Source organism: Larkinella fluvii (assembly GCF_051857545.1).
Taxonomy (GTDB): domain Bacteria; phylum Bacteroidota; class Bacteroidia; order Cytophagales; family Spirosomataceae; genus Larkinella.
In genome coordinates, this window is sequence record NZ_JBPZHB010000005.1 from 55,726 (window position 1) to 286,411 (window position 230,686).

Sequence of the window (230,686 nt, forward strand, 5' to 3'; positions counted from 1 at the left end):
TTATCGGTACGGAACCGTTTGTCTAATTCGGCTTTTGCTTTTTCGTCCAAGAGTGGTGTATTGACGCGTCCCATGAACGAAAATACAATAATCTAAACTAATTACCAGTAAGCACTTAGCTTTGCAAAGTCAGTGATTCTCTTGTTGACTTGGTGCTTGTCGTCACCTCTAAACCGACCTTGGTGTTCAAGCGACCCTACTGCTGATCTTGGTGCTTGTCGTCACCCTTAAACCGACCTTGGTGTTTCAAGCGACCTTACTGCTGATCAGTCAGTTTTCACCAATTTCTCATCAAGGTCATGAACCCACGAACACGACCGAATCAACCGATTCGAGGTCTTAAAATTCATATAGGCAAAATCTTTCAAATCGAAGCGGAGCAAATGCCCGGCGGGACTTTGATCATCATCCTGGTTATCTTCTTTGTTTTCCTTTTAACCTATTCCCTACTAGTAAGATTTTTCTAGCAGGTTAGTTTAATAGAAATTTTTTCAAATGGGTGGGTAAAAGTTGACCTTGCTCCTGATCGTTACGCGTCTTTTCCTTATACTAAGTCAGGTTATATGAGTACTCGTTTTCCTGATTAGTGCCGACAATCAGCTATCTCATTCTATATTCCTTGTACTTACTGAGGATTAGGAATGCGAATCAAGAGTTGAACTAAAATGGACAAACGCAGCCTGAGAAGTAAGTTTGTAGAATGCTACAACTACAACTCATTGCTCTCTATGACCGCCCGGCGGCCCGGTACGTTTGCCAGTGCTATGATAAGCACTTGTGCCTGCATTTCCAACGGCAAAGCAACAATCATCAGCCCGATTTTACCGATCAGGAACTGATGACAATCTATCTGTTTGGTCTGCTTAAACAACGGTACACTATGCGACAGAGTTATGATTATATCGTTGATCATTGGCAGGATTGGTTCCCAAAACTACCCTCTTATCAGGCCTTCAATTACCGGCTCAATCAAGTGGGCTGGCAATTTGAAATCTTGGTCGATGACTTAGTCGGTCACTTGCAAAGCCGACCTTGTCATCGGCAGATCAGTCTGACCGATTCGCTCCCTATCATTGTTTCCAAACGCCCTTATCAGGCTAAGGTAGCACCAGAATGGGCCGATAAAGGTTTCTGTTCCACCAAACGCCTTTATTATCATGGCTTAAAACTGCACTTTGTAGGCTTTGATCGCCGGGGCACGATTCCTTTACCAGAACATTTTCACTTTACCCCCGCATCGGCCAATGACCTGACGGTTCTCAAACAGACCACGCTGCCTTATGTAGAGCAACGAACGTTGGTCGGGGACAAAATCTATGCTTCAGCCCCTTTGCAAGCGCAGCTTTGTCAGCAGCAGGTCGAAATGATGACGCCCATTAAACTTAAAAAGGGTCAAAAACGTCTGGATGCCGCCGACCAGCTTTATTCCAGTTATGTCAGTTTGATACGTCAGCCGGTGGAATCGTTCTTTAATTGGCTGATTGAAAAAACTCACATCCAAACGGCTTCCAAAGTTCGTTCTCAGAAAGGGTTGCTACTGCACTGTCTGGGCAGGCTGGCCGTTGGGCTATATATTATGGCTTTCAACTCTTGATTCGCATTAGGAATTAGTTGGCATTTAACTTGACCCCGTAAAAGTTGGTTGTCATAAAAAGTAATTATACAAACATTGGAGCGAAAAATTCGGGGCGTCCTATTTTTTGGTCATTTGCTCTATTTCTGTAGTCTTGTACTTTTCCTGGAATGCCCGAATTATTTCGAGTGCTTCCGATGGCAGCTCAGCCAGGTGGTCCGGTTGAGCCGCGGTTATGCTGTCACGTTCAGCTGATCCCCACAAACATCCGATGCTTTTAATGTTAGCTGCTTTCGATGCTTGAATATCTATCTCCCGGTCTCCAAGTGACAGGACATCCTTGGGATGAGCATTTAGTTTTTCCAACGCCTTGATAAAAGATTCCGGGTGTGGCTTGCGATACTTTACGTCATGGTAACACACCATGCTGTCATAGGGAATTTTCCAGTGGTCCAAAACCTTCTGGCAATAAATGGATGGGCTGGTGGTGACGATGCAGACTTTTATACCCTGATCCCGGATATATTGAAAAAGATCGGCCAAACCATCATAGATGATAAAATTCGGGATCAGGGTATAAGTCTGTGGCCAGTTTCTGGATTGTCTTGATGCTTCGGCACTGCTGCTATCAACAAGGGTTTGGTCTAGGTCAAAAATTAAGCTTATCATTTAGTGGGAGTTGGTAAAAACATCTAACTGGACACCGTTTACTTTCCCCTCTGGCTTTTTCTTCCCTTTTTTAGACTGGGTTGCAGCCTTATCCTCTGTTTTGCCTTCCACCTTTATAAATATGTCCTCGGCTTCAGACTTTATAATGAATGGTTTTTTCGATTTTCCCGAAGCTGCTACTTTTTCTGTTTTTGCTTTGGGTGTTTTCTTGATTTTTGCTGGTTCGCTTTTTACAGTATAAACTGTTCCAGCGAATTCAATTTTCGGCTCCTCTTTCTTGGGCGTTGGCTTGATCTCCAGAGATGGCTTAAAGACAAATCCTGCCAAATCGAGCAGCGTATTCTTTAGGTTTTCAATTGAGATCGTGTCAGACAATGGCTGGGCAGTGCCATTCTTAATCAAGTACTGATTGCCCTGGGTTTTGGGGTGGTTCAAATAGCGAGCATCATGGTTAAATGCGGCCACAATGCGCTTCGCGGCTTTGGCAAATTTCACCGTGTGCATTGTCCCGCCTTTAATATCCGTTTCGACAACGATTACAGACTGCGATAATCCGGCCTGTATCCGGTCACGCTCGACAAAATAGCTCGGCTGTGATTTCTGACCGATCAGGTATTCTGAGATCAAGAGACCACAATTATCCAATATTCGTGCGGCCAGTGGTTTGTTTGCCGCTGGATAAATCGTGTCCAGACCGTGAGCCAGAACCGCTGTTGTAAAACCACCTTTGTCCAGGCATCCCGTGTGTCCAGCCGTGTCACAGCCAATGGCCAGACCACTGACGACATTGAAACCACTCTCCCCAAATACTTGGCCTAAGCGATGACCTACCTTATACCCGTATTCTGATGGCGCTCTTGTGCCAATAATTGCGACGGATGGCAGTTCATTGAGTCTTCTATAATCGCCCTTGGCGCTAAGCAGTAATGGGGGATCTTCGACATTCAGCAAAAGGATGGGATAATCCTTTTCGTTGTAGCCAATGACTTTAATCCCAGCTCGATCCGATTTCTCCAGGGTAATTTCAGCATTATCGAAGGCTGTCTGAAACTCCCATTTAGAAGGCGATTTTCGGATGATCGTCGGGTTTTCATTGACGAAATCCATAAGATCGTAATTATCTCGGATTGAGTGTTTCAGACCATGGAATAGTTTGAAAGCCGTTTTTCGCCCCACGCCGGGCAAATTCATGACTTTTAGGATAATGCTTGCGCTGGTGTTCATTGGCTATTCGAATTGTGCTGTTTGAGCGAGTGCGTAAGTTACAATCAAACTAGGACCGCATTTCTTTATCAGTTGCCGACAAGCAATTAACGAAGATCCGGTCGTTGTTACATCATCTAGTATTAAAACCTGCCTGCCGCTAATCAAGTTCACATTCTTCACATTTATAGATTGCAAATGCTTTTCAATGCTGCGGCCTCCACCAGTAGAGGATTTTTCGACCTTTGTATGGCGGACCAGGCACCCTGTGCCATCAATCCGTTCGGTATCGTTGCATAGCCTTTGAACCAATGCTTTCATGCCGCCCTCTGTATTTGCCGGGTCATGGGATGGTACAATGACAATTGTAAAATTTTCATCTGCCAAGATATCCTGGAGTTGTTTTTCAAAGAAAGTTATTCCATATGGTTTATTGTTCTTGATGTCTAAAATTCTCGCACTAAAGTCGTCCCAATTTGGATTCGCTCCTTTGCGATAAGGGTGGTAGGTTCCCAGTGAGGTAATAACATCTTTATCGTCAGGCAGTATAGAAAAGATCATTTGTGAGGAAGGATTTGGTTAAAACCCCAAAATACAAATAATCCTATAGATAGTTATTTTCCATGAGTAATCTGCTTAATTTTTCAGCCCGTCTGCTATCTTTACTTAGTTGTCTCCAAAGCAACTGGCGGCATTCTCTCACCGGCGACAACCAGCTTGATCGGGCGACCAATACCGATTTGAAATCGCTCAATCAGTGACGGTTTCCAGTACGAATAGATATTCCCGTGAGCCTCGACAATCGGCAATCCCCGGCATGGACCTTTGCTTTCGTCCCAGTTTTCAGGTACACCCAGAACATTTGTCGTTTGTTTGGTGTGGATCGGGTTCAATTTTCATTCTCCTGTGGGTGTGTGGTGTGTTATAACCTTTTCACAACGTTCTTTGTAAAGATGCTATGCTTTAGCTGCGTCACGTTATTCAGCACTGTTAGTATAGACACTATTTCAAAACCGGCAGGGTAGCCGGTTTTTTGTTTTCTGAGACTTTCCCTCTGGTATTTCGTCTAATGGTAAAACCATGCGAGCTACCATGACGCTTACTAAATTCCAGCGAATAAGAACTGTGATTTTTTGTATATTGGCTTCAAAATCAACCACTAAAACACCGGGATTAATACGCTAAAAGCGGTCAATTATGTCGGATTTCATTCTTAGTTTATTAAAATTTCTGGGTTTGGAAGAAATCGGCAGTAAGCTTCCCTTGTGGTCGCGTCTGGTCCTGTTTATTGTTCTTGTTTTAATAGGTTTCAGTGTCTATCAATACCTGACAAAGCCCCAGCATATCTACGTTGCGATTAATCTTCATGGAAAAACATTGACCGATAACCCGGTCATAGGGGGCAAACTTAAAATACGAAATGAGCAGGAGAATTTCCTCCAAACCCGTTCGATCAATACTATGGGTAAAGTAATTTTCGACGAAATCCCTCAGGAAATGCGAAATAAGGGCATCAAACTGGGCTTAACATCAACAAAATACAAGTTAAAATACCCTGACGAAGTATATAGTTTAGATAGCCTCATCGATGTTGAAATTGAGAGTAATGAAAAAAAACGCACTGCCAATGACAAAAAATCTGCTAATCCAGACCCAAAAAAAACGCACAAAACAGTAACAGAGCAGCAGGTAGAATGCCCCACTAAAAGTCCCAAAGGTTTCCCCGTAAGCACAACTCCAAATGCCAGCCAAAGAGTTGGACACAAATGGGTTAATGCGCATTATGAAAAGATAAATGGAGAATGTGTCTGGATAGAAGGCACTTATGTTCCTTCGCCAGATACAATTCAACAGCCAACCTATATACCGCCAACGAACCAGCGATCCAGAAGTGGTTCATCACCAACCTACGTACCGCCTGTCAGGCAATAACAATACGATCAAATGGGTTTTATATCCAGAAACCAGCACCTGCATTGGTAGGATTGTTTTTTGATCTCATCTGGAAAACTGGAAAACCATGCAATCACATCTGACCAATGCCCTGCTGAAAACAATTCTTCCACTGGTTTGTCAAACCGCAGCTTCCCAACAGGTTATATTGTCCAATCAGGTTCGCCTGCTTTCGCTGCTTACCACTGGGGATTATAATGCCATCATGCAGGAGCAGCAAGAATTGATTGAAAAACACGGCCAGAATTTAATGGAAATGGCGCTTCAGGAAGTTCGCAAATTAACCGAAGAGATTTAGCATGCGCTTTGATGTCTTTAAACAGCAAGCATCACGTTGTTTTAGCCCTTACTAATCCGTCGAATTTACAATCAGGACCCGGCACCAAAGCCGGGTTCTCTGTTTTTGAGACTTTTCGGGTTTCTTCTCGTCTAATGGTAAGTTGAACAACCCGTTGATAAACCTACTGCTCCCATGAATGAATTATTTACCCAAACCGCTGCTAACACACCCCTGAAACCCGGCGACCCGGTACGCGTCAAAGCCGATCTTTTCCACAACTTAACCTTTGTCATCCATTACCTCACCGAGGAAGCTGGCCAGCCTATGGCCTGTGGCCCCTACGGCTGTTTTGCCATTGATCTGCTGGAGAAAACCGGGTGATTCTAAACCAATTTGAAACCGGATTTGAACCGTGAACCAGTCCCGAGCGACCGGTCCATTTTCCTTGAAACAATTTCAACCCCACCAAAATCTATTGACATTCAATGAAAACCTGTAGGCATACTATCGCAATCTTATTTACTCCCCGTCCAAAAATAGGGCTGCTGATCGCACTGTACTTGATTTCTGTGAATAATACAAAGGCCCAGGAAGTCATTGTAACGGATGTAAAAGACATTAGAAACACATCCTTGGAGTCACCCGACAACACTGTGAAGCTACAGGACATTCTAACGTACGAAGCCAGTTTGAAACGCTACTACAGCCAGAAATGGCAGGCCGACCGGAAGGAATTTCAAACCGTGCACAAAAAGAAATGGTGGTATTACCTGCCCAACGTTGGCTGGGCGTTCGGACTGCCGACCGTCACCTTTGGCACATCGACGCTGGCACAAATCGACCGGGACAAGGTCATGATGAAAGGAAAACTCGACGGCATCGACGCCCGGGCGAAGTACGAATACAACGAAGCCTTACTACAACTCCGGACGATGCACCGGATCGTGGTGCTGGAAATGGAGCAATTCGGCTATGAGCTACAGGCCACGAAAGCGCTGGAAAGCGGGATCATCAAAATCCATGATGACACCTTCAACGATGAGAAAATGAAACCGCTGGAGCACCTGCAAAAAAGTCTGGAACACGAACGGTTCGTCCTGCAACTGAAAGAAAAGAACAAGGCACTCGTCCAAATGTGGCTGGAACTGGAACAGTTTGCCCGTTACCAGATGCCGGAAGAATCCCTGGAACCCGTAGCAGGGGAGACGGTTGACCTATCATCCAGGCAATGACTATACCCTAATTTACTCAATTACACATTTACTCATTTGTGTAAATACGCAATTACTCATCCTTTAACTAGGACTAGCCTATGCTCAAGCGACCTCATACCCAGGAATCCAAAGACAAAATATCGAAAGCCAATCTGGGAAGAGCTAAATCGGCAAGCCATCGCAACAACCAGGCGAAAAGTAAGGGAGCCAGGCCATTTTACGTATTCCGGGGGGACGATCCCAAGCCTGTCGGCAAATACTACAGCGCTAACCAGGCGAACCGCGAGTTGGATGACATCACGTTCAAATGCATCCGGGCCTGTTTGCTGGGGAAACAGGATTCCTCAAAGGGGTATCGCTTTGTGTATGAAGAAAACCTGATTCATCAGTCCGAACATGTACGGTACCAAAACTTTGAACGGGAAGGGGAGGAGGTGATCAATCTGTATAAAGTGAAGGGCGTACAGAACCTCAATCCGGTCGGACTGAAGGATGTGATTACCAAAACCAAACGGTATAGTAACGATTTCAAAGCACTGGTACTCAGGATGCTTGAACAATACAAGGACATCAACACCGTTGCTCACTTGAGTTGTGTACCGGCGCAAACGATTTTTGTATGGCTGGTGAACTGGAATAAAAAACAGGAAACCGGGTCCACAAATGAGCAGAACAAGCCAGAAGAAGTTCTCTGAACGTTGCGGTCAGATTTTCAACCAGGAGGCTGGTTTCTAGTTGTAAATCGCTGATGTGTGGGATACGGGGAAAGGTATTGAAAGATTAGTTACGGAATAAGCGGTACAATAGCCAGGTGACTATAAGTCATCCGGCTATTGTTTTTGATTCAGGGGTCTAATCTGGCCATTACTTGAGAACAAAATCAGATAACTTAGAGAAGAAGCCAGCCTTGAGTAACCAGGAATAGCCAAATGCCCATACCGCAATAGCTTCTAACCAAAACGTCGCGCTGTTGGGCTGTTCGAAAAAAGTCTTATCAAATAGAACTCCTAATTTACCTAAGCCAATTCCCAGAAGAGCAAGCACCATAATAATTCCACAAGTTCTGTATAGCACTTTATCCCGAACACTTGGTTTCTCGTCAGAAGAATCATCCTCAGGAAATCGAAAAAAGGACATAACCGCCAGGGCAACCAGAAATACGCCCGCTGAAAAAAAATGAAATTCCCCATAAATTTGAGCCGGTTCGATATATGTTATCGAATACAAGAAATCAGCATGGTGACACTCAGGAGACAAATTAGAAGTCGGAAAGATGACTACACACAAGGCAAAAATGCCCGCGATCAATGAGAGGAAAAAATCAATTGGCTTCTTTCCTTTATAAACCATTAATACAACAGCCAAAAGTCCTAAAGTAATGATAAATGCGCTACTAATCCGCGTATAAAAGTAATGACTGATTGATTCTAAGGGTTTTGCATGGCCACTGAAACCGTATAGACCAAATAATAAAATCACCGGAAGTGATACGCCCAGCAATCCAATTACAATTCTGAGCGTGTTTTGATCCGCTGCAACTGGTTTTTCCGGTTGATTTACATCGTCTTTGTATTCCAGCGTGAGCGCGGATTTAAGATTGTTTAGAAGGGGCATGGCAAGAGGAAGTAAAGAGAATTTTGTAACAGAGAAATAATTAACACACTGAAATACAGACAAAAACCTTATTATGTCAAGGTGAAATTTCCCCTATTTAATGGGATAAATCCGGAATGTTTTAAATGAAAATGGATTGATTAATTCTTTCTTGTTAATGAACACTACTGAAGCTATTATCTTTGAAGCTCGCGACATCGAAATATTTTCGATTCCGGATACCAAGACCAAACTGAATACACTCCAAAATTACTTTTTCCCTCGTATGAAGCGGTTACTGGATGAAGCCTTACTCCAAGTGAAAGAGGCCTACCACATCGATCCGTTTGAAAGATATAACTTCGTATACAGCCCTTCTCACCGGAAAGAGGCCAAGTCTAATCGGGATACTGATCTGGTATTAATTGGGATTTCTGGAAAAAGAGTTTTTGACCGGCAGCTTAAAGTGAAACGCCCGGATGGAAAGCCATATGCATTACATCCCGCATCGGCTATTTTTCAAGTCACAAACACTGGGAGAATGTCCGTAAACGTTCGGCCTTTCAACTGGTGGGATGACGCCTACTTTTGGAATCTTAAAAAGTATTTCCGCCAGAACTACGATGAATTTACTGCACTCTTGAATCAAAGCAACCTGTCCTATACTTCCCACACCGAAAAGATTCAGCTCATTCCTTTGAAGCAAATGCTGAGGGATGAATACTTTTTTGAAATTCAATCACCGGCCATATACTTACCAGTTGAGAATCAGTTGGCCATCGACCAGTTGATTCTGGCCTTCGTGTTATTGTTTCCGATTCTGGACACCTGCTATTCATTAGCGGAAGGAATAAAGCCTAAATTTCCGGAGCACGTTCAGGCTTTATCAGCCTGGCTTAACTCACGAAAGAATCCGGTTTTTGAAAAACCGGTTGATCAGGAAATTCAGTTACCGGAATTAGACAGTTACCGGTTTGTCCGTGCCGGTCTTTGGTACCAGGTCTTGGCTCGTGACAACTGGACGTGTTGCAGCTGCCGTCGCAGCGCAAAAGAACACGGAATCGTTTTACACGTTGACCATATCAAGCCACGATCATTGGGTGGGCATGATGAAATCAACAACTTACAGACTATGTGTATGAAGTGTAATATTGGTAAGAGCAACAAGGATTCCACGGATCTCCGAAGTTGAAACGGCACCGTCCGCATGCAAACCTGTTATTTTTAAAATCGAATCGGGCAATGTCATAGGCAGTTTCACCAAAAGCCAAAAAATTTCGAACGTCTTCTGGCTTTCTTTATTTAACTATTTGACCTCCGGCAGTTCAGCCGGATCGATCAGCAAAAAGCCGGGATTAATACAAGCCCCATACCAGCGAACGCCAAAATGCAAGTGGGGTCCCGTAACCCGACCGGTTTCTCCTACAACTCCTATCTTTTGCCCTTTCTGAACCGTTTGGTTTGCCTTTACCGTAAAACTTTTCAGGTGAAAATACTCTGAGATTAACCCGTTCCCGTGATCGATATAAACCGCATTGCCCGTATAAAATCCGTCAGTGGCCAGCAACACCCGGCCATTGCCCACACTTTGAACCGGTTTACCAGCAGCAATGGGATAATCCTGTCCGGTGTGCCGGTCCCGCGACTGCCCGTTAATGGTACGGCAAGCTCCAAAGTTGCCTTCACCCTGTGGCAGGGGACTGGCTGGTTTTCCAACCGGCAGGTCGAAGACGGCCGGACGCACCGTCGCCTGGTAAGCGATCAGGGGTTGAATCACGGCCGCTTCCCGGGATGCCCGCGCCTGATTCTGCGAGGAAATGGTAATGTACTCCTTCTTGGGAAAATTGGTGATGTCTTCTTGCCGGCAAGGCTTTTCAGTCACCAGCAACCGGGCGGATTCCAGCTTTCCTCCGGTGGTCCGGCGTGAAATGGTGTATTCTCCGGGCTTCATCTCCATATCAACCGGATAATAACAGGTGCCGTTGACGGCAGGCCAGGCCCGTTTCTCAAAACTACAGCGCTTGCAGTTACCCGCCCAGCGAGCGACTTCTCCCTGGCCCACCTGAACAGATTTCGGCGGGGTTGTTGTTTGACTATTTTTCAGTTGAACGGGAGCAGGGGCAGAGGCCAGGCCTGCCCAAAAAAGGGCAAGGATTGATACAAGAATTGGATTCATGTTGTGCAGGGGTTGACTCGTTAAGCGTATAACCCAACTCAGACCGGCACTGTTTGAATACCAATACGATGCAGAGTGTACCGTTGATTGCTATCCTTATTTTTCTCCACCGTTCTTTTGCCGAATCAATAGTCGTTTTACAGTTTCAGCTTTAAAGAAAGCCCCCTTCCGGGTGCGAAAACCGTGCTCGTTCAGTTTCCGGGCAATCGCACTCAGATTCAAATTCTGGAACTGGTAAAGCCGGATCAGTTCGGTAGCCTGTTTGTTGGCCGGGTGACAGCGCGCGTTTTCCTGAATGGCACCGACGCCCTTCCGCCGGGCCTGATCGGTCAGATTCTCCGGTTTTCCCAACTGGTAGCCGCGGGCCTTCTTCTGCGCCAGCGCCAGCCGGGTCCGTTCCGATATTTTCCGCAACTCATCCTCCGCCAGGGCGGCCTTGATGTTGATGATCATTTCGGAATCGTTCAGACAATCCAGCGCCGTGAACGTGACCTTATTCTGCCGTAGGGCCACCAGAATTTCAAGATTGCGTAGAATCCGGTCGAGCCGAAAGGCAATCAGTTTGGCATTGTGTTTTTTGCAGAGTTCGACGGCTTTGGCCAGTTCCTTCCGGCTGGTCTGCCCACCGGATTCGACTTCGACGAAATCACCGATCAGCCGTTCACCGCAAAAAGAATGAATACCGGTTTTCTGGGCATCGAGTCCCAGACCGGATTGCCCCTGCTTTCGGGTACTGACCCGGTAATAAGCGACGTATTGGATTTCGGATTCAATCATGATTGGCAACTGGAGGTGTTCCACGGGCAAGATACAGTTTTTTCACGTATCATAAACGTCCATTTATGATACGTGAAATACAACTTTGACCAATTAACAGGACGCGGCAGGCAATGGAAGAAAAACTAAAACGGGTTAGGCAATGGCGGAAAGGTGGCCACAACGCAGTGGAAATTGGCGATCGAATCATCAAAGAAATGGTGGATGAATATGAGAATAACCGCCGGGCAGGTGTCGTAATTCGGAATGGGAGGGAAGCTGGTAAATCGTGGTCGGCGATTGCCGTTGAGATAAATCTGCACGGTTTCAAAAGGTCACAAGGAAGCAGCTTCCAGACAGTGCAGGTGCAACGGATTTATCAACGGCTAAATAATTTTGGAATGGTCATGCAAAAGCTAAATAATAAAATTTCCTCTTTATAGCGTTTTACAAACGACCGTTTGTAAAACGCTATAAAATACTTACGTTTAATAAAAATATTGAAAAATTTGTCATTATTGATGCGTGAATTAGTTCGTAAAGCCCTTACCTTAGGAAAATAGCCCTGTTTATTTAGAATCAACGAGTCCGTGCGTGAAACTTTACAGACTTACTCAAGCATCAACAACAGGCAAAGGTAGCCCCATTTTGGAGCGTCCTTTGCCTGCAACAATAGCGATAAAACATCAGTGGAAAATTTCAAGGAACGGTTACAACATTTCCTTGGCGACACCAAGCATGTATGTCTGTCGTCCAGCCGTCGTTTTCCGAATATCGGTAGTCAAAGATTATTCTTCCTCGATCCGTGCTAATGCCTCTGGTTTCGTCTTTCTGTAACCAGCCGGAATAAATCAATGCACCCTTCGTATTATCAGCATTCTCAGGATAAATGCGAATCAGCATTTTACTTCTTGCTTTTATGGTGCCAGATTCAACTAGTGCAGCACCCATACAAAAAGGTATTACAATGCAAAGTGTAGCAAATAACTTTAAATGGCGGCTTGCTTCATTTAAAACATTCATAACAGGGAGTATTTTTTTTAAGGTTGCTTTGGGTTACTAAGGGCTATATAACCAGTACCATCCTCAATATTAGTGGGTCGAAGAATAATATTATCCCATCCTGACCCAGTATACCATGACACCGATCCATCGGCATAGTGTATAGTAAGGCTAGCATCAAATTTCCATTCGTCCCTTCCATGGGCTCTTGCCCCTATACTAATTCTTCCATACTTTAAGATTTCATCTTTAGTGGTACTTGGACTATGAATTTTCAGTGGTATGGTAACTGTGTTGTTGTCCCAATGATCCCCAGATCGGTCGCTACTACAGCATTGTAAAGTTGCAACTTGACCATACATGTGAGGCCCGCTTGGAACAGTTTTGGGGTTATCTGCCCGCATTGAGACACGAACTTGTGTATTCCAATCTTTGTCATCGCCAGTCGTACGAAATGTTATTTCTGCGTATACTATCGTAGGCTTATTAGTATTTGTAAATGCTCCTCCCGTTGTCTGTGCCTTGGCTGGACAAAACCAGTACAACGTCACAAAAATAAGCCAAGAGTATATTTTCATATCAAACAATTTTAAAAAACTCTGCGAAACATAAAGTATTATAAATAATGCATGTATAGTAAATGCAATACTAAATAATATTTAGCAATAAAAAGAAAGATTATCGTTTTTTTCTAATTAATTATTCTTACTGGCCTCTTCCTATATTTTAAAGCGGTTAATGACTTAAGATCGTATATTCATTTGTTAATTTTTCTTTTCAAATATTACTTCTGCTGGTAACCCAAATAGCGTATTAAGAGTCCGTAAGTGATTGTATTTGTAACGCCAATTTTTATTTTTTTCCTTAGTATCTTCCAGCGAAAAAACCAGTTTGCAGAAATAAAACTTCGATTGAATGATTCGATAAGCGCAATGCTGGTGGGTTTTTCAAGTGCTAAACTAAGTGGCATGAATATCGTATTCGCTGTTGAACTAAGCAAGGTTTTGTGGCCTTGAGAGCTTCTAAAATCAACTTGGTTTTGAAATAGGAGCCGTAAACGCGCCAAGTTAACCTAGACATGATTAAACATTTTGTAGATCTAAGTTAATTGGTTTTACTTATTCCTACTGTCCAGTTTGGAGAGCATTATAGTCCATGCTCCAGTGTTCATATAAAGTAGAAACAATAGACTCTTGAATCCTATGGGTAGCCGCACTATTCCGCCTTTGACGTTTTCTGCGTAAATTCAGTTTCTCCTGACAGTAAATTCGATATACCCGTTTATGATTATCGCGCAGCTTTCTTTTCTTAAGAGTGTAAAAATCCATTCAAACCCATAGTGGATATGGACTTGATCGATTTCTTTGATACATGTTATCTTTGCGACGTGGTTTATAAAACACAACAGACGGATTGATCATCATGATGGAATAGGCTACAGAAAGGTTTCAAAGCTGCAAGCGTCATTCCAGATCTATAACCCCATACAATTACAAGAGTATGAATTCTAATTGTCTCAAAACAAAATTGTGTCCAAATCACTGCTTTTCCCTTACATACAACGACACCGTTCCATGCCCAAAGCTCCTGGGATACGTGGCCAGTTCCCGATCTGCCAGCTTGTTGTCATAGGGCACCGGTCGGGTGATGTATTTGGGATCAACGAAGATCACGTTCATGCGTTCATTTATTTTGCCCTCCACACGCTCGGAATGCTTCAGCAGGTGTCGTTATCGGTTCCCGCTTTGGTGCGCTCAGCGTCCTCAAAATAGCGGAAGGAGCAATACCAATATTTGTAGTAATTGGAAAAGCACAGGTCTTAGTTGTCCCGCTGGTCCCGGATTGCCCGCAGCAGGGCATCGGTTTCCTGTAGCTCTTTCCGGCCGACACTACTGGCTGACTATCTTTTTTCGTACGTATAAGGTTGTAACACCCTGCTTGAATTGATTTGGGTATGTCTCCAGCTCTCGATCAATGAGTTTATTATCCTGCGGTACCGGTCGGGTGATGTAGTAGGGATCAATGAAAATAATATTAAGCCGTTCATGCACCTGCCCGGCGACCCGCTGGGTGTGTTTTAACAGGTGTTCCATGGAACTGGCCAGTTTGGTTTTTGCATCGTCCTCAAAAAACCGGTAGGAGCAATACCAATACATGTAGTAATGGTGGTAATTGCTGAAACAAAACTGGTAAGCGTCCGGATCGTTCCTGATCTGTCGCAGCAGATCATTCGTTTCCTGCAATTCCCGTTGCTGGTTGCTGCTAAGCTGACCAACCAGTGACCGGTTAAACAGAAGCTCCCGGTGTTCCCGCAAATGCCGCATGACCAGATCCGGATGAGCGTCACGGTCGATGGTATATTTGTGTTTGGAAAAGAAGGAAAGCGAGATGGCCGGCAAGTCAAAGTTTACCAGTTTCAGATTTTTGTAGGGCTGGCCAGGGCGGTAATACGGCCGGTAAAACTCCATGTATTTCGCCGGCACGAAATAATATTCAAGCTGGCTGTCGACCGGTAAGGCACTGACCTGGTTGACGATGGGTTGAAGCGAAATCGCCTGGTCTTTTAGTGCCAGCCGAATGGCTTCAATCGGTGCATTATTCACTCTTTTTGCCATAAAGCCGTAGTCAGTTGAAATAATAAAATTTAGATACTTATTTACTATAAGAGTAAATATCTATATTCCTTTTTAGCTTCGCAACACTTTTTGACTTTTCCACATTTTTTTTTCCTTAAATGCCAGAATCAAGTCAATAGTAAAATTTTAATGGTTTTTGAATTGAATATTGTGAATAGTAGCGTCTGGTAATCAACTTGTATCTTGCTGATAACAAATAGTTTGAATGGGGGTAAATACCGCTTCGGGCAACGGATTCCCTACTTCAGGCAACATAATCCCTACTTCAGGCAACGTTTCCCCTACTTAAAGGCAACACAATCCCTACTTTTGGGTGTCTTCAGGCAACGTTTCCCCTACTTCGGGCAACACAATCCCTACTTCAGGCAACGTTTCCCCTACTTTTAAAATCGACTTATCCACATTTCACATCATCACAGGCAACGGTTTCCCTACTTTTTCGATGTGTTTCAGGCAACAGGATTTCTATCTGGAGATGATAAAATCTAATTTGTGTATCGATTTTCAGGCAACATAATCCCTACTTTCAACAGGGAAATGAGTCCCGGTGCCAGACGCTAGGCGGTTTTACCCGATTAGAACGGATGTATTCCTCAAATGGGGAAGTTAGCTCGGCTCAATTCCGTCGAAAATACGCTTTTAGAGTGAACTGGAGCCATTTTAGTTAACATGATACACCTCCATAAAAGCTTAAAGCAACGAAAACCCTACTTTGGCTAAAAAGTAACAAAACATGAATTTTTTTTTGAGGATATATGTGACAAAAACTGGCCACTAAATATCTGAAAATCAAATATTTAAAAAAACATATAATATATTGAAATAGTTTTATTATTGGTTATCCCCTTTTGAACCTATATTTTAAGTATACATTTCAACAAAGCCTTTAAGCAACGTTTTTTCTACTTTTCCATATAGGTAACAAGTAGTTAGTACAGGCAACATCAAATTTACTGACGTTGCTTTTCGGCAACATAAATTATTCCTATATTGCCCATGGACCGATCTAGTTTGTTATGGAAGCAGTACCGATTATTAAGGAGCCGCTCATTCTCCTTCTGGCCAAAAATGATTTTTCGATCATCGAGCGCCGGATGTACTGGTCGGTTTTGACGGCGATTAAAAGCCAGCAAACCTTAAAAAAAGGGGAGGAGATACCCAATGCCCGGACGTCGCAGAATATGGTCTTTCGGGTTCACATTTCTGACCTCTTTGCCAATGGCACCAAACCCAGCATTTCTGATCTGAAAAAAGCAGCGGAACGGATTACGTCCCGGCGCATCGTGTTCGAAGGAAAAAACGACCTTTCGTTCAGTTACATCATTCCCTTTCCCAAAGTCCATTACCAGCGCGGCTACATCACCATCACGCTTTTTGCGGACGTGGTGCCCCTTTTTATCAATCTCAGCAAAGGCTACAGCCAGTACCAACTCAAGGCCGCCATCTCGCTGACCAGTGAATATGCCCAGTTGCTTTATCCGCATCTGTGCCGGTATCTGGACACCCAAATGATGCGAATTAATCTGGATGAATTGCGTAAACTGTTGGGCGCCGAGAAATACGCGCGCTATTCTAATTTCAAGCAACGCGTACTGGATGTCTCCCTGACCGAAATCAATGAACGAACGGATGTGTCGGTATCGATGCAGGAAAGCAAGGAAGGCCGGTTTGTCAAATGGCTGACATTTAGCATCCGGAGGAAGCACCCGCGGGAAAAAGAATACCAGGCCTTTTTGAAGGAAATGGATACCGCCCAGAATCTTCCCGTAGAGGAACTGCGACGGTATGCGGTTTCTGTGTTCCACTATTTCAAATTCTCCGCCCAGCAGCAGCAGGACATCCTGAATGACGAAGAAAAACTGAATGCCTTCATCCGCGCCGAAAGTTACATCGCCCAGGGCGTCAAGGACATTGATGATCCGACGGCGTATGTGGCGGCATCTGTGTTTGGCTATGGGAAGAAAAATTCAGGGAATAAATAAAATCTTCTGTATCTGCCCCGAATTTGCCCAACAATGCACGGTTAATTGATATAGGCGTTTACGCCGGTTGCATGAATAGACGGTATAAACTGCTTTTCGGGAAACACCTGTACCCTGCGAATTATTCTGTATTAATTTCTGATTCGAGATCCAAAATACTGGGGAGCATAAAGTATTCAACTTTCCCTGAAAATGTACCGGCCAGGGAAATAAACGAACCAGTTTCCAACGCTTTACGGGACTACATACTCTTTCCAACCAGCGAGGATAACCTTTTTGACGTAAACTCAACCACGATGAAAACTTTCATTTGCTGTGCGTTCATTTTGCTGGCTTTGTCTTGCCAAAAAAACGGATCTGACCTTGTCAATCCGGCGCATGACACCGTATTAGCCGAATATCCTGACTGGTATACGCTCAAAGCACCCGTTGACAAAGACATCCTGGGTGTGTGGGGCGATTGGGATAATACATTGCTCATCTCCACGGGCTTTGCGGTTTTCCGATCAACGGATCAAGGCCGTCATTGGCAACAGGTTCTTGAGCAGAAAATCGGCCTGTTTGGCTTCGTGCAGAATCAGGACACTTTGTTTACCATGAGTGGTCTCACGAATCAGTCCAATAAAGAATTCTATCAACAGGTGCTGGTTCACGCCAATAACTACAGTTTAGACGATGGGAAGACCTGGCAGCCCTACACAAGACGAAATCCATTGCTTGCGGATATTCCCACCCATAATGCCGTCGATAAACGATTACTCATTAACCCCGTTGTTACCTCATCAGGCACCGGATACAAAATCAATCGGGTTTTCCTGAATGGTCCAGCGGCCACGGTAGGTCAGTTTGAAACGCCTGGCGTGATCACCGCTACGGGTCGCCGGATTGATTTGCCGCAGTTACACCAGATTCAGAGCCTCTACCTCGATGGTCACGAGAGATTGTACATTGCCGGCACCGACGCCGTCTGTGGCCGGGGGCATTCCGGGGAGGGTTTTTCGTTTTGCAACAGCAAACAGGGCAGGGGGGTCGTCTACATTTCCAAGCGGCCTTTACCTTAGCCTGCCATTATGCTAATCATACAACCAGTTGCACAATGGATTTAGTAAAGATCGTTTTTGAATGTGAAGATGAAGAGGGCACGTCACTGGAGAGTGTGTGGGCTACTCCGGTGGGAGAGAATTATAGAATTGAGAACATCCCTTTCTTCGCTACTTCAATAGCTTTTGGAGACATCGTCAGCGCAAAAGAAGAAGACGGCGAGCTTTTATTTGGTTCGCTGGTCGAAGCCTCCGGACACAGCGTGGTTCAAATAATCATTTTTGATGAAAAAAATGTCGAAGCAGTCATGCAGGATCTGGTCAATTTGGGCTGTACCTGGGAAGGGAGCCATCTGCCCACTTACCTTGCTTTAGACGTTCCACCACGCGTCGATTATCAAACTGTACAAGGCTATTTGGAAGAAAAGACAACTGCGACAATCCTTGGATACCAAGAAGCCTGTTTAGGCTTTTTGTAGGTAACGGGCGGTTAGTTGGATCACTGGTGTCAGGACTTCACGGACTGGGTATGAGGCAGTAAAGCTTTTACAAACTGCAACCAAAGCGATCGCACACGAACGTTTAGAAAGTCAACGTTTTCGCACAACCTGATTGCTCTGGCTGGCCATCCCGCTTGGATTAGCCAGAAATTCATAAAGACACGGCTTGCTCAAAATTCTTCTGAATTTTCCACCATAGCAGTATCATAGAATCCACCAGCCAAAACTGTATACGCCTACAGGCTTCCTTTTGGATCCAACAAGTAATCACAAACCGCTATCTAATAACCTAGTTGTTACCCTATAAATCAACCAGTTACAACGAATAGTAAGTATCAAGACAAATTTTGGATAGCTCCTTATGATTCCCTACCATTGCGATTCAAACGGTTACCGGACATGAACAATCGCGCGGTTTACTTCAGCCATCCTTTGCTTTTATTCGTTGGTCTAACGCTCCTTTTCAGTTCCTGCCACCCCAACGGCGTTTCACCATCCGTTTACACTTTGTTGGTTAAACAATGCAATGAACCATTACTGAACCTTTGGCCCTACGATTTCAGCATCGATGTGTATTATTTCCCGCCCGAAACCAATTGGGATGACGCCTACGAGGAAGTGGCCACCGAGCGGTATTCACCCTCTGAAATCATTGAGCTGAAAGCGACGGACTTTGATCTGATCGGTGATTTCAATCTGAAGCTCAAGCCGGATCAGGTGGTCGTGCTGTTCCTTTACTCGACCACGCTTCCCCACCTCACGGCTGAAGCGCAACTGGAAACGACACACGGCCGCAGCGGGAAAATTTGCATCGAGTACAAACAGAAGTAATCAAACTCAAACTTCTTATGAACGACGAATCTGCCAAATTAACGATGACCGATACGATTCTAAATCGTCTGATCGACCAAAAGATTGACATAACTCCACTCCCCAATAAGCACCACCGGGAGATTCTGTCGTATTCCTCCAATTGGAATAACAAGCTGATGTGTGACAGTTTTACAGTTTTCAGACCCTTTGATGCGGTTCTCTATGCCAAAGGGAAAGAATTTGATGTATACCTGGCAGGTAGATTCCTGAAACGGGCTGTGGTGGTCGATGTGCAGGTGATGAGCCTGGATCAGGTTAGCGAATGGGTGGCCCGGCTGGAAACAGGCCAGAGCCGACACGTCTTTGTCGGAATTGTAAAGAACATTTACCGGGAGCACAACTTTGATTACAATTCGCAACACTGGTCCTGGATGCTGATGCAAACCGTCATGTTCTGATGCAATCCTTTAATCACGTGGCCGGTGGATTCGCCTTCACCGGTTTATTTGCATCCTTTGCCGATGTGAATGTCTATGAGCGGTTTGACACAATGGCCGTCATCACGGTGGCCACGCTGCTCCCCGACATCGACCACACCCGAAGCACCATCGGAAAAGCCGTTTACCCGCTCGCCCGCTGGCTTCAGCGCAACTACGGTCACCGCACCATCACCCACAGCATTTTCTTTTACGCTGCCGTCGTCCTGGCAACCCGGTTACTGGATAACCTGTTTCACCTCCACTACACGCTACCGGTTTCGCTGGCCCTGGGGAGTCACCTGATATTCGATATGTGTACCCGGCAGGGGATTCCGATCTTTTACCCTTTTTCAAAGCGGCCCGCGGTGCTGCCGGCGAATCCCAAGCTGCGGTTATCGGTCAATGATTACCGGGCGGAAGTGGTTGTCTTTCTGCTGTTCTGCTGCCTGAATCTGTTTGCCTTCCCGCTCATGGTAAACGGTTTCTGGACGAAATACAACCAGTCGTTCAACACGTTTGATCACCTGGAACGGGAGCGGCTTCGAAAACCGGGTGACTACGGCGCGACCCTATTGGTCAATGGCGATACGGTTTCCGGTACGGTTTTCCGGCAGACGGACAGCAAGCTGATTCTGTATCAGGGACGGGATTTCAAAACCTGCGAATTGAACCAATGTCGGCTGCTCAGTTTTAAACGATTGCCCACCCGGCACGAAATGAAAGAGGTCGGCTTGTTTCAGATCGGGATTGACAGTTTGAATACCTGGTTGGAAAAACCGGTCGTGAAAGTTTCCGTGCAGAGCGAACGGGAAATCCATTATTACGTGGGATCAATCATGAAAAAAGGAACCGAAATCAACATGGAGTTTCCGAACCAAACCCGGTTTATGCAACTGGAAATCGATAACCGGGAAACCCAGGCGCAGTTGAAACTGCTGACCATCGACTACAATGCGCAGCGCCGGGAATATGCCAATAAGGTGTTGACACTGGCGGAACTGCGGCACAAGCTGAGAATGGAAACCAGCCGGAAAGGAACCAGCGACTACGACGAAGGCAAACGACTGGACTCCATAACGGAGCTGAGCCGAAAGATCGACGGTTTTGTGATTCCCAATCCACCGGATCGGGAACGGTACGAGACGCAACGGGCAATTTTGAAAATGAAGCTGCTGGAAAATGACAAGTTGAATGCACACCTTTTAATCTGGCATGGCCAGAATTATAAAACTAAAGAGGCTTACCGTTCTGATCAATCGCTATAGCGACAACCACTTTAACATCTGCCCTTGTGGTATTAATGATATTGCTGATTTTATTATTTGTATCATAACTTATACTAATAGCTCCAACCTTAGTTAATCGCCCATACTTAGGGGTTCCACGGTGACTATTTTCGTATTCGAACTCCGTGGTTCCTATTTTGGTAATACGCCCATGCTTAGGGGTTCCACGATGACTATTTTCGTATTCGAACTCCGTGGTTCCTATTTTGGTAATACGCCCATGTTTAGGGGTTCCACGGTGACTATTTTCGTATCGGAACTCTCCAACTCCATTTGCTGAGATTCCGGTAATTTTGCCGACAGATGAGACCAGCACAATGATCTGGGCATTTGAAAAATGTGAGAAAAGGCCTGCCAACACAGTGAGGGTAATTGCTTTCATGGTTTATCAAAAAGTTAAGATGGCTGATGAAGTTTACAGGGAAATCAGCATGATTCAAAACCCATTTATCGAATGGTAATTACGCTCCCCATTGCCAAGCAAAATAGCTCGCTCCTTCAATATCAACCATCAAAAAACCCTGTATCTTTCCTTTTTTCTGACCCCCACCTAATATAAAAAATGGAAAACCTTTTTACCGAGTTTCAAGCCCTTTACAAAGCCAAAAATCTACCGGATTGCGAACGGCAGTTTGTTAAAGACGGCATCATTGACCCGGTTTTGTATGCCAGTCAGCCCCGGCGTATTCTGTTTATTGCCAAAGAACACAATCTACGCGAGCAGCACGATTACGTAAACAATCACGCCGATTACCGGGAGTGGATCAAATCGGTCATGTACCTGCAGTTTGCCCACCGGCTGGGTGAATGGGCCTACGGTATTCTGAATAACTTCCCGGACCACATTGACCAGGTAAGCCATGAAGACAGGCATGCCGCCCTGAAATCCGTCGCCTTCATCAATGTCAAAAAAGCCAGCGGCACGGCCACAGCCAATCCGCATGTGATTGGTCAGTACATTGTCGAAAGCCGTGATCTGCTTCACCGGCAAATTGAATCCATCGCACCGACGGTCATTGTGTGTTGCTTCCGGTATGATGGCTACCTCAATCACCTTTTTGATCAGACGCTGGTACGAGCCGAATCCAATGCCTACAGCGTCGGCAAATGGAAGGGTATCCCTGTGATTAACTTCTGGCATCCCTCTTCCCGCAAAAGCAAACGGTTTCTCTACGAGCAGTTGAAGTTGGCCGTTGCGGAAACCCAATCCATGAAATCGACTTTGGGCCAGATGAAGCAATAACCGCTTTTCAGACCGTATTTTGGTAGCCCGGGCGAACGGGTTTTTTCTTTGTAAAATTCAAAAGCCAGCCGGGAAGTCAGCGTACACATTTGACTCGAAACCGTATACACACAATGGTCATTTTGTACACCCCCCGTACCCCCGGCCTAAAAATATCCAGTTTGCAGATCAGGAACCCGTTTCTAGCTTCTGTACAAATAGTTTTTACCTTTAATTAGACTATCGGAAAGCCCAATTGTGACCTTAAAATCTATACCCTGATTGGAAATAGGCATGAAACTTATTCGCAATGCACAGCAGGATACCAATTCGAAAGCCTGGGATGCCCTTTGTCGATATGTGGACCAGGTAGCCGACAATGGAGCTGCAGAGTTTGCCCCCCTGGAATCACTTGGGGCCGACTTATTTTCACAGATCCGAACCTTGCCGGCATCGATTAGCCGACTGAAACAAGTGAAGTATGTCTGGCTCTATGGCAGTGCGATTAGAGTGATTCCACCGGAAATCGGCCAGATGGAATCATTAGTAAACCTTGATCCCTATACGTCTTACAGGCTTCACTGGTTTCCCTATGAAATTACGCGATGCACCAACCTGAAGGATTCACGAGTCAGCACCCGGGCGCTCTACGGAAATCGGACCAACGGAATGCTGTTTCCCGACCTCAACAAGGTACGCATTGAGTACAATAGCGATGGAGTACATTGCAGCATCTGCCGCAAAACCATGGCCTACGCCGAAACTGATCAGTACTGGATTACCTTGCGTGTGGGCACGGATAATTTGCCCCTACTGGTTAATCTTTGTTCCGACGCTTGCAAACAGTTTCTACCTGCTCCGGAAGAAGGTTTTTATCCCAATCTACACAAGGGTGGCAAGTTGGTATTTCCGAAATCGGAGTTAGCCAATAGCCGGAAAAATAGCAGCAATGGGGATTCTGGAAAGCGAGCGACCATTGCACACAGTCAAATTAAATCCTCATGGGGAAAGTTACTCGGGGTGATTCGAAAAAATTGGCAACGCTGACTCATCCGGATAATAGTTGCCCCAAAATAAACCAAACTTGATAAGTTGACTCAGAATATTTAAAACGAATAAATAAACCAACCTGATTTGGGATTAACCAAAATGTGGCTCTCCACAAAGGTCATTGCCCGTCTTTACCTCAAGGAGGTCGATTTTCAGGGGCGGTTTTTAGTGTTGGGGCGTTCGGAGCCGTTCTACCACCCGGTTAATTTTTTGGTCATAATTGGTTTTGAAACCGTAAGCAATTCCAAAATTTACATAAGGAAAACTATCTTCAAAGTAAATGTTATAATCATCCTGCCCTTTCCAGCCTGCGCCGATGAAATAACTACCCGAATTGGTTTGAAAAAAGCGGTTTTGGGCTTTACCTATACCCGAAAAATGATACCGAAGATCCACATTAAACCGTTGAACCCCATTAATATAAGGGTTATTTTTTAGTGCATTGAATGCAAACGAAGCTTTGGCAATAAAGCGCCTTTTCTCAAAAACAGACTGCGAAGTCGCCTTGTTATTGGGGTCTCCATGCTCGTCGGCGATATGTTGAAACCGGTAAACGATTCGGTCCATGCCATACGCATTAACCGGCGAATTGCGTTTCAAAAGATCTTCACCGATGAGCACCGGGATTTGAAGTCCGATATAATGACTTACCTGCACGTCATAGGTAGTTTTACCGCTGGCTGGTACCGCTGCTTTAGCAGACATTAAACCGCTGACGAGTTTCTCTGCCCCCGTTTTAGCCGTTGGAGCTGCGTATTCTTTTCTGTTGAAGGTAATACCGCCCGCCAGAATGAGATCAACGGCAAAATTTCCATTATAAACATTAAATTTTCTCAAGTAATCCTGCTTGTTGATAGCGGCTACTTTATCCCGATAACCCTTTTTCAGGTAATCCTCGACCGAATTAATTTTAGCAATTGCATTATCCATAAACTGAATTTGAGAAGCGGGGTCGTGTTTACCATCCTGACCATTAGAATAGTGGTAGGCACTGATTGTTAAATACTTAAACCGGTAAACTTTAGGATCATTGTTAAATAATTTGATGATTTTATCATAGTCAGCTGAGCCTTTCCGATCCGATCCTAGGCCAATGTAAAGGGTTGCCCCCGGTTTATAGCCGGGTGTGCGTACCGGACTCGATAGGTCCCAGAATAGATAATTACGATACTTTTCCGAATAGCTGAAATTTTTCAGGATCCGGATTTGCGTCTCAATAAATACTTCCAGTAAAAACCGACTTCGGATGCCCTGAAAAAAGAAAAAACGAGGTGACGGATTGCCGGTTAATGCATAGTTTTTATGCGTAGCATTGTTTCCGAAGTGATATTCCCCTATAAAAGGAAGCGTCAGATAACTTTGCTCTGAGTTCAAAACAATCGCTTCTTTATGAATATAATTTCGTACCTGATAAACAGGGATGCTATCGGTCCCGAGTACCGGCTTACTATTGAAATAAATTGTATCGCCTTTAGTCTGAACCTGTTGCGCTTTGGTTTTGAATGAAAGTAGCGCCAGACAAACACCAGCGAATAAATAGGGTCTCATAGTATGGCTATCAGTGGTTGATCTTGGTCCGGCTTCTGGAAGGTGGTTGGTTTAAGGATCGGATAATCGAACAGGTATCTTGAATTTCTGACATTTTTTGATTGAAGTATTCGCACCTACTGAAGAGTCCGGCCTTCTGAAACAGGTACCGTTTGACTCAAACATAAGGCTGAAAGAAAAATAGAATCACCGACTCGGGTACACATTAAATCTTTTCCAACTTTTCGGAGTAATGTTCATTAAAAGCAAGTTTGAGCTGATTTTACAACAATGAACGAATGTCTTTATCGGCTAAGGCGGTTTCCAAAACATGCATACCTAAACGCCGGTAGCTTTCAAATTGGGGTTCATTAAAGAACTGGTCTGCTGTCGATTGATGAGGGAAATCCGGATTTTTAATAGCATACTCGCGGATGTCGACAGGGATGTCTTTAGTTAAAGAAGATTTCAGATAAATTAATCGGCCGGATGGCTGGTTTTTCTGGTCTTCCGGATACCAGATTTCCCCCAATGCATAGTGTTTTGTAGAAAAATTGGGTTTATCGTTCCGATGGGTAATTTTATTTACATCGATTGTGATTTCAACACCAAAATCCACACGGCAACGTCGAATGGCATTGGCCAGGCCTTCGCAAGTAAACTGATTATCCTGTTCGGCATCACCGAGTATAATCAGTCGAACCCGACGCCTGATTAATTCATAAAGCCCCATATTATCAAAATGACCGCCGTCGGACAAACAAACGAAATCTTGTGAGGTGCTGGTTTTGCTGATTAAATCATAGATTAAATAAGCCAGACCAGAACGAGGGTCAGAATGTTGCCAGTCCTCTCCTCGGGGATTGCCCAACCACCAGCCTAAACGTGCATTAAAAACGGTCATCAGAAAAGCCGTAACGGGTGAAGAGTGCGCTCCCTGATTGGGGCTGGCCGCAGCGCCGGAAATTGACATAGCTGTACTCAGGTAGGGACCACCGGGAATCGTTTTTCCATCGCTGAGCTTTTTAGGTTTATAGGCATAAAACTCGGTCGGTCGATAGCCGTATTCATTCGATACAATGCTTTGTTGATTAGCCGGTCGGGTAGGGCTGATATCGAAACCACAATGGATAGGGGTAAAAATGAAGGACTCTCCTTTTCTGTCCTGACGGTCCAGATCAGTCTCTGACACTTGACTGGCATTAAGCGTTGTATTAATGATGGGAATTGGTCCGTGATACCCCAGGCTGTTTCGGAGTAAGCATAATTTCAAATCGTCTTCATCGTCAAAACCTGTAAAAGCATTAGCGGTTTTTTCCCGATCGGTGCGTCGACGTGTCGCTGCCAGATAGCTTCGCATCAGCCGGTTTCGATAAAAATGGTGCATGGAAAACTCATTTACTCCCACACGCCAAGCTAAGGCAAAGGTCAATAATGTAGACCCAAGAAACAAAGCAGCAACGTGTATCAACGAATAGTTTGGTTCATATGCTGGCCCTGCTCCTTGAAACCAATCGGCTTTCAAAATCAGGAATATTAATTTGGTGGCGATAATTAACAGGCCAACTAAAAAGAGGTACGGCGCAATGAGCGTTAAAATATCCTTTCCCTTCGCCGTAAAAGTTTTCGGGGCAGTTTTTGGCGAGGGTGTATCCGAACTATAAGCAAGTCTGACGGCGTAGCCCACTACGGCAATCCAGCTTCCTGATAGGGATGCAAGTAAAGAAGCGGAGGTGGTTTCGATTAATTTGGCCCCTAATAAACCGATACTGCATAACACGATCCACATGAGCATACTTCGGTGTATGATGGCTCCGATACGACCCCACCATTCCCGCCGGGCATCAGGAAAATATTTTCCCAACAGAGCCATTCGCATTACGACGGTGAGACTCAACACTTCCAGAACAAGTGGGGGACCAATTACAAATGCCAGCCGCGTCCTGAATTCCTTCGTCTGAAAGAATACCGGCCAATTCAATCTTTTCTGAGGAACAATTTTATCCCATCTATCAGATAGATCTGAATTGTGTGCTAAATCCTGAATAAAGCCCCAGGCAACAGTCAGAAGTAACACCCCGAAAAGTGCGGACAGGCCGGAAAAAATAATCACCAGGATCACCGGAATGATTTTCTCTTTCCAGTTACTGCCAGGCAACTGCGTATCATAGCGCCCAAATAGGGCTACGATTAACAAGGCGATTGTGCCCACCCAGAAAATACCAAACAATAACTCAAACCGCTCTAAAAAAGTGTGATGAAAATATTTTGAATGATAAAAGAACCAACTACTAACCTGAAAGGCCGTTAAAAAGCCCAGGATTATTATCCCCAGGGTAATTAATTTAGATTTAGAAGACCCTGCGATTTTACCAGGATATAGATCCGGACGGTATCCTCCCATGCCTATACCAGCAAGCAAAGCACCGACGAACAAGAGGGAGCTAAAGATTTTAAAAGCCAGTCCTTCGTTTATGTGCTGATTGAGAAAAGGGCGGCTCCAGAAAATATACCCAACCAAACCGGCCAATAGGACGGAGATAACCAGCAGCAGAATAATTACCTGATTTAATAAAGTATTGCGAAGCCAGGTTACGCCAACAGTCCAAGAATCGGTGGACATGATATTATTGCTGGGAGCCAGGTAATTGCTAAACATGCGTAACCACCGGAGCGGGCGTAATTCCTCCCCCCGCGGATCCGTCGTTTTTTCCGGGTTAAGGCGATCCTGTACTTTTAAGAGTATTCCGTCTCGTTTGATCCAGGCTGTATACCAGGCTCCAATGTAACCACCCCCGGAAACGGTCGACAGGTAATCAAAGTTGGGTAATAAACCGGCTTTGGCAAGTCCCTGTAAAACACCCAGATTGAAGGTAGCAGATCGAATCCCCCCCCCTGAAAAGGCGAGCGCCCGGAGGTGTAGTGCCTCGGCCTGCCGAAGCGGATCGTTGGGTAGTGCATTAGAAGAAAATGGAATTTTACGGTCCTCCCGATTGTCTATAATCTCTGACAATTCCTGGCGATAGATCGATTCGAACGGCAAGGGAATCTGCTTATTAATTAATTCACTTACCAGCAAATCATCATTTTTCAGAAGCTCAAGCACAATGTTATTCGAAAGCAATTCCTCTACTTTGGTCGTTTGTTGTGTGGCGAAATCCGAAGTGCCCAAATAAGCCAGCTTAATTAAAACAGGCAAATAATCCAGGGCTTTAACCAGTTCAAAACGTTCTTCTATGTTGGTGTAAAGAATCTGTCGAATCGCTAGTCGCCACTGCTGAGGGGCAGGGTAGGGATCCGTTCGATCCTCTGCTTTTATAGACTTTTCGGTTATAGGAACATGAGAATAACAAAGTTTTGGATATAAAAGCGCCTGATTTTTGGATAGCCAATTCAATAAGGCTTTCATTTTCTGAAGCCAATCCGAAAAGGTTGTATCAAAATCGGTCAACGGATTATCGTCCGGCTGTTTGATCAATTCGCTTATCCGTTCCCGAAAAGGTTTAAATTCTTTCGCATTTTTCAGTTGTGCCAGTAACTCATCCGGATGTTGAAGGAGGATCACTTGCTCGATTCCACCATGATTTCGCTGTTGCTTTTGGGAATAGGAAATATCCTGGGCCACGGTGATAAAGGCGACTGCCCGTGCCGTTAAATCCATCACTGCATCCATATTGAGAACTGATTATCACTGGTTTCACATACAGGGCCTTATATTCTCATCCATGATGGGCGACAGGAACGACCAGACCTCCCTGATTAAGCGCGTCCAACCGGCTAAAGATAAAGTCACGACCATTTTCGAAGAACAAACGATCTGCCACCTGGGCAATGGCCATTGAAGCAGGCAGGCTAACTTTGAACTCTTTTAAATACTTGGGAAATTCTTTAACAAAGCGGTTCTTGAAATCAGCTATGCGGGCAACATCGGGACAGCAGTCCAATCCATCAATAAGCCCGTCCATGTCGGATCCAATGCATAGCGTTTTCCCCAGCATTTTTTCAACAGCTTGCTCACCGCCCAATTGCTGGGCTAATTGCATAGCATGCAAAACATGCATGTAGAATTGTCGGGGATGAATAAAGTTTTTAACATTGGTTGGATTGGCGTGCAAGTCTTTGTAGGTTTCTAACCGGACACAGTCAGCCAGCCTATCGTTATTTTGTGAGGTTTTGCCAAATACGGGTTCTGCTTTTAATTCGTTTTCTGAGATAAAATCAGTATCAGTAATGACATGCACATCCTTTAATCCATTGGCATTCATGCTGACGTTGTCAGTCAGGGGACTTTCATCAATTTGGTCAAAAACAACTCCGGTATAACCGAGAATGCGCTGATCCAGGGATAAGCCTATCAAACCATCTGAGTTAAAGATGGCTTCAATGTCCTCATTAAATAGATTGATGGTACTGACATTGAAGCCAATGCCATCAAATTTTTTACAAGGTTTGGCTAACGCAATTTTACGTTGAACAATGCCTTTGTCATTGAGTCGATTCTTTGAGGAAACAATAAAGTCTTGAAAACCAGGTTCACCTGGCTTGTTAAACCAACATCCTGTAAAACCAGCGTGTGAACAGACAATGGGCGACTCTATGGATTCTTTATCTCTAAATGCATAGAACTGTTTGCGAGCCAGCCAGCTCATGTGTTTAACGTCGGGCAGGACTTCCCGTTTATATAACTCCTTGGCAATTTGTTCCCCTAAGGGTGTAAACCCATTGCCAACCGGTCGTAATTGATCTTCATGAAAACCGCTTTCCCGAAAACCATCGGCGGAATAAGCCTGATTTGCGAATAGATCATTTCCGGAATCAATGTGGGCAATATTGATAGCAATTATTTTAACATTATCCTGTAATAACCGATCGAGATTCGTGGTAATGTCTTGAATGACAGTAACAGGATCGGTTTGATCAAATTGTCGGCGTAAACAATGAAGACCTTCAATGGCAAATACCGCATGTAATACGTCAGTATCTGATGGGTTAAAATTACTGGTAAGTAATTTTTCAATTTTCAGACCGCTGTCATTTGTCTTAAAGAGCAACTCCAGATCCCTTTCTAAAACGGCAAACGTGTCGTTGGTTTGCGCTAAAGCCTGAAAACGATCTTCGAGTAAAATATTGCCAAATCCTCCTTTTTTGACGATGTCATTGAATCCTTTATTGTCAGTTATCAATTGCAAAATTCCTCTGTCCGGGGCAAACAGGACCAGCATGGCGATTTTATAATTGCTTTGGTTTAACTGGGTCAAAGAAGCTTGAGAAGCAAGAGAACTTTCTACAAAGGGCCGCAATAAACACTTGACTAAAGGTTTAAGCGCAGCCAGAAACTCTTTTGTTGCCGTAGTTCTCCAAGGATTAAAGGTTGGCAAACCGGAAGTCGGCACTTCAGCGGGGTTAGCGAACTGCTTTTTTAGCGAGGGATGCAGGTGAGAGTCGAAGAAGAAGTCCATGGGTTGTAGGATTTATGGCTGAAAGTAGAAGATGCACGAATTGATAGCAACGGGTAATTTCCCGTATTTGTGGTTATACAGAAATCTGAATGCGGATTGACATAATAAGCACTCGGGTATGCCTCCCATTTAAAACACTTTCGGCTGAAAAAAAACGTGCTATTACAGGCTCTGTAACCACATGGGATTACAAGTACTATTTTCCGACTTCATTTTATTTTATACAGGAAAATGCCCTCAGTTTCATCAATTTGCCCGCGCTTGATTGAACAGACAATTTACTGTTTTACTTTAGCGGGACCACCAGCTTATTTCGTTCATGGAAGAACTCGATTTTCACACCCGCGAGCAACAGGAAGCCTTACTCAAAATCATCGACAATCCCCGCCATCGGCTGCTGGTCCTGCTCATGCTCGATGCCGGATGCCGGGTGACGGAAGCCCGAAATCGGGTTTGGTCGGACTGCAATTTTAAGAAACGAACGCTGGAAATTTATACCCTGAAGAAGCGCAATAAAACCGCCATTCGAACGGTTCCCATGTCGGACCGCTTATACGATGCCTTTGCCGATCTGCTGGAGGATCTGAAGAAAAAAAAGGCTGAACCCAAAGGCTACCTCTTCCCCAGCCCGACCAACCCGGAACTACCGATTGGCCGCAGCGCCGTCAACAACATGCTCAACCGGCTGGAAGCCGACAAACCGCAACTGGGCGGACTGCGGCCCCATAAGCTCCGGCATACCTTCGCCAGCAACCTGATCGCGGAAGGAACGGAGTTGATTGCGATTCGGGATTTGATGGGTCATGAGAGTTCGAAGACTACAGAGATTTATACCCACACCGATCCAATAGCATTGCGGGCGGCCATCAATGCTGCAACGCCCAAACCGACGATCTGGGAACGGTTAAAACAGCGGTTTTTTCCCCGGAAAAACCGGCGGATTAACCTGCTGAATCTGGAAGGTGATTTCACGGTCGGCCGGGACAGGGAGTTAAAACAGATTACCGATTTCATCAACCGGGATATTTCGGTTTTGTTAACTGGTTCCATTGGGATCGGCAAAACCCACCTGCTGAACAGCCTGGCGTTCGACCGAAAAACCCTGGTGATCGATGACGTCAAAGAATTCAAGAAATCGATGGCTGGTGCCTTGCTCCACGTGCTGGGAGACAAAGAAACCGTTGCCACCATGTTATACCAGACGTCCGATCTGAAAACCCTGGAGCGGAAAGTCAGCGGGGAAAGTTTGCCGAACCTGGTGCAGACGCTGATTGATGCCACCACGGCTCGTGAGTACATTCTGAAAATCGGTGACATCGACGGCATTACCCCGACGGCCGTCAAGGCCCTGACGAAACTGAAAGAACACTTTACCATCATCACGACCGCGCGAATGGTGAAGATCGATGCCACGGCATTTGTGTGGGATTTCGAAAGGGTGGAGCTGGAGAAACTGAAACGTCCGGATGCCCTGAAAATGATTTACCGACTGATGGATGATCTGGAAGTCAGCGACCTCGACGCGGTGATGACGAAGGTATATGAAACCGCAGATGGTAACCCGCGCATGATCCGGGAATTGTGCGACCGGCTGCGGAAGGAACCCTTCGTGAATCTGGACGTAGTCGGGGAGGTGTGTGATGGCTACCTCGGCCGACAGACGCAGGAGATTGATATGTCGCTGTACTTGATGCTGATTCTGGGCGGTTTTGCAATCCTGCGGTACTGGGGCCGGGAAACCGGGGAGAAGGATTTGCAGTTTCTGGGTGGGTGTATTATGATCGTGCTGCTGTTTGCGCGGTATTTCTTCAACTCGACAAAAAGGCGCGTCTTATAACGGTATAAAAAAGGGGAAATTTCCCGTATCCATATCAACCTGAACTCTGTACTTTGGCCAAAAAAAAGGTACTATCCGTAATTACGGATTAAGGTTTCCTTCGCTTTGCTTTTGACCATAAATTTTCATCCGATTTGATAGCCGCTCGGTTTCTAAAATCAATTTCCATGGCACACCAAATTTTCCAGCTATAAACCAGGAATAACTCGTGGTTCAGTTTAGAAACAGACCCGTTAATTAAAATAGTTTGTGTGACATTCGGTGAGAATTATGACCGTATAAGGTAGACTAATCATGTTTTTCTTCGCTTCAACAACTATAATTCAAAGCATTTTGCTGAACCAAATCAAAAGTCATCTTCTCTACTCCATGAAAAATTTTTACCGGTTGGGATTATTGATATTCCTCACGCTGGTGGCCAGTTCAACCCTTTATGCTCAAATCACGGTTCGATTTTCTAAATCGGAGATTACAACCCGCGAGGCTGACCAAGAAACCCTCGTTTTGCCCATATCAATCTCTGGAAAATGGCCCGCTGATCTGGATACATTTACCGTAACCATTCAAACGAGTGGAAATTCCAGTCTGAATTATGATTATACGATTACTTCCCAAAAGGTGGAAATAGTAAAAAATGAAATTACCCAGCCTGAGGTTATGATTAAAATCAAACGAGATGACTTGTTCGATGATCGGGAGCAAATTATTCTTTCTCTTTCTGTTGATGTAACAGACGAGAAGAAAGTGAAAGTTGAGAAAGATAACAATACGTTAATCATTAATATCAAAGACAATAATGCCTTCCTGGATGAAATTTTACGCCGGGTGAATACCGATCGGGACACCTCTGAAGCTGTTGGCATACTGAGTATAAAATCGTTAACTCCCAGTCTATATACCATCCGGAAGAATACCCGGGAAAATAAATCAAATACCGCCCAATCAGCAACTACCAGTCCTTCGAGTGGCACGGGAACCACAAGCAAACCCGAAAGTGAAACAACGTTAACGATTACAACGGAAGATCAGGACAAGGCACTCAACACGAGAATACAAACATATCAGCCTATTTCCAGCAAGGACAACCAAGATAGTACCTTTGAATACATTCTTACTTACCTTCAAGTAAGAATTCAAAAGGTGGAGGCAAGTATTTCTAATGGCGTCATTAGTGACCTTAAAGTGTACGCGGACATATACAAATACAAAAGTGTTACGAAACAGTACGAATACGAAATCTCTGAAATTTTCACCAATATCGTTTCCAGAAAAAAAGAAATTATTGATAGCCCGAATGTAAATACAACCAGTCGCAAGAAACGAATCCCAATTTCCATTCGGCACTTAATTTATGATTCGAGAATAGGAGAAACCAAGCTTTACGCCATCGGAATGGCTCAGGGCAGGTATAAATTTGACTTCTTAAAATTTGGTGAAGTGCTCTGGTACAATCCCAATCTGGACCGAAACTACCCGCCAGGAGATGACCCATCTATCGTTCTAAAACCGGAATCCGAACATCGGGAGAAAAAGTTAACAACCCGTACCTCATTACGTTCTTATATCAATTTAAATATCTATACGGATTTTTTATCGTTGGTAAAGGCTGAACGTGGAAATGGTTTGGTTCAAACCGAAGCATCTGCCCACATATTTTTAAACACGAAAAACAACCATAACCGGTTTTCGTACTTTTTAAATTACCTCGAACCCTACTTTAAATACTCCCGGTTTGATACCGGCTTCAATTCGGTAAATCCGGATACTACTGCGGATGGTAGAATTGGTATTAATCGAAATTTGCTGAACCAACGCAGTTTCCTAAATTTAGGAATAAAACTGAATCTCTTCAAATGGATCACCAAATTCAATAACGAGTATGAAATTAACTTATTTTCCCAATTTGACTGGGCCAATGCTAGGGGAAAAGCATTAACCCGTATTAATCCAAGCGATGCGGTTGAATACGAGTTTCAACGGGTAAACATGCTCGGAATTGGTGCCGAAGTGAAATATAAAACCGTCCTGTACCGTAATTTCGGATTAACGTCCGGTTGGAGAACCTCAAAACAAGAATTATGGAACCGACCAGGATTTGAGAATAAAAAGTGGAGTTGGTATCACTCCCCTGAATTTGAATTGTTCTATTACCCGATCTCCAATAGTGATGATAAAGTTTTTTTTCGCTTCAGAACTGTTTTGACTACCTTCCGATCTGAGCAACATTTTGTACAGCTTCAATTGGGCTATAAAGGCCAATTCAAGTTTAAATCAAATTAATTGGTTCAATCCCATCTTTAAATCACTGCCTGAAGAATGTAATACGTCAGGCAACTACCTAACTCGAAAGAAGCAGTAACACAGTGCAAGTTGACAAACTCATTTCCGGTGGACAAACCGGCGTCGATCAGATCGGACTGGAAGTCGCCCGCTCTCTCGGTATACCGACCGGAGGAACCGCCCCCAAAGGTTACAAAACCGAAACCGGTCCCAATCTGGAGTTGATAGCCTTTGGCCTGGTCGAAAGTCATTCGGCTTCGTATCCGGTTCGCACCCGACAAAATGTTCTGGATTCGGACGGCACGGTGGTTTTTGGTGATCCGGAATCAGGTGGTACGAAACTGACGATTCAAACCGCGCATCAACTCCGAAAACCGGTTCTGGTCAACCCAACGGCTTTTGAATTCCGCGAATGGCTTCTGAATCTGGAAATCCGGGTTTTGAATGTGGCGGGAAGTCGGGAGAGTAAGCTGACAGAAGTACAATCGGAGCGGACTCGGCAGACACTGCGGCAAGCCCTGGAATTCAGGTACAAAGATTTATCGAAATTCAGGACCCTCCTACAAGCTACCGATACATACTGTCGCATAAGCCACAATAATTGACTCTTAGCAGACCTGAATTGAATTCAACAGATTAAAATCAACGGGCTACTTAAAAACCAAGCCTTCTTTTTCGGCTTCCAGCTCACGAATCTGTTTGGTCAGGGCCTGAATGATGATCTCCTGATCCGAACGATTGGTTGTCACCTGATTTTGTTTCAGTACACTTCCTTTGCCGGTCATCAAAAAGTCGGCGCTGATTTGTGGATACGTCTCCAGGAATTTTCGGCAAAAATCGTAGTTCGGATTCCAGCGGCCCCCTTTCAAATTGTAGAGCTTACTCCGGTGAATATCCATTTCTTCGGCAATATCGGTCAACGAAATATGAAGTTCCTGAGCAATGGTAGCTAATATCTCCCCGAATTCCATCTCATCTGTGTTAGGTTCAAACAAATGTAGTGGAATCACTTGATAAATGTAAGATTCAGACATAGTCCTTTAAAAAATGGGTGATTGCCGATGCTGAACAGCATTCTACAGTAAGCAAATGTTGAATCCGGTGTATTCCCAGCCAACCCGCAAATGAAGCGCTTCGCCCTTACGCACAAAAAGCGGCTTGCCGACCCGGCCCATCCGGCGCGCACGTCATCCGGGGTGGGAAGGCCCGCTCCCTGCGGCCCCCAGGTCGTTCGCCCGTCTTCGTTTCTCTGCGTCGGGCTTCTCTCCACGGGGGGCCTTCGGTCGCTCCGGAGATTTGGCTTTTAGGTTGGTGGTTTGCCTGCCCAGGCCGTTGCTGCTGGCTCCCTTGTTTTTTAGATCCATATAATCCACGTTCGTTTGCCCAGGGCTTTCGCTTTTTTCAGGCTGTCGGCGGTGCCTTTGCTTTGGCCATCCCAGAGGGCCAGCACCAGGTCAGCGCCTTCAATGATCTGGCGGTTTCGAATGGGTCCGGCCGCTTTTCCATGGTGGTTCCAGTCAGCTTTAAAAACCGTCAGCGGTTTGCCGGTTTCCTGCGCGTAGCGTTCGGCCAGGGTGTCGGCGCCGGTTGCGCCCCCGCTTATAATTTCAGTGACTCCCAGTTCGTCGGCGGTTTGCTTCAGTGTCTCGTAGCTGGCGTCTGTGGCGGTTCGGCTTCCTATTATCGCTGTTTTCATAGTCCAAATATAGTGCTTTCACTTTAATTTATCAAGTGTTTTTATAATATATATTGATTATAAATTAACATTTACACTTGATTATGTAGTGAAAACACTATATATTTATACTATCAAATTCAACGAAGGATTTGATAACCCACACAGCCATGAGCAAGCCTATTATGTACTTCAAAAGCCCAAACGGTAACACCTTCTACGCTTTGCTGGAAAGCACCTACGAAAAGGTAGAATTCTATTTATCGAAAGGGCTGGTTAAAACAGCCAGCATTGAGCGGGAAGTATATTCTTACCAGGAGAATTACGAAAAGAAAGTCGATTATTTTCTGAACCAGGAAAAGTATGATGTCCTGACCCTGGACGATTATCGAATGTACCGTCAGCGTGCGATGGAATTGCTTTATGATATTTATGATCCGCGTGAGCTTGAAAATACCAATACCTTAAATGGCGTCCTGATTTCTCACCTTTGATAAATGGCCGGGTTTCGGCCCGGCTTTTCTCCCATGACCAAGCGAATCCGCAAAATGGGCTACCAGCCCCGTCAAAATGTTTACCGTCAAATTCGGTTTGTTCCCGCGCTTCTTCTGGCTGGCGTCTGGCTACAAAAAGCCGGATTTGAGCGCGGCCAGTCCGTTACCGTGACCGTTGAAAAGGGTCAAATTTTGATCAGCAACTAACAGGCTCCAACCGGGGCTAACGCCCCGGTTTTATTTGCTTGTTCACCCAATTATCAAATCAATAACAAAGCGCATGAGAACCAGCATCACCCTTGAAATTGAACTCGAAATTGATTTCAGCTACGACAGCGGCAGCCCTTCAAGCTGGGACGATGACGGCCAGCCGGACGCCGTGACACTTTCAGCCGTCACACTGGTCGGCCACCGGTTGCCCTTATCCGCTTTCTGCACCGAAGACCGGGAAGCGATGAAGGAAGCGGCTTTTGCCAAAGTGCGGGATTATTGCCCGGTTCTCGACCGCTAGTAAAGTCATACCCGAAGGCCCGGCGGGTTTTGACCGGGCCACCCTTCATTTTAAATCTTAATCACCATGAACGCCAAAAACAAACCCGGCGAAATCATCAACGAATCCACCGGCGAAGTCATCAACTTCCAACCCGCTGACCGGTTCAAGTACCTGGAAGGCCACCCCCGCCAATACCGGTTTGACGCGAAGGAAGGCGTTTTTAACATCAATGGTACGGAGAAGCTGGAAGGTCGAACGCTGACTTTTCAGCCCATCGCCTGGCGCATCTTTACCGACAATATTCTGAACATGGGCACCAAAAACTGGGCAGAGATTTTTTTCGTCGATGAAAAGAACTGTGTGTCGGCGGTTTTATTCCACGGTTACAGCGTGGACAACATTTTCCGGCTGATTGAACCCCTTTTCTACGATGATCTGACGCTGGCTGACGTGGTGATCACGGCCACCGCCGAGAAGAAGGAAAACACCAAAATCCAGCCGAAGGGAATCTACTACATTGCCACCTTCAGCTACAAATTGGCCAATCGGGAGGAAACGAAAACGCTAAAAGCATTCAGTCAGGCGAATAAAATTTTCCGGCTGGAAACCCTCACCGACATCGCCAATATCAAGACGGCTTACAATTACCACAACCCGTTCAACGAACCCGACGAAACGGAATTACTGCTACCGGCCTAACAAGAGAAAGGGGCCGGAATCCGGCCCCCTCTACCTTCATTTTAAATCTTAAACCGTAAAGGTATGCAAATCTCCGTCATCAAAATCGACGTCTACACCGAATCTGTCTACGCTATCGAAATCAATGCTAACAGTTTAAAAGACCTCTACAAAGCCGTTGGCTGCCAGACCATCGACTTTGTGGCCCGGCAGCAAAACGGGGACGCCCTTTGCGTCGATGATGAAGCCTTACTGGAAGAAGCCAAAGCGCCCTGTTTCCGCTTCATGGGTTATCCCTCCATCATTTGCGGTAATGCCCTGGTTATTGGTTCCGATTCCGAAGGCGGCAGCACCACACCCCGCACGACCCTTGAAGAAGTCCGGCAACGCGTGCGGTTCTTAGGTTTTCGCGACGTTCAGCCTGCCATCGTCGTCATTTCTTTCTGATCCCCCACCGGGCCGGTTTATTTCCGGCCCCATCCCCTCCCGTATATGGACTACCGTTCAATCCCCCGCATTTCCAATTCGGACCTTACCGAGTTCAAAAATCACCTGTTTGGTTATTCCGACAAAAAGCCGGTCAAAGCCTTTGCTTTCGGTACGGCTTTGCACAGCCAGTTGCTGGAACCCAAAACCGCCCCCCCGATCCCCGCAGACGTCGACGCTGAATTGCTCCGGTATTTATCGGAACGGGTCCGGAAGCACCGGTTTTGCCGATGGGTTTTGCAGTTTTCCCGGAAAGAAAACCTGAACCTGTTCACCGATCCGGATACGGGTTTAGACTGCAAATCCAAAATCGACATCCTGCACAAAAACCGGCTCATCGTGGATTTCAAAAGCACCAGCAGCCGTGATTACCGGAGCTTCCTGGAAACGTGCGTAAAATACGACTATGACCGACAGGCGGCTTTTTACCTCGACAGCATCAGTGCCAGCCGGTTTGTGTTCATCGGAATCCAGAAGGTTGAACCCTACGACCTGTTCTATTTCGAGCCGACCTGTGCCCCGCGATTAATCGCCCAGGGACGTAAAAAGTACAAAGCCCTGTTACGGGCCTGGCAGCAGCAGAATTACCTGCCGGCCAGTTGGGGAAAGGAGGAAACGGCCTCATGATTTTCAGCAACCTGATTATTCTCATTGGACTAGTGGCGCTGGCCACCTGGCTGATGCGCGGAGAGGACCGGGACAATTACCGGAAACGTCGCTGATTCATTCACCGGAGCCGGATCAATACCGGTTCCCCTTTCCAATACGCTGATGATTGAAGCCTTATATTGCCACAAAAAACCGGTATTCCGGTTCTGGACCGAACGGGCCGACGGACAGAAAAAACACGCCCTGCACACCGATCCCGCCCAAATGGTGGAGGAAGCCGTTCAATGGCTGGGCGTCTACGAAGACCAGTTTCCCGGTATGAAAACTCCCGCTGCCCGACTGGTTTTATATGACTGGTACACCCTCTGGCTCTACGAGAAATGCAACGTGATGATTTGACAAATTCGGGCGGCTGGCAACGGCCGCCCGAATGCCAGCCCCGGCCCGCAAAACCCGCCCTCCCACCCAACCCGTCGCGCGGGTTCACCAGGCCTAAGCGGGTGCATAGGTCCGGAAGCGGTGCCCGCGGGCGCGACAGCTTGGTAATTGATTATCGCGCGCCCTCCAAAGGTTTGTAGAGTCATCGGCCGCGCTCCAAAGGTGCCGCAGGCGCATGCAGTAGTTAATTTTTCACCCTCAAAACACAATCCCATGGAACCGACATCAGAAAACCAGTACCAGACTCAAAAACCGGCCACTCCTCCGACCCGGCAATGGGCCGTTGGCGATTTGTACAAAGGCTTGCATCAGCAGTATTTGATTCTTGCCGTCGACCCGGACGGACATTGCCGGGTTCTGGACCATTTTGGACATTGCGACTGGATCAAACCGGTTGGCGACTGGAACCGCGTTCACAATACCGGTTTACACTATACGTTCGAAAGCAGGGAGCAGGTAACCCGTGATTTTGCCACCGGTTTTTTTACGCCCTACTTTGAAATTCTGTGAGATGACACCGAAACACTGGACGAAGTTTTTGCCCGAAGCCGGATCGATCAAGCAGAATGGCGATGAACAGGAAAGACGGTTGCAAAAGATTGCCGATTTAAAGCAGCAGCTTAAGGCCCTGCAACAGGAATACAAAACCGTCGATCAGCAGATCTATCAACTGGCCACCCATCCCAATTACTGGACAGCCGAAGAGGTTGCCAAAGCAAAACGAAAGGCAGCAGCAACAAAATAGCCGACCCAGTTTATCAAATCACCGGTTTTGACTTTAGTATGCAAACTTTTTAATACATTCACTCCAGCCGGTTTCTACCGACTATAAGCAGAAACCGGTTCAGATTAAACGCATGGAAGCACCCGTATTTCAGTTAGAGAAAACGTCGTTCCTCATCGCTGGCACGAATGCAAATGGCGAGAACCAGCGGCTGTTCGTTGATGGCATCGAAATCCTTCCTGATGAAAGCCAGCAGATCCGCAATCATTCACCAGACGGTTTTAGCTGGGGGTATGGCGGTTCCGGTCCCGCGCAGACGGCATTGGCCCTTTGTTTACACCTGTTCAAAAACCGCCATGTGGCCGAGGTCCTGTATCAGGATTTCAAAGCGGTTTTCGTCAGCCGCTGGAAACCGGCGGGTTTGCCGTTCGAATACACCATCGATGTAGCTGATTTCCTGATCGAGCACCGCGACCGGCTGAAACTGGCCTTGGAGCGGGAAGAATGGGAGCGGGAGGATGCCGAATGGATGGAACTGGAAGAGGACGAACCGGAAACGTCGGCAACTAAAAACCGCACCGTGCCGGTACCGGCTCACGATTGGCATATTGGCGACCTGGTGTATATCAATCATTCTGACTATTTGTGTAACGCCCTGGTTTATCATATATATAATCGGGGCGACGGAACCGAAGGAATAAGCCTGATTACCGAAACCGGGAACGATACCGGTGGCTGGGAACCGGCCATGTGGAAGTTCATTGAATTCCGCCATCACACCGGTTTGCTGTACGAATTCACCAACGTAGCGCGATTACGGCGGGATTTTGAGCGAGGGTATTTCACCCCGTATTTTGAGATTCTATAGAGATACATGAGCCGATCCGGATGCTATTGGTAGCATAATGACTGCCGGCAAGGATGAGACCGAACGACTGCTAAAGGAAACGCGGTTCCAGCATTACCGCGAAAAGTAACCCGGACTGGTGATAGACTAAGCTTCTGCAGCCTGTTGATGAACGATCAATCAAATTCTTTCAGCGGAATGGCCTATTTTTGATACTTTTAGGAACCGCAGCCAGAAATGCGAATTGACATGAAAACTTTTCGGGAATGAGTGATCCGATTGACGTTAAATGGAGTGATGAAGCCTGGCTGACCTTCCAGCGACTACCCGCCGATGTGCAGGCAGATTTACGCAGCCAATTGCCTCAACTAACCACGAAATACAAACCGCTCTATATCAACCGGCCGACTTCCGCACAGGTGGTTGGCACCGTTTCCCATTTTCATGCTCCCGACTGGACGATATGGCTTCGGATGGATAGCGATTATGCGGAAATAGACGACCGCCCTACGCTGTTTGTGAACCAGTTGGACGAGCTATCGGCCCAGGAGTTCGAACAATCCGTAGCCGCAGCCAAAACGATGCCCGGACGCATGAATCCACCGATTCGCTGAACAATACAAGTTCAATTTATAGCTGAAAGAAAGACAAACTGCTTTTTTTGAGAATTCTAATCCCTGATCGCTTATGGAACACGCTAACGAATTACTGGCCATTGAATGCGTGAACGCGCTATTCTGGAATTATACGGGTGACGATATCCGGGAACTGAAAACCCGGCACCGGGACTTTGCTCATGTCTGGACGCATTATATTGAAGACCTGAGCGGTCAGGAATCATTTAACATGCTTTGGGAATGCTGGATGATCAAATTCAATGTAGAGACTAAAAACGGTATTGTCGCCTATGCTTTGGAGAAGTACAGCGAAGAGAAGCGGGAAGCGTTGGAAAGTGCTTTTGCCATGAGCAAGTTGATGAAAAAGAGGGCTTTTGAATAATGCCATACACTCCTCTGAAAGGGAATCGGCCGATGTTACACCTGCTACCGCGCAGGTGGAGTCTGGTCGCTTACAAGAAGGGTTACCCTATTACCTGAAACAGAATCTTGACAATGGCCCGGTGCAGTATTACAAGGGGCCTGGCATTCGCGGAATGGCAGGATTTCACCGACGTGAAGATGCGGAACGTTGGGCGGCCCGCCCGGCAAACCGCTTGTATCACGTTGAAGAATCCCAACGACCCATTGCCCACAGTTGGTTCAACAAACTAAAATGGCCCGGCTCTACTCACCCAACCAGATCAAAACCGCCTTGAACGGATTCTGATCCGGGCGATACACAACGAGCACCCGAGCGGGATTCAGGATTGAACGGATGCCTGCAACAACAATCGATTTAACTCAAAGGTGTAAATGAGTTTTTGAGTAAATGAGTACCAACCGAATCGGACGCATAGCGATACGAATCATTATTGACCCTTTATGAATAACCTCGAAACCCACTGGTCAGATGAGGCCCGGCTTACTTTTGATCGCTTACCGGTAGAGGCTCAGGCAGCCCTGATTCAACAGTTCCCGGCCTTTGTTGCCAAATACGCAGAGCTGTGGGCCAGCCGACCAGTTGGCACTCCCGCCGTCGGCTCAGTTTCCCATATGCAACTCCCCGATTGGACGATCTGGCTGCGGATGAACATTGATTATGAGGAAGATGAAATGGGGGCCACGTTGTTTATCAATGAACTGACTGAACTGATATACAATGAGCTTGAGCAATCTGTGGCAGCAGCCCGGCAAATACCCGCCCGAATCAATCCATGAATTTTTCATGAAGAAGTGATCGCATGCGGGCAGGGAAGTCAGGACATACGGTTCACGTCCAGGAACCTGGATACTCCCTGATAAGAGCTTATCGGAGGGAAATTATCAAAGACTAATGGTCAATTAACCTCGTAGAATCATGGAACCCAAGTACTTTTATTTCTCAGCATCTTTTCAGGTTGGGTTAAGACATTCCAATGGCGCTTTTGGTGCAACCTTTGACCGATTTCCAACTCGTGATGACCTGCATAACCTAATCAAAAGCAGCGAACCTGGTGCTCACAATATTGTCGTTTTGTCAATTTGCGAAATGGCTAAGGAAAATCTAATCGGGCTAATGCCCCCAAATGTTAATTAACCCTCCCATTTCGTATGAAATACGACCTCACAAAACAAGAGCGGGATAAACTGGTCGCCTTTCTGGACTCGAAAATAGACAACTGGATTCGAGATCCTATGTACTTTGACTCTCAACCTCCTACCTGGATGGATTGGGTTGAGAAAATTCTGGAGAGGCTAAAGGCCAACCCGGACAAATTACAACTCTCGCTACGCCCCTGGGAGGTCAAGGATCTTGGAAGTGTGCGAGACCTGGACACTGCAATGCCAGAATTAAGCAGCTTTCTGGATGAAGAACCCGGCTGATCGACACAGGGAAGTTGCCCGATTGGCTCTCAAAGCGCTTATAAAGCCTTAGTAATTAAAACCGGCAACATAATCAATGTATATATGTGAGTAAATCGAGCCTAGAAAAATCTTCTATATGACCTAAGACCTTAACTTGCCGAGAAGAAGCCATGAAAATTCTGGCAATTTTCTTACTACTTTGGATTGGTACTCGCCAAACCTCAGCGTATGCACAAATGGATTCCATCAGTGCAGCCGTGATTATTTCTGAGCACCCAAGAATCCTGCTTCGTCAAGGCGAAGAACAAGCCCTCCTTCAGGCTATTCAATCCGATTCCGGCCTACGGCTTATTCATCAAGTTCTTTTAGCCCAGTGTGACAGCCTGCTCCTGACTAAGCGCACCGCCCTGAGTTCCATGCGGGTGGGGCGTATGCAACATAGCGACGTCCGGGAGGCCCTACGGCGGCTTTTTGCCTTGGCCTACAGCTGGCGATTGACGGGCCGGCCGGACTATTTTGACCGGGCAAAACATGAACTCTGGATGGTACTCATTGTATTCAGCAATCGGGAGCAGGTAGAACACCTGGCCGAAATCACCACAGCAGCCTCCCTGGCTTACGATTGGTTGTATATTAATTTATCGCCCCGAGAACGTGATTTTGCCCAAAAAACCATTCTCAAAAAGGGGCTTGAAGCAGCTTTAGCTCCTCGTGACAGCAACTGGAGTGTTCCCACCGATTATCAAAAACAAGTTATCAACACGGGCTTGGTTTTCGGGGCTTTAGCCATCTACGAGACTCAACCGGACCTGGCTCGTTCGATCTTAAACCGTTCGATTCGCTCCACCAGGCAATTGGTATTCCTCTACGAGCCGGACGGGGCTTACCCCTATGGCTATTCGACCTGGAGCTACGCTACCAGCTTCACGGCTTTATTAATCAGTGCGTTACAAACAGAATTTAAAACCGACTTCGGTTTGCTGGATCAGCAGGGCTTTTTAAAAACGGCTAGCTATGGACTCCATATGCGGGCGCCATCGGGCAATTGTTTCAATTTTGGGGAAACAGCGCTGGAAGCCCCCCTGCAACCCATTCAATTTTGGCTGGCTTCCCAGGCGGATAATCAGTGGGCCTTGTGGAAGGAGAAGAATAGGTTAGTAGGTAAAGCGGCAACTACCTGGCAGAAGGAAGCACTCCTGCCCGCCCTATTGGTATGGAGTAGTCAACAACAAACCCAGAATGTTTCCAGTCCAACCCCAAGCCCTGTATGGGCGGGGCGGGGTAAAACACCCGTAGCACTGCTCCGAAGCTCATGGAACGATTCAACCGCCTTATTTATGGGCCTAAAAGCGGGTACGCCCGCCCTGGCCGATGCCCATATGGATGTCGGTTCGTTTGTGGCAGAGGCTCAGGGTGTCCGATGGGCGATCGATTTGGGCCCCCAAAATATGGATTCCTTACAGCTCGCCGGGGTAGCGATCCGGGAAACCGACCCGCATTCCTCTCGCTGGCTGGTTTATCGAAATTCAACGATGGGGCATAACACTTTGGTGGCGAATTATGGCCCTCAAATGGTGACTGGATTTGCCCCCATCGTGAGTCATTCCAGTCAACCGGCCTTTCGGAATGCCATTACTGATTTGACATCCCTGTATTCGGGCGATCTGGTAAGTGCCCGGCGGGGCATCGCCATTGTGGATGGGCAGTCCATGCTTGTGCAAGATGAACTGGAAACCGGTGCGAAGGAATCGGTAGTCCGGTGGGCTTTTGTAACGGGCGCGCAGGTCGAGCTCATCGATTCGCATCGCGCTATTCTTCACCAATCGGGCCGGAAGCTCGTGGTCGCCCTGGAACCCGGTTCGGGGCTGACGCTGCGCACCTGGTCAACCGGCCCGCGTTATGAGTACGATTCAGCCAATCCTGGTACGGTGCAAGTGGGTTTCGAAACCACCATTCCCCCCCAAACGAAACGGTCCTGGAAAGTGGACTTGATTCCGGGAAACGTTTCCCCAGAAGCCGTCTCACCGATGGTTTCACTAGGTCAATGGCCCCAGAAATGAGGGCAAAATTAATCCGGTTGATTGTCAGTCCGAAATTTAAGCAATTGCAAATAACCAAATATCATATACTTGATCACGGAACAGTAAGTTGTTGTTTTGCAAAATTCTAAAGTCAAATAAACCTCCGTTTTTAAATCAAGTCCCCCTAATCCAACCCGGTCAGGGATTGGTGCATTTAGCAGTTTTTAGTAGATTGGAAGTCAGAAAAGCTCACCGTACATGAAAATCGTCACGATTCAGAATCAGAACATCGTTACCGGTGATTTTGGCCGGGTTAGCGGTAACTTAATTCTGCAATTGTTGCAACTCCACATCAGCAACGAAACCGGCGCCAGCTATAAAGACGATTGGCAGGATTACAGCATCCCGTTCGCTACATCCAGTTTTGACGGCCACCTGAGTTTTAAATTTGTTGCGGAAACCGATGACCGGCTGATCTTTCGGTATCGGGGTACGACATAGCGAAGAACAGCGGCAACACTTCGATTGATTTCTGGTTATCCTGGTGACTAAACAACTCATACAATGTGCTACACCGTCAACGCCAAAACCCCGCTCGCGGAACTGGTTGAGCAAGTCCGGGGCGCTCAGGCCCCCGACGACTACACCCCGCCCGGTCGCGTATCCGGGTTTACGCACCCTTTGCTGCCGGTCATCACCGAAGACGATCCCAAAACCATCCAGCTTTTTAAATGGGGCCTGATTCCGGCCTGGGCTAAAGAAGACAAGGCCGCCGAACTCGCGAAAATGACACTCAACGCCCGCGAAGATACCATCTTTGAAAAACCGTCCTTCAAAGACAGCATCGTGAACCACCGCTGCATTCTGCTCATCGACGGTTTCTACGAATGGCGGCACGAAGGGAAAGCGAAAATCCCGTATTACATCACCCTTTCGGACCCAAAACCGTTTGCGCTGGGTTGCATCTATTCGGTCTGGAAAGGACAGCCGACGTTCTCCATTGTGACGACGGCGGCCAACCCGATCATGGAATACATCCACAACACCAAAAAGCGCATGCCGCTCATGCTGAGTCACGAAGAGCAGCGTCGTTGGATCGACCCGGAGCTGACCAAAGCCGAAATCAAAGAGCTGATGCAGCCGCTCGACGAGTCGCTGATGAAAACGGAGGTGATAGAAAAATAAATTCTTCGTTCGTGTGACTTTTGTCGTGTTTCATCCTCTCAATAGTAAGGATGATGCTAGTTTGCCGCTAATTTCAGGTGGGGTCGTTTCTGATTTCCTCCAACCTGCCGGTTCTTGCTGAGGTAGCATCGTGGGCATAGGAAAAGGGCTGTTCAGGAAACCGGCCCGGATCAGTTCAGAAACAACCCGCTTCCTCCACCGCGCGGATCGGGCTTAAAAGGCAGTTTCACCATCGTCCGGACTTCCAGCGAGGGACAGCCAAAATCAACCACCACTTTCCCTTCCAGCCTATACATCCCCATCCCCCGGTACGGGTATTTCTCCAGACTTTGCGGAAAATGCGTCGTGTCAAAATACTCGCCCTCCTGATCCAGGAAATACCCGAACACCATCCGCTTGCCGGTTTTGGTCCGAATGGCTTTCGCCGTCATCAGGTAGCCGGTGATGACGACGATGCGCCCCTCGTGTTCGCTCAGCGTCCGGGCGGTCACACCCTGAACCGCATCCGGCAACAGCTCAAACGGCGAGCGCAGCGGAAACCCCAGCAGTTCCAGTTCATCGTAGCTGTCTTCGATCTCATCCTGCCAGAGGGGCGGCAACTGCCAAGTCATTTCCTCCAGCTCAAAAATCTCCGGCACCGCTTCGTGCTGCACGAAACTATTCACCAGCGCGTGGGCGTGCCAGAGCAGTTCCTTCTTGGTGAAGCCCAACGAACGAAAGACGCCGGTACGGATCAGTAGGATCAATTGCTCCAGTCCGGCGGGAACGCGCCGGGTGAAATCCTCCAGACTCTCGAAGGGTTGAATACTGCGCTGTTTCACCAGTTCCTGCACGACGTTCTTCTCCAGGCCCCTGATCAGAATGAAGCCCAGCCAGATCGTGTTGCCCTCGATGCGCGCCAGGTACTGGCTCTGGTGAATATCGGGGGCTTCGATCAGCGCCCCGTACCGCCGGGCTTCGTGCACGTAGAACTCGGTTCGGTAAAAACCGCCGAAGTTGTTGAGCACCCCCGTCATGAATTCCAGCGGAAAGTACGTTTTCAGGTACAGGCTCTGGTAGCTTTCCACGGCGAAAGAGGCAGAATGGGCCTTGCTAAAACTGTACCCGGCAAACGACGCAATCTGTCGCCAGACTTCTCCCGCGATGTCATCGGGATAACCCCGCTCCCGGCAGTTGGAAAAAAACGTCGCCTGGATGCGTTCAAACTCTTTTTTCGACCGCGATTTGCCCGACATTCCTCTTCGCAGCACATCAGCTTCCGCCAGATCCAGCCCGGCGAAGAAGTGGGCGACTTTCAGCACATCCTCCTGGTAAATCATCACCCCGTAGGTGTCAGCCATGATCTGTTGCATCAGCGGGTGAACCGCCACGTAATCCGACGGATTGTGATGCCGCCGGATGAATTCCGCCATCATGCCACTGGAGGCCACGCCCGGCCGGATGATCGACGAAGCCGCCACCAGCGTGGGGTAATCGGCGCACTGCAGCTTCCAGATCAGTTGCCGCATGGCCGGGCTTTCGATGTAAAAACAACCCATCGTTTCGTGGCGCAGCAGTTGCTGGCGGATTTTGGGGTCCCGCACAAACTCCTGCACCCGGTGAATGTCGACGCTGATCTGCCGGTTTTCCCGCACCAGATCCACCGCGTCTTTGATGTGGCCCAGGCCGCGCTGGGATAACACGTCCCACTTGGCAAACCCGATGTCCTCAGCCACATACATATCCCACTGGCACAGCGGGTAGCCCTTGGGCGGCAGCAGCAAAGCGGTGTAGTGGTAGAGGGGCAATTCCGAAATCAGAATACCGCCCGCGTGAACGGAGAGGTAATTCGGAAAATCCTCCAGCAGGGGCGCATACCGGAAAATAAACTTCGTGTATTCCCCGCCGACCACCGCCGTGGGATCTTTCACCAGGGCATCGATCTCCGCCTTGGGCAGCCCGAAGACTTTTCCTAACTCGCGGTAAGCGGCCCGGTCGCGGAAGGTCACGTAGGTGGCCATCAGACAGACGTGTTCCCGGCCCCACTTCTTGAAGATGTAATCCGTCAGCTCGTCGCGGTCCGTCCACGAAAAGTCCAGATCAAAATCGGGGGGCGAGGTCCGGTGCGGATTGATAAACCGCTCGAAATACAGATCCAGCGCGATCGGATCGACATCCGTGATGCCCAGGCAATACGCCACGATGCTGTTGGCCCCGCTCCCCCGGCCGATGTGGTAATAGCCCTGGCTGTGCGCGTACCGGACAATGTCCCAGGTGATGAGAAAGTAGCTCGTGAAATCCAGTTCGTCGATGACCTTCAGCTCGCTCTCGACGCGCCGGGTGGCCACCGCGTCACGCTCCCCATACCGGTCCCGCAGGCCCGAAAAGGCCAGTTTGCGCAGCAGCGCCGTATCATCGATGCGGCTGGGCGTGTAGAGCTTCCGGTTTTTGGGCGTGGTGAAATCAAAATCAAAGCTGCAGGTGGCCAGCAACCGGTTGGTGTTCTCGACGGCCTGCGGCCAGTCGGCGAAAGCCGTTTTCAGTTGCTGGGGGTCGATGAAATACTCCTCCTCGCGAATGACTTCGTACTCGGCCAGCTTCGAGAGCAGACAATTGTGGGCGATGCACCGCAGCAGCCGGTGCAGACTGAAATCGGTTTTGGTCGCGTAGGTGACGGGCTGTAGCATGACCACCTGGCCAGGTTTCAGCTTAGAGCGGTACCGCCAGAGCTGCGTGACCTCCTGGGGCCGAACGCCAACGAATTCACCCTCGGCCAGTTCCCCCAGCCGGTCCAGTTGGCGAAGCGGGTAAATTACGTAAGCCTGATCAAAGCGGGGGGCGCGGAGCGGGAAGTATTTGCCGGCCAGTAGGTAGTCCGACACGTGCCGGTTGATTTCGCAGAACCCTTCCAGATTCTTTGCCAGAACGACGTAGGCCAGGTCCTGATGATTCCGGAATTCTACGCCGACCACCGGCCGGATGCCGTTCTCCCGGCACAGTTTGACAAAGTCAAAAACGCCCGAGACGGTATTGATGTCCGTCAGCGCCAGCGTCGTCAACCCTTTCTCCACTGCCATCGTCACCAGCTTTTCGGGCGAAAGCGTGCCGTACCGGAGGGAAAAATAGCTGTGGGCGTTGAGGTACATGGCGTTGGGAAACGGGCTTATCAAGCCGCCTGGCGGTAGGACGAATCCGGAAAGTCCAGGATCAAATGCGGGTCTTCAAAGAAATTCCCCATTACCTTGACTTCACTGGCCATGATGCGGTCGAGGATTAGATAAGGAGGCAGCCCCAGGCAATTGGGCATGAACAGGCTGTAGCCACAACGGTCCGGGTGGTTCTGGACGACCCATAAATAGCCTTCACTTTCCACGATGTCATAGTCATAAATCGGGGTTCCGTCCCGGTCGGGTTGACCCACCGACAGCATCAGACGCCAGGGCGTTCCAGCCTCGTACAGTCGTTTCTCAGCCGAATTAAACGTGTTGATCAGAACCAGGGCATCTTCGAGCAAAACGACCTGGAAGTCTTCGTTCTGAGCCAACAGGGAGGACAGGTAGTGCATAGTTTGGTTCCGGGCATCCCAGACGCGGCAGTGTAAAGCAAATGACATAATGTGCAATGGTTAGCGGTTAAATTCCCAAATGATAGCTATTGGCGTGGCCGATGCGGTTTTCACCGTGTTTCGATTTGATGAGGTCGGTTTTCTGGTACAGGTTAGGCAACCTGGATTGAATCACATCGCCAGCCGCATCAAACAGACTGAGCTGCTCGGTTCCCCGCACCAGTTTGCTGAAACCCACCCCCACCAGCCGGACCAGCAGACGCCGGTTGTAAAGCGCGTTGAAGAGCTTGATAGCCGCCAGCGTGAGCTGGTGATCCGACGAGGTGGCCGGAATGGTGATCTGCCGGGTGTAGGTTTGATAATCACTGTAGCGGATTTTGACCGTCACCTTTCCGGCGCACCACCGGTCTTTGCGCAGGTCGTAGGCCAGCCCTTCGACCATCCTGCTTAGAGTTGCCTGGAGCATCTGAACATCAGTGGTGTCGGTCTGAAAGGTCAGTTCCTTCGACATCGATTTCTGCTTATCGTGTGGCAGTACGGGTGAAGGGTCGATGCCGTTGGCGCGGTCCCACAAAAAGAGCCCGGTTTTGCCGAACGTCTTTTCCATCAGCCGCCGGGGAATCTGCGCCAGCGTTCCCAGCTTCGTTACGCCCATGCAGCGGAGCGTGTGCGCCATTTTCTCGCCGACACCGGGCAGTTTGCCGACGTCGAGCTTCCACAGAAACGGCTGAACTTCGGCGGGCGCGATGTGCAACGCCCCGTTGGGCTTGCCTTCGTTGGCCGCGACCTTCGAAACGACTTTCGTGTTAGACAGCCCCCAGCTCACCGACAGACCGGTTTCTTTGGTAATGGTTTTCTTCAACTCCGTCGACCACTGCACACAACCGACGAATTTTTCCATGCCCGTCATGTCCACGTAAAACTCATCGATGCTGGCTTTCTCGACGACCGGCGCGCGCTCGGCAATCAGGTCCGTCACGGCTTTCGAGTAGGTGGTGTAGGCTTCGTAATCCCCCTTGATCACCAGCGCATCGGGACAGCGCTGGCGGGCCAGCCGCATCGGCATGCCCGAAAAGACCCCGAACCGGCGCACTTCATAACTGGCCGCCGAGACGACGCCCCGGTCCCCGGCCCCGCCCACGATGACCGGTTTGCCTATCAGCGCCGGTTGCCGCAGCCGCTCGACGGACACAAAGAAGGTGTCCAGGTCCAGGTGCAGGATTTTTCGGTCCGTTGTCGTAAGCATTGTCAGGGTGAGCGAATTAACGTCTTCTTTATAATGTAAGTATTCTTACAAAGATATTGTAAGAATAATAACATTTGCAAGTAACTATTCTTACAAAAAAATAGCCTTAGCGATATTTAGGGTGATTTTTTAGTATATGGCCTATTTACAATTGTAAATTTTCTTACATTTTTCGTGTTTGCTATGCAGAATTTTTCTATTTTTGATTATCAAATGAAGGCCATGTATCTAGCTGATAATCTGACGCTTTTGCGATCGTACTATGGGATGCCGTTAATGATTGTGGCGGGTATGGCTGATGTTACCCACCCCACGCTGGCCAAGTACGAAAAAGGAGAAACCGTGCCCCCGATGGATGTGGCAGCCCGGCTGGCGACGTATTATAAAGTTTCGCTGGACGTGCTGTATTTCCAGCCACTACGCAAACTATCCCAAAAACAACTGGAGCAACTGCTGGCCACCCCGGACCCGCTTTTCCGCGGGCGTTCGCTGCAGGTCCGGGAAGTTGTTCACACGGTTGATCAGCATAATCAGGAATTGATCGATCTGGTCCCCGTTCCGGCGGCCATGGGCTACTCGCAGGGGGGCTGGGAAAGCAAAGCGTTTATTGAGAAGCTGCCCAAATTTAACCTGCCCTTACCCAACATCAGTCCGGACCGGCTGTACCGGTTATTTCCCGCCACGGGGGATTCCATGCTGCCCATTGCCCACGGTTCGTACGTGCTGGGGGAGTATCTGCAGGACTGGTATTCGGTCCGAAACGGCATGGGGTATATCTTCGTGTTGCAGGACGGCATCGTCTTCAAAAAAGCGGTCAATGAACTGAGCGAACACCGCCGGTTCGAATTGCACTCCCTCAACCCGGTTTATAAGCCCTACCACGTTCCGGTCAGTGAAGTGCGGGAAATCTGGAAATTCACGCTGGTGATGTCCGACATTTTCCCGGATTCGGAGCCGTCCTTTGATCTGGTGGTCTCCGAGCTTCGCCGGTTGCGAAGCGGACAGGAGGAGTTATTGAAGCGCACCCAATAGGATTCAATTATCCCCATGCTCATCATTTCCGGCGAACACCTGGCCACCATGCTTCCCGGCTGCCGCTACACGGTGGTGGCGAATTCGGCCATGACCGGCAACGAAGCCCTGCTGTTCTGCCACGCCATTACGTTTCTGGCCAGCCCGAAAACAGAACTGGCGTCCATCGTTTATCAGCCGTATCTACCCGAAACCGGAAACTATAACGTCTACGGTTGGTGGCCGAACGGACCCGATTTTGCGACCAATACACCCATGATGATCCATCATGCCGATGGAAAACAGCAACTAACGGTCAATCAGCGGGCAAAGGGCGGTCAGTGGATGCTTCTGTGAAAATTCCGTTTGAGAAAGGGTATAAAGGATCGATCCGGATGAGCAATCAGGGGGCTGACGGATCTGTCGTTGCAGATGCCTTCCGGTTTGACTTGGTAAAATGAGGGGTAGTTCTTAAAAAGTAATGATGGATAACAATTAGCCACAGACGGGGGTAATTTTGGGTCGCCAAACTTAAGATTACCGGTTATGTTTCTTCAACACAACTGTCCCGACTGCGGCTCGACAAACTTAGTGAACAATGGCCATACTTATTATGGTAAAGCCCGTCGCAAATACAAACAATGTGGCCGCCAATTCGTCTCTGTTCGTCAGCGAGCCCCTTTGTCAACAGATCAAAAACGTCGGATCGAATTGCTGTTAGCCGAACCGATCTCACTGGAGGGCATTTGTCGTGTACTGGAAATTAAGGCTCATCAACTTTATGCTTACATGGACGAACTATATGCGGAAGTACCGACTGATTTAGCTTGTTCTATTCGTCAACCTGCTGAAATCGAGTTACATTGCCTGGATTGTGAGACGGATGAACTGTGGAGCTTCGTTCTCTACAAGGCCAATAAGCAGTGGGTGTGGGTTGCTCTCGACCGGGCGACCCGTCAAGTGCTCGCCGTGTACATAGGTGATCGGGGTGCCGCCGGTGCCTTTGGGTTGTGGCAGGCCGTGCCTGATACCTATCGCCATAAAGCTACTTTTCACACCGATGACTGGGATGCTTACAAGCAGATTATTCCGCCGGAACAGCACCGATTTAGTAAACAAAAAAAGCATACGAATCATGTCGAACGGTTTTTCTGCACGCTCCGGCAACGGGCTTCACGTTTAGTCAGGTTAAGTTTGTCTTTTTCTAAAAAGCTCGACCGACATATTAACTCAATCCGATTTGTGGTGATGCATTACAACCTATCATTACAAGTTTAGGACTACCAAATGAGGAAATTGGACTTGCAACAAAACACTGGACGCGGTCCCCGCCGACGTGGAATGGGACAACTCTTTAAGCAACCTGTTGGGGTTGCCCACGGTAATCGGTAAAATTGGAAAAGTAGCTTAACCCCGAATGCTTCTGTTGGTGATTGTACAGTTTGGGTAGCCCCGCAACGGTAGAGAATGATACGGATTCTTGACAGAATCGAAGTAATGAATGATCCAACGAAACCGCCTGTGAAGCTCACCGGGCGGTTTCGTTTTTCTTAGGGTTGTAATCGGAGTGGTGCGCCACTGCGACGCCGAAGCCAGAGGAGAAAGGAAGCGGGCCAGATCAGGAATTGATAACCTTTCTGAACCTACAGAAATTGGTGACATTCCCGCCGGCAAACCATCATCAAATTTGCCACCTGCAATTACTTTAGAGATAGCATCCACGGATAATGGAATGACTCACATGAAAGTAAAAAGGCTTGTTTCAATTAGTATAATCAAAAAAATAATAAAAATATTTAAAAGCGAGGTGGTGGAAGGGCTGCTTTGTGGGTAATGTAGTTGGAAGAGCACTACAAGCCTATGGATGGCCAATTGTTAAAAAAGTATTTTAGCGGAACGTGTACCCCCGTTGAAGAGCTGGAAGTCCTGAAATGGTTCAAGAACAAGAATGTTGGCTCCGATCAGGAGCAGGATCTTTACAGGATGTGGCAGGATACGGACGCTAATAAGGTTGTCGCAGACCGGGATCGAGCGGAGGTTTTTGAACGGATCATTCATTCAATCGAAGAAAAAGAAGAAATTTTCGAACCGGTTTTAGATCAGGAAGACGAGGATTCTTCCCCGGGACGAAGAAGAATGCTCTGGTGGTTTGCCGCTGCTGCAGCGATGGTGTTGATCGTAGGTCGGTTCGTATTTATAAACCCGTCGGTACAACAACCAGAAATCGCAAAGCTGTTTCAGGCTTCCGCTCCCTATGGGCAGCGGAAGATGGTCAGACTAGAGGATGGTTCCGTGGTTCACCTGCATTCGGGGAGCCGAATTACGTATCCGGAGCATTTCAAATCCGATAAACGGGAAATCGGCCTGATTGGGGAGGCCTTTTTTGAAGTGAAGCGGGATAGTTTACGCCCATTTACGGTTCGGTCCGGCCATCTGCTGACCCAGGTACTAGGAACATCATTCAATATAAAATACCGACTCAACGCTGAGCATACGGCGGTCTCCCTGGCAACCGGTTCGGTACAGATCCGGCAAATCGGAGGCAACCGGATTGGTCAAACCGCAAAACTGGTTCCCGGTGAGCAATTGATTTACACAGAAAAGCAAGTTGATTTTGAGGTCAGACCGTTCGATCGGGAGGAGATTTTCAACTGGCAGAATGGTATTCTAAGTTTCAAAAAATCATCCCTGTCTGAAGTCGTCGAAAAACTGGAAAACTGGTATGGCGTGCGGGTCGAACTGAAAGGGAAGATTCCCGGAAATAAAAACGACTGGAAATACTCCGGAAGCTATGAAGATCAAACCCTTGACAATGTACTGACGGGGATATCCTTTGTGAAGAAATTTGCCTACGAGGTCCAGGGCAAAGTCGTGATCATGAACTTTAAATAAACCGGCCGCAACCCTGATGAACTAAAAAAGAGGATAAAAAAAGTCAGGCTTCGGGAGGGAAGCCTGACCCACCAAGCCATTTAAAAGGACTGTGTTGGCGCATATACTTTTAATACGGCTTAGACTAAACTGTTTATTTAATCAAATAAATAACTGCCCAAAGTTATGAAGGAATATCTATATTATCCAATGAACTGGATGGTAAGGGCTGCTTTTTTGACGAGTTTATTCGTCTTCAGCGGTTTCAGGGCAACAGCGTCGGAGGATCAGGACTATGTCCGGTTCCGTGATACACAGATAACCCTAACCCTTAAAAATGCTTCGTTGAAGGAATTTATTCAAGTAATAGAATCCAAGACGAATTACCGATTTACGTTTGATGAACGGGATATGTCGTACGACGGCAGGATCACCATTTCGGCAACCAACGAATCCCTTCCCAAATTGCTGGACCGGATATCGGTGACGACTCAACTGGAGTTCAAGCTGGTAAAAAACAACATTCACATCCGAGTCCGGGAAACAAAATCAGCTGCTCCCACCGGAGCCGTTTCCGTACCACAAGCCCCCGGTTCTTCCCTCGCTAAAATCACGGGGAAGATAAACGACGAAAAGGGGCAGGGCTTGCCGGGTGTAACCGTGCTGGAAAAAGGCACCACGAACGGGATTACGACCGATGCCGGTGGAGAGTTTTCGCTCAATATTCAGGATGTCGGAGCGGTGTTGGTTGTCTCGTATATTGGTTACCTGACCCAGGAAATACCCGTTGGCACCCGAACCTCGTTCAACATTACCCTCGAAGCGGATACCAAAGTTCTGGAAGAAGTGGTCGTTGTGGGTTACGGAACCCAGAAAAGAAAAGACCTCACGGGTTCTGTTGGATCCGTGGATAACAAAGTGATCAAGGATTTGGGTGTCACGCGCATCGAGCAGGCCCTGGCCGGACGAGTAGCCGGGGTGCAGGTAAAGGCCACGACGGGCGAACCGGGTGCCGCTCCACAAATCCGGATTCGGGGAATCGGGAGTATTTCGGCCGGCAGTGGCCCGCTGTATGTAGTCGACGGTTTTCCGACCGATAACATCCAGACCTTGAATCCCAATGATATTGCCAGCATGGATATTCTGAAAGATGCGTCGGCAACAGCTATTTACGGATCCAGAGGGGCTAACGGGGTTGTCATCATCAATACAAAACGCGGCAAAATCGGAAAACCGGTTTTTACATTTGATACCTATTTTGGTGCTCAGAAAGCGTTACGGGTGCCGGAATACATGAACGCCCGGGATCAGGCGCAGTATTATTATGACGGCATCAAAAACCGGAACATGGACGAAGGAAGTCCCATTACCGGTGATCCTTCGAAATGGAAAGTACCAGTTCCCGTCGATGTGCTGGATGTGTTGAGTGGAAAAAACACCACCGATCACGTACCGCTGGATGGCGTGTTGCGAACGGCTGCCCAGCAACAATACCAGTTGGGAGCCACGGGCGGAAACGAAAATGTCCGGTATGCCATCAGTGCCGAATACCTCAAACAGGACGGTATCATTATCAATACCGGTTTTCAGCGGTATTCCATCCGGGCCAATATCGATGCGCAATTGTCGAAAAAACTGCTCTTGAAATTAAACCTAAATCCGTCGTTTACCGATGCCAAAGTGGTTACGGCGACGGGCGCTTCGGGGGGTGCAAACGAAGGTGTGATTGCGCAGGCAACGAACGTGCAGCCTTTTTATCCCTACAACAATCCGGATGGCTCGTACTTTATTTTCTCCCCCGGAATGTCGGCCGGCCCGACAGCTTACAATCCGGTGGCCCTGGCGAGGGAGGTGATGAACAAACAGAAAAAGTTCAGCATGCTGGGAAACCTCGGAGCGGAATATTCCATCACGAAGGATCTGAAATTCAACATCATGCTGGGGGCCTCCGCACTCAACGTGCATGGAATGAAGTTTATGCCGAAGCTTCCGGTATTTCTGGATGTGCCGGCGGTTGGAACCGACAATACCGCGATGGTCTACAATTGGCTGACGGAATATACGCTAAATTACCTCAAAAGCTTTGGGAAACATACGGTCACCGGATTGGCGGGCTACACGGTTCAGAAAGAACGATCGGAAACCAATACTTTGACCAGCAACAGTTACCCTAACAATCTGGTACCTACGTTGAGTGCAACGAGCGGTATCATTACCAATGGATCATCCGACGTATATGAATGGTCGTTAGTGTCCTATCTGGCCCGGGTCAATTATAATTACGACGGGAAATACTACCTGACGGCGTCGATCCGTACCGATGGGTCCTCGCGTTTCGGAACCGAAAACAAATACGGGGTTTTCCCCTCAGCGGCTGTTGCCTGGCGAATCTCGGATGAAAAATTCCTGAAAAATGCCCGGTTTGTCAGTGAGATGAAACTCCGGGCGAGCTACGGTGAAACCGGGAACAACAACATCGGAAACTACGAGCATTTTGCTACCATTACTTACCTGAAATACGCGATGGGTGGGGTAGCCTCTTCCGGGTTCGCGCCTGGTAAACTGGCAAATCCGAACCTGACCTGGGAGAAACAACAATCCTTAAACGTTGGAATCGATGCTTCTTTTTTCGGAAACCGGCTTACGGTGAATATCGACCACTTCCGGTCACGGAACACCGATCTGTTGCTCAATGTCAACATTCCGGCGATTACCGGTTTCAGCAACTCCCTTCAGAATATCGGAGAGATCAACAACACGGGCTGGGAGTTTGTCGCCAGCACGGTCAATGTGAACAAGGCGGTTCGCTGGTCTACGGATTTCAACATTTCGACCTATCGGAATCAGGTGGTCAAATTAGGGCCGAATGGCGACCCGATTTATGTCGGCGCCAGCGTGACGAAGATCGGCGAGCCGATCGGGATGTTCTACGGGTGGTTGACGGATGGTATTTTCCTGAATCAGGCCGAGGTGAACAAAGGGCCGGTTTTTGCCCCCGGAACGCCTACCCGATCGCGTCCGGGCGACACCCGGTTCGTAGACATCAGTGGACCCGATGGCAACCCGGATGGCATCATCGATAACTACGACCGCACCATCATGGGCAATCCCTACCCGGATTTCTACTACGGCATGACCAATAACATTTCCTACAAAAACCTTACCCTGAGCTTTTCGATTCAGGGGTCGCAGGGAAATGATGTGGTCAACATGGCCCGAAATGGAGCACTGTCGACCCGGGGCCGCATTCCGGCGCTGGCGTATCTGGGCAATTACTGGAAGTCGGAATCGGATATTGGCGATGGTAAAACCGTACGGCCTAATGACCAGCCCACCGGCAACGTGCGCGGACAGTTCAGCCAGCGGCACCTCGATAACGGTTCCTACCTCCGCGTGAACAACATTACGCTGAGTTATGCGCTGCCCAATGCGGTTTTCAGCAAGATTGGCCTCACCGCTGCCCGGGTTTATCTGAATGCGACTAATCCACTGATTTTTACGAAATATACCAACTTCAATCCAGATGTCAGCACCAGCGAAAATCCGTTGACTCCCGGTACGGATAACAATGATTATCCGTTGCCCAAGAGCCTCATACTCGGACTGAACATCGCATTTTGAACAGGTTGTAAATTCAAAACAGACATGAAAAAGATCGTTAGTCTGCTGGTTGTACTGGTTTGTACCATGTCGTGCAGCAAGGATTTTATCGAGAGAAACCCGATTTCCACGGTCAGTACGGAAGTTTTGTATAAAACCGATAAGGATTTTCAGGATGCGGTGATCGGGATTTACCAGCCGTTTCAGCCCCAATACATGAATTTCTGGCAGTTAGGTGACCTGCCCGGTGATGATACCGAGCAGCAGCATTCGGCCGCGTTTGACCTGGTGAATATGAACAATTTCATTCTGAATAGCAGTCTGAATATTCTCAGTACCAGTTGGTTAAATTATTACCAGATCATTTTCAGGGCTAACACGGTTCTGAGCAATATCGAGAAAGCGGATGTGGCTGTGGTGACCCGGAAAGACCGGCACATCGGGGAGGCAAAATTCCTCCGGGCGATGGCTTATTTTGATCTGGTTCGACTGTTTGGCGACGTTCCCCTGCTTTCTGCCCCGATCAGTGCCCTCGAAGCCGCTCAGAAAGGCCGGGATAAAGTCGATGCGATTTATGATGAACTCATTATAAAAGATCTGATAGAAGCGGAAGCTAAACTGCCGGAAAAATACACTGGTGTGGACGTTGGCCGGGCCACCAAAGGAGCGGCAAGGGCTCTGCTAGGCAAGGTGTACCTGACCCGGAAGGATTTTGTCAAAGCCGAAGCCAAGCTGAAGGAAGTGACCACAATGGGCTATGCCTTGCTCCCAAATTTCAACGATTTGTGGGATTATACCAAGGATGAACACCATTCCGAATACATTTACGACATTGAATACGTAGACGGTGGACAGGGACTGGGCAGCACATTCTCCAACGCTTTTGCCCCGAACTTGTCGCAGATCATCAACTTTTTTGGCCTCAGAGGGGCCGGTGGACAGAATGGTTCGCCCACGGAAGGTTTGTTTTCGCTATATGCGGCTACTGATAAGCGCAAAGCCATATCGGTCTCACGTGTAATCGATGGCCTTGTCGACAAAAACGGAACGTTTATACCCATGGTTCCGATCGATGCCACGACGTACACCAGGAAGTATATGACAACACTGATCAATCCGAACGACAGCAAGGCGAACTGGAAAGTAATCCGCTACGCCGATGTGTTGCTGATGTATGCCGAAGCTTTGAACGAAAATGGCAAAACCACCGAGGCTTTAACCACCTTGAATCTGGTCCGTACGCGGGCGGGTGTGCCGGTTTTCACCGGTTTGGCACAGACCGAAACCCGGGATAAAATCTACACCGAAAGACGACTGGAACTGTATCTGGAAGGCCACCGGTGGTTTGATCTGGTGCGAACAGGCCGGGCATTGACGGTTTTGCAAACCCAGGGAATCAAGTCGTACATGACGGTTTTTCCGATTCCGTTAAATCAGATCCAGGTAATTAACAACCCAACTATTTTCCCCCAGAATCCGGGCTACGATTAACCGTGTTTTCCAGCGGTTCCACTCGAACCGTGTTTTTAAATCGAGATTCATCGCTATGCGCAGGAAGTTCTAACCTGAGTGTTCAGGACTCTATTTGCCTGGAAAAACCGTCAAAAACTGATGCGTCAGGTAACTGACTGTCAACTAAAATCGTAAACCATGAAATCAAATAGACGAAAATTTATAAGTTCCGCTGTGGTGGGGGGGCTTGCTGCTACTGGAGTGCCGTTTTCATCGTTGGGTGCCGACCTGAAATCAGCCGGTTCCATGCCCACCGATCTCCAGACCCGCTACGATTATCTGGATGAGGTGGTGAAACGACCCGTTTTTAGAAAAGAACTGTTTTCGTCCCCGGTTATTCTGGAAACCATCGAGTTACTACGCGATCGGAACAATTTTCTGGTTCGGGTACGCTCCAAAGAGGGGGCTGTGGGAATTGCCGCCGGACACGGAAGCCAGAACAGCAAAAGCTGGCCGGCTTTTGAAGGGATAATGACCCGGTTTCTCGGAAAAGACGCCCGCGATTTGGACAAGCTGGTGCCCGGCGACAGCGGCAAAAGTGGTGGCATTCCGTTTAACTCGCAGGTTGCGATTCTGGAATTTGCCATTCTGGATATGATGGGAAACCTGATCAAAAAACCGGCTGGCGAGCTGATCGGGAAAATCGTCAATCCCATGATTTCGGTGTATCAGGGTTCGAGGGTGGTGGAACTGCGGCAGCTTCCGCCGGAAGAGTCACTGGAAATTGTGAAAAAAGACTTGCTGGAAAGCAAAGCCAAAGCCATCAAAATGCGGGCCGGTGGCGGGGGTATTCTCGATGGCGATAATGCGCCCGGACGAACCGAAAAACTGCTCAAAATGGCCCGCGAGACTTTTGGCGATCAGATGGTGCTGGGCTGCGACGGTAATGGAAACTATACCCGAAAAGGCGGCATTCGAATGGGAAAGGTATTGGAAGAATACAACTATTCGTGGTGGGAGGAAATGGTGCCGTTTGGTCAATATGACGACCTGAAACACGTAAAGGACGGATTGCGAATTCCAATTTTTACGGGCGAATCAGAAAGCCACATCAGCACGTTTCGCTGGCTGATTGCCAACGATGCCTGTGATGTTGTACAGCCTGATCAGCTCTATTTCGGCGGCATGATCCGGTCGATGAAAGTGGCCCGGATGGCCGAGGTTTTCGGCAAAACCATTGTGCCGCACATCACCCAGTATGGTTTGGGCTACCTCTACATGCTCCACTTCATCTCGGCCTGTCCCAATGCCGGAAAATACCAGGAATTCGATCTGTTTTCAACCCGGGATGCCAACGGTAACAACATTCCGATCGTCTACAAATCCGGCGACCCGATCACCAGTTACGACGGCGTGCTGAAGGTGCCGACGGGTTCGGGCTTGGGCATTACCATCGATCCGGAATATGTCAAAAAACACAAGGCTCTAAAGAATTGGTAATCAATGCATAAACTCATGAAAACAAATCGACGGAATTTTATTAGTACGGCAGTGGCCGGTGGTTTGGGCGCAGCTTCCCTGCCGTTATCGTCTTTCGGGAGCGCGCTCAACGAATCGGGTTCGATGCCGATGGACCTCAAAACCCGGTATGCCTATCTGGATCAAGCACTTGAACGTCCGGTTCTTAAAAAGGAACTGTTTTCGTCTCCGGTTATTCTGGAAACCATCGAACTACTCCGGGATCGGGAGAATTTTATGGTCCGGGTGCGCTCGAAAGATGGCGCGGAGGGATTGGCGGTCGGTCATACCGGGCTGAACCCCAAAGGGGGAGGAGGGCAAAGTGTTCGGAACTGGCCGGTTTCGAAATTTTTGTTCGATGCGTTTCGGGGGAAAGACATGCGCGATCTGGACGCTTTGATTCCGGGCGACAGCGGCAAAGGCGGTGGTGTCCCGTACAACATCGCGCTGGCTACCCTCGAATTTGCAATCCTCGATATGATGGGCAACACAGTGAAAAAACCGGTCGGAGCCTTGATCGGAAACATTGTCAATCCGATGGTGAAGGTCTATCAGGGGAGCCGCATGCCCGAACTGCTTTCCCTGCCACCGGAACAATCGCTGGAAATTGTCAAAAAAGATCTGGAAGAAACCAAAGCCAAAGCCATCAAAATGCGGGTTGGCCTCGCCGGACAATTAGACAAAGACAGCAAGGCCGGCAATGAAAAACTGCTCAAAAAAGCCCGCGAAACCTTTGGCGACCAAATGGTTTTGGGCTGCGATGGGAACAATAAGTTTACGGTAGATGGCGGTATTCGCATGGGCAAAATCCTGGAGGAATACAACTATTCCTGGTGGGAAGAAATGGTACCGTTTGGTTGGTATGACGAATTAAAAATGGTAAAAGAAGGACTTCGGATTCCCATCTTTACGGGCGAATCGGAAGGCTACATCAGCACGTTCCGTTGGCTGGTTGCCAACGATGCCTGTGATGTTCTGCAACCCGATCAGTTGTATTTCGGGGGCATGATCCGGTCGATGAAAGTGGCCCGGATGGGAGAAGCGTTCGGGAAAACGATGGTTCCGCACATCACCCAGTACGGTTTGGGCTACATCTATATGCTGCACTTTATTTCGGCCTGTCCCAATGCCGGGACGTACCAGGAATTCGACACGTTCTCAACCCGCGACGCCAATGGCAACCAGATCCCGATCGTCTACAAATCTGGCGACCCGCTGGTTAGTTACGATGGCGTGTTGAAGGTGCCGACCGGTTCGGGCTTGGGCATTACCATCGATCCGGAATATGTCAAAAAGCATAAAGTAGTGAAGGAGTGGTAATTCCGTGAATTATCGAAAACTTTCTGTCAGGAAACGGATCCCGTTTAGTTTTTGAGTTCAGCTTTTGCCGGTGGTATCGGCGCAAGACCGTCGATACCACCGGAGACTTCCTAAGTGGTTTCAGTACGCTAATACAACCTGAAATGATTGAAAATTCAACACGGGTAAGCTCTCCGGGTCAACGTTTTCGAAGTGCCATGTGCTTTGAAAAACCGCTGCAAATTGTCGGGGTGATCAATGCCAATCATGCCTTGTTGGCTACGCAAGCCGGTTTTCGTGCCATTTATTTATCCGGCGGGGGAGTTGCCGCCGGTTCACTGGGTATCCCGGATTTGGGTATTACGACATTGGATGATGTGCTGACGGACATTTACCGCATCTCGAACGTGACGGATACGCCCTTATTGGTTGACGTCGATACCGGATTCGGGCCTTCTGCTTTTAACATTGCCCGCACGGTTAAAGCCCTGATTCGGGCGGGAGCGGCAGCCTTACATATTGAAGATCAGGTAGGGGCCAAACGGTGTGGGCATCGGCCCGGCAAAGAATTGGTTGGACAAGTAGAGATGGTAGACCGGATCAAAGCCGCGGTCGATGCCCGCACCGACCCTGATTTTCTGATTGGGGCACGAACCGACGCCTTTGCTTCCGAAGGACTGGAGCGGACCCTGGAACGGGCGGTGGCTTATCAGGAAGCCGGTGCCGATTTTATTTTTGCCGAAGCGGTTTTCGAGTTGCCCATTTATCAAAAGTTTCACGAAGCAACCGGGATTCCGATTCTGGCCAACATCACCGAATTCGGAATGACCCCGCTTTTTACGGTGGACGAACTGCGCCGGGCTGATGTCGAACTGGTGCTGTATCCGCTTTCGGCTTTCCGGGCTGCGAACAAAGCCGCCCGCAACGTCTACGAACACATCCGCCAGGATGGCACGCAGCAAGGGGTCATCGATACCATGCAAACCCGGGCCGAATTGTACGAAAGCATTGGTTACTATGCATATGAGGAGAAACTGAATCAACTTTTTGAGAAGGAGCGAGATGGAAACCGTTAGCGGGCAATCGACTTTTAAACCCAAAAAATCCGTCGCCTTGTCCGGCGTGGCTGCGGGAAATACCGAACTCTGCACGGTGGGAATAACCGGCAACGATCTGCACTACCGGGGCTATGATATACTTGAGCTGGCCGAAGGAGCGACGTTTGAAGAAGTGGCTTATCTGCTGATTCACGGGTCATTGCCCAATCCGATTCAGTTTGCTGCGTATAAAAATAAGCTAAAAGTACTGCGGGGATTACCGGCGGATATCAAAAAAGTACTGGAACAAATACCGGCTTCTTCGCATCCGATGGATGTGTTGCGGACGTATACATCCATGCTGGGTTCGGTTTTTCCCGAAAAGCACGACCATAATCTGGCCGGGGCGCGCGACATCGCGGATAAACTGCTGGCGTCTTTTAGCTCCGCTTTATTATACTGGTATCATTTTTCGCACAACGGCCAGCAAATTCAGGTACTCACCGACGATGACAGCATCGGGGCGCATTTCCTGCATTTGTTGCACGGAGAAAAACCGTCGGCAACGGCCGAAAAAGCCATGCACGTTTCCCTGAACTTGTATGCTGAGCACGAATTTAACGCATCAACGTTTACGTGCCGGGTCATTGCCGGAACCGGGTCGGATGTGTATTCGTCGGTGGCGGGGGGCATTGGGGCGCTGCGCGGACCCAAACACGGTGGAGCCAATGAGGTAGCCTACGACATTCAGAGCCGGTATGCTTCACCCAATGAAGCGGAAGCGGACATTCGGCAACGACTTCAGAAGGGGGAGATTATCATCGGGTTTGGACATCCGGTTTACACGACTTCGGATCCCAGAAACCAGATTATCAAGAAGGTCGCTCATCAACTTTCGTCCGAGCGGGGGGATACGCTGCTGTATTCCATTGCTGAACGACTGGAAACTGTTATGTGGAACGAAAAGCGGATGTTCCCGAATCTGGACTGGTTTTCAGCCGTTTCATTCCATTTTCTGGGGGTGCCGACTGAATTGTTTACGCCACTTTTTGCGGTTTCCCGCATAACCGGCTGGTGCGCCCACATCATTGAGCAACGTGCCGATGGGAAGATTATCCGACCGATTGCTAATTACAAAGGTCCCGAAAACCGGCTGTTTGTTCCGCTGCGCAATCGCTGAAATACCCGTTTTCCAGTACTTCTACAACCTCAACTTATGTCATTTTATCCTTCAAACGAACGCCCACAGCCCGATCAGGTTTTGACCGATATTGCGGATTACGTTCTCCAGTATCCCATTGAAAATGAGCTGGCCTGGAAAACCGCTCACTATTGTTTTCTGGATACGCTGGGCTGCGGTCTCGAAGCCCTGACGTATCCGGCCTGCGCCAAACTCCTCGGCCCGATTGTGCCGGGAACGATTGTGCCGCACGGTGCCAAAGTGCCGGGAACACCGTTTCAGCTCGACCCGGTTTTGGCCGCGTTCAACATCGGCACGATCATTCGCTGGCTGGATTTCAACGATACCTGGCTGGCGGCCGAATGGGGCCATCCGTCTGACAATCTGGGCGGTATTCTGGCATCCGCCGACTGGCTTTCAAGAACCGCCATCGCCAACGGTCGGCCACCCCTGACGATGCGAGATGTGCTGGATGCCATGATTCGGGCACACGAAATTCAGGGCATTATGGCGCTGGAAAATTCCTTCAATCGGGTTGGATTGGACCATGTGATTCTGGTCAAACTGGCCACTACTGCTGTTGTTGGAAAACTGATCGGTCTTAGTCGGGATGAATTAATCAATGCCCTGTCGATGGTTTTTGTCGATGGGCAATCCCTTCGAACCTATCGCCATTCGCCCAATACCGGCAGCCGGAAATCCTGGGCCGCAGGGGATGCTACTTCACGCGGGGTGCGTCTGGCGTTGATGGCTAAAACCGGTGAAATGGGCTATCCGTCCGTCCTGACGACCCGAACCTGGGGTTTTTATGATGTTTCGTTCCAAGGCAAAACATTTCGCCGTAGCCGACCTTACGGTGCCTACGTCATGGAAAATGTGCTGTTCAAGATTTCGTTTCCGGCTGAATTTCACTCCCAAACTGCCGTAGAAGCGGCCATGACATTGAATGGTCGCTTGCGGAAAATGGAAAAATCGAGTGAGGACATCAAAACGGTACAGATCAGAACCCACGAAGCTGCGATCCGCATCATCGACAAAAAAGGGCCGCTCCACAATCCCGCCGACCGCGACCATTGCATACAGTACATGATTGCCGTTCCGCTCATCTTCGGACGACTCACTGCGGCCGATTACGAAGACGACGTAGCGAAAGATCCCCGGATCGATGCACTGCGGGAACGGATGCAGATTTCCGAAGAACCACAGTTCACGGTAGATTATCTGGACTCCGAAAAGCGATCCATTTCCAACGCCTTAACCATCGAATTGAAGGACGGAACAATCCTCGACGAAGTCGTGGTGGAATACCCGATCGGACACCGGAGACGGCGAGAAGAGGGCATTCCCCGGCTGGTGGACAAATTCAAAATTAACCTTGCTCGTAAATTCCCAACGAAACAACAGGAAATGATTCTGGAAACCGCACTCGATTTTGATCGGTTTGCCGAAACCCCCGTCCACACCTTTCTGGATCTGACTGTGATTTGAAAACGCAGTTTACAGTTTTCGATGGCAGACGCCCGAATGATTATTGAACGAGTCAGTCACCGAATACCGAATACCGTAACCTTTTACATTCAGTTTATCAATCACTTAAACGATTATGAGACTTCACAACCGAAGAAAATTTATGTCAAGCGCTATCCTGACAAGCGGGGGATTGGCAACGGCAGGGGCGTTTACGGTTTCCAAAGCCGCGCCGGTGAAAAAAGGGCAGGTGCTTCATCACGTCTTTTTCTGGCTGAAAAATCCTGAATCGAAGGAAGACCTGAAAAAACTCCTGGATGGGCTGAAATCCCTCGAAAAGATCGAAGCCGTCAAACAGTACAACATCGGTGTTCCGGCACCCACCGCCCCGCGCCCGGTGATCGATAGTTCCTACTCGGTTTCGGCGCTTTCAGTTTTTGACAACCTCGAAGGTCAGAATGCCTACCAGGTTCACCCGCTCCATAAAAAATTCGTGGAGACTTGTTCTCCGCTCTGGTCAAGAATTCAGGTCTACGATTCGACCGATCTGTAGCCCGCAGCGGAATTTCCAGTATGCGTTAAACCGGTACCGGAGCACGGCTTCGGGTGGAGAGATCACACCTGGATTTTACCCAATACAACCAAACCTTTGAATCATGTTGAGCACTATCGAAACCGTCGCCGAAGACTGGCAACTTGAAAAACAGGAATGGATCGAATCCATCGACGCCGTTCTGGATGAATACGGCGAAGAAAAAACCAAGGAACTGCTGAAAGCCATCAATCACTACGTCATTCGCCGGGGCGTGGCTTTTCAGGGCGAAAACATCAATACGCCCTACATCAATACCATCAACGTTAAAGACGAGCCGACGTATCCGGGCAATGTCGAACTGGAACAGAAGATCGAAAACATCAACCGCTGGAACGCGATGTGCATGGTGTTGCAGGGCTACGACAATGGCTCCGGCGTGGGTGGCCACATTGCTACGTATGCATCGGCCGCGACCATGTATGAGGTGGGTTTCCATCATTTTTTCCGGCGACGGACTGCTGACTACGGGGGTGATCTGGTTTCTTTTCAGCCCCATGCCGCACCCGGAATTTACGCGCGCGCTTTTCTGGAAGGACGGCTGACCGAAGAAAGCCTGAAAAGTTTTCGCCGGGAACTGAAACCGGGGGGCGGTTTACCCTCGTATCCGCACCCGCGCCGAATGCCCTGGTTTTGGGAAATGCCTTGTGCTTCAATGGGATTGATGCCGGTAGGAGCGATTTATCAGGCACGGTTTAACAAATACCTAATCAACCGGGGATTAAAACCGGATAATGGCGGAAAAGTCTGGGCGTTCATCGGCGATGGCGAAATGGACGAACCGGAGATTGTCGGAACCATCAACATCGCAGCCCGTGAGCGGCTCGACAACCTCATTTTTGTCGTTAACTGCAACCTTCAGCGGCTGGATGGGCCAGTTCGGGGTAACGGAAAAATTATTCAGGAACTCGAACGGCTGTTTCTGGGGGCGGGCTGGAATGTGATCAAGGTGATCTGGAGCGGGGAGTGGGACGCCCTGCTGGCGCGTGATCACAAAGGCTACCTCGTCAAACGAATGGAGGAGGTGCTGGATGGTGATTATCAGCGATATTCTGTATTGGAAGGCGACAAAGTACGAAGCCACTGGGTAGGCGAAAATCAGGAATTGGCGGATCTGATGCGGTCGCTGACGGACGAAGAAATCCGGTCGATCAAACGCGGGGGGCATGATTACAAGAAAGTCTATGCCGCTTTTCACAAAGCCGTGAACCACTCCAACGGCAAACCGACCATAGTTTTTGTCAAAACGATCAAGGGCTATGGCATGGGCAGCACCGGCGAAGGACGGAATACGACCCACCAGAAAAAGAGCATGCTGGCCGAGGAACGGCTGACCGCGGCCAACCGATTTGGAATCCCCTTGCCCAAAGCTGACATTGAATCAGCCCGGTTTTATAAACCGGATGAAAACGGCCCGGAAGTGAAATACCTCCAGGCGCAGCGGGCGGCTTTGGGGGGCGATTTACCGGCAAGGGAAGAAAATTGTCCGCCAATTTCCACACCAGATCAAACTTTTTTTGCAGAGTTTCTGGAAGGAACCGGCGACCGGACGGTTTCCACGACAATGGTGCTGGTTCGGGTGATTACCAAGTTGTTGAAGGAACCCGAGATCGGAAAATACATTGTCCCGATAATCCCGGACGAGGCCCGGACATTTGGCATGGATGCCCTGTTCCGGCACGCCGGGATTTACCATCCGGAAGGACAACGCTACATTTCCGTGGATGCCGATAGTCTTTCCAATTACCGCGAAGCGCAGGATGGCCAGATTTTGCAGGAAGGAATTTGTGAAGCGGGCGCGCTGGCGAGTTTCATGGCCGCCGGATCGGCATATGCGCGCCATAGTCTACCGATGATTCCGTTTTATATTTTCTATTCGATGTTCGGTTTTCAACGGGTGGGCGACATGATCTGGGCGTGTGGTGACATGATGTGCAAGGGCTTTCTGTTTGGCGGAACTGCTGGGCGGACCACGCTCAACGGCGAAGGGGTGCAGCACCAGGACGGCCATTCGCATCTGTTTGCCAACACCGTTCCCAACCTCCGTTCCTATGACCCGGCTTTTGCTTACGAATTGAGTGTGATCATTCGCGACGGTATTTACCGCATGTTCGAACAGCAGGAGAAAATCTTCTATTACATCACGGTTTACAACGAAAACTATCCGCAGCCTGTCATGCCGACGCAGGTGGAGGACGGCATTATTCGCGGGATGTATAAGGCGGGTTCTACCGAGTTGAAGCCGGAAAAAACTGACGCTGAAAACCGGAAAGTTCACCTCATGGGCAGCGGTTCGATCATTACGCAGGTATTGGAAGCCCGCGATTTGCTGGAACAAATGGGTATTCCGACCGACATCTGGAGCGTAACGAGCTACAACGAACTGGCCCGCGACGGTTTTGAAGCCGAACGCTGGAACCGACTGCATCCCAATCAGGAAGCCCGGATTCCGTACGTTCAATCGCTGACGGCGGACGAAAAAGGAATCTTTATTTCCGTTTCAGATTACCAGAAAAGCCTCGGCGGAAGCATCAGTGCCTGGATGCCGACCCCGTATACCGTGCTCGGAACTGATGGTTACGGCCTGAGCGAAGCGCGTCCGGAGTTGCGGGATTACTTCGAGATTTCGCCCCGGTTTATTGTCCAGACCGCCTTGTACGAACTCGAAAAAACCGGCACCATTCCGATGCAACTTGTACTGGATTTTATGAAAAACGAAGGGATCGATGGTGAAAAAGTGAACCCTGCAACTGCTTAATGGTATGACGGATATCATCATGCCCTCGATGGGCGAAAACGTAAAGGAAGGTCTCGTCGTTGCCATTTCGGTCAAACCGGGCGAAACCGTAAAGGCCGGACAGACCTTGCTCGAAGTTGAAACCGACAAGGTGACCTTCGAGATTCCGGCGGAGGATTCGGGGGAGATCGTGGAAATTCGGGTGATGAAAGGCGGGAAGGTGACGCCCGGCGATGTGCTGGCAACGCTGAAATCAAAACCGGTTGAATCGAGTAACGGACCGGCAGTTTTGGAACCGATGAATGCTCCGGTTCCCGTAATTCCTGTTGCTTCTGAGGAACCCAAAACCGTAGAAAAACCAGAAATAAACCACCGACCATTTCCTGAGGTATTTCCGTATCAATCAGGTAAAAAGGTGGTATCAACACCCTTAGCCCGCAAGCTGGCGCGTGAACTCGACATTGAAATCTCCAAAATTCAGAAAGCGGTGAACGGGCGGATTTCGTTTGTTGATGTCAAGAATTACGCGAAAAACCGCATTCGTCAGGTGGACGCCAATGGTCATGCACCGATTGCCAGGTCTGCACCACCATTACCCGAATTTGAAAAGTACGGTTCCGTGCGTTATGCGGAAATGACGCCGACGATGCTGGCAACAAGCCGGAATATGACCCTTGCTGCCAACCTGATTCCGCATGCCTGGATTCAGGAAAAGATCGATATTACCGAACTGGAGAAAAACCGGAAGAAGCACAAGAAACACGTGGAAACCGCCGGGGGAAGTTTGACGATTACGGCTTTATTAGTCAAGGCGGTGGCAGAGGCCCTGCGGGTCTTTCCGTTGCTGAATGCCAGTGTGGACACCGAAAAAAAAAGGATCATCACCAAAGACTTTTACCACATCGGCGTAGCGGTCGATACAGAAAGAGGCTTGCTGGTTCCCGTGATTCGCAATGCCGATCGGCTCAGTGTGACCGAAATTGCCCGGGAACTGACGCGGATTTCGGCGGAAGCGCGCGAGCGTAAAACCAAAATGGAGGATCTGGAAGGTGGCACGTTTACGATTTCAAATCTGGGCGGCATCGGAACTACCGGTATCAATCCCATCGTCAACTGGCCGCAGGTCGGAATTCTGGGCTTATCGGCAAGTCAGGTAGAGCCGGTTTGGCAGGACGATCAGTTTGTCCCCCGGCTCCGGATGCCGGTAACCCTCGGTTTCGACCACCGGGTAATTAACGGTGCCGATGCCGCCCGGTTTTTACAGTATCTCAAAAAAATAACCGAAGACACCTTTCTGCTGCTGCTTTGAGGCCCGGAACGTTTTGCTCAAACCGATTAAGAGATGAATAAACTACGATATGGATGGATTCTGCTGGCGATTTTTTTCTGCCAAAACCGCTCGTGGGCGCAGAATGCCGCCGGGGTTACTGCCTGGCTGAATAGCCATAGTCTGCAAAACGGTGCGAAACTAAAACCGGATGCATCGATTGATATTCAGGAATTCACCAAGCAGTATAAGGCCAATAAATCCTTGTGGGACAAGGCGTTTGCGTATCTAAAAACTGCTGATCTGGAAAAACTTTCACCCGGTAAGTTTTACATCGACGGCGACAACATTACGGCGACGGTTTCCGATGGCACAACCCGACCGATCGAAAAAGCTCGCTGGGAGGCTCATCACAATGTGGTGGATATTCATCTGGTCATCAAGGGCAAAGAGAACATCGGTATTGGCCCGGTGGAAGGAGCGGCTGTTGTGCAGGCATACATACCCGAACGCGATGTCGGTTTTTACAACGCAACCGGAAAATTTTACCTCGCCGAGCCGGGTACGTTTTTCATCATTTCCCCCAAAGAAGCACACAGCCCCTCCATGCGGGCCGAAGGATCAGATACGTCCCGCAAAATTGTGATCAAGGTAAAGTACGTCCCTGAAACGCGATGATCAAAACCGTTAACGATCCAAAAACGGGGACCAACGCCCGCGTTTCGGTGCTTCGCCAGCTTTTACAAGTTCCCGTGGTGGTGGCCGCATTAGGCTATTTTGTGGATATCTACGATCTGCTGCTCTTTAGCATTGTCCGAATCCAAAGTTTGAAGGATTTGGGTGTTCCGGATTCGGCGCTTTTCGATCAGGGCATTTACCTCATCAACATGCAGATGGGCGGTTTGCTGATCGGCGGCATCGTCTGGGGTATTATGGGCGACAAACGCGGTCGGCTTTCCGTTCTTTTTGGCTCCATTCTGATCTATTCGCTGGCCAACTACGCCAATGGTTTTGTGATGACTGTGGACCATTACGCCATCCTCCGGTTTATCGCGGGCATCGGTCTGGCGGGTGAACTGGGGGCCGGCATTACCCTGGTTGCCGAGATTCTGCCGAAAGAAATCCGTGGCTACGGCACGTCACTGGTCGCGTCCGTTGGTCTGCTTGGGGCGGTTTTAGCCTACCTGATTGCGGATATTTTCACTTGGCGGATCGCTTATTTCATTGGGGGCGGCTTGGGGCTGCTGCTGCTGCTGCTTCGGGTTGGCGTGTTTGAATCGGGCATCTTTACACAGGTAAAAAGCAAACCCGTATCGCGGGGTAATTTTCTGGATTTATTCAAATCATCCGGCCAGTTTCTGAAATACCTGCGGTGCATTCTGATCGGGTTGCCGGTCTGGTTTGTAATCGGAATTCTGATCACCTTTTCGCCCGAATTCGGTAAAGTTCTCGGCATTACCACGCCCATTGCCGCCGGGAAAGCGGTCATGTGGCAATACATCGGCCTCTCGATTGGCGACCTTTCCAGCGGTTTTCTAAGCCAGTATGCAGGAAGTCGCAAAAAAGTGGTGATGCTGTTCATTCTCCTGACGGGATTGCTGGTGGCGGTTTACCTGTTCGTTCCGATGCAATCGGCCTCCGTTTTTTACCTGTTGTGTACCGGTTTAGGTTTCACAGTGGGTTACTGGGCCTTGTTCGTCACCATTGCCGCCGAACAGTTTGGTACGAATCTACGGGCGACCGTTGCCACGACCGTTCCCAACTTTGTCCGCGGAAGCATCAACCTCATGACCCCGGTTTTTCTGGTTTTAAGGGAAAGCCTCGGCATCTTGTCGGCTGCGGCAGTGTTGGGGGGCGTGGTCATGCTGATCGCGTTGGCCGCCCTGTGGGAAATGGAAGAGACCTTCGGAAAAGACCTTAATTTTTTAGAAGAATAGCGCTCTGAACCTATGAAATGGACCCAAACCATCGACCCATTGGGCAACCTGCTACTGTCTGCGCTGGTTGCGGCAATTCCGGTAATTTTTATCTTCTGGGCACTCATCATCAAACGGATGAAAGGCTATCTGGCCAGCCTGCTTACGCTGCTGATCGCCATGATTCTGGCTTTCGTGGTCTACGGAATGCCCGTAAAAACCATTTTCTTTTCAGCGGTTCATGGCGCGCTTTACGGACTTTTTCCCATCTGCTGGATCATTTTCGGGGCTGTTTTTTTGTATAATTTAACGGTAGACAGTGGCAAATTTGACGTCATCCGAAATTTCATGGTTGCGGTAACCCCCGATCGCAGGCTTCAGGCACTCATCATTGCGTTTTCGTTCGGAGCGTTTCTGGAAGGAGCCGCCGGAATGGGCGCGCCGGTGGCCATTACAGCCTCCATGCTGGTCGGCTTGGGTTTCAACCCCTTGTATGCGGCTGCGATCTGCCTCATTTCCAATACGGCCCCGGTTGCTTTTGGGTCAGTCGGAACACCCATCATCATTGCCGCTCACGTCTCCGATATTCCGGAAATGGCGATTTCGCAAATGATTGGCCGGACGCTGCCCATCCTCTCGGTGGTGCTGCCTTTTTACCTAATCATCATCATGTCGGGTGTAAAAAAAACGCTGGAGGTATTACCGGCCATTCTGGTATCGGGCATTTCGTTTGCCTTCTTTCAATGGCTGACGGCCAATTACCTTGGGCCAATGCTCCCGGATGTGCTGGCCGGATTGGCTTCCCTTTTTTGCCTGATTATTCTCCTCCGGTTTTGGAAACCGCGTTCGGTGTGGCGGTTTGAGGAAGAACCGCCCGTTACGCTGGAAACCACTAAGATGTACACCGCCGGGCAGATCTTCAATGCCTGCGTACCCTTTCTGCTCATGACGGTGACGGTCATTGCCTGTGGTTTGCAACCGGTGAAGGATACACTGAATGCCTGGGGAAATATCAAGATCAGTTTGCCGGGTTTGCAAAATGAAATAATCGGGCCAGACGGAAACCCGGTTTTGATCAAACCGCTTGAACTGAATTACCTTTCCAACTCAGGAACCGGTGTGATACTGGCTGCGCTGATTTCCATTCCACTGCTGGGCCTCCACTGGCAAGACGGGTACAAAACCTTCCTTTCAACCCTTCATCAGTTGAAATTTCCGGTCATTACCATCATGGCTGTGGTCGGTTTTGCCTTTGTGGTGAACAACTCCGGTATGTCGGTAACGATGGCGATGGCGTTGGCAGGAACCGGTGCTTTATTTCCATTTTTCTCGCCCGTGCTGGGGTGGCTGGGCGTCTTTCTGACGGGCTCTGATACGTCTTCCAATGCCCTGTTTGGCAAATTACAGGCCACTTCGGCTACGGCGTTGGGAATCGATCCGGTGGTTACGGTGGCTGCCAATGCGTCAGGTGGTGTAACCGGCAAGATGATATCCCCGCAGTCCATTGCCATCGGTACGGCCGCCGTCGGATTGATTGGGAAGGAATCTTCCCTGTTCCGGTTTACAGTCAAGCACAGCTTTATCATGCTGGCAGTCATCTGCGTGATCACGGTTTTACAAGCTTATGTCTTCACCTGGATCATTCCTTCCTACACCAAAACCAGCGAAAGTGTTGCTGCGCCGGCTTCTCAGACGACCAGCGGTTTAAGCTATTTAGCCGTATGGGCGTTTGTCGTCACTTGCATTTCTGTCACGGTTTTGCTTACCCGGAAAAAAGAGTCGTACCAAAACCGGAAAACCGGTTCTCTTCATGCCTGACTTCCTGATTTTTCATTCAATTCGTTGATTCGTATGTCATCACAGATTCTGATTCGCTCCGGAATGGAGCAAGCCTATTCCGATGTATACACCGCTGAAGCGTTAGCGGCTCTCTCCGCCCTATCGGTTTTCAATGACCAGATTGCCGAGGCAATGTCCGGCCGTCAGCAACGCCGGAAGGAGCGGCAACAGTCCTCGACCCGGATTGGTTTCTTACATCCAGAAGACATTATTGCCGGAACCACGATCAAGGTAAAAGACGCCCGGGACGGAAATTTTGAGGGGGCCGAGATTCCGGCGGATCTGCAACGGCAATGGATTCAAGGCACCGGCCCGGCGGCCAAGCCTAATGTACCATTGGAAAGCAGCATTCGCAATGTGGCTTACGCCCTGCTGTCGGGCGCGGATGGCTGGATGTTCGATGGCGAGGATGCGCTGGGGCAAACCGGGACGATGTCATTAGACAACCAGCGGAACCTGAAGCTGGCCATCAGCCGCGACGAACGGTTTCTGAAAGTTGCTGCCCAGGTTGCCATTGAAATGAACCGATGGTCGGCGGGTTTTATTGGTCACGAGATCATCCATGACTGGCACCAGCAACTCGATTTTACGACGATCATTTTCCGGGCGCGCGGACTTCATCTGGCCGATCGTCACATTCGGGATGCCGACGGACAACCTTTCCCGGCTTCGCTGGTCGATTTAGTACTGTATGTCCTCAACAATTACCAGACTCTCCAACGGTCAGGTTCGTCGATTGTCCTTTATCTGCCCAAAATTCAGACGGCTTCGGAAGCGGCACTCTGGAACCGGATGATCACCCGTTTGGAAGGCTATTTGGGTCTGGTCGTGGGAACGGTTAAAACTTATGTGCTGGTCGAGCAGTTGGAAGCAACGTATCAGTTGATGGAAATCCGGGCCGCGCTGGGCCGTCATTTTGTGGGTTTCAACACGGGTCGCTGGGATTACATCAACAGTGTTTCCGACGCGCTGAGCTGGGATAAAAGCTTCGTAAACCCGGATATCGAATCGATTGTGATGAGGTATGGCTACATGCGTCATTACGAGGACCGGGTGAGAAGGGCAGTCAACACCGCCGACCGCAACGGAAAATTTGCATTGTGGCAGGGCGGTATGGAACCCAATATTCCGGTGGGTTCCGCGTCCGGTGTAGCATCCAGCATGGAAAAAGCGCTGGCGGGTGCCGGTCGCGAACAGCGGGAGGGAGCCAGCGGCAAATGGGTGGCTCACTGGAAAATGGTAAACATCGTTCGACCGGTTTGGGAAAAAGCGGGGCAGGACAACCAACTGGGACGGCAATTCCCGGCGCTGACGTATACCGAAGCCGATGCCCGGTTACTGACCGAACTGGAAACTGCCCCGCGAACGATTCGCGGAGCGCGGAACCTGATCAGTGTGGGTTTACAATATGGCAACGCATTTGGGCAGGGGATGCAGGCGGCTGCGTTGAAACCGGCCGACTTTTTCGGAAATGACGATATTCTCTACCTAATGGAAGACATGGCGACGGGCGAAATCCGTCTGAGCATCCTCTGGGAATGGCTTCACAAACAGGCTCGACTGACGGAAAACGATGCGGAAACCGGAATAAAAACCGGCGATCTATTTTCCAATGAACTGTTTGAAAAACTACTCGCCGAAGAATATGACAAGCTACTGAAAGCCGATACCAAAGATGTGTTCGACGCATCGAAGAAAACGACCCTGCCCATTTCGCTGGAGATCGCCCGAACGTATGTGCTCCAGCCGGAAAAACTACCCTGGCTGATTGATCTGCTAAACATTAACCTCAACATTACCGATCTGGACGAAGCGCGTAGACGAATCCGCCTGTTTGCGGATACCTACATGACAGAGGGCAAACGAATTATTGGTGATGTTGATTTAACCTACATACAAAGCGCAGATCAATTTCGCCATGATTAAAATCGGCACCTCGATCATATATATGATCCGGTACTTTTCAAATTTCTGGCGAATTGTTCGCAGCGCTTTGTAGATGTGGTTTTCAATATTGCTGGTGCTGGTCTGAAGGGCTTCCGCAATTTCAGCGTTACTCAGGCCTTCGATGCGGCTCATGATAAATATCTGTTTTCGAACGGGCGGTAGGTCGTTAAAGATTTCCTCCAGTACATGCTGAAGCTCCTCGAAATCCATCCGGTTTTCGGTCAGGTTGTCGGTATGATTGTAGTTGTTGTCTAAGTATTTGAAGTAGGCCATTTCGTAGGCCCGGTGACGCGCGTGGTTGTAAACAATGTTACGGGTGATGCGAAAAAGGTAGCCGTCAAAATTTCGTGAGGGGTCGATAAAATGCCGCCTTTCCCACAAACGAACAAAAACTTCCTGGACAACTTCTTCGGCTTCATCCCGGTTTCCGGTAAATTTCAGGGCAAACTGAAAAAGCTTGGATTCAAACTGATAATAGATATGTTCAAACGCAATTCTATCTCCTGATCGCAGATCTTCAATCCATTTGACCAAAGGTTTATCACGGTCGCTCATTCGTTTTATCAAATAAAAACAAAGATATTTAATATTTTAGAAAATTAAAATAGTTATTCGGTGGCAAATCGACCGCCATCAATAAACCAAACCGGCGAAGTCGTCTATACTTTTATGTCTTTTAGAGAAGGACTGGTGATAGCATTTAAGAAGGAAGACGGCAGAAACTGTTAATTTTAAAAGGGAGGTAACTACCAAAGGGACATAATGATAATATCCACTTAGGTTTCTCAATTTTCGAAATCGCCTTTTCACAGATTTGAGTAGGATTATTTTTCTCCGAAATTGTTTGCACAGAAGGCCCGCGCTATAAAATCGATGCGAGGCTCTTGATGCCATGGAAATCTGCCAGATAACCGTGAGTATATCGTGGTCTTTGCTCAACTGAAGCTGCTCAATCTGCAGTTGCTTGGAACTTAGAAGTTGTTGGGGATTTTATAACTGAATAAAAAAAGCGGGTGTCTGCTTACCTTTATGTTGCAACACAATGAAGCGGGGCCGCCCGTGCGGTAGTCGAGCGAACTTTTGCCTGGTTTAATCACCGCTCCGGCGGCCCGGTTCCGGAGGATCACTAAAGATTACGAGCAGACGACCAGTAGTGCAGAGTCGTGGCTTTTGTGGGCCAATTGTGCCTTGATGTTGAATCGATTAGAAAAATAACCAAATGATATTTCCCAACATCCTCCTAGTCTATAGTACTTACTTATGCAACTTGTTAGGCAGAAAGATGGAAAATACGTGGCTTTTTTCTTAACAAAATCTTAATTACGTTACAATAGGTCTCCAGGTTATACACCCTACATTTGTCAATTAGCTGGAAGGATTAATAGGGCCCTCTTGGATAGAGTTGCCATTTAGTCTGCTCTTATTTAAAACAGATGAACTACTTAACAATTAGTTTTTGAAACACTGACTTTTAAGGTTTATAGGTCAATTTTTGCGAATAAGGTTTATAGAATTCGTGAGAGCAGGAAGTCTACTTAGTCTGATAAATTGACCTTGTATAGATGAAAATAGTCTACTGGTTTTCTGCTTTCATTCTCCTGACTCATATAGGATATGGGCAAAAAGGGGACTCTTTGCGCGCTGAATTATTACACGAAGTAACTATAACAGCAAATCGGGGTTCGGAAGAAAGTTTTCGAACAGCAGGTTCCGTGTCCATTATTTCGTCTAAAAACCTACAAACCTACCAACCCCGCTCTACACCTGAAGCCCTCCTGGGAACAAACGGTGTATTTGTTCAAAAGACCACCCATGGAGCCGGATCTGCTTTTTTGCGTGGTTTGACCGGCAACCAAACACTGATATTGATTGATGGTATTCGATTGAATAACAGTACGTTTCGGTACGGACCGAACCAGTATCTGAACACCATCGACCCATTTACAATTGGTAAAATTGAAGTACTGCGCGGTGGCGGTTCAGTTGCGTATGGCTCCGATGCGTTAGGCGGTACCATCCATTTGCTGACCCGGAATCCCGTGCTGGCGGAAAAAACGGCTTTTCATGGAAGGGCGGTAGCTCGTTATGCCACTGGCGGCATGGAAAAAACGGTACGGGCAGAAGGCGAATTAAGCAGCTCGCGCGTGGCAGTGCAGGCAGGAGTAAGCAGTCGAAACTTTGGTGATTTGATTGGCGGGGACACCACCGGCCGCCAATCGCCGAGCGGCTACAACGAGCTTGACTTCGACTTCAAGATTTTGCTTGGTCTACGACCCGGCTGGATGCTGAAACTGGCACACCAATCGGTTGATCAGCAACATGTTCCGCTTTACTACCGGATTAAATTGGAGAATTATGCCATCAATGAATTTGACCCGCAAAAACGCAAACTCAGTTACCTGCAACTTACGGGAAAGACCCAAAATAGCTGGGCCCGGGAACTGACGCTTACCGGATCGTGGCAAACGACGCACGAAAGCCGGGTCATCCAACGCAATGGCAGCCGTTCACGGCGTATAGAAACCGATAAAGTTCAAACCTGGGGTCTAACTTTTAATTTGCTTTCAGACGTGGCAACCAACTGGACGGCGAGTTCGGGGGCTGAAATCTACAATGACCTGGTAAAGAGTAACCGCATCGATCAGGAAATTCCAGGTGGGCTGCCTGTCCGTAGCCGTGGGCTGTATCCCGATGATAGCAAATATCTTAACTACGCGCTTTATTCGATCCATCAGGTACAGATAGACCGGTGGCAGCTTACATTTGGGGGAAGGCTGAACGGTTTTCGCATTGGTATAACAGATGATGTGTTGGGCGAGGTTTCGGTAAAACCGGGTGCTTTGGTCGGACATGGGGCACTGGCCTATGCACCAACCACCCGTTCCAATCTCTATGCTTCGTTTCATTCGGGTTTTCGGGCTCCCAATGTCGACGATATGGGAACAGTAGGTATCGTGGATTTTCGCTATGAACTGCCTGCCTACGAATTAAAACCGGAAAAGTCGTCTAACTTTGAAATAGGCTATAAACTCCGCACAACCCGGTTTGCGTTTAGCACGGCCTTATTTCACAATACCCTGCGGAATTTGATAACGCGTGTGCCAGTTATAGGGCAGCAAATCAACGGTATCAACGTCTACCGGAAAGAAAACGTTGAACGCGCTTCCATCCGTGGAGCCGAAGCTGAATTAGAATATTTGTTGGGGAATAACTGGAAAACGTACGGGATGATTGCCTATGCATTCGGTGAGAATAGGAGCACGAACGAACCTGTTCGGCGTATTCCACCGCTCAACGGGCGGTTGGGCCTGGAATATCGCAGCCAGGGCTGGTATGTCCGACCGGAAGGGTGGTTTGCCACCAAACAGGATCGCCTGGCAGCTGGCGACCTGAGCGATAACCGCATTCCGAAGGGCGGTACGCCCGGCTGGGTGATTGTCAATTTTTTGGCGGGTTATGAAGCCACCCATTTTTCCGTGAATGCCGTTGCCCAAAACCTGACTAATACCGATTACCGTACGCACGGCTCCGGTATCAATGGGGTAGGACGAAGCGTATGGCTCACCGTAACCGGTAAGTTTTAACGAACCTGACTTTAGTACGAACGCAATGGATTTATTCTTCCCGTTATAAACGCTTCTCTATTATGTCAGCATTATCACTTATCTCACGCGGATTTTGCGTACTTCTGTTTCTTTTCCTGACGCTAAATTGCCAGCGGAAAGGCAACACGGCCCCGCAATCGGAAGAGATCGCCATTTACAAAGAAATGAGCGCCAAACGGGTCAATCTCCCCAATGGCTGGGCGCTTACACCGGCCGGACACAGTCTTGATCTGGATGATTTGCCCCTGAACCTGGTCGTATCACCGTCCCAAAAATACCTGGCCGTAACCAACAATGGCCAAAGTACGCAAAGCATTACCCTGATTGATGCCCAGGCCGAAAAAGTGGTCGATACGGTCCGGGTAGACAAGGCCTGGCTGGGTCTGGCATTCAGTGAGGATGAAAAACGGTTGTATGCTTCGGGAGGAAACGACAACAAAATTCTGGTCTACAAAATTGAAGACAACCAACTCGTATCGGATGAACCGATCGTGTTGGGTAAACCCTGGCCGGTTAAAATTTCACCGACGGGTTTGTGCGTGGATGACGCCAAAAACCGGCTTTACGTGGTCACGAAAGAAGAAAATGCCCTGTATATCTGCGACACCCAAACCAAACAAACCATTAGCAGAATCCATCTGGGGGCGGCCGCCTATACCTGCCGGCTTTCATCCGACCGAAACGAGCTTTTTGTTTCTCTGTGGGGTGGCTCGAGCGTGTTGATGATCGATGTAAATACCCAAAAAATAACCGCTAAAATTCCGACCAACAAAAACCCGAACGACCTGCTTTTGACCCGCGACGGGAAGTATCTTTTCGTTGCCAATGGAAACGATAATACGGTTGCGCTGATCGAGGTGTCGAAACGGGAGGTGATCGAAACATTGACCACTTCACTTTTTCCCAACGCCCCCGTCGGAACCACACCCAATGGCCTGGCTTTGAGCGACGACGAGAATACGCTGTTCATTGCCAACGCCGACAACAATTGCCTCGCCGTTTTCGATGTTACCCGGAAAGGCCATGCCCGTTCCAGCGGCTTCATTCCAACCGGCTGGTATCCAACGGCAGTAAAAGTGATTGGTTCCAGACTGTTTGTAACGAATGGAAAAGGATTTTCGTCCAAAGCCAATCCCAAAGGCCCAAATCCCGCCTTATCCAGGGTTCCGCAGCAAATCGGCCCCAATCCGCAGGCCAACACCGGCCGTCAACAATACATCGGGGGCTTGTTCAAAGGAACACTTTCAATCATTGGTGTCCCGGAAAGCGCCGAACTGGCGGCTTATTCCCGCCTGGTTTATGCCAATACGCCCTATACCAAAACCAAAGAATTGCGGGCAGAAGGAGAACCGGGAAATCCGATCCCGATGCGGGTTGGCGATAAGTCGCCCATTAAATATGTATTTTACATCATCAAAGAAAACCGCACCTACGACCAGGTCCTGGGGGATATGAAAGAGGGAAATGGCGATTCATCTCTGTGTCTGTTTCCCCAAAAAATCACGCCGAATCAACATGCCCTTGCCAGAGAATTTGTGTTACTGGACAATTTTTACGTCGACGCGGAAGTAAGCGCGGATGGACATAACTGGTCGGCAGCGGCCTATGCCAATGATTATGTTGAAAAAAACTGGGTAACCAGTTATGGTGGACGGGGCGGCACCTATGATTATGAAGGCCAGAAGGAGATCGCCCATCCTCGCGATGGCTTTATCTGGGACCATTGTCTGAGGGCCGGGGTGAGTTTCCGTAGCTACGGCTGGTTTGCCGATGCTGAAAAAGCCAACATCAAAACACTGGCCGGCAAATTCTGTCCGGAATTCAAAGGCTACAATCTGGGTTACATGGATATCAGCCGTGAAGAAGCCTGGGAAAAGGATTTTGACCAGCTGGTTGCTTCTAAAACATTGCCACAATTTAATACGGTGCGCTTTGGCAATGACCATACTTCCGGGGCGGCTATTGGCAAACCAACGCCATATGCCGCTATTGCCGACAATGATCTGGCCGTAGGCCGATTTGTGGAACATCTTTCGCAAAGCCCCGTCTGGAACGAATCGGTGGTATTCATCCTGGAAGACGACGCCCAAAATGGCCCCGACCACGTCGACGCCCACCGGTCCATTGCGTTCGTAGCCGGGGGATTTGTGAAACGGGGTTTTGTAGATCATACCATGTATTCCACTTCGGGCATGCTGCGCACCATGGAATTGATTCTGGGATTGAAGCCCATGAGCCAATATGATGCTGCCGCAATCCCGATGTGGCGGTGTTTTAACAAGACAGCCAATCCAACCCCTTTCAAATCCAGGGAAGCCGGCATCGATCTTGCCCAGAAAAACGTGGCGGTTAATAAAAATTCACGACGCTCCATGGAGTTTGATCTAACCCGTCCGGATGCGATCGATGATCTTATTTTCAGCGAAATTGTATGGCAAACCGTACGCGGGGAAAAGAGCGTTATGCCAGCCCCGCGCCGGGGTGCTTTTGTACGACTGGGTAAAGATACCGATGATGATGATGACGATTAGGATAAACGGCCTAGTGTCGTAATTTGCTTTATTCTCTTTGATTTCCAGACCAGCTAATTCCCATCCGTATGCGCCTGCTACTTCTATTTTTGGTACTGACGCTGAATGCGTTGGCTCAGTCGACTCCGCAATACCACATTACCGCACCGGCGGGGAGTGAATACACCCGCATCGACAAAACCGGCCGGACCGTATTGCCCAACGGCCGGTTCATCACGCCCCGCGGACGACAGATTCAAACCGCTCCGCACCCCTACGGTTTACAACTCAGTCCCGACGGACAAACAGTCGTCACCGCCAACTCAGGTATTAGCCCATTTTCCATCTCCATTCTCCGCGATGTCTACAGTGCAAATCCCGCAGTACGGCAAATTCCCGAAGGAGCCAAAACCGAAGCCGGCGTGCTGGAAGCCTGTTTTATGGGTCTGGTCGTAACCCCGGACAACAAAACCGTGTATGTGGCTGGTGGAGAAACCAATAAAATATTCGGGTTCGATCTGGTGACGGGCAAACCCACCGAAACCATCAATTGTAGTCTTAAAACCGCGGACGTTGACTTCTCGCACGGTTATATTGGCGATATGGCACTGACCCGCGATGGCAAAACACTTTACGCGCTCGATCAGATTGGCTTTCGAATGCTGGTGATCGACCTGGCAAGCAAAAAGATAGTGCATAACGTACCCACGGGCCGCTATCCATTTGGGATCACCCTGTCGCCCGATGAAAAAACGGCGTATGTGGCAAACGTGGGCGTTTTTGAATACAAACCGTTTACGGATTTAGACCGGAAGGATCTCAAAAAAACCGCCCATGACTTTCCGGCTTCTAAATATGGGTCAAAAGAGATGCGGGAAGGTGACGCCCAGAAGGGTATTCCGGCGCTGGGCGATCCGAACGCACCCGAAGCGTTCTCGGTCTGGCGGATTAATCTTACCGGAAAAGGAACTCCGGATGTAGTGGCAAAAATCAAAACCGGATTTCTGGTCGGTCAGATGGTCGAGGATTTTCCGGCCGTGGGTGGGTCAAGTCCCAACTCCGTGGTGGCTACTGATCAATACGTCTTTGTCAGCAATGGCAACAACGATTGCCTATCGGTGATTGACGTAAAAACCAATGCGGTCGTCAGGAATATTGCCCTCTCGCCCGATTCCCGGCTGGGAAAATTGCGGGGCATCATTCCGTTCGGACTGGCACTCTCACCCGACAACCGACGGCTGTTTGTGGCCGAAGCGGGCATCAACGCCGTCGCCGTCGTGGACGTACCTTCCCTGACGGTGATCGGCCACATTCCCACGGGCTGGTTTCCTTCCAAGTTGAAAGTTAGCCTGGACGGCAAAAAGCTTCTGGTAGCGAACGCCAAAGGATATGGCAGTGGCCCAAACGGGGGCAAAACATTTACGCTCGGACCCAAAGGGAGCTACATTGGCAGTTTGATGAATGGGACGGTTTCGGTCATGGATATTCCCACCGATGCCGACTTGAAGGCCGAAACGAAGCAGGTAGTAGAGAATAATTTTTCGATTCGCCCGGTATCCGAAATAAAGTCGACTAACAACCCAATTCCGGCATTTGCGGGGCAGAAAGAGTCACCGATTAAGTACACTGTGTTCATAGCCAAGGAAAACCGAACCTACGACGAGGTGTTCGGACAAATAGCCAGCGGAAAAGGCGATTCGACCCTGGCTCGCTACGGCACTGGTGTGACGGTAAAGAGCCGGCGCGGAAACCAGACCGTCGCAAAAGCGGATGTCATGCCCAACCACCTCGCCCTGGCCCGGCGATTTGCCATGTCTGATAACTTTTATTGCGATTCTGATGTCTCAGCCGATGGGCACCGCTGGCTGGTGAACACCTACCCGAATGAGTGGGTTGAAACCGGAACCGCTGCGGCTTACGGCGGGAAACGCTCCATGCGCGATTCCTCGAATGCTCCCGGAAATCTGAGCTTTTACGGTTCGGCGGGTTCGATTTATCCCGAAGATTATAACGAAGGGGGCTCGATGTGGGAACACCTCGAACGGTGGAAGAAGGACTTCTTTAACTTCGGTTTTGGGGTTGAAATGGCCGGTGCTTACAGCGATAGCACCATGAAATATATTGGCGAAAAATACACCATTAACTACCCGCTTCCGGCCCCCTTATTCGACCGCTCTTCGCGAACGTTCCCCACCTTCAATATGGCCATTCCCGACCAGTTTCGAACCGATGTCTTCATCAAAGAATTTAACGAAAAGTGGCGATCCGGCGGTTCGGGCAACGACAAATCGATGCCCTCCGTTGTAACGCTCATGCTGCCGAATGACCACGGTACCAACCCCCGTCCCAAAGCCGGTTTTCCCTTTACAGAAAGCTACATGGCCGATAATGACCTCGCACTGGGCCGCACCGTTGAGTTTCTTTCAAATACGCCCTACTGGAAAAACATGGCCATTTTCGTGGTCGAAGATGATCCCCAGGGGGGCGTTGATCACGTTGATGCGCACCGGAGTCTCCTGATGACCATTTCACCGTACGTAAAACGCAATTATGTTGGCCACACCCATTACAGTTTTGGCAGCGTCTTCAAAACGTTCTGGAATATTCTGGGTATTCCATGCCTGAACCAGTATGACGCCGGAGCCACTGATCTTTCGGACCTTTTCACCGACCAGCCCGATTTTACCCCATACCGTGCCCTGCCGGCCGATGTGCGGTTATTTGACCCACAGAAAGCACTGGACCCCTTCGATGAGAAATTCGATTGGAAGGCGTTCGCCGAGTCGGAAGAACTGGACCGAACCGAAACCATGCAGGAACGCCGGGAACAGGAGGACAAGCAAACGCGCCAAAAGAAAACGAACCCCCCGAAGGCTAAACGCAGCAACTAACTTTACCTATCTGATTAGGAGGATGCTGGACTTGCTACAGTTGACTGGAGAGATTTTTTAGACAGATTGGAGCAAATTCTTAATTTTTAATCAGCATTCCATAGCTTTTTGAACCTATCATATCCCAATGCAAAAAAGAGGACATTCTGAATTCAATAAGTCGATTCAAAAATGCATCAAGAAATTAACCCAGTAGAAAGTATAACATCGAAATAACTTGTCATCTTTTGTGTACGGGGATTACCTTGATGTACCTATCAAAGAGCCAGGTTTCAGGGTAGTCAATTTAAAAAAATTAGGATAAAGACCATTTCAATAATCTTCAAGTGCCCTGCGCAATACGCGAAGGGCTTTGGTGATATGAGCTTCAACGGTTTTAGGTGATAGTAATAATTCCTGTGCGATATCTTGATATTTCTTTCCCTCAAACCGACTTAGTATAAATACCCGTTGAACAGCGGGCGATAACGATTGAATGACCTGCTCCACCTTGCGATACAGATCGTCGTACTCCATCATTTCCTCGGGCGATGGTTGACGCGATTGCAGGGTTTCTGCCTGTTGACTCGAGAAGGCGGATTCCCGGTTAAACTCGCGCTGAAGATATTTTAACGATTCAAGCCGGACTGCCGAAAACAGATACGCCCGGAATGAGGTGTGAATTTGCCGGTAAAGTTCCTTGTGTAAAAAGGACGAAAAAATATCCCCAACCAGATCCTGCGCGAGTTCCTTCGAGTAAACAAAACGAACGGCGTGGCTACACAACACATTGTAGTAGTTTCGGAAAAGTAACTCGCAGCCCTTCCGGGGATTTTCTTCAAACGTCTGGCGAATAAACCATTCCTTATCATCGGACGCCACAGCCCCCCCTTCTTTCTGAGAACGGGTCTGAGAATTGAAGGGATCCGGTCGGGGTGAAAATGGCTTTTCTAACAAGACGTTTGACAGATTGAAAGTAATCAGAACGGAAAACTATACCCCTATGATCCAATTCGGACGCAATACCCTAATTTCAAGTTGATTTTTCTACTAAAAATAATATTATTCCCTCTTTTTCTTTTCGGGATTAGGGTAATCGCTCTGTTTCGGATCATAGGGTTACAACCTTTATTATCCACATGAGCGTCAATAAGAATCTTTTATGGCGGTATTTTTCAGGTCAGGTCACGGTGCCCGAACGACAACGGATTGCGGAATGGTTACGAGATGAAGCCAGCCGTGAACTGTATTTCCAGGTACTGGAGGAATGGGAACAGGAACACCTGCAGTTTGAAACCGACGCGGATGCGGCCCTGCAAAGGTATCTTTTCCCGACGGCAAAAACCGCCCGGGAGTCGACACCGGACGTTGCACAGCGACAAACTCCGTTTACACTCTTTTTCCAAAACCGGCAACGCTGGGTGGCTGCGGCTGTTCTGGTATTGATTTCGGCTAGCTTATACGTGTTGCGGGATTCCATCCTGTATAAAACGTACACAACCGGGTATGGTCAGGTGCGTCCGATCACGCTGGACGACGGCAGCCGGGTGACACTTAACGCCAATTCGACGTTGGCGATACCGCGCTGGCACTCGGATAACCGGGAAGTTTTATTGAAAGGTGAAGCGGAGTTTTCCGTGGTTCATACGCGTGATCACCGCCGTTTTCTGGTCAAAACCGCCGACCAGCTGGAGGTGGAAGTACTGGGGACGGAATTTGTGGTTTATTCGCGCAGCCGGGGTTCCAAAGTTGCGCTGACGAAAGGAAAAGTGCGGCTTAGCTCCCTGAAAGACAAGCGGTTTCCCCCCCTGACCATTTCGCCGGGCGATGTGGTTACCGTCGACACCAAAGGCGCATTCAACCTTCAGACCAGGCAGGAGCTGACTAAATATACGGCCTGGAAAGATCACCTCTTTGTTTTTGAACACACCCCCCTGCGCGAGATAACCAGCAGAATTGAAGAAACATTCGGCGTTTCCATCCGGATCAAAGGAGCCGATCTGGCACAGCGCGAACTGACGGGTGCTTTTGAAGCCGAAACCGCCGACGAACTGCTGGAAGCCCTGACGAAGGTGATGAACCTGCAGCAGGTCCGGCAGGACGACCACATTCTATTGTTGCCCCCGCGCTCTTTCGAGCCTATCCAATAGCCTGTTTTCCTTTTAAAACCCTTATTACCGACAACCCGTACCGTATGCAAACGAATAGACTCTACTACCTGAAATGGGCATTTCTGCTACCTTTGTGGTTTCATTTTCCGTCACCCAATTACGCTCAGACGCTGGCTTTTCAGCAACCGGTTCGTCAATCGGCCGTTAAAAAACCGGCTACCCTCAAACTCCGCGATGCGATCCTGATTTTGCGAGACCGATACAACGTCAATGTGTTGTTCGAAGAAAAACTACTGGATGGCGTCAGCGTCAACGAAGATCTCATTAACACCCAAAAAAGTGTTGAAGAAAATCTGCAACGCTTGCTGAAAAACAACGGGTTTCAGTATCAACGCATTAAGAAAAAAACATACCTGATCTTTTCAGAAAAAGACCCGGCACTCCAGCGGACCGAGAAGAGTATCGAAGAAGTCAGTATGATTTCGCAACCTCGCACGGCTCTCTCGATGATCCCGAATAACATCGACCGGCCCATCGGACTCCTGGCGAACGAAAAAGTGCAGGTTCAGGTAAGCGGTCGTGTCCTTGACGAAAACGGACAGGGACTTCCCGGCGTTAACGTCATCGAAAAAGGAACGGTTAACGGAACATCGACCTCGGCCACCGGCGAGTATAAATTATCCGTGAGTGGGTCCGAAAGCATTCTGCTCTTTACGTTTATTGGGTATAAACCGCACGAAATTGCCGTTGGTGATAAGAGCGTCATCACTGTTTCGCTAAAACCGGATGAGCAAAGCCTGAAAGAGGTGGTCGTCACGGCAATCGGGCTGGAACGCAGCCGGAAATCACTGGGCTACTCGGTTCAGAAAGTAGATAGCGACGAGTTGGTGAATTCCCGCGAAACCAGTGTAGCGTCGGCACTGAGCGCCAAAGCCGCCGGGGTACAGGTAACCACCTCATCCGGTGCGGTGGGCAGTGCCGCCCAGATTCGTATTCGGGGCAGTGCCTCGCTGACCGGTAACAACAGCCCCCTGTTTGTCGTCGATGGGGTCCCTATTGATAACGGACAGAGCCGGACACTATCCGGGGGAGATGGGAATGCGGGCGTGGTACACTCCAATCGTTCCATCGATCTGAATCCGGACGATATCGAAACCATGACCGTTCTGAAAGGGCCAGCCGCAACCGCGCTCTACGGGATTCGGGCAGCCGCCGGAGCCATTATTATCACCTCGAAACGGGGATCACGCTCGGCCGGAAAACAATCGCGGATTTCGCTGTCGTCTTCTTATATCGTTAACGAAGCCAATCGGTTGCCGAAATGGCAGGAAAAATTTGCGCAGGGAGCCGAAGCCAATGGCGTTCCTCAGTACCGCGACCCAAGCACCGGCGTGATTACGTCCTTTGGGCCGGAAATCAGCTCGCTGTCGTACTCCAGTCAGGCCAGTCGGTTCACACCGGGATTAATTGTTCCCCGTACCGACCCAACCGCCAACGGTGTTCCTGTTCAGGCTTTCGACAACATCGGTAACTTCTTCGTAAAGGGGAGCACCTTTGATAACCACCTCAGTTTATCGGGCGGTTCGGAAAATTCCAATTATTACTTCTCCCTGGGCAAACTGAATCAGAAAGGGATTATTCCCACCGAGGAGTTTGACCGCCTGACGTTCAAAATGAGCGGAGATGTTTCCCTGACGCCCAAACTGAATTTTTCCGGTTCAGCTACCTACAGCAAATCCGGTGGAACGCGGGCGCAGCAGGGCTCCAATTCGTCGGGCGTCATCATGGGACTGATGCGTGCGCCGTTCACCTTCGATAATGCCAACGGGTATAGCGATCCGGTGAATGAGCCCCTGGCCTATTCGTTAGCGGATGGATCGCAGCGCAATAGTGGAGGAAATATTGGGGGGTATGACAATCCATACTGGTCGGTTAAGAAAAACCAGTACAAAGACGAAGTGGATCGGGTAATTGGATTCCTGCAATCCGACTACGAACTTTTACCCTGGTTGAAACTGATGGGACGTCTGGGGCTGGATATGTACAGCGATAACCGACTGGAGGCTTTTAGTAAAAATTCGAGGGGGCTGGTTGCCGGACGCGTGAGTCAGGAAAATTACCTGCAACGTTCGATCAACTCCGATCTGATTCTGACCGCCAACCGGAAACTGACCGAGGACCTGGACCTGACGGTTTTGCTCGGACACAATTATTTTAACCGCACCGATCGCCGGATTACCACTACGGGCTCAGGATTGAATATTCCGGATTTTTTCAATCCGTCAGGCGCATCGACGCTGACCGGTGGAACCAACCTGTCGCGTCGGAAACTCAATGCGGCTTATGGTGATGTTCGCCTGACGTACCGGAATTACCTGTTTTTGAACTTCACGGGCCGGAACGAATGGTCGTCGACCCTTCCGAAAGAAAACAGTTCGTTTTTCTATCCGTCCATCAGCGCCAGCTTTGCCTTTACGGATGCCTTTGATATCAAGAGCAATTGGCTAACATCCGGCAAATTACGGGCTTCGTATGCACAAGTGGGGAATGATTCACCGCTCTACTCGCTGTATAATACCTACAATCCCAGTTCGATCAATGCGACCCTGATCACCTCCGGCGGAATTTTGTTTCCGTTCCAGAACCAGCTTGGTTTAACGGTCGGTAATACATCGGGAAATCCGCAGCTTCGTCCGGAAGTTCGTGTTTCCAGCGAATTTGGGGGTGAGTTCCGGTTTTTAAAAGGCCGTCTTGGATTGGATGTGACCTATTACAATTCAGTGAGTAAGGATCTGATTGTTTCCGTGCCGATTCCGAACTCATCGGGTTTTACCAGCACGATCCGCAACGTCGGCGAAATTTCCAACAAGGGAGTGGAAATCGTCCTTGACGCGACACCGGTAAAAGCCGGAAAATTTACCTGGGATCTGGCTTTAAACTGGAGCCGGAATGTCAGTCTGGTGAAGGAAATTGCGGATGGAATTGAAAGCATTGGGGTCACGTCGGTAGGGCCGCTGGGTCAGGTTCGCCTGGTGAAAGGAGAGCCGTTTGCCATGATCTACGGGAACGACTTCGTCCGGAACGCGCAGGGCCTCGTGGTGATTGACGACGCCAAGCTTATGGCCGATGGCAAAACGGCCAATGCCAATTACGGTTTTCCTTTGCGTGACCCGAATCCAAAACCCATCGGCAACACGAATCCGAAATGGATTGCCGGTTTGCGGAACACGTTTCAGTACGGTAATTTCAGTCTGACCACCTTGCTGGATGTCCGCTACAAATTTGACGTCTACAACGGCACACTCGGTTCGATGAACCAGTCCGGAACATCGAAAGAGTCCGAAGATCGTTATATCGCAACCGTTTTCGATGGCGTCAAGAAAAGCGATGGCGGTGTCAACGACATTTCAGTCGTCAAAGGCCAGTATTGGTATACCGGTGTCGGGGGCGGTTTTGGTAGCGGTGTCAACACCCAGTTTGTGGAAGATGGCAGCTGGTTGCGGATGCGCGAACTGAACCTGAGTTACCGCCTGCCGGGTATCTGGCTGAAAAAGATCGGCGTCTCTAACGCCAGCTTTACACTGACGGGCCGCAATTTACTATTGTTCACCAATTACAGTGGTATCGATCCGGAAACCAACCTGAATGGCGACAATAACGCGGCCGGATACGATTATTTCACCATGCCTAATACCCGTAGTTATGGTGTTGCCATAACCCTAACCTTGTAGTTGCTACTTCTATGAAACGACTCAAAACTATAGTAATCACCGGTTTTCTGGCAGCAGGTCTGTTCTCCTGCAACTACGGAGACCTGAACCTGAACCCCAACCTGCCCTCTACGGCTACATTGCCAAGTCTGTTGGCGGGTTCGGAAGGGGTTATTGCCTTTACGGTTGGCGCCGATATGGGGCAGATGACCAATACATTCACCCAACATCTATCCGGTATCGTTCTGCAGGCAGCGGCCTGGGATCGGTATAATGTCGATGCCGAAGCCGGCAGCGCTTTTAATACGTTCTACGCCGGGCCCATGCAGGATCTGAGTACGCTGATTCAGCAGGCTCAAGGAACCCAGGCGAAAGGCTACGAAGGAATCGGAAAGATTCTGATGGCCTACAGCCTGGGCACCATGACGAGCTTATACGGGGATGTGCCTTATTCAGAAGCCTTTAAAGGGGCTGTCAATCCGTATCCTAAATTCGATACCCAGGCCAGCATCTACACCCAGATCCAAACGTTATTGGATGAAGGCATTGGGTTATTGAAAACCGCTGACGCGTCCAATAGCCCCAGCAGTGACGATCTGATTTACAAAGGTAATTTGCCGAAATGGATCGCAGCTGCGTACACCTTTAAAGCCCGTTATGCCCTGCACCTGACTAAAGCAGACCCTGAAGCCGCATCCAAAGCACTGGCCGCCCTGTACGACGGCGCAACCTATCGCGGAATTGCCCGCAATGCCGATGATTGTGATTTTGTTTTCGGAACCGGGGTCTCCGAATCCAATCCCTGGTCTCAGCTCGTGCAACAACGCAACGATTTCCGATTAGGGAAACAATTTGTGGATTTGTTGAATACGACACCAGCCGACCCGCGTTTACCGGTTTTGGCCAAACCGAATGCCGCTGGCTCCTATTCAGGCAGTGCAGCCGGACAAGGCCAGGCCGCCGATTCGCAGATTGGTCCTTATTTCACGACCGCTACGACCCCGGTTTCTCTGATCACCTATGCCGAAGCGAGATTTATTGAAGCCGAAGCCCGGTTACGGGTGAATGGAATAGATGCGCAGGCCGAAACAGCGTTGAAGGCTGCCGTTTCAGCCTCAGTCGATAAGGTCACCAAAGGGACGGTTCCAGCCGCTGAACTGACTGCTTTCGCTAGCAACCGGGGCACGTTTACGGGCGATGCGGCCAACCGGCTGCGTCAGGTAATCACCCAGAAATACATTGCTTTATTTACGCAGCCTGAAGTATGGACCGACTGGCGTCGAACCGGCTATCCGGCCTTGCAACCCGCATTTGGTGGCACCAACGGCCTGAACCCCGGCGGTGAGATCCCCCGGCGATTGCCCGTACCGCTGAGCGAAAGACTGAACAACCCCAGTGCCCCGAAAGAAACACCCAGCGTTCAGGCGCCCCGTTTCTATTGGGACAAGTGACCTATTTTCCTAAACCCTTGACAAAAATCACATGAAGCAATCGTTTGTTTTACTTATTGGACTCCTCAGTACCCTGTTGCTGGCTTCCTGCGGAGGAGAAAAGAAAAATCCGGAACTTCAAATTACCGCTAATTTCCCCGGTGGTAACATTACCGTAGATTCCATTCAGGGGACTACGGCTTACCTTCAGCCCGATCTTGGGGATACTGATCATCCCTGGTTTTATTGGTATTATGCCGTAAAAAGTAACCAGAGCGATAGTGTGCGGTTTGTATTTGATACAAAAGATTGCCTGACGATTAAAGGGCCTGCCGTAAGCCGGGACGGAGGTAAAACCTGGAGCTGGCTGTTTGATGGAACGGTTTCGAACAATGAGTTTACGGCTTATATCAAAGCCGATGAGGAAATTCGGTTTAGTATGGGAATGCCGTATACACAGGAAAATTTCGATACGTTCATCCAGCCGTACCGATCTCACGCTTCCGTCCGGCTGGATACCCTGTGTATAACGCCCAAAGGCCGGGTAACGGAAAAGCTGATCATTAGTCCGTCTCAAAAAAAGAGTGCCAAACAGAAAGTTCTCCTGACGGCCCGGCACCATGCCTGCGAAATGATGGCCAATTACGTCATGGAAGGAATGCTTTCCGCCGTTCTCTCCGACGATCCGGTCATGAAGAACCTCCGCGAATCTACCGAGTTCTGGGTTATTCCTTTTGTGGATAAAGATGGCGTGGAAGATGGTGATCAGGGTAAGTACCGTGCTCCCCGCGACCACAACCGCGATTATGATGGAAAGAGCCTTTATTGCAGTACGGGTGCGCTTCGGGAACAGGTTCCTAGCTGGAGTAAAAACCAGCTGAAAGTAATGATGGATTTGCACTGTCCCTGGATAAAAGGACCATTGAATGAAGTGATTTATCTGGTTGGTTCGTCAAACTCCGCGGTTGAAAAACAGCAACGGATTTTCATGGATCAATTGGCTGTTCAAAATAAAGGGCCGTTGAAATTTGATATGACCCAGGGAATTGTAGCGTACGGAACCGCCTGGAACACGTCAAAAAATACAACCCAAGGCATGTCATCCACACAATGGGGAGCCACTATTCCAGGAATGAAACTGGCCACTTCCTTCGAAATACCTTATTCCGTACACAATGAAGAACCAATGACGGCCGAAAACTCACGGCTTTTTGGCCGGGATATGGCGTTTGCATTGGCGGCTTATTTAAACCAGTAGTATTTCATCAGCTTATTTTTTGTAGGACTTTCGTCTGATAACCCCTAAATCCCCTGGTGGCAAACGAAAGTCCTATTTTTGGTATGATCTATAAAAGCATTATCTTTCTTATTACCGGTTTTTTCTGGTTTTCGGTTATCCATGCGCAACAGCCTCCCATTCAGGTAAAAGGGGTGTTTCCTCAGATGACCATTGTCAGCAACCATGCCGAACGCAGTGAAGCAGGCATTGGTGCGCTGATTCCCTGGGCCAATAAATTGTGGGCAGTAGGGTACGTTGCCCATGTCAAAGGTTCCGGTTTGGGACTGTACCAGGTCAGCGACGACATGACGATGCAGCGACACCCGCTGAGTTATACCGGCACGTACGCCAACCGCATGGTTCATAATCCATCACACCAGGCCATCATTGGTCCATACGCCATCGACACCACCGGCAAGGTGCGCATCATCGACGATCTGAAGATTCACCGGCTGGCGGCCACGATGGATCACCTCACCAAACCCGATTCGATGGTTTATTTTCTGACGATGGAAGGAGTGGTGTTTGAAACCAATGTCTATACGCTTAAAAGCCGTCAACTGTTCGATCTGGTTCGGGAACTGGACATTCCAAAAACCGCTCAGGTTCACTTTAAATCCGCTTTTACGGAGCAGGGACGCGTGGTTGTGGCCAATAACTCCTACTACGAAGCCGACTTTCTGGGAAAACGGAATGCCGGACGACTGGCCGAATGGAATGGCAAAGCCTGGACTATTCTGGATCGGAATCCGTATGTAGAAGTAGCCGGTAAGCACTGGTCGAACGAGCAATACGGCCACCCGGTTTATGCCCTGGGCTGGGATCAGGCGTCGGTCATTTTGAAATTCTGTTACAAAGGTGTCTGGAAAACCTACCGCTTGCCGAAAGCTAGTTATGCGTATGACCACGCCTGGAATACCGAATGGATGCGCATCCGCGAAGCCCAAACCGAGCGGTATTTGATGGACATTCACGGTATTTTCTACGAAATGCCGACCATTACGTATGGTGGCAATATTCTGGCAATCCGGCCCATCAGTAATCACCTTCGTATCGTTCCCGATTTCTGCTACTGGCGCGGTATGCTCGTATTGGCAGGTGATCAGGTGGATCGATCCACCGGTCAGCCCCAATCCGGCTTATGGTTTGGCAACATTGATGAACTTTGGGGTTTCGGTAAGCCCAAAGGGTGGGGCGGCCCGTGGTGGGAAAAAACCGTTGCCGCTAACGAAGTTTCCGACCCGTATTTGATGACTGGATTTGACCAAAAATCGCTGCACCTGACCCACGATGCCGCTACCGAAGTGACGTATCAGGTTGAGGTCGATTTCATGGGAAACGGGAGCTGGGTTCCATATACGACTTTAAAAGCACCCGCTAAAGGGTATGTTCATTACGAATTTCCGGCGGGCTATTCAGCCCATTGGGTTCGGCTAAAAGTAGACCGCGCCTGTAAAACGTCCGCCGTCTTCGTCTATAACTAATAGGCATCAAACTTAAAAAGATGCTAAATACAAAGGCAGTTTGAAATTTAAGTGTGTGTAGTCTAGTAAAAATAGACAGATGAGCTGGACCATCGTCCGGTAGAAAAGGCGAAAACCTATACTTAATTTGTCAAGCTCCTTTGGGTATTTGCCTATTTAAAATATCCATTGCGGTTGAGATTCTTTAGGTTAAGTTACGTGTACACAATGGAACAGCCCGGTAAATCTCACCGGGCTGTTCAGATTTTCTTGGGGTTAAAAAAGCGATAAAGGAAGCTGGGCTTGATCAGCAAATCATAGCTAGCTTTCTGAACCTATCATTCTCAACACAGAAATAAGGATCATCTTGGGTCAATAAGCACGTTCACAAACCACCGCTCGTTGGTTATCATGGTGCCAAACACGGTAGGGTACTATCAACGAGACGTTGTCTCACAAAGGAGGGTTTTCGTGAGAATCTGGAATAAGCAGTAACTATATTTTGGCATGTTTCAAAACCCTGACTTTTTCTCTTAGCCCTACATACACTTATGAAATGGGACGGGTTATTATGGCTAATTTCTTTCTTCCTCTTATCCGGATAGAATCCTTAATTAACCATTTCGCTAATAGACCGACACAAACCAGGTAACCGCTGATAATCAATGTTTTTTTATCGAAATAGTGCGTATTGAAAGCGTCAATAAGCAAAAAGCCTACCCCTGCAACTGGGAAAATTCGCTTGTACTTATATCTTATAATATACCAGTCTTTGGTTTTGTCATCAACATAGAGGTGGGTAATATCAACGAGTTTTACCTTCATACCTCCCAATAAAATGAGGCTATCTTCAAACCCCTCAATTTGAGCAGTAAACTTGGATTTATCCTCTTTCAATCGAAATGAGATGATATCCCCTTGCTTGTAAAGAACTTGCCGGTAACTTTTTTTAGAAAACAGCAAAAAGTCCTGACCAAACCCACCATGATTGACCATCATCAACAAGAAGATAATATACTTGCTCATTCAGAATGCTGATTTTTTCAAAGCTACATTTTCAGCTTTTTCCTTGTAAAATGTAAAGGACTTGCCAAGGTTGACATTAATGGAACTAACAAAACAGAAGTAGAATCGATGCCACTCCAATAAGAATCTAATTTCACATACCTGGCTCAATAGTTAGAATAATGAACCAAAGTAATAGAATTAGGCCTGCTAAGATTTTTTTTGAGGGTTATTAACTAAAATTAACAGCTATGTAACCAAAGATGACTGACAATCTCGTCAAAATGTAATTTCCACCGTCTTTTCAAACGCCCGTTTCCACAAGACAATAGTTTGACCTTCCTAGTCGTCCTTATTGCCGTGATCCAATAGTCCGCCCGGCGGCCCGGTCAAATTGCCATCTCTCGAATCAACGAACCATTTTCAGCATGCTAGGTGAGTTCGTGACCGGGCTGCCGTCGCAGACAGTTTTACAAACCTCTGACCAGCATCATACAGAATTAAAAACATATAAGGCAGACTGTTGCTTTAAATGCCCCTACAGGCGTTTACACAGGTCATTTCAAAATTGATGTAATTGGAATCGGAGTGGGGCGCCACTGCGAGGCCGAAGCCAGGGGAGAAGGAAACGGCTCCGGATCAATATTTATAGCTTTCTGAACCATCCCTTCAATCATACTTTTTATACCATTCTTTCACAAAATACAGGGTCATAAAGTAGGTTCAGGCAATTTTTCACTTTTACCTTCCTGAGACTAACTTGTTGAGCCCACATGAATCAGATTTTTGGTTATGCCCGCGTGTCCACCGTTGATCAGAACCTGGATACCCAAATCGAGACGTTACAGAAAATCGGCTGTCATGAAATCTTTCAGGATAAAGTTTCCGGAGTTCATATCAGCCGTCCAGCACTGGACGAATTGCTTTCCAAATTACGGGAAGGGGACACTGTGGTGGTAGCCCGGTTTTTTCGGTTGGGTAGGAGCAGGGACCACCTAATTTCTCTGATTAGTCAGTTTTCCCAGCGAGGCATCCATTTTCGGGCATTGGATTTAGGTGTGGACAGCTCCACGCCAGCTGGTAAGATGGTCTTGCAAATCTTTGCGGCTTTAGCGGAATACGACCGGGAGAGTATTCTGGAAAAGACACGTGCGGGTCAGCTGCTGGCCAAAGCGAAGGGCAAACACATCGGTCGACCTAGTGGCATTGATCCCGAAAAGTTTAAGAAGGTGAAAAAAGCGTTTGAACGTGGATTATCAGTTTCGGAGATTGTAAACCTCACTGGAATTAGTATGTCCAGTGTCAAGCGATACCGGAAATTGATTTAATCAAAGAAAGGGACGTTTAGATGCCGAATCAGTAACATAGAATTCTATCTGATTTGAATTGCCTTGTTGAGGTTGAGGTGATTTGAACATTCAGAAAGCAAGTTCAGTTAGCTTCACTTCTTTTTAATTAACTATATCACCTGCGAATACCATAACTTCCCATAGTTTTACATTTCAGAAAATTTACCCACCCTGTATGAATACAAGTGCTCACAATAAATTAGTCTCTTTTATCTGGTCCATTGCTGATGATTGTCTGCGCGATGTGTATGTGCGGGGTAAATACCGGGATGTCATCCTGCCGATGGTGGTGCTGCGCCGATTGGATGCTCTGCTCGAACCGAGTAAGGACGAGGTAATGGAAGAAGTACGGTTTCAGCGTGTGGAAGCCGGTTTTACCGAACTGGATGATAATGGTTTGCGGGCGGCATCGGGCTTCGTTTTTTATAACACCAGCGTCTGGACGCTGCAAAGATTGCACGACACAGCCACCAATAACCAACAATTACTGGAAGCCAACTTCACGGATTACCTGGACGGCTTCAGTGATAATGTGAAAGAGATTATTCGCAAGTTTAATCTCAAAAGTCAGGTCAAGCACATGGCCAACAAGGACGTGCTGCTCGATGTACTCGAAAAATTCACGTCGCCCTATATCAATCTTACTCCCCATGAAAAACAGGATCCGGAAGGCCGTAAACTCCCGGCTTTGTCGAACCTGGGGATGGGTTATGTGTTCGAGGAGTTAATTCGCAAATTCAACGAAGAGAACAATGAAGAAGCGGGCGAACACTTTACGCCCCGCGAGGTCATTGACCTGATGACACACTTGATTTTTGAGCCGATTAAAGACCGGCTGCCGCCCGTTATGACCATCTATGATCCGGCCTGTGGATCGGGTGGGATGCTAACCGAATCGCAGAATTTCATCAAAGACGAAGAAGGGATGATCCGCGCTACGGGCGATGTGTATCTGTTCGGCAAGGAAATCAACGACGAAACCTACGCCATTTGCAAGTCGGATATGATGATTAAAGGCAACGATCCCGAAAACATCAAAAACGGCTCGACGCTTTCAACCGACGAGTTTGCTGGCCGTCAGTTTGATTTTATGCTCTCCAACCCGCCTTACGGTAAGTCGTGGGCCAGTGAGGTTAAATACATTAAAGATGGTAACGACGTGATCGACCCGCGTTTCCGCATCAAGCTCAAAAATTATTGGGGTGAAGAGGAAGACGCCGACGCCATTCCGCGGTCGAGCGATGGGCAGTTGCTGTTTTTGATGGAAATGGTTAATAAACTTAAACCGTTAACGGCGGCTCCGGCCGGCTCCCGGATTGCCTCAGTTCACAACGGTTCCAGTCTGTTTACGGGCGATGCCGGGGGCGGAGAAAGCAACATCCGGCGCTACCTGATCGAAAATGATTTGCTCGAAGCCATCATTCAATTGCCCAATAACCTGTTTTATAACACCGGTATTACGACCTACATCTGGTTGTTGAGTAACGGCAAAACCGCCCCCCGTCGGGGTAAAGTGCAGCTCATCGACGCTGGTCCGCTGTATCGCAAACTACGGAAGAATCTCGGGGCAAAAAATTGTGAACTGGCTCCTGAGCACATCAATGAAATCCTGCAAGCGTATTTACAGCTTTCGAACATTGAACGCACTGGCGATGAGGGTTTGGCTAGTCGGGTGTTCGACAACCCGGATTTTGGCTATTATAAAGTGACCATCGAGCGGCCCAAACGCCTGAAAGCCCAGTTTAGCGCCGAACGGATTGTCGAATTACGCTTTGACAGCAAACTCCGCGAACCGATGGCCTGGGCGTGGGAAACCTACGGCGACCGGGTGTATACGGACCTGCCCGCCCTGGAAAAAGACCTGATCGACTGGTGCGAAAAACAGGACCTGAACCTGGCCCGGAAACAGCAAGAAGCCCTGTTAAAGCCCGACAACTGGCTGAAACAGCAGGTGTTGATGAATACCGCCACCAAACTGATGCGCGCCATCGGCACCGACGAATACCGCAATTTCAATGTCTTTGCCCGGGAGGTCGAACTGGAACTGAAGGCGCTGGGCGTCAAACTGTCGGCTTCCGAAAAGAAACAGATTCTGGATGCCGTCAGCTGGTACGATGCCGACGCCGAAAAGGTGGTGAAAGGCACCATCAAGCTCAAAGGCGATAAACTGAACGAGCTGCTGACGCACCTTAATTGTACCGAAGCCCAATTGCCTGATTTTGGCTATTATGCGACGGAAAAACCGGGTGAATACCTCGAATACGAAACTGAATCAGACCTGCGCGATACAGAAAACGTACCGCTCAAAGACGAAATCTACGCGTATTTTCTGCGCGAGGTGAAACCGCACGTGGGAGAAGCCTGGATTAATCTCAACGCCACCAAGATTGGTTACGAAATCAGCTTTAACAAATACTTCTACCGCCATAAACCGCTACGGACTCTGGAGGAAGTGAGTGCCGATATTCTGCAACTGGAAGAAGAAAGTGAAGGGCTGATTAAAAATATCCTTTCTCTGGTTTGATCGGCATGATGAACGTACAAGCGCAGTTTAGCCATGTCATTACGCTGATCCAGGAAGCCCGGCAACGGGCTTTTCAGGCGGTTAACAGCGAACTGGTGATGCTCTATTGGACCATTGGTGAATATGTGCACCAACAGGTAACCAGCAACGCCTGGGGTAAATCCGTCGTAAAAGAGCTGGCTGATTTCATCCAGCAATCCGAGCCCAACGTGAAAGGCTTTTCGTCCCAAAACTTGTGGAGGATGAAACAGTTTTATGAGACCTATAAGGACTACCCAAAACTCTCGGCACTGCTGAGAGAAATTACCTGGACCAACCATACCCTTATATTTTCGGGTACCAAATCGGCGGAGGAACGGGAGTTCTATCTCCAGTTAGCCGTCAAAGAACGGCTTTCCTCCCGGGAGTTGGAGCGGCAAATTGACTCGTCGTATTATGAACGGGTAAAGCTGGCCGACGCGAAGCTTGCTCCGCTCGTAAAGATCTTACCGCAGGATGTAACCTCGCATTTCAAAGACACCTACGTTCTGGAAATGCTGAACCTACCGGAAACCCATCTGGAACGCGACCTCAAACACCAGATTAGCCGCAACATCAGCAAATTTCTCATTGAGTTTGGACGAGACTTTGCCTTTATGGGCGAAGAATACCCTTTGCAGGTTGGTAATCAGGACTTTGCCATTGATTTGCTATTCTATAACCGAAGTCTGAATTGCCTGGTGGCGATTGAGTTGAAAATTGAGAAGTTCAAACCCGAACACCTCGGACAGCTTAATTTCTATCTGGAAGCACTCGACCGCGACATCAAAAAGCCCCACGAAAACCCTTCGATCGGCATTTTGCTCTGTAAGGGCAAAGACGATACCGTAGTAGAATATGCCCTGAGCCGGACACTCTCGCCAACGCTCGTGGCCGATTATGAAACCAAACTCCCCAGCAAACAACTCCTGCAAGCGAAATGGCAGGAAATTGTAGATTCTTTAGAACCCGACACCCATGATTGATACCGTTGAAAGCAAGACGAACGAAACGCTGAAACATAACCGATACGCCGACTACAAAGATTCTGGTGTAGACTGGCTGGGCGAAATTCCGGCGCATTGGGATGTAGTGAAATTGAAATACATTTTCCAAGAGAAAAAACATAAAGCAAACCAATTCCTGCAATGCGGGTCTATAAGTTTTGGAAAAGTGGTCATCAAAGACGATGAAAAAATTCCTGATTCAACAAGGGCATCATACCAGGAAGTATTAAGCGGAGAGTTTCTAATTAACCCACTTAATCTGAATTATGACTTAATAAGCCTAAGAATAGCTTTGTCATACATAGACGTTGTGGTAAGCCCAGGTTATATTGTACTTAGGAATATTGCCGAACTTAATCGGCAATATTTTAAGTTTCTTTTGCATCGTTATGATGTAGCTTATATGAAGTTACTTGGATCAGGAGTGAGGCAAACAATTAGTTTCAATCATATCGCAAATAGCCTGTTAATACTTCCCCCCCTCGCTGAACAAACCCGAATTGCCGACTTTTTAGACCGAAAAACCGCCCAGATCGACCAGGCCATTGCCCAGAAAGAACGTCTGATCGAGTTGCTCAACGAACGGCGGCAGGTGATGATTCATCAAGCCGTTACGCGGGGATTGAATCCGGATGTGCCAATGGAGGATTCCGGTATTGAGTGGATAGGGGAGATTCCGGCACATTGGAAAGTAGCTCCTCTGACAAAATATGCCTCTAGAGTTGATTATAGAGGAAAAACGCCTGAAAAAGTTGAATCAGGGATTTTCCTTGTTACAACTAAAAATATTAAAGAAGGCAAAATTGATTACGAAATTTCAAAGGAATATGTACTAGATAGTCAATACAAGGAAATAATGTCAAGGGGACTTCCTAAAATAGGAGATATTCTTTTTACAATGGAAGCTCCTTTAGGTATGTCTGCGGTAGTTGATGATCCAACAATCGCTATTGCTCAGCGTATAATAAAGTTCCAATTTAACGAATTTGAATTTAATTCTGAGTTCGTAAATTTTTCAATTCAATCTGAATACTTTCAGATTCATTTGCAACGGGAAGGCACAGGTTCAACAGCAATTGGTATAAAGGCAAGTAAATTACATAAGCTGAGATTACTAAAACCAGATATTGATGAACAAGTAAAAATTGCTAAATATTTAAACCAGAAATCAGCACAATCTGTGCAAGCAATTATGCAACAACGAATTTCAATCCAAAAACTACAAGAACTCAAATCCACTCTCATCAACTCGGCCGTAACGGGCAAAATCAAGGTATAAGACCATGCCCAGCCAGACCAACGAACAAGCCCTCGAAGCCGCCATCGAGAAACAACTAACCGGCATTACCCGCGAAGACGTTCAAGCGGAAACCGTCGCCGAAACCGCTCCGCACTACCGGGCGGGCAACGGCTACTGGCTGGGCGAACCTACCGATTTCAACGCCGACTACGCCATCGACACCCGGCGCTTCTGGCATTTTCTGACCACCACCCAACCCGACGAACTGGCCAAACTCCAGACCCAGCCCCAGTGGGAGTTGCTGATCCTGCAAAAAGTGGATCGGCTGATCAAAAAATACGGCATTCTGTATCTGTTCCGCAAAGGCCTGGAAATAGATGATGCCAAATTTACGATGCTGTATGTGCCACCCCTGGCATCGAGTAGTCAGACAGTGAAAGAAGCCTTCGGGCGCAACGAATTCAGTGTGACGCGGCAACTGCGGTATTCTGCCGCCAATCCCCGCGAAGAACTGGATATGGTGATCTTTATCAACGGTTTGCCCGTGGCTACGATGGAGCTAAAGAACCAGTGGACGGGGCAAAATGCGCGGGTACACGGCATCAAGCAATACAAATGGGATCGCGACGCCACCCAGCCGCTGTTACAGTTTGGCCGGTGCGTGGTCCATTTTGCCGTCGATCCCGATGAGATTTTCATGGCAACCCGGCTGAGTGGGAAAGACACCTATTTTCTGCCGTTCAACAAGGGCGACAAAAATCATGGCGCCGGCAATCCACCCAATGCTTTCGGCCATAAAACCGCCTACCTCTGGGAAGAGGTGTTGACCCGGCAAAACCTGAGTACGATTATCCAGCACTTTGTTACCCTCGACGGCAAAGCCACCGATCCGCTGTCGAAGCGAAACCTGCTGTTTCCGCGCTATCACCAGTGGGATGTTGTTCGACGCCTGTTGACGCATACGGGCCGCAACGGCGTGGGGCAAACCTATCTGATTCAGCATTCGGCGGGTTCGGGCAAGTCCAACTCCATCACCTGGGCGGCTTTCCAATTGATCGAAGCCTATCCCGAGTCGGAAACCACACCGGGACACCGGGGCATCACCCACCCGCTGTTCGACTCGGTCATAGTGGTCACCGACCGCCGGTTGCTCGACCGGCAGATTCGGGACAATATCAAAGAATTTTCGCAGGTCAAAAACATTGTGGCTCCGGCGTTTAGCTCCCAGGAGTTACGCACGGCGTTAGAAGGTGGCAAAAAGATCATCATCACCACCATTCAGAAATTCCCGTTCATCATCGACGGTATTGCCGACCTGAGCGACAAACGGTTTGCGGTCATCATCGACGAAGCCCACAGTTCGCAGAGTGGTTCGGCCCACGACAGCATGAACAACGCGATGGGCAAAGCCAAAGCGGACAATAACGACGAAGAGACCGACGCTCAGGATCTGATCCTGGCCGCCATGCAGGCCCGGAAAATGCGCGGCAATGCGTCTTATTTCGCCTTTACGGCCACCCCCAAGCCCAACACCCTCGAAAAGTTTGGCACAAAGCAGGCCGACGGCAAATTCGCTCCGTTTCATTTATACTCCATGAAACAGGCCATCGAGGAAGGTTTCATTCTGGATGTCCTGGCCAATTATACGACGTACAAGAGTTACTACGAGATTGAGAAATCGATCGAAGAAAATCCGCTTTTCGATACCCAGAAGGCCCAGAAAAAGCTACGAAGCTACGTCGAACAGCACCGGCAAACCATTCATACCAAGGCGGAGATTATGCTGGACCACTTCACGACGCAGGTGGTCAGTACCAAAAAACTCAAGGGTAAAGCCAAAGGCATGGTAGTTACGCAGAGCATTGAATCGGCTATTCGGTATTTTCTGGCCATCCGCACCATCCTGGCCGATAAAAATGCCGCCTTCAAAGCTGTTATTGCTTTTTCAGGGAAGAAAACTGTCGATGGCATCGAGCATACGGAAGCCAGCCTGAACGGATTTGCGGAGACTGAAACCAAGGATCAGTTTGACACGGACGAATACCGGCTGTTGGTCGTGGCTAACAAATACCTGACGGGTTTCGACCAACCCAAACTCTCGGCCATGTACGTCGACAAGAAATTGCAGGGTGTGCTGGCCGTCCAGGCGTTGTCGCGGCTGAACCGGGCAGCCAATGCGCTGGGCAAGAAAACGGAGGATTTGTTTATACTGGATTTCTTCAATACCGTCGATGACATCAAGTCCGCATTCGATCCGTTTTATACGGCGACCTCGTTGAGCAGTGCCACCGACGTCAACGTGCTTCACGAGTTAAAAGCCCAGCTGGACGACGTGGGGGTCTATGAATGGGCCGAAGTGGAGGATTTTGTCGCCAAATATTTCCGGGGAGTTGATGCTCAGCAGCTCAGTCCGATTATCGATGTAGCCGCCGAGCGGTTCAGTAGCGAGCTTGGGTTGGAAGACAATGACAAGGCCGACTTTAAAATCAAAGCCAAGCAGTTCGTCAAAATTTACGGACAAATGGCGTCCATTCTGCCGTTTGAAGTGGTGAACTGGGAAAAGCTATTCTGGTTTTTAAAGTTTCTGATTCCCAAGCTGATCGTCCGCGACCCGCAGGGTGATGCGCTGGATGAGTTGCTCCAGTCGGTCGATCTGTCTACGTATGGTCTGGAACGCACCAAACTGGGCCATACCATTGGCCTCGATGATTCCGAAACCGAAGTAGACCCACAAAACCCAAATCCGCGTGGAGCCCACGGTAGCGATGCCGAGCACGACCCGTTGGACCTGATCATTAACAGCTTTAACGAACGACATTTTCAGGGTTGGAGTGCTACGCCCGAAGAGCAGCGTGTAAAGTTTGTGAGCATTTTAAAGTATGTCCAGCAACAACCGAACTACCAGACGCATGTTGTAAACAATTCCGATATTCAAAACCGGGAGATTGCACTGCAAAAAATGATTAATGATGCCGTCAACCAACAGCGAAAATCAGAGCTAGAGCTTTACAAGCTTTACTCGCAGGACTCGGCTTTCAAGCAGGCGATGCAGGATACGATTCGGAGGATGTTGAGTATATAAATATTTGCAATAAAAAAGCAAACCTTCATTTAATTATTATGACTTTGTAGTTAAAATATATAATTTAAAAATAAAACAGTGTTGTTATAATTTATAATTGTAAAGAATGTATATTAATTTAATATATAAACAATAATATCGTATAGACATTGAATTGTCAAGCTAAATTTCCTTCCAATTAATTCTGCGAATATTGAAACAAATGGATACCTATACTAACTTAGAGAAACTAACTAATGAAATAAAAGCCATCATAGCGGCTATTGCTGAAATCAAATTAAAGATAGGTGATAAGCCTCCGCATTATAGACTCATTGATAAACAATATATTGAATTGCATAAGGAACTCACTAAATTGCAAAGGAAACTACTTAGAATGCATTCGAAAGTTTCTTTAATAAAAAATCAAAATCAGATCCCGCTAAATAAGTCTGATTTCTATGGCTTGATTAGCTTCGAACTTTCTAAGATGAAGACCATTAAATTTGTGTCACTTGAGGAATTCGAAAATAAAATAGAAAGTATATACTTATTAATCGATAGACAACTAAAAGAAAATGATGAATTGTACACAACTGAAAGAAAATTGAAAGATAATTCAAGAAAAGAACTCTTTGAACTGCAAAATAAAATTTCAAAGTTTCAAGTTGCATTAAGAAAAACGTATTTTAGTAATAATGAGGTTAACATTTTAATTGGACTATGGGAAGTAGTATTTGAAAATGGATATATTGTGTGGCGCTGCGCTGGTCAACCATGTCGTTTTGATATACCTTCCTCCCGGCAATGGTATAATAAACTTAAGAATGTATTGAGCTATATAACTCATAAGCGGTTAACAATCTTATTAAATTATAATAAAAACCAAATTGTTAGTGTAAATGGTTTTGGAGAGCTCTCGCGATATTTTGAACACTTAGAAATTGATCGATTACTTTCTCAATATGATTTGGGTGACGCAGCAAGCTTTTCTCAAAAAATTCTAAACCGGCTTGAAAATCACCACACTGCTAATCTTTATCAATTAAATAGTAAAAGCTTATACTTAAAATTTTTATTAAATAAGCAAGAACCTAATTACAAAATAATACCTGCTTCTGAAAAAAGGACTTTCCGAAGTAACGATACAATTGTTGAAGAAGATGCATTTTTATTCAGCTTTAAATTGAATAACATATCTTATATTATCTGGGAAAATGTTGAAGAGAGACGAGCAACCCATGTTTTTAGATGTGATTTCGAAAAATACGAAATCGCTCTTCAAAAGGTATACGACTACATTGTTAGCCCAGGAATTGTAAACAAAAGAGAAATCCTTCATATAGGAGTGATTAGCTATTTTAATGACATACTAATTTACTGTGGTTCAATCAACCATACGCTGATTGATGAGTGGAAAGATAAAGTAATGCAAATTTGCCAATAAATATGCCAAATGATTATTTATAAATCTATTTAACAACAAATATATATTAGCTCACTTTCAATAGACCAGCAGTTCAGAGTCATGGCTCATATGGCTAATTGGGCATTGATGTTGAACCGATTAGCAAAATGACCAAATAATATTTCCCAACACCTTCTTAATTATTAGTTTAATTTTATGGGCCTTCGCATTGTTATCTTCGTATTGATTATAATTGGTTTAATTGCCCTAGTTATTCCTGAAGTAATTTATAAAAATCAGAGTGAAAGCACATCCTTTGGAAGCGTTGGTAATGGAAAGCTTCTAAAACCATTTCTCGTTCCATTTGCCGGGAAAAACTTCCGTCATTTTAGTTTCGTCAGTTATTACATAATGGACAATGGCTATACACATTCTAAGGTCGGCAAGACCATAATCGATGCTTATAGCCATTGCGAAGAAACATGCACTGGTAAGTCATTTCAATTGATGGAATGTTCGAACAAAGATGGTGGAGAAATGCTGTTACACTATACACACCAGAATGGCCTGAGTGCCGATTTTATGGTGCCTACTATGCCATCTTCTCTGGGAAATTCACTCTCAAGCCAGCTTGGATTATGGTATTACTTACTATCGTTTTCAGCCAAGGGAAAGCTGAAAATAGATAAAAAAATTACCATAGATTTCGAAACTATGGGCAAACATTTGTTAGCCTTGAATGGAATGGCGAAGAAGAATGGTTTAAGAATTAAAAAAGTTATTTTTAATACGGGTCTCCAACCGCTGCTGTTTAAGTCAGACAGTGGGAGACAACTAAAATCAAAAGGGATCTATTTCGTTAGAGCACTGTCTCCGAGTACGAATAACGCTCATGACGACCATTATCACGTCGATTTTGAAATCATTTGAGATTGTGGCGTCTTTTCTAAAAATTAGACAAAAAAGAAGGGAAAAATAAAGACAAATAGGTTAACATAATTAAATTTATATAACAGCAAACAATGTGCATAAAATAGTGATTTATAAAATAAATTAAGCAGTTTTTATGTCCAATCGTTGTGCACTCATGGCAAAAAATTTATTGCCTCTACGGGTTCGATAACCCATAGAATTTAAACGCTCAGCGACAGCGGCATACGTGAGTCCTTCTTTACGATACAAACGGACAAGTTCAGCCGCCTGCAAATTAGCCTGATGACTGCGCGCGTTCTGCTGACGAATCTCCAGGCCCTTTTGAGTAATGGCCGGTGTGATATTGGGCATGCCCAATTTATGCCCCTGGGCTTTCTTCGCCTGTAAAGCCGCCCGTGTCCTTTCCCCAATCAGTTCCCGTTCATGCTGGGCCAAAACCGCCATAATCCCCACCGTCAGTGTATTCGCATCGGGAATGTCGCAGGCTACAAAGTCCACCTCGGAATTACGCAGCGAAAAGATAAACGAGACATTTCGGCTGAGCCGGTCGAGTTTGGCAATCAGTAAGCGCGCTCGGTGTAGTTTGGCAAAAGCGATGGCGGCTGCTAGTTGCGGGCGATTGGCTTTCTTACCGGATTCCACTTCAATGAATTCGGGTAAGAGTTCATCTTCGGTTTTGAGGAATCGGTTTACAATTTCCCGTTGAGCCGAAAGGCCTAGGCCACTCTTCCCCTGGCCAGCCGTTGAGACCCGGTAGTACGGTACATACTTCATACCTTATATATAGGGATTGGAATGGGGAGAAAAAATGAAGCACATCTTCCCCTTTCCGACAAAGTTTGACTCTTAAAGGTGTTCCACGGATAAAAGTAGGGAAAATTTCGAGTTTATAACGTTTTCGCATCGTCCGTTTTTAAAATGTTACAAGCCCTTATATGTCCCTATTCGGTAACTTTTGAAATTAAGGTTTTCGAACTCAATTAAAAAACAGATCACTTTCCCAACCGTCTGCCGTTGTGAATCTGTTTTTATAGCAAATTCGGTATGAACACCTCACCTAAAATGGCAAGTCAATCCCGGGCGGAAGCTTTCCTGTTCCTCCATCAACAAGCAGGTTTATTTGTCATTCCCAATTCCTGGGATGCAGGCTCTGCGCGCGTTTTGGAAAGTCTGGGATTTGCGGCACTGGCCACTACCAGTGCCGGTCTGGCTTACTCTTTTGGCAAACCCGACGGTCACGCGTCCATCACGCGCGATGAAACCTTGCTAAATGCACGAAGTATAATCCAGGCTACTCTGATACCAGTTTCAGCAGATCTGGAAAATGGCTACGGGGATGAACCCACCACCTGCGCTGAAACAATTATTCTGGCTGCCCAAGCCGGTTTGGCAGGCGGTTCCATCGAAGATGCAACCGGAAAGCCGGACCGGCCGATCTACCCCTTTGATCTCGCGGTGGAACGAGTGAAGGCGGCTGTGGAAGCAGCTCGGAATGTACCAACTCCCTTTATGTTGACCGCGCGCGCTGAAAACCTGATTTATGGCCGGCCAGATTTGAACGATACCATCAGACGGCTGGTTGCCTTTGCCGATGCCGGGGCCGACGTGTTGTTTGCGCCCGGTCTGAAAACCCGGCAGGAAATAGAAACTGTCGTCAAAGCCGTGGCTCCGCGCCCCGTTAATGTGGTGATGGGTCTTTCCGGTGGAGGATTTTCACTGACTATGCTGGAGGATCTGGGTGTAAAACGGGTCAGCCTGGGCTCGTCACTGGTGCGGGCAGCTTATGGGGCATTCTACAGGGCTATGGATGAAATCCGTCAACAGGGTACATTTGGCTTTGCGGCCGAAGCAATCCCGTACGCTGAACTGAATCGGCTTTTTCAGCACCCGCTACGCTAAAGGCATTCCCAAAACCGCTTTCCCTGATACATCTCCTTTCCATTATATAGGGATTCCCAACCTCCCTCCTGCCCTTTCTCAAAAATAGCAGTTATCGACTCATTTGTGACAGCCCTTTCAAGCGATGAAGCCGACCTTTGATTCATTCAAACGGACACAAAAATTAAACGTCATACGTCATGAAAACGCTCATCAAATCCCTGCTCGTTGCCTTTACCCTAACTGTCGTTACCTTTTCTGCTTCGATCGCTGAAAGCAATAAACCCATTGGAAAGCCCAAGAATGCAGCCACTTTCAAAAGCAGCATGTACACCAATAATGAAGGCAAGGTTCAGATTGCCGTCAAGAAACAAACCGGTGGTACGGTCGAAGTACGACTGACCAACAGCGCGGGGAAAGAGTATTTCTTTCAGCAAGTTGGCAAACGCCAGGAAGCAGCCCGGCTGAGTCTGGATGTCAGCGCCCTGCCTGACGGAGTGTACCAGGTCGAAATCAGCAATGGGGTAGAAACTACCATGAAGGAAGTAACGCTGGCCACCCAGCAGTCTAAGCCGCAGGCAACTACCCGGTTGGTCGCTGTGAATTGAGCTTTGCCCTAACTATATTACACGACAAAACCGACTTTGAATGAGTCGGTTTTGTCGTGTAATAACAATACGAAGCGGTTTTACTTTTTGCTACAAAGATTTTCATAACTACCCTACTCCCGATATTTTCGTTTCTCCCGCTCTATCTTTTCAAAGACCGCTTCAATCATCCAGTCATGGGTGCTTACGCCCAATTTGGGGCTAGCCAGCTTACGGGGCCGTTTCGCACGTAAGCCTTCGATCGTTTTCAGCACATCGGCCGTCAGACGCAAGTTAAAGTACTTCACCGCATCACCCGGTTCTTCAACTTGCTTTGTCGGGCTGCCGCCTTTTAGGATAACAGCTTCGATCTCGGCTTCAGTAGCCGGTTTTTTACGCGGTGGTGGAAGTGTTGCTGCCATTGATGATGTGGTTAAAAAGTGCTTCTATTTCTACAACTGCTTTCTTATCGGGGTCGGGGGCCTCGAAAACTGCCAGCCCCACTCCTGCCGCATTGCTGACGGCTTTCCGGTTACTGATCGGAAACGGTAAAAAGGTGAGCTGTTCAAACCCGTTCAGAGCTTCTGCCACCTCCCGGTTATCAGCGCTCCGAATGTCGGCGCGGCTGAGGAACGTATAGACAATCAGTGGAACGGCGCGAATAGACTGTATTTCATCAATGAGTGGCAACACCTTGTTGATCGTCCACAAGTCAAAACTACGCGGCACGAACGGGATCATGGCAATGTCAGCTACCGTTAAAGCCGCGCGCTGGCTGGTAGTGTCCCTCCCGCCGGTGTCGATCACGATGTGATCATATTTCGATTTCAGGGATTCGACCTGTTTACGCAGATTTAGACCGGTCATGTTGACCAGTGTGTATCCTGTGTTGCCAAGCGTTTGCTCCCGCCAAGCGGTAAAATCTGAAACGGTTTCCTGATCATCGCCATCGATCAGCAATACATCATGGCCCTGTTTGTGGAGCCAGGCGGCCATATTCGCGGCTATGGTGGATTTACCAACTCCGCCCTTTATGGAATTAAATGAAATGACCACGTTGGATCTGGATTAAGATGTGGTTACAGATTCGTAAATTTATTTAAAAATTTATCAAAAACCAGTACTGGTTAATAATCTATTTTTACATCTGTAAATGATCTAAAAATAAATGTATTCTTGTATTAAGAATTTATAAAAAAATAGATGTAAAAACAGATTGATTTTTGAATCTAAAATTAATTTAGAAATTAATCTATTTTTACATCTATTTCTTTATAGTAATTTCCTTATATCCAACTAATTACCTGAATTTTGTCGACACAAAATACTATCAATCAATTCAGTTAAATATTATCTACATATTCTTTTCAATAAATTTTGCAAATTAAGGCTGTACTATCGCTTTTTCTACTTACTTGATAATACACATTTTTTCAATATCTAAAATCGGTTGTCTTTCCGCAGTGATAGTGAATCCTAGCTCAGCCGCTGTTGCCATCATCCCAAACACCACAATCCGGCTTGGGTAAACAGAGGAGGGATTGTTGCCGACCTACCAGCTTCAAACCGCTTTCACCTGGGCGGACGATGGAAACCAGGAACAGGCAATGGTGGATTTTAGCGGCTAACTAGCCAGAATATGGTATTTTGTCGCACGAATCCAGGTAGTCTTACAGAACGCAATGCGTTTCGTAGTTAAAAGGGTGTAAAGCTTAAATGATTGATACGAAGATGATACCATTCCCAGATAATACCTTGCTGGATGACCTCCGAAGTTTGGTCGATCAGTCCCGGCGTCGCGTGGCCACCGTCATCAATGCGGAGATTACGCAGTTGTACTGGGCGATGGGTAAACGGATTTTAGAAACCGTGTTAGCGGAAGGCCGGGCGGATTATGGGAAACAGGTTATACGCATGCTGAGTAAACAGTTGACGGTTGAGTTTGGGAAAGGTTTCAGTCTTACCAATCTGACGAATTCCGTGGAACTGGCCCGGCAATTTCCTGAATTAGCAATTATTCAGACACTGTCTGAACAATTGACCTGGTCTCATCTGATTACCTTGATTTACATCAAAGATGCCTTAAAACGGAATTTCTACATGGAAATCTGCCGGCTGGAACGGTGGAGCGTTCGCACCCTCAAGGAGAAGATAGACGGTATGCTGTATGAACGGACTGCCATTTCCCGTAAACCCGAAGAAACCATCCGGCAGGACCTCCAACAACTGCGCGACGAAAATCGAATCAGTCCGGATCTGATCTTTCGCGATCCCTACGTTTTGGATTTTTTAGGATTAGAAAATACCTATTCAGAGCTGGAACTGGAAGATGCCATTCTTTCAGAACTCGAGCGCTTTATTGGTGAACTAGGAAGCGATTTTGCATTTCTGGCACGTCAGAAGAGACTAGTCATCGATGGCGAAGACTACCGAATTGATTTGCTCTTTTATCACCGACGGCTCCGGCGACTGGTAGCCATCGACCTGAAATTAGGGCGGTTCAAAGCCGCTTACAAAGGGCAAATGGAATTGTACCTGAACTGGCTTCGGAAATATGAAGTGCTGGAAGGGGAGGAGTCTCCCATTGGTTTGATCCTTTGTGCAGAGAAATCCACGGAACACATTGAACTGATGGAACTGGATAAAAGTGACATTCGGGTTGCTGAATACCTGACTAATCAATTGCCCAAAGCGGTTTTGCAACAGAAGCTTCACCAGGCCATTGAGCAGGCTCACAAGCGATTTTTAAATCCTGACTGACCCTTGAAGTTACTATGAACAAGTCACAGAAAGATAAGGCGGTTCTGAAACAAACTCCGCTAACCGAGCAGGAAATTGATCGGCTGGAAAATTATCCCAAAGCGGAGCGGGTTAATCTGGCAACTCTAATTGCTAAACGTCGACGTCAAGCGGAAACAGTCGCAAAAACTGCTTAATCAAAAATTTACCGCATTGATAAGCATCATTATCTCATGACTGAAGCAAAGTTGTTGAAACAGCAGGGGATAAGGACGCCGGAGAAAATGATCACTCCTCTGTCGCCTTTTTCTCCTCTGGTGAGATAGCCACGCCTTTCAGCCGCAGCCATCGGTAAAGCGTCTGCTTGCTACGAATACCCAGTTGCGCCATAATCATCGCCGGACTGTTGCCGTCCAGGTACAACGTCTTGGCGGCAACAGCTTTCACTTCAGCCGTTTTACTCAAACCTTTGGGTCGCCCACCGACCCGGCCACGCGCACGGGCCGAAGCCAGACCGGCCATCGTGTTCTCCAGCTTGATCTCCCGCTCGAATTCATCGAAAGCGCCGATGATGCTCACAAAGAAGCGTCCCATCGCAGAGGAGGTGTCGATATTTTGGGACAGGCAAATGAAAGTGGCCTGCTTTTCCCGGATTTGATTCAGCAGATCGATCAGACCCGTCAGCGACCGGCTGAGCCGGGAGAACTTCCAGACGATGACGATATCTTCCTCCCGGAGAAGTTCAAGCATCTTCTGCAACTGGGGCCGATCGGTGCTCTTGCCGGAAGCCTTGTCAATAAAAATCTTCTTGCAACCTGCCTTCTTTAAAGCGTCAAGTTGCAGATCGGGGTTCTGATCAATGGAGCTGACGCGTCCGTAGCCGATAACCATGTCTAAAGTTTGATTTAACGTTTTGAAATGCAATATATCAAACTTTGATTCATCGCACGAGTTTATCAAACCAAAATAGGGCAGAAGCGGGGGTTTTTCCGAATTTGATGTAGAGTTTGATTAAACGGTCGTTTTTTCAAACCGAAGACGCGGTAATAGGCGATGACTGATTTATTAAAATATTGGGAAAAGTTGAAGCTAATGTAAATTATTATAAGTAGTTCGACTCAATTATTTTAGATTAAAGGGACTGAACTTGATACTCAACTGTTGGCCCACATTGGCCAGGCATTGATGAACGGCATAAAACAAGGTTTCTTTTTCGGCGTAATCCTGAGGCCGAAGCCATTCGGTTTTCAGTTTACGCCACAGCGTTTCGGCCAAGTTTAAATGGGGCGAATAAGGCGGCAAAAACAAAATAAACAACCCGCGCTGCTGCCAGTATCTCAACCGCTGCTGGATCAGTTGACCCGTATGAATGCGAGCACAATCTAAAACGACTACCGTTTCTTTATGAATCGTAAACGACAAGTTTTCCAACTCCTGCATCACAAACTGCGCATTGATGGACTGGACACTTGTCGCCCAATGGCATTGATTCGTGCGGCTAATGAGCCCCCAGCAATTGATCTTGTACCCTTTCTGAGCCAGAACACAAACCCGTTCACCGGCAAACTGCCAACCATAGGGAACATACCCTTCACTACTGACCTGGCTCTCATCTCCATAAAAAAGATCGATTTTTCCTTGCTGGGCCAATTTCTCCAGCATAGCCAGTCGCTCAAGTCGATCCTGATAAACCAGCGGGCAAGGTTGTCCCTTTACTCGCTTACGAATCCGTTTGTATCGTCCACCATGGCTTTTAAAAAACGCCGGAAGGCATCACGACCAATCGATTTGCCTTGCTGGCTTTCCCACTCGGCTTTAGCCGTTTGGAGTTTCTGGCGATTAGCTTTGATCAACGCAAGGGCATTTTGTTGTTCTTGTTCACTAAAAATGACGGCCTTACGACCTCGTCCCGGTTTGGTGAGTAAACCGGCAATACCATCAGTTTTGTACCGATTGAGCCAATTATTGACGCTCATCTCGCACATGTTGACAATGCTGGCGACTTCTTTCGACTTACGGCCTTCGGCTTTGAGTAACACTAGCTGGCATCGCATGCGGACCGCATGGCGCTTATCGGTACGGAACCGTTTGTCTAATTCGGCTTTTGCTTTTTCGTCCAAGAGTGGTGTATTGACGCGTCCCATGAACGAAAATACAATAATCTAAACTAATTACCAGTAAGCACTTAGCTTTTAATAGTTAAGATTCTCCGGCGGTTTTTTCACCGGAAAAGTACTGTTCAGGTTGTTTGAATAATACGTTAAATGACGTCATACTGCCGTAAATCCGGGTAATGTATTGTTGTATGTTGACCTTTTCTTCATCATCGATCGAACTGGCGTTGATGCGTTGTTCCAGTACCCGCAACCGGTCGCGCATCATCACGATTTTGTGAAAGAACGCATCAATCGGTATTTCCTTCGACGCCAGATCCGTTCGACCCGGTTTTAAAATCATCTTCCCCCCTTTCCATTTATCGCCCAGCGGCACAATTTCCGAAACATCCGCCCATTTTTGCAGGATTCGGGAAAGGGACTGCTCCACGTCAAACAGGCTCACCAGATCGCTGTCCAGCTCCACCAGCTCGATCACCTCCAGTGGCGTGGTCAACTTTACTATTTTGACGCCGGATTCGACAAAAGTCACAACGTACCCGTTCGATTTTACATTAATTATCACACCGACACCAAATTCGGCGTGTCGCACCCGCGACCCAATTCCTAAAACAATATCCATAGAAAGTCTTTTTTGCATGGCTATACACAAACTACATACCAAAATAGTCAAGAATGAAGAGTTAAGAATGAAGAGTTGGCTGACGCAAGCTGAAACAAGTGCGTCAGCCAACTTTTAACTCTTAACTTTTAACTTTTAGCTCCCTTTGGGAGAAGGACTTTGCAGACGCAGGTGGATTTTGTCGTGACGGTGGTGGCTTCATCCATGAGTTCAAAACCGTCTTTGATACTCTGCCAAAGTGCGTCGCTGTGTTTGTGATCGTTGATGGTAACGATGAGTAAACCGTTCGCTTTGAGGTAGGTAGCAAACCGCTGGAGGGTCTTGAGCGGGTGTTTGCTGTAATAAATCGACTCATTGAAAACAATCATGTCAAATTGACCGGTCGGCACATATTTATCCATATCGGCCACCAGATAGGTACACTTTTCATCGGCCTGGGCCTGCGCATTTTTGATGGCGCTATCGGCGATATCGAAAGCCACAAACCGGCCGTAATTCTGGGTTTGCAGCCGTTGTTGCAAAAATCCTTCCCCACACCCAATTTCCAGAATCTCCGGCTGACCGGGTTTCAGAAATTTAATGTAGCCCACAATGACACTGAACCGGGCCAGTTCGTCGAGTCCCCTTAACCCATCCCACAAGCCTTTGTCATACTGATAATTCCAGCGGTCGCGGTCGATTCGAAGTATTTTACGTTTGAAAAATGAAGTGAGGGCTTGCATACGGTTTTGGATGGGTTCGGCAAAAAAAGGTAGGATTCAGTCTAATCAGCACGCTTTAACGACTCGTGCTGTCCTCAACAAATAACGTATCGGCCACATCCAAAGCGGCCGAATCCAGCGCCGTTCCGTCGGGCTCGGTGGGCAAAGCGCGTTCGAGCTGGCGTTTTTTGTTCCAGGGCGCGGTCGTTCGTCGTCCCATGTCGATGGCTACAAAAACAACAATGAGCGTAAAAATGAGGGCCGCGATAAACAGGATGCGACGGTTTTTATTCATGATTCTTTCAATTTTTTGGGCGAAACCAGATCCACCAGATGGCCCGTCCGACCGGATATGGCCGCCCAGTCCAGGTTCTCGAACTCGATGATGGCTACGGCTCCCTTGCTCATTGAACCCACATCCGCGTGTGTCAGGTACTCCGCAAAATAAGAAATATCGGGATTATGACCGAACAACATCACGGATTGGCAATTTTTATCCACGCCGTTAATGGCGGCAATATATGCTTTCGGACCACCATCGAACAGTTTTGGTTCCAATACCATCCGATCCGGATCAATATGGAACTGCTCGGCCATCACTTTCCCGGTATCCCGGGCGCGGTTGGCGGTGCTGCTGATCAGACAGTCCGGTTTTATGCCCTGCCCGGCTAGATGATGTCCGACGCGGGCGGCTGCCATAATGCCTTCCGGAACCAGATCGCGGTCGTGGTCACGCTGGAAACTCGCCCGATCTTCCGCTTTGGCGTGCCGGACGAGGTATAATGTTTTCTTCATGTGCTTAGGTTAAGCTAAGTCGTTTTTTTCCAAAACTACTAATTCTGTCGAAAAGACAACCAGTCAACTCGCCGAGTCTTTGGATTGTTGCTTAACCCGCCCCTGAAAATTTCGTATCTTTGTGTTTAGCCCTTTCGCTTTCGCCCCTAAATCCCCTAAAGGGGACTTATAGCATCCGGATTAAGCTGCGTCCGAGTCCCCTTTAGGGGATTTAGGGGCGAAAGCGAAAGGGCAAAGAATTATCCGATATAAATCCAGGTTTTTTAACGCCAAATTAAGAACCATACATGGCTCGCTACTGCGGCCATTCCGATCCATAATGAGTACGACACAAGAAATCAGCCGTCGCCGAACGTTTGCGATTATCAGTCACCCGGATGCCGGAAAGACGACATTGACCGAAAAACTGCTGCTTTTCGGCGGTGCCATCCAAACCGCCGGCGCCGTTAAGTCGAATAAAATCAAGAAGTCGGCCACCTCCGACTTTATGGAAATTGAAAAGCAACGCGGTATTTCGGTCGCCACGTCGGTGATGACGTTCGAGTATAAAGACCTCAAAATCAACATTCTCGATACGCCGGGTCACAAAGATTTCGCGGAAGATACGTACCGGACGTTGACGGCGGTCGACAGCGTTATCCTCGTCATCGACTGCGTGAAAGGTGTGGAAGAGCAAACCGAGCGGCTGATGGAAGTGTGCCGGATGCGCGATACGCCGGTGATCATTTTCATCAATAAACTCGACCGCGAAGGCCAGGACCCATTCGATTTGCTGGACGAACTGGAGTCCAAACTCAACCTTCGCGTCCGCCCGCTGACGTGGCCGGTCAACATGGGATCGGATTTTAAAGGCGTTTACAGTCTGTACGATAAAACAATGAATTTCTTCCGCGTCAACAAAACGAAAGTAGAAGAAGACATTCTCGAAATTGACATCAATACGCCGGTTCTGGAACAAAAAGTGGGTGAACGCGATGCCGAACAACTGCGCGAAGACGCCGAACTGATCGAAGGCATTTACGATCCTTTCGACCGGCAAACCTACCTGGAAGGCAAAGTGGCTCCGGTATTTTTCGGGTCGGCAGTCAACAACTTTGGGGTGAAGGAGTTGCTCGACACGTTCTGCAGCATTTCGCCCGAACCCATCGCCCGTGCCACCGACAAACGCGTTGTGTTTCCTGACGAACCAAAATTCACCGGTTTTGTCTTTAAAATTCACGCCAACCTCGACCCCCGCCACCGCGACCGGATCGCGTTTCTGCGCATTTGCTCGGGGGTTTTCGAACGGGGAAAATTCTATCACCACACCCGGCTCGACAAAGACGTGCGGTTTTCGAGTCCGTTTAGTTTCATGGCCGATAGCAAAAGCATTGTGGATGAGGGCTTTCCGGGCGACGTCGTCGGTTTGTACGACACTGGCTCCTTTAAAATCGGAGACACGCTGACCGAGGGCGAAGACATGCGCTACGTCGGCATTCCGAGTTTCTCGCCCGAGATTTTTAAGGAGTTGATCAATTCGGACCCGATGAAATCCAAGCAACTGGAAAAAGGGATTCAGCAGTTGACCGACGAGGGAGTGGCCCAGTTGTTTACGATGATGAGCGGAAACCGGAAAATAGTCGGAACCGTTGGGGAGCTTCAGTTCGACGTGATTCAGTACCGGCTCGAGCACGAATACGGGGCCAAATGCCGCTGGACGACCATGCCGGTTTCCAAAGCCTGCTGGCTGACGTCGGACGATAAGAAGAAACTGGACGAATTTATCCGGCTGAAGGGCCTGGCCATTGCCTACGACAAAGACGCCAACCCGGTTTTTCTGGCCGAATCGGACTGGATTCTGCGGATGAACATGCAGAACAATCCCGACATCAAGTTTCACTTTACCTCGGAATTTAAGACGGCAGTGGAAGCCTAACGTTCTCCACACTCACTTTCGCCTTTACACCATGTTCCAAAATACATCCGTTACCAATCGCTTTCTTCGTTACGTCCAAATTGATACCCAGTCCGATCCACGGTCAACCACCAATCCTTCGACTGAAAAACAGAAAGATCTGGGCCGGATTCTGGTTGAAGAACTGCACGAGATTGGTATTGCAGATGCCGAACTGGACGAGTATGGCTACGTCTACGCAACCATTCCGGCCAATACCGACAAACCAAATGTGCCGGTTTTGTGCCTTTGCGCCCACATGGACACGTCACCCGACGTGACGGGCGAGGGCGTAAAACCGCTGACACACCACGGCTGGGATGGCTCCGATATTATTCTGCCCGACGACCCAACACAAATCATCAGGCTGGCCGATCACCCGGATTTACACGACCAGATTGGCAACGACATCATCACCGCCAGCGGAACGACTTTGCTCGGTGCTGACAATAAGGCCGGTGTCGCCGAAATCATGGCGGCAGCAGAGTTGATTGTTAATGAGCCAATTATCAAACACGGCACCATCCGCCTGCTGTTTACCCCCGACGAAGAAGTGGGGCGCGGAACGGAAAAAGTGGACATGGAAAAGCTCGGCGCGGTCTTTGGCTACACCATCGACGGCGAACAGCTCGGCACGCTGGAAGATGAAACGTTTTCTGCCGATGCGGTCAAAATCGTGATTCAGGGTGTAAGTACTCATCCCGGTTTTGCGAAAGGCAAGCTCGAAAATGCGCTAAAAATTGCCGCCGATTTGCTGGCTGCGTTGCCCAAAGATTCGCTTTCGCCCGAAACCACCGAAGGACACGAGGGCTTCATCCATCCAGGCCATCTCGAAGGCAATCAGGACCAGGCGGTGGTCGAGTTCATCATCCGGGATTTTAGCGTGAGCGGTTTGCAAGAAAAGGAACAGCATCTTCAAAATCTCCTCAATGCCGTTCTGGCGAATTACCCCAACTCCAGCGCCACCTTCGAGGTGCGGGAACAATACCGGAACATGAAGGAGATGCTGGATCAGCATCCGGCGGTTGTTGAAAATGCCCTTGAAGCCATCCGCCGGAGCGAGTTGACGCCCGAACGGCGAAGCATCCGGGGCGGCACAGACGGTTCGCGGCTGTCGTTCATGGGTCTCCCCTGCCCCAATATCTTCGCCGGTGAACACGCGTTTCATTCCCGTCTGGAATGGGTCTCGGTCCAGGATATGGAGAAAGCCGTCGAGGTAATTGTGAATTTGTGTCAGGTTTGGGAGGAAAGAGCGTAGCCGTAGAACCCGCTACCAGAGCGGATTTCCCGCTCAATCCCCAATCCCATCCTTCCGCTGTTTTTAAGAATACCGCTCCGTGATCGTCCTCGCCCGCTCCCGGGTTTCGGCGATCAACGGATGCACCGGTTTGGCAAGGGCTTCCAACGCTTCAGAAACCGTGTCCTTAAACAGCAAATTGACCGGCAATTCGTGCCGATCCTGAGCGGTTTTTAGCACCACCACCGGTTTGGTTTGCCCCTGCGCACCGTGGAAACCATACCAGGCTTTCGCTTCCAGCCAGGCCGCATCAACGGCTTCGGCGGTGGTGTCCACCAGAAACTCCTCCGTCGGCAGATGCAGGTTTTTGCGCTCCGCCATCCGACCATCCAGATCGGCCAGTTGCTGGCGAAGGCGAATCGTGTCCTTGCCCGTCCGGATGCGTTCACGCAACGACTGGCGGATGAAATACGTGATAGCCTGCGTGACGTTCAGCCCGATCTCAGCCATTTGCTTGAAAATGAGCGAGGTCGGCGACATGCCAGGAATGGTGTTCGGATCATGCAGCAGCACCCGCCCCGGTTCGTTGGCCTGATCGGGCGTCAAAAAACCGTCGATCCGGGCGCAGACGTTCATGCCCAGACGCGTAAAGACATCGGCCACACTCAACTGAATTTCCCGGTTGTGTTCCAGACTGGTTTCGACCGGAATCCGCTTTTTGGTCGTATTGGACTGGTATTTTGATTTAAAGTCGAAGCTGGTAACATTGTAAATTTCGGTTGGGGGCAGGGCAACCGCCGTGCCGTCGTCGTTCTGAATCACCCCACACGAAAACTCCTGACCGCTGACGAATTCCTCAAACAGCACATCGTCTTCGGAGTTCGCCGATCCGATAACAAGCGTTTGATACCCCGAAGCCGCCCAGGAATCCGCTTTTTCGAGCAGGTCTTTGGGATGGTCAATAAACTCGCCGGTTTCTTCGATCACAACCGGATAGCCAATGCCGGAATCCAGTTCAGTCACCTCCTGCACAAAGGCGGTTTTCTCGTCTTCTGAAAACAACTTCCAGCCTTCCAGGTCAATTTCCTGCCGGAAAAAACACTGATCGACCGCTTTGGTGAACTGGCTCAGGTCATTTTCCCGAACAATCACTACGCCGATCGATGAGCCTTGATGCGGAGCTTTCACCACAATGGGCAAACCCAGCAAACCTTGCAGGGACTCGAACACCCCGGCTTTATCCGCCTGATCCCAATCCGGTCGGCTGATAACCGACGTTTTTTTCTGCTGCCCATTGACCAGCGCAATCAATTCATTTTGCAGAATCTTATTGATTCCCACCGCCGAACCCATCAGGCCCGGCCCGGTATACGGTATTCTATACCATTCGAGCAAGCCCTGAATACCGCCGTCTTCGCAGTCGGGGCCGTGCATGGCCAGAAAGGCCAGATCAAAGTGCTGACTGAATTCCTGCGGCTGGATGCGCTGACCGATCGCGCTTATTTGCTGTTCCCGTTCTTCACCGGATAAACCGGCTAACGATTCGATGTAAACGCTGAACGTGGGGTTGGTTTGCTGCGGATAAAATGCCCGGATCGAGCCTTTGCTGAGAAATTCTTCCCGAATCAAGATAAAATTACCCAGTCCATCCACAAAAACCATGATGGGGTGAAACAGCGATTTGTCGATATGAGCCAGGGCCGTGCGACCACCCGCAAACGAGACTTCCCGCTCACGCGACGGGCCACCGAAGAAGATTCCTATTTTCATTGTATATAGCTACGAACGAATGCCTGTGGGCATGGGGTGCAAAATAACAAAAAAGGCCGCTCTTCCGATGGAAGAACGGCCAAAAGTCTTAAAAGAGATCAATGGTAATCAGTATGATTTAAAACGCCGGGGTCAGATTGACGGCTTCGACCCGCGTAATTTCCGGAACGGCTTTCAGAATGGCTTCTTCCAACCCGGCTTTGAAGGTCATGGTTGACATGGGGCAGGAGCCACAGGCGCCGACCAGTTCCAGCCGGACTACTTTATCGCTCGTCACTTCCAGCACCTTCACGTTACCCCCATCTGCTTCCAGATACGGCCGGATGCTATTCAGCGCCTTTTCGATACGATCTATTAAAATTTCGTTGTCCAGTACAGTTTCCATGCGAACAGTAAACAAAGGTGGTCAAATGACTGATGGTAAAAATACGTTTTTTCCCTCTTAAATCCAATCAAACCGGCTTATTGACGAACAATTTCAACCGGACGGGTTTTGTCAAGGGTGGCATTGCGTACCGAAATCTGTTGCGCCAGGGCTTCAGCCGCCGACCGGAAAGCCCCCGAGGTCACCGGATCATTTTCGGTCACAACGGGTTTGCCGTCATCGCCCGCTTCCCGGATGCTCTGCACCAGCGGAATCTGCCCCAGCAGCGGCACGTCGAACTTATCAGCCAGCAACTGCCCACCGCCTTTGCCAAAAATGTAGTATTTCGAGTCAGGCAGCTCGGCGGGGGTAAAATAGGCCATGTTTTCGATGACGCCCAAAACCGGCACGTTAATCTGCGGTTGCCGAAACATCGCCAGCCCCTTCGTTGCATCGGCCAGCGCCACTTTTTGAGGAGTCGTTACAATAACCGCACCGGTTACAGGAACGGTTTGCACCAGCGTCAGGTGGATATCGCTCGTACCGGGCGGCAAATCGATCAGCAGGTAATCGAGTTCACCCCAATTGGTATCGGCAAAAAACTGCCGCAGTGCCTGGCTTGCCATGGGTCCCCGCCAAACGATGGCGTTGTCCTTCGGCGTCAGAAAACCGATCGACATCAGTTTAACGCCAAATTGCTGAATCGGTTGCAGCATGTTCTTGCCGTCTACCTGCCCCACGGCTGGTTGCAGTTCCTCCGCCCCGAACATGACCGGAATCGAAGGGCCGAAAATATCGGCGTCGATGATTCCAACTTTCGCGCCGGATTTGTACAAAGCCACCGCCAGATTGGCCGTTACGGTCGATTTGCCAACTCCGCCTTTCCCCGACGCAATCGCGATAATATTCTTCACACCCGGCAACACCGGTGCGTTGAAACGCGTTGAACTCACATCCGCCGTGAGGTTGACAATCACTTCAATGTCGGGGCCAATGTAGGTATGAATGGCATCGACACACCGTTTGCGAATCAGTTCTTTCAGGGGGCAGGCGGGGGTGGTCAACACCACCGTAAAACGCACCTGATCAATACCTAACTCAATGTCTTTCACCATATTGAGCGTAACCAAATCACGCTTCAAATCCGGTTCTTCGACGTGCCCGAGGGCATTTAAAACACTTTCTTTGGTAAGTTTATACGTTGACATAAGTACAGGTCTGATGGGTAAACAGCGAATCAGGCGGCCTGGTTCGCGCCCGGGTCAATCGTTTTGAATGCCCGCAACCGGCTTTCTATTTCTTGTTTCTCCCGGGTAACATCGGCTTTTTTGGAAACCGCATCCAGTTGTTGAAGCAACTTTTCCAGAAACCGCCGGTGCGATTCTGTTCCTTCGTGAAAAGGCCGATGCGCCATCGACTTCCGCAGGGTTTGCCACTCGGTTATAAAGCTGCGAAGTTCGTCATCAAATGCGCATTCGGCAAACTTTTCAAAAATATAGGTTTCGGCCACGGCATTGGGATGAATCAAATCGGCTTCGTAAAACCGGTAATCACGCAAATCATCCATCATAATCTCGTAAGCCGGGAAATAATGAACCTGATCGTTCCAGACCGTCAATTCGTGGCTAACGGCCCTCAGAATGGATTTGCTGGCCTGGTTGAGTGGCAAGGTATCTTTGGTATGCCGCACCGGACTAACGGTCAGGAGTATCTGTAAACCTGGATTGGCGCGCTTCAGCTTTTTCACCAGATCGGTCAACGTTTGCTGAACATGTTCGTAGGCATACAGGTATTTTTCAAACAGAAAACCGGGCATTTTCTGGCAGTTGGCTACCACCTTCCCGGTTTCGAGATGTCGGTACACCGTGGTCGTTCCCAGCGTCAGCACAAGCCAGTCAGCAGTTCGAAGGGCTTCACCGGTTTGGGTCAGTAAGTCCGTAAGCCGACCGTGCAGTTCGTCGCGGCTACGATCCCAGAAAGAGGAATGAAAGTCGTAATGAAACCACAAACCGTCGCGTTCTACATACAGATCCGGATCGGGCCCGGCACTTTGCAGGGAAGCCAGCAGGAGTTTGGCAATGGAAACCGGGTTGAACAAAGTTCCAAACGGATTGCTCCGGACAGCTACTTTGTTATCGGTCAACTGGCGGCCCAGCACGTCGGCAAAGCAGGAGCCAATGGTCACCACCCGGGCATCGGGCCGGATCAAAACCGGTAGTTTTTCCGGCGATAGTTCAGTACGAAAGTCCATACCATACTAACAAAAAAGCGGTTCGAAAAGCTCCGAACCGCCTTAAAAAATTCACACGATAACGTGCTGATTATCATCGATTATTCAGCCGCAATAACGTCAAACTTAATCGTTTGTTTTACGTCTTTGTGCAGGTTGACGACCGCGTTGTATGAACCCAGTACTTTGGCTTCATCGATCATGATTTTCTTCCGGTCGATGTCATACCCTTTTTCTTTCAGGGCATCCGCTACCTGGGTGTTGGTAACCCGACCAAAGATTTTACCGCTTTCGCCCGCTTTTGCCAGAATCTTCAATTCCAGTTGTCCGATTGCTTCGGCAATGGCCAACGCATCGTTTTTGGTTTTTTCGGCTTTGTGAGCGGCCTGGCGAATGTTTTCGGCCACCACTTTTTTATTCGAATCCGTTGCCATCACGGCATATCCCTGCGGAATCAGGTAATTACGGCCATAGCCGGGTTTAACTTCAACAGTGTCGTTCTTAAAACCCAGTCCGGCGATGTCGGTTTTCAGTATGATTTGCATAATATGAAAGAGTTTTCAGTTTATGGAATACGATTTTCAGTAAACGGTTTACGGTTTTCAGACTAGCAGAACTCCGTAAACTGTATACCGTAAACCGAACACCTTAAACTTATTTCAGTGAATCGCCTACGTAAGGTAATAAGGCAAGGTGACGAGCGCGTTTAACGGCCTGACCCACTTTGCGTTGGTATTTCAGGCTCGTTCCGGTGATCCGGCGGGGCAGAATTTTGCCTTGCTCGTTCAACAACTTCAACAGGAAGTTAGGATCCTTGTAATCGATGTATTTGATACCGGATTTTTTGAAACGACAGTATTTCTTCCGGTTTTCGTTTTTGCTAACGGGTTCGTTCTGCAGACTCATGATTATTTGGCCTCCTCTCCTGCTTTTTCGGTTTGTTGTTTGCTTTTACCCAGTTGTCCTTTGCGACGACGTTCGTTGTACGCCAGTGCGTGCTTATCGAGAACCGTGGTCAGGTTGCGAATGATGCGCTCATCCCGACGGAATTCGATGTCCAGTGCTTCGGGAACCTTCGTTTCAGCCGAAAACTCAAACAGGAAATAATAACCTGTATTCTTGTGTTGGATCGGGTACGCCAGTTTGCGCAGGCCCATACTCTCTTCGTTAACAATTTCCGCACCGTTATCGGTTAAAATCTTGCGGAACTTGTCGACAGTGTCCTTTATCTGAACTTCAGATAAAACGGGAGTTAAAATGAACACCGTCTCATAGTTCTTGGTGAACTGCATGACAATTGTGTTAAATGGATAATGATTTCAAAATGAGGACGCAAAGGTAGTAAGAATGCCGGAAAAGAGAAAGGGACGAACGGTTTTTTTTATCCCGCGTCCCTTTCTCTTTTCCGGCTGTTTGTCAGTCCGTTCGTTATTTCACCGTGAACTCGCCCTGCCCTATTTTAAATCCTTCCGAATAGAGTTCAATCTGGTGCGTACCTTCTTTGAACGGGATGTTGCCCCGGCCATAAATGAAAGCCACCTGCTGTCCGGTATTATCGTAGGCAATGGTTTGTTTGGATGTGTAGACCATCTCCTGCCCGCTGAAAATAAACTGCCCGGAACCGGTCGCCATGTCCGAAATGACCGACCCGCTGGGGTCCAGAATCCGGAGAAAAATCTCTTTTTCGTTCTCCTGCGCCAGTGGATTGGTCGAAAGCCGGAACGAAATCTTTATTTTTTCGATGCGCCGGGCGCGGTATTCACCCCCGTCACTCTCTTTACCCCGCCGGTTGATGGCATTCACCACCAGGTTCTCCGCTTTCAGGGCCGATGCCAGGGTTACTTTTTCGGCCAGTTCCCGGTTTTTTTCCGCAATCGTCATCACCGTGTCGTTCAGCGCCTGCCGTTCGTTTTTCAAACTGGTGTTTTCTTCCGTCAGGGTCTGATTCTGCGACGTAAGGATGCTGTTTTCTTCCTTGAGCTGGCCAATTTCCTTGTCTTTTTCATCCAAAATAGCCAGATATTCTTTGATTTTCCCCTCGTATTTCTTGATGTCGAAAGCCGCAACATTCCGCAGATTCCGCTTATCAGCCTCCAGTTGTTCTTTCACTTTCAACAGCGAATCGACCCGGCCACCGAGCGACTGAATTTCGGAAATTTTTGCATCCAACTGCGTCGAAATGGAATCCAGACGGGCCTTGGTTACCAGCATTTCCTGGGTTTTATCAGTCAGGGTAGTTTGCTGGCTTTTATTGGTTTGTCTCTCCTGGTAATAGAAATAAAGGAGCAGCAAATTCAGGGCGGCCAGAATCCCTAAAGCCACTAATAAGTAATTTTTACGGTTATTACGTCGGTCCTGGTTATACGACTCCATCGATGAGTATTACTTGATTTGTTTCGTGTTATTTGGCGTAAAGTAAGGCTTTCCTGTACTTTTTTCAATAAAACCGCCCATTATTTTCCGGCAACTGTCCCTTAAATTACCTTCGGTACGATTCAAGTTGCATCCGTTATCTTTGCCCAAAATTGAGTAATCAGACAATGACCATCGCCACGAACATCCAGCAGATTGAACAGCAATTGCCCGAACAGACCAAGCTCATCGCCGTTACCAAAACCAAGCCCGTTGCCCTGCTTCAGGAAGCCTACGACGCGGGATGCCGGCGTTTTGGTGAAAACAAGGTGCAGGAAATGGTCGAGAAACAACCGCAGTTGCCCCCCGACATCGAATGGCACCTCATCGGCCACCTCCAAACCAACAAGGTCAAATACATGGCGCCATTTGTGAGCCTGATCCATTCGGTCGATAGCCTGAAAGTGCTGGAAGAAATTAACAAACAGGCCGCCCGGCACACCCGCATCATCGACTGCCTGCTCCAGATTCACATTGCGCAGGAAGAAACCAAGTTTGGCTTTGACGAAGCGGAAGCCGACGCCCTGCTGAGTTCCCCGGAACTCGACCAACTGGCGAATGTCCGGATTGTGGGACTGATGGGCATGGCCACCAACACCGACGACGAAGCCCAAATCCGGCAGGAATTTCGAACGCTCAAGCAGCTCTTCGACCGGCTCAGTACCCTTCAGAAACCGAATGTGGCTTTTCAGGAGCTTTCAATGGGCATGAGCAGCGATTATTTGATCGCAATTGAAGAAGGCAGCACAATGGTACGGGTTGGAAGTGCGATATTTGGAACACGAAACTGACACAACCCATTATCATGCCTAAATTCTTTCTGCAATCTGGTGCCATTCTTGGTTTTCTGGGCGTCGCCTTGGGTGCTTTTGGGGCCCACGCCTTCCGGGCCATGCTCGAGCTTTCGAAGCGCAGCGACACCTTTGAAACCGCCGTAAAATACCAGTTTTACCACGCGCTGGCGCTGGTTGCCATTGGAATTCTGCTGCAACTACCGGCCACTTCGGCGGTTTCGGCAAAATATTATTCGTGGGCAGGCTACGCGTATCTTCCCGGTGTTCTGATTTTCAGTGGTTCGCTGTATGCGATTTGTTTCACCGGTATCACCAAATTCGGGGCCATTGCCCCCATCGGCGGGTTGCTGATGCTGGCGGGCTGGGCATTGCTGCTGATCGGTGGTTTGAAAAGTTAAAAGAAAGTATAACAAAATTATCAGACGTAAGTCCTAATAAATAGTAAATGTAAAATGATAAATATTGAATGTAAAAGTGTACCACCAGCATTCACTTTTACATTCAATATTTATCATTTTACATTTACTATTCTTGGCTCTGTTTCATTAACTTAACTACGTATGAAACTTGTGAATATAAGCATGGGTTTGGCGGTGTTGCTGGCGGGTTGGTTGACGTTATCAGCTTTTATGCCTTCATCCTCCCTCAATACAACACCAGCAGAAACCGTAGCCGATTCGGTCAAACACGATCCCGCGACCGGTCTGGTGGTGGATGAACGACTGACGTTGGTGGTCGCCCAATGCACGGCCTGCCATTCGAGCAAACTGATTTTGCAAAACCGCTTCACCCGCGACGGCTGGAAGGAGAAAATCCGCTGGATGCAACGCACGCAGAAACTCTGGGACCTGGGCGAAACGGAGCCGGTGGTGCTGGATTATCTGGTAAAATATTACGGCCCGGAACAAAAAGCGTTCGATGGTCGCCGGAAACCGATACCGGCAGTTCAGTGGTATAAATTGTAAGCTCGCAACATGAAAAAAAACGCTTATCACTATCTTTTTGGGCAGGACACGCTGTATCAGGTCGACGAACCGGAGCCGATTGTGCGGGCGCCAGTGCGACCCAAACCGCCGGTTGCTCAACCCGAAATTGTAGTTGAACAAGCCGTTGCGGAACGGGAAACCATTATAGAAGCGAAAGTGGAACCCAAACCGGTTCAACCGGAAATCATTCAGTCGGTACAATTGGTTGAACCGGAAATACCGCTGGTAGCTTCGATTGAACCGGAACCAGTTTCTGCTCCTGTCCCCATCATCGAATCGCCGGAGCCACTGCCCGCGGCTCAAAAGCCCAAAGTGTTGCTGCTGTTCGATGAAGAGCTGACGCCCGGTGAACTGATTTTCCTGGAAAACATCCTGAAAGCCATCCATCTGAGCCTCAGCGACATCGATATACTGAACCTGGCCGGCTCGGGACTGGTCGATTTTCACGCGGTTTTGGAGAACAAAACCCTGCACCACTTCATCTCCTTCGGCGTCCCCTTCAAAACCATCCATTTGGACATTCAGATGGATCGGTACCAGCCCATCCGGATTTTCGGCATTACGTTCCTGCTGGCCGACCCGCTTTCGGCCATCGAAGCCGACTCGAAATTGAAACGAAAATTGTGGGAAGTACTGAAAAAAGTATTTTTGGATTAATCCCGAAAATGACTTTTATTTAGATTGTAGTCCCGCATTTCGCTGATTCGGGGCACCGCCTTGTACTTTTCCCGTTTCTTTTTGACAGATCAGATGGTCGAATCCTCTACCGATTCCGCGTCGACACATGCCGACGAATCAACAAGCCAACCCGGATTACGAAAAGTAATCACCACCGCCCAATTGTGGTCGATTGCCGTGGGCATGGTCATTTCCGGCGAATACTTCGGCTGGAACTACGGCTGGGCCGTGGCCGGAACCATCGGTTTTCTGGTGGCCACCCTCGTGGTCACGGTCATGTACCTCGCCTTCATTTTTAGTTATACCGAACTCACGACTTCCATCCCGGACGCCGGTGGGCCATTTAGCTACGCCAACCGCGCCTTCGGTTCAACGGCGGCTTTTATTGCCGGTTTTGCCACGCTCGTCGATTTTCTGATGGCGCCCCCCGCCATTGCTGCGGCTTTGGGTGCTTATGCCAATTTCCTGCACCCGGAACTGCCCGTCCTGGGCGTGGCCATGGCCACTTACGTCGTCTTTATTACCATCAACATTCTGGGCATCAAGGAATCCGCCAATTTCTCTATGATCATTACCGTGCTGGCGGTGGTGGAATTGCTGGTTTTCATGGCGCTGGTGGCTCCTTCCTACCAAACCCGGAACTTCGTTGCCCACAACGAATCGTATGGCGCAGGCGGGGTTTTTGCCGCCCTCCCGTTTGCGATCTGGTTTTACCTCGCGATTGAAGGCGTGGCGATGGTGGCCGAAGAAGTGAAAAATCCGAAGAAAACGATTCCGCGCGGTTACCTGCTCAGCATCGGCACGCTGGTTTTCCTGGCCCTGGGTACCATGATTCTCACGGCGGGCGTTGGCGACTGGCGACTGTTGAGCAAAATCGACTACCCGCTGCCCGAAACGCTGGCGATGGTCTGGGGTCGCAACAGCCCGTGGTCGAAAGTCTTCGCCAGTCTGGGGTTGTTTGGACTCATTGCGTCGTTTCACTGCAACACCATCGGCTATTCCCGCCAGATTTTTGCCCTCGCCCGGAGCGGCTACCTGCCCGGTTTCCTGGCGACGGTCAACCGGCGGTTTCAGACGCCCCACTGGGCACTGATCTGGGGCGGTATTATCGGCTATATCGCCCTGTTTTCCGGTACTACCGGCGACATCATCATCCTGTCGGCCCTCGGCGCGGTGGTTATGTACATCAGCAGCATGGTGAGCCTGTTCAAACTCCGCCAGAAAGAACCGGATCTCGAACGTCCGTTTATCGCGCCCTTTTATCCTTACATTCCGGCCATTGCGCTTCTGCTATCCTGCGTCTGTCTGGTTGCCATCGTGTATTACAACGTTTGGCTGAGTGTGATTTTTGCCGGATTGCTGGCGATTTCGCTGGCGCTGTTTCGGGTTATTGGCATTCGATTGCCGGATTCGCGTTAGACAGATCAAAGATGTAAGACAAGAGAGAAGAGACAAGAGAAGAAAGATGCAGTCCGTCATTTATTGAGGTTATTTTATTTTTTCTCTTGTCTATCTTCTCTTGTCGAACACAAAACCTCCCGAACCTTTCAGAAAAACCGGTTGTTAGACAATATTATGTCGGTCAGGCCGGTTTTTATACAACACCTTTTGCCCGGTAGTTAACGTTTTGATATGACGTTCGAAGAGCAGCTAAACAACAACCCAACCGTACCGGATTTTCCAACCTTTTCGCCAGAACCTCTGCCGGACTGGCTGAGCGATGACAATCTGCTGCGCGACGAAGCCGCTCTTCTCGGCTTATCCCATGCTCCGCTGGAGGAAAAAACAAGCCTGATCCGTCTATATTTTAAACACCTAACGATTCATTTAGAACGCGAGCGGGAAGAATTGGGCGAAAAAATCGGCGAGTTGAATTTAGGGATTGAACAAAAGACCAACCGCCTTGAAGAGCTGCGGCAGAAAATCACACGTCTGGAAGCGGCCCAACCCGATGGTGAACCGCATTTTCTCAAAACCACCACGGGTTTGATCGCTTGCCTGGGTGTGCTGATCGGAACTTATTTTCTAATTCTGACAACTTTACGGCCGCATTTTGAAGAAAACCGCTTAATCTCGCTCGGAGTATTAATAGCCGGTTTTCTGGGTTTGTATCACCGCACAACAAACCCATCCGAAACCAAGACGCCCTTTTCCGCCCGGCAACTTCTGGCCGACGCGGGTTTGCCTTTTGCGGCTTCTTTTTTCGTCTTCATTTACGCTTGCCAAACCCAACCGGCCCTCTTGGCACTGGGCATTTTTCTGTTTCTTTTCTTCCTGTTTCTGTCCGTCGGGAAGCTAATTCCCGGACTGTTAACGGCTTTGCAGAACGATTTTCGGTATCGAAATCAGGAAAAAAATTTGAAAAACGAGCGAAATTTGAAAACAGTACCCTGGGAAAATGAGATTAATGCATTAACAATCAGTGTCGATGCGATCCGCGTGCAGAAGTGGCAGCTATTGCCTTTCCTGAATCGGGTCGAGTTGGAACTATCCCGTAGCAACACCCGACGGGATCTGTTGATCGAGTTGTTTGAAAATGAATTTAACCTGGCCCGCAGCCTGCGCGACCGGCTTACGGAGCAACAGATACGGGCCATTGTGGGGAGTTAACGAGTTGTCGGCATTTCTGACGCCCACAACTCCTAAACGGAAAACGATATGAACGAGCAGCAGCCAAAAGATAGCCAGGATTTTCAGCATGGGTATACGAGCGGAGTCGAAGGAACCGACCGCCAGAATTACGAAGGCTATTTATCGAGTCAGGTCAGCGACGAGTGGATCAAGGAGCGTGTGGAGAGCAAGCGTGACGAAATCCGGCAAATCGACCAAACCTTAGCGGATACAACGGCTCAGCGCCGGGCCGCTTTCGACCGGCTTCAAGACCACATCATGCAGACGACGCTGGCCGGAAAAGGAGCCGAGCATCTGGAAGCCGAAATCAAAACCGTGGAGGACGAACGCGAGCAACTGAAAGAACGCCGGCAAAACACGGCGTCGGAATATTCGCTGCTGGCCGGCCTGATCTTTGTGGCCGCCGGTATTTCGTTCGTTGCCGGTGATTTGATCATTTCCCACGAAATTGTGGCCTATGCGCTCAACATCCGCAACAATGTGGAAGCCTGGATGTTTGCGGTGGGTCTGGCGATGGTTTCCATTCTGCTGAAACCGGCCTACGACCGGCTAATCGAGGAACCGTACCTCACCAACTCCTCCCCCGAAGCATCCCGCCGATACGGCTGGTTCAAAATGGGGCTGGCCATTCTGTCGATTGTTACGCTGGTCATTCTGGGTTGGTTTCGGTATGATGCCTACCGGACCGATAAATTGAAGGAAGCCATTAACAAAAGTATCAAAAACATTCAGCTAAACGCGACACCCCTGGACCCGGCCAACCCGAATCCGGTGGCCGATCAGCGGGTTTTACAGAAAATTGAGCGACAACTTCAACAGTCCGACGAGTTAAATCTCCAGTTGGTCAACAGTCCCTGGGCGCTGCTGTCGTTTGTGTTGAGTGGCGTTTTGTTCGCGCTGGCCGGTGCGGTCTGTCTGGGAATCGGCTTGCCGGTTTTGCAGAAGTTCTGGTTCCGCTGGCTCCAGGTCGACCCGCGGTTGTGGCGGTTACGTCGCCGTCGCCGGAAGCTGGAAAAACAGTACCAGGCCGTTCAGCAGGAAGTGGCGAAACACCTGACGCAGAAGAACATCATGGATCATGAGCTGGCGATTCTGGCCTCGCTGGACGAACTGCGGCAACGCAAGCAACAACTGACGAATGAGATTGACCAATTGATCGACGACCGCAAACTGGCCCGAACCGACAGCCGGATTGCTTCTTTCAATGATGGGTATGAGAAAGGTCAGGCGGCTCGTCAGGCCATGACCGAAGAGGAATTTAACCAGTATCGGAACGGTTTTTTCTCCGTTTCCAATCTGGCAACGAAAGCCCGTTCCTCGTCCGACCAGGAACGCTTACCAGCCGCTGCCGACAAAACAACCTATGCCAACCAACGCCCGGTCAACGGCCTTCGCCCCCACCAGGCCGTCCGCCAGCACCTCGCCGATGGCTTGGATAATGATATTGAGTGAATTGTGATTGAGCGATTGAGTGAAAAAACCGACAGGCCGTTCACTCAATCGCTCAATCACAATTCACTCAATAAAATCATTGAATCGGTGAATAGTCCGTGGCTTTCATGTAAACCGATTCCACTTTCGTGGTCAGGGAACCGTTTTTCTCGGAATCGGCTTTGGCTTTTACCCATTTGGGATCAACCCGGAACTCATCGAAATGCTTCTTGCCCTCCGCTTCACTCGGGTGTGCCAGAATGTACACCAGTTTTGACTGACCGCTTTCGTCTGGTTGCGTCGTCAGCCAGTAGCCAATGTGGGTCATGCCGTGTTGTTTGAACAGCTTGAGGGTGTGGTTTTTAAACCGGGCCAGCAGGTCATTCAATTTGCCGGGAGCCGGAGAATAAGTACGCAGTTCAAATACGCGTTCCGGTTTTTTCGACGCTTTGATTTTGGGCGAAATTTCGGCTTCGGTCATGAAGATTTGGTCGACTTTGGCGACAATTTTGCCGTTGGCTTCCGTTTTGGCTACGACTTCCTTCCATTCCGGATCGCTGCTAAAGGCTTTCCACGACGCATCGCGGGCTTCACGGTTCGGGTACGACAGGATGTAAATCAGCCTTTCCTGCGAAGCATCGGTCGGAATCCAATAACCGACGTTGGTCATCCCGTGCTTTTCAAAAATTTTAGTCGTGTATTTCCGGAAACGGTCGATAATGTTCTCGTAATTACCGGGTGTTGGGTAATAAATCCGAACTTCATACAAGCGTGAGGGATCGGCCGGTTTAGTGGCTTTCGGGTCCGAATTAGCTACCGAAATACTTAATGCAGTTACAACAAGGCTACAGGTTAATAGGAAATTTCTCATTGGTACGCGGCTGTTAGTTGAAGTACAAAAATAGAGAGAGAACCGACAGGATTAATTGATTAATCATAATTTCGATAAAGGCACTTTTTTCAGATAAAAAACTATCTTTACAAATCAAACATCCCTATAAAATTTTGATTTTATGCTGAGTCGCGTTGCAAACTCTATCTATTGGATGAACCGCTACATCGAACGGGCCGACAATTATTCCCGTTTTATGAGTGTTAATTTTAATCTGGCGTTGGATTTACCACCCAATGTCGACGAACAATGGGAACCACTGTTAATTGCCACTGCTGATAATTACCTGTTTTACAATTACTACCAGGAGCCAACCCGCGAGAATGTTATCGATTTTATGACCTTCGACAAGCGGAATCCCAACTCCATCGTAAGCTGCCTGAACAACGCCCGGGAGAACGCCCGGACAATCCGGGAAAGCATTTCGAAGGAAATGTGGGAAAACATCAACGATCTGTATCTGCGCGTTCGGGACACGACCACGAAAGGAGAATCGAACTTTGACCGTTTGCAGGAATTTCTAAATAACGTCAAAAACGGCTGCCAACATTTTTACGGCGTCATCGATTGTACCATTACCCGCAACGAAGCCTGGCATTTCGGGCGGGTGGGCCGGTTTCTGGAGCGGGCCGACAAAACCTCCCGGTTTCTCGATGTGAAGTATTTTACGCTTCTGCCCGACGCCGATGCCGTGGGTTCAACGCTTGACCTGATGATCTGGACCGCCGTTCTGAAATCGGGCAGTGCCTACAACATGTACCGGCAGCAATACAAAATGATTAGCTCGTCGACCATTGTTGAATTCCTGATTCTGGACAAACTTTTCCCCCGTTCGGTTGCCCACTGCATCCGCCAGGCCGAACTGTCGCTCTACGAAATATCGGGCAATCTGATCACCAACGGTTTTAAAAACGATGCTGAAAAAGCGCTGAGTAAGCTCCGGTCGGAGATTGAGTTTACGGAAACATCCGAGCTTTTCAAAACCGGCCTGCATCAATACCTGGATCGTTTTCAGATTCGTACCAACGAAGCCGCCAAAGCCGTTTACGAAACGTACTTCAGCCTGAAACCGGTCGAAGCCTGATGAACGCTCAACGGCTTGAAAAACTTCCCGTGCAGGCAAAAGTCCTTTCAAGCCGTTGAGGTGTTGTTATTTATAAAATGGAAACGTCAGGGCGACGTAACCCATGGCGGCCCGGTTGCGAAACCGTCGGTTGTCATCGTCAATGTTCAGATTACTGGCCCGCATTTCGGTAGTAATCCAATGGTAACCGACTTTTACGCCCATCCGTCGCAAAACCTTCAGCCTCACATAGACTTCGCTGGAGAGTGATCCCAGATCGTTGTCGCCCAGCAACCGTACATTCAACCGCTGGGGCTGAGCGTATTGCAAGGGGGAAACCCGAAAACTCACGGTATCAATTTCCGAATCGGCATTGGTGTGCTCGAAACGACCGGTTGTCGACCGGTAGCGTCCCTCCCGGCTTTTACCGAATCCCAGGCCGATCAGATCGGCACCAGCCCCCACTTCCACTGGTCCCAGCCGAACCTGCGCCCGTAGACCAAAATTGACGGTTGAAACCGTCACCCAATCGAATCGCATGGTATCGATGTTGGCCGCCATCTCAGGAGCGCCAATGGCTCCAAAGCCGGTTTTTTCACGGGTGAGCCGGGCGGGAGCCGTCGTATAATTCAGGTTATCTCCGTAAAAATTCCCCCCTTTGATCGTCCAGCCAATCGAAAAAATCTTGTTGGCATCCAGATTTAGCAGTTCATAATAGGTGATGGACGGAGCCAGATAATCCTTTTTAAAAGCGGCACCCACGTCCACTCCGCTGCTGATCCGGCTGGCGGTGGGCGTTTGTGAGAAGGCGACGGCAGACGTAAAGACCAGCACTAATGTTACTATTTTTCTCATATAGGAAACTTACTTTGTAAAGCAAAGTTAATGGGATTAACTGAAAGCTGGTGGTTTTGTTTTGCGCCGACCGCATCATTTTTTTGCCAAAAATTCGTTCTACGGCCAATCCGATAACATTCAGGCAAGTAAATGGTTTAGAAAACTTACGTGTACGGGTCACAACAGACGGTTCGTGAATCCTGCTTTAATACATGCAGAAACCCGGTGTCAAAGGTTTTGAAATCTATGATTGTCCAAACAATAATTTTCGCAAAAAAGTATGCCCCGTGCGGGGCATACCTGAACTTTATGCTTCATTATTCTGATACTTCAGCACCACCGCTCCCAACGGCGGCACGGTGAGCACGATGGAAGCCTGACGCCCTTGCCACTCCTGCGGTTCCGAGACAAGCGGTTGGCTATTCAGCAGGCCGCTCCCAAAAAACGCCCGATCGTCGCTGTTGAACAACTCGACCCAGGTGCCGGCCGCCGGAACACCAATGCGGTAGTCGGTGCGGGGAATGGGCGTCATGTTCAACACAATCACAACCTGCTCTTTGGTGCGGGTGCCTTTCCGGGCGTAGACAATCATGCTGTTTTCGCGGTCCGTCGTGTCGATCCACTCGAAGCCCTCGGCCACAAAGCTCTGCTCATACAGCGCCGGTTCGCTGCGATACAGTCGGTTTAAGGCTTTCATACACTCCTTCATGCCCTGATGAGGTGCATAATCGAGGAGGTGCCAGTCGAGGCTGCCGTCGAATTTCCACTCCGAGGTCTGCCCAAATTCACAGCCCATAAACAGCAGTTTGGTGCCGGGATGCGTAAACATATACGTAAACAACAGCCGCAGGTTGGCAAACCGCTGCCACTCGTCGCCCGGCATTTTGCTGATCAGGGCTTTTTTGCCGTAGACCACCTCATCGTGCGAAAACGGCAGCATGAAGTTTTCCGAAAACGCATACACCGTGCTGAACGTCAGCTCATCCTGGTGCCAGCGACGGTAATACGAATCGCGCTGAAAATACCGCAGGGTGTCGTTCATCCAGCCCATCATCCACTTCATACCAAAGCCCAAACCACCCGTATAGGTAGGTCGGGTCACGCCTGGAAAGGCCGTCGACTCCTCGGCAATCATCTGAACTTCCGGAAAGTCCTTGTAAACCGCTTCGTTCAGTTCCTTAAAGAGCGAAATGGCTTCCAGGTTTTCCCGGCCACCGAATACGTTTGGCTCCCATTCGCCGTGGTTGCGGGAATAATCGAGGTACAGCATCGACGCGACGGCATCAACCCGCAACCCGTCGGCATGAAACCGGTCCAGCCAGAACAGAGCATTACTGAGCAGAAACGCCCGCACCTCGTTGCGACCGTAATTAAAAATGTAGCTTTTCCAGTCGGGATGATAGCCCTTCCGCATATCGGGATGCTCATACAGGTGCGAACCGTCGAACTCATACAAGCCGTGGGCATCACCCGGAAAGTGCGAAGGTACCCAGTCGAGATACACGCCGATGTTCTCCTGGTGCAGCCGCTCGATCATATTCATAAAATCCTGTGGCGTACCGAACCGGCTGGTCGGTGCAAAATACCCGGTGATCTGGTAGCCCCACGACGGGTCGTAGGGATGCTCCATGACGGGCATAAACTCGACGTGCGTAAAGCCCAGTTCCTTGATGTAGGGCACCAGCGCATCGGCTACTTCATTGTACGACAATTGCCGGGCGGGTTCCGACGGATCACGACGCCACGAATTCAGGTGAAGTTCATACACGGAAATGGGTTTGTTGAGGGCATTGATTTTCCCCCGGTTCCGCATCCAGTAATCATCTTTCCATTCGTACCAGTTGTCCCAGACAACCGAGCCGGTTTTGGGCGGTGTTTCCCACCAGAGCGCAAAGGGATCGCCTTTTTCAAGTTCACGACCACTATCGTGCGTAATAGCATACTTATAAATCTCACCCCGGCCAATGTGGGGCACAAAAGCCTCCCAGATCCCGGAACTGTCCCAGCGAACTTTCAGCGGATGGCTTCCTTTGTTCCAGCCGTTGAAATTGCCAATAACGGCGACATACCGGGCCGACGGTGCCCAGACGGCAAAATACGTACCGACCACGCCGTCGACCTCGACGACGTGTGAGCCCAGCTTTTCGTACAGGCGGGTATGTTTTCCGGCCCGGAAAAGATAGATGTCAAATTCGGTTAATCGACTGTAATCCCCTGAAACGGTTGAAAGTTCAGGTGTTTGGTCGACAGTCTCCGTTTCCGGTTTTGGGTCAATGGTAACAGGAGTCTGTTTGGTCGTACGTTTCGCCATAGGAAAGCTACATGGTTTAGCTCGTGAAATATAGACAAATTTTCACCGATGAATCCAACTGATTCATTGGGTTTTATTCTTCGAAAACCTCGTGGAGGTCGATTTGGAGGTTCGGAAAGATTAACGGAGCCAGGGTATCGCTCTCATCATACGGATGTTGCCCGATAAACTGCCCCTGTTCGTTGAGCGTATAGACCAGGACGTTATCGTATTCGGGCTGAACAATCCAGTATTCCCGGACGCCGGCTTCCTGATACGCATCAAACTTCTCCTTCATCTCTTTTTTCGTGTTGCCTTTCGACAACACTTCGATCACCAGGTCCGGTGCGCCAATGCAACCCGCATCGTCCAGTTTAGCCGGATCGCAAATAATGCACAAATCCGGCTGAACAACGGTGGTAATCGTTTCATTCGTCAGTTTATTCTTGCGGGGCAGTCGCACATCGAACGGCGCCATGAAGACCTGACAGGGTTTGCCCTTCATGTAATTGCCAAACGGCAAATAGAACTTACCAACCAACTGCTGGTGTCGGCGACTGGGTGAGGGCGACATTTTCCAGATGTAGCCGCGTATCAATTCAAGCCGCTCCTGAACCCGCCACGTCAGGTAGTCGGCATAGGTGTATTGCCGGGTTAAATCCAACTGATCCAAACTGGTTATTTCCATAGAAATGCGCGTTTAGCACAAACTTACTCTTTTTTCGTCTGCAACAACCCCATTGGTAGCAGCGGGAGTTCCGAATTTCGGCTCGTGTCGGCAATCCGTATTTTTTCAATTTCCCGGATCACATCCATAATTCCTTTCAACGGAATCTTGACCCAGGCCGGTCGATAACTGATCTCGTAGCCCAGTTCATACACGGCTTTTTCGAGCAGATACACCAGTAGCAAAAAGTTCACCTCGTTGCTGTTCTTAAACAGCGGATGCGGATTGCCAATCGTTTCCAGATAGGCATCCATGTACGTGTCGCGAATCAGTTTGAACCAGCGTTCGGAAACGCGCTGCAGGTGATCAGGTTCGATGCCAGCGGTTTCTGTGCTGCCAAAGAGCTTGGCCGAAACCGCATAATGGTAGGAACGGATCATGCCGGCGACGTCTTTCAGGGGCGAGTGTTTGATCTTTCGCTCGCTGATGCTGCTTTCCGGTTCACCTTCAAAATCAATGATAACGAAGTCGTTACCCGTTGCCAGCACCTGCCCCAAGTGGTAATCGCCGTGAATCCGGATGCGCAACGATTCAAGCGGGCGGGTCCGGAAGTCGTCGACAAACTCATCGATCATCTCCTTGGCTTCCATAAACACCCACGCCAGACGCTGCGCCAGCGGATCGAGTTTCGTGTAATTGTCGATGAGCAGGTTATACCGCCGTTCGAGCAGACTTTCAAACCGCCGGATGATAAACTCCCGGTAGTCGTCGGTGAACGGTTCGGCGGCAAATGCCGGATCGCCCGAGTCCGGGTCATACAGCGCAAGGTGCATTTGACCCGTTCGTCGGCCCAGCAGTTCCACCCGGTCGAACACATCTTCCCGAATCGTAAACAAGCGGTGTGGAACCGCATACAGAAAATCGTTGAGGTAATCGCCCGTCTGGTTCCAGCTATCCTGCTGGTTTTCAACCATGCGCTGCATCATCCCGAGCGTAATGTCCGGCACACCCTCCTGCTCCCAGATCACACTTCCGGCATAGGCCGGGATATGACTAAAATTACTTTTTTCGGTCAGAAAACTGACGAGATCTACTTCCGGGTTGGTTTCCTGAAAAAGCTTGCGGTAAAGTTTCAGGAAATACTTCTCTCCCTGGGCCGGAACGCCAAAGACCAGTGCAGAATTACTTGAGTCAACTGGCAATACACGACTGGTAATCAAGCCATTGATATCATCAATAGCCAACCCCTTTCCCCGGTGGAAAGTCAGTTTCCCGTTTGTTTGGTTTAGCGTTTGCTGCTGGACCAGGTTATAATACAGGGCCTGCCGGAACCGTTCGTCGTAAATGGCATCAACCACCAAACCGCTTCTCTGGTCGAAATCCGCACGCGTCAGCACCCCTTTCGGAGCCATAGAAGAGACATCGGGATGACCAGCATCAACAAACGACAGGGGAAGTAAATAACGTTCGGTTTCGCCATCGGCATACGCGGCTTCCACGATAAACAGGAATGCCTTATCGCCGGGTTGATTATCGGAAAGAAACACGATTTCGTGAACAACCCGAATGCGAAAGCCGGCCTGCTGGCGGGCTTTACCGGCAAACCACCGGCACGAATTTACGTAGGAAGGCAGAATCGCCGTTTCCAGAAACCGGATGGCATCCTGATCCCGGATTAGATGATTCCAGGCATGGGGGCTGCTCAGGTTGGTTGCGGTTGAGTCGAACATGGAGACAAATCGGAGCTACAGGCGAAGCGATTCTGCCCGTAATAATACAAAGTGATTCCGTAAATAAGCCTAATTATTGAGGATAAATTGCAAACCCGGCCTTTATTCAAGCAGATAATCCATGAGCGTTTTCCACTGGATCTTCTGGTAGAAAAGCCAGCCGGTGGTGGCAATAACGGTATTGACCACCGCACGGCCTCCGGCTGCCGGATTCTGGTTGTTAATTCGTTCATTTTCACCAATTTGGCAGGCCGTCAAGGTATTTCCCACCCATTCCACACGAAACGTGCTGCTCGATTCATCGGTAAAAAAGTGTTCAGTCCGGTTTTCGTTTTCGTGTGGGTCAGCACAGGGGCGGGCCGTAAAACCGGCTTTCGTTTCCTCATCGACAACCTGGGTCACCTTAATCCAGTTTACGGGCGTAGGGCCGGGGAGTTCCAGGCGAATCAAGTCACCCACCACCGGCCAGCCGGTTGACTTCGGAAGTCCGGAGGAATCGTGTAAAACAAAATCGGCTGTAAGGCTGGAGACGTCAGACCAGCGGTTTATGGCAAAAACTTTCTCTCTGGCGTGGGCAAATGCCTGCAAAGTCGCATGAGCGTCTGGATAATGCTTCTGGCTACAATACGTCTTGTCAACCGAGTCGTCGCCTTTTAAAAGATCAATGCCGTGTTGAATGGCATCTCCGATGTTACTGGTTTTCATACGCTTTGGATTGAAGGGTCTATACGCTGTGTATTAAAAACCCATTCCGACCGGATGATCGGAATGGGTTTTTTACGCTAAGCAGGATGCTGAAAGCCTTTATTGACGGGGGTCGGGCTTTCTACGGGTGGTGTCCGTACCGGTGTTGCCGAACGTGCGGCCGTTGCTGCGGTCATTTTTGGCTTTCGGATATGATCTGGACCGGTTTTTTTCGGATACTTTGCCATCAGCGGTTGACGGCGACCGTGCTTCCCGATTAGCCTGCTGACCCGAACGGCCAAATTTATTGGATGTGCTGCTGCTATCCGGGCGAACACCGGTTACGTTCCGGCTAATGCCCGCCCGGGTTTTGCCGGGCTCCGTTTTCTGTTCTTTCACATTCCCGTTCTTGCTCTGAGCCGGATTGGCAGCATTGCCTTCCGAACTGGTCGTCTGAGCCTGGGTCGGCCGGGTGAAAATCAATCCTGTCAATACTACGGCCATTAAGATTCCTTTTTTCATCGTTGAGTTGATTTACGAGACGTTTTCCCGTCCACAAGGTTCATCAAACAGTGCATTCATCCGGTTTGGATTAGTCGAAAACCCAAACCGGTGACGACGGCATTCTATGGTGTTAACCGCATACGCACCGCATTGTTATCGAAAATAAGCTACGGTCCGTCAAAAGAAATTTGGTCTCTTCAACCTGAAAAGGCCGAATAAGTCCCAAGCTCCGTGGAAAATCACAGCAACTGAATGCAACTTTTCTCACGGTTCTGGCTCCGTTTTCTGCTTCTGTTGATAGATAAACTCGTGGAGCCTGCGGGATTTTTCACGGGTTTGCCGGGATTTTTCGTTAAACTCCTGCGCAGCTCTACGGTTACCGGCCTCGGCAAATTGTTTCGCCGACTGGTCGAGCAACAGAATCGTTTCCTCAAACCCCCGAACGCCCTGCCACAGCGCTTCGTCAACGGTTTTGGTCACTTCGGCCAGCAGAGAACCCGCCGTATACGCATGACCCGTATGGCAACGATACCGGATCAGTTTACCTTCTTTGATACTCACCAGACAACCGTGGCACTCCGGGCAGGTCAGGGGCGTCAGTTCACCCAGATCAATAATTCCCATTTCGAAGGCGTTATCTTCAGCGGCAATGTTGATTTCGGCCTCCATCCGGGTCTTTTCCTCGGCAGAAAGCGTAGGTTTTTCGGGTACCTCCTCCTGGGTTAACCGGTTCAGCAACTGCGCCATTTCGGCCATCGGAACACTGTAGTCGACATCCACGTACTCCCGTACACTATCCGGCATACTGGGATACAGGGCTTCGTCCGGTTCCTGAATAATGGTTAACCCGCCGAGCCGATTGATAGACCACATGCCTGAGGTGCCGTCGTTGAGCATTCCCGTTAGAACAACCCCAATCACCCGGGGGCCGTAGGTATATGCCGCAGACCGAAACAGGGCGTCGATGGAAGGGCGAAACCGGTTTTCTTTCGGACCTTTTTTGACAATCATCCGGTCATGTTCGACCAACAGGTGATGGTCGGGCGGAGCGACATAAATCTGGCCTGGTCGAATACTTTCTCCATCCCGGGGATGAACGGCCTTCAGGGGTCCCGCGTGGGTCAGAATATCAGGCAAAAAACTGGGTGAGTGGGGTGAAAGATGCTGTACGATAAAAATGGAAGCCCCAAAATCCGCTGAAAGAGTCGAGACCAACTCTTTCAGCGCCGTTATTCCGCCGGCCGAAGAGCCTATAACTACCAGATTGCGCTTTGCCATACACGATGTAACTACGAATTTTAGGATTAACACGTTCGCTCCTTCCCCAGAAGAGAAGGCGTAATCTAAGTTTGAAGAGTCTGGCAAATAGTCCTAACTTGCTTCCGGTACCTTCGTCTTCCAAAGTAAACTGTAAACTTGTGCGATAGTTCTTGAAAATAGTATGGCAAAAAAAACAGTTTCTACCCATCAACCTCCGCTGAGACCAGTTCCGGTTGTTGCCATTGGCGCGTCGGCGGGCGGACTGGAAGCACTGTCGCTTTTGCTGGCCAATTTGTCTTCGACAACCGGTTTTGCGTTTGTATACATCCAACACCTCGATCCCAGACAGGAAAGCCACCTTTCCGCTCTGATTGGCCGGGTGACGTCCATGCCGGTTCGGGAGGCCGGGCAGGGAATGCGGATCGAACCCGATTCGGTCTACATCATTCCGCCCGACAAGGATATTGAAATCATTGACGGGACGTTGCGACTTTCCGCCCGGCAGCCCCGGCCCTACCTTCACATGCCCATCGACCAGTTTTTTATTTCGTTGGCCAATCAGCAGAAAGAAGGAGCCATTGCGATTTTGCTATCGGGGGCCGCTTCCGACGGCACCCTGGGTCTGAAAGCGATTAAAGCGGAAGGCGGCATCACGATGGCGCAGGATGAAACGGCTCAATTTCAGAGTATGCCCCAAACGGCCATTCGCGAGGGCGTGGTCGACCTGGTGCTTCCGCCGAAGGAAATTGCGAAAGAAGTGGAGCGGTTGAGCCACCAAAGCTACCTTTTTCGGTTGAACACCCTTGTGGAAGGCCCGGGCGACGTGGAAACACCGGATGAAGACCTGAAAGCGGTCATTCTGTTCATCAAAAAAGCCACCGGAGTCGATTTCACCCATTACAAAATATCCACCATCCGGCGTCGCATCATCCGACGAATGCTGTTGTATAAACTGGAGAAATTGCAGGACTACATCCGGTATATGAAGCAGCACACCCATGAGGTCGACGCTCTGTACAGTGACCTGTTGATCAACGTGACGCATTTTTTTCGGGACGAAGAGACGATGGATTACCTGAAGAAAATTCTGCTGCCTCAGATCATTAAAAACAAACTGCCCCGCGAACCCCTGCGAATCTGGATACCGGCCTGCTCAACGGGTCAGGAAGCCTACTCACTGGCTATGCTGATTCTGGAAGTTGTGGAGGACCGCGTTCCCAGTCTGCCCATCCATATTTTTGCGACAGATCTGAGCGAAGCCGCCATTGCCAAAGCCCGACAAGGCAACTACTCCCGCAGCGAGGTGATGGACATTTCGCCCCAGCGGCTGCTGCGTTTTTTTACGAAGGTGGACGATCATTACCGCATCAGCCGAACCATTCGTGATCTGTGCGTTTTTGCCCCCCACAACATTTTCAAAGACCCGCCCTTTTCCCGGCTCGACCTCATCAGTTGCCGCAACCTGCTGATTTACCTGGACCAGGTGTTGCAGAAAAAAGCCATCGCGACCTTCCATTATGCACTCAATCCAACCGGTTATCTGCTACTTGGAAAGTCCGAAACCATCGGCTCTTCCGCGCCGTTTTTTGCCCAGTTGGAAAAGAATTACAAAATCTACGTACGAAAAAATGATGTTACCAGCCGTCCTACCTTTGAAATGAATCCCCGGATGCCGGAAGCAGACCCTATGGAAGAGCCCAATCGTACCCCAAAAAACCCCAAGGCCGACCCTCCTTCTAGGGATCTGGATACCGTCGTCGACACGCTGTTGCTGAGTCAGTATGTCCCGGCCAGCGTGGTGGTGAATCAGGATCTCGACATTCTTCAGTTCCGGGGCTCTACGGGCCTGTTTCTGGAGCCTTTGCCGGGAAAAGCCAGTCTCAATCTGCTCAAGATGGCCCGCCCGTCCCTGCTTTTCGAACTGCGCAACACCGTCCACAAGGCGCATAAATCAGGGGAGCCAATCCGGAAAACCGGTTTGGAAATCAAGGTAAAAAATAAAACACACCAGGTAGCCATTGAAGCGGTTCCGCTCAAAACCGCAACGGAGGAACGGCTCTTTCTGATCATTTTTGAAGAAGTCACCACCCCGGCCCTGTACGAGAGTGGAAAAACGGGGGTTCGCGTCCGCCGGATCAAACAACTGGAGGAAGAACTCGCCACCCTGCGGGAAGATCTGCACTCCATTATTGAGGAGCAGGAAGCCAATAACGAAGAATTGCAGTCGGCCAACGAGGAAATTATCAGCAGCAACGAAGAACTCCAGAGCATCAATGAGGAACTGGAAACGAGCAAAGAAGAAATCGAATCATCGAATGAAGAACTGCAAACCATCAACCAGGAGTTGCAGCAACGCAACGACCAGTTGACGGAGGCTTATGCGTTTGCCGAAGACATTTTCTCCACCATTCGGGAAGCCACCCTCGTTCTGAACCGCGACCTGCGGGTGATGAGTGCCAACCAGGCTTTTTACACCATTTTCCGGGTTCGGCCGGAAGCCACCGAAGGGCGTTTGCTCTATGAACTCGGAAACCGCCAGTGGGACATTCCCCAACTCCGGAACATGCTCGATGCGGTGGTGCAGGAGGATGCCCAGTTTCAGGGATTTGAAGTAGCCCATAACTTTCCGGAAATCGGCGAAAAAGTCATGTACCTCAACGCGCGAAAGGTGGTTCGGCAACACAGTCAGGAAGCCATTCTGGTGGCCATCGAGGACATTACCGAACACCGGCAGGTGCAACGGATGCTGTCGGAACAGGAAGCTTGGTTCCATACCATTGTCGACAGTGCGCCGACGCTCATCTGGGTGGCCGGCCCCGACGCCCGTTACAAGTATCTCAACACGGCCTGGACAGCTTACGCCGGTCATCCTCCGAAAGAGGAACGGCTGCACGGCTGGACAGCCGACATTCATTCCGACGACCGGGAAGCCTACCTGGCCATTTACCGGAAAAGATTTGAAGAACGGCTCCCCTTCTCCTTCGAATACCGGCTGCGCCGAGACGACGGCGAATACCGCTGGATGCAGGAAAAAGCCAGCCCTCTTTTCAAACCGGACGGCACGTTCAATGGCTATCTGGGCACCTGCACCGACGTTCATCTGCAGAAAACCCTGACCCAGGAACTGGATTTGCGCGTTCAGGAGCGGACACGGGAAGTGCAGAAAACCGCCGAAAGCTTACAGGCCGTGCTGAACAGTTCGCCGGCTTCTATCGCCTATTTCAAAGCCATTCCCGAATCGAACGATATCACGGACTTTACGCTCGTGGTCTGTAATCAGAATTTTGCAACCTTGAACAACCAGACTGTCGGCCAGATGCAGGGTCGGCAGGCCAGCCAATTGTTTCCGAATCAGTGGTCGGCAGGCATGTTCGATCGATTCAAACAGGTCGTTGAAGCCGGCGAACCTGTGTATGAAGAACAAAACCCAATCCCTGACACGGATCGCTGGTGGGGCTCGTCGATCATCAAATACGATGGCGGACTCGTCGTCACTGGTCTGGACATTACAACCCTGAAAACAACGGAACGCCACCAGCACGAGCTTTTGCGTCAAGTCGATCGTTTCAATGAAAGCATTGAGGCTCTGGCCAGCCTGCGCCAGCAGGTTAAAGACCGGGGTGAGTTTCTGCGCCGGGCGTCCCACGATCTGCGCGGAAGTTTTGGTGCCATTCAGGGAGCAGCCTCATTGATGGATCTGATGGATACGGAAGAAGAACGGTCACAGATGCTGGCGATGATGCAGCGCAACCTGCGCCAGATGCTGGTTATGCTGACCGAGCTATTGGATTTTGCGCGGCTGGAAGCGGGTCAGGAGAAAGTTGAATTCACCCGGTTCGACGTCGCTGAACTGTTGCTCGATCTGGGTCAAAGCATGAAACCGCTGGCCGACCAACGGAATTTGTGGATTCAAACCCAGGGTAAATCCTCGCTATTGGTGGAGAGCGACCCCATTCTCATTCGCCGGATTGCCCAGAATCTGCTGACGAATGCACTCAAATACACCGAAACCGGGGGCGTGACCCTCATCTGGGATCAGGATTCCAACCCCGCATCCTGGTGGCTATCCATTCATGACACGGGTCCGGGACTTCCGGCATTTTTGGTTCGGCTCCTGATGAATAAATCCGTTGCCGCAGGCAATCCAGGATCAGAAACAAGTCCCGGCCAGGCGGGCGGTGAGGGAATCGGTTTGTCGATCGTTAAAAACCTGTGCGAATTGTTGCGGGGTATCCTGACGGTGGAAACGCCACCCGAAGGAGGGACCGTTTTCAAACTGCAGTTCCCGTAAACGTATAAACATCCCGGCAGGAACTTGGCCGCAATCCCTACCTGCCGGATCGGGCAAACAAAAAAAGAAAAAAATGTTCTATCTTCCTGAACACATCAAAATGGGGAAGCGTTGTGAATGTAGTACCCTGTAATTTGTAATTTTCAGGAAACGCAACGTTGAAAACATGAATGACTCCAGAAATAAAAAAAGCCCAAATCGGCTCCGGAAAGCCCGAATCCTGGTTATTGAAGACAGTGCGGATCATCTGCTGCTGATAAAAAATGCGCTCCAGCAGAGTTTTACGGATATTGACACGGTGATTATGGCGGATGAACATACCGCCATCCATTACCTCGAAGAATGCATGCAGACCGGACTGCGGCTTCCTCAGTTAATCCTGCTGGATCTGTATCTGCCGGAGCGGGAGAATGGCTGGGCTTTTCTGAAAAAAGTTAAAAACCTCAATCCGGAAGTCGGGCAAATCCCGGTCGTGGTATTCAGTAATTCATGTGATTCCGAAGACATCGTGGAATCCTACGACCGTGGAGTGGCTTCCTACGTTGTCAAGCCCATGAACTTCACAGAGTGGACCGATTACTTTCAGACCCTGAAAGAATACTGGTGGGAAACCGTATCGTTACCCAATACCCATTCAATGTATTGAACGCTTAGCCCCGAAACCGGGCGGTTCGGCTAGACCGGGGTGGAGCGGGCGTCACCCGACTGTGGCGCAGATGCAACCGACAGCCAATACCGAAATATTTTTTCCAGCACCTGAATGAACCGGGGCAGGTCGGCGGGATAAACAATGACCGAATTGGCCCCCGATGCGTATCCCTGTTGAGCCTGGTCGTAATTGCCGGCCGATGACAGCAGAATGGTGGGAATAAACCGGAAGCGGGAACTGTTTTTAAGCGTTTGCAACGTGAGCAAACTGCCCGGCTGGCTCCCGTCCAACACAATCACGGCGGGCATATCGGCCTCTCCAGTGCCGGCGATCACTTTCTGAAGGCCATTGCCGGTGTCGAATAGTTTCAGCCCCCATTGCGACCATTTTTCACCCATTAGTTGCTGCACCAAACCGCTTTTTAGTTCATCGGCCATTACCATCCACATTCGCCGGGAGGCCAAAGACGGGTGTTTTTTTTCGAACCCAGCCAGAGCCACAAACGGAGAACTGACCGGCTCGGCATGGGCCGACAATGAAGGCGGCAGCATCTTAACCAGAAGCGGATCGATGATCAGACTCCAGCGCCGGCGGCTGACGGGCAGCCTTTCGCCGTCCCGCAGGCTAACCGACCCCGCCATTTTATGTCCCGGAGGAGCCTGAAAATCAGCAATGTAGTGAGGATTAACCAGAGCCGTTTTATGAACCCGAAGAAAACCGGAGAGTTTCTTTTCAAAAAAAACCAGTGATTTAGCCAACAAAACCTTGCGCCCGTCGCCGTAATGCACCCACGTATAATTGCTGAACCCTTTCAGGTATTTGATCAACGCCGGGTATTGAATCGCTTCCTGAATCATGTTGTTTACCAATAAAAATGCTATGACTGCACGTCTTATAAAGTAACCGCATTCAGGGCAATTGTAGCCGCATTTCTTAGGCAATGGCACTTCTTTTCAGGGTCTCATCAGCCGCTTCAGCCGCCACAACGGTCAGGCTTCGATTTTCAGCAAGTGCATGGGCAACAAATACGGATCGAGTTCGACGTAGTTCCACTGTCCTTTCCAGGTATATTGCGCTCCGGTCAGCAAATCGTGCACCACGTATTCCTGTCCTTCGGCGATCCCCAACTGCCAGATCGGCACCTGCACCATGCCCGCCCGCCGGTTATAGGCATCGGTATTGATTACCATGAGCAGCCGGTTGTGGCCCGTCACTTTCAGATAAGCCATCAGCGCGTCGTCGTCAATGCGGCAGAACATCAGGTTGTTGGTGGTTTGCAAGGCCGGGTTTTCCCGCCGGATGCGGTTGACCAGCCCGATCAGATACGTCAGCCGGTTGGTGCGGTGCCAGTCCCAGTGCCGGATCTCGTATTTTTCCGAGTCGATGTATTCTTCTTTGCCCGGAAACGGCAGGTGTTCCATCAACTCGAACGACGGCCCATAGATACCGTAGTTGGACGACAGTGTAGCCGCCAGCAAAAACCGGATCAGAAACTGCGGTTCGTGGCCCGATTGCAGGATATACGGGTTGATGTCGTGCGTGGTCGGCCAAAAATTCGGGCGGTAGTAGCGCTTCATCTCACCCTGCGTCAGCTCCGTCAGGTATTCTTCCAACTCCTGTTTGTTATTGCGCCAGGTGAAATAGGTGTACGATTGAGCAAAACCGCGCTTCGCCAGTTGCTGCATCACCTTTGGTTTGGTGAAAGCTTCGGCCAGAAATAGCAGATCGGGATATTCTTTTTTTACTTCCGCAATCAGCCATTCCCAGAACTGAAACGGTTTGGTATGCGGGTTGTCGACCCGAATGATCCGGACGCCCCACGACGCCCACGTCAGCATCGTCTCTTTCATTTCAATCCAGAGGCTCTGCCAATCGTCGGTTTCAAAATAAACCGGGTAAATGTCCTGGTATTTTTTCGGGGGATTTTCAGCGTATTGAATGGTGCCGTCGGGTCGTTTTTTAAACCATTCCGGGTGATCTTTGGCCCAGGGATGATCGGGTGACACCTGAATGGCCAGGTCCATCGCCACCTCCATGCCGTGGTTCCGGGCAATGGCAATCAGGTGTTTGAAGTCGTCGAGAGTGCCCAACTCGGGGTGAATGGCCGTGTGACCGCCCAGTTCCGAACCGATACCGTAGGGAACGCCGGGCTCGCCAGGTTGCGAAACCACATTATTATTTTTCCCTTTCCGAAACGACTGTCCAATGGGGTGAATCGGCGGCAGGTAAAGTACATCGAAACCCATCGCTTCGATGCGTGGCAGCAGCTTTTCCACATCCCTGAACGTGCCGTGTCGACCCGGTTCCTGCGATGCGGATCGCGGAAACAGGCAATACCACGTACTGAAACCGGCTTTGGGCCGGTCGACGTCCACCACGAGTTCACGGGCATACCGGGACGGGTGTTTCCGCTCCGGATACCGCTGGATGAGGTCCGTAAACAGGCCGCTTTCTACAAACTGAACCGACTCCTGGTAAGCCGCATCGTTGTATTCATCCGACCCGCCTTCCAGTAAACCGGCCAGCCACGCCAGCGTCGTTTTATCATCTCCTTCGGCCCGATGCGACATACCTTCGACGTAAACCGCCCCGGCTTTGAGTTCGCTCGTCAGCCGTTGACCAGCCGCTACTTTCAATTCGACTTCGTGTTTCCAGGAAGCGATGTGATCCACCCAGCCTTCGATGGTGTAGGCATACAGTCCCGGTTTTTCGACGGTAAACGACGCGCCCCAGCGGTCATTGTTGATAAAAACCATCGGCACTTCAGTCCAGGCCGGATCATCCGGATGTTTATATAGCAGTCGGGCCGCCAGTTTGTCGTGACCATCCAGAAAAATATCCGCTTCAACGGCAATGACATCTCCGGGAACGGCCTTGATCGGAAATCGTCCCCCATCGAGTTCGGGCGAAACCCGTTCGATCACGACACGAATCTGACCATCGGAAGGCAGATTTGCTAATTTATATGCCGCAGCGGCAGAACGGGAAGTTTTGTTACGAGTGGCCATAGTCAACCTGATTAGCAATCATTTAGCCAACGGACACGCGATGGCATGCCGCCAGAATTTCGTTCATCATCTCGTTGTAACCGTCCTTCGAAACGGGCTTGGATTTCACCGAAACCGCCCCCAGTTTCAGGCACTCATCGATCAGTTCCCGCCCGACGTAGGTAGAGTAAATAACGACGGCAATCCGCGACAGCCAATCCGTAGCCTTGATGGCTGTCAGCGTTTCTTTCCCCGTTAGCTTGGGCATATTCTGATCCAGAATGACAATATCCGGCAGTTCATCGGGCGACGTGGTTCGGTGCAGGTAGTCGAGCAATTCTACCCCCGACGTTACGCCGGGCAGCAGTTCAATATCGGTGCGATTCCCTAAAAAATCAATAAAAAACGCACGGTCATCCCCATCGTCTTCAGCCAGTAAGATTTTCTTTCTGGATAGGTCAAAAGCCATTTCAAGCCGGTTTATGTTGCCTCAAAGGTAAGCTAATAATGAATGTAGAACCCATTCCTTCCTTACTTTGTGCCCTGATCCGGCCATTATGTTTGTCGATGATGCGTTTGGTAACCGCCAGTCCGATGCCCGATCCTTCGTAAATATCCTTGGTGTTCAATCGCTGAAACAGCGAAAAAATTTTCTCGACATACTGTTCATCGAACCCAATCCCGTTGTCGGTAATCAAAATGGAGCACATCGGCACCTCGTCCTTCGTTTCAGATTCGGCGGGGTCAGTCGCCTTGATTTCGATTACGGGCGGTTGATCGGCTTTGGAAAACTTCAGCGCGTTGCTGATCAGGTTTTGAAAAACCTGCCGAATCTGCCCCTGATTTACTTCCACTTCGGGCAATGGATCGATCTGCACCCGGGCTCTTTTCTCCTGAATCCGGAGTTCAAAATCTTTCAATACCTCATTGAGCAACTTGTTGAGATCGGTCAGAACGTATGTATCCGAATGCGTCGATAGCCGGGAATAACTCAGGATGTCGATGATCATGGTGCGCATCCGGTTGGAAGAGTCGATAATTTTTTCCAGATACCGCACGCTGTCGTCCGGCAGCTCATCGATGTGTTTGTCTTTCAACAATTCCGAAAACATCTGAATCTTGCGCAACGGCTCCTGCAAATCGTGGGAGGCCACCGACGCAAACTGTTGCAGGTCGTGGTTGCTGACTTCCAGTGCCGTGTTCATTTCTTCCAGCCGATCATTGTTGGACTTGAGCAGCCGCTGGGTGGCCTTCTGAACCGTGAGATCGGTAACGATGACGCTCATCGAAGTGCCGCCATCCAGTTCCAGCGTTGTTACGGAAAGCTGGCAGGGCACCTCCCTATCCGTACTCAGGATGCAGATTTCCACTTTGCGGTCTTCTGTCCACCCATCATTGAACAGGCTGTTGTAGCGGTCTTTGTAGTCCGCCGGAATAAAGGTATCGAACGACAGGGCAATCACGTTCGACAGCGGCATGCCTACCATCGACGCAAATTTTGAATTGCAGTAGAGAATCAATCCTGCTTCATTCAGCGTCACCGCCCCTTCATTCATCGTTTCGATAAACACCCGGTACGTCTGATCGGCGGTTTTGAGGCTGTAGAGTTCGTGTCCGTCCTTTCCCTGCACCACCAACGCGTCGACCTGACCCGTTCGTATGGCATGAATGGTTTCGGTGGCCTCCTCCAACTGGATCAGCAAGGCTTCGTTTTCCTGGACGAGTTGTTCGTAGGTTTTAACCGGTTTCATTAACTGGTATGAGCAATGCCCAGGCCTTTAAGCACCTTTTCGGTGTCCGACATATCGCCGATCAGCCTACGCTGCGGCAAGGGCATTTTTTTTATCAATAAAGGTAAAGCAATAATTTGCTCGCTTTCAGCGAGCATTCGTTGCTGGTAGACATCAATAATTTCCAGGGTATAGTTTCCCGCAAGATACGTTTCACAAATGTGTTTCAGATTGGAAATGGCACGGATTGAATTAATCGAAGCCCCGGTTACAAATAGGCGCAATTCATACTTCTGCCCGTCGCCATCAGAATCTGTATCCGGAGTTGTTACTTGCTCAATCATGCTATTTTTTTGCCGGACGAATGTTCAATCCAACCAACACTTTTTCTTCGTTCGACAAATCGCCAATAATCTTCCGGATGGGTTCGGGCACCTTTTTGACCAGCGTCGGAATGGCCAGAATCTGGTCTCCTTCAGCCAGTTGCGGCTGAACCAGCAAGTCAATGACTTCGATAACGTACTTGTCTTTTAAATGCTCCTCACAATACCGCTTCAGATTAGCCAGCGCCGTCACGGATTTCGCCGTTTTGCCGGCAACATAGAGTCTTAACTCCCAAATTTCCTCTTTTGTTTCCATTCCGTTTCGGTGGCTATTGCTCATTATGACGGTTTTTGATTAGTTGTTCCCGGTTTTTCTCCAGCACATCCTTTCGCAACTCCTCTTCCACGTAGGCTTTATTCAATTCATCCTGTACGGATTCGAACTCTTCTTTCAAACTCGCAATCTTCGACTCCAGCACCAAGCGTTTGCGTTCGATTTCCCGGTCCTTGCGGTTGAGGGCATAGTCGCGCAACGCCTTGCCGGTCACCTCCTGCAATTGCTGGGCTTCCCGCGCGGAACCCGTCAGCACGCCCTCGGGGCTTAAAAAGACATCCACCAGGTGTAGTCCTTCGTCCGTGATTACAAACTCGCGGACCTGGTTGGAATGCTTCATGCCGCGCGACTTCATAACGTACATACCCCGGTTCCGTTCACCGTTCGACTCAATATCCCGCACCAGCAACCAGGCATCTACCAGCGACGATACGCCCTCGTCCGTTTGCTCACTCACGATGGTGTTCAGCGACAGCGCCGTAAACATCACGGTTATTTGCCTCGATTGCAGAAAATCGATCAGCCGGATCAGCATCGACTTCACTTCGCTGACCGTGCCTACTGTAATCAGGTTGGTAATCGGATCCAGAATAACCAGTTGAGGATCAAACTCTTCGATCAACTTATGAATCGAGACCAGGTGCATTTCCAACCCGTTGAGTGTAGGCCGTGAAGCGTGAAATTTCAACAGACCGGCATCGATGTGCTGCTGGAGGTCAAACCCGATTGAGCGCATGTTCCGGATGATCTGCTGCGGTGACTCCTCAAACGCAAAATAAATACAACGTTCTTTCCGATTGCAGGCTTCGTGGGCAAAACTGGCGGCAATGCTCGTTTTTCCCGTACCGGCAGTTCCCGAAACCAGAATGCTGCTGCCCCTGAAAAACCCTTTTCCCTCCAGCATTTTGTCCAGCGACGGAATCCCGGACGAAATCCGTTCCGACGTTACATCGTGCGTCAGGGTGAGCGACGTAACCGGCAACACCGAGATGCCGCTTTGATCGATCAAAAAAGGATATTCGTTGGTTCCATGCACCGACCCCCGGTATTTGACGATGCGCAGAAGCCGGGTGGAGATCTGGTTGGTAACCCGGTGATCGAGCAGAATCACGCAGTCGGAAATGTATTCTTCCAGCCCGTGACGGGTCAACGTGCCACCTCCTCTTTCACCGGTGATAATGGTCGTCACTTTCTTGGCTTTCAGCCACTCAAACAATCGCCGGAGTTCAGCCCGCAAAATACCCTGATCGAGCAGCCCCGAAAACAGGTTTTCGATGGTATCCAGCACCACCCGTTTTGCTCCGATGCTGTCGATGGCGTATCCCAGCCGGATGAAAAGGCCGTCCAGGTCGTATTCGCCGGTTTCCTCAATTTCGCTCCGTTCAATCCGCACGTGATCGAGCTTGATCAGCTTATCCTGTTGGAGTTGATTCAGGTCGTAGCCGAGCGAAGCCACGTTTAAAACCAGTTCTTCGGCTTTCTCCTCGAATGACATAAAAACGCCCGGTTCGTCATAGTTGACAGCCCCGTGAACAATGAATTCGATGGAAAATAAGGTTTTTCCGCAACCCGTTCCCCCGCAAATCAGCGTGGGCCGGTCTTTTGGTAATCCTCCGCCCGTGATTTCATCCAGACCAACAATACCGGTCATGGCCTTGGGGAAGGAAGGAAGAGAGAAAGAAGATTTTTTTGAGGAAGTCAGGCTCATCGATCGTGCAATTTTTCAAAACGTGTGGTGGAAAAGGGCATTTAATTTTCAAAAAACATAACCAGATTTCCCCGCAGAGTGTTTGACGACCGGGCCAGAATGATCCGTTTAAAGTTCGAAAATATACTAAAAAAATACACGTCCGAGGCAATTTCTCCCAAGCGTCCGGTTTCGAACCAAAAAATAAAGGATAGAAGCAAACCGCCCCATCCTTTACGACTTTTCACCTAAAATAATGGGATAGACAAGAGAGCTGAGAAAAGAGAGAATAGACTCAAAAAGTCTCATTTCTCACGTCTTTCCTCTCTGATCTCACCTCTCTTGTCTTCTTTCACAAATACCGGGTCGTGGCCGGATGAAACGTTTCCCACGAATGCAGGTATTCCTGCGAGGCCGGAATCCGGGCCAGTTTCTTGCCTTTCAGCAGCCCCTCCGTGCAGACACCGTGCCGGTTCCAGACCGACCCGGTTTCCTGGTCCCGAAATGAATCCGTCGAATCCGCCGTAAAATGCAGAATTTGGCCGTTTACGTTTCGGTTCCAGACATGGAAGGTCGCACTGTCGGAGGCCACCATGAGCAATAACGGTGTTCCAGCCAGACTGTCGTTCGTAACTTTTTGTTTGAGTAACTGACTCCAGTCGTAAGCGCGGGCCGCTTTGTTTCGCTCCACACCCACCACCCACGATTTCGGCTTCCACGACAGGCTATCGCGCCCCGTCAGTTTCCGTTTGACTTGCCCTTTTTCGTAGGGTTCCATGCTCGCGTACTGCTCATTGAAGGTCGAATCCGGCTGAAGAACCAGCGTTTCGGGGTGCAGTTCGGTCCAGGCTTGCAACGTCATTTGTTCGGCCTGAAAACCGGGCAAATACTGGCCTTTCAACGGGCCGGCGATGGCTTCGCCGTTGACCTGCCGCCACCAGCTACCGGTCGTTTTGTCTTCAAACATCGCATTGAAATGATCCATGCCCACCAGCCGGAACTCTTCAATCTTGTCGCCCACCAGCGGCCGAAACACGCGGCCCGTTCGACAAACCGTACAGTACGTAATCATAACCGGTTCCCCACCCACCGTGTCCCGAACCTGGTGGTGATAGCCAATAAACTGGATCGGATAAGCCCGCGCCTGCCCGTTTACGACCAACCCCAACACCAGCTTATCAGCCGGGATTTTACTGGCTTTCAAATCCAGCATGACGGTTTCTTTTGGCTGGTAAAACATTTTCTCGGCCAGAAACCGGAAGTTGAAGAGGTAAAAAACGACGGCATAGACGGCCAGCAGCGCCAGCACGGCGGCTTTGCGTCCCCTGCGTTTCGGTACCGCCAGCAATCGGTACGTCGGATAGGCGATGAGCAACCAGCCAACAATCCGGATGATCCAACTATTCTGATGAATCCAGTAGGCAAAATCAATCGTATCGGCTTCCTGACTGCCCGGCATCGGCATAATGAAGTAGACTTTCGCTATTTCAGTGGCCGTCAGCAGCAGAATGCCGAAGATAAAAACGAGCATGATTTTCATAGAAACAGGGTTTACAGTTCACTCACCGGGGCATATAGTGATCATCTGCCGTATAGCCGTACTCCGCGATTTTAGTCGCCCGAAACTTGTACAATTCCGGGTTTTCGGGTGCCCAGGTCGCCAGACCGTCGACGTATCGGTTAAACATACAGAAAGCAGCCGCAATCAACACTGTATCGTGAATGTCTTTATCGGTCGCTCCCTGCTGACGGGCTTCGTAAACCTGCTCAGGCGTCACCTGTTTCCCGCCTTTTTGCACACTGCCGGCAATGGCCAGCAGGGCTTTCAGTTTGGACGAAATCAGGGTTAGCCCGTAGTTTTCCTTAACGGCTTTGACAAACTCGCCGTTCTCGTCGCCCCAGTAATAACTGGCCACGGCACCGTGGATGGTCTGGCAAAAAAAGCAGTCATTTTCGAAGGAAACATAGGTGGCAATCAGCTCGCGTTCGGCCCGGCTCAGACCATCGTCGGTTTGCAGCAGCGCGTTGGCTAATTCATTGAGTGGCTTCGCCGTCTCGGGGCTAAACGCCATCGGCCCGCGAATCCCGGGCAACCCTTCAGGTAATTGAATATAAGGCATATCGGAATAAAAAGATTAAAAACAGATCGAAACCGGAGTATATATCCCTGACCGCAACGCAGCCAGGGAATATCGTACTAACCTATTATGAACGCATTGCTTTCGTAGTTCAGGCTATGGATTGGTGTTCGTATGGATTGATAACCATAAGCGCTGCACCATAAACCCTCAACTTCTATACCACCGGTTTTGGCATCACATAACCCAGGGTTCCCATGCGCTCGCCCATGGCTTCGTAAGCCGCCGGGTCCGTCGGGGTCAGGCTTGCCAGTCCGTCGACATACCGGTTGAACAGGCAGAACGTGGCGGCAATTAAAACCGTATCGTGAATGTCGCGGTCGGTGGCCCCCTGCTGGCGGGCGTCGGCCACCAGTTCCTCCGAAACCGTGCGGGCATCCTGCTGAACGTGTTTGGCAATGGTCAGCAAGGCTTTCAGCTTGTCGGAAACCGGAGCGGTTTGGTATTCCGCGATCACCTGATCCACCAGCTCTTTGTCTTTTCCCAGGAGAAACCGGGCCGCAGCCGCATGGCTCCCGGCGCAGAAATGACAGTCGTTGAGCGACGACACAAAGGTCGCGATCAACTCGCGCTCGACTTCGCTCAGGGGCGATTCGTTTCGCAACAACGCCTGCGCCAGTGCATACAGATGCTGACCGGTATCGGGCCGGTACATGACCAGGCTGCGAATACCGGGAATGCCTTCAGGAACTTGAATGTGTGCCATTTTTTTGATGATTTATGTTTTTGCCCCCAACCCCCTGAAGGGGCTCCAATCGTCCGACAAAAGCCCTCTTCAGGGGGTTGGGGGCAGTTTTGATGGCTGCGGGCCGCTCCAGATGGCAATAAAGCCAATGACGAACGTACCGGAAAAGGCAAAAATGGCCGATCCATACCCGCCCAAGACCGCAACCAGCGTACCAATAAAAAGGACCGCCGTTGCCGTCACCAGCCGACCGATGTTGAAACAAAAACCGGTGGCCCGGCCCCGCAACGGGGTGGGAAAAAGTTCGGGCAAATAAGCCGACATGGTGCCCTGGCTGATGCCGAAAAGCAGTGCCAGCGTGGCCATTTCGATATACACCACGAGAGAAAGGGTCGTGTTCGTTTTGAAGACCACCGCGACCATGACGAAACAGGCGGCAAAAACAAACAGCATGGTTCGCCGATGCCCGAACAGCTTGACGATGAACCCCGACAGGATTCCGCCCAACACCCCCCCGCTGCCCATCAGCATCATCGATAAACCGCGCGCTTTCCGCGCATCACCCACCACCAGGCTCTGCACCCAGGTCGGCACCCACGAAAAAACCGCCCACAACCCCACCAGCATCGCCCCGAACGCCAGCGAACCCAGCCACAACGACCGGCGGTATTGCGGATCGAACAGGGTGGCGTTGGCATCGGCGGATTGCTGATGAACCCGTTTCCAGCCTTCCGGTTCCTGAACAAACCCCGCGATCAACGCACCCAGGATCAGCGGAATACCGCCAACCCAGAAGGCCTGCCGCCAGTCGGGCAGGAAATAGTTGACCAGACCGGACAGTAGAATCCCGACCGGAAAAGCCACCGCCAGAATGCCCATTGCAACGGGCCGGTTGCGCTCCGGCCAAATTTCGGCCACGATTACCGTGGTCAACACCAGCACGCCCCCGATGCCAAAACCGGCGGCAAACCGCAACGCGACGACGGTCAGCCAGTTGGGAGCAAAAGCCGTCAGCAGGGTACAGCCGCCATACAAACACACCGCCCCGACCAGCGACGTAACCCGCCCCAGCCGGTCGCCGAAATAGCCGAAACTCATACCGCCCAGCATCCAGCCGTACAGGAAAGTAGCCCCGACGTAGGCACTAACCCGATCGAGTTCAGCCTGGTCGGCCTGTCCCAGCAAGTCACGGACGACCACCGGCAGGTAGGTTGACATTAAGGTCGAAACCGTGCCGCTGAAAATATACACCAGCATACAGAGCGCAAACACCAGGCTGCGGTAGGCCGATGTCGTTGGAGCGGCCGTGAGTTGAATGGTTTCCATCTTAGCGCATTCCCTGGTCAAAGGTTAACGAAATATAATACAGACCGCCCACCGCCGGAGACCCGTAAGCCTGCACGACGTATTGGTTGGTCAGGTTGCTGGCTCCCACTTTCAGAGCGGTTTTCAGCGACGGAACCCGGTACGTAACCTGCGCGTCGAGCAGGTGATAGGCCTGAATCCGGCCCGGACGAAGATCGTTGAACGAACCCACCCAGTCGAATGAATTCTGCCAGTGCCAGGCCACGTTGAAGCCGAGGTTTTTGGCCAGGTTGCGGTTTCCAACCGTCACGTTCGTTTTGTATTTCGGCGTATTAAAAGCCGGAATGTTGTTGGGGTTTGCCCCTTTCAGGTTAAAGGCCGACCAGGTGCCGTTGCCGCCAATCGTAAAACCGCCCGGCACATAATACGTCAGGCCCAGCGTGGCTCCCTGTGCCGTTACGCGGTCGGTAGCATTGGTATACAATTGAAAAACCTGGTATTTGGTGTTCAGGATGTCCTGCGCGGCTGCTGGATTTATGGTGCCGTCGCTGCCCAGAACCGGATTGTCGGGCCGGATGACCACCTGATTCAGGATAAAGTTCTGGTATTCACCAAAGTAATAATTGGCATCGACAGCCAGCCGATTGTTGATCAACCCCCGGTAACCGACCTCAAAGCTCTGCACCTTTTCCGGTTTGATGTAGGCCACATTCGATTTTTGCAGTTTGTCCTTGTTATTCATCACCGCCTGCTGGGGTGTTTTTCCGGCCTGTACATCGGCCAGAAAACCGTTGACAAAACCGCCGACAGACGGGGAATTGATCGAATTTTCGTAGACGTTCATGCCCGCGCTGTTGGCAGGAGCGCCCCCCAGAATCGTAATCGGGCCGACATTCAGCTTGATAAACTGGTCGCTCGGCGTCGGGTTTCGAAAACCGGTTTGGAATGAGGCCCGGAAATTATGCGCTTCGGTCGGGGAAAAAACCAGGGACGCTCTGGGCGTGAAGTACCCGGCAAAATTCTGGTTCTTGTCGTACCGCCCCGACACCGTCAGCTTCAGCTTGTCGGCAAAAAGCCGCTGGCTGGCCTGGACAAAGGCTCCGAACTCATTGTACAGAATGCGCCCCCCTTTGTCGTCGAACAGCGTCCCGTTTGTGAACAGACTGAACTGGCGGAAATTACCCCCGGCCAGCACTTCGGTTTTTGACAAACCGGCGGCTTCCAGGGCCGACGAAAAATTGTACTGGGCATCGGCATGGTACATTTTCGTCTGGCTCAGAATCCCGGCGCCGTTCAATCCCTGAATCGTTTTCAGCCGCGCCTTTTCGCGATCAAACTCCGCCGAACCAGGCAGATACCGCCCCTGATCGGCAAAGCGCCGGGCGGCTGTGTGATCGGCCGTCGTGACGCCCTGCACCTTGCCCTGAAAAGCCTCCGTGTAACGTGTAAACCACATTTCATCCGCCTGATTGGCCGGAACCACCGTGCCATTCAGGTCTCGCACCCATGTCCGGCCAACCTGCTGACCCAGCGAACGGGAATTGAACGAATCGTGCGAATCTTCCTGATTGGTGTAGCCCCGGACAAAGAAATTAGCTCCCCGCAGTTCGATGCGATGCTGAAGCAACGAAAAACCGTTGACCGAAAACCGGTTGCTGCCCGTGTAATTAGCCGTTCCTTTTGAATAACTGTAGGAATAAATCGCTTCCAGATTGGGTGTGATCCGGTAATGCAAAGCTCCGTTCAGTTTCAGGCTATAGACGTTGTAATCCGTCAAATACCGCTCTTCGTAGCCGGTGCGGGCCACTTTGCCGATGCCGGTGATGGTGCGGTTTACCTCATCGCCATACACATTCAGGCCGTTGTAAGCCGGGTTGTTGCGTCCCTTTTGTTCGGCAGGTGTGGTGGCATCAACGTCAGTATAATCCGTGGCAAACCAGTCCAGCCCCTTCATGTACGCAACATTCAGTTTGAAAGCCAGCTTGTTGTTAAACGCCTTCGCATACCGCAGGGCATAATCGTGGTACAGGGCGGCACCGGTATTCGGGTCGTTGACGTGGTTGACGCCCACTTTGGCCTGCGCACTCAGCCCCTGAAACTGAAAGGGATCTTTCGAATGCATCAGCAAGGCCCCGTTGAAAGCCGTCGGGCCGTACAAGGCCGAGGCCGATCCCGGCACCAGTTCGACGCTTTCGACATCGAGATCCGAGAGTCCGAACATGTTGCCAACCGAAAAACCGAAACCGGCGGGCTGGTTGTCGATCCCGTCGATCAATTGCAAAAACCGGGTGTTGCCGGTGCTGGCAAAACCGCGCGTATTGATCTGTTTGTAGGTCAACCCGCTGGTGACCATATCGACGCCCTTGAGATTATTAATGCCCTCGTAAAACGTCGCCGAGGGTGTTTCGCGAATGGCCCGGTTGTCCATTTTCTCGATGCTGACGGGCGCTTTCAGGATGTTTTCCTCCACCCGCGAAGCCGCTACGACCACATCCTGCAACACCTGCGTGCTGACTTTCAGCGATACGGCGATGGGTTGACCGGCATTTTGTACCGAAACCAGTTGTCGTTCATACCCCACCATCGTGACGATCAGCGTCCACGGTCCACGCCGGTTGGTGGTCAGCGAAAACTGGCCCGCAGCATCGGCGGTGGTGCCGGTCAGTTGGTCTTTGATCAGGATGCTGGCTCCCGACAGCGGGGTTTTGGTGTCGGCGTCCGTGAGTGTTCCCGACAGCCGGGTTTGCTGGGCGATTGCGGTGCCGTTCAGGACAATCAGTACGAGAAGGCTATATAAAAAAGTAAACGGTTTTTGCTTCATCAGTTTTGGTCTTTTGGAAGAGATGGCTGCGTAATTCGGAATGATTTCAGTCGGTCAAGGCATACTTCTGTCAAAGACAGGGCGTTGAACTCCTGAAAAGAGACTACATTTTGGGTGGAACCGGAAAACCGCCGGGTGGCCGCTTATACCCCTGAACGATGCGTTCGCCGAGTCGCTGGTAATACGCCGGATCGGTCGGTGTTACGCTGGCCAGCCCGTCGACGTACTTGTTGTACAGACAGAACAAGGCCGTGATCAAAACCGTATCGTGGATTTCCCGATCCGTGGCTCCCGCCCGTTTTGCCCGTTCGACGGCTTCGGGCGTCACGTCCTTCCCGCTGCGCTGGGCGCGGGCCGCAATGGCCAGCAAGGCTTTCATTTTTTCGCTGACCGGAGCGGTTTCATAATCCTGCTTCACGGCCCGGGCGGTTTCATTTTCACCCAGCAGCAAATCAGCAGCTTTGGTGTGAGCGGCTGTACAGAACCGGGTTTCGTTCCGGGCCGACACCAGGGTGGCAATCAGTTCGCGCTCGCCCGGCGTTAAAGTCGACTCTCCCCGCAACAGGATTTGGGTCAATTCACGGATGGGTAAAGCCGTATCGAGACGGTATTCGAGCAAACCGGTGATGCCGGGCAAATGCTCTGGAAGGGGTATATGGGGCATTACAGTAAAGTCAAAAGGTGAACGAATCGCACCGAAAACGGCTGTTTTCGGCTTACAATTTGATTCCCAGCGTCAACACACCCGTCCGACCGTCGGAGGGCCAGATTCCCGGCCCCGGATAGAAGGTTGGACGCTTGGTGAAATACGCCGTATTCAGCAGGTTATTGATACTTCCCCGCAGCGTAAAACGCCGTCCGATCCGCCAGGTGGTGTTCAAATCCCAGATGCCGTAGGCCGGGACGGGGCCTCGGGCACCATTGGCTGTCGGTTCCGGCGTGTTCAGCGCGTCAGAAAACGTCTCGCTGACGTAGCTAAACTGGGCGGTCAGACTAAACGTGCGGTAGCGGGCGGTTAACCCGTTGCGGCTGGTCCAGCGCGGAGCCGATTCCACCCGGTTGCCATCGATGGTTTGGTTATCGGCTCCTGTTGAAACGCGGGCGTTGTGATACCGGGCATCCGCAAAGGCCGTCGAGGTGAAACCGGTCAGCGCAAACTGGTTGGTTCGGTAAAACCGGGCTTCGATCAATGCTTCAACGCCTTTGGTTCGACTGTCGCCGACGTTGGTACGGAACACGTAACTTTCGCCAGCCGGATTGGTCAGCACCAGGCTCCCCAGGCGGTTTCGGTAGGGCAGATAAAACGCACTCACGTTGACGTGCAGTCCCTGCCAGTAGCCTTCCAGGCCAATTTCCGCGTTATACCCCGTCGCATCCTTCAGGTTTTTATCGACTTGTTCATAGACGGAGGTCGGAATGATGTCCTTGAAAATCACCGGGCGATAGGCCTGCGACCAGCCACCGTACACTTTCAGTTCCGGGCGAAACCGGTATTGGGCATTGATTCCGAGCAGGACAAACCGGTGGTCGATGTCGTTCGGCAGCTTCAGCGGGTCATAATAGCTGATGGTTCCCCGCAGCCGGGTCAAGCCGCTTTCCACCCGAATCCCGGGCGAAACCGTCAGTTTTGGGGTCAGGTGAAACTGGCTTTCCGCAAAAACCGCCACGTTGCTGGTGTAAAAGTGCAGGTCGCGCCCGAATGGGCCGGTGATCGACAAGTCGAAATCGGAGCCTGTCGTGCCTTTCCCCTGCTGCCGCCGGTTCAGATCATTGTTCATCACCTGCACACCCACCACGCCGGTAGCGACTACATTCCCAAGCTGATACGCGTGCATCAAGCGCAATTCGGACGTATAACTGTGAAAGTTATCGATGTCGACCTGCCGGTTTCGCGGCTGTTCGGTTGCCTTGATGAGCGTATCCGGCACATTGGCCAATGCATCGAACAGAACACTGTTTCGCTGGCCCAATACGGCCGACGTCAGCCACATCAGCCGGGTTCGCTCCGTCATCTGCCAGTCGAGCCGCAGCGACGGCACCCAGATGTCGGGGTTAAAGTAGTTGCGGTTTCGGGTGGCCTGCTGCGGATTTTGCGCAAATTGTGCTTCCGTCAACGGACCCGGAATGCGGTAAACATACGCCGAGCGTCCCAATTCCGCACTGATCCGGAGCCGTTTCGTAGCCTGATACTGCAAGCTCATAAACTGGGCCTGGGCGTTTGAGGTCGCACTTTCCCGATAACCGTCCGAATGCTTCCGGTAATAATAGCCGTAATACGTCAGCTTCCCGACCCTACCGCCAATGGCGTTGTACGTACTCCGCAAGCCGTATGAACCCACCGAATTGACGGTTTCAAAACCAATCCGACGGGTGGTGTCGCCTGATTTTGTCACGTAATTGAGCATTCCGCCAAACTGAGCACCGTATTGCAGGGAAGCCGTTCCGCGCACCAGTTCGACTCGCTCAGTGCTTTCCATCGGGGGCGAAAAGTGGCTAGCCGGATAACCGTACATGTCCGAATTGGTCAGAACCCCGTTCTGGCGAATGTTGTATTCCCAGGACCGGTGCGGGTCCAGCCCGCGCGTGGCGACGTTCATCTGGTTGCCGGTTCCGTCCATGTCATAGACGAACAAACCCGGAAGCCGGGCGAACACCTGCCGGGCGTTTTTCTCGGCAATGTTCGCGTCGATTTCCCCCAATCGCACCACCTCCGTCCGCTTGCCACCCAGCAGATAGGTACCCTGCACATCGGACAGCGATTGCGTAAATCCCTCCCGAATACCGGTTACGTTTACCTCCTTCAAGGTTTGGCTACGCAGGGTATCGGCTACGGGTTTCGGGGCTGGCGATTGGGCAAAACCGGTAACGGCCAGGCTGATTATCAAGCCCATAGTGATCCCCGGAATACGCGTATTCTTCTTCCAAGAGTCCATGCTGTAGCGGATTAAAGTCCGGATCCGTCGGCTTTTGCCCGGGCGATGGCATAGTTTCCAACTTCATTTCCGGCCTTCAAACCAGCATCACAATCAAAGCGATAGTGAATCAATCCGTAGATGCGCGACACGGAAGCTTCCTGGGCCTGTTTCGTAAAGGTATCCGCCTGATCAGGGAATAAGTAGCCCAATACCGTGGCGGCCGCCCCCGAGAACGTCGAGTGACCGGAGGTGTACGACGGAAAATTGGGCAGTCCTACGGACGTCTTCACTTTAAACTGCTGCGGACGGGGGTAGTAGTAATAGTATTTAGAGTCCCAGCACGTGATGGCCGCATCCATTTCGGCCGTTCCCAGCAGGGCCAGCGTACGCGCCATCCGGACTTCGCTGTGCCGGGCTTCGTGGCTCACATTGGCCGCTGTACGGTGCCAGTGACCTGGGGGCGTGTAGCTGCCCGCTCCATCCGCCCAATAATTGGCAATCCGCGCCTGTTCCCGGGTCTGGTTTTTCTGAATGTTCTGCAACTCCTCCAGGTTTTTTTGGAATTCCGGACTATCCAGCGCCGGGGGTGGCAAAGCCCGCAACTTTTCCAGATCTGTTTTGGCGAAATTCCACGGCAGGACGGCCCCGTAATTCGGCAGCATGGGTGGGCGAAGCGGCAATTCCTGGCTCACCCAGGCTTCGCGAAGACCCCGTTCTTTGGCTTTTTCGATCATGCCCGCTGTCAACGCCTGGTTGTTCGCAGCGGACATCCCATCGGTTCGGGCGCGGCCCATCACTTTGGCTGCTACGGCATTCCCGAGGTCAACACCAGCCACGAGATCGCTTTCTACATTCATACCGGCCCACAAACGGCTTTCGCGGTGTTCCTTCATGCGGGCTTCCAGATACGGCACCTCGCCCGGAAACATGGCCTTCAGAATCGTCACCGAAGCGGCAGCCACGACGGCATCTTCCGAGGGATAGGTCGGAATGCTGGAAACCGGCAAGGCCACCCGAATCGTGGCGTCGGTTTTCGACGGCGCGGCCCGTTTGAACTGGTATTTGTAGTTCCAGGCGGCCACCAGCGCGTCATACTGCGCCACACTCAGGTACGCCAGCGCACGAGAAGCATACGGTGGATTGGCAAACGGAAACTTCGGATCAGCCAGCGGATTGGCCGCGTCGGGCACCGGATATTTCCCTTCGGCATTGTAGGCCGGCGGAATGTTATACCGGGCCGCCAGTTCGCGGGCAATCTCATTCCAGCGGTAAACGGCCCCGGCACCCCAGTAAACGACGGCTTCCTGCTGTTCCTTCGTCAGGCTGGCGGATTTCTGCTTCAAACTGGCCAGTTCGGCCACGTATTCGGGGGAAGAAACCGCTTTGGGGGCCGCCACCGCTATTTCAGTAGCCGAGGTTAGCTGGTACGTTTTCCAGGAACCCGCTTTTTCGTCGACCGACGCGGGGGCATACCCCACCCGCTGGGGTTCTTCAATGGTTTTGTCACAAGACATCAAAACAGCCACCGTGGCAAAAACGCCAATCGCTCTTTTCAGCCTGTCAATATAGGTTTTCATACTTTTTCTTGATTAATCAGGGGCAATGAACCGAACGCCAATCCCCATCCATCCTTTTTACAACTTAAACAGATACAGTACGCCCACCATGAAACTCGTGCTCTGTCCGACATTCCGGCCGTCGGTAACGTAGCCCACCCGGGCGTTGACACCGATGTTTTTGGGCTGCACTTTCCCATACCAGCCCACCGTCGTTGCCTGCATGTTGTTGGTCGGGAACGGCATGTCGTGTCGCCGGATGTAGTCGCCGTGGGTGCAGGAGCTGCGTTCGGCCCAGAGTTCGGTCTGCCATTTTTTCCGCAGAATCCCCAGCCGCAGGCCCGCGTCGTAGGCGTTCGGCACGCTCACTTCGTTGGTGTTGTACACCCGGTCGTCAGCCTGGTAGGCGTCGCGGTCCACATTGATGTTACTCCGCCAGAGGTAGGTGCCGTGTGCATTGATGTACAGACCGGTTTTCGGGTGTTTGTAATTGGCAATCAGCCGCCCCGAAACCGTCCGGCACTGCAAACCAATCGACATCGGCAGAAAATCCGGGACGTAATTGCCCACCGGCAGCGAGGCTCCCGCTACGGCATGCAGCGAAAAACCGTGCGTCGACAGAATCCGGTATTTCAACCAGCCCGACAGATCCTGAAGACCTTTCTGGCCCAGCAGGTTACCGGCACTGGTTTCCGTCCAGACATACGGCAGGCTCAAAATGACGTTCAACCGGTTGGTGATTCCAATGGCAGGCATCAGCATCACGTTTTGGGTCGTATGCCTACCGATGTTGGAATTGGAGCGTTTGAGCGAGTTTTCCCAGTAATCGGTCCAGGTGCTTTTGCCATACATAGCTGCCACACAAACCGAACCTTTGGACATATAAATGGCATCGTGCGGCATTTGCGCCTTCCCCTCGCCAACTGCTAATACAGCACTGACTACCAGTAATTTGATAAAGTTTTTCATTGCATTGAAAGGTGGATACGTGTCGGAAAGACCGATAAGAATTATCTAGAACCAGCGGCTCAGCGAAACGGACACGGAATAATCGGCAAAAGCCGCATCACCGTGACGAACGCCCAGTGGATCGAGTTTGTCGGAGTAACTTTTGATCCGGTTGCGGTAGAGTGCTACCGGGACGGTTGCCGTGGCCGAGAATTTGCCGCGCATGTAGGCCAGACCGGGTTCAACGGCCACAATGTAACCGGGACGACGGAATCCTTTGCTTCCCCCAAAAACATCCGATGACGGAATGCCTTCTACCCGACCGCCGAGCATCACGGCCAGACCCGGGATCACGGAAACCGACTGGCTCAGCCCCACCCGGGCGGCAAATTGATCCGCCACCGAGAAATAACCCGTCACCAGATCGATGGTCGTTGCTTCGGGGCTGCGGAGTACGTTGTTCGTTTCGCGGGGATTGAAGAGGTAATAGCCGGAAAAATACGCCGTCAGTCCACCGGTAAGCTGGGCATATCCCTGACCTTCCACACTGAAGCCCCCCCCCCCATCGCCCAACTGGATCGACTGATCGACCGGTTTGTTGACGATATTGTCTCGTTTTTCCTTGTCCAGTTTATGAAAATCGCCGGTTACGCCCGGATTACCGGTCGGCAGTTTAACCCCCACGCCCAGCGCCAGGTTGGCTTTCGACAGTTTAGCCGGATTCACCAGCCAGTAACTGCCCGAAATCCGTACATCGCCGATGCCCTGCGAATAGGTATGGAAACGTTTTTGTTCGGGGTTGGCGGTCAGTGAATTACCGTAATGTTCATACAGCGACGAGCGGTCGTTGTACTGAATCGGCAGGTTCACGGAAAAGGATAAGCGGGGCGTTGCCAGGTAAGTGATGCCCAGATCGAGGGCGTGCGACAGGTTGATCACCTCCGTATTTTGCTCCAGGCGTTCTTTCTGCTCAACGTCGCCTTTGAAGTGCCGGAACGACCGGAAATACCGGTAGCCCATGTTCACCTGCCACTGGCCGGTGCGTTGTTTGAAAAAATCGGCGGAAGTGGCATTGCCCGGAACGGCGCAGCCCATGTGCCGGACAGCTACGCAGCCCTGCCCCGACGCCTGGGTATACAGAATGGACAGGCACAGAAAGGCCATTGAAAATCGGTAAAACAATTTCATTGTTTCGAGTTGTCTGAGATGGTCATACCGTGGACTGCGGGCGCGGCCAAAAAGCCCACCAACCTGCCAACGGATGGATAAGAAACCGGTGATGAATACCCGGCAGCATACGGAATGTCCCGTCGAACCCATTTTGGGGCAACGAAGGATGACCAGTATCTGCTTAGCGGGTTACGGGAGCGAATACGCGCAATTCAGCCACGACCTGAGGTCGCAGGGAACCGGCGAATCAACGAATTCATCAGGACAACAACTCGGGGGGTGGAGAATAAACCGGCAGACTGCGGGTCGACAAATGGGAGGTAAACGATGGGATTCGCACCAGTTTCTCGTTCCAGTCGTACAGAAAAAACCAGGTACGGGCGCGGTTGATGGGCGAATATTCCTTTAAAAATAATTTAAGCAGGTTATTGGCTTTTTTAGACGATTCGGACGTGCCGGTGGCAAACTGCTCCTTCACAAAGGAAAGCAGATCGCGCTGAAAAAAGGATTTGGCCTGGTTGACGTAGCCGGAAATGTGCAGCGTATCTCCCGAGACATCCAGATTGACAATTTCGTAGAAACTGCCCCGGTATTTGAACCCTTCCGGTTTGCTCTGCGTCAGAATGGCCTCGTTGGGGTGTTTTTGAAGCGGTATTTGAAACTCGACAATGTGGTCAACCGACGAAAAAACCGTAACCCGTTCCGACAATTCATGCTGTTCCTGCCACTGCACACTGACGAGCACCAGCAGATGCCCCAGCATGTGGTAAAGCAAAACAACGAATAAACCGAAGGAGATAAACCGTTTCACAAATCTTTATTCGGTAAAATTTATTCAAATATACTATATCCTTGGAATCTTGCTACTTCATACGAAAATTTTCAAAATTGAAATTTACGGCTTGGTGGCCAGCAGCCTTACTGAGCCGCCAGTTCCACCGTTAATGCAAACCGGGTTGGAGCCATCGTGGGGCCACTAAAACCACCTCCTCCACCCCCACCGTACATGCCGCGTCGGCCATACATGCCGCCACCGTACATGCCACCACCCATTCCGCCCATGCCCATGTTGCTCGAATTGGACGAACTCTGCTTGGGCCGCTCCGGAACGCCGGATTCAAAACCGATGGTGAGGGGTTCGCCCGAACCGGGTTTGGCATTGAGCAACGCCAGCGGAATGGTCAGGTGATAGACCAGCCGACCGGCTTTGTCTTCCAGTCGCCCCGTAATACCGGACGGATCGCCGGTGGCCGACACCAGCATTTCGTCTTCGGCGACGAGGTGAATGAGTTTCATCTCGATTTTCCGGTCAATGAGTTGTTTCGTCATCGTCGACCGATCCGTGGGACCAGCTTTGGCACCCAACGCCACGGGGCGCCCGGTTGCGGGGTCCATTTCTTCGGGTAGTGGAAACTGAATGCCGCGCCACGTTTTTTTCTTGCCTTTCTGATCGAGCCAGATGGTGCTGCCGAACAGCAGTGATTTAAACTGATCCTGGTCGTTGTCCAACTGGAGTGTCAGGAACAATTTATCGGCATTGTTCACGGCCACCACGTGGACTTTCGCGTTTTCCAGAAAAACTTCCGGACGCGACGTACTGTCGGCGGTTGCTCCGGTAGCAGTTGGCACACTGGTCCAGGTACTTTTTACCGGAACCGATTTTTGAGCCACGGCCATCCCGACCGCCAGGAATACCATTATACCGATCAATGCGTTTCGTTTCATTGCCTGAGTTGAGGAGTAGGGAATGAACGGATTTTCACCCGTTTTCATAGGCGTGCTAAGGTACGGTTTTTTCGTGGAAAGGCATAGCGAACGACAATCGCTCCGCTTCTTCGCTACTTTTTTAGCCACCGGACGACACAAAAGACGGTTTCCATTAGTTTATTTCGGAAGGAAGTCGCACCGATCCACACGCTATGAGTTCTACACCAAACAACTTCTGGAATAGCCCGTCTGCGGAGGAACAGCTTGTCCTGATGCAGGCCATTCTGGATGCCTCACAAAATGTTATGGCGTATTGCGTCCCCATGCGCAACGAAGAAGCCCAAATCGTTGATTTTTCGTATCGGATTGCCAACCAGGGTCTTGCTCAGTTGTTGGGTATCGAACGGAGCCAGATCTTGGAAAAGCCCTTGATGTACTGGTTTCCGAACGCAAAGGAACTGGGCTTATTTCAACAGTATGTCGACGCAATTGAAACGAAGGAGTCTAGAATTGTTGAATTCCCCTATGGTGACCAGGCTTGTGACGGTTGTTTCCTCATCACCGCCACCCCGTTGCAGGAGGGCATCGTGCTTTCATTCGTGGATATTACCGACCAGAAGCGGGCGAGGGTGGCCCAGCAGGAACAGGCTGAACTCTTGCAGGCAACGCTGGACGCATCGTTGAATAGTACCATCGCCATGCGGGCGATCCGGGACGAATCCGGGCAGATCATCGACTTTCTGATGCAAACCGCCAACCGGGCTGTCGAGCGTGATTTATTTTTGCCACCCGAGAAAATTGCGGGACACCGGCTGCTGGAGGTATTCCCCGGCAACATCGAATCCGGTCTGTTCGGATTCTATCAACGGGTGGCTGAAACGGGCCAAACCGATCAAACGACGCAGTATTACATCGACGCAAACGGGTTGGAAGCCTGGTTCACGGTGGCCGCCGTCCGGCAGAGCACCGACCAGATTGTGATCACGTTTATGAACATTACGGAGAGCAAATTGCAGGAACTGCGGTTGAAAAAGTCCAACGAGGATTTGGTGCGATCCAACGAATTGCTCGAGCAGTTTGCCTACGGGGCCAGCCACGATTTGCAGGAACCTTTACGAAAAATTCAGGCATTCGGCGATCTGCTTCTCGATCAGTATGGCAGCCAGTTAGGCGATGGCGCCACGGTTTTGCAGCGGATGCAATCAGCCGCCAGCCGGATGTCAGGGCTGATTCAGGATTTGCTGACGTATTCCCGGTTATCTACCCAGAAACCCGCTCCGGTTGCGGTATCACTCAATCCGTTGATCAACGACGTGCTGTCGGATCTGGAACTGATGATTCAGGATAAAAACGCCGTCGTTGAAGTCGCCCCCCTGCCGACCATCCGGGGAAGTGTTAGCCAGTTGCGGCAACTGTTTCAGAACCTGCTCATCAACGCCCTGAAATTCTCGTTCCCGAACACGCCCCCTCACATTCAAATTTCGACTCGGGAAGTGCGACTGGGTGACTTACCAGCGGGTTTGACTTTTCCTATTTTGCCCGTCGCACTGAAGCCGCTTCAAAAGTCGATCCGGTTTTATGAAATCAGCGTTCAGGACAACGGGATTGGTTTCAAAACTGAATACCGCCACCAGATATTTAAAGCATTCCAGCGTTTGCACAGCCAGAACAGCCAGTATGCCGGAACGGGCCTGGGATTAGCGATTGTAAAAAAAGTGGTCGAAAACCACTTTGGAGCCATCCTGGCAGAAAGCCGGGAAGGCCAGGGGGCGGTTTTCCGGATTTTCTTACCGACAGGTGTCTAATCCTGCTCCCAATCGCTCATGAGAATGGTCCCGCCAGGGGCTTGACAGCGAAGCGTCGGTAGCTAAAGAGAATGAACCGATTTTTTTGCTTGCCATCAGATACGCAACAGCCCTGTCTCTGCCAATTGTTAGGTACCTGACGGCACCTTGAAGATACAATCGCCTGCTCGATCTACCGACGCTTCGCTGTTAAGCCCCTAATAGGGCAGAATTCTATGCTTTTGCGCATTCTCTGTATAACACCTTAAAGGTTGGGGTAGTACCAACGAAAAAAGGGACGCTCGCGTCCCTTTTTTCGTTGGTAAAACATTTCGGTTACTATACCCAGTCCCAATCGAAGAGGGGCTGCATTTTGCGTTTGGCGGCCAGGAAAACCTGCCACAGCCGCGTCCGGCGGAATCGCAACACCCGCAGACCCAGCAATCCGGCCATCGCCGTCGGGGTTTGGGCGGCAGAAGCCGTCATCGACGTGGAACCGGCATCCGAAGCACCGCTGGTGTCTTCCGATTCACCGATGATTTGCGCGAGGGCTTCTTCCAGCAGATTCCGGCTGCGTGGCCCCCAGGTAGGCTCGGGTTCGAGACCCGGTTCGCCGGAGGCATGAATAATGGGTTCAACACCCGGCTGGAAACGCTCGCCCGGTAAAGGCCGGGTCAGGTCAGCCAGCACGGCGGGGCTCAGCATGTCGCTGTACATCCTGGGGCGGGTCAGCAACTCTTTATAGGCCAACACGCGGTACAGATACGTACTGGTTTCGCGGTGGAGCCGCAGGTTGTAATAACTCCGGATGCCCTGCTGGTCGATGCGGTTTTGAACGTGGGTAACGCCACTGTTGTAAGCGGCTGCAACCAGCGTCCAGGAACCCAGTTCGCGGTGCAACTCACGCAGGTACCGGCAGGCGGCCACAGTCGACTTGTAAAGATCCCTCCGTTCGTCGAGTCCATGTCTGACAATCAGACCATTGTCGCGGGCGGTTTGGGGCATCAACTGCCAGTAGCCACCCGCACCTTTGGGGGATGTACTGGTGCCCGACAAGTCACTTTCAACCAAAGGCAAGTACTTAAAGTCTTTGGGAATGTTGTACTTGGCCAGAATGGGTTCGATAACCGGAAAAAACTTTACCGCTCGTTTCCGAAGCCGGAGCAGATAATCCCGATGACGGGATTGTTTGAGCAAAACCGTTACCCAACGTCTGGTAACGTTGGACTGCCGAAGGGGAACAAACTCCCCGCAAAATTGTACGGGTTGTAAACTTTGGATCGTTTCGGTTCCCGGCAACCTTACACTAACGGTGCCATTGGAATGGGACGTAAACTCTCTTGAATGTACGTCCAGTGGTGCCGACAAACCAATGGTTTTAAGCGTCGACAGCATCAGAATAATACTTGCTTCTTTTATCAAAACAGACTTAGTTGTTGTTTACGTCAACACGACGGTCACGGTTTAATAAAAAGTCATTTATACGAAGCTAGTTGATTTACTGCACTTTACCAAATTCGGGTCTGTATAAATTACTAAACGGAAATCCTACTAACGCCATAGAATACTCAGAGAATACGGCCGAGCAGGGCGGCCACAATCCGGATTTTAGTGTAGTCGTAGCGCCCTTGCAACGCATCATACACGGGCTTTAACGCGTTGTTTTCCACGCCCACCCGGGCAATGGCCCGTTCAATCTCAAGGCGGTCGGCGGTATCGACCAAACCGGCCAGATCGACCTCATATCCGTTGCCGGCGAGGTAGATTAAATGCATCGCAATGGTCGACGAAGACAGCTTCCGCTCCTCCGCAATTTCGTCAACGGTTTTGCCCTGCTGGTAGAGTTCGAAGGTCAGCAAATGCGTTGAGCCTTTCAGGGTCGTGCCTTCGCGCGCCTGTCCGGTGAGGAACCCGGCAATGACTTCCATGAACCGTTTCCCGAACAATTGCAGCTTCCGGTCGCCCACCCCGCTCACGTTTCGGAAGGCTTCGGGCGTGGTGGGGCGCAGGCGGCTCATTTCTTCCAGCGACGAATCCGTGAAAACCACATACGGCGGCACGTTCTGTTCGTCAGCCAGTTGTTTCCGCAACACCCGCAGCCGCTCGAAGAGATCGTCGCGAACCGTCTCGGTTTTGGTCTTCGGTTTTTGTTCGGATTTGAGCTGAGCCGCATCTTCCGGTTTGATCAATTGGATTTTCCGATCCTGAAACAAAACCGCATCCGCCAGAATCCCGCGTCGCAACGCATAATGATCGTCGTAGGCAATCTCAATAACCCCGATGTTGATCAGTTGCTGGATATAACTCCGCCACTCGTCAAACTTCAGATCACTGCCCGCGCCGTAGGTTTTAATCAGGTGGTAATTATTTTGCATCACCGTCTGGTTCCGCGAACCGCGCAGGACGTCGATCAGCGTGTTGACCGGCACCTGCTCCTTCAACCGGACAATGGCCGAGAGGGCTTTCTGGGCCAGCACCGTGCCGTCGAACATCACCCGTGGGTTCTGGCAGACGTCGCAGTTACCACAGGGTTCGGTGAGTTCTTCCGAAAAGTAACTGAGCAAAACCTGACGCCGGCACGAATGCGCTTCGGCATACTGCTGAATGCGCTCCAGTTTCGCCATTTGTAACCCCAGATTGGCCGGGGCATTTTCGGACAGCATCTCCTTCCAACTTGCCACGTCGGCAAAGCTGTAAAACAAAACCGTATCGGCGGCAGAACCGTCGCGCCCGGCCCGGCCGATTTCCTGGTAAAAGCTTTCCAGGTTTTTGGGCATGTTATAATGAATCACCCAGCGGACGTTGGATTTGTCGATGCCCATACCAAAGGCAATGGTGGCGCAGATGATGCGAATATCGTCCCGAACAAACTCTTCCTGCGCCTGCGAACGGCTTTCGGCACTCATCCCGGCGTGGTAATAGCCCGCCCGGTAGCCCTTTTCCTGCAGTTTGGCCGCCAGACTTTCCGTCGACTTCCGGCTCTGGCAGTAAATAATGCCGGAATTGTCGGGTTGCAGAGCCAGAAACCGTTCGATCTGCTGAATGCGTTTCAGTCCCGGCAACACCTTCAGGCTCAGGTTTGGGCGGTTAAAAGAAGCTACAAAAACCGCCGGGTCGTTCAGGTGAAGCTGGTTGATGATGTCCTGGCGGGTCAATTTATCGGCGGTGGCGGTCAGGGCAGCCACCGGCACGTCGGGAAAATGCTTTTTTAGCATCGCCAACTGCGTGTATTCCGGGCGAAAATCGTGCCCCCACGACGAAATACAGTGGGCTTCATCGACCGCAAACAAGCTGATTTGCAAGGTTTTCAGAAACACGAAAAACGATTCCGACAGCATTTTTTCGGGCGAAACGTAGAGGAGTTTCAGCTTGCCGGCCTGGCAATCCTGCTCAATTTCCCGCTGCTCGCGGCTGCCTTGGGTGCTGTTCAGAAAAGCCGCCGGAATCCCGTTCAGCAACAGGGCCTCAACCTGGTCTTTCATCAGCGCAATCAGGGGCGACACCACCAGGCAGACACCCGGTTTCATCAGCGCCGGAATCTGAAAGCACACCGACTTCCCTCCGCCCGTCGGCATCAGCACGAGCGAATCGCGGCCGTCCAGCAAGGTCCGGACGACGGTTTCCTGCATGGGCCGGAACCGGTCGTAACCGTAGTACTGCTTCAGGAAATCAACCGGTTTCAGCGTTTCTGTTTCGTTCATTGGTTTTGTATTTACCGCCCCCGCCCCCTAAAGGGGAGAGGACGCTGCTCACTCCGGATGGTTTCGCGTCTTCTCCCCTTTAGGGGGCGGGGGCAAAATCAATCGTTCGGCATGCATTGGCAAAATGGTGTTGAAATTCCCCCAAAAGCGGTCGTCCAATCGGCCGGTCTGCTTCGGCAGGTTTTCGGTAGTCGTCAGCACCTCCGTTTCCTGAACGGCCTGCCCGTTGGATCTGGCGTATTCACCGGTGCCAAAATGCAGGGCAATGACGGCCATCATCGGCGTATTGGCGGCAACCGAAAACTGCGTTTCCAGCACCAGCCGCGCGTCCTGCAAAAACCATTTGCCGTTCAACTGGCGATAGTGGCTATGGCTATAAATCCGTTTTACTTCCTTTTTTGAACGACCGGTCAGGTTCTCAAAAACCGCTTTCAGATTGGTTTTCAACACCTCCCCCGCGGCTTCGGGCGTAAATTCATACGCAATCCGGACAATGGCCCGGCTGGCGGTATCGATCAACACCTCGCCTTTCCGGGCTGCCCGAACCCGCCGACCTGCCACCGGGGCAAACGCCAGCCGGTACGCCGGGCGGTTGTCGCTGGCGGTCAGAACCGAATCCAGCCGGAATTCGTAGTCGTTCAGGTTGTCACCGTCCCAATACTCCGGCGGCCCCAGATCCATGCTGCGCGTCACGATGGCGGCTCCGTTCGGAAACGCGTATCCTTCCAACGCTTTCGGCAACGGATTCCGTACGTACTGCCGCCCTTTCACCAGCTTTACTTTTTCCGGCAATTCGGTCTGTATTTTGGGTAACTTCTCCACTTTCAGGATGGCTTCCCGTACAGTCCAGCAAACGGTATCGGTCGAAAGCGTCTCGCGGTAAAAACCGGTCAACACGGTGGGCGTCGCCTGAAAATTGGCATGAATGGCCTTCAGGGCCGAAAATACCAGCAACCGTCCGTCGGTTTGCCTCCGGAACGAAACCGCCAGGTCTGCCCGAAGCACCGGCTCCAGACTTACGACAACGGAATCGATCGGTTTCAGGTTTCGCAGGACCAGTTTGGCATTCTGGTAGCCCACAGCCGAAATGATGCCTTCTTTCTGCGAATCGATTTTAGGGTAGTTCAGCAAAAACCGCCCTTCCCGATTCGCCAGTGTCCCCCAGGCTTTGCCACTGACGCTGACGCAGGCAAATTCGACCGGTTTTCCCGTCGATTGGTCCACGACCTGGCCTTTCACCTGCTGATAGCCTTGCCCGAATGAACCTTGTATCCCCACTACCAAGAGGTATAAAACGCCTGAAAACCGCTTCATCCGGTGAAAATTAAAGAATTAAAAACCGGGTTCAGGGGGGCCGGTGGGGCCTGGTTCAGTTTTCAAAAATACGAAATTCGGCCCGTTTTTCCCCTAAAACCGACCGTAAACATAAGGCAAGTTTTTGATTGCCTGTACAAAAAATAACAATAGTTTTTCCATGTAACGACCTACTTTTTATCAGTTACACCCGACAATTCCTCAGACCGGAAACGGACCAGTGGGTGCGCCGTCCGAAAATGCCGGATTATCCGTATGTTTGAAGCTGAAAGACTTCTTCTGATTTCCCATGAAAAAAACAGGATGGCTTGGCGGCTTTTTGCTGCTCTCACTGGCTACGCAGGCACAAAATCCGCTCACACCCGAACAACTCTGGAAATGGGGCCGGGTGTCGGGACTGGGCATTTCCAAAGACAAAACCTCGGTTATTTATTCCGTCAGTACACCGAACGCGGAGGAAAACAAAAGTGCCCGGAAAACCTACACAATACCGTTGACTGGAGGTCCGGCGACCGAAATTTCAAACGCCGACAGCTTACTGGTCAACACCAAAATTTCGTCCGATGGCAAGTTTATCATCAGCAGCGAAGCCGTAAAACTGGAAGACATTACCAGCACCGACAAATATCCCGATCTGAAAAAATCGAATGCCTACGTCTACACCTCGCTGAATTATCGCCATTGGGATACGTGGGAGGACGGCAAATACGACCACGTTTTTGTGGCTCCGCTGGTGAACGGAAAACCGGGAGCGGGGAAAGACATCATGCCGGGCGAAAAGTTCGACTGCCCGCAAAAACCGTTTGGTGGCGACGAAGATTTTATCTGGAATCCCGACGGCAAGCACATCGTCTATGTGACCAAGAAAAAAACCGGCACGGCCTACGCGGTTAGTACCAATACGGATTTGTACGAATACGACATCACGACGGGAACGACCAAGAATCTGACCGAAGAAAACAAAGGCTACGACGTCAATCCTGAATACAATGCCAAAGGACAACTGGCCTGGCTGCAAATGAAACGCGACGGTTACGAAGCCGACAAACAGGATTTGATCGTCTGGAACGGCGTCACCAAAATGAACCTGACTAGCCAACGGGACGACCTCCACGTTCAGAGTTTTAAATGGAGTCAGGACGGTTCATCGCTTTTCTTCACGGCACCCATCGACGGCACGATTCAGTTGTTCAAGGTGACGTATCCGGGGCTCACGAAAATGATGCCGATCATTACGCAGCTTACCAAAGGCGATTTCGACGTCACCGGCATCGTCGGGCAATCGGCGAATACCCTCGTCGTTTCCCGCACCGACATGAACCACCCCACCGAACTGTTCACGGTCGATCTGGCAAACGGCGCGATGACGCAGCTCACCCACGTGAACGATGCCGTGTTGAAAACCACCGGAATCTGCAAAACCGAACGCCGTTTTGTGACGACCACCGACAACAAAAAGATGCTGGTGTGGGTCATTTATCCGCCAGGTTTCGACGCGTCCAAAAAATACCCCACCTTGTTGTACTGCCAGGGCGGTCCGCAGTCGGCGCTGACCCAGATGTATTCGTACCGCTGGAATTTCCAGTTGATGGCGTCGCAGGGTTATATCGTGGTGGCACCGAACCGCCGGGGTATGCCGGGCCACGGTACCCAGTGGAACGAGCAAGTTAGTAAAGACTGGGGCGGGCAGGTGATCCGGGATTATCTGAGCGCCATCGATGCCGTTTCCAAAGAACCTTATGTGGACAAAACCCGCCTGGGCTGCGTCGGTCCGAGTTTTGGCGGTTACTCGGTTTTTGCGCTCGCGGGAGTTCACGACAAGCGGTTTAAGTCCTTCATTTCGCACGACGGTGTCTTCGATTTCAAGAGCATGTACGGCACCACCGAAGAGCTGTTTTTTGTCAACTGGGACTTTGGCGGTTCGTACTGGGACAAAAAGAACGCAGCCGCCCAGCGTACCTACAGCCAGTCGCCGAGCAACTTCGTAGACCGCTGGGACACGCCGATTTTCATCATTCAGGGTGGCCGCGACTACCGCGTTCCGATCGAGCAGGGTTTGCAGGCTTTCCAGGCCGCCCAGTTGCGGGGCATCAAAAGCAAATTGCTGTATCTGCCCGACGAAAACCACTGGGTGCTGAGCGCTCAGAACGCGCTGGTATGGCAGCGGGAGTTTTTTTCGTGGCTGACGGAAACGTTGAAGTAAACCAGCACTCAATCCATATTGCCTTTTACTTTCAGACCGCTGGGAACACGCGTCGGCACGGTTTTGTCGAAGGTATCGTCATTGAGCGTGTTCAGAAATTCGACGATGCCGGAAATGTCGCGGAAATTCACGTTCATCTGCGTGGCCAGCGGGTCCATCTGGCGGGCTGAAACGTGCGGGTTGAGAATTTTTCCACCCGAAATATCTTCATAAAACTGGAGCACATGTTCCAGCGTGACAAACTTTCCGCTGTGCATGTAGGGAGCCGTGTAGCGAAGATTGCGCAGGGTTGGCGTCCGAAATGCGTAGTTGTTGTTAATGCCTGCATCCGATTCTTTCCGGTTTTGCGTGTCGGGAACGCCCAGGGTGTGCAGTTTAAAGTCGGACAGCATCGGGCCGTTGTGGCATTTGGCACAGCCGGTTCTCAGAAACAGATTCAGTCCATCTTTTTCACTCAGCGAGAGCGCATTGCTGTCACCCCGCATGTACTGATCGAAGCGGGAGTTGTTGGCCACCAGCGTTCGTTCGTAGGCGGCAATCGCTTTCGCCATGTTTTTGGCGTGAACCGGATTCGTTTCACCCGAAAATGCTTCGGAAAACAGCGTCTGGTATTCGGGAATTTTTCGAATTCGGTCGATAATTTCGTCCAGAACCGCTTCTTCCGCGAACGAATGGCCGCGCATTTCTTCCAGTGTGGTAATGGGCAGCAAGGCCTGTTCTTCCAGGCTTTTGGCCCTCATATCCCAGAACATGGGAGCCAGCCGGGGATCATACTCGCCGTGGTTTTGGATGCCGTTAAAGGCGGTATTCAGAACGGATTGGGAGTTGCGTTTGACAAACGGAATGGTGTTCGGAAGCCGGAACTGCCGTTTGCTGTCGCTGCCGGTTCCGTTGACCCCAATGGATGTTTCCAGAAATTCCGCGTAGTTAAATTCCGGCTGATGGCAGGTAGCGCAGGCGACATCCCGGTTGCCGGACAAAACCGGGTCATAAAACAGAAACCGCCCCAGTTCGATTTTTTTTGCATTTGTCGGGTTGTCCGGCGGATCGATAACCGATTGCGGCAAAGCCCCTAATACGGCGATGGATTCCGAGATTTTCTTTTCCCGCTTCTGCTCCTCGTCCTGATTACGGCCACAGGAGGCAATAACAAAAAGCAGGATACTCAGATTGGAAAAAGAGCACTTCATGGGCAATCCATACGGGTATTCACACCTGACCAAAGCCACTGTTTCTCAGAATTTACTACTTCAATGGCCGATTTTTTACCGCCCTTTCGCCTAATCCTGATCCAAGCTTTCGGGAAAAGAACAATGCAAGGTCAATTGACGGAGAGATAGTGCGTCAAATGACCAAAAGAATTAAACTACTTATTTTTCTATTTTATAACAATTTCAATCATATTTTACAAAATTTCACTTGCTATTTATTATATATTTTATGCACCTATTTCCAATAAATATATTTCGTTATATTCACCATATTTTTTTAGGTTAATGATTTTTTAAAGCTTAAACTTTCTGGGTTTAAGCTTTATTTTTATTTACATATAAACGTATTCATAGCACCCTTTTTATAGAAATGGACGTTAAAAAGGCAAAGGGCTTATCTTCGCACGAAGATAAGCCCTTTTAAAAAATTTAAAACCATCAATTTACCACATTCAAGCGGTAGGCAAAGGGTGAACTGTAAAAGGCTCCGCCGGTAATATTGACACCGGTATTGCTGGCCGTATACGATTTCCCATTCGTCAATCTCATTACGGCCGTTATATCAAACCGATCACCGGCTGAGATATCCGTTAAAGCCAGTTTTGTAGCGGCCAATGCCTCAGCTCCCGTTACGGAAATGGTGGCTCGCGGATACCCCGTGGTGGCATCTTTCGCAAAGGCCGAAGCGGCAATGGACTTCAACACGACCGCCGTTGTGGTTTTGGTCCCGTTGGCCGGGGTCGCGTCCACAAACGCGATGGACAAATCGTAGGAAGCAAACAAAGCGCCCTGATTCGGGGTGACTGCTTCCGCCACAATCTCCATTTTCGTGCCACTCATATTGGCTTTGCTGGCACTAAACGTTGCGTTGGTAACGGGATAGGGTGTCACCGTCCGGACATACCCGCCCTGCTCCATGCTGGGTTCATCGATCCGGTCAATTATGTCTGTTTCACAGGCCATTGCGAACAACCCTAAAAACAGAAAGACGATGTATTTTTTCATCTATGCTGTGTTTTTGAATGAATGATCAAAGCTCTTTTGTACAATTATTGGGGCTATTTTAGCATCCCGGCCGGGTTATTATCCCAGAAAACCGAGGTCGTTACATTGGCTTTCTGCACCGCTTTGGCATTCCGGGTGATGTAGGAAGCGGGATAGTAGTATGAGCGGGGAAAACCGCCCGGACTGGGGTCGAGCGCCGGTTGCTGGTTGGATGGTTTGCCCGTCCGGCGATACAGATTGTAGCTTTCGATGCCGTTTCCGTGTAAGGCCAGCCAGTATTCCGTTCCGATCACGTTCAGTTTCTGGGAATTAGTCGTAGCGGCATCGTAGTCGGCCAGCACTTTGGTGACGTATTTCGTCACTTCGGTAGCCCAGACCGTGCCGCTTGCGGCTTCGAAGGTAGCGATTTTGCCGGCTTCGTTGGTGCCCAGCGCCAGGGTTCGCACATCCGCCATCGATTTTTCAATCGCCGATTTCAGCAGGTCTTTCGCTACGCCGGTTGTGCCTAACGTCAGGGCCGACTCGGCCAGCATGAAATCCACAAAAGACCGCATCATGATGGGATGAATGCCCGCTCCACCCCCACCGGCACCCAGCGAAACCGGAACACCCGCGTCGTTGTCGAAGGAACCACCCGCCGGATAAACGCCCCAGGCTGTCCGCAACAACCCATCGGGTGGAATCCCTTCGTTGCTCAGGTGATCGCGGCCCCAGTAGCCCACCGTCGACGGCAAGCAGAACACATCCGAATCCGAATAATGCGCGGGTTTTGAGTTGTTCACACACCGCAAGGCATTGACATCCGTCGGATTTTTGATCGTCTGGCGGTAGAAGTAATACCGTATGCGCGGGTCCGGAAAACCTTTGGATGAATACAGCGTTCCCATGTACGAATTCGACTGATAATCACCGCCCCCGGTCGACGAATACTGTCCTCCGTAGCGGGGATGGCGGGTATCCGGATTGGTCAGGTTGGAACCGAATTTGAACGCAAAATTCTGCGTCGCCGTCGAAATCAGTTTTCCCCCGGCAATCAGCGAATTGATGGCCGCGGTTGAACCCGCAGCGTCGGTCAACCGCATGTTGAGGTAGACTTTCAATTTCAGCGTGTTGGCAAACCGCGTCCAGCTATCGGCATTCCCGGCATACAACAAGTCATTGGTAGCCCCCGCTTTGGAGGTAGCGGCAAAGTTCTTGATGGCTTCGTCCAGCTCCGTCAGCGCCGATTTGTAGATGGTAGCGCCCGCATCGACACCCGGGTTGAAGTTGGTCGGGTCGATTGCTTCCGTGTAAGGCACATCCCCAAACGCATCCACCAGATTGATCAGAACGGAGGCCCGCAACGTCCGGGCAATCCCGGCATGAACGAACAATTCCGCTTTTTCAGCCAGGGGAATGATGGTTTTCACGTCCGTCAGAATGGCCGCGTAGGCCGTGGTCCAGGCACCGTCGAAGTTGCCCGGCGAAACCGCATTGTCATAAATGGCCGACCCCTGGTTGAGCATCCGGGTTAGTCGCATACCCGGATCACTCAGCGAGTTAAAGTGACCGGCGTAGCTCAACTCGATTTGATTGAGCAGGTAGTTGATGTCGGTATTACTGGTCGTTACCGCATTCGGATTATCCAACAAATCCAGCTTGCAGGAATTCAGTACGACCAGACACAAAACCAACAAGGTTGTGCTTATTTTCTTGATCATCGGTTGATTGATTTATCTTTTGAATGAATGATGAAGCACTCAACGTGCGTCATTCAGCGTCTTTGGCCGGTTTTCGGTTTAGAAAGTCAGCCGCAATGTTCCGCCAAGCCGTTTGGAACTTGGCCCCGTCAGAAACTCGAAGCCCATGCCGTTGCCAACGCCCAGCCCCAGGTTATCGGTGTCGAAGTTGAGCCCTTTCGGAATGTGAATTGCTCTGTACCAGAGGTTATTACCCGTCAACGAAACGGAAATTCCTTTGAAAAATGTCTTGCCCAGCAGTTTCTTGGGTAACTGGTACGACAGCGATACTTCCTGCAAACGGATGGTTGAACCGTCGTAAATCCGGCCTTCATCCCCGAAGAAATAGTAGTTGTTGAAGTAGAAATCCGAAGCCGTGATCTGAATGTCGTTCGGGGTTCCGTCGGCCAGTTTGACGCCGGGAATCACGAGCGTTTGCGCCCGGTCGAACCCGGTTTCCAGACCAATGTCGGTGGTCATGCCCCGACCCAGCAACGCACCCGCCGTGGAGGCATACATGGCTCCGCCGTGCCGGTACGACATCATCACGTTAAGCGATAAGCCTTTAAAACTAAATTCGTTGATGAGGCTGCTCGTAAACGCCGGGTTGGGGTCGCCCAGGACAATGGGCGAAGTAGTCGCCAGCAAATACCCACCGGCATCGATCAGGTACTGCCCCTGCTCGTTCCGACGAAAACCGATGCCTTTGATAACGTTAAAAGGTTGACCCACAACGGCATAATTCCCCAGCGTTCCGCCAAAACCGGCCACCTGAACTTCCTGTAACGTACCGCCCAGATCGAGTACTTTGGGCCGGTTGCGTGAGAAGACGCCCGTTACGCCCCAGGAGAAATCGCCTACTTTGACGGGCGTTGCCGACAGGCTGATTTCGATGCCTTCGTTCCGAATTTTTCCGATGTTGATCGTCGTGGCGGTATAGCCCGTCGATGCATCCAGGGGTGTACTGGTGATCAAATTCCGGGTGTTGCGCTGATACGCCGTGACGTCAAAGCTGAGGGCGTTGTTGAAAAGCCGCCCTTCGATGCCCAGTTCCACTTCGGTGTGCAATTCGGGTTTCAGGTTGGCATTGCCGAGCCCGTTGTCGACCGAGTGGGTCTGTACCGTTGCCCCGGAAGAGGTCAGCCACGCTCTGGCGTTCTGATTCAGCACGTTGCGGGTGCTGTAGGGATTGGGAAAACCGGCAGAGGTTCCAACACCCGCCCGAACCTTCAGGAAGTTGATCAGGTTGCTGGACTGCAAGCCTTTAAAGGCTGAGGTCGGCACGAACGAGACACTGGCGGAGGGATAAAAAATCCGGCGGTTCGGTGTTTCCACGGTCGAGGTCCAGTCGTTCCGGCCGGCCAGGTTCAGAAATAAAAAGTCGTTGATGTCGGCGGTTATTTCACCAAAGATCCCGATCCGGGTTTGTTCGGTCATGCCATCCGCGGCAACGTTGTCGATGAAGTTGTTGTGGCGGAACAGATTCCGGGCCAACTGATTCTGGCTCGTCACGAAAAGGCCGTTCGTGACGTCATTCCGCATGTTACCGCCAATCCGCCCCGACAAAACGATCCCGTCGTTGATCGATTTGTTGTAGGACAAAATCATGCTGTTATCCCAGATCGTATTCTGGATATCATACGTATTATAAAAACCGTTTACAAAATCAACGCCCCCCTTGTTGAACTTGTATTCCTGTTTTTCAGTGTAGGTATCCAATCCGACTTTGTAGACAAAGATCAGGTCTTTCGCAATATCATAGTTAATAGAGGTGGTAGCAAAAAGCCGGTTCACAACGCCGGTTGTCTTGTAATTTTTCAAAATCCAACGGGGGTTGGGAATATCATTGCCACTCCGAAAATAAACGGAACTGGCATCGACCGGATTCTCATAAGGCCAGCCCATCAAGTCCACCTGACGCGGTGTATACATCACGTTGGCCAGCACCGACGGATATCCACCCAGCGAGTTGTTTCCGGTTCCGGCGTTCAGGGGGGGCGAATACTGATCGGTGCGGGCAAAGTTGAACGACGAAATGATGTTCACTTTTTTGCTCAACTGCGCATTCAGGCCCAAGCCCAGGTTCAGCTTGGTCAGCCCGTTTTCCGGGATGTAACCTTCTTCCTTGTTGTAACCGGCCGAGAGGTTGAAGCTCACTTTTTCGCCCCCGCCCGACACGTTCAGCGACGTATTGGATATTTTGCCGGTTCGGAAAAAGTCCTTCACGTTGTTCGGATATACCTGCATCGCATAGGGGCTCACCGACGCAACATACGGAGCCAGAGCCGCGCGCGTGGCCGCTACACTCAGAAAAGCGTAGGGGTGCTGGGTCAGGGCCGTGTTGGTGTTCTGCGACGGATAAATGGCGGCTTCGGCCAGGGTGGGTCCCCAGTTGCTGAAGAAGTAGCCCAGGTTCTGCTGAAAACCGCCGACATAACTATTCTGGTAATCGGGAAGGTGAGCGGTATTGGTAAAGAACGACTGCGTCAGGCTCACTTCGGTTGCCCGCGCCTTTCGGCTGCCATTTTTGGTCGTTACCAGAATCACCCCGTTTCGCCCCTGGTCACCGTAGGTAACGGTGGCTGCCAGCCCTTTCAACACGCTGATGTTTTCGATGTTGTTCGGGTCCAGATCCAGAAACCGGCTGGAAGCCGACTGACCGCCCCCCGTAAAACCGCCCCGGGAGTTGGTGCTGGAGTTGAACGGAATCCCGTCGACCACAAACAGCGGCTGGGTGGAACCCGTGATGGAAGAATAGCCCCGGATCGTGATGTTGGTACCGGTTCCGGACACGCCCGAGGTGGCGGTGATGTTGACGCCTGGTATTTTGCCCTGCAACACCCGCCCGACGTCGGCCTGCGGACGGTCGGAAATCTGTTTGCTTTCTACCGTCGTGACGGCGTAGCCTAATGCTTTTTTCTCCCGGACAATGCCCTGGGCCGTTACGACAATTTCCTGCAACTGCCGGGCATCCGATACCAGAACTACATCGACCGTCGATCGGTTTCCGACCGGCACTTCCTGGGTGATCATGCCCACAAAACTGAAGACCAAAACCGGATTGCTGCCCGATACATTCAGGGAGTAGGCTCCGTTTCCGTCGGTGTTGCCACCGATGGTGGTTCCCTTACTGACAACCGAAACGCCGGGTAGTGGCGTCCCGTCTTCATCCGACCTGACGACCCCGCTGATCTTTCGATCCTGAGCCTGGACGCATACCCAGGTCGTACAAGCCATTAACAGGCTTAATAATAAATGTTTCTTCATCATTAGTTATGGTTAAGATTAAGCGACTGTTAAAAACAAACGCCGTTAAATGTAAAAATTAAAAAAACATTAAAACAAGGAAGGACCGATTTCCAAATCAAACTCGTCAATTTTGTACAAGTCTGTGCAAAATGTGTATAAATATAAACCAGGAACAACTATTAAATTTTGCAATTTTGGCAAAACGCAAAATAAAATCTAATAGGCATATCTCTCCCATTTTCCCGAATAAAGATAATTTTTTCGGGAATTAACCAAACGAAAACAGCACAATATGGAATGGAGATTTATGCTCGTATGTTCAAATTAATAAATGAATAAAAGCATTTATTTTTTGTATTATTTCTGCTTTTATCAATTATAACGAGCGCACGTTAACCACATAACGATACAACATACGGGTATAAATAACCGCTATATGCAGTAATTGTCATGAATTAATCAGGCAAAAAAGGGGTTTAGGAAAACAGGATTGCACGCAGTTTTTCAGCATAAAAGACGCCAAAAGTCTCTTATCTGAAAATCCCGTCAAAGTCGTTAAGACATACCCATAGGTTAAGGGCACCGGTAGATTCCGATTCGTCAGCTAGTACGAACGGATTTGAAAAAATGTTGCACTGGATTTACTAAAAGTAATAAAAAGGAAACAATTTGTCAAGACAGGGAAGACTATCCTGCGGCAGGAACGGAACAATGGAAACAAAAATGGTAAAATAAGTCCAAAAAAAGAGAGAAGCTCGAAAACCGGCTCCTCTCCCCTTCTGGTGTTCAGGCACTTTCGCTTAAAATTCGGCGCTCTTGGGTGTTCTGGGGAAGGGAATGACGTCGCGAATGTTGCTCATCCCGGTCACAAACAACACCAGCCGCTCGAAGCCCAGACCAAAACCGGAGTGCGGAGCGGAGCCAAACTGACGGGTTTCGAGGAACCACCAGATTGTGGCCGGATCGATGCCGACCTCCTGAACCCGCGCCAGCAGTTTCTCGTAGTTGTCTTCGCGCTGCGAACCGCCGATGATTTCGCCGATGCCGGGAAACAAAACGTCCATCGCCCGCACCGTGGGTCCCGGAGCCGCCGACGACTCGTCGTCCTGCTTCATGTAGAACGACTTGATTTCGCGGGGGTAGTTGGTCAGGATCACCGGTTTTTTAAAGTGCTTCTCGACCAGGAACCGCTCATGTTCGGATTGCAAATCGATTCCCCAGCCAACGGGATACTGGAATTTCTTCTCTTTGTGCGGTTTCGACTGCAACAGGATGTCGATTGCTTCGGTGTAAGTCAGTCGCTGAAAGTCGTTTTTCACCACAAAATCGAGCTTTTCGAGCAGCGGCATGGGGCTGCGGTCGGCCTGCGGTTTCGATTTTTCCTCGTCAATCAGGCGGTTTTGCAGAAAAGCCAGATCGTCGGCGCAATGTTCCAAAGCGTAGCCGATAACGGATTTCACAAAATCCTCGGCCAGATTCATGTTGTCTTCCAGTTCGTAGAACGCCATTTCCGGCTCGATCATCCAGAACTCGGCCAGGTGGCGCGTAGTGTTGGAATTTTCGGCGCGGAAGGTCGGGCCAAACGTGTAGATTTTCGACAGCGCCAGCGCGCCCAGTTCGCCTTCGAGTTGTCCCGAAACCGTCAGGTTGGTTTCGCGACCGAAGAAATCCTGTTTGTAGTCGATGGCACCTTCGTCCGTCCGCGGCAGCTTGTCCAGATCCAGCGTCGTGACGCGGAACATTTCACCCGCCCCTTCGGCATCCGAAGCGGTGATGATGGGCGTATGAAGGTAGAAAAAACCGTTGTCGTTGAAATACTGGTGAACGGCGAACGCCAGCGCGTGCCGGATTCTCAGAACGGCGGCAAAGGTATTGGTGCGGGGGCGCAGGTGGGCAATTTCACGCAGAAACTCCATCGAGTGTTTCTTGGGTTGTAGCGGAAATTTGTCCGGATCGGCGGGTCCGTAGATATGAATATCAGTTGCTTTTACTTCCACTTTCTGCCCTGAGCCCATCGATTCCACCAGCGTACCGGTGATGGCAACACACGCACCCGTGGTAACCAGCCGGATGGTTTCTTCACTGAACTGCCCCGGTTCGGCAACTGCCTGGAGGTTATGGATGGTCGAACCGTCGTTGATGGCAATGAAAATGGCATTTTTACTTTCCCGCTTGGTACGAACCCAGCCCTTGACGGTGATGGTGTGGCCGGTCGTTTCCGACGCGAGTAATTGTTTGACAGGTAGAAGACTCATTCTGAAAAGTAATAAGTGAAAGACGGGGTAAAGTTACGCCATTCGGTGAAATATGAAGCGGTTTCTTCAAGAATGAAAAATCCGCTTACTAGAAATTTTAATATATAACCACTTGATTACCAGTACAACTATCTGATTACCTCAAAATTAAGTAGGACGCAAAACATTTTTTTTTAAAATTGGTCTGGAATTTGATAGGCGCGACCACGAGTACCCGAGTCAGGAATTTGTGGTCTCCGAATATAGTATGTGATTATGCAAAGACTCAGCCTTACCCAATCTCTTCAGCAAAAGCTGTCTCCACAACAGATTCAGTTTATAAAACTGTTGCAGATTCCAACTGCCGAACTGGAAACCCGCGTTGAAGAAGAACTGGAAATCAACCCGGCGCTGGAAGAAGGACCCGATACCGAATTCGAAGAAACCAACAACGACGACCCGTTTTCGGATGACTATGACGACGATTACAAAGAGCGCAACGACGACGTTGATCTGGGGAGTTATCTGAATGAAGATGACTACAACGGGTACAAAATGCAGGGAGACGGGAATTATACCGAAGAAGACCGTGAAATGCCGGTGGCAAACCGTTCTACGCTCACCGACACCCTCATGCAGCAGTTTGGGTACCTGAACCTCGACGAACGGCAGGAAATCATTGGCATGCAGCTCATTGGCAGCATCGAAAACGACGGCTACATCCGGCGGTCGATGCAGGCCATTGTGAACGATCTGGCGTTTTCGCACAGCATCTTTACGGACACGGACGAACTGGAAACGGTTTTGAAACGGATCCAGACCTTCGACCCGCCGGGCATTGCGGCCCGGTCGCTCCAGGAATGTCTGCTGCTGCAACTGCACCGGAAAGACGCCGGAGACCCGGCTGTTCCGTTGGCCATCCGGATCATCGAAGACCTCTTTGAAGAGTTTTCCAAGAAGCACTACGACAAGATCCAGAAACGACTGAACATCAGCGAAGAGCAGCTTAAAAAAGTCATTCAGATCATTACCAAACTGAATCCGAAACCGGGTTCGGTCGAGGGCGAAGACGGCGCGGTGCAGTACCTGATTCCGGATTTTATTCTCACCAACAACGCCGGTAAAATAGAACTGACGCTCAACTCCCGGAATGCCCCCGAACTCCGCATCAGCCGGTCATTTGCCGAAATGCTGGATACGTACGAGAAAAGCGACAAAAACAACCGCTCGCTGAAAGAAACCGTGTCGTTTGTCAAGCAGAAACTCGATGCCGCCAAGTGGTTTATCGACGCCATTAAACAACGGCAGGCCACACTGCTGAAAACGATGAACGCCATCGTGAAATTTCAGTACGATTTTTTTCTGGAAGGCGACGAAACCAAGCTCCGCCCAATGATTTTGAAGGACATCGCCAACCTCATCGACATGGATGTTTCAACGGTTTCGCGGGTGGCCAACAGCAAGGCCGTTCAAACGGAATTTGGCATTTATCCGCTCAAATACTTTTTCTCGGAAGGCATTGCGACCGATTCGGGCGAAGACGTCAGCAGCCGCGAAGTGAAGAACATTCTGAAGGAATTTATCGACCACGAGCCCAAAGGCAATCCGCTTTCAGACGATAAACTCGAAAAAATGCTGAATGAGCGTGGCTACAACATTGCCCGGCGGACTGTCGCCAAATACCGCGAGCAATTGAATATACCGGTAGCCCGGTTGCGGAAACAATTGTGAGCGTTTTCAGTTTTTGGGTTTTACAAAGTCGATGCGCTCAAATCGCCAGGCTTTGTTAATTTTGCGAAATGATTGACGAGCAACGGTTGGCCGAAGACCGAAAACCGAATACTGAAACGTTGAATACGACGCTTGCCCGGGCTTTATCAGCGGTTTTTCATCCGCTGCTGATGCCCACGATTCTGTTCAGCATCCTGCTGTTTGTCGTGCCGGGAGCGCTGGGTGTCAGCACGTTTGGCACCCCATTCAAACTAAGCCTGCTGCTGTTGATTGCCATCAGCACCTTTTTTGTCCCGGCTTTTCTGATTTATTTTCTCTACCGCACGGGCTACGTCCGCAGCCTGCACATGAACGAGTTGCAGGACCGTCGGTTGCCATATTTCATGACGGCGCTGCTCTACACCTCCGCGACGCTGCTGTTCGCTTTTCGACTGCCCCAACTCTCGGACATGGCGCCCGAAATCGGCATCGTACTGGGGAGCATCACGGTATCGGTAACGCTCGTCGGCCTGATCAGTCTGTTTTGGAAAATCAGCGCCCACAGCGTCGGCATCAGCGGCATGGTGGGGGCTTTGCTCGGCATTGCCATCAAATCCGGCGAACTCACGTTGCTCTATCCCCTGCTGGCCCTCATCATTCTGGCGGGGCTGCTGGCCAGTGCCCGGCTGCACCTGAATGCCCACACCCCCACGCAAATTGCCGCCGGGATGGGACTGGGGCTGGTGGTGAGCCTGGTAACCGTGCTGTTGCTGGTTTGAAACTAGTTTACGGTATTCGGTTTACGACGGGCCGTCGTTACGGTGGCTGACGCGTGCTGGCTAGCGCAATCTTAATCGGGCGTAAACCGAATACCGTAAACCCTATAAATCATGTACGAACACCTTCTATTCTCCGTTTCGGACGGTATTGGCCGGATCACCCTCAACCGGCCGCAGGTTCACAATGCGCTCAACCCGGCGCTGATTCAGGAAATCACGCGTGCGGTGGAAGCCGCCGGGGCCGACGAGGCCGTGCGGGTGGTGGTGCTGACCGGCGCGGGCGACAAAGCGTTTTGTTCCGGGGCGGATTTGAAGGAAGCGGCTGGTCAGCTTCAAAACGAGGGCGGTTTTTCGATGGGCGACCTCCTGCGCGCAACCTATCACCCCTTGGTTCGGGCCATTCGAAACCTTCCTAAACCGGTGGTTTGCCGACTCAACGGTGTGGCCGCCGGAGCGGGCTGTTCGCTGGCGCTGGCTTGTGATGTGGTCATTGCGACGAATGAATCCTATTTATCGCTGCTGTTTGTCGGCATTGGTCTGATGCCCGACGCCGGTTCGACGTTCTTTCTCCCACGCCTGCTGGGGTCCCAAAAAGCGTTTGAGTTATGCAGCACGGGACGGCGGGTCTACGGCCCGGAAGCCGAGCGACTCGGACTGGTGACGCGCTCGGTTCCGGCAACGGAACTGGATGTGGTGGTGGCCGAAACCGCGGGATATTACGCGACGGCTCCCACGCAGGCCATCGGTTTCATGAAGTTAGCGTTGAATCAGTCCGTTTACAACGATCTGGAAACGCAATTGGAGCAAGAAGCTCAGTATCAGAACCAACTGGGTCAATCGCATGATGCGGCTGAGGGCATTCTGGCGTTTTTACAAAAGCGAAAGGCGGTTTTTACAGGAAATTAAGCAATAAATTTCCGGCTGGCTTTTTGAATCTTATTTTTTTGTCTTACTTTTGCAGTCCCAACACGGGAAAAGCATTCGTAGCTCAATTGGATAGAGCACCTGACTACGGATCAGGAGGTTTGGGGTTCGAATCCCTACGAGTGCACATTGATAATCAGCCACTTACGAGACAAAACTTGTTAGTGGCTTTTTTATTTGATACACAATTTGTTTGGCAGTCTTGTCATTCATGGGTTTGATGATGGTATCTTGGACTTATCCAATTGCCTCTCTTAGCACCCTTGGTTAATCTAAAAACCAGCATTCACGGGTTCGGATGCTTTAGTTTCGACCAGTAGACTGCCTTTTTCTTGGTTCTGTTCAGCGGTTTTCATCCTTTTCTGGAAAATACCGTCTAAGTTATCAAACGGCGGCAGTCTCCTTAATGAGACCAACGCTGGATCAGTTCGAGCAAGCGGCTTCATCCTCGGACACACCTTACTCTCCATCCAAGTAGAATGGCACTTTCAATCCCCTCCTAGTGAGCCAGTACGTTGAATTCCCTCAACCGGTCCCATAGCGAATCAATGTCCACCACCTGCACACCCGGACGAAAGGGATAGCTCCCTGCTGAGGGCGTTACCACTAAGATGGGCAATTGACCCAAATCTTCCTGAGCCACCGATGTACCCCGCTTCAGGGTTGGGGAATTCGAGAGCTTTACTTCCAGTGCTACCACCGGATCATTGCCCCGAACTAAAACCAGATCCAGTTCAGCGCCTTGCTGCGTACGGTAAAAATACGGCTGAATAGAGCCATCGAGCTGGTTTATGACCTGCTCGATGACATACCCTTCCCAGGATGCCCCTGCCTGGGCATGCAATAACAGCGCGTCGGTCGACGACAGATTGAGGAGGTGGTGTAATAAGCCACTATCCCGGATGTAAAACTTCGGGCTTTTCGTCAGCCGTTTCCCCAGATTAACAAAGTAGGGTTCGAGTCGCCGAACCAGAAAGGCTTCTTCCAGCAGATCGATGTAGTTGCGGATCGTAGTCACACTCACCCCCAGTGAAGCCGCCAGCATCGAATAATTCAGTAACGATCCCTGAACCGTGGTCAGCATCCGCAGCAAGCGACTCAGCAAAGTGGCCGTTACCGAGTGTCCCAATTTCCCCAGCAGGGGCAAATCCCGCTCGACATAACTCTGGATAAAAGAACGGTACCATTGGGTCCGAATGCGGTCCGAATCGATGAGAAAGGGTTCCGGAAAACCGCCCCGGAACCAGTGGGTCAGATACGGCGTGGGGCTTACTTCGGTCCGGACCAGCGGAGTCAACTCCATAAAAGTGATCCGCCCCGCCAAGGTTTCGCCACTCCGGGCCAGTAAATCCGGCGACGCCGACCCCAGCAGAATGAAGCGTCCCGGCTGGCGGTTCTGGTCGACCAGCGAACGTAACTGCGGAAACAACTCAGGCATGCGTTGAATTTCGTCCAGGATGACGGTATGGGTAGCGTATTGTTCCAGAAGCCAGCCGGGACGGTCTCCCAATCGATCCTGATCTTCCAGCCTTTCTAGATCGATGTACAGGGTCGGTTTGCCAGCGTTCTCAGTTAAAGAGCGGGCGAGTGTTGTTTTCCCGACCTGCCGGGGGCCGACTAAACCCACCACCGGAAAATGCAGAATGGCCTCCTGCATCGGGTTTTGAATCAAACGAGCAATTACTTTATTCATGTATATTGTAATAATAAATTCAAATATACATGAATAACCGACTTTGATACTGCTCTGACCGAAAATAAAAAGGTGGTTGATTATTGCCCTTAAAGCTGTAAAAAGGTAAGTTTTCGTAGATAAGAGCGCTTTTTCAGGCAAAAAAATGACTGAGGAGCTTTTTATCGCAGAACCATTTTTGAAATGACCGAAACAGGTATATACCTGAAAAACCAACCTTTCAGCCCTGTCCTCTCCTCCAACATAGAAGTTGGGTGTTGTTCAAAAGGATGTTTCTCCAACTATAGTAAATCCAGTGACCACCTTTTTTGCCGAAAGAAATTTCGTATAGTCTAATCCTTATATGAATACCTCAGAATAATTCGTTATCCAAAAGTGTATGGGACGATCGAATCAACCATGTGTTGACTGATCGCTAGTACTCAGAATCAATCAGAAGGATATATGGAAATATACAGAGCTTGATGATCGGTAACGAAACCAAATTTACCTAGTGCTCCTGTTGATTTTCAAATGGGGGTAATTCAAAATCAACCAATTCCTTCAAATCCACCTTCAGTGTACGAGCAAGTACTGCTATCATACTGAGCGTTACATTTACTTCACCACGCTCAATACGTCCGACCTGACTCAGCCAAAGTTCCGATTCATCAGCAAGAGCCTGCTGGGTCATTCCACGCTGCGTGCGGACCTTACGAAGCTGATGCCCAAATAACCGAAGTAACTCTTTGTCCCGAATTTTTACCACGGGACAAATAATTAACTTGATTCTTTCAATAAATAACACCTTTAAGTGCTATTTTAAAAAATTAGGTATCTTTGCTGCTGAATTTTCGATCAAAGACCCATTAAAAATGGAAAGTAATTCAACCATTTTAGTGCCAGCTAATAGCATATACCCCGATGGTGGTCTCTACCTCCGCTTTTTCCAAAAAGAGCTGTTCCTTCCCCTTGACGAACTGGGTGGAACCAGTTCGTTGAAGAACGCGCCACGGATTTTTTGATGGACACGATCAGGGATGATTGGAGATTCACCCCTTCGTATGATTCGTCCATCAGAGAAGACGCCGAAAGCCCGGAAGAAGCCAGCAAAACCATTCGCATTCGGATTTCTTTTCCCCGCGGGAAAATCACCGAAGCCATGCCCAAGCTTGAATCCCTAATCGGTTATACCCACGATGAAATCAGCGGCATGAAGAGTCGATTCGACGGTCACTCTACGACTCCATTTGATCCCAACGCCATCCGAATCGCGTACTTCGAGCCGGGCATGATCGAGCCGTTTACCGACTTCGGCTTCAAGCACAAATACTCGGGTCACAATCTGTTCGATTTTGGCCGGGGAACCTACACCATTAATCTCCGTTTCCCAACGGGTTATTTTGATCCACAGGATCTACTGATGGATGACGAATTAGAGAGTGGCGCCAACATCGATACTATCGTGTATACGAAAAATCAGGGACAATCGACCCAACAGCTGATGGGCACCCAGATTGATGAATCCAGCCCCGATGAATCGCTCCACAAAAGTGCGGGCTCGCTCATCTACGCCATCGTAAACTACCGGGAAAAGCCGTTGGGAAAAGTTCAACAGGAGCGGTTTCCGGTGGCTGGCGGGAATTTCCCCTTCGTATATGTTGAGTCCAAGCCTGACATTCAGGCCAAGTACCAACATACTAATATCATTCGCTATGAAACGCACCTTGGGGAAGAAATCGACGTACTCTGGGCGGAAATCCACCGAAACGATGAAGACATCACCCCGCGCTTTTTGCAGCTTAGCTATGAAGTTACCGATTCGCTCATCGATCACGCTCCGGCAGCCAAAGGGAATCCGGGTTCATTAAAAGCCGTGATTTTTGAAAGCGATGGCCAGACCATCCGCTGCTTTATGAGTTTGAACCTGTGGACCCCTTGACGGGTAAATTCCGCGAATCGAGAGGGCTGGTAACACTAGCGATGCCAGCCAGCCCATATCTGATCGTTAAGGCTTTAACAATACCATGCTGGAAGAAGATCAATACGGCATTGCCATGGAAGAGTATAAAATCAACATGGTCCACTCGTATGATCTCTACAAAAAAGGCACCTGCGGCCTGCCTGTAAACTAAGGGGCTCACGGGTGCTGGCAGCTTCTTTTTCATGCCCCGATGGAGTGACGGAACCACCGATGCGCATCGGTGGTTCTAACGCTCAAACGAGTAACCGATTCAATGGTCTAATCCAAACCCCACATGGCCAGCTTATGACTTCCATCGAAATCAAAACGTACGAAGCTCTGAAAGAGAAACTGGGTCGAGAAGCGGCCCAGCAGCTGATGGAAACTTTTTTTTTCCTCCAGCAAGCCGGTGCAAAACCGGGACCCGAATCCATTCCTACAACCGCCCAGCTTGAGCGCAGGCTGGCCCGAATGAACCTGCATTTAGTTCTGTGGATGGCGGGGCTGTGGCTGATCCAGATGATCACCCTCGTTTCCCTGTTTCTTCACCTGTCATCCTCCTTCCGGAGCTCCTGACAAAACCCCGGGACAAAAAAAGCCGAGGGTTTTAGACCCTCGGCTCGCCAGTGGATGATGATCTCCTCTGGTTCTGTTACATCCTCCCATTCCCCATCCTGAGGGATTCATTCACTTTCGCTCCGTTTAACCGCACCTGAAGCCCCGTTTCCAACGCCGACAGGACTTGTCGGTCGCCCGAGCGAATGACCTCGATCAACTGCCGCAACAGACTCCCATGCTGATCGCTGGCTCCCGTCCCCAGCCATCCGGCCGGATGGGGTGTCGCCACCAGATAATCCCGGGGGTCGGGGCGGATCGCCCCCAGTGGGCCAGAAATCATCACTTCGCCAGCGGGAGAAATGACCGCATCCCGCACCGACCGGATTCCCCGCTGCCGATCATATTCAAACATCGCATTGCTGTGCAGGAGCTTTTCATCGAAGAAAATACTGTCCTTATGCTCGAAATACCGCTGCACCGCGTCGCGAACCGGGTCCGTCAAATCAGTCCGATTGCGCAACTCCGCCATTTCCTGCTGGCGGGTGATGATCCCCGCTTGCTTTGCCTGCTCGGCACTGGTCAACAAACCACTGTCGCCCGGCAGCCACTGAATCACCCGGATCAGGGAATCCGCCAGCTGATCGACGACTTTACCGTCCCCGAAGAGCTGGGCAATTTTCTCCTTGATGCGACTCATCGACTCCTCAAATTTCTGCTGAGCCGACAGGGTCCTGAGGTTGGTGGATACCAGCTCACCCATGTCTTCGATGCGCTTTTCTTCGCTGATGCCCACGCGTTTGAGAATCTGTTCGTAGTCCTGCCGAAATTTAGCGTTGGTCACCAGCGCGTCGCCGTAGGTAGCCATCCGCTGCTGATCCAGCTGCGCGAGATTCCCCGTCAGTTGGTCGTTGATGTCGGCGATGGCTTTCTTCTGAAACAACACGTCCGAGAGCTCGGCTCGGGTCATCCCGATGGCTTCCGCCAAGGCTTTCTGGCCCATGACGTTCTGGCGCAAAAAACCGTCGAGGCCGCCAACCTGCTGGTCGATCTCCGACGTGAGGCTCTTCATGTCGCCCTGCAGGGCGAAAGCCCGGGCGCGTTCCAGATTCAAGCTCTTCCGGATCAGCAACTCGGCGTGGAGCTCTTTCTCGATCGAGGTCTGCCAGTCCAGCAGTGACTCGCCAATTTTATCGATCTGCTCCAGACTTATCCCCAGCATTTTGGCCTGCGTGACGGCTTTGGCCAGCTCACCCGCCTGTCCTTTGAAATTGGCGCGAATCGTGCCGGTGGTTTTCAACGTGGCTTCCAGAATCGACTGGTCGTTCAACAAAATACCGTGCCGGAGTTGTTCGATTTTGGAAATCCCCAAAATCTCATCGCGCACATTGCGATTCAAATCTCCCGACAGAATCGTGTTCAGGGCCAACCCCTGAACGGCTTCTTCAGAAAGGGCCATCAGTTTGCCCGACTCCGCCAGCGTCTGGTTGAGTTTAGCGTTTAATACGACGGACGTCCCCAGCGAGTCATTGAAACGCAGCTGGGAGCCCACCAGATCATCGAGGTTCACGCCTACCCCCGCCAAGGCAGTATGCTGCCCCTGCAGGGCATCGTACAACAGCCGCGCCTGTTGCTTGGAAACGGCAAACGAGCGGGACAGTTGTGTCACCCGCTCATCCGCTTTAGTCACGGATTCCAACACCCATTCCCCGATTTCGAAGATCGCTTTCCAGCGGAGGAGCTTCCCCGCCAGCCCCTGTACCACGCCCGTTATGCCCGCTGAGGCCGCATTCATCGAGGGGCCGAACGAAGGGCCCAACCCCGAAAACCGGCCCGGCAAACGGCTGGCATCGGCCATTCGGGCGGCTAGCTGGTGAGCGTCGAAGAAGCCCCCCAGCCGGGTTCCGCCGACACCTTCCATCAGGTGGACCATGGAGGCAACCCCGGCTTTCAAATCACCGATCTGCCGGGCTTTCTGACCCCAGATCGTTGCGGTTTCGCGCAGCAGTTGCTGTTCCTGTTTCAGGGCGGCCTGACTGGTCATGGCTCCATCCCGCTGGGCTTTCAGGCCGCTTGCGATGCCCTTGGCGTAGCGGGAACGATCGTGGGTCAGCTTCTCCATCAGGGCGCGGTGCTGCTCTTCTTCGGCCTTGAGCTGGGCGGTCAGGGCCTGTTTCTGCTGGCGGTTGGTGGTGGCTCGCTGCTCGGCCTTGAGCTTTTCCCGACGGACCTCGTAGTCATCCAGCAAAGCCAGTTCGGCCCCGGTCAGGGGCACCCGGCTTTTCCAGTGTTTGGGGTCCAGTAGTTTGTCCTGATACGCTTTGGATTTGGTCTGCACCGACTCGATGACGTCCACCAGTGCGCCTTCCGCCCGGATGCGCTGCTGACGCAGCTCCCCGAGCATTTTCTCGATGTCCCGGCGTTTGATGTCATTCCGCAAGAGCCCTTCGTCGAGCCGCTTTATTTTCTCGACCAACCCCAGATTATAGCGGTTGAGATCGTTCAGCGTGGTTTGCGTATCCTTTTCGGCTTTTAGGAATTGGGCCGCACGGGCGAGGTGTTTGGCGTACTGCTGGGCCCCTTGGGATAAGTTGTGCTGTTCCTGCCGGGCTTCCACCAGACCCTTTAAAAGTTCGTCGTAATAGTCCCGGACTTCCTTCCGGTTCAGGAACTGACCAAACTGGGAATCGTCCATTTCCCGCCCTATAGCGGACTCTTTGTTGTCGCGGACATAGTGTTGAGCCGCCTGACGGATCAGGGTTTTCTGGTGGGCGGAGAGGTTGGCAAACTGAGGAGCGTCGAGGTAGTCTGGCATGCTTTAAGTCCTTTTTTATACATACAGTCGCGCCAGAAGGTAATTCCGTAAAACTTGTCGAAACAGTTAGCATTGCATAGGATGCCCCGGCGGTTCACTCTGATCACTTTCTCAATTCACCTCATTTACTATCTAACTCATTATCAAACTCGTACATATAAGGAAATAGGCTATTCCCGTACATAGGGAGAGAGTCCCCTCGTCTATGATTGGCCAGGAAGCCTTTGTGCTCAACGAGTCTTTTGGAATCCTGAAGACTATTTACGACAAACAGGTGCCCATCGAGACCTCGTTTACACTCAACTGGGTCGATGTCAACGACCTAGCGGCTGGCTGCTATGCAGCGATCCGGCGTGGCATCAATGGACACCGCTATATTTTGGCCAATGAGCGGAGCATGACGCTACGGGACACCATAGCCCTGACCAGCCAGCATTTCCCCGATTTGGGCCTGAAGCTGCCCTCTAAAGTTCCCCGCGCGTTTTTATACGCCGTGGCTTGGTCGATGGAGCAAGCCAGCCGATTCACGGGTAAGGCTCCTCAAAACCCGGCAAAACTGGCTATCACATGAGTAGCCAGCCGAAATCAGCCAACTCATTTTTTGATCATCATACACTTACTACTGATGCGAACTGCATTTTTGTTGTCTGTCTGGGCATTGCTCCATAGTTCGGGCTGGGCACAGCCCCTCTCCCAATCGGCAGACTATACCTCGTTTCGCCCGACCACCGTCCGCCGGTCGGCTGAACGTACCCACATTTCCGTTGAAAGCGACCCGGCGTTCTGGGTCGGTACGGTCGGCAACGGCCCCGCGTCTGATGCCAACCTGAATTTTCGGCTGGCCTCCGCACCCCGCTGGCGCTTTGGCCTGCTACGCTACACGGGTACGTGGACGGGTAGCTATGCCCGGACGCTTTTGTTAACGCCTGACTTTCCGAAAGCAAACTGGCAGGTACTGTAGCGAGGGTTAGGCGTAGAAACCCAATACCAGTTTCGGTTCGGCAGGGCACGGGGCGGTCTACAGCCCTGCGTGCGGTTACAATGGAACCAGTTCAACTACCAGCAGCAGGGCACTACGTTGGGCACTGCCAACCACCTGGTTATAACTCCTCAGGTCGGCTTTCAATGGTTTCCGTTTCGCAAACTGGGCCTCTATGTCCTTCCGTGGACGGGCCTGCAAGTGCCGGTAGCTGGCACGGATAAATTACTGGTCAACGGCAGGGAACGATCTACGCGCCAAAACATATTCTTGGCAACCGCTCACGTCGGCTGGGAATTTAGCTTTTGACCCTGAATTCGGACCTTAAGCTTCCAATGAGAGGAAAGAAGTGAGCAAACCCAACGTGTCTGCCTGCAAAATCAAGCTTTATCGTTCGTCGGCAGGTGCTCCGTCGGCGCGTGGCCAAACTGCTTTTTGAAGGCCCGGCTGAAGTAGCTCCGGTCGTTGAAGCCAACCCGGTAACCCGCTTCCGAAACCGTCACCTGACCTGTTTCCAATAACTGGGCCGCCCGCTGTAACCGGATGTAGCGGATGAAGTCCCGCCCCGCCAGGTTGGTCAGGCTTTTGAGTTTGCGGTAGAGCTGCATCTGGCTCATATTCAGCGACTCCTGCAACTGCTCGATATCAAAGTTGGCATCATCGATATGCTCTTCGATGCAGGCCGTGGCCCGCTTTAGAAATGCCTCGTCCACATTTGACAACTTGACATCGCTGGGACGCAGCCATACCTCCTGACCAAAAGCCTGCCGCAGCCGCAGCCGATTGGCCAGGAGGCTTTGCAGACGGCCCCGCAACAGGGTGGCACTGAAGGGCTTGGTGACGTAGTCGTCGGCACCCACATCCAAACCGGCCAACTGACTGGCCATACTTGCTTTCGAGGTCAATAAAATGATCGGAATATGGCTCGTCTTTTCGTCGGTTTTCAGCAGGCGGCATAGCTCGGGGCCTTCCAGCTCCGGCATGATCCAGTCGGTAATGATAGCGTCGGGAATGTGCTTTCGGGCTAATTGCAGCGCCTGCTCACCGTTGGTAGCCGACAAAACCCGAAAACTGGCTCTAAAGAGATCGGTCAGGTAGGCGTTCAGGTCCGAATCATCTTCGGCAATCAGCAGCACCTGCGTCTGGTCAACAGCCTGCCCTGCTGGCAAATCGGGCGTTACCTGATCCGCCAGCAGGACAGGCGCATTGATCTCTTCATCAACCAGCCAGCCAGCCTCAAAAGCGTCGGCCCGGACAGGTATGCATACCGTGAACGAACTGCCTGAACCGGGCGTGCTTGCTACGTCAATACTACCTCCAAGCATCTCAACCAGTTCCCGCGTTAACGAAAGACCAATACCCGTACCCGACGATTTGTTGGTTTGCCCCTGATAAAAGCGCTCAAAAATACGCGACTGCTCTTCAGTCGACATGCCGATACCGGTATCGGTGACCGTCAGGAGTAGCTGATCATCCTGCAAGTGGCCCGTCAAGGCTATTTGCCCCCCGTCTGGGGTATGCTTCACCGAATTCGACAGCAGATTCGTAACAATCTTCTCCGTGAAATCCAGATCGGACCAAACGCTGCGTAGCGCCGGGTCCAGTTGAGTTCTAAGTGATATGCCCTTGGCCTGAGTCATTTCATCGAAGGAGCGCACAATGAATTCAATGTGCTGCAAGAGGTTGTTAAGCCTGATTTGCGGTTTCAAGGCACCATTCTCAAGCTTCGAGAGATCCAGCAACTGATTGATTAACCGAAGCAGCCGGTTGGCGTTGCGGTGCATCACCCGGAACTGGTGTTGTAAGCGGTCCGCTGGCGGCAATTCCTCGGCCAGTAGCTTCTCCAACGGGGTTAGAATCAGGGTTAGGGGCGTTTTAAACTCGTGGGATACGTTCGTGAAAAAACTGGTCTTAGCCTCGTCGAGCTGCCGGATGGCTTGGGTGCGCATCTCCTGAATCTTCACGTCAGCCCTGAGCTTTTCCTGCACCCGGATAATATGCCGGATCAGCACTACGATTCCTGCTAACAGGGCGATGTACAGGAATATAGCCCATTTGGTCTTGAACCAGGGCGGCTGCACAGTGATAAGCAGGTGCTGTTCGGGCCCCCAGGGCTGGTCAGTCTGGGCGGCCTTGAGCCGAAACCGATAACTACCGGGCGATAAGTTGGTATAGGTCGTGTTTTTCTCGGTATCGGTGTAGCGCCAGTTCGGGTCAAATTCATCCAGTTTGTAGGCATAGCGGACGTGGCGGTTCTGGCCCCAGCACAAAGCGCCAAATCCCAGCGTAAAGACGGTTTGCCGGGGAGTCAGAGTGAGTTCGGTTGTCTGGGCGAGTTCTGCTGCAAGGGGGGAATCGGCTCCACCGACCTCTACCGGTTTGTTGAACAGGGCTAAGTCGGCCAAATAAGCCCGGGGGGGCGGCAGCGGTTTGGAAAACTGGTCGGGATGCACCAACACCAATCCCTGCGTGCTGGCAAAAGCAAGGTCGCCATTGGGTAGCCGAACACTGCCGGGATTGACAAATTCACGGGTCGGTAAGCCATCGGTCTCGCCATAAACAGCCATCCGGCCGCTCGAACGGTTCAGGCGCGTGAGACCTTCGGTCGTACTGATCCAAAGGTTGCCGTGGCTATCCTCTTCCATGGCCGCAATCATATCACCCGATAAGCCGTTTTGCTTGGTGTATGTAGTAAACGTTTCGCTTCCGGGCCGCCTGCGATTAACGCCGGCGCCATTCGTACCCACCCACAGGTCACCCGCCGAATCTTCGAACAGGCAGGTAATGTGATTTTCGCTGAGACCACTGGTTTGGGCCGTAATCTGCCGAATATGCCCGCTTCGCCGGTCCCAGACAATCAGCCCTTGGTCGTAGGTGCCGAACCAGAGCCGATCCTGATCGTCCTCCCACAAACAGGTGAACGTGATAAAGGGTGGTACGTGCAGAATGCGATGAATGGGACCCAATGTATCGATCCGGTTTTGCCCGGGAGTAAAGGCAAATAGGTGCTGGTCGCTCCGAATCATCCAGACTCCTCCCGCTCGCTTGTGCGCAAACGCGGCCACGTGCCGATCGGGAGGGCCGGGTAGCGTCAGGCGTTTAAGACCCTTCTGAGCATCGTACAGACCGACTCCACCTTTCCAGAGGCTAACATATAGATGTCCGCTCCGGTCGGTAAACATTCGGTAGACGTCATGGGTGCCAAACGCAGCTGGAATGGGTACGGCTTCAACCGGTCGACTGTCATTCGGTATACGCAGTAGCCCGCGCACGGACCCCACCCACAGGTTTCCGGCGGTATCGGTGGTTACAGCCGAGACTTTGGGGGTTAACAGTCGGCGGGGTCCAATGGGGCGCTGACTAATGACTTCGAGCCGGGGCGGGTCGGCATACCATACATTCAGGCCACCTTCCCAGGTACCCACCCATACGTTACCCCGCCGGTCGGTCAGCAACGACTGAACCGCATGGGTCGATAAGCTAGACTCATCGTTCGGGTCTGCCCGCAGGATTTGCACTGGAGACGGCTGGTCTGGAGAAAAGCGTCGGATACCGTCGTCGGTGCCAATCCAGATCGCATGGTTTTTGTCTTCGGTGATGGCGGTAATCATGTTGTCACTTCGTTCCGAATTGACCTCCCCATAGAGCCTGGCTATTTGGCCGCTACGCTCATCCAACGTATAAAGCCCCTGGTTACGGGAGGCCAGCAGTAGTTGCCCCGACTGCGTGCGAAAAATCGCCGTTATCCGCTTCGGCATACCCGACTGTTGGGCCGCAACAGGCAAGCGATAGGTGTTAGCCAACTGACCGGCGGGGCTGAACCGAACCAGGAGTCCATCATCCATACCAAACCACAGACTACCATCCCGGTCGGTTAGGGCGCAGGTTACCACATTGGCCGCTCCTGCTGATTTGGGCAACAGAAACCGGCTTGCCTGATTGGTTTTCGTATCGACAACCAGCCAGCCGCTGCCCAGGGTTCCGGCCCAGACACGTCCTTGCCGGTCGGTCGCCAGGCAGGAGATACTCCACTGACTGACGTCAATCCCGGCGGTGGTTCGTTCAATATGCGTGAACGTGCGCCCGTCGGGGTTGAGCCGCTGTAGACCCCGCGAATACGTACCCACCCAGAGGTGGCTGGCCAAATCCTCCCCCAAAGCCACCACATCGCCCCCCCGAAGACTATTCGGTTCGCCGTGACGATGGCGGAAGGTACGAAACGATTGGCCGTCGTAGCGGTTAAGCCCGTCGCGGGTAGCGATCCAGAGAAAACCCTGTCGATCCTGATAGATGGACCGAACCGTACTGTGGGTTAGCCCCTGAGGGGGACCAAGGCGCTCGAAATGAACCAGTCGATCCTGAGCCTTGACCCGGATGCTCCAACCCATTACCCCTAAGATCAGACTGACGAAAAGTAAACGGTATTGCCGAAGGGTGAGCGACAAGGCAACCATAATGAGCTGAATTAACTATTAATTGCTTGATACCTATCCTTTATAAAAGACAAACATTTCCATTTCTACCGGTAAACCATTCTTATTCAAAAAACCAGCGTGAACCGGGCCTATCGCCCGGATACGAATCTAAACAGTGTGTTGGTCACTTGTATTGAAGGTTTAACGATTATCCTGCATTTCTTCCTAAAAAAATAGTAAGAAAAGGTGCCCGAAAGGCCCGAGTTGCAAACTGGAGACAACAGTTTGCAAACCCGGTGAACGCCCAAATGCTGCACTTCTCCGACTTTTGTTGACCAATTCCGACATAAAATATAAAGCTTTTCAGTTACTAGTGGTTTATGCTTCCTTTCCGTCGAGCCTTGGTTCGCTTCCGTTCATCGAATCGGTTCTCCAATCTTGTCTGGATCGAATACCTGCTCGCGGGTCTTCTGCTGGTTGTGGTTGTTTTTCTCATGTTTCTATTTTTTAATCCTTAATCAATTTTTAGTATGACTAAACGAATACCTCCGTTCTACAGGCATTTTTCGAACAGGCTCATGATTGGCCTCCTGATGGTGCTGGGACTGACCAACGCGGCTTTGGCCCAAACCGTATCCGGCCGGATTACTTCGGCTGATAAAAACGAGCCCCTGCCGGGTGTGAGCATCGTGTTAAAAGGCACCACTTTGGGCACGACCACCGACAATGACGGCCGCTACCGGCTTAACGTATCGGGCAACAACCCGACCCTGGTTGTGAGCTTTATCGGCTACACCCGCCAGGAAATTGTGGTGGGCAGTCGTTCAGTAATCGATGTGTCCATACAGCAAGACGACAAGTCGCTGGACGAAGTGGTGGTGGTGGGCTATGGCACCCAGAGGAAGGTCAATCTGACCGGGGCCGTTTCGACCGTTGATGCTAAATCCCTTCAGAACCGGCCCTCTACCAGCCTGGCCAATGCCTTGCAGGGCGTAACGCCGGGTCTGAACATCACGCGCCAGAGCGGACAACCGGGTAATGAAACGGTGAATCTCCAGATTCGGGGGGTGACTTCCGCCAACGGGAATGTAAATCCGCTCGTGATTCTGGACGGAGTTAGCGTGCCTATTTCAACCATGACCACCATGAACCCCAACGATGTCGAAAGCATCAGTGTGCTGAAAGATGCTGCTGCCGCTGCGATCTACGGCGCTCAGGCGGCCGGTGGGGTTATCCTGATTACCACCAAAAAGGGCAAATCGGGCAAAGTGACCTTCGACTACCTGGCGCAGTATGGTGTTGATTGGGCCATCAACCTTCCCGATCGGATGAGCCTGCTCGATGAAGCTCTCTATTCCAATCTGGCGCGCCAGAATTCAGGAAGTGCGCCGGAATACACCAACGATGACCTGCAACGCATCCGCGACAATGTTCCTTACGTGGTGAACCCCGCCGACACAGGTTCTTATCTGTACTACAACCAGCAGCCGCTGGCCGATCAGATTCTGCGCAAGTATACCTCCATGCGGACACATAACCTGACGGCACGTGGTGGCACAGACAAAATTAACTTCCTAATCTCGGGAGGTTATTATGAAAAGCAGGGCGTTTTTAAAGTAGGTCCTGACAATATGAAACGCTACAACCTGCGGGTCAACCTGGGCGCTCAGCTAACGAAACACATCTCCCTCGACACCCGGCTTTCGTATACCCTGGAGCAAACCCGACGGGCTTCGGCCGATGCCAACGGGAGTTATGGTTTGTTGAACTATGCGTTACGCTGGCGCAACCGAAATCCTTTTTTAACGCCGGAGGGACGCTACAACGGAATCGGATCGGGATCGCTGGCCCTGCCTTTGCAAGAAGCGGGTGGGTACAATAACTACAACCGCAATTTCTTTGACGGGGTCGTTACCTTGCAGGCCGCCAATTTTGTAAAAGGCTTAAACCTGCGGGCCATAGCCGGAACGCAGTATCGACCTGCTTACCGCGAAATATTTAACCGAACCATACCCTTGTGGGCTAAATCACGCATCACCTCTTACGTTAATCCGGTCAACTCCTACCAGGTGAGCAATGAACTGACGAAAAACACCAACATTCAGTTACTGGCTAACTATGACTTTAAAGTCGGGGGAAATCACAACTTTGGTTTCTTTGCGGGCTATCAGTGGGAAGAATTTCGCTACCAATCCGCCTACGCCAGTGCCTCCAACCTGGTCAGCAACGACCTGCCGACCCTGAATCTGGGTGATGATAAGACGAAGGTGGCCACACAGGACGTGCAAACCAATGCGTTTCAGTCGGTTTTTGGCCGCTTTAATTATAATTATGCCGACAAGTACCTGATTGAGGCTACCCTGCGGCAGGACGAAAGCTCCCGTCTGGCACCCGGCTTACGCCGTAAGGTTTTCCCGTCGGCATCAGCAGGCTGGAACATGCACCGCGAAAGCTGGTTTGGCAACGCCCTGTCCTTCGTTTCCGAGTTTAAGCTACGGGGTTCCTGGGGCCGTCTGGGGGGCGCCCTCGGTACGAACATCGGTAACTATGACTTCCTGAATCAGCTCAGTCGGAATTCGAACCTGGTCCTGGGCAACTCGCGCACGACGTACGTCTTTCAGGGGTCGCTTCCTTCGTCGAGCCTGTCGTGGGAAACCATCGAAACGACCAATGGCGGGATTGATCTGGGCTTCTTTGAGAACCGGTTGCAGTTCACCGGCGACTACTACGTCAAGTATAACCGTAATATGCTCACTCCGCAGCAGTTGCCCGGCACCATTGGCATCAGTACGCCCCGCAAAAATAATGGCGAGCTCAAATCGTGGGGCTGGGAAACCGAAGTTCGCTTTCGCGACCGCATTGGTAAAGACTTCAACTACTCAGTGGCGGTTAACTTTTCCGATAACCAGAACCGGTTGCAGAGCTATTCGGGTCGCACCGTCGTATCGGCCGGCACCAATAACCTGATTGAGGGTTACCCGATCAACACGATCTGGGGGTATCAGACGGCCGGTTATTTCCAGACCGCCGATGAAGTAAAATCCTCGGCTTTCCAGGACAACCGGGCGGGTGCGGGTGATGTCAAGTACGTGGATCAGAACGGCGATGGTCGTCTGACCTGGGGAAAAGGCACGGCAGCCGACCATGGTGACCTAATCCTGGTAGGCAGTACCCAGCCGCGCTACCTCTTTGGGGTAACGTTGAGCGCCCAGTGGAAAGGTTTTGACCTGACCGTCTTTGTGCAAGGCGTAGGCAAACGCAACTATTTACCAACGCAGGAATCCGTTGCGCCACTGATGGTTACCTGGAAACAGCCGCTGGCTATTCACAGCGATTACTGGACGCCCGAAAACCCCAATGCGCTTTTCCCCCGACCGTTCGTGGCGGCAACACACAACTATGTGTCCTCCGACAAATGGGTGATGAATGCCAGTTACATGCGGTTAAAAAACCTGCAATTTGGCTATACGCTTCCCACCACCCTGACGCAGAAAATTGGTGTCAGCCAGGCTCGCTTCTTCTTTTCGGGGCAGGATCTGCTTACCATCTCCGGTTTAGGCAAGTTCCAGGGTTATTATGATCCGGAAATGCGTGATGGGGTTGAGAACGACTACCCTTTCTTTTCGACCGCTTCGGTTGGCTTAAATCTTTCTTTCTAACCGCCGTTTGTGCTCAAAACAGGTTCATTTCATGAAATCCATATTTAAATCTATCGGTCTGGCGTTGACCATGATGGCGGCTTTGCCTGCCTGCGAAATTGACCGCCTACCCGAAACCTCCATCAGCGACCAGACGTTCTGGCGCTCGGAAGCCGATCTCAGATCAGCGGCTAACTATCTGTACACATTTCTGCCTGGCTGGGCTACCGACGACGTCTGGTCCGACGATGCTTTCGGATCGTCGGCCAATAGCATCAGCGACGGTTCGCGCCTGGCCCCGGCTACGGACGGGAGTTATAACAATAACTACAACCTGATCCGGGTGGCCAACAACATCGTCGAAAAAGCGTCCAGGGCCGCTTCGACTACCTCCACAGCAGTGATTGACCGGTACTTGGCAGAGGCCCGGTTTTTTCGAGCCTGGGGCTATTACAACCTGTTCCAACGCTACGGAGGTGTACCGCTTATTCTGAAAACACTCGACGACAATTCACCCGAATTACAGGCACCGGCCAACACCCGTAGCGAGGTGATTGCCCAGATTTATCAGGACCTTGATTTTGCGGCTCAGAAATTGCCCACACCCACGGCGCTGGGCAATGCGGACTACGGCCGCATCAGCAATACCGCAGCGCTGGCGTTTAAAGCCCGGGTAGCGCTGTTTGAGGGGACAAGGTCTAAATTTCATAGCTATGGCAACCCTGCAACGCACCTGCAAGCCGCCCTGGATGCATCGAAATCAGTTATTGACAGCAAGCAACATGATCTGTTCAGCGGCAGCTATTTCGATTTGTTCCAGTTGGCGGGCAAAGGTCGGCAAAACCGGGAGAACGTACTGGTACGGCCATACGGGGTATCGCCCACCGAACAGGTAAGTACCCACAATTACTACCGAAGTGCGCTTGAAGGGGGTACGCTGACGCCAACGAAGGCCCTGGCGGATGCGTACCTGATGAAGGATGGGTTGCCCATCACCAAGTCGCCCCTGTATAAAACACCCCAACGGTCGATCGAAGTGTTTCAAAACCGCGACGAGCGGATGAATGCCACGTTTCTGAAAGCAGGCGACAGTTACATGGTGACCAAGCCGATCTACGATGTAGCTGATTTATCCCGACAGCGAACGGGCTTCACCTTCCGTAAAACCGCTAACCTCGATGACTGGAACACCCAGACCTCACTGGTCGACCGCCCCCTGCTGCGGTATGCGGAAGTCCTTTTGATCTACGCCGAGGCCACGTATGAGTTGAATAACAGCATCAGCGATACCGATCTGGATCTGTCGGTCAATCGGCTGCGGCAGCGGGGAGGGTTACCTAAACTATCGGAGGCATTTATCAAGGTTAACGGCCTGACCATGCGCGACGAGCTGCGCCGGGAGCGCCGGGTGGAACTGGCACAGGAAGGCTTCCGTTACTGGGACCTGATCCGGTGGAAAACCGCCGAAGTCGAACTGCCTAAACCGGTAATCGGCAACTACTTCTTTAGAAGTGAGTTCGGCTCCGTCGCCACCCCTCAGTTGACCCCCGATAACTACATTCTGGTTCAGGCTGCTACCTTCCGCAAGTTCGATCCGGCAAAGGATTATTTATGGCCGCTTCCCATCAATGAAATAGCCCTGAACCCTGCCCTTAAGCAAAATTCAGGCTGGTAAGTGCTGGATGTACCCGTGAACAGCGTGCTTTTTAGTAAACCACAAGCACGCTGTTCAATCTTCCTTTATCCTACGCTGATCTACTTGCTATTTAGTTCACCCTTTTCCTTTATTCATATTCAACGATGAGAAAAACGATGTTTGCGGTCGTTGCCGGGCTTGCTATGCTCAGTAACTCCGCCCTCGCCCAACGCGATCCGCTCAAGTGGCCCTTCGCCAAAACGTCCATCTGGAACATTCCCATCCACAACAATGCGGTCTATGCGCCCGCTGGTATTCAGGATGCGAGCTACTTTGATGCCGATGAAGACATTATCATTCTGCGGCCCGGCGCACCCCTGATGAAGGTGGAAACCAACTACGCAGGCTGGTCGAACAAGGACCGTTGCCCGGTGGAAGGCCCTACCTTGTTTTCGGCCCCCATTCCAACTGATTACATCTACGATAAAACCGTTTGGTCAGGTAACACCCCCAATGCCGGGGTTTCGATCTTACAGCCAGACGGTAAAATCTGGCAGGCTCAGCCGTTTGCCAAATGTGGTACCGACGTAGCCACCGCCTTGTATAAGTGGGCCCCCAATGGCTGTGTGCTTACCGGGGAATGTATCGAAGGGGCGCATGGCGGCAGCCATCTGTCAGCCATCGGCGGCACCATCCGCGTGGGTGAATTCTCGTCCGGACAAATCCGACACGCGATTAAGATCAATCTATTTGGGAAAGAAAACTTTTATAAAGATGCGTTGGGCGGATACCGCTGGCCAGCCACCAATCAGGATGGCGGCTATAACGATCCGACGGCCTATAACTACTACGGCGGCACGAACCCTGAAATGAAGATCGGGGCACTGCTGGCGCTGAACAAAGATGTGGTGCTCAACAGCGTGAGCGACAACAGCCTGGGCCTGAAAACAGAGGCCGGTCTGATTCTGGCCCGCGCCATGCGCGACTACGGCGCTTACACGGTCGATAACACCGCAGGGGATTTCTACGCCTTTATTACCGAAACCGGCCCGGATGGCTCAGTAGCGAATGAGTTCAAGCAACGCTACGGCTACAGCATTAATGGGAGTCTGGGCAGTAATGAATGGACCAGCGACATCAGGATACTGTTTAAAAGCCTGTACGTCATCACCAACAACACCCAGGGCAATCCGGGTGGTGGGCCCGTCAGCGACCTGACCAACCGCCGGGCACCAGCCGCCCCTGATTTTTCGCCCGCCAAAACGTTCAGGATCATGCCCCTGGGCGATTCCAAAACCGAAGGTGGTGGGGGTGGAAACGCCCAAAGCAGCTGGCGGGGTTTCCTGCGTACCCGGCTGATCCGCAATGGCTACAAAATCGACTACGTGGGCGACCGTCAGAATCTTGCCGAGGGCGACACCCTCCCCAACGACAAGGACCACGCCGGTCGGGGAGGCTACACCATCGGTCCCGACATCAACAAATTTTGCCCGACCTGCGAAACGACCGGACTTTTTGAGCATATCCAGAATTACCTGCCCCAGGCTAATCCGGACATTGTGCTGCTGGCTATTGGCGTCAACGATATGTTCGGAGACAACATCCACGTACCCGGCTACCGGGAATCGGCTCCGCAGCGCTACCAGGATTTGGTCAATAAGATTCTGCAACTCAAGCCGGGCGTTCGGTTGGTCCTGGGCACCATCGAGCCGGTCAAGTGGGATAAGAACTGGGGCAGCAATCCCAATGACCAGAGTCTGGGGGCACTCAACGCCAAGATTCGCGAAATTGCCAACGCCAGCGCGACCGACAACATCTTTCTGGCCGACATCTACCAGAAGATGCTGGCCACCTGGGATCCCGGTGATTTCTTCGATGATCTGCACCTGAGCAAGCAGGGCGCTACCAAAGACGCCAACGCCTGGTTCGAGGCACTGGTGCCGGTTTTGAACAACACGCCGGACAACGTGGCACCCACCGTTACGTTGACATCGCCGGCTCAGAGCGCGACGTTTAACGCACCGGCCACCATCAATCTGACCGCTACAGCCAGTGATTCAGACGGCAGCGTGACCAAAGTGGAGTTCTACAACGGTTCGACAAAAGTTGGTGAAGCCACCACGGCTCCGTTCCAGTATAGCATGACGAATGTGGACGAGGGAACCTACGCCTTCAAAGCCGTGGCCGCCGACGACCTGTTTGCCACCACCTCTTCAGCCATCGATACGGTGACGGTCAAGTCGACGGATGGGTACGTCAAATTCACCGGTACGGGTATCGGCTCACCAGGCTCCTACGAAAACAACGGCAAGACCTTTGCCAAAGCACTCGACGGTGATCTTACCACCTATTTTGATGGCGCTACGGCCTCCGGCCAGTGGGTAGGCATCGACATGGGCGTCGCAAAAACGGTCAGAAAAGCACGAATTGTGCCCCGGACGGCCTGGGCGCTGCGGATTGTGAACGGTAAGATACAGGGCTCCAACTCGCCCGACTTTGCCAGCCCGGTTGACCTGTACACATTTAGTCAGACGCCCATCGAGGGGTTCCATACCACGGCCCGCTTTACCAACCCAGGTCTATACCGGTATTACCGTTTTCTATCACCGAGTACCGCCTACGGCAACATCAGTGAGGTAGAGTTCTGGGGTAATGCCAACGACCCGACCAGTCAGGCACCGGTTTGTAAAATCGACTCGTTGCTTAATAATACCCGCTACGCACCGGGTTCGAACATCAACCTGACCGCTACCGCCAGTGACCCCGACGGCACGATCACCAAAGTCGATTTTTTCAGCGGAACGGCGCTGGTCGGCACCTCAACGGCGGCTCCGTATACCTTCCTGTGGACGAACGTACCCTTGGGTGTCTATTTCGTTACTGCCCGGGCCACCGACAATACCGGCGTTACCAAAGTCTCCGATGCGGTCAAGATCACGGTCGACGGCCTGGGGTCCGATGTGCTCTATGCGGAGGATTACAATACCAACACGGCTGTCGGCTGGGTTGCCAACGGAGGTACGTGGACGGCCGCAAACCAGCGCTACGAAAGTACCAACACCAACGGCGAATTTACGTCGTTCTACAACGGCGCTTCGTTTACCAACTACTCGTATTCTGTGGACGCGACGGCCAGTTGGGATAATAACATCGGGGTTGTGTTCAACTACCAGAACACCAATAACTATTACATCGTGGTCTTCAACTCAAAGTCAAAAACAGTGGAGTTGAAAAAAAAGGTGAATGGCGTATTAACCACAATTGCCTCGACTACGTTTACCGGGGGCGGCACGGGGGCCATCCATGCCATTTCGATCACCAACAACGGCAGCACAACGACGGTTAAAATCAACGGCAACACGGTATTTACCAACGTCAGTACAACCGATTTTGCGGGTGGTAAAATTGGCCTGTACTCGTTCTACTGTCCGGCCCGTTTCGATAATGTCATCGTTCGGTCGGTCAACGCCCTGCCCACCGTGGCCCTCACCAGCCCGGCTACCAACGCCACGTTTACGGCCCCGGCTACCCTTACCCTGACGGCCTCGGCCAGTGCCAGTAGCGGCAGTGTGAGTAAAGTCGAGTTTTATAACGGCACCACCCTGCTTGGTTCGGCAACCGCCAGCCCCTACACATTCGCGTGGACGAACGTGCCGGCTGGTGCGTACGTGCTGACGGCCAAAGTTACCGACAACACCAGTGCCACGGCAACGTCTTCGCCGGTGTCGGTAACCGTGGGAACGGCTACGGCGCAGGATGCTGTTTCGTTCAACAAACCGCCCCTGGTGGTGAATCCGGGCCAAACGTACACGGTCAATGTTAATTATGTAGCGACTAAAACGCGCATCATCGACGTATACCTGTTCAATGCCCAGTGGCAAAAAATTGCTTCTAAAAATGTACAGGTTGCTATAGGTTCTGGCACGCAAGCTGTCAGCATCACCGTTCCGGCCAACGCAGTTCCCATTACGGGCGGCATCTGGTCGGTCAACCTGTGGGCCAGCGACTGGTCGGCAACCATCAAGTCGGGGTCAACGACTGGCATACGTGTGAATACGGCTCCGACCGTTAGTCTGACTTCGTCCCCTGAAAGTGCCACGTTCACGGCGGGCACTTCTGTTGCGCTAACGGCCACGGCCAGCGACCCGGACGGATCGGTGAAAAAAGTGGAATTTTATAACGGCACCACGCTCCTTGGCGCGGCTAACACATCGCCCTACGCTTTTACCTTAACCAACGTATCAGCCGGTACGTACACGTTAACGGCAAAAGCGACCGACAATGACAGCCTGGCGGTTACCTCCAGCGTCCGGAACTTTACCGTGCTGGCGGCTCCTTCGGCGAAAGTACGGGTGCTGCACAAGGATGTCGACAACAACGCAGGCAACAACGTGATTAAGCCGACGTTTCAGATCGTCAACGAGGGCGATGCACCGCTGGTGTATAGCCAGCTTACGCTCCGTTACTGGCTGACAGTGGAGAATTTTGCCCCGCTGTCCAACCTGTCGGTCTATTACGCGCAGCTTGGCAACAGCAACGTCAAGATGCGGTATGTAGCGCTGGACAAACCCCGACAGGGAGCCTGGGGCTACATCGAATACCGCTTCGAGGAGTCGGCGGGTCAGTTGGCCCCCGGTGGTAATTCGGGCGAGATCCAGACGGGTATTGCCAAGCAGAACAACACCACCGTCAATGAAGCCGACGACTACTCCTATGCCAACGCACCGATGCTGGTGGCGAACGAGCATATAACGGGCTACCTCAATGGAATACTGGCCTGGGGAACGGAACCCGCCGAGGTGGCGACTCAGCAGCAGGTAAAGGTCTATACCGATAATCGCCCAGTTGGTGCCAACACCATCAACACCTATTTGCAGGTTCGCAACGAGGGTAATGTACCGGTGAACTATCAGGACATCAAGGTTCGGTACTACCTGACGGCCGATGCCAATCCGGATAAGCTCCGGTTCTACCTCGACTATGCGCTCGTCGGTAATTCGAATGTCACGGGCCGGTTTGTCAAGCTGGACCCGGCACAAGCCAACGCGGATGCCTACCTGGAACTGAGCTTCAACACCAGCATGGGGGCACTTTATCCGGCCAGTAACACCGGCGACGTTCAATACCGGATTGCCAAGGATGACTGGACGGATTTCAACAAGAGCAACGATTACTCGACCGTAGCCGGAAGTGGTTCTGTAGAGAACAATCGGGTGGTAATCTATCTGGCGGGTCAACGGATTTGGGGTCAGGAGCCGGGCAGTGGTGCCCGCATCGGGTCGGCGGAAGTTACGGAAGCACCGCTGCAAGTGACGCTCCTGAGTAATCCGGTAAGCGGCCCGGAAATAACGGTAGAAGTACGGGGCGCTGGCGGGCAATCCCTACAGCTACACCTGACCGACACCAACGGTAAAACCGTGGGAAACCGTTCCATCGAGCAGCACCGGCCGGTAGAGCAGCACCGGCTCTACATCGGTCAGCAGGCGACGGGGTTCCTCCTGCTGCGGGTGAGCACCCCTACGCAGACCAGAACCGTAAAGGTGCTGAAGGCGAATTAAGTCGACTGAATTAAGCCTGAACCGGCCAATAAGCAACGTTAATAGCTGCTTATTGGCCGGTTCAGGCTTTACCAGTTTAGGGGAATTAGTACCAGCTACCTGTTGGCTGCAGACTGCTAGTGGCAGGCTGGACTCAGGTATGTTTAAGCCCACCCACGTCGAACTGATTCCTTCGTAATTTCTTAACATATGTCAAGTAGATTTGGTAAAGTGTAGCTGACCTTTGTGGACAAACTTTCTGAAAAGCGCACAACAACACACCGAGTTAAGTCGTTAACAATCAACATCCTATTGTCAATCACAAAGAATTATCGGACCTACAGGTAAAAAGTAACTAACTCAAAAGATCCTCCTAATTCAACATGAATTTCCCACCCACGTACGGTCTACATGCAATCACGAAAGCGTTTCCCTACCTGGTCGGCTGGCTGTCCCTGATAATTGGACTACCGATTACTACCTGGGCCCAGACCAAATCGTCGTTCTGGCGGAAGCTTCATCCCGATTCGCTTACGAATCGTCCGCTGCGCTTTATCCCCCTGCCCGTGCTCCAATCCGGACCTGAAATTGGCCTTAAAGGGGGCCTCTCTCTTGACTACTTCTTCAACGCAGCCACGATTGGGGCTAAGCGCCCCCACCTTCGTAGCCGGTACTGGCACCGGCTCGATTCAGCCAGTCGGCAGACGCGTAACTCGTATGTGTTTGTGCAGGGTCTCTATAGCACCCGTCGGCAACTAACCCTCGAAGGGGTCTGGCAGACCTATGGCGTTGGAGAGCGTTACATTCTACGGGGCCGGGGCGGCTACCTCGATTTTGCCGAAGATTACTGGGGTGTAGGGAACCAGACCGTCGGGGAACGGGACTATTTGGTATTTACCTATCAGCGCTGGTATGTGCAGCACCGGATGTGGCGCAAAATTAAGGGCCACCTGTTTGCCGGTTTCAGCTACAACTACAGTGACACCCGCAACCTGCGCTCCGACAATGCGGTAACCTTCGTGCAAAGTGAGCCTGGCTATCAAGGGAGTGTGATCTCCGGAATAGGGCCAACCTTGCTGGCCGACTATCGGAACAATCCGTTTAGCCCAACTCGTGGCTGGTATGCCGAGTGGGCGATGCATATTTACCGGGCTGGCTTAGGTAGCCAGTATCGCTATACGGAACACCTGCTTGACCTGCGCCGATACTGGCCCCTGCCCGGCCGCCACTGGCTGGGGGCTCAGGCCCTGGGTCACTTTACGACGGGCCAGGTGCCTTTGCGGGAACTACCCCGGCTGGGTGGGCCAGCCATGATGCGGGGCTTTGTGCAGGGTCGCTATCGTGACCAGCAGCTCTGGTCAATGCAACTGGAGTACCGCTACACGCTGGGACCACTGCTCAAAGCAGCGGCCTTTGGGGCCGTCGGTGGCGTAGCCCCTACGCTCCGCCAATGGCAAGGAAACTATACGCGCTACGCCACGGGTGTGGGACTGCGGCTGCTGGTTAACCGTCCTAAAGAGATTTATCTGCGGGCCGACCTGGCGTTTAATTCCAATGGAACGACAAATCTCTACCTGCGCATGCTGGATGCGTTTTGATCCCGAGCTCAATATTTCGGCTTAGCGGTTGCGATACGTAGCCAGAAACTGGTCGGCGAATCGCTCGCCAACGGGGATAACTTTACCACCCAGCAGAATCTGCGTTTTGTGGAAGGCCGTGATCCGGCTGACAGGCACGATGTACGATTGGTGAACCCGGCAAAACCGGTTCGGGTCCAGCCGCGCTTCCATCGTTTTTACGTTCATCCGGGTCAAAACGGGTTTGCCCGGCTGGGAGTCCAGATAAATTTTGACATAATCTTTCAATCCTTCGATGTACAGCACATCGCTGTGGTAGATTTTAGCCTCTTTGTACTCGGTTTTCACGAAGAAAAACGTGTCAGCCTGCATGGCCGCATCGCCTTTCTGCTTCAGCGAGTGGTGCTCATAGGCTTTGTTGCAGGCCCGTAGCAGTCGATCAAGCCGGATGGGTTTGAGCAGGTAATCAATGGCGTTCAGTTCAAAGCCTTCCAGGGCGTAGTGTTCGTAGGCCGTGGTAAAAATGACCATGGGCGGTTGAGCCAGCGACCGCAAAAAGTCGGTACCCAGCAGCGTCGGCATCTGGATGTCCAGAAACAACAAATCCACCTTTCCCTGCTGTAGCAATTCCAGACCCTCGAAGGGTCGGGTATACTGGCCAATGAGCTGGATCGTCGGCACCTGTTGCAGGTCGTCGGCCAGGATACGCAGCCCCAGTGGCTCATCGTCAATGAGAATAGTCTGCAACTTCATCGGAAATGATGGCTAAATCAATTTGTAAATCAACACAGAATAGCCCGTTTCGCCGGGATATGGACAGTTTGTGGCGGTTGGCATAATGCAACGCCAGCCGGCGTTCGACGTTCTGAATCCCCACACCGGAGTCAGATACATTGGCCGGCCGTTTTAGTTCATAAACCTGATTCCGGGTCGAAAACGTAAGGAGACCCGCCTTCATCTCCAGTTTAATCATCACCGTAGAGTCCTGCTCGTGGTGCATTCCATATTTGAAGGCGTTCTCCACAAAATGGATCAGCAGCAGGGGTTCGATCCTCACCTTGTCGTCATCCACCTGTAGGTCAAACACAACCCGGTTGTGCGTATCGAGCCGCATTTGCAGGAGCTGAATATAATCGGTCAAGTAGTCGATTTCGCGGGCTAAAGCCACCGGCCCCCGGTCGACCTGATAAATCATGTACCGCAGCATGTCCGACAGTCGTTGAATGGCCTCTTCCGTCGAATCCGATTTCTGGCGGGCCAGCCAGCGCAGGTTGTTCAGCGTATTGAACAGAAAATGGGGACTAATCTGGAGTTTAAGGGCACTCAGTTCGGCTTCTTTTTTTTCAATGATAATCTGCTGATGCGCCTTTTCACGTTGCTGTCGGTCCTGGTAAATGGCAAAGGCGATGCTGACACTGGTCAACAGGACCAGCGACAGCAGGGACGTGGCAATCATGGGGAAAGGAACACTCAGCCAGCTTCGGGTCTGAATCATGCTGATCTGCGCCTGAATGATCCTTGCCGCAATCTGGCCAAAATCAGCCTGAAGAAAATAACGGTAATAAGCCGCGTTGACAGCGATCAGCAAAGCCGCCATGACAAGCATCGAAAGCGCCACCAGATAGGGGCGACGGCCGTTCAGGGCGTCGGGCATCAGCTTCCGGTAATTCACGTAGAAAAAGCTGATGACCAGCACTTCATTGATGACCTTGATGCCAAACAACTGCCAAAACGTGCGCTGATTGAGGAACTGTGGCAGCGAAAACGTCAGGTAGGGCAACGTCATGTACAGCAGCCACCCGGCCACATGAAACAGAACCGGGTATTGCCCGTAGCTGCGTTTGGTCCACTCTAAAAAACGATGGCTCGACATTAAGCAAAGAATAGACTTTCTAACCATCAAAGTACGTGCAAAATTCAGACCTGATCCAGCCGAAATATATACAAACGCACACTAAATCTCTACACACTACCGGATACTGCTTCCGGGGCTTATCCTGACGATCAATCAGCGACTTCCTTTGTGGCATCAGTCCACAAAAGCAACGCACATGCAGGTCAGGTATCCCGTTTTCAGATTTGGATTTTTGTTAACGCTCTCCTTTTGTCTGTTGAGCTATTGGGCAAAGGGTCAAGGGAAGGTTACGTTGAGCGGTACCATTAAAGATGCCCGCAACGGGGAGTCACTGATTGGGACTACGGTGCTGGCCAACCGCAGTGGAGGAGGTAGTTCGGGGGCGGTTGCCAATGCCTATGGTTTTTACTCGATCACCCTTGCGCCGGGGACTTACACGCTCACCGTGCAATTCATCAGCTACTTCACTAAAACGATTCCGATTACACTCCAGAGCAATCAAACCCTCAATATCGAGCTAAGCGATCAGAGCATCGGCCTCAACGAGGTGCAGGTAAAAGCCACCCGCGAAGACGACCCCATTACGCGGAATCAGCTTGGCGTGGAGAAGCTCAGCATGGAGTCCATCAAAACGGTGCCGGTGCTGTTTGGCGAGCGGGACATCCTGAAAACCATCCAGTTGTTGCCGGGCGTCAAGTCGGCCGGGGAGGGTAACAGTGGCTTCTACGTGCGGGGCGGGGCTGCCGACCAGAACCTGATTCTGCTTGATGAAGCGACGGTTTACAATGCTTCGCACCTGCTCGGCTTCTTCTCGGTCTTCAACGCCGATGCGCTCAAGGATGCGACCCTGTATAAAGGGGGGATGCCGGCCGAATTTGGTGGGCGGCTGTCGTCGGTGCTCGACATCAAGATGAAAGAAGGGAACACCAAAAAGCTCGCCGTTACGGGCGGTATCGGCGTGATTGCCTCGCGCCTGACGGTAGAAGGACCCTTGCGGACGAATAAAGAAAAGCCCGCTCGGGGCAATCCAGCCCGGGGCAGTTTTATCGTATCCGGCCGACGTACCTACGCCGACCTGCTGCTGAGGGGCGTTCCCGACTCCACGATCAACCAGAGCAAACTGTACTTCTATGACCTCAACGCTAAAGCGAACTACCAGCTCAATGACAAAAACTGGCTTTACGCATCGGGCTATTTCGGTACCGACGTGCTGGGTGTGGGGAGTTTGTTCGGCATTGAATGGGGTAATTCTACGGCGACCCTCCGCTGGAACCACCTGTTCAACAACCGGTTATTCCTGAACTCGTCGCTGATTTACAGCAACTACCGCTACGAAATTGGCCTTGGCAGCGGCAACGCCCGGGTTACGCTCAACTCCCGCATCAAGGACTGGAATCTCAAGGAAGATTTTGAGTACTACGCCAACGATCACAACACGTTTAAGTTTGGCGTGAATTTAATTCACCATACCATTGAGCCGGGCCGGGCTACTACGGGCAGTGAATCCGGGTTCAATCCGCTGACCCTAACCGAAAAATACGCACTGGAAACGGCGATCTATGGATCGCATGAATACGCGGCTACGACCCGGCTGAAAATAAAGTACGGTCTTCGGCTGGCCACGTTCAGCAATCTGGGGCCGGGTACGTATTACGACTACAACCCCGACCGCAGCGTGCGGCAAACGTACCAATACGAGCGGGGTGAATTCGTCAAGACGTATGTGAACCTGCAACCCCGGCTGTCGCTCAACTACGTCCTCAACCCGGACGCGTCGATCAAGCTGGCCTACGAGCGCAACGCCCAGAACCTGCACCTGCTGAGCAACAGTACGGCCAGCAACCCCACCGATTTGTGGATTCCGTCGAGCAACTACGTCAAGCCCGAACTGGCCGATCAGGTATCGGCGGGCTTCTTCCGCTCCATCAGCGAGGGTCGTTACCAATTTTCGGCGGAAACGTATTATAAAACCCTGCAAAACCAGATCGATTACCGCGACGGGGCTAACATTCAGGCAAACGAAAACGTCGAAGCAGAGCTGATTTATGGCCGGGGCCGCGCCTATGGGCTGGAGCTGTCGCTGAAGAAAAACACGGGCCGGTTTACAGGTTGGCTGAGCTACACCCTCTCGCGCACCGAACGCCGGTTCGACGGCGTGAACCGGGGCTCGTGGTTCCCGGCCCGGCAGGATCGCACCCATGATCTGGCCCTGGTCGGTACGTATAAAATCAATGAAAAACTCCTACTGTCGGGCAACTTCATTTACTATACCGGCAACGCTGTAACGTACCCAGTCGGTCGGTATTTTATTGATGGACAATGGGTTAGCCAGTACGGTGATCGCAATACCAACCGCATTCCCGACTACCACCGCCTGGACCTGAGCCTGACGTGGTTCCGTCGGCGCACCGAGACGACCGAACGAAGCTGGAACTTCTCCATCTACAACGTCTATGGCCGCGAAAACGCCTATACGATCACCTTCCGGGCCAATGCCGACGACCCTAATCGCTCGGAAGCCCTGCAAACGACGCTGTTCCGCTGGGTGCCGTCCGTAACCTATAACTTCAAATTCTGACCGTGAAAAAAGGAATTTATTGGCTGCTGATGCTGACCCTTCCGTGGCTAAGCGCCTGCGAAAAAATAATCACTCCCGAACTCAACAGCGGGGAGCCGCGCATCGTCATTGAGGGTAACGTCACCAGCGAAGCCGGGCCGTACACTGTGCGGGTATCGCAGACGGCCGACTACTACCAACCCGGCCAACCCCAGGGCGTTTCGGGTGCGCTGGTAATCATCCGCGACCTACAGGGCGGGTTAGATACGTTGACAAATGAAGGCAATGGCAACTACCGAACCCGTAAAACCCGGGGTGTGGTGGGCCATACGTACGAGCTTACCGTCACGATAAACGGCACCACGTATACCGCTCGCTCCACCATGCCGCCGGTGGTGAAGCTGGATTCGCTGACATTTGAGGCCCAGACGCTGGGCGATATCATCTACGCCAACTATACCGATCCGGCCAGTGTCACGAACTATTACCGCTGGGTGATGTACGTCAACGATCAGAAACAGAGCGATGTGTTTGCGGCCGACGACCGGCTTAATAACGGCCTTAAAACCCGTCAGGCCCTATTTTTAACCAGCAACACCAGCACCGATCTGGAACCTGGCGACCGCGTTCGGGTAGAGATGCAGGGAATCGACGCCAACGTCTACACCTACTTCTTTGCCCTGTCGCAGGTGCTGGGCAGCGGCAACAACCAGGCGGCTACCCCCGCCAACCCGCCCACGAATCTGTCGGGCGATGCGCTCGGCTATTTCAGTGCCTACAGTGTGACCGCTAGCCAATTGACCGTACCATGATTGCCGAACTGAAAGGAGCCAACAAGGCGTACCAGACCCCCGCCGGGTCTTTTACGGCGCTGGATAAAACGACCCTGGTGGTCAACGAGGCCGAACTACTGCTGATCATCGGGCCGTCGGGGTCGGGCAAGACGACCTTACTCTCGCTGCTGGGGTGCCTGATCGACCCGTCCGAAGGGCAGTTGTGGGTGGATGGCAAAGACGTCGCAACGCTATCGGCTTCCGAAAAGGCGAGTTTACGGCTGAACCGGATCGGGTTTGTGTTCCAGCAATTTAACCTGCTGGCTCCGCTCACGGCCGAAGAAAACGTAGCCTTTCCGCTGGAGATGCAGAAGCTGGGCCGGGCCGAGATCAAGCAACGCACCGCTGATGCCTTGACGAAAGTCAATATGTCGGAGCACCGGCGCAAATTCCCCAAACAGCTATCGGGTGGACAGCAGCAGCGTATCGCCATCGCCCGCGCCCTGGTGACCAACCCCAAACTGGTGCTCTGCGACGAACCGACGGCATCGCTCGACAAAAACAGCGTCGATACGGTCATGAACGAATTGCAGGCACTGGCCCGTTCGGGCAAGGCTGTCGCCGTTGTTACGCACGACCCCCGATTGACGGTTTATGCCAACCGCGCCATTGAGGTCAAAAATGGTATCGTCACCCCCATCGCCCTTGAAAAAACGCAGGCATAAGCCATGATACGTACCCCTTTCTCTATCCCCCGCCTGAGCGTACTCTGTCTGAGTATCGGGTTATTGGCCTGTCGGCCAGAACAGAAAAATGAGCAACCTGCCAAACCGAAGCCCATCACGAAGGTGGTTGGCGTTGCCCGCATCGAACCTGAACAGGGGCTGATTCAACTCTATGCCGGAACGACGGGCCGCGTGACAGCAATCTCCGTCAGTGAGAATGAGTCCCTCAAAAAAGGGCAGGTGCTGCTCACCGTCGACCGGAAAACCGACCAGGCGCAACTCGCGTCTTCGCAGGCGAAAATCGGTACGCAACGAGCCGGCATTGCCGCGCAGGAAGCCGCCGTTGCCAGTCTGAAACTGAGCGCCGACAAAGCCCGGGCTGATTACGAACTGAACCAGCAGCTGTTCGCCGTGAAGGGTATCACGCAGAAAAATCTGACCCAAAGCGCGGCCGATGCGGCCAAAGCGCAGCAGGAGTATCGCAAAGGACTGGCCGATTTACAACAGACCCGCACCGTGCTCAACGAACTTAACGCCGATGTGAACGTCTACGCTGTGCAGGCCAAAGAAAAGACCCTAAAGGCACCCTACACGGGTAAACTGCTCGAATGGACGGTGAAAGTCGGCGACTACGTAACGGGCGAAACGCAGGTTGGCCAGATGGCTCCCGAGGGGGCATTGACGGCCCGTACTGAAGTAGACGAACTGTTTGCCGAACGAATTAAGCTGGGCCAGAAGGCGGACATCCGCTCCCAGGCGACGGGCAAACTCATTGGCACAGGCACGGTGTACTTCGCGGGTGATTTCCTGAAGAAGAAGTCGCTGTTTGAAGATGAAACCGCTCAGGAAGACCGGCGCGTCCGCGAGGTACGTATCCGGCTCAATTCCGGCGAAGGGGTATTCGTCAACGCGCGGGTCGATTGCATCATTCACCTAAACTAAACCGGCCATGTGGAAAACCGCGTATCGATTTCTCACTTACGATACCAGCAACCTGCTCGGCATTCTGGCCGGTATCGTGGTATCGGTGGTGCTGGTGGGCCTGGAACTGAGCATGTTCAACAACATGATGCAGGACGTACGGGGACTAACCCGTAATTATCCCACTGCCATCTGGGTCGTTAATCCGAAAACGCAGTCGGCGCTGCAATTGCAGAACATCGACGTGCGGGTGGGTCGTGAACTCCAGTCCATACCGGGCGTTGAGCGGGTGCATCCTATTGTGTTTGCCTCGGGCTCGGCCAAGTCGCCCAAGGGCACCAAGCTGACGGTCCAGATTCTGGGCATCGAAGCGCCCACGTTTGTGGGTGGTCCCCGGCAGTACACGCCCGGAACGAACGTCAGCGATCTGGTCAACGAAGGGGCCGTGATTTTCAATAAAACGGAGGTCGGGAAGTTCGACAACATCAAACCCGGCGACTACCTGACCATCAACGACGAACGGGTCTATCTGAGCGGCTTATCCATCGGCATGACGGCGTTTGGCTCGTCGTACGCCATCACGACCCTCGAACGGGCCCGTGCGCTCAGCGGCCTCAGCACCAATTACGTCAGCGCCTACCTGGTTCAGATCGACTCCACCCAGGCCACAAAGGCCGCGCTGATCAACCGGATCAACACCGAAATCGGGCAAGTACGAGCCGTGGAAGGGCAGGTGCTGGGCTCGGAAACGATTCGGTACATGATGACCACCAGCAACACCGTGGCCAGCTTCCTGATGATGGTCGTGTTTTCGGCGATTGGTGGCTTCGCTATCGTGGGCGTAACGCTCTATTCGTCGGTCAACGACCGCATCCGCGATTACGGCACGGTGAAAGCCATTGGCGGAAGTAACGGCCTGCTTCGTCGGCTGATTCTCTTGCAAGGGCTGCTGTACGCGCTCATTGGCTTCTCGATCTCGTTTGCACTCCTGCAACTCATGGCCATCACCTCACGGGGTGGCGAGATGGAAATGACGTTCCCCGGTTGGCTGATAGCCTCGCTGGTTGGCGTGACCAGCTTCATCAGTGTGGTCAGCAGCCTGATTGCCATGCGTAAAATCACCAAACTTGAACCGGTTCAAATATTCAGAATGTGATGAAACGACCTTCTCTTTTTGGGCGATTTGCTCCTGCGCTGTTTATCGGTTTACTGGTAACGACGGGAGTCCAGGCACAACGGCGGCTAAGCCTGAACGACGCACTGGAACTGGGCCTTAAAAACCGCTATGACCTCCAAGCCGATGCCGTGAGTCTGGCGCTCACCGAAAACTCAATACAAAAGAACCGCAACAACTGGCTGCCGGAAGTAAACGTGTCGGGTGACGTGCGCTACAACACCCAACTGCAAACGACGGTCATTCCGGCCGGTGCTTTTCCGGGCGGTACCGGTAACGGGGAGCAAAGACTGGCGTTCGGCACCCGTAACAGCACCATCTTCGCCCTGAACCTGACGCAGCCGCTCTACCGTCCCGAAGCCAAAACCGATCTGGCAATTGTGCAGAACAACGGGGCGCTGGAGCAGGAAAAGAATAACCAGCGAAAAACCAACGTAAAGATCAAGATTGCCAAGGCCTACCTGAACGTGCTGCTGAAAGAGATTCAGCGGGGCATCGCCCAGGCCGACCGGCAGCGGTATCAGCAGTATTTCGACCTGTCGGCGGGCAAATACAAGCTCGGTGCCCTGCTCGAAGCCGACCACCTGACGGCCCAGCTCAACTGGCAGAACAGCCAGCTTACGGCTCAAAAAGCCGAACAAAGCTATCGGTTGGCCCAAACCAATCTGTGCTACGAGGTAAACATCCCCGCCGATACGTCGCTGGTATTGACCGACCGAATCGACGCCGGTCAGGCCGAAGCGTACCAAACAACTACTGGCGCGGATTCAGTAGCGGATCGCACCGAAATCCGGCAATTGACGCTGCAACTGACCGACTACCGGCTCCGGGAGCAGAAAGTGCTGAACGCGCTGAAGCCGACGCTGTCGCTCTACGGCAACTACTCGACCCAGTTTTTGTCCAACTCGTTCAACTATTTCAGCGATTCGTGGTTTCCGTTCAACTATTTCGGTCTGCAACTGAAAGTGCCGCTGTCGGGGCAGTTTACCAAAAAAACGAATCTGCAAACGTATCAGTTACAGGCCCGGCAGATCGAACTAAATCTCCACCAGACCCGGGCCGATCTGACCAACGAGTTACGCACCGCTGAAACCGAACTGACCAACGCGTCGCGCAACCTGCAAAGTACCCGCGCCAGCCTGGACGTGTCCAGACAAATCAGCCAGCTTCAGCAGGAACAGTATCGACTCGGCGCGGTACTCTACAGCAACGTGCTCGATACGGAAGGCTCGCTTCAAACCGCCGAGCAGAACTACATCGAAGCGGCTTATCACTACCTGGTTGCCAAGCTAAACTACGAAAAGGCGCTGGGAAAATATTAAATGAGATAATCCAATCCATACGGTACTTCCACAAGTGTCTATTCGGAAACAAGTACCCGGCTGTTATTTAAGGGAATTGGCCGTTCAAAAACTGCAAAGGCACGTCGTATAGATTTAACCATACAAGATTAAGTTGCTTAAAGAAAGCCCCCTGGGCTGGTATAATTACGACGTTGATGGCCGGGCATGGTTTACCACACTTTTTTAACAGTTGATGTAGCGAATCAGGCAATTCAGGCAGCGGCATCTTTATCGCAGGCAACGATCGGCCCAATTTTGCATCAACCAATTTATTATCCTTAAGTCGACAGACAAAATTTTATAAAAATGACAACCTTTCTAAAGGGTAGTATACCCATTTCAATTATTCTATTCGGCCTGCTGCTGAGTTTGGCCGCCTGTCAGCCGGATCAGACGCCCGGCCCACAAGGCCCCGAAGGGCCAGACGGGGCACAAGGCCCCAAAGGTGACCCCGGCACACAAGGGCCAAAAGGTGAACCGGGCACTGTGAACGCCTGGAGCTATATCTATAAAAATCAGCGCTTTGGCGTCTGCTGTGCTCCGGACTACAACAGTATAACAAAGGCCTACACAACCACTGGGTATCTGTCGCTAACGCCTGAGAAGTACGCCGAAATCGCTGACCAGGGCGTTGTACTGGTCTATTTGCGCGATGAACTCAATAGCTGGACGCTGAGTTCGGTTCGTTATATTATGCTCGGTGCTGACCCGACCGAGCCCGTCAGCGTCATCGAAGCCACGGCGCAAACCCTGGCCGACAAGGTTCATATTCGGGCCATCCTGACCAGCCCGCGCAATGGCAACCAGTCACTGCTTAACTACCGGGTTGACGTGAAAGTTATTTTGATTGCCCCTACCAATACAGTAGCCACAAACCTGCATAACGCCCGCATCAATTGGAAAGACAGCCAGGCGGTTGAAGCGTATTTTCACGTTAAACCGTACTGATTTAGTCGTGAAACCTTCGACGCAGTTCGGGGGCGTATGCTACTGATTAGATTGGACAGATATTAAAATTACGAATTTATACCTGACTATCACCACAGTTCATACGGCCACTTAAACAACATGTAGGATGGATACCTTAGATGACGACCTGAACGACAAAAACCGTCAATGGCTGATATTTGTTCCCCTCGGAAGATGAGGGAAGCTACCCCGATCACCACTTCGAAAAGGCGTGGGGAAGGATTGAGCGGTCGGCTTCATATCGGATACTTTTCAGGGTACGTTTATCGGTTGCTTCGGACGTCAGCCTATTGGTGAGCGTCGATAGCCGGTGAAAAATCGGACTGGCCGTTGGCGGTCAATGTGGCCATCCGAAATTGATACGAGGTGTTTTTGGCTAAGCCAGTCAGGTGGAAATAACCACTCTGCGCCGTAGGAATAGTGACTTTTGCCCAGGGGTTAGTCGCCGTTGTCGAGTTGCCGGACTGTCGGTATTCCAGAATGTATCCTGTTGCCTTTCTGACCGGTTCGAAGCAAACAACGGCTTCTGTCGGCTGACGAATGACGCCCTGTAAGACGGGTGCATATGGCCGTTGACCACCATCAGGCGTTACCGTTCTCTCTTCCGACCAGGCGGTTGGGTAGTTGTTGTGTTTCAGGCGCCGAAGCCGGAAAAAGTACGGCCGACCGCTGGTCAGATTCGGCACAAACAATACGCCCCTGGTGTCGGATTGCAGCATTGGCGCGTCCGTGTAATCGCCTTCTTTCGTGGTGTATTGAATCTGGAACAGGTAGTCGTCTGCCTGCGTGGCATAGCCCACGAAAAACCCTCTATCGACCGGTTCAACATACTGGATAGCGGGCGGAACGTACGAATCCTGTTCGGTTTTGACCGTGCGAACGGCTGTTGGCTCACCCTCACCTGCCGGATTGACGGCTACCAATGCAATCTGATACATCTTGTCAAACGCCAGCCCGTGAATATCAATATATGGGTTTCGCGTTAGCGGTGTTTCATTCGATAACCCGTTAAGTCCGTAGCGAAGCTTATAGCCCGTTGCGAGGGCAACCGGCGCGAAAGTCACCCGAATCACCGCCCCATTGGTCCTAATGTCGTTCTGCTCATTCCGACCACTCGTAGTGGCTAGTAGGGTTGGCGACTGGGGTTTTGCGATGTATAGTATGGTATCGTACACCGCGTAGTTCAACGGCGACACCAGCGCAATCTGCACCGCATTAAACGAAGCGGCCTCGTTGGCCCACTGCACAGGCTGTTGAATTGGCGCATCACCGGGTTTTATAATGGGCAAGGTAGCATAGCCGCCCTGCACAAACCGGCCGTTGTCCCCGAGCGCTTTCCAGACCAGTCGGTACCCGTTCAGGTTGTAAGCCGGTAAGTCAAGGACTCGCCGGGGTATCAGCACAACCGTGGCCCCGTTGCCGGTCACGTTTGAAACCGTCATCGACCGAACCGGTGCCATTTCCCGGCGAAATGAGTGCCAGGCTTGCTTAGGTTGCCGAAACACATCGACAACACCCCAGGCCCGATTTTCCGTAAACTCTTTGGTGCCAATGAAACTGCTTCGGTAGTCGTTAAAGGTCCATACCGAGCCGCCAATCAGGTACGTCCGGTTGCGAATGGAATCAACCATTGCTTTGGCGTTTACGTCGGCGTCCAGATTCTCCTGAAACTGTCCATGGCCGTATTCGGCATAGAAAAGCACTTTATCCGGGTGCTGGGCATGAATCTGGTCGGCGAGTTGCCCCAGGTTCTTTCCGTACTTGTTAATCAGCCCCAGGTCGGAAAACGCGATCGCGTCCGGCCTGCGCTGCGCCGTGTGACTGACCATCACAGCCAACCGACTCGGGTCAAGCTTACGAACCCGTTGAATTGCCGACTCGACATAGGCCAGCGTTCCGGGGTAATCACCAATCTCGTTGCCGACGCTCCAGCCAATGATAGCGGGATGGTTGAAATCCCGCGCAATCATGCGCTCCAGCCACTCGTTGGCGGTTGGTTTGTCTT

At 50.6% G+C, this 230,686-nt stretch carries 187 protein-coding genes and 1 tRNA gene (1 of these 188 cut by a window edge); 107 read left to right on the top strand and 81 right to left on the bottom strand.

What is annotated here, in order from left to right; all coding sequences use genetic code 11:
* Positions 1-700: 700 nt before the first annotated feature.
* Entirely contained in the window at positions 701-1,594 is an 894-nt protein-coding gene (locus ACS5NO_RS13710) for a transposase (RefSeq protein ID WP_439415669.1), read from the top strand.
* Between the two features lie 99 nt (positions 1,595-1,693).
* Here ACS5NO_RS13710 and ACS5NO_RS13715 read toward each other — a convergent pair whose 3' ends face one another.
* Genes ACS5NO_RS13715 through ACS5NO_RS13725 form a run of 3 tightly spaced genes read right to left on the bottom strand, consistent with a single transcriptional unit; the run spans position 1,694 to position 4,006 of the window.
* Positions 1,694-2,242 carry an HAD family hydrolase gene (locus ACS5NO_RS13715; RefSeq protein ID WP_439415670.1) on the bottom strand — a complete coding sequence of 183 codons (549 nt, stop codon included), beginning with the start codon at positions 2,240-2,242 and terminating at the stop codon, positions 1,694-1,696.
* Positions 2,243-3,466 (bottom strand): DNA-processing protein DprA, encoded by a 1,224-nt coding sequence (locus ACS5NO_RS13720; protein ID WP_439415671.1) that lies wholly within the window; start codon positions 3,464-3,466, stop codon positions 2,243-2,245. It lies immediately after the preceding gene.
* A gap of 3 nt (positions 3,467-3,469) precedes the next feature.
* Positions 3,470-4,006 carry a phosphoribosyltransferase gene (locus ACS5NO_RS13725; protein WP_439415672.1) on the bottom strand — a complete coding sequence of 179 codons (537 nt, stop codon included), beginning with the start codon at positions 4,004-4,006 and terminating at the stop codon, positions 3,470-3,472.
* 636 nt (positions 4,007-4,642) lie between these two features.
* On the opposite strand from ACS5NO_RS13725, the gene ACS5NO_RS13730 reads away from it, so the two are divergent.
* The 5 genes from ACS5NO_RS13730 to ACS5NO_RS13750 all read left to right on the top strand — a co-directional run bounded on the left by ACS5NO_RS13730 (position 4,643) and on the right by ACS5NO_RS13750 (position 7,587).
* A complete protein-coding gene (locus ACS5NO_RS13730; protein WP_439415673.1) occupies positions 4,643-5,377 on the top strand; it encodes a hypothetical protein in 735 nt (244 codons plus the stop codon).
* A gap of 88 nt (positions 5,378-5,465) precedes the next feature.
* The gene (locus ACS5NO_RS13735; protein WP_439415674.1) at positions 5,466-5,696 is read left to right on the top strand and encodes a hypothetical protein; all 231 of its coding nucleotides are present in this window, start codon (positions 5,466-5,468) and stop codon (positions 5,694-5,696) included.
* 174 nt (positions 5,697-5,870) lie between these two features.
* On the top strand, positions 5,871-6,059 hold the full coding sequence (locus ACS5NO_RS13740; protein ID WP_439415675.1) for a hypothetical protein: 189 nt from the start codon (positions 5,871-5,873) through the stop codon (positions 6,057-6,059).
* A 272-nt stretch (positions 6,060-6,331) separates the two neighbouring features.
* Complete coding sequence (locus ACS5NO_RS13745; RefSeq protein ID WP_439415676.1) at positions 6,332-6,910, top strand: hypothetical protein; 579 nt, start codon at positions 6,332-6,334, stop codon at positions 6,908-6,910.
* Positions 6,911-6,990: 80 nt separating this feature from the next.
* Positions 6,991-7,587: a hypothetical protein gene (locus ACS5NO_RS13750; protein WP_439415677.1), complete on the top strand. Its 597-nt coding sequence runs from the start codon at positions 6,991-6,993 to the stop codon at positions 7,585-7,587.
* A gap of 169 nt (positions 7,588-7,756) precedes the next feature.
* On the opposite strand, the gene ACS5NO_RS13755 is transcribed toward ACS5NO_RS13750, so the two are convergent.
* Complete coding sequence (locus tag ACS5NO_RS13755; protein WP_439415678.1) at positions 7,757-8,506, bottom strand: hypothetical protein; 750 nt, start codon at positions 8,504-8,506, stop codon at positions 7,757-7,759.
* 157 nt (positions 8,507-8,663) lie between these two features.
* Here ACS5NO_RS13755 and ACS5NO_RS13760 point away from each other — a divergent pair, with 157 nt between their 5' ends.
* Positions 8,664-9,677 (top strand): HNH endonuclease, encoded by a 1,014-nt coding sequence (locus ACS5NO_RS13760; RefSeq protein ID WP_439415679.1) that lies wholly within the window; start codon positions 8,664-8,666, stop codon positions 9,675-9,677.
* Positions 9,678-9,791: 114 nt separating this feature from the next.
* Here the strand turns inward: ACS5NO_RS13760 and ACS5NO_RS13765 are convergent, their stop codons facing one another.
* Together ACS5NO_RS13765 and ACS5NO_RS13770 are read right to left on the bottom strand one after the other, a co-directional pair.
* Entirely contained in the window at positions 9,792-10,661 is an 870-nt protein-coding gene (locus ACS5NO_RS13765; RefSeq protein ID WP_439415680.1) for a M23 family metallopeptidase, read from the bottom strand.
* Between the two features lie 96 nt (positions 10,662-10,757).
* Positions 10,758-11,438, bottom strand: coding sequence for a recombinase family protein (locus ACS5NO_RS13770; RefSeq protein ID WP_439415681.1), 681 nt, complete (start codon positions 11,436-11,438; stop codon positions 10,758-10,760).
* A 113-nt stretch (positions 11,439-11,551) separates the two neighbouring features.
* On the opposite strand from ACS5NO_RS13770, the gene ACS5NO_RS13775 reads away from it, so the two are divergent.
* A complete protein-coding gene (locus ACS5NO_RS13775) occupies positions 11,552-11,860 on the top strand; it encodes a hypothetical protein (protein ID WP_439415682.1) in 309 nt (102 codons plus the stop codon).
* Between the two features lie 256 nt (positions 11,861-12,116).
* On the opposite strand, the gene ACS5NO_RS13780 is transcribed toward ACS5NO_RS13775, so the two are convergent.
* The 3 genes from ACS5NO_RS13780 to ACS5NO_RS13790 all read right to left on the bottom strand — a co-directional run bounded on the left by ACS5NO_RS13780 (position 12,117) and on the right by ACS5NO_RS13790 (position 15,034).
* Positions 12,117-12,440 (bottom strand): hypothetical protein, encoded by a 324-nt coding sequence (locus ACS5NO_RS13780; RefSeq protein WP_439415683.1) that lies wholly within the window; start codon positions 12,438-12,440, stop codon positions 12,117-12,119.
* A gap of 1,517 nt (positions 12,441-13,957) precedes the next feature.
* Positions 13,958-14,098 (bottom strand): hypothetical protein, encoded by a 141-nt coding sequence (locus ACS5NO_RS13785; RefSeq protein ID WP_439415684.1) that lies wholly within the window; start codon positions 14,096-14,098, stop codon positions 13,958-13,960.
* A 210-nt stretch (positions 14,099-14,308) separates the two neighbouring features.
* Entirely contained in the window at positions 14,309-15,034 is a 726-nt protein-coding gene (locus tag ACS5NO_RS13790; RefSeq protein WP_439415685.1) for a hypothetical protein, read from the bottom strand.
* Between the two features lie 1,037 nt (positions 15,035-16,071).
* On the opposite strand from ACS5NO_RS13790, the gene ACS5NO_RS13795 reads away from it, so the two are divergent.
* From ACS5NO_RS13795 to ACS5NO_RS13820, 6 genes are all read left to right on the top strand, one after another.
* The gene (locus tag ACS5NO_RS13795; RefSeq protein ID WP_439415686.1) at positions 16,072-17,037 is read left to right on the top strand and encodes a replication initiation protein; all 966 of its coding nucleotides are present in this window, start codon (positions 16,072-16,074) and stop codon (positions 17,035-17,037) included.
* Between the two features lie 296 nt (positions 17,038-17,333).
* On the top strand, positions 17,334-18,098 hold the full coding sequence (locus tag ACS5NO_RS13800) for a hypothetical protein (RefSeq protein ID WP_439415687.1): 765 nt from the start codon (positions 17,334-17,336) through the stop codon (positions 18,096-18,098).
* A gap of 35 nt (positions 18,099-18,133) precedes the next feature.
* Positions 18,134-18,556 carry a DUF4265 domain-containing protein gene (locus ACS5NO_RS13805; protein ID WP_439415688.1) on the top strand — a complete coding sequence of 141 codons (423 nt, stop codon included), beginning with the start codon at positions 18,134-18,136 and terminating at the stop codon, positions 18,554-18,556.
* A 420-nt stretch (positions 18,557-18,976) separates the two neighbouring features.
* Entirely contained in the window at positions 18,977-19,408 is a 432-nt protein-coding gene (locus ACS5NO_RS13810; protein WP_439415689.1) for a hypothetical protein, read from the top strand.
* Positions 19,409-19,425: 17 nt separating this feature from the next.
* Positions 19,426-19,848: a hypothetical protein gene (locus ACS5NO_RS13815; protein ID WP_439415690.1), complete on the top strand. Its 423-nt coding sequence runs from the start codon at positions 19,426-19,428 to the stop codon at positions 19,846-19,848.
* Positions 19,848-21,134, top strand: coding sequence for a metal-dependent hydrolase (locus ACS5NO_RS13820; RefSeq protein WP_439415691.1), 1,287 nt, complete (start codon positions 19,848-19,850; stop codon positions 21,132-21,134). The genes ACS5NO_RS13815 and ACS5NO_RS13820 overlap by 1 nt, the downstream gene beginning before the upstream one ends.
* On the opposite strand, the gene ACS5NO_RS13825 is transcribed toward ACS5NO_RS13820, so the two are convergent.
* Entirely contained in the window at positions 21,100-21,537 is a 438-nt protein-coding gene (locus ACS5NO_RS13825) for a hypothetical protein (RefSeq protein ID WP_439415692.1), read from the bottom strand. The two genes, ACS5NO_RS13820 and ACS5NO_RS13825, sit on opposite strands and share 35 nt — an antisense overlap.
* 180 nt (positions 21,538-21,717) lie before the next feature.
* Here ACS5NO_RS13825 and ACS5NO_RS13830 point away from each other — a divergent pair, with 180 nt between their 5' ends.
* On the top strand, positions 21,718-22,398 hold the full coding sequence (locus tag ACS5NO_RS13830; protein ID WP_439415693.1) for a uracil-DNA glycosylase family protein: 681 nt from the start codon (positions 21,718-21,720) through the stop codon (positions 22,396-22,398).
* 273 nt (positions 22,399-22,671) lie between these two features.
* Positions 22,672-23,424 carry a leucine-rich repeat domain-containing protein gene (locus ACS5NO_RS13835; protein WP_439415694.1) on the top strand — a complete coding sequence of 251 codons (753 nt, stop codon included), beginning with the start codon at positions 22,672-22,674 and terminating at the stop codon, positions 23,422-23,424.
* Positions 23,425-23,592: 168 nt separating this feature from the next.
* On the opposite strand, the gene ACS5NO_RS13840 is transcribed toward ACS5NO_RS13835, so the two are convergent.
* The 3 genes from ACS5NO_RS13840 to ACS5NO_RS13850 all read right to left on the bottom strand — a co-directional run bounded on the left by ACS5NO_RS13840 (position 23,593) and on the right by ACS5NO_RS13850 (position 30,413).
* Positions 23,593-24,975, bottom strand: coding sequence for a hypothetical protein (locus ACS5NO_RS13840; protein WP_439415695.1), 1,383 nt, complete (start codon positions 24,973-24,975; stop codon positions 23,593-23,595).
* Positions 24,976-25,237: 262 nt separating this feature from the next.
* A complete protein-coding gene (locus ACS5NO_RS13845; protein ID WP_439415696.1) occupies positions 25,238-28,627 on the bottom strand; it encodes a patatin-like phospholipase family protein in 3,390 nt (1,129 codons plus the stop codon).
* A gap of 46 nt (positions 28,628-28,673) precedes the next feature.
* A complete protein-coding gene (locus ACS5NO_RS13850) occupies positions 28,674-30,413 on the bottom strand; it encodes a hypothetical protein (RefSeq protein WP_439415697.1) in 1,740 nt (579 codons plus the stop codon).
* Between the two features lie 319 nt (positions 30,414-30,732).
* On the opposite strand from ACS5NO_RS13850, the gene ACS5NO_RS13855 reads away from it, so the two are divergent.
* The 3 genes from ACS5NO_RS13855 (at position 30,733) to ACS5NO_RS13865 (ending at position 35,135) form a co-directional block, all read left to right on the top strand.
* Complete coding sequence (locus ACS5NO_RS13855; RefSeq protein ID WP_439415698.1) at positions 30,733-32,250, top strand: tyrosine-type recombinase/integrase; 1,518 nt, start codon at positions 30,733-30,735, stop codon at positions 32,248-32,250.
* 369 nt (positions 32,251-32,619) lie between these two features.
* The gene (locus tag ACS5NO_RS13860; RefSeq protein ID WP_439415699.1) at positions 32,620-34,530 is read left to right on the top strand and encodes a hypothetical protein; all 1,911 of its coding nucleotides are present in this window, start codon (positions 32,620-32,622) and stop codon (positions 34,528-34,530) included.
* Between the two features lie 83 nt (positions 34,531-34,613).
* Complete coding sequence (locus ACS5NO_RS13865) at positions 34,614-35,135, top strand: YpsA SLOG family protein (protein WP_439415700.1); 522 nt, start codon at positions 34,614-34,616, stop codon at positions 35,133-35,135.
* 45 nt (positions 35,136-35,180) lie between these two features.
* On the opposite strand, the gene ACS5NO_RS13870 is transcribed toward ACS5NO_RS13865, so the two are convergent.
* Positions 35,181-35,501 carry a RodZ family helix-turn-helix domain-containing protein gene (locus ACS5NO_RS13870; RefSeq protein ID WP_439415701.1) on the bottom strand — a complete coding sequence of 107 codons (321 nt, stop codon included), beginning with the start codon at positions 35,499-35,501 and terminating at the stop codon, positions 35,181-35,183.
* Between the two features lie 153 nt (positions 35,502-35,654).
* Between ACS5NO_RS13870 and ACS5NO_RS13875 the strand changes: the two genes are divergently transcribed.
* Complete coding sequence (locus tag ACS5NO_RS13875; RefSeq protein WP_439415702.1) at positions 35,655-35,837, top strand: hypothetical protein; 183 nt, start codon at positions 35,655-35,657, stop codon at positions 35,835-35,837.
* Between the two features lie 47 nt (positions 35,838-35,884).
* Here ACS5NO_RS13875 and ACS5NO_RS13880 read toward each other — a convergent pair whose 3' ends face one another.
* Positions 35,885-36,226 carry an SLOG family protein gene (locus tag ACS5NO_RS13880; protein ID WP_439415703.1) on the bottom strand — a complete coding sequence of 114 codons (342 nt, stop codon included), beginning with the start codon at positions 36,224-36,226 and terminating at the stop codon, positions 35,885-35,887.
* Between the two features lie 149 nt (positions 36,227-36,375).
* Here ACS5NO_RS13880 and ACS5NO_RS13885 point away from each other — a divergent pair, with 149 nt between their 5' ends.
* From ACS5NO_RS13885 to ACS5NO_RS13965, 17 genes are all read left to right on the top strand, one after another.
* Positions 36,376-36,699: a hypothetical protein gene (locus ACS5NO_RS13885; RefSeq protein WP_439415704.1), complete on the top strand. Its 324-nt coding sequence runs from the start codon at positions 36,376-36,378 to the stop codon at positions 36,697-36,699.
* A gap of 54 nt (positions 36,700-36,753) precedes the next feature.
* Complete coding sequence (locus ACS5NO_RS13890) at positions 36,754-36,906, top strand: SymE family type I addiction module toxin (RefSeq protein ID WP_439415705.1); 153 nt, start codon at positions 36,754-36,756, stop codon at positions 36,904-36,906.
* 73 nt (positions 36,907-36,979) lie between these two features.
* Positions 36,980-37,210 (top strand): hypothetical protein, encoded by a 231-nt coding sequence (locus ACS5NO_RS13895; RefSeq protein WP_439415706.1) that lies wholly within the window; start codon positions 36,980-36,982, stop codon positions 37,208-37,210.
* Between the two features lie 66 nt (positions 37,211-37,276).
* Positions 37,277-37,891: a hypothetical protein gene (locus tag ACS5NO_RS13900; RefSeq protein ID WP_439415707.1), complete on the top strand. Its 615-nt coding sequence runs from the start codon at positions 37,277-37,279 to the stop codon at positions 37,889-37,891.
* A gap of 63 nt (positions 37,892-37,954) precedes the next feature.
* Entirely contained in the window at positions 37,955-38,317 is a 363-nt protein-coding gene (locus ACS5NO_RS13905) for a DUF3846 domain-containing protein (RefSeq protein ID WP_439415708.1), read from the top strand.
* A gap of 45 nt (positions 38,318-38,362) precedes the next feature.
* Positions 38,363-38,983: a PD-(D/E)XK nuclease-like domain-containing protein gene (locus ACS5NO_RS13910; RefSeq protein ID WP_439415709.1), complete on the top strand. Its 621-nt coding sequence runs from the start codon at positions 38,363-38,365 to the stop codon at positions 38,981-38,983.
* A gap of 144 nt (positions 38,984-39,127) precedes the next feature.
* A complete protein-coding gene (locus ACS5NO_RS13915; RefSeq protein WP_439415710.1) occupies positions 39,128-39,364 on the top strand; it encodes a hypothetical protein in 237 nt (78 codons plus the stop codon).
* Between the two features lie 252 nt (positions 39,365-39,616).
* Positions 39,617-39,913 (top strand): hypothetical protein, encoded by a 297-nt coding sequence (locus tag ACS5NO_RS13920; protein ID WP_439415711.1) that lies wholly within the window; start codon positions 39,617-39,619, stop codon positions 39,911-39,913.
* A 1-nt stretch (position 39,914) separates the two neighbouring features.
* Positions 39,915-40,148 carry a hypothetical protein gene (locus ACS5NO_RS13925; RefSeq protein ID WP_439415712.1) on the top strand — a complete coding sequence of 78 codons (234 nt, stop codon included), beginning with the start codon at positions 39,915-39,917 and terminating at the stop codon, positions 40,146-40,148.
* A 112-nt stretch (positions 40,149-40,260) separates the two neighbouring features.
* Positions 40,261-40,995 (top strand): DUF6166 domain-containing protein, encoded by a 735-nt coding sequence (locus ACS5NO_RS13930; protein WP_439415713.1) that lies wholly within the window; start codon positions 40,261-40,263, stop codon positions 40,993-40,995.
* A 245-nt stretch (positions 40,996-41,240) separates the two neighbouring features.
* The gene (locus tag ACS5NO_RS13935; RefSeq protein WP_439415714.1) at positions 41,241-41,588 is read left to right on the top strand and encodes a hypothetical protein; all 348 of its coding nucleotides are present in this window, start codon (positions 41,241-41,243) and stop codon (positions 41,586-41,588) included.
* Between the two features lie 73 nt (positions 41,589-41,661).
* Complete coding sequence (locus ACS5NO_RS13940) at positions 41,662-41,973, top strand: hypothetical protein (RefSeq protein WP_439415715.1); 312 nt, start codon at positions 41,662-41,664, stop codon at positions 41,971-41,973.
* A gap of 482 nt (positions 41,974-42,455) precedes the next feature.
* Complete coding sequence (locus tag ACS5NO_RS13945; protein WP_439415716.1) at positions 42,456-42,791, top strand: hypothetical protein; 336 nt, start codon at positions 42,456-42,458, stop codon at positions 42,789-42,791.
* Between the two features lie 372 nt (positions 42,792-43,163).
* Positions 43,164-43,436: a hypothetical protein gene (locus ACS5NO_RS13950; protein ID WP_439415717.1), complete on the top strand. Its 273-nt coding sequence runs from the start codon at positions 43,164-43,166 to the stop codon at positions 43,434-43,436.
* A gap of 152 nt (positions 43,437-43,588) precedes the next feature.
* The gene (locus tag ACS5NO_RS13955) at positions 43,589-45,478 is read left to right on the top strand and encodes a heparinase II/III domain-containing protein (protein ID WP_439415718.1); all 1,890 of its coding nucleotides are present in this window, start codon (positions 43,589-43,591) and stop codon (positions 45,476-45,478) included.
* Between the two features lie 219 nt (positions 45,479-45,697).
* On the top strand, positions 45,698-45,940 hold the full coding sequence (locus tag ACS5NO_RS13960) for a hypothetical protein (RefSeq protein ID WP_439415719.1): 243 nt from the start codon (positions 45,698-45,700) through the stop codon (positions 45,938-45,940).
* A gap of 63 nt (positions 45,941-46,003) precedes the next feature.
* A complete protein-coding gene (locus tag ACS5NO_RS13965; RefSeq protein WP_439415720.1) occupies positions 46,004-46,624 on the top strand; it encodes an SOS response-associated peptidase in 621 nt (206 codons plus the stop codon).
* A gap of 170 nt (positions 46,625-46,794) precedes the next feature.
* Here ACS5NO_RS13965 and ACS5NO_RS13970 read toward each other — a convergent pair whose 3' ends face one another.
* Genes ACS5NO_RS13970 through dinB form a run of 3 tightly spaced genes read right to left on the bottom strand, consistent with a single transcriptional unit; the run spans position 46,795 to position 51,414 of the window.
* Positions 46,795-49,749, bottom strand: a complete 2,955-nt coding sequence (locus tag ACS5NO_RS13970) for a DNA polymerase III subunit alpha (protein WP_439415721.1) — start codon at positions 49,747-49,749, stop codon at positions 46,795-46,797.
* Positions 49,750-49,769: 20 nt separating this feature from the next.
* Positions 49,770-50,216, bottom strand: a complete 447-nt coding sequence (locus tag ACS5NO_RS13975) for a YopX family protein (protein WP_439415722.1) — start codon at positions 50,214-50,216, stop codon at positions 49,770-49,772.
* A gap of 19 nt (positions 50,217-50,235) precedes the next feature.
* Positions 50,236-51,414 carry a DNA polymerase IV gene (gene dinB / locus ACS5NO_RS13980; RefSeq protein ID WP_439415723.1) on the bottom strand — a complete coding sequence of 393 codons (1,179 nt, stop codon included), beginning with the start codon at positions 51,412-51,414 and terminating at the stop codon, positions 50,236-50,238.
* Between the two features lie 222 nt (positions 51,415-51,636).
* Here dinB and ACS5NO_RS13985 point away from each other — a divergent pair, with 222 nt between their 5' ends.
* The 18 genes from ACS5NO_RS13985 to ACS5NO_RS14070 all read left to right on the top strand — a co-directional run bounded on the left by ACS5NO_RS13985 (position 51,637) and on the right by ACS5NO_RS14070 (position 77,126).
* The gene (locus ACS5NO_RS13985; protein WP_439415724.1) at positions 51,637-52,446 is read left to right on the top strand and encodes an XRE family transcriptional regulator; all 810 of its coding nucleotides are present in this window, start codon (positions 51,637-51,639) and stop codon (positions 52,444-52,446) included.
* Positions 52,447-52,461: 15 nt separating this feature from the next.
* Complete coding sequence (locus ACS5NO_RS13990) at positions 52,462-52,782, top strand: golvesin C-terminal-like domain-containing protein (protein ID WP_439415725.1); 321 nt, start codon at positions 52,462-52,464, stop codon at positions 52,780-52,782.
* A gap of 189 nt (positions 52,783-52,971) precedes the next feature.
* Positions 52,972-53,703 carry an IS1 family transposase gene (locus tag ACS5NO_RS13995; RefSeq protein WP_439415726.1) on the top strand — a complete coding sequence of 244 codons (732 nt, stop codon included), beginning with the start codon at positions 52,972-52,974 and terminating at the stop codon, positions 53,701-53,703.
* Positions 53,704-54,285: 582 nt separating this feature from the next.
* A complete protein-coding gene (locus ACS5NO_RS14000; RefSeq protein ID WP_439415727.1) occupies positions 54,286-55,317 on the top strand; it encodes a FecR family protein in 1,032 nt (343 codons plus the stop codon).
* 165 nt (positions 55,318-55,482) lie between these two features.
* Positions 55,483-58,917: a SusC/RagA family TonB-linked outer membrane protein gene (locus ACS5NO_RS14005; protein WP_439415728.1), complete on the top strand. Its 3,435-nt coding sequence runs from the start codon at positions 55,483-55,485 to the stop codon at positions 58,915-58,917.
* Positions 58,918-58,941: 24 nt separating this feature from the next.
* Positions 58,942-60,387: a RagB/SusD family nutrient uptake outer membrane protein gene (locus tag ACS5NO_RS14010; RefSeq protein WP_439415729.1), complete on the top strand. Its 1,446-nt coding sequence runs from the start codon at positions 58,942-58,944 to the stop codon at positions 60,385-60,387.
* 159 nt (positions 60,388-60,546) lie between these two features.
* Positions 60,547-61,848 (top strand): mandelate racemase/muconate lactonizing enzyme family protein, encoded by a 1,302-nt coding sequence (locus tag ACS5NO_RS14015; protein ID WP_439415730.1) that lies wholly within the window; start codon positions 60,547-60,549, stop codon positions 61,846-61,848.
* Positions 61,849-61,863: 15 nt separating this feature from the next.
* Positions 61,864-63,186, top strand: coding sequence for a mandelate racemase/muconate lactonizing enzyme family protein (locus tag ACS5NO_RS14020; protein ID WP_439415731.1), 1,323 nt, complete (start codon positions 61,864-61,866; stop codon positions 63,184-63,186).
* Between the two features lie 143 nt (positions 63,187-63,329).
* A complete protein-coding gene (prpB, locus tag ACS5NO_RS14025) occupies positions 63,330-64,241 on the top strand; it encodes a methylisocitrate lyase (protein ID WP_439415732.1) in 912 nt (303 codons plus the stop codon).
* The gene (gene prpC / locus ACS5NO_RS14030; RefSeq protein ID WP_439415733.1) at positions 64,228-65,382 is read left to right on the top strand and encodes a bifunctional 2-methylcitrate synthase/citrate synthase; all 1,155 of its coding nucleotides are present in this window, start codon (positions 64,228-64,230) and stop codon (positions 65,380-65,382) included. Before prpB ends, prpC begins: the two co-directional genes overlap by 14 nt.
* Before the next feature lie 36 nt (positions 65,383-65,418).
* Positions 65,419-66,870: a bifunctional 2-methylcitrate dehydratase/aconitate hydratase gene (locus ACS5NO_RS14035; protein WP_439415734.1), complete on the top strand. Its 1,452-nt coding sequence runs from the start codon at positions 65,419-65,421 to the stop codon at positions 66,868-66,870.
* Between the two features lie 142 nt (positions 66,871-67,012).
* On the top strand, positions 67,013-67,402 hold the full coding sequence (locus ACS5NO_RS14040) for a Dabb family protein (RefSeq protein WP_439415735.1): 390 nt from the start codon (positions 67,013-67,015) through the stop codon (positions 67,400-67,402).
* Positions 67,403-67,505: 103 nt separating this feature from the next.
* Positions 67,506-70,199: a pyruvate dehydrogenase (acetyl-transferring), homodimeric type gene (aceE, locus tag ACS5NO_RS14045; RefSeq protein ID WP_439415736.1), complete on the top strand. Its 2,694-nt coding sequence runs from the start codon at positions 67,506-67,508 to the stop codon at positions 70,197-70,199.
* Positions 70,200-70,203: 4 nt separating this feature from the next.
* Positions 70,204-71,487 (top strand): dihydrolipoamide acetyltransferase family protein, encoded by a 1,284-nt coding sequence (locus tag ACS5NO_RS14050; protein ID WP_439415737.1) that lies wholly within the window; start codon positions 70,204-70,206, stop codon positions 71,485-71,487.
* Between the two features lie 33 nt (positions 71,488-71,520).
* The gene (locus ACS5NO_RS14055) at positions 71,521-72,123 is read left to right on the top strand and encodes a NanQ anomerase/TabA/YiaL family protein (RefSeq protein WP_439415738.1); all 603 of its coding nucleotides are present in this window, start codon (positions 71,521-71,523) and stop codon (positions 72,121-72,123) included.
* Positions 72,120-73,382, top strand: a complete 1,263-nt coding sequence (locus ACS5NO_RS14060) for an MFS transporter (RefSeq protein ID WP_439415739.1) — start codon at positions 72,120-72,122, stop codon at positions 73,380-73,382. Before ACS5NO_RS14055 ends, ACS5NO_RS14060 begins: the two co-directional genes overlap by 4 nt.
* Positions 73,383-73,394: 12 nt before the next feature.
* On the top strand, positions 73,395-75,179 hold the full coding sequence (locus ACS5NO_RS14065; RefSeq protein ID WP_439415740.1) for an L-lactate permease: 1,785 nt from the start codon (positions 73,395-73,397) through the stop codon (positions 75,177-75,179).
* 33 nt (positions 75,180-75,212) lie between these two features.
* Positions 75,213-77,126, top strand: coding sequence for a malate synthase (locus ACS5NO_RS14070; RefSeq protein ID WP_439415741.1), 1,914 nt, complete (start codon positions 75,213-75,215; stop codon positions 77,124-77,126).
* On the opposite strand, the gene ACS5NO_RS14075 is transcribed toward ACS5NO_RS14070, so the two are convergent.
* The gene (locus ACS5NO_RS14075) at positions 77,085-77,702 is read right to left on the bottom strand and encodes an RNA polymerase sigma factor (RefSeq protein WP_439415742.1); all 618 of its coding nucleotides are present in this window, start codon (positions 77,700-77,702) and stop codon (positions 77,085-77,087) included. The two genes, ACS5NO_RS14070 and ACS5NO_RS14075, sit on opposite strands and share 42 nt — an antisense overlap.
* A gap of 1,007 nt (positions 77,703-78,709) precedes the next feature.
* Here ACS5NO_RS14075 and ACS5NO_RS14080 point away from each other — a divergent pair.
* From ACS5NO_RS14080 to ACS5NO_RS14090, 3 genes are all read left to right on the top strand, one after another.
* On the top strand, positions 78,710-80,731 hold the full coding sequence (locus ACS5NO_RS14080; protein WP_439415743.1) for a TonB-dependent receptor plug domain-containing protein: 2,022 nt from the start codon (positions 78,710-78,712) through the stop codon (positions 80,729-80,731).
* Between the two features lie 62 nt (positions 80,732-80,793).
* Positions 80,794-83,283 (top strand): bifunctional YncE family protein/alkaline phosphatase family protein, encoded by a 2,490-nt coding sequence (locus ACS5NO_RS14085; protein WP_439415744.1) that lies wholly within the window; start codon positions 80,794-80,796, stop codon positions 83,281-83,283.
* A 68-nt stretch (positions 83,284-83,351) separates the two neighbouring features.
* Positions 83,352-86,153, top strand: a complete 2,802-nt coding sequence (locus ACS5NO_RS14090; RefSeq protein ID WP_439415745.1) for a bifunctional YncE family protein/alkaline phosphatase family protein — start codon at positions 83,352-83,354, stop codon at positions 86,151-86,153.
* A 312-nt stretch (positions 86,154-86,465) separates the two neighbouring features.
* Here the strand turns inward: ACS5NO_RS14090 and ACS5NO_RS14095 are convergent, their stop codons facing one another.
* A complete protein-coding gene (locus tag ACS5NO_RS14095) occupies positions 86,466-87,089 on the bottom strand; it encodes an RNA polymerase sigma-70 factor (RefSeq protein WP_439415746.1) in 624 nt (207 codons plus the stop codon).
* A gap of 182 nt (positions 87,090-87,271) precedes the next feature.
* On the opposite strand from ACS5NO_RS14095, the gene ACS5NO_RS14100 reads away from it, so the two are divergent.
* The 5 genes from ACS5NO_RS14100 (at position 87,272) to ACS5NO_RS14120 (ending at position 96,146) form a co-directional block, all read left to right on the top strand.
* Complete coding sequence (locus ACS5NO_RS14100; RefSeq protein WP_439415747.1) at positions 87,272-88,282, top strand: FecR family protein; 1,011 nt, start codon at positions 87,272-87,274, stop codon at positions 88,280-88,282.
* Between the two features lie 44 nt (positions 88,283-88,326).
* The gene (locus ACS5NO_RS14105) at positions 88,327-91,974 is read left to right on the top strand and encodes a SusC/RagA family TonB-linked outer membrane protein (RefSeq protein ID WP_439415748.1); all 3,648 of its coding nucleotides are present in this window, start codon (positions 88,327-88,329) and stop codon (positions 91,972-91,974) included.
* An 11-nt stretch (positions 91,975-91,985) separates the two neighbouring features.
* Complete coding sequence (locus tag ACS5NO_RS14110; protein WP_439415749.1) at positions 91,986-93,404, top strand: SusD/RagB family nutrient-binding outer membrane lipoprotein; 1,419 nt, start codon at positions 91,986-91,988, stop codon at positions 93,402-93,404.
* A 31-nt stretch (positions 93,405-93,435) separates the two neighbouring features.
* Entirely contained in the window at positions 93,436-94,641 is a 1,206-nt protein-coding gene (locus ACS5NO_RS14115; RefSeq protein ID WP_439415750.1) for a M14 family zinc carboxypeptidase, read from the top strand.
* An 83-nt stretch (positions 94,642-94,724) separates the two neighbouring features.
* Positions 94,725-96,146 carry a hypothetical protein gene (locus ACS5NO_RS14120; protein ID WP_439415751.1) on the top strand — a complete coding sequence of 474 codons (1,422 nt, stop codon included), beginning with the start codon at positions 94,725-94,727 and terminating at the stop codon, positions 96,144-96,146.
* Positions 96,147-96,674: 528 nt separating this feature from the next.
* Here the strand turns inward: ACS5NO_RS14120 and ACS5NO_RS14125 are convergent.
* On the bottom strand, positions 96,675-97,151 hold the full coding sequence (locus ACS5NO_RS14125) for a hypothetical protein (protein ID WP_439415752.1): 477 nt from the start codon (positions 97,149-97,151) through the stop codon (positions 96,675-96,677).
* 752 nt (positions 97,152-97,903) lie between these two features.
* On the opposite strand from ACS5NO_RS14125, the gene ACS5NO_RS14130 reads away from it, so the two are divergent.
* The 7 genes from ACS5NO_RS14130 to ACS5NO_RS14160 all read left to right on the top strand — a co-directional run bounded on the left by ACS5NO_RS14130 (position 97,904) and on the right by ACS5NO_RS14160 (position 108,667).
* Positions 97,904-98,458, top strand: a complete 555-nt coding sequence (locus ACS5NO_RS14130; protein WP_439415753.1) for a recombinase family protein — start codon at positions 97,904-97,906, stop codon at positions 98,456-98,458.
* 196 nt (positions 98,459-98,654) lie between these two features.
* The gene (locus tag ACS5NO_RS14135; RefSeq protein ID WP_439415754.1) at positions 98,655-101,003 is read left to right on the top strand and encodes a type I restriction-modification system subunit M; all 2,349 of its coding nucleotides are present in this window, start codon (positions 98,655-98,657) and stop codon (positions 101,001-101,003) included.
* A 5-nt stretch (positions 101,004-101,008) separates the two neighbouring features.
* A complete protein-coding gene (locus ACS5NO_RS14140; RefSeq protein ID WP_439415755.1) occupies positions 101,009-102,007 on the top strand; it encodes a PDDEXK nuclease domain-containing protein in 999 nt (332 codons plus the stop codon).
* Positions 102,000-103,307, top strand: a complete 1,308-nt coding sequence (locus tag ACS5NO_RS14145) for a restriction endonuclease subunit S (protein WP_439415756.1) — start codon at positions 102,000-102,002, stop codon at positions 103,305-103,307. Before ACS5NO_RS14140 ends, ACS5NO_RS14145 begins: the two co-directional genes overlap by 8 nt.
* Before the next feature lie 4 nt (positions 103,308-103,311).
* Positions 103,312-106,350 carry a type I restriction endonuclease subunit R gene (locus tag ACS5NO_RS14150; protein WP_439415757.1) on the top strand — a complete coding sequence of 1,013 codons (3,039 nt, stop codon included), beginning with the start codon at positions 103,312-103,314 and terminating at the stop codon, positions 106,348-106,350.
* A 202-nt stretch (positions 106,351-106,552) separates the two neighbouring features.
* The gene (locus tag ACS5NO_RS14155) at positions 106,553-107,776 is read left to right on the top strand and encodes a hypothetical protein (protein WP_439415758.1); all 1,224 of its coding nucleotides are present in this window, start codon (positions 106,553-106,555) and stop codon (positions 107,774-107,776) included.
* Positions 107,777-107,953: 177 nt separating this feature from the next.
* On the top strand, positions 107,954-108,667 hold the full coding sequence (locus ACS5NO_RS14160; protein ID WP_439415759.1) for a hypothetical protein: 714 nt from the start codon (positions 107,954-107,956) through the stop codon (positions 108,665-108,667).
* A gap of 123 nt (positions 108,668-108,790) precedes the next feature.
* Here ACS5NO_RS14160 and ACS5NO_RS14165 read toward each other — a convergent pair whose 3' ends face one another.
* The gene (locus tag ACS5NO_RS14165) at positions 108,791-109,444 is read right to left on the bottom strand and encodes a recombinase family protein (protein WP_439415760.1); all 654 of its coding nucleotides are present in this window, start codon (positions 109,442-109,444) and stop codon (positions 108,791-108,793) included.
* Between the two features lie 270 nt (positions 109,445-109,714).
* Between ACS5NO_RS14165 and ACS5NO_RS14170 the strand changes: the two genes are divergently transcribed.
* Complete coding sequence (locus tag ACS5NO_RS14170) at positions 109,715-110,569, top strand: isocitrate lyase/PEP mutase family protein (protein ID WP_439415761.1); 855 nt, start codon at positions 109,715-109,717, stop codon at positions 110,567-110,569.
* 179 nt (positions 110,570-110,748) lie between these two features.
* The gene (locus ACS5NO_RS14175) at positions 110,749-111,156 is read left to right on the top strand and encodes a T9SS type A sorting domain-containing protein (protein ID WP_439415762.1); all 408 of its coding nucleotides are present in this window, start codon (positions 110,749-110,751) and stop codon (positions 111,154-111,156) included.
* Between the two features lie 113 nt (positions 111,157-111,269).
* Here ACS5NO_RS14175 and ACS5NO_RS14180 read toward each other — a convergent pair whose 3' ends face one another.
* Together ACS5NO_RS14180 and ACS5NO_RS14185 are read right to left on the bottom strand one after the other, a co-directional pair.
* Positions 111,270-111,557, bottom strand: a complete 288-nt coding sequence (locus tag ACS5NO_RS14180; RefSeq protein WP_439415763.1) for a hypothetical protein — start codon at positions 111,555-111,557, stop codon at positions 111,270-111,272.
* Positions 111,529-112,191 carry an AAA family ATPase gene (locus ACS5NO_RS14185; protein ID WP_439415764.1) on the bottom strand — a complete coding sequence of 221 codons (663 nt, stop codon included), beginning with the start codon at positions 112,189-112,191 and terminating at the stop codon, positions 111,529-111,531. Before ACS5NO_RS14185 ends, ACS5NO_RS14180 begins: the two co-directional genes overlap by 29 nt.
* Positions 112,192-112,866: 675 nt before the next feature.
* Here ACS5NO_RS14185 and ACS5NO_RS14190 point away from each other — a divergent pair.
* Together ACS5NO_RS14190 and ACS5NO_RS14195 are read left to right on the top strand one after the other, a co-directional pair.
* Positions 112,867-113,895 carry a PDDEXK nuclease domain-containing protein gene (locus ACS5NO_RS14190; protein ID WP_439415765.1) on the top strand — a complete coding sequence of 343 codons (1,029 nt, stop codon included), beginning with the start codon at positions 112,867-112,869 and terminating at the stop codon, positions 113,893-113,895.
* Positions 113,896-113,909: 14 nt separating this feature from the next.
* On the top strand, positions 113,910-114,071 hold the full coding sequence (locus ACS5NO_RS14195; protein ID WP_439415766.1) for a hypothetical protein: 162 nt from the start codon (positions 113,910-113,912) through the stop codon (positions 114,069-114,071).
* Positions 114,072-114,162: 91 nt separating this feature from the next.
* On the opposite strand, the gene ACS5NO_RS14200 is transcribed toward ACS5NO_RS14195, so the two are convergent.
* From ACS5NO_RS14200 to ACS5NO_RS14230, 7 genes are all read right to left on the bottom strand, one after another.
* On the bottom strand, positions 114,163-114,765 hold the full coding sequence (locus tag ACS5NO_RS14200) for a recombinase family protein (RefSeq protein ID WP_439415767.1): 603 nt from the start codon (positions 114,763-114,765) through the stop codon (positions 114,163-114,165).
* Positions 114,766-114,996: 231 nt separating this feature from the next.
* On the bottom strand, positions 114,997-115,602 hold the full coding sequence (locus tag ACS5NO_RS14205; RefSeq protein ID WP_439416149.1) for a transposase: 606 nt from the start codon (positions 115,600-115,602) through the stop codon (positions 114,997-114,999).
* Complete coding sequence (locus ACS5NO_RS14210; protein WP_439415768.1) at positions 115,587-116,018, bottom strand: helix-turn-helix domain-containing protein; 432 nt, start codon at positions 116,016-116,018, stop codon at positions 115,587-115,589. The genes ACS5NO_RS14205 and ACS5NO_RS14210 overlap by 16 nt, the downstream gene beginning before the upstream one ends.
* 55 nt (positions 116,019-116,073) lie before the next feature.
* Complete coding sequence (locus ACS5NO_RS14215) at positions 116,074-116,610, bottom strand: DUF8685 domain-containing protein (protein WP_439415769.1); 537 nt, start codon at positions 116,608-116,610, stop codon at positions 116,074-116,076.
* Between the two features lie 128 nt (positions 116,611-116,738).
* Entirely contained in the window at positions 116,739-117,332 is a 594-nt protein-coding gene (locus tag ACS5NO_RS14220; RefSeq protein WP_439415770.1) for a class I SAM-dependent methyltransferase, read from the bottom strand.
* A gap of 55 nt (positions 117,333-117,387) precedes the next feature.
* Positions 117,388-117,606 carry a hypothetical protein gene (locus ACS5NO_RS14225; protein ID WP_439415771.1) on the bottom strand — a complete coding sequence of 73 codons (219 nt, stop codon included), beginning with the start codon at positions 117,604-117,606 and terminating at the stop codon, positions 117,388-117,390.
* The gene (locus ACS5NO_RS14230; RefSeq protein WP_114405036.1) at positions 117,603-118,106 is read right to left on the bottom strand and encodes a SixA phosphatase family protein; all 504 of its coding nucleotides are present in this window, start codon (positions 118,104-118,106) and stop codon (positions 117,603-117,605) included. Before ACS5NO_RS14230 ends, ACS5NO_RS14225 begins: the two co-directional genes overlap by 4 nt.
* Before the next feature lie 319 nt (positions 118,107-118,425).
* Between ACS5NO_RS14230 and ACS5NO_RS14235 the strand changes: the two genes are divergently transcribed.
* Positions 118,426-120,021, top strand: a complete 1,596-nt coding sequence (locus ACS5NO_RS14235; RefSeq protein WP_439415772.1) for a peptide chain release factor 3 — start codon at positions 118,426-118,428, stop codon at positions 120,019-120,021.
* A 31-nt stretch (positions 120,022-120,052) separates the two neighbouring features.
* A complete protein-coding gene (pepT, locus tag ACS5NO_RS14240) occupies positions 120,053-121,297 on the top strand; it encodes a peptidase T (RefSeq protein ID WP_439415773.1) in 1,245 nt (414 codons plus the stop codon).
* Between the two features lie 63 nt (positions 121,298-121,360).
* On the opposite strand, the gene ACS5NO_RS14245 is transcribed toward pepT, so the two are convergent.
* The 8 genes from ACS5NO_RS14245 to ACS5NO_RS14280 all read right to left on the bottom strand — a co-directional run bounded on the left by ACS5NO_RS14245 (position 121,361) and on the right by ACS5NO_RS14280 (position 128,013).
* Positions 121,361-123,046, bottom strand: a complete 1,686-nt coding sequence (locus ACS5NO_RS14245; RefSeq protein ID WP_439415774.1) for a D-alanine--D-alanine ligase family protein — start codon at positions 123,044-123,046, stop codon at positions 121,361-121,363.
* Between the two features lie 118 nt (positions 123,047-123,164).
* Positions 123,165-123,431, bottom strand: a complete 267-nt coding sequence (locus tag ACS5NO_RS14250) for a NifU family protein (RefSeq protein ID WP_150879978.1) — start codon at positions 123,429-123,431, stop codon at positions 123,165-123,167.
* Between the two features lie 77 nt (positions 123,432-123,508).
* A complete protein-coding gene (locus ACS5NO_RS14255) occupies positions 123,509-124,618 on the bottom strand; it encodes an Mrp/NBP35 family ATP-binding protein (RefSeq protein ID WP_138992396.1) in 1,110 nt (369 codons plus the stop codon).
* Between the two features lie 29 nt (positions 124,619-124,647).
* Positions 124,648-125,661 carry a GSCFA domain-containing protein gene (locus ACS5NO_RS14260; protein WP_439415775.1) on the bottom strand — a complete coding sequence of 338 codons (1,014 nt, stop codon included), beginning with the start codon at positions 125,659-125,661 and terminating at the stop codon, positions 124,648-124,650.
* A gap of 80 nt (positions 125,662-125,741) precedes the next feature.
* Positions 125,742-126,185, bottom strand: a complete 444-nt coding sequence (rplI, locus tag ACS5NO_RS14265) for a 50S ribosomal protein L9 (RefSeq protein WP_138992398.1) — start codon at positions 126,183-126,185, stop codon at positions 125,742-125,744.
* Positions 126,186-126,294: 109 nt separating this feature from the next.
* Positions 126,295-126,546 carry a 30S ribosomal protein S18 gene (gene rpsR / locus ACS5NO_RS14270; RefSeq protein ID WP_038117645.1) on the bottom strand — a complete coding sequence of 84 codons (252 nt, stop codon included), beginning with the start codon at positions 126,544-126,546 and terminating at the stop codon, positions 126,295-126,297.
* Positions 126,547-126,548: 2 nt separating this feature from the next.
* Entirely contained in the window at positions 126,549-126,932 is a 384-nt protein-coding gene (gene rpsF / locus ACS5NO_RS14275) for a 30S ribosomal protein S6 (RefSeq protein ID WP_114405045.1), read from the bottom strand.
* A gap of 136 nt (positions 126,933-127,068) precedes the next feature.
* Positions 127,069-128,013, bottom strand: a complete 945-nt coding sequence (locus tag ACS5NO_RS14280) for a DUF8428 domain-containing protein (protein WP_439415776.1) — start codon at positions 128,011-128,013, stop codon at positions 127,069-127,071.
* A gap of 167 nt (positions 128,014-128,180) precedes the next feature.
* Between ACS5NO_RS14280 and ACS5NO_RS14285 the strand changes: the two genes are divergently transcribed.
* The 7 genes from ACS5NO_RS14285 (at position 128,181) to ACS5NO_RS14315 (ending at position 134,593) form a co-directional block, all read left to right on the top strand.
* A complete protein-coding gene (locus ACS5NO_RS14285) occupies positions 128,181-128,843 on the top strand; it encodes a YggS family pyridoxal phosphate-dependent enzyme (protein ID WP_439415777.1) in 663 nt (220 codons plus the stop codon).
* A 14-nt stretch (positions 128,844-128,857) separates the two neighbouring features.
* Positions 128,858-129,244, top strand: a complete 387-nt coding sequence (locus ACS5NO_RS14290; RefSeq protein ID WP_439415778.1) for a DUF423 domain-containing protein — start codon at positions 128,858-128,860, stop codon at positions 129,242-129,244.
* A 162-nt stretch (positions 129,245-129,406) separates the two neighbouring features.
* Positions 129,407-129,811: a hypothetical protein gene (locus tag ACS5NO_RS14295; protein ID WP_439415779.1), complete on the top strand. Its 405-nt coding sequence runs from the start codon at positions 129,407-129,409 to the stop codon at positions 129,809-129,811.
* 9 nt (positions 129,812-129,820) lie between these two features.
* On the top strand, positions 129,821-130,489 hold the full coding sequence (locus ACS5NO_RS14300) for a hypothetical protein (RefSeq protein WP_439415780.1): 669 nt from the start codon (positions 129,821-129,823) through the stop codon (positions 130,487-130,489).
* Positions 130,490-130,582: 93 nt separating this feature from the next.
* Positions 130,583-131,929 carry an ethanolamine permease gene (gene eat, locus ACS5NO_RS14305; RefSeq protein WP_439415781.1) on the top strand — a complete coding sequence of 449 codons (1,347 nt, stop codon included), beginning with the start codon at positions 130,583-130,585 and terminating at the stop codon, positions 131,927-131,929.
* Positions 131,930-132,142: 213 nt separating this feature from the next.
* The gene (locus tag ACS5NO_RS14310) at positions 132,143-133,120 is read left to right on the top strand and encodes a hypothetical protein (RefSeq protein WP_439415782.1); all 978 of its coding nucleotides are present in this window, start codon (positions 132,143-132,145) and stop codon (positions 133,118-133,120) included.
* A 48-nt stretch (positions 133,121-133,168) separates the two neighbouring features.
* Positions 133,169-134,593 carry a hypothetical protein gene (locus ACS5NO_RS14315; RefSeq protein WP_439415783.1) on the top strand — a complete coding sequence of 475 codons (1,425 nt, stop codon included), beginning with the start codon at positions 133,169-133,171 and terminating at the stop codon, positions 134,591-134,593.
* A gap of 76 nt (positions 134,594-134,669) precedes the next feature.
* Here the strand turns inward: ACS5NO_RS14315 and ACS5NO_RS14320 are convergent, their stop codons facing one another.
* Positions 134,670-135,443 carry an NIPSNAP family protein gene (locus ACS5NO_RS14320; protein WP_439415784.1) on the bottom strand — a complete coding sequence of 258 codons (774 nt, stop codon included), beginning with the start codon at positions 135,441-135,443 and terminating at the stop codon, positions 134,670-134,672.
* Between the two features lie 142 nt (positions 135,444-135,585).
* On the opposite strand from ACS5NO_RS14320, the gene ACS5NO_RS14325 reads away from it, so the two are divergent.
* Positions 135,586-136,548, top strand: coding sequence for an alpha-E domain-containing protein (locus ACS5NO_RS14325; protein ID WP_439415785.1), 963 nt, complete (start codon positions 135,586-135,588; stop codon positions 136,546-136,548).
* Positions 136,549-136,614: 66 nt separating this feature from the next.
* On the opposite strand, the gene ACS5NO_RS14330 is transcribed toward ACS5NO_RS14325, so the two are convergent.
* The 7 genes from ACS5NO_RS14330 to ACS5NO_RS14360 all read right to left on the bottom strand — a co-directional run bounded on the left by ACS5NO_RS14330 (position 136,615) and on the right by ACS5NO_RS14360 (position 144,517).
* Positions 136,615-137,382 carry a hypothetical protein gene (locus tag ACS5NO_RS14330; RefSeq protein ID WP_439415786.1) on the bottom strand — a complete coding sequence of 256 codons (768 nt, stop codon included), beginning with the start codon at positions 137,380-137,382 and terminating at the stop codon, positions 136,615-136,617.
* A 289-nt stretch (positions 137,383-137,671) separates the two neighbouring features.
* Positions 137,672-139,675 carry a 1,4-alpha-glucan branching protein GlgB gene (gene glgB / locus ACS5NO_RS14335; RefSeq protein WP_439415787.1) on the bottom strand — a complete coding sequence of 668 codons (2,004 nt, stop codon included), beginning with the start codon at positions 139,673-139,675 and terminating at the stop codon, positions 137,672-137,674.
* 73 nt (positions 139,676-139,748) lie between these two features.
* A complete protein-coding gene (locus ACS5NO_RS14340; RefSeq protein ID WP_439415788.1) occupies positions 139,749-140,342 on the bottom strand; it encodes a Uma2 family endonuclease in 594 nt (197 codons plus the stop codon).
* Positions 140,343-140,365: 23 nt separating this feature from the next.
* Positions 140,366-142,051, bottom strand: a complete 1,686-nt coding sequence (locus ACS5NO_RS14345; RefSeq protein WP_439415789.1) for a putative maltokinase — start codon at positions 142,049-142,051, stop codon at positions 140,366-140,368.
* A gap of 102 nt (positions 142,052-142,153) precedes the next feature.
* Complete coding sequence (locus ACS5NO_RS14350) at positions 142,154-142,756, bottom strand: hypothetical protein (protein ID WP_439415790.1); 603 nt, start codon at positions 142,754-142,756, stop codon at positions 142,154-142,156.
* Between the two features lie 99 nt (positions 142,757-142,855).
* The gene (locus ACS5NO_RS14355; RefSeq protein ID WP_439415791.1) at positions 142,856-143,257 is read right to left on the bottom strand and encodes a hypothetical protein; all 402 of its coding nucleotides are present in this window, start codon (positions 143,255-143,257) and stop codon (positions 142,856-142,858) included.
* Between the two features lie 246 nt (positions 143,258-143,503).
* Positions 143,504-144,517 (bottom strand): chemotaxis protein CheB, encoded by a 1,014-nt coding sequence (locus ACS5NO_RS14360; RefSeq protein WP_439415792.1) that lies wholly within the window; start codon positions 144,515-144,517, stop codon positions 143,504-143,506.
* A gap of 163 nt (positions 144,518-144,680) precedes the next feature.
* Between ACS5NO_RS14360 and ACS5NO_RS14365 the strand changes: the two genes are divergently transcribed.
* Both ACS5NO_RS14365 and ACS5NO_RS14370 read left to right on the top strand, forming a co-directional pair.
* Positions 144,681-148,790, top strand: a complete 4,110-nt coding sequence (locus tag ACS5NO_RS14365) for a CheR family methyltransferase (RefSeq protein ID WP_439415793.1) — start codon at positions 144,681-144,683, stop codon at positions 148,788-148,790.
* A gap of 166 nt (positions 148,791-148,956) precedes the next feature.
* A complete protein-coding gene (locus tag ACS5NO_RS14370) occupies positions 148,957-149,436 on the top strand; it encodes a response regulator (RefSeq protein WP_439415794.1) in 480 nt (159 codons plus the stop codon).
* 29 nt (positions 149,437-149,465) lie between these two features.
* On the opposite strand, the gene ACS5NO_RS14375 is transcribed toward ACS5NO_RS14370, so the two are convergent.
* The 19 genes from ACS5NO_RS14375 to ACS5NO_RS14465 form a co-directional block, all read right to left on the bottom strand.
* Positions 149,466-150,296: a response regulator transcription factor gene (locus ACS5NO_RS14375; protein WP_439415795.1), complete on the bottom strand. Its 831-nt coding sequence runs from the start codon at positions 150,294-150,296 to the stop codon at positions 149,466-149,468.
* A 132-nt stretch (positions 150,297-150,428) separates the two neighbouring features.
* Positions 150,429-152,447, bottom strand: coding sequence for an alpha-1,4-glucan--maltose-1-phosphate maltosyltransferase (locus ACS5NO_RS14380; protein ID WP_439415796.1), 2,019 nt, complete (start codon positions 152,445-152,447; stop codon positions 150,429-150,431).
* 22 nt (positions 152,448-152,469) lie between these two features.
* Positions 152,470-152,895, bottom strand: coding sequence for a response regulator (locus ACS5NO_RS14385; RefSeq protein WP_439415797.1), 426 nt, complete (start codon positions 152,893-152,895; stop codon positions 152,470-152,472).
* A gap of 1 nt (position 152,896) precedes the next feature.
* Positions 152,897-154,177 (bottom strand): sensor histidine kinase, encoded by a 1,281-nt coding sequence (locus ACS5NO_RS14390; protein WP_439415798.1) that lies wholly within the window; start codon positions 154,175-154,177, stop codon positions 152,897-152,899.
* Complete coding sequence (locus ACS5NO_RS14395; protein WP_439415799.1) at positions 154,177-154,500, bottom strand: circadian clock KaiB family protein; 324 nt, start codon at positions 154,498-154,500, stop codon at positions 154,177-154,179. The genes ACS5NO_RS14390 and ACS5NO_RS14395 overlap by 1 nt, the downstream gene beginning before the upstream one ends.
* Position 154,501: 1 nt before the next feature.
* Positions 154,502-154,795 (bottom strand): circadian clock KaiB family protein, encoded by a 294-nt coding sequence (locus ACS5NO_RS14400; protein WP_114405237.1) that lies wholly within the window; start codon positions 154,793-154,795, stop codon positions 154,502-154,504.
* 13 nt (positions 154,796-154,808) lie between these two features.
* Positions 154,809-156,521 carry a circadian clock protein KaiC gene (kaiC, locus tag ACS5NO_RS14405; RefSeq protein WP_439415800.1) on the bottom strand — a complete coding sequence of 571 codons (1,713 nt, stop codon included), beginning with the start codon at positions 156,519-156,521 and terminating at the stop codon, positions 154,809-154,811.
* 331 nt (positions 156,522-156,852) lie between these two features.
* Positions 156,853-158,040: a DUF3179 domain-containing (seleno)protein gene (locus tag ACS5NO_RS14410; protein WP_439415801.1), complete on the bottom strand. Its 1,188-nt coding sequence runs from the start codon at positions 158,038-158,040 to the stop codon at positions 156,853-156,855.
* Between the two features lie 22 nt (positions 158,041-158,062).
* A complete protein-coding gene (locus tag ACS5NO_RS14415; protein ID WP_439415802.1) occupies positions 158,063-158,620 on the bottom strand; it encodes a carboxymuconolactone decarboxylase family protein in 558 nt (185 codons plus the stop codon).
* 175 nt (positions 158,621-158,795) lie between these two features.
* Positions 158,796-159,344: a carboxymuconolactone decarboxylase family protein gene (locus ACS5NO_RS14420; RefSeq protein ID WP_439415803.1), complete on the bottom strand. Its 549-nt coding sequence runs from the start codon at positions 159,342-159,344 to the stop codon at positions 158,796-158,798.
* A gap of 69 nt (positions 159,345-159,413) precedes the next feature.
* Complete coding sequence (locus ACS5NO_RS14425) at positions 159,414-160,649, bottom strand: MFS transporter (protein WP_439415804.1); 1,236 nt, start codon at positions 160,647-160,649, stop codon at positions 159,414-159,416.
* A 1-nt stretch (position 160,650) separates the two neighbouring features.
* On the bottom strand, positions 160,651-163,449 hold the full coding sequence (locus ACS5NO_RS14430; RefSeq protein WP_439415805.1) for a TonB-dependent receptor: 2,799 nt from the start codon (positions 163,447-163,449) through the stop codon (positions 160,651-160,653).
* 103 nt (positions 163,450-163,552) lie between these two features.
* A complete protein-coding gene (locus ACS5NO_RS14435) occupies positions 163,553-164,113 on the bottom strand; it encodes a carboxymuconolactone decarboxylase family protein (protein WP_439415806.1) in 561 nt (186 codons plus the stop codon).
* 52 nt (positions 164,114-164,165) lie between these two features.
* The gene (locus ACS5NO_RS14440; RefSeq protein ID WP_439415807.1) at positions 164,166-166,340 is read right to left on the bottom strand and encodes a TonB-dependent receptor family protein; all 2,175 of its coding nucleotides are present in this window, start codon (positions 166,338-166,340) and stop codon (positions 164,166-164,168) included.
* A gap of 53 nt (positions 166,341-166,393) precedes the next feature.
* The gene (locus tag ACS5NO_RS14445; RefSeq protein WP_439415808.1) at positions 166,394-167,941 is read right to left on the bottom strand and encodes a vanadium-dependent haloperoxidase; all 1,548 of its coding nucleotides are present in this window, start codon (positions 167,939-167,941) and stop codon (positions 166,394-166,396) included.
* 57 nt (positions 167,942-167,998) lie between these two features.
* Complete coding sequence (locus ACS5NO_RS14450) at positions 167,999-168,889, bottom strand: hypothetical protein (RefSeq protein WP_439415809.1); 891 nt, start codon at positions 168,887-168,889, stop codon at positions 167,999-168,001.
* Positions 168,890-168,934: 45 nt separating this feature from the next.
* Complete coding sequence (locus tag ACS5NO_RS14455; protein ID WP_439415810.1) at positions 168,935-170,056, bottom strand: hypothetical protein; 1,122 nt, start codon at positions 170,054-170,056, stop codon at positions 168,935-168,937.
* Positions 170,057-170,297: 241 nt separating this feature from the next.
* Positions 170,298-170,849, bottom strand: a complete 552-nt coding sequence (locus ACS5NO_RS14460) for a hypothetical protein (RefSeq protein ID WP_439415811.1) — start codon at positions 170,847-170,849, stop codon at positions 170,298-170,300.
* A 107-nt stretch (positions 170,850-170,956) separates the two neighbouring features.
* Positions 170,957-171,811, bottom strand: a complete 855-nt coding sequence (locus ACS5NO_RS14465) for a hypothetical protein (RefSeq protein WP_439415812.1) — start codon at positions 171,809-171,811, stop codon at positions 170,957-170,959.
* Between the two features lie 146 nt (positions 171,812-171,957).
* Here ACS5NO_RS14465 and ACS5NO_RS14470 point away from each other — a divergent pair, with 146 nt between their 5' ends.
* On the top strand, positions 171,958-173,550 hold the full coding sequence (locus ACS5NO_RS14470) for a sensor histidine kinase (RefSeq protein WP_439415813.1): 1,593 nt from the start codon (positions 171,958-171,960) through the stop codon (positions 173,548-173,550).
* 318 nt (positions 173,551-173,868) lie between these two features.
* Here the strand turns inward: ACS5NO_RS14470 and ACS5NO_RS14475 are convergent, their stop codons facing one another.
* The 3 genes from ACS5NO_RS14475 to ACS5NO_RS14485 all read right to left on the bottom strand — a co-directional run bounded on the left by ACS5NO_RS14475 (position 173,869) and on the right by ACS5NO_RS14485 (position 178,544).
* Positions 173,869-174,951 carry a lytic transglycosylase domain-containing protein gene (locus ACS5NO_RS14475; protein ID WP_133299773.1) on the bottom strand — a complete coding sequence of 361 codons (1,083 nt, stop codon included), beginning with the start codon at positions 174,949-174,951 and terminating at the stop codon, positions 173,869-173,871.
* A 146-nt stretch (positions 174,952-175,097) separates the two neighbouring features.
* The gene (gene recQ / locus ACS5NO_RS14480; protein ID WP_439415814.1) at positions 175,098-177,230 is read right to left on the bottom strand and encodes a DNA helicase RecQ; all 2,133 of its coding nucleotides are present in this window, start codon (positions 177,228-177,230) and stop codon (positions 175,098-175,100) included.
* A 48-nt stretch (positions 177,231-177,278) separates the two neighbouring features.
* Complete coding sequence (locus ACS5NO_RS14485; protein ID WP_439415815.1) at positions 177,279-178,544, bottom strand: carboxypeptidase-like regulatory domain-containing protein; 1,266 nt, start codon at positions 178,542-178,544, stop codon at positions 177,279-177,281.
* A gap of 289 nt (positions 178,545-178,833) precedes the next feature.
* Here ACS5NO_RS14485 and ACS5NO_RS14490 point away from each other — a divergent pair, with 289 nt between their 5' ends.
* Entirely contained in the window at positions 178,834-180,747 is a 1,914-nt protein-coding gene (locus tag ACS5NO_RS14490) for a S9 family peptidase (RefSeq protein ID WP_439415816.1), read from the top strand.
* 8 nt (positions 180,748-180,755) lie between these two features.
* On the opposite strand, the gene ACS5NO_RS14495 is transcribed toward ACS5NO_RS14490, so the two are convergent.
* From ACS5NO_RS14495 to asnS, 5 genes are all read right to left on the bottom strand, one after another.
* Complete coding sequence (locus ACS5NO_RS14495; RefSeq protein ID WP_439415817.1) at positions 180,756-181,937, bottom strand: cytochrome-c peroxidase; 1,182 nt, start codon at positions 181,935-181,937, stop codon at positions 180,756-180,758.
* A gap of 459 nt (positions 181,938-182,396) precedes the next feature.
* Positions 182,397-182,963 carry a hypothetical protein gene (locus tag ACS5NO_RS14500; RefSeq protein WP_439415818.1) on the bottom strand — a complete coding sequence of 189 codons (567 nt, stop codon included), beginning with the start codon at positions 182,961-182,963 and terminating at the stop codon, positions 182,397-182,399.
* Positions 182,964-183,016: 53 nt separating this feature from the next.
* Positions 183,017-184,663, bottom strand: a complete 1,647-nt coding sequence (locus ACS5NO_RS14505; protein ID WP_439415819.1) for a SusD/RagB family nutrient-binding outer membrane lipoprotein — start codon at positions 184,661-184,663, stop codon at positions 183,017-183,019.
* A gap of 78 nt (positions 184,664-184,741) precedes the next feature.
* Entirely contained in the window at positions 184,742-187,948 is a 3,207-nt protein-coding gene (locus ACS5NO_RS14510; RefSeq protein ID WP_439415820.1) for a SusC/RagA family TonB-linked outer membrane protein, read from the bottom strand.
* A 782-nt stretch (positions 187,949-188,730) separates the two neighbouring features.
* A complete protein-coding gene (gene asnS, locus ACS5NO_RS14515; RefSeq protein ID WP_439415821.1) occupies positions 188,731-190,185 on the bottom strand; it encodes an asparagine--tRNA ligase in 1,455 nt (484 codons plus the stop codon).
* A gap of 255 nt (positions 190,186-190,440) precedes the next feature.
* Here asnS and rpoN point away from each other — a divergent pair, with 255 nt between their 5' ends.
* The 4 genes from rpoN to ACS5NO_RS14535 all read left to right on the top strand — a co-directional run bounded on the left by rpoN (position 190,441) and on the right by ACS5NO_RS14535 (position 193,704).
* Complete coding sequence (gene rpoN / locus ACS5NO_RS14520; protein WP_439415822.1) at positions 190,441-191,895, top strand: RNA polymerase factor sigma-54; 1,455 nt, start codon at positions 190,441-190,443, stop codon at positions 191,893-191,895.
* A gap of 68 nt (positions 191,896-191,963) precedes the next feature.
* A complete protein-coding gene (locus tag ACS5NO_RS14525; protein WP_439415823.1) occupies positions 191,964-192,653 on the top strand; it encodes a hypothetical protein in 690 nt (229 codons plus the stop codon).
* A gap of 111 nt (positions 192,654-192,764) precedes the next feature.
* On the top strand, positions 192,765-193,559 hold the full coding sequence (locus ACS5NO_RS14530; protein WP_439415824.1) for an enoyl-CoA hydratase/isomerase family protein: 795 nt from the start codon (positions 192,765-192,767) through the stop codon (positions 193,557-193,559).
* A 71-nt stretch (positions 193,560-193,630) separates the two neighbouring features.
* Positions 193,631-193,704 (top strand) — tRNA-Arg (locus ACS5NO_RS14535).
* Positions 193,705-194,076: 372 nt separating this feature from the next.
* Here the strand turns inward: ACS5NO_RS14535 and ACS5NO_RS14540 are convergent.
* Both ACS5NO_RS14540 and ACS5NO_RS14545 read right to left on the bottom strand, forming a co-directional pair.
* Complete coding sequence (locus ACS5NO_RS14540) at positions 194,077-195,270, bottom strand: ATP-binding protein (protein WP_439415825.1); 1,194 nt, start codon at positions 195,268-195,270, stop codon at positions 194,077-194,079.
* Positions 195,271-195,760: 490 nt separating this feature from the next.
* Complete coding sequence (locus ACS5NO_RS14545) at positions 195,761-196,018, bottom strand: helix-turn-helix domain-containing protein (protein ID WP_262511003.1); 258 nt, start codon at positions 196,016-196,018, stop codon at positions 195,761-195,763.
* A 255-nt stretch (positions 196,019-196,273) separates the two neighbouring features.
* On the opposite strand from ACS5NO_RS14545, the gene ACS5NO_RS14550 reads away from it, so the two are divergent.
* Together ACS5NO_RS14550 and ACS5NO_RS14555 are read left to right on the top strand one after the other, a co-directional pair.
* The gene (locus ACS5NO_RS14550) at positions 196,274-197,191 is read left to right on the top strand and encodes a hypothetical protein (RefSeq protein WP_439415826.1); all 918 of its coding nucleotides are present in this window, start codon (positions 196,274-196,276) and stop codon (positions 197,189-197,191) included.
* Positions 197,192-197,518: 327 nt separating this feature from the next.
* Positions 197,519-197,788, top strand: coding sequence for a hypothetical protein (locus ACS5NO_RS14555; RefSeq protein WP_439415827.1), 270 nt, complete (start codon positions 197,519-197,521; stop codon positions 197,786-197,788).
* 76 nt (positions 197,789-197,864) lie between these two features.
* Here the strand turns inward: ACS5NO_RS14555 and ACS5NO_RS14560 are convergent, their stop codons facing one another.
* Entirely contained in the window at positions 197,865-200,582 is a 2,718-nt protein-coding gene (locus tag ACS5NO_RS14560; protein WP_439415828.1) for a hypothetical protein, read from the bottom strand.
* A gap of 226 nt (positions 200,583-200,808) precedes the next feature.
* On the opposite strand from ACS5NO_RS14560, the gene ACS5NO_RS14565 reads away from it, so the two are divergent.
* Both ACS5NO_RS14565 and ACS5NO_RS14570 read left to right on the top strand, forming a co-directional pair.
* Positions 200,809-201,153, top strand: a complete 345-nt coding sequence (locus tag ACS5NO_RS14565; protein ID WP_439415829.1) for a Rossmann-fold NAD(P)-binding domain-containing protein — start codon at positions 200,809-200,811, stop codon at positions 201,151-201,153.
* A gap of 54 nt (positions 201,154-201,207) precedes the next feature.
* Complete coding sequence (locus ACS5NO_RS14570; RefSeq protein WP_439415830.1) at positions 201,208-201,543, top strand: hypothetical protein; 336 nt, start codon at positions 201,208-201,210, stop codon at positions 201,541-201,543.
* A gap of 398 nt (positions 201,544-201,941) precedes the next feature.
* Here ACS5NO_RS14570 and ACS5NO_RS14575 read toward each other — a convergent pair whose 3' ends face one another.
* The gene (locus tag ACS5NO_RS14575; RefSeq protein ID WP_439415831.1) at positions 201,942-206,015 is read right to left on the bottom strand and encodes a two-component regulator propeller domain-containing protein; all 4,074 of its coding nucleotides are present in this window, start codon (positions 206,013-206,015) and stop codon (positions 201,942-201,944) included.
* A gap of 539 nt (positions 206,016-206,554) precedes the next feature.
* Here ACS5NO_RS14575 and ACS5NO_RS14580 point away from each other — a divergent pair.
* The 4 genes from ACS5NO_RS14580 to ACS5NO_RS14595 all read left to right on the top strand — a co-directional run bounded on the left by ACS5NO_RS14580 (position 206,555) and on the right by ACS5NO_RS14595 (position 218,385).
* On the top strand, positions 206,555-209,635 hold the full coding sequence (locus ACS5NO_RS14580; protein ID WP_439415832.1) for a SusC/RagA family TonB-linked outer membrane protein: 3,081 nt from the start codon (positions 206,555-206,557) through the stop codon (positions 209,633-209,635).
* Between the two features lie 31 nt (positions 209,636-209,666).
* The gene (locus ACS5NO_RS14585) at positions 209,667-211,289 is read left to right on the top strand and encodes a RagB/SusD family nutrient uptake outer membrane protein (protein WP_439415833.1); all 1,623 of its coding nucleotides are present in this window, start codon (positions 209,667-209,669) and stop codon (positions 211,287-211,289) included.
* Between the two features lie 125 nt (positions 211,290-211,414).
* Complete coding sequence (locus ACS5NO_RS14590; RefSeq protein ID WP_439415834.1) at positions 211,415-216,808, top strand: cellulose binding domain-containing protein; 5,394 nt, start codon at positions 211,415-211,417, stop codon at positions 216,806-216,808.
* 362 nt (positions 216,809-217,170) lie between these two features.
* Positions 217,171-218,385 carry a BamA/TamA family outer membrane protein gene (locus ACS5NO_RS14595; RefSeq protein WP_439415835.1) on the top strand — a complete coding sequence of 405 codons (1,215 nt, stop codon included), beginning with the start codon at positions 217,171-217,173 and terminating at the stop codon, positions 218,383-218,385.
* 21 nt (positions 218,386-218,406) lie between these two features.
* Here ACS5NO_RS14595 and ACS5NO_RS14600 read toward each other — a convergent pair whose 3' ends face one another.
* Entirely contained in the window at positions 218,407-219,117 is a 711-nt protein-coding gene (locus tag ACS5NO_RS14600) for a LytR/AlgR family response regulator transcription factor (protein ID WP_439415836.1), read from the bottom strand.
* Positions 219,092-220,237: a sensor histidine kinase gene (locus ACS5NO_RS14605; RefSeq protein ID WP_439415837.1), complete on the bottom strand. Its 1,146-nt coding sequence runs from the start codon at positions 220,235-220,237 to the stop codon at positions 219,092-219,094. Before ACS5NO_RS14605 ends, ACS5NO_RS14600 begins: the two co-directional genes overlap by 26 nt.
* 274 nt (positions 220,238-220,511) lie before the next feature.
* On the opposite strand from ACS5NO_RS14605, the gene ACS5NO_RS14610 reads away from it, so the two are divergent.
* From ACS5NO_RS14610 to ACS5NO_RS14640, 7 genes are all read left to right on the top strand, one after another.
* Positions 220,512-222,797, top strand: a complete 2,286-nt coding sequence (locus tag ACS5NO_RS14610; RefSeq protein ID WP_439415838.1) for a TonB-dependent receptor — start codon at positions 220,512-220,514, stop codon at positions 222,795-222,797.
* A gap of 2 nt (positions 222,798-222,799) precedes the next feature.
* Positions 222,800-223,588, top strand: coding sequence for a DUF4249 domain-containing protein (locus ACS5NO_RS14615; protein WP_439415839.1), 789 nt, complete (start codon positions 222,800-222,802; stop codon positions 223,586-223,588).
* The gene (locus tag ACS5NO_RS14620) at positions 223,585-224,274 is read left to right on the top strand and encodes an ABC transporter ATP-binding protein (protein ID WP_439415840.1); all 690 of its coding nucleotides are present in this window, start codon (positions 223,585-223,587) and stop codon (positions 224,272-224,274) included. The genes ACS5NO_RS14615 and ACS5NO_RS14620 overlap by 4 nt, the downstream gene beginning before the upstream one ends.
* 3 nt (positions 224,275-224,277) lie before the next feature.
* Positions 224,278-225,216 (top strand): HlyD family secretion protein, encoded by a 939-nt coding sequence (locus tag ACS5NO_RS14625; RefSeq protein ID WP_439415841.1) that lies wholly within the window; start codon positions 224,278-224,280, stop codon positions 225,214-225,216.
* Positions 225,217-225,223: 7 nt separating this feature from the next.
* Positions 225,224-226,351, top strand: a complete 1,128-nt coding sequence (locus tag ACS5NO_RS14630; RefSeq protein ID WP_439415842.1) for an ABC transporter permease — start codon at positions 225,224-225,226, stop codon at positions 226,349-226,351.
* Entirely contained in the window at positions 226,351-227,691 is a 1,341-nt protein-coding gene (locus tag ACS5NO_RS14635) for a TolC family protein (protein WP_439415843.1), read from the top strand. Before ACS5NO_RS14630 ends, ACS5NO_RS14635 begins: the two co-directional genes overlap by 1 nt.
* Positions 227,692-228,018: 327 nt before the next feature.
* On the top strand, positions 228,019-228,660 hold the full coding sequence (locus tag ACS5NO_RS14640) for a collagen-like triple helix repeat-containing protein (protein WP_439415844.1): 642 nt from the start codon (positions 228,019-228,021) through the stop codon (positions 228,658-228,660).
* 308 nt (positions 228,661-228,968) lie between these two features.
* Here the strand turns inward: ACS5NO_RS14640 and ACS5NO_RS14645 are convergent, their stop codons facing one another.
* Positions 228,969-230,686, bottom strand: partial view of a glycoside hydrolase family 2 TIM barrel-domain containing protein gene (locus ACS5NO_RS14645; RefSeq protein WP_439415845.1) — the 3' portion only. The gene runs 1,102 nt beyond the window's last position; only the last 1,718 of its 2,820 coding nucleotides appear in the window; its start codon lies beyond the right edge, outside the window — the gene reads right to left on this strand; it ends in the stop codon at positions 228,969-228,971.

What these genes read in the sequence shown, in the direction of transcription:
- ACS5NO_RS13710 (WP_439415669.1), top strand. Translation starts at nt 701, where the DNA reads ATGCTACAACTACAACTCATTGCTCTCTATGACCGCCCGGCGGCCCGG.
- ACS5NO_RS13715 (WP_439415670.1), bottom strand. Translation starts at nt 2,242, where the DNA reads ATGATAAGCTTAATTTTTGACCTAGACCAAACCCTTGTTGATAGCAGC.
- ACS5NO_RS13720 (WP_439415671.1), bottom strand. Translation starts at nt 3,466, where the DNA reads ATGAACACCAGCGCAAGCATTATCCTAAAAGTCATGAATTTGCCCGGC.
- ACS5NO_RS13725 (WP_439415672.1), bottom strand. Translation starts at nt 4,006, where the DNA reads ATGATCTTTTCTATACTGCCTGACGATAAAGATGTTATTACCTCACTG.
- ACS5NO_RS13730 (WP_439415673.1), top strand. Translation starts at nt 4,643, where the DNA reads ATGTCGGATTTCATTCTTAGTTTATTAAAATTTCTGGGTTTGGAAGAA.
- ACS5NO_RS13735 (WP_439415674.1), top strand. Translation starts at nt 5,466, where the DNA reads ATGCAATCACATCTGACCAATGCCCTGCTGAAAACAATTCTTCCACTG.
- ACS5NO_RS13740 (WP_439415675.1), top strand. Translation starts at nt 5,871, where the DNA reads ATGAATGAATTATTTACCCAAACCGCTGCTAACACACCCCTGAAACCC.
- ACS5NO_RS13750 (WP_439415677.1), top strand. Translation starts at nt 6,991, where the DNA reads ATGCTCAAGCGACCTCATACCCAGGAATCCAAAGACAAAATATCGAAA.
- ACS5NO_RS13755 (WP_439415678.1), bottom strand. Translation starts at nt 8,506, where the DNA reads ATGCCCCTTCTAAACAATCTTAAATCCGCGCTCACGCTGGAATACAAA.
- ACS5NO_RS13760 (WP_439415679.1), top strand. Translation starts at nt 8,664, where the DNA reads ATGAACACTACTGAAGCTATTATCTTTGAAGCTCGCGACATCGAAATA.
- ACS5NO_RS13765 (WP_439415680.1), bottom strand. Translation starts at nt 10,661, where the DNA reads ATGAATCCAATTCTTGTATCAATCCTTGCCCTTTTTTGGGCAGGCCTG.
- ACS5NO_RS13770 (WP_439415681.1), bottom strand. Translation starts at nt 11,438, where the DNA reads ATGATTGAATCCGAAATCCAATACGTCGCTTATTACCGGGTCAGTACC.
- ACS5NO_RS13775 (WP_439415682.1), top strand. Translation starts at nt 11,552, where the DNA reads ATGGAAGAAAAACTAAAACGGGTTAGGCAATGGCGGAAAGGTGGCCAC.
- ACS5NO_RS13780 (WP_439415683.1), bottom strand. Translation starts at nt 12,440, where the DNA reads ATGAATGTTTTAAATGAAGCAAGCCGCCATTTAAAGTTATTTGCTACA.
- ACS5NO_RS13785 (WP_439415684.1), bottom strand. Translation starts at nt 14,098, where the DNA reads ATGAACGTGATCTTCGTTGATCCCAAATACATCACCCGACCGGTGCCC.
- ACS5NO_RS13790 (WP_439415685.1), bottom strand. Translation starts at nt 15,034, where the DNA reads ATGGCAAAAAGAGTGAATAATGCACCGATTGAAGCCATTCGGCTGGCA.
- ACS5NO_RS13795 (WP_439415686.1), top strand. Translation starts at nt 16,072, where the DNA reads ATGGAAGCAGTACCGATTATTAAGGAGCCGCTCATTCTCCTTCTGGCC.
- ACS5NO_RS13800 (WP_439415687.1), top strand. Translation starts at nt 17,334, where the DNA reads ATGAAAACTTTCATTTGCTGTGCGTTCATTTTGCTGGCTTTGTCTTGC.
- ACS5NO_RS13805 (WP_439415688.1), top strand. Translation starts at nt 18,134, where the DNA reads ATGGATTTAGTAAAGATCGTTTTTGAATGTGAAGATGAAGAGGGCACG.
- ACS5NO_RS13810 (WP_439415689.1), top strand. Translation starts at nt 18,977, where the DNA reads ATGAACAATCGCGCGGTTTACTTCAGCCATCCTTTGCTTTTATTCGTT.
- ACS5NO_RS13815 (WP_439415690.1), top strand. Translation starts at nt 19,426, where the DNA reads ATGAACGACGAATCTGCCAAATTAACGATGACCGATACGATTCTAAAT.
- ACS5NO_RS13820 (WP_439415691.1), top strand. Translation starts at nt 19,848, where the DNA reads ATGCAATCCTTTAATCACGTGGCCGGTGGATTCGCCTTCACCGGTTTA.
- ACS5NO_RS13825 (WP_439415692.1), bottom strand. Translation starts at nt 21,537, where the DNA reads ATGAAAGCAATTACCCTCACTGTGTTGGCAGGCCTTTTCTCACATTTT.
- ACS5NO_RS13830 (WP_439415693.1), top strand. Translation starts at nt 21,718, where the DNA reads ATGGAAAACCTTTTTACCGAGTTTCAAGCCCTTTACAAAGCCAAAAAT.
- ACS5NO_RS13835 (WP_439415694.1), top strand. Translation starts at nt 22,672, where the DNA reads ATGAAACTTATTCGCAATGCACAGCAGGATACCAATTCGAAAGCCTGG.
- ACS5NO_RS13840 (WP_439415695.1), bottom strand. Translation starts at nt 24,975, where the DNA reads ATGAGACCCTATTTATTCGCTGGTGTTTGTCTGGCGCTACTTTCATTC.
- ACS5NO_RS13845 (WP_439415696.1), bottom strand. Translation starts at nt 28,627, where the DNA reads ATGGATGCAGTGATGGATTTAACGGCACGGGCAGTCGCCTTTATCACC.
- ACS5NO_RS13850 (WP_439415697.1), bottom strand. Translation starts at nt 30,413, where the DNA reads ATGGACTTCTTCTTCGACTCTCACCTGCATCCCTCGCTAAAAAAGCAG.
- ACS5NO_RS13855 (WP_439415698.1), top strand. Translation starts at nt 30,733, where the DNA reads ATGGAAGAACTCGATTTTCACACCCGCGAGCAACAGGAAGCCTTACTC.
- ACS5NO_RS13860 (WP_439415699.1), top strand. Translation starts at nt 32,620, where the DNA reads ATGAAAAATTTTTACCGGTTGGGATTATTGATATTCCTCACGCTGGTG.
- ACS5NO_RS13870 (WP_439415701.1), bottom strand. Translation starts at nt 35,501, where the DNA reads ATGGAATTCGGGGAGATATTAGCTACCATTGCTCAGGAACTTCATATT.
- ACS5NO_RS13875 (WP_439415702.1), top strand. Translation starts at nt 35,655, where the DNA reads ATGAAGCGCTTCGCCCTTACGCACAAAAAGCGGCTTGCCGACCCGGCC.
- ACS5NO_RS13880 (WP_439415703.1), bottom strand. Translation starts at nt 36,226, where the DNA reads ATGAAAACAGCGATAATAGGAAGCCGAACCGCCACAGACGCCAGCTAC.
- ACS5NO_RS13885 (WP_439415704.1), top strand. Translation starts at nt 36,376, where the DNA reads ATGAGCAAGCCTATTATGTACTTCAAAAGCCCAAACGGTAACACCTTC.
- ACS5NO_RS13890 (WP_439415705.1), top strand. Translation starts at nt 36,754, where the DNA reads ATGGGCTACCAGCCCCGTCAAAATGTTTACCGTCAAATTCGGTTTGTT.
- ACS5NO_RS13895 (WP_439415706.1), top strand. Translation starts at nt 36,980, where the DNA reads ATGAGAACCAGCATCACCCTTGAAATTGAACTCGAAATTGATTTCAGC.
- ACS5NO_RS13900 (WP_439415707.1), top strand. Translation starts at nt 37,277, where the DNA reads ATGAACGCCAAAAACAAACCCGGCGAAATCATCAACGAATCCACCGGC.
- ACS5NO_RS13905 (WP_439415708.1), top strand. Translation starts at nt 37,955, where the DNA reads ATGCAAATCTCCGTCATCAAAATCGACGTCTACACCGAATCTGTCTAC.
- ACS5NO_RS13910 (WP_439415709.1), top strand. Translation starts at nt 38,363, where the DNA reads ATGGACTACCGTTCAATCCCCCGCATTTCCAATTCGGACCTTACCGAG.
- ACS5NO_RS13915 (WP_439415710.1), top strand. Translation starts at nt 39,128, where the DNA reads ATGATTGAAGCCTTATATTGCCACAAAAAACCGGTATTCCGGTTCTGG.
- ACS5NO_RS13920 (WP_439415711.1), top strand. Translation starts at nt 39,617, where the DNA reads ATGGAACCGACATCAGAAAACCAGTACCAGACTCAAAAACCGGCCACT.
- ACS5NO_RS13925 (WP_439415712.1), top strand. Translation starts at nt 39,915, where the DNA reads ATGACACCGAAACACTGGACGAAGTTTTTGCCCGAAGCCGGATCGATC.
- ACS5NO_RS13930 (WP_439415713.1), top strand. Translation starts at nt 40,261, where the DNA reads ATGGAAGCACCCGTATTTCAGTTAGAGAAAACGTCGTTCCTCATCGCT.
- ACS5NO_RS13935 (WP_439415714.1), top strand. Translation starts at nt 41,241, where the DNA reads ATGAGTGATCCGATTGACGTTAAATGGAGTGATGAAGCCTGGCTGACC.
- ACS5NO_RS13940 (WP_439415715.1), top strand. Translation starts at nt 41,662, where the DNA reads ATGGAACACGCTAACGAATTACTGGCCATTGAATGCGTGAACGCGCTA.
- ACS5NO_RS13945 (WP_439415716.1), top strand. Translation starts at nt 42,456, where the DNA reads ATGAATAACCTCGAAACCCACTGGTCAGATGAGGCCCGGCTTACTTTT.
- ACS5NO_RS13950 (WP_439415717.1), top strand. Translation starts at nt 43,164, where the DNA reads ATGAAATACGACCTCACAAAACAAGAGCGGGATAAACTGGTCGCCTTT.
- ACS5NO_RS13955 (WP_439415718.1), top strand. Translation starts at nt 43,589, where the DNA reads ATGAAAATTCTGGCAATTTTCTTACTACTTTGGATTGGTACTCGCCAA.
- ACS5NO_RS13960 (WP_439415719.1), top strand. Translation starts at nt 45,698, where the DNA reads ATGAAAATCGTCACGATTCAGAATCAGAACATCGTTACCGGTGATTTT.
- ACS5NO_RS13965 (WP_439415720.1), top strand. Translation starts at nt 46,004, where the DNA reads ATGTGCTACACCGTCAACGCCAAAACCCCGCTCGCGGAACTGGTTGAG.
- ACS5NO_RS13970 (WP_439415721.1), bottom strand. Translation starts at nt 49,749, where the DNA reads ATGTACCTCAACGCCCACAGCTATTTTTCCCTCCGGTACGGCACGCTT.
- ACS5NO_RS13975 (WP_439415722.1), bottom strand. Translation starts at nt 50,216, where the DNA reads ATGTCATTTGCTTTACACTGCCGCGTCTGGGATGCCCGGAACCAAACT.
- dinB (WP_439415723.1), bottom strand. Translation starts at nt 51,414, where the DNA reads ATGCTTACGACAACGGACCGAAAAATCCTGCACCTGGACCTGGACACC.
- ACS5NO_RS13985 (WP_439415724.1), top strand. Translation starts at nt 51,637, where the DNA reads ATGTATCTAGCTGATAATCTGACGCTTTTGCGATCGTACTATGGGATG.
- ACS5NO_RS13990 (WP_439415725.1), top strand. Translation starts at nt 52,462, where the DNA reads ATGCTCATCATTTCCGGCGAACACCTGGCCACCATGCTTCCCGGCTGC.
- ACS5NO_RS13995 (WP_439415726.1), top strand. Translation starts at nt 52,972, where the DNA reads ATGTTTCTTCAACACAACTGTCCCGACTGCGGCTCGACAAACTTAGTG.
- ACS5NO_RS14000 (WP_439415727.1), top strand. Translation starts at nt 54,286, where the DNA reads ATGGATGGCCAATTGTTAAAAAAGTATTTTAGCGGAACGTGTACCCCC.
- ACS5NO_RS14005 (WP_439415728.1), top strand. Translation starts at nt 55,483, where the DNA reads ATGAAGGAATATCTATATTATCCAATGAACTGGATGGTAAGGGCTGCT.
- ACS5NO_RS14010 (WP_439415729.1), top strand. Translation starts at nt 58,942, where the DNA reads ATGAAAAAGATCGTTAGTCTGCTGGTTGTACTGGTTTGTACCATGTCG.
- ACS5NO_RS14015 (WP_439415730.1), top strand. Translation starts at nt 60,547, where the DNA reads ATGAAATCAAATAGACGAAAATTTATAAGTTCCGCTGTGGTGGGGGGG.
- ACS5NO_RS14020 (WP_439415731.1), top strand. Translation starts at nt 61,864, where the DNA reads ATGAAAACAAATCGACGGAATTTTATTAGTACGGCAGTGGCCGGTGGT.
- prpB (WP_439415732.1), top strand. Translation starts at nt 63,330, where the DNA reads ATGATTGAAAATTCAACACGGGTAAGCTCTCCGGGTCAACGTTTTCGA.
- prpC (WP_439415733.1), top strand. Translation starts at nt 64,228, where the DNA reads ATGGAAACCGTTAGCGGGCAATCGACTTTTAAACCCAAAAAATCCGTC.
- ACS5NO_RS14035 (WP_439415734.1), top strand. Translation starts at nt 65,419, where the DNA reads ATGTCATTTTATCCTTCAAACGAACGCCCACAGCCCGATCAGGTTTTG.
- ACS5NO_RS14040 (WP_439415735.1), top strand. Translation starts at nt 67,013, where the DNA reads ATGTCAAGCGCTATCCTGACAAGCGGGGGATTGGCAACGGCAGGGGCG.
- aceE (WP_439415736.1), top strand. Translation starts at nt 67,506, where the DNA reads ATGTTGAGCACTATCGAAACCGTCGCCGAAGACTGGCAACTTGAAAAA.
- ACS5NO_RS14050 (WP_439415737.1), top strand. Translation starts at nt 70,204, where the DNA reads ATGACGGATATCATCATGCCCTCGATGGGCGAAAACGTAAAGGAAGGT.
- ACS5NO_RS14055 (WP_439415738.1), top strand. Translation starts at nt 71,521, where the DNA reads ATGAATAAACTACGATATGGATGGATTCTGCTGGCGATTTTTTTCTGC.
- ACS5NO_RS14060 (WP_439415739.1), top strand. Translation starts at nt 72,120, where the DNA reads ATGATCAAAACCGTTAACGATCCAAAAACGGGGACCAACGCCCGCGTT.
- ACS5NO_RS14065 (WP_439415740.1), top strand. Translation starts at nt 73,395, where the DNA reads ATGAAATGGACCCAAACCATCGACCCATTGGGCAACCTGCTACTGTCT.
- ACS5NO_RS14070 (WP_439415741.1), top strand. Translation starts at nt 75,213, where the DNA reads ATGTCATCACAGATTCTGATTCGCTCCGGAATGGAGCAAGCCTATTCC.
- ACS5NO_RS14075 (WP_439415742.1), bottom strand. Translation starts at nt 77,702, where the DNA reads ATGAGCGACCGTGATAAACCTTTGGTCAAATGGATTGAAGATCTGCGA.
- ACS5NO_RS14080 (WP_439415743.1), top strand. Translation starts at nt 78,710, where the DNA reads ATGAAAATAGTCTACTGGTTTTCTGCTTTCATTCTCCTGACTCATATA.
- ACS5NO_RS14085 (WP_439415744.1), top strand. Translation starts at nt 80,794, where the DNA reads ATGTCAGCATTATCACTTATCTCACGCGGATTTTGCGTACTTCTGTTT.
- ACS5NO_RS14090 (WP_439415745.1), top strand. Translation starts at nt 83,352, where the DNA reads ATGCGCCTGCTACTTCTATTTTTGGTACTGACGCTGAATGCGTTGGCT.
- ACS5NO_RS14100 (WP_439415747.1), top strand. Translation starts at nt 87,272, where the DNA reads ATGAGCGTCAATAAGAATCTTTTATGGCGGTATTTTTCAGGTCAGGTC.
- ACS5NO_RS14105 (WP_439415748.1), top strand. Translation starts at nt 88,327, where the DNA reads ATGCAAACGAATAGACTCTACTACCTGAAATGGGCATTTCTGCTACCT.
- ACS5NO_RS14110 (WP_439415749.1), top strand. Translation starts at nt 91,986, where the DNA reads ATGAAACGACTCAAAACTATAGTAATCACCGGTTTTCTGGCAGCAGGT.
- ACS5NO_RS14115 (WP_439415750.1), top strand. Translation starts at nt 93,436, where the DNA reads ATGAAGCAATCGTTTGTTTTACTTATTGGACTCCTCAGTACCCTGTTG.
- ACS5NO_RS14120 (WP_439415751.1), top strand. Translation starts at nt 94,725, where the DNA reads ATGATCTATAAAAGCATTATCTTTCTTATTACCGGTTTTTTCTGGTTT.
- ACS5NO_RS14125 (WP_439415752.1), bottom strand. Translation starts at nt 97,151, where the DNA reads ATGAGCAAGTATATTATCTTCTTGTTGATGATGGTCAATCATGGTGGG.
- ACS5NO_RS14130 (WP_439415753.1), top strand. Translation starts at nt 97,904, where the DNA reads ATGAATCAGATTTTTGGTTATGCCCGCGTGTCCACCGTTGATCAGAAC.
- ACS5NO_RS14135 (WP_439415754.1), top strand. Translation starts at nt 98,655, where the DNA reads ATGAATACAAGTGCTCACAATAAATTAGTCTCTTTTATCTGGTCCATT.
- ACS5NO_RS14140 (WP_439415755.1), top strand. Translation starts at nt 101,009, where the DNA reads ATGATGAACGTACAAGCGCAGTTTAGCCATGTCATTACGCTGATCCAG.
- ACS5NO_RS14145 (WP_439415756.1), top strand. Translation starts at nt 102,000, where the DNA reads ATGATTGATACCGTTGAAAGCAAGACGAACGAAACGCTGAAACATAAC.
- ACS5NO_RS14150 (WP_439415757.1), top strand. Translation starts at nt 103,312, where the DNA reads ATGCCCAGCCAGACCAACGAACAAGCCCTCGAAGCCGCCATCGAGAAA.
- ACS5NO_RS14155 (WP_439415758.1), top strand. Translation starts at nt 106,553, where the DNA reads ATGGATACCTATACTAACTTAGAGAAACTAACTAATGAAATAAAAGCC.
- ACS5NO_RS14160 (WP_439415759.1), top strand. Translation starts at nt 107,954, where the DNA reads ATGGGCCTTCGCATTGTTATCTTCGTATTGATTATAATTGGTTTAATT.
- ACS5NO_RS14165 (WP_439415760.1), bottom strand. Translation starts at nt 109,444, where the DNA reads ATGAAGTATGTACCGTACTACCGGGTCTCAACGGCTGGCCAGGGGAAG.
- ACS5NO_RS14170 (WP_439415761.1), top strand. Translation starts at nt 109,715, where the DNA reads ATGAACACCTCACCTAAAATGGCAAGTCAATCCCGGGCGGAAGCTTTC.
- ACS5NO_RS14175 (WP_439415762.1), top strand. Translation starts at nt 110,749, where the DNA reads ATGAAAACGCTCATCAAATCCCTGCTCGTTGCCTTTACCCTAACTGTC.
- ACS5NO_RS14180 (WP_439415763.1), bottom strand. Translation starts at nt 111,557, where the DNA reads ATGGCAGCAACACTTCCACCACCGCGTAAAAAACCGGCTACTGAAGCC.
- ACS5NO_RS14190 (WP_439415765.1), top strand. Translation starts at nt 112,867, where the DNA reads ATGATACCATTCCCAGATAATACCTTGCTGGATGACCTCCGAAGTTTG.
- ACS5NO_RS14195 (WP_439415766.1), top strand. Translation starts at nt 113,910, where the DNA reads ATGAACAAGTCACAGAAAGATAAGGCGGTTCTGAAACAAACTCCGCTA.
- ACS5NO_RS14200 (WP_439415767.1), bottom strand. Translation starts at nt 114,765, where the DNA reads ATGGTTATCGGCTACGGACGCGTCAGCTCCATTGATCAGAACCCCGAT.
- ACS5NO_RS14210 (WP_439415768.1), bottom strand. Translation starts at nt 116,018, where the DNA reads ATGGGACGCGTCAATACACCACTCTTGGACGAAAAAGCAAAAGCCGAA.
- ACS5NO_RS14215 (WP_439415769.1), bottom strand. Translation starts at nt 116,610, where the DNA reads ATGGATATTGTTTTAGGAATTGGGTCGCGGGTGCGACACGCCGAATTT.
- ACS5NO_RS14220 (WP_439415770.1), bottom strand. Translation starts at nt 117,332, where the DNA reads ATGCAAGCCCTCACTTCATTTTTCAAACGTAAAATACTTCGAATCGAC.
- ACS5NO_RS14225 (WP_439415771.1), bottom strand. Translation starts at nt 117,606, where the DNA reads ATGAATAAAAACCGTCGCATCCTGTTTATCGCGGCCCTCATTTTTACG.
- ACS5NO_RS14230 (WP_114405036.1), bottom strand. Translation starts at nt 118,106, where the DNA reads ATGAAGAAAACATTATACCTCGTCCGGCACGCCAAAGCGGAAGATCGG.
- ACS5NO_RS14235 (WP_439415772.1), top strand. Translation starts at nt 118,426, where the DNA reads ATGAGTACGACACAAGAAATCAGCCGTCGCCGAACGTTTGCGATTATC.
- pepT (WP_439415773.1), top strand. Translation starts at nt 120,053, where the DNA reads ATGTTCCAAAATACATCCGTTACCAATCGCTTTCTTCGTTACGTCCAA.
- ACS5NO_RS14245 (WP_439415774.1), bottom strand. Translation starts at nt 123,046, where the DNA reads ATGAAAATAGGAATCTTCTTCGGTGGCCCGTCGCGTGAGCGGGAAGTC.
- ACS5NO_RS14250 (WP_150879978.1), bottom strand. Translation starts at nt 123,431, where the DNA reads ATGGAAACTGTACTGGACAACGAAATTTTAATAGATCGTATCGAAAAG.
- ACS5NO_RS14255 (WP_138992396.1), bottom strand. Translation starts at nt 124,618, where the DNA reads ATGTCAACGTATAAACTTACCAAAGAAAGTGTTTTAAATGCCCTCGGG.
- ACS5NO_RS14260 (WP_439415775.1), bottom strand. Translation starts at nt 125,661, where the DNA reads ATGGACTTTCGTACTGAACTATCGCCGGAAAAACTACCGGTTTTGATC.
- rplI (WP_138992398.1), bottom strand. Translation starts at nt 126,185, where the DNA reads ATGCAAATCATACTGAAAACCGACATCGCCGGACTGGGTTTTAAGAAC.
- rpsR (WP_038117645.1), bottom strand. Translation starts at nt 126,546, where the DNA reads ATGAGTCTGCAGAACGAACCCGTTAGCAAAAACGAAAACCGGAAGAAA.
- rpsF (WP_114405045.1), bottom strand. Translation starts at nt 126,932, where the DNA reads ATGCAGTTCACCAAGAACTATGAGACGGTGTTCATTTTAACTCCCGTT.
- ACS5NO_RS14280 (WP_439415776.1), bottom strand. Translation starts at nt 128,013, where the DNA reads ATGGAGTCGTATAACCAGGACCGACGTAATAACCGTAAAAATTACTTA.
- ACS5NO_RS14285 (WP_439415777.1), top strand. Translation starts at nt 128,181, where the DNA reads ATGACCATCGCCACGAACATCCAGCAGATTGAACAGCAATTGCCCGAA.
- ACS5NO_RS14290 (WP_439415778.1), top strand. Translation starts at nt 128,858, where the DNA reads ATGCCTAAATTCTTTCTGCAATCTGGTGCCATTCTTGGTTTTCTGGGC.
- ACS5NO_RS14295 (WP_439415779.1), top strand. Translation starts at nt 129,407, where the DNA reads ATGAAACTTGTGAATATAAGCATGGGTTTGGCGGTGTTGCTGGCGGGT.
- ACS5NO_RS14300 (WP_439415780.1), top strand. Translation starts at nt 129,821, where the DNA reads ATGAAAAAAAACGCTTATCACTATCTTTTTGGGCAGGACACGCTGTAT.
- eat (WP_439415781.1), top strand. Translation starts at nt 130,583, where the DNA reads ATGGTCGAATCCTCTACCGATTCCGCGTCGACACATGCCGACGAATCA.
- ACS5NO_RS14310 (WP_439415782.1), top strand. Translation starts at nt 132,143, where the DNA reads ATGACGTTCGAAGAGCAGCTAAACAACAACCCAACCGTACCGGATTTT.
- ACS5NO_RS14315 (WP_439415783.1), top strand. Translation starts at nt 133,169, where the DNA reads ATGAACGAGCAGCAGCCAAAAGATAGCCAGGATTTTCAGCATGGGTAT.
- ACS5NO_RS14320 (WP_439415784.1), bottom strand. Translation starts at nt 135,443, where the DNA reads ATGAGAAATTTCCTATTAACCTGTAGCCTTGTTGTAACTGCATTAAGT.
- ACS5NO_RS14325 (WP_439415785.1), top strand. Translation starts at nt 135,586, where the DNA reads ATGCTGAGTCGCGTTGCAAACTCTATCTATTGGATGAACCGCTACATC.
- ACS5NO_RS14330 (WP_439415786.1), bottom strand. Translation starts at nt 137,382, where the DNA reads ATGAGAAAAATAGTAACATTAGTGCTGGTCTTTACGTCTGCCGTCGCC.
- glgB (WP_439415787.1), bottom strand. Translation starts at nt 139,675, where the DNA reads ATGGCGAAACGTACGACCAAACAGACTCCTGTTACCATTGACCCAAAA.
- ACS5NO_RS14340 (WP_439415788.1), bottom strand. Translation starts at nt 140,342, where the DNA reads ATGGAAATAACCAGTTTGGATCAGTTGGATTTAACCCGGCAATACACC.
- ACS5NO_RS14345 (WP_439415789.1), bottom strand. Translation starts at nt 142,051, where the DNA reads ATGTTCGACTCAACCGCAACCAACCTGAGCAGCCCCCATGCCTGGAAT.
- ACS5NO_RS14350 (WP_439415790.1), bottom strand. Translation starts at nt 142,756, where the DNA reads ATGAAAACCAGTAACATCGGAGATGCCATTCAACACGGCATTGATCTT.
- ACS5NO_RS14355 (WP_439415791.1), bottom strand. Translation starts at nt 143,257, where the DNA reads ATGAAAAAAGGAATCTTAATGGCCGTAGTATTGACAGGATTGATTTTC.
- ACS5NO_RS14360 (WP_439415792.1), bottom strand. Translation starts at nt 144,517, where the DNA reads ATGGCAAAGCGCAATCTGGTAGTTATAGGCTCTTCGGCCGGCGGAATA.
- ACS5NO_RS14365 (WP_439415793.1), top strand. Translation starts at nt 144,681, where the DNA reads ATGGCAAAAAAAACAGTTTCTACCCATCAACCTCCGCTGAGACCAGTT.
- ACS5NO_RS14370 (WP_439415794.1), top strand. Translation starts at nt 148,957, where the DNA reads ATGAATGACTCCAGAAATAAAAAAAGCCCAAATCGGCTCCGGAAAGCC.
- ACS5NO_RS14375 (WP_439415795.1), bottom strand. Translation starts at nt 150,296, where the DNA reads ATGATTCAGGAAGCGATTCAATACCCGGCGTTGATCAAATACCTGAAA.
- ACS5NO_RS14380 (WP_439415796.1), bottom strand. Translation starts at nt 152,447, where the DNA reads ATGGCCACTCGTAACAAAACTTCCCGTTCTGCCGCTGCGGCATATAAA.
- ACS5NO_RS14385 (WP_439415797.1), bottom strand. Translation starts at nt 152,895, where the DNA reads ATGGCTTTTGACCTATCCAGAAAGAAAATCTTACTGGCTGAAGACGAT.
- ACS5NO_RS14390 (WP_439415798.1), bottom strand. Translation starts at nt 154,177, where the DNA reads ATGAAACCGGTTAAAACCTACGAACAACTCGTCCAGGAAAACGAAGCC.
- ACS5NO_RS14395 (WP_439415799.1), bottom strand. Translation starts at nt 154,500, where the DNA reads ATGATTGAGCAAGTAACAACTCCGGATACAGATTCTGATGGCGACGGG.
- ACS5NO_RS14400 (WP_114405237.1), bottom strand. Translation starts at nt 154,795, where the DNA reads ATGGAAACAAAAGAGGAAATTTGGGAGTTAAGACTCTATGTTGCCGGC.
- kaiC (WP_439415800.1), bottom strand. Translation starts at nt 156,521, where the DNA reads ATGAGCCTGACTTCCTCAAAAAAATCTTCTTTCTCTCTTCCTTCCTTC.
- ACS5NO_RS14410 (WP_439415801.1), bottom strand. Translation starts at nt 158,040, where the DNA reads ATGAAAATCATGCTCGTTTTTATCTTCGGCATTCTGCTGCTGACGGCC.
- ACS5NO_RS14415 (WP_439415802.1), bottom strand. Translation starts at nt 158,620, where the DNA reads ATGCCTTATATTCAATTACCTGAAGGGTTGCCCGGGATTCGCGGGCCG.
- ACS5NO_RS14420 (WP_439415803.1), bottom strand. Translation starts at nt 159,344, where the DNA reads ATGGCACACATTCAAGTTCCTGAAGGCATTCCCGGTATTCGCAGCCTG.
- ACS5NO_RS14425 (WP_439415804.1), bottom strand. Translation starts at nt 160,649, where the DNA reads ATGGAAACCATTCAACTCACGGCCGCTCCAACGACATCGGCCTACCGC.
- ACS5NO_RS14430 (WP_439415805.1), bottom strand. Translation starts at nt 163,449, where the DNA reads ATGAAGCAAAAACCGTTTACTTTTTTATATAGCCTTCTCGTACTGATT.
- ACS5NO_RS14435 (WP_439415806.1), bottom strand. Translation starts at nt 164,113, where the DNA reads ATGCCCCATATACCCCTTCCAGAGCATTTGCCCGGCATCACCGGTTTG.
- ACS5NO_RS14440 (WP_439415807.1), bottom strand. Translation starts at nt 166,340, where the DNA reads ATGGGCTTGATAATCAGCCTGGCCGTTACCGGTTTTGCCCAATCGCCA.
- ACS5NO_RS14445 (WP_439415808.1), bottom strand. Translation starts at nt 167,941, where the DNA reads ATGAAAACCTATATTGACAGGCTGAAAAGAGCGATTGGCGTTTTTGCC.
- ACS5NO_RS14450 (WP_439415809.1), bottom strand. Translation starts at nt 168,889, where the DNA reads ATGAAAAACTTTATCAAATTACTGGTAGTCAGTGCTGTATTAGCAGTT.
- ACS5NO_RS14455 (WP_439415810.1), bottom strand. Translation starts at nt 170,056, where the DNA reads ATGAAATTGTTTTACCGATTTTCAATGGCCTTTCTGTGCCTGTCCATT.
- ACS5NO_RS14465 (WP_439415812.1), bottom strand. Translation starts at nt 171,811, where the DNA reads ATGAAAACGGGTGAAAATCCGTTCATTCCCTACTCCTCAACTCAGGCA.
- ACS5NO_RS14470 (WP_439415813.1), top strand. Translation starts at nt 171,958, where the DNA reads ATGAGTTCTACACCAAACAACTTCTGGAATAGCCCGTCTGCGGAGGAA.
- recQ (WP_439415814.1), bottom strand. Translation starts at nt 177,230, where the DNA reads ATGAACGAAACAGAAACGCTGAAACCGGTTGATTTCCTGAAGCAGTAC.
- ACS5NO_RS14485 (WP_439415815.1), bottom strand. Translation starts at nt 178,544, where the DNA reads ATGAAGCGGTTTTCAGGCGTTTTATACCTCTTGGTAGTGGGGATACAA.
- ACS5NO_RS14490 (WP_439415816.1), top strand. Translation starts at nt 178,834, where the DNA reads ATGAAAAAAACAGGATGGCTTGGCGGCTTTTTGCTGCTCTCACTGGCT.
- ACS5NO_RS14495 (WP_439415817.1), bottom strand. Translation starts at nt 181,937, where the DNA reads ATGAAGTGCTCTTTTTCCAATCTGAGTATCCTGCTTTTTGTTATTGCC.
- ACS5NO_RS14500 (WP_439415818.1), bottom strand. Translation starts at nt 182,963, where the DNA reads ATGAAAAAATACATCGTCTTTCTGTTTTTAGGGTTGTTCGCAATGGCC.
- ACS5NO_RS14505 (WP_439415819.1), bottom strand. Translation starts at nt 184,663, where the DNA reads ATGATCAAGAAAATAAGCACAACCTTGTTGGTTTTGTGTCTGGTCGTA.
- ACS5NO_RS14510 (WP_439415820.1), bottom strand. Translation starts at nt 187,948, where the DNA reads ATGAAGAAACATTTATTATTAAGCCTGTTAATGGCTTGTACGACCTGG.
- asnS (WP_439415821.1), bottom strand. Translation starts at nt 190,185, where the DNA reads ATGAGTCTTCTACCTGTCAAACAATTACTCGCGTCGGAAACGACCGGC.
- rpoN (WP_439415822.1), top strand. Translation starts at nt 190,441, where the DNA reads ATGCAAAGACTCAGCCTTACCCAATCTCTTCAGCAAAAGCTGTCTCCA.
- ACS5NO_RS14525 (WP_439415823.1), top strand. Translation starts at nt 191,964, where the DNA reads ATGATTGACGAGCAACGGTTGGCCGAAGACCGAAAACCGAATACTGAA.
- ACS5NO_RS14530 (WP_439415824.1), top strand. Translation starts at nt 192,765, where the DNA reads ATGTACGAACACCTTCTATTCTCCGTTTCGGACGGTATTGGCCGGATC.
- ACS5NO_RS14540 (WP_439415825.1), bottom strand. Translation starts at nt 195,270, where the DNA reads ATGAATAAAGTAATTGCTCGTTTGATTCAAAACCCGATGCAGGAGGCC.
- ACS5NO_RS14550 (WP_439415826.1), top strand. Translation starts at nt 196,274, where the DNA reads ATGGACACGATCAGGGATGATTGGAGATTCACCCCTTCGTATGATTCG.
- ACS5NO_RS14555 (WP_439415827.1), top strand. Translation starts at nt 197,519, where the DNA reads ATGACTTCCATCGAAATCAAAACGTACGAAGCTCTGAAAGAGAAACTG.
- ACS5NO_RS14560 (WP_439415828.1), bottom strand. Translation starts at nt 200,582, where the DNA reads ATGCCAGACTACCTCGACGCTCCTCAGTTTGCCAACCTCTCCGCCCAC.
- ACS5NO_RS14570 (WP_439415830.1), top strand. Translation starts at nt 201,208, where the DNA reads ATGCGAACTGCATTTTTGTTGTCTGTCTGGGCATTGCTCCATAGTTCG.
- ACS5NO_RS14575 (WP_439415831.1), bottom strand. Translation starts at nt 206,015, where the DNA reads ATGGTTGCCTTGTCGCTCACCCTTCGGCAATACCGTTTACTTTTCGTC.
- ACS5NO_RS14580 (WP_439415832.1), top strand. Translation starts at nt 206,555, where the DNA reads ATGATTGGCCTCCTGATGGTGCTGGGACTGACCAACGCGGCTTTGGCC.
- ACS5NO_RS14585 (WP_439415833.1), top strand. Translation starts at nt 209,667, where the DNA reads ATGAAATCCATATTTAAATCTATCGGTCTGGCGTTGACCATGATGGCG.
- ACS5NO_RS14590 (WP_439415834.1), top strand. Translation starts at nt 211,415, where the DNA reads ATGAGAAAAACGATGTTTGCGGTCGTTGCCGGGCTTGCTATGCTCAGT.
- ACS5NO_RS14595 (WP_439415835.1), top strand. Translation starts at nt 217,171, where the DNA reads ATGAATTTCCCACCCACGTACGGTCTACATGCAATCACGAAAGCGTTT.
- ACS5NO_RS14600 (WP_439415836.1), bottom strand. Translation starts at nt 219,117, where the DNA reads ATGAAGTTGCAGACTATTCTCATTGACGATGAGCCACTGGGGCTGCGT.
- ACS5NO_RS14605 (WP_439415837.1), bottom strand. Translation starts at nt 220,237, where the DNA reads ATGTCGAGCCATCGTTTTTTAGAGTGGACCAAACGCAGCTACGGGCAA.
- ACS5NO_RS14620 (WP_439415840.1), top strand. Translation starts at nt 223,585, where the DNA reads ATGATTGCCGAACTGAAAGGAGCCAACAAGGCGTACCAGACCCCCGCC.
- ACS5NO_RS14625 (WP_439415841.1), top strand. Translation starts at nt 224,278, where the DNA reads ATGATACGTACCCCTTTCTCTATCCCCCGCCTGAGCGTACTCTGTCTG.
- ACS5NO_RS14630 (WP_439415842.1), top strand. Translation starts at nt 225,224, where the DNA reads ATGTGGAAAACCGCGTATCGATTTCTCACTTACGATACCAGCAACCTG.
- ACS5NO_RS14635 (WP_439415843.1), top strand. Translation starts at nt 226,351, where the DNA reads ATGAAACGACCTTCTCTTTTTGGGCGATTTGCTCCTGCGCTGTTTATC.
- ACS5NO_RS14640 (WP_439415844.1), top strand. Translation starts at nt 228,019, where the DNA reads ATGACAACCTTTCTAAAGGGTAGTATACCCATTTCAATTATTCTATTC.